Here is a 230,686-nt window from a genome sequence, read left to right as displayed (position 1 = left end):
TTGAGCGGACAGTATTTTGGCGATACGGACAGTATAGGGCGCTTTTTCGACAGTATTTTTCTAATTTGGACAGTATTTGCTCTCAATCCGACAGTATGACCAATTCCTCCCATAAAAACCTTTAGAATGCCCAAGTTCAGGAAAGTGCCAGGGCGCTTTCCTGAACTTGGGATGCTTAGCTTTCCGAAGCTTCGGGTATATAGTTACTGCAACGGAATCTACATAAAAAGGGGCTATGCACAATGGATTTTATTACATTGAATAATGGATTGAAAATGCCACAGCTAGGCTTTGGTGTTTGGCAAGTAGAAAATGACGAGGCGACAAAAGTCGTTGCCAAAGCATTAGAGACGGGTTATACGTCAATTGATACTGCCATGATTTATACAAATGAAATCGGTGTGGGGAACGCCTTAAAAGACACCAAGGTGCCGCGCGAAGACTTGTTTATCACGACCAAAGTGTGGAACAGCGATCAAGGATACGACAATACCTTGCGTGCATTCGATGAAAGTTTAGAGCGTCTGGGTCTTGATTATGTGGATTTATACTTGATTCACTGGCCGACTCCGGAGTTTGATCATTATGTTGAAACGTATAAAGCATTAGAAAAGTTGTATAACGATGGCCGTGTAAAAGCGATTGGCGTTTGTAACTTTGAAATTGAGCATTTGCAGCGATTGCTGGACGAATGCGACGTTCCACCAGTATTGAACCAAGTGGAGTGTCATCCCTACTTGGCGCAAAAGGACTTAAAAGAATTTTGTGCCAAGCATGATATTTTCTTAGAAGCTTGGAGTCCGCTTGAACAAGGGGGCGATGTGCTGAAGGATCCTACCGTAGTCAACATTGCGGAGTCAAAAGACAAATCACCCGCTCAAGTTGTGTTGCGTTGGCATTTGCAGAACAACACCATCGCCATTCCGAAATCTGTTACTCCATCGCGCATTGAAGAAAACTTTGATGTGTTTGATTTCGAGTTAACAGAAGACGAAATGGCGGCGATCGACGCGTTAAACAAAGAACGTCGCAATGGTCCGCATCCCAATGAAATGAATAGTCGTTAACTAGAAAGCCGCCTCTTCAGCGATTGAAGAGGCGGCTTTTTATATGCTTGCTGCTTATTGTTTTAGCACACCGATCACTCTGCCGTTAATGAAGACATCTTCACTTCGCATAATAATTGGTTCATAGCTTGGATTTTCGGACACCAGGATGATTTCACTGCCCATTGGCATGTATTTTTTCATGGTCGCTTCGCCATCGATAACGGCTATAACGATGTCGCCGTTAGCAGCATTATTTTGCTGATGAACAAAGACGACGTCTCCTTTGTCGATGCCAGCGCCGTTCATGCTGTCTCCTGTCACTGTTAATGAAAACGTTTCAGTTGGAGATACTAGCCATTCACGTGGCAACGTATGAAATGTTTCGTAGGATTCAGTCGCTAAAATTGGCAAGCCAGCCGCAACGTTCCCAATCAGTGGGACTGCCACAGTTTCATGTACTTGCGTGAGCACTTCTTGCCCAGCTTCACTTACTTCAATTTGTCCTGGCGAATCACGATCTTCTGCATAATTGTATTGTCTGCCATTTTTAAGATTCTTATAGATACGCCGACTTTTCGTATCTGGTAAGAATTGGGCACGGCATTTCGGCAAATCTTGTACTTCTTCACCTTTTCGATCGATTATTTTGACTTCAAGCCCATCGGTCGCAATGCCGTAAAAAGCGCGACTATCGGCTTCCATATAACTTGTCAGCTGCTTGATGGCGTCTTCGATTCCGCTGCCAAAACGTTTGACTTCCGCAAGAATGTAAGGCCTTGCTTCTTCTCCTGTGTAAACCTGTACCGCAATGTCACAATACCCTTTTCTGGAAAACTGCTGAACAGGAAATTCCAGTTCCATCAGTTCATACGGATAGCCATACGTCTCTTGCAACTCTCGGATGAGCCATTGACGAGTAATTTCTTCTTTCGCATGGATATCAACAAGTCGATCCGTCATCTGGTATTCTGTCATACTGATTGATTCAAATGGCCGGAGAGATGCATCTTTTTTCATTCGTAAATGATTTCGTTGAATTTCTTTGACAAAGCTAGATGGTTTTTTTACTGAAGACATATACAGAAGCTCGTTTGCTCGTGTCATGCCTACATACAGCAATTTTCGTTCATCTGATTCGACTGTTTTTTGATCTTCAGCATCTGCATACAAATCCTGTGGAATCAATCCACTGTTTAAATCGATTAGGAAAATCACCTTGAATTCCAACCCTTTAATCGAATGCATTGTTACGAGTTTTACTTTATCGGATTCAAAATCCGGATCGTTACTTTGCAAAATTTCACAAGGGATGCCGACCTGCTCTAAATCGATAGCTGCACTTTCAATATTTCGCTTTCCTCGCGCCACAATGCATATCTCGGATAAGGCGTAATCATTTTTTAGCAATGCGATTTCCTCTGCTAGAAAATGGACCTGCTGTTGAGGCGTTAAAAAGAATCGATAAATCGGCGGATGCCCGTGGCGGTCAATCAATGCCGGTTTCACAAAATCGACATTCGACTGGATGCTTTCATCCGCTTCAATCAAATTGAAAGCCGCTGTCGAAATTTCCGTTGTCGTTCGGTAATTCTTGCTCAATGTACGTGATTTCCCGCTCATATCAAAGCCAATGGTCGTAAACGGACGTCCTTTCCCGAGCCAAGACTGCGGATAAATGCTTTGCGTGTTATCTGCAACAAACATGAGCGAAGAATATTCCTTTTCTTTGTATAACTCTTTTAGAAATTCCAGCTGAACGCGCGTTAAATCCTGACTTTCGTCAATAATAATATGCGTGTATCGTCCAGCAGCACCCAAGCGTAATTCTGCTAACGCATAGAGGTTCATTTGTTTGAACGTTGTCAGTCCTGCTCTTTCAAGCAATTGACCAAACACTGTCATGACTTCATAAATAGCTTCACGGGTTTGCGAATTTTTCAATAATTTTTGTGGCGTTCCGCTGTTTCCTGAAGCACGGCCAATTCGATCTACCGATTGATACGTCTCAAGATCCACCATTGAACAAGAATAGATCCATTCTATTTCGTCTAATAGGAATTTACTGTTTTTTGGCAACAGCAGTTTAACTTCAGGGTACGCTTTTTTCACTTCGTGTATGGCTTGCACCATTAGTTTGTGAATTTGATCATTAGGAGCGATTTCAAGCTTTTTGCCCATACGTTTTTGATATTTCCTAAACTCTTTATACATCAAGCTATCAATTGTTGTTATTTCTACTTCTGCATCTGATGAGAAAAAACGTTCGGCTTCTTGCAGTTCTTTTTCAGCCATACGCTCATACTGATGCTTAATATAATAAAGTAAGGTTTTGTTGTAAGTAACTAGTAGAATTTTATCATTTTCTTCGTGACAATAATGATCCATCAAAAAATGGATTCTCCGAATCGCAACGGTCGTCTTGCCTGATCCCGCTACTCCTTTTACGAGCATGGGTCCTGATGGTTCTAGTTCAACAATGCGACGTTGTTCCATATTCAGCTTCACAGCACTACCTCCTCGATTTTACAACTTCTACCTATATTATAAGAATATTGAATCATAATAGCAAAAACTATTTCAAGTCAAACAAACGCTATCTCTTGATTCGTCATCATGTTGAAAAAAATGCTGTCCCTCAATATATTAAGGAACAGCATTTTCTGCCTATAGATAAGTTACTCTCCAGTTGATTGCGGTTATTTTTAAAGTTATGGTTGTAAATTCCGATTACCTAAAATTTTTCTCAATAAACTGTTGTTCTTCCTCTGCACTCAGTCGCCCTGTTGCTCTACCCGCGGTGCCGCTGTACCAACTCCAAACCGTATTGTGAGCACTCACGATAGTGGAAAAATCATCTTGCTGCCAAGAAATTAAGGTTTGTTCGTAGTAATCGCCATTCTCATAATAGTGTTTATTGGCGTTTACGATTGTTAGTAGGCCTTCAATATTTTCATCTGTCATTTCGACAGCACCGTTTTTTTCCTTATCGACGACTTTTTGATGCGTCATTTGATGGAGGTGAATCTGCACTTCTCTTTCTTCCATGTCTGCTTCGCTGTCTTTATTGCCCGCTTTTTCAGTCGATTGACTTTGGCGCTCTTCGATTTTCTCTGCGACTTGTTGAATTTCTTTGCCACCTGAGGAGTGCTTCGTGATAAAGTAATAACCTCCAGCTGCTAGTAATGCCAATACCGCGACGCTTACTGCGATTGTTTTCAAAATTAATTTCATTTTTTGCAACTCCTTACTCTATTTCTTATTTGTTCCGGTCGTGACTATACTCCTATTTTTTATTATGTAGCACGGTTCGGCAGTTTTCAACCATTGTTTGGCAATTGAATAAACTCGAGTAACGAGGGTTTGTTCGTTTCTCCATAGCTAAAGAAAAAAAGCCCTTGTGAAGGAGCTTTTTTCGATTTATTGAATCAGGCTTAACATGTGGAAGATTTTAAGAAGCGACACAGCGGATAGGTTTCAATGATTCTCTTTTTTTAAGAGATATCTCGTTTTAGCGTGACTTGTCATCTATAAAACTATCTGCTATTTTTCCGAAAACAGCAGATAGCCCTCCTTGTGATTCGACATAACCACTCAACCGATAAGCCAAATAAATACCGCCGATGTCGATCAAAACGTCGGAGATTCTTCCGCTTCGCAAGAAAAACAACTGCAGGAATTCTGTGAAATAAGCGAACAAGCTACAGAACACGATGGCTTTCGCATTGCTTCCAATTGTTTTGGCTAGCAAAAGAAAAAGAATACCGAAAGACAACGCATGGCCTATTTTTTGGAACACATACGTTTTACTGTCTAACTGGATGTCGCTCGTGATGAACAAATCCGAGAAATCGGGAAGCAAGCGAATATGAAAATCTATTTCTTGTGCGAACAACAAGGCTTGGAAGTTGTAGTTATTGGTAGCTAACAGGATGCAGAAGCCCCACAGGACAACCGGTATGTACTTAGTTTTCAAAACATTCTTCCCTTCGAACCCCTTTTTGTGTAGACTAGCGGTTCACTATATATGACATAAAAATTCCAGCAGATTCTCTAAGCTTATTATATGTCGGTTGATTTTAAATAACTAGTGCAAGTTTGTGGATAAGTAAAAAAGTGGACAGAGCCACTTTTTTGAGATGTCCACCCATCGCGTGCAGTCGTTTAAAGAAAGGGAACTAAGTTTTATTGTAGATGTAAAGGTTGTCGAAAGCATGCATGTCCATTGGTGCAGCAAGGAATCTGGGTGCTTGTTGAAGGAAAGTCGCCAAATGCTCGGTAGCAATATGCGTTTCAAAAGTTTGTGCATCTCTCCAAATTTCGACTACGTGATAACGAAAATCTTGCTCAGTAGATTTCAATAAATCTTAGCTTACGTAGCCAGCTTCAGCTCTTAATGCTTGAATAAGTAGTTTGCTCGCTTTTAGAAATACGTGTTCTTGGCCTGGCTGTAGGTGCAAATGGACATAATTAATAATCATGAGTATCCATCCTTTCACTCAATTTTGAAGCAAGATTAACTTTTTTCAAGTAGCTTGAAGTCTTTGAGCAGCCACTAGGATTTTCCCTCGATTTGAACGACTAAAGACTACACGATTGTTAGTCCGTTTTATTGTTTGATGCTATTTCGGCCCTGAATAAACTGAATATTTAATCTACTGTAAATCTTTTTACTCATATGAGCCACTGCCGTGTTCTTACCAAAACAAAAAGAGCAGCCGAGGCTGCTCTTTTTCTGAAATTGCTTATTCACTTTCAAAATTCTTACGCTTTTACAGCCTCGCCGCTGAATACGTGTAGGTCCATTGGTGCAGCCATGAAGCTTGGTGCTTGTTGCGTAAAGGCTGTGAAATGTTCACTCTTGTTATGAACTTCAGTTGCTTGTAGATCTTTCCAAACTTCAACCATTGTGTAGTGCTGGTCTTGTTCAGTTGATTTTTTTAATTCGTAGCTAATGTTGCCTTCTTCTGTTCTTGAAGCTTGAACCAGTGCTTTGCTGGCTTCTAGAAATGCTTGTTCTTGGTCTGCTCTTACTTGTAAGTTCGCGTGAATAATAATCAATGGGATCCATCCTTTTTGAGTGTAGTTACTGAAAAAAATCAGTAGTCGATAATGTTGTGTTGCATGCGCGTCAGCATGTCTGACAGTGTGTCGACTTCTTCCGTTGTGAAGTCGTTCAGCATTTGCGTGACAAAGCCGACATTTTCTTTTCGGTAGCCGACAATTTGCTCGCGGCCTTGTTGAGTCAAACTGACAAAGATCACGCGATTGTCCGCAGGATTTCTACGTCTTGTTACCATGCCGTCTGCTTCAAGCTGTTTTAAATGACGCGTAATGGCAGCACCGTCGATGTTCACGGCTTTTTGCAATGTGGACTGGTTGATTTCTGCTGTTTTATAAAGCTGATAAAGCAATTCATAGCGCGATGCACTAATGCCTGTACAGCGTTCAAATTTAGGACTGATTTGATTGTTGAGGCCTTTAACTAACTGTAAAACTTGCTCTTGTTTTGAAAACGAACATGGCATAAATTGACCTCCTACGTAATTTCCAAGATCAATTTATAGCAGTGTCCACTATTCATTGACCTATTCTCAAACATAAGCTAAAATCAATCGGTTTTCAACTTATTTCCATTGTGTAGTTGTGTCAACAGGCAAACGGTACGATGGAAATCCTTCATTTAATGCTTTCCCGATTGTTATCAACATCACCGGAACATAGCGATCTTTATCCATATCCAAAACTTCTGCGATGTTTTCTTTGTCATAGCCACCAATTGGGTTCGTACCATATCCGTGAGCACGTGCCACTAACATCAATTGCATTGACACAAGACCTGCATCAAGCATGATAATGTCTTTCATTTGATCGTCAGGTGCGTTTTCGTAAGCCGGTTTGAAATAATCCAGTTGTGCTTGTTTAACTTCTTCAGGCATATAACCCAGTTCAACCGCTTTGCCATAAATGTCTTCCGCGTATTCAATATTTTTGCGGTCTGCAAAAACAGCGATTACAGCAGATGAGCTCATCACTTTATCCAAGTTAAATGAAGCCAGTGGTGCGATTTTCGCTTTTCCTTCTTCGCTGTCAATGACCACAAAACGCCAAGGCTGCATATTAATAGATGACGGTGCTGTTGATGCCTGTTCAATGATTTGGCTCATTTCTTCACGGCTGATTTTCACCGATGGGTCGTATTGTTTAATCGAACGACGATTCGTTAAAATGTCATTAAAATCATTTGTTTTTTGATACGTTTGCGTAGTTTGCATGTTAGACGTGCTCCTTTTTCGTGTGTATTATTGTGTGATGCATCAATGATTGATACCTCAACGTTTGACTCCTCATTTAATATAATACGAAAGAAAGAGATTTGCAACTACTTTGAACTGCCTGGCTTGGATGCGGGTATTTTTTGAGGGAGTTGTTTGGGTATTGTGTGGGTGCCAGGCACCATTTCACAAAAATCCACCTTTTTTACCCGATTTATATTAGTTATACTCGCTGCCCTACTTTTTTCACCACAAGGAGAGGATACAAGTGGTTAGTAGCGTCAAGACTAAATAAATGGGAAAAAAAAGATACGATGGTATTATGTAACCACATTAAGATTTATTTCACAGGTTTTTGAAATCATTAGACAAAAAGGGATGAAAAAATGAAAAAAAATGTAATTATGGCTACTTTGATTTTAGGTGTTTTGATTAACGGTTGGGCGATTGCTTATTTCGCTCTGCCTTTTTATTACGCAGTCCTCCTGATCGCGGGTCTGTCGCTTGTCATCATGACCGTTATTCATGAACGTTTCGTCTTTTTGTACGCCATTGCTGTATCACTCGTATATGGTGGATTTTTAACTACCTATTCTTTTGTGAACTTGAAATCACAAGAAGTGCAATTGTTGTATATGTACGATCATTTACTGTTAACGAGCTTTCTGTTGCTGTATTGGATTTTGATGAATTCGATTAAAAAAACAGGTTACGAAAACGTAGAACTTCAGCGACAAGTGCAATTGTTGCAGAAATATACCGGCGTGACCAAGTTATTAACGCTTACTGAATTTAATGAACAAGCCCAGTGGCTGTTGACATCAACTGAGCGCAATAAAGAAGAAGTGTGGCTTGTGAAAATCGACATTCACTTTTCAAACAAACGAACCAAAGCCAATTTGCAGGAAGACATCGAACGCTTGGCGCTGCAAACAATTCGCCAAAAATTTGATTTGATCACTAGCAGCAATGGGGTTATTTACGTGCTACTCAAAAATACGCATGCTGAAGGCGCACAACAAATGATTGAGCGTTTCAAAGATAAAACACAAAACGATTTGAATTTTATTGACCCTCCGTTTTCATTTATGAAAACAGTCGTTGAAAATGCGGGCCAACTGGCTAGTTTGGTGGGACGTCTATAATGGGTTCCATCATCATGATCATCATGGCTTTTTTCTGGATATTGCTCATCTTCTATTCACTCGTCACCATCGCGGGCATTTGGTTTCGTTTGACCTTTAAAGATAGCGACGAGTTAGACGTTTATCCAAGTGTGGCTTTACTCATTCCAGCCCATAACGAAGGCATTGTGATTGAACATACATTGCGTGCCATGGCGCGACTCGAATACAAAGGACAACTCGATATTTACGTACTCGATGACAACTCCAAAGACGACACAGCGGCAATCGCTATGGAATTCGCTTCGGTATTTTCACGCATTCACTATATCCCAGTGCCACCCGGCTCGCCTTCTGGAAAGTCACGCGTATTAAATTACGGACTCAGTATTTCAAACTCGGAATATTTTGTGGTTTACGACGCGGACAATGAACCGGAATTTGATGCCTTAGACAAATTGGTTCGTGCAGCAGAAACAACAAAAGATGCTGCCAGTGCTGTTGGGTATGTGAAAACAAAAAACGCAGAAACCAACACCTTAACGCGTATGATTGCGCTCGAGTTCCAAGTGTTTCAATTGTTGATGCAGTCGGGACGTTGGAAACTGTTCAAACTTGGTTCACTTGCCGGTACCAATATGTTGCTCCGCAGATCGGTACTCGAAGAACTCGGCGGCTACGACGTTTTCGCTCTTGCTGAAGACGCCGAGTTAACCGTACGCTTGACCGCAAAAGGCTATTTACTGCCGGTAGTACCTACATCCAGAACGTGGGAACAAGAACCGGAACAAATGAAAACCTTCATCAAGCAACGAACACGCTGGCTAACCGGCAATATTTACTTGTTGGAAAAGTCACTGCAAGACTTGTCGCATTGGAAAGGGAAAACGTTTTTCCTCAGTCTTCAACACGTTTTAACCTACTTGGTATTTGTCGTGGTTTTATTATTTTCAGATGTATTTTTCGTTATGAGTGTCGCGGGCTACCAACTCCCCAACATGGACGCGCCTTTATTGATTTTGTGGTTTATGAGTTACATTGTGTACACCAGTCAATTATTGAGCGCATTGGTCGTCGATCGCAACGTGTCATTGAAAAATGTCCTGTATATTTTCATTATGTACTTTACCTACGCTCAATTATTCATTATCCTACTCGTTCGCAGCTTTTCAACTTACTTATGGAGCCGCTTGCGAGGCAAAACCATTGCCTGGGACAAAACAAAACGCTTTAAGGGGATTGGCTAATGAAAACCAAGCTTGGCTTTCTGTTGATTCTTTTATTACTGATAGGTGGGTGTGGAAGTGTGGACTCTGTTCAACAGCACGTTGAAAAAAGCTACACAAATGAAGACGGCTTGATCTATGCCTATCCTGACGATCCAAAATCCGAATATTTGTCAGAAAGCATTGGCTTATATATGGAATATTTGGTTTTAATCAAAGACGAAAAAACGTTTCACGAGCAATACGAATTGTTAAAAGCGCATTTTGTTACCGGTAAAAACGGTACTTCTTTCGTTTTTTGGCGTTTAAATGAACAAGCAACTACCAATGCATTGATTGATGACGTGCGCATTATCGAAGCATTGCAACAAGCGGCAACTTTGTTTGGCCGTGAGGAATACGCAGAAACCGCAACAACATTGGGCGAATCCATTGCAAGTGTTCAGCAGCAAGATGGCTCAACCGTAGATTTTTACGACTGGACACTTGCGTTACCCGCGCAGCGCCTGACCTTAAGTTATGTTTCTGAGAATCAATGGATTTCAGACACGTCGCTCGCGTTACTGAAAAACACCGAGTCCACTGAAATCTTTTTTCCAGAGTATTACGATACGAAACAGCAATCGTATAAAAAAAGCAACGAAGTCCATCTTATCGATCAATTGTTAATTGCGATAAATCGGCAGAAACTGGGAGAAGCCTCCCCCACATTTCTAAGCTGGGTGAAAAAAGAATGGACTAGCGATCAACGACTTTACGGCCGCTATGACCGAAAAACACAACAGCCGACCGTCGATTACGAATCGCTCGCTGTGTATTACTACTTGCACGCTTATTTGACCGTTGCCGGCGAAGAACAACTAGCCCGCGAAGTCTTCCAACGTGCAACAGCACTCGGAACAGATGATCTATTAAATGAAGCTCATTTTTTCGATTATATGCATTATCAGCTCTTGCTTGAAAACAGTAAGCCTGCGACAGATTCTTTCTGACGCAGGCTTTTTTGGTGAACGTGCGTATTTCTTCTTGAGCGTGCGTATTTCTCTGTGAGCGTGCGTATTTCTCTGTGAGTGTACGTACTTCTTCTTGAGCGTGCGTATTTTTCCGTGAGCGTGCGTATTTCTTTTTGAGCGTGCGTATTTTTCTGTGAGCGTGCGTATTTCTTTTTGAGCGTGCGTATTTTTCTGTGAGCGTGCGTATTTTTCTGTGAGCGTGCGTATTTCTTTTTGAGCGTGCGTATTTTTCTGTGAGCGTGCGTATTTCTTCGTGAGCGTGCGTATTTCTTTTTGAGCGTGCGTATTTTTCTGTGAGCGTGCGTATTTCTCTGTGAGCGTGCGTATTTCTCTGTGAGTGTACGTATTTCTTTTTGAGTGTGCGTATTTCTTTTTGAGCGTGCGTATTTTTCCGTGAGCGTGCGTATTTCTCTGTGAGTGTACGTATTTCTTCTTGAGCGTGCGTATTTCTCTGTGAGCGTGCGTATTTCTCTGTGAGTGTACGTACTTCTTCTTGAGCGTGCGTATTTCTCTGTGAGTGTACGTATTTCTTCCTGAGCGTGCGTATTTCTCTGTGAGCGTGCGTATTTCTTTTTGAGCGTGCGTATTTCTCTGTGAGCGTGCGTAAGCCCCATCCGACCGCGCAGATTTCCCCACAACCGTGCTGAAGCTCCACTAATGCGACTTCGTCAAACTCAATCCCCAAAAATTCGGACAAATGGGTGACCAGGCGCCCGCTCTTCGATACAATAAGAACAGAAGCACCGATCCAAGGAGGAATTTCTATGTCGACATTACATGAGATTGCCCAGTCAGATGATTACGGGCAGTTTGAATTGAAAGAAGTGTACCAAGCGGCTCAACACTTGCTGCAGGAATTTCAAAAATCACGTAACGAACCGGAAAAACTGCAAAACGTCATCGATCATTTGAAAAAACGTTTAGATGGACAAGCTGCTTATCCGCTTGCCATTTTGCTGGAAACAAGTCAGCTCGGTGTTCAACACCAGCTGCAAAAAGACTGGAACAGCCCGATGAAACAGCGTCAGTTGTTTTTATTTGAAAGTGTCTATGCCCAGTTCCGTGGCAAAGTCCCCCCCACGATATGGAATCAAATCTGCTTGAATTACGCAGAAGCCTTGATTTACATCGGCCGCTCACTTGACGGGCTCCATGTGCTCGAACAAATGACTGAGGCAGAGAATGATGCGTCTTACGAACGTCAAGATGCGGAGCGCGGCTGGGGGTTGTTGTTTTATTCCACTTTTCTACGGGGCAAAGAACAAAAAGCCGAGGCGCTTCACCTGTCGCGCGACTTGCTGCGTGACGGCCTGGAGAAAATCACCAATGTTAACGGCCGTGCGTTGTACGCAGACCGATTGAAACTGGCTGTCAAAATGCTAGAGGACATCGGACCGATTGACTTAACCGGCAATTACAAGCCGAACTTTTTTGACGGCCGTGAGCGGGAGTACCGTGATTGGTGTGCAGAACACCGGTTGCTGCTGAATGATAACAATGAAATCGATCCGAAAGGCACGATGAAAGTCGATACCTTAAACTACCGTCATAAAAAAGCCGATGACAAAGAACGTGGACTGTTCCTTGAAACATTTATGGACTCCATGGTTTCGGAATTTACCGTGCTGCGCTGGAATCTATTCGAAGCACTCGAGCAAGAGCCAAGTTCAGAACGCAACGAACAATTAAAAACCGTCTACCGTCAGGCTTTTTCACTGTTTTCAAAAATGGCGCAGTTTATCAGTTCGTACTACGAGCTCGACATGAAAAATTCGCGTGCGGGCATGCAACGCATGTGGTTTGAAGATGAAGATCCAAAAAATCCGCTTAAGCCGTTTATTCGGGACACTAAAAACGGTGCACTAAAAGCGTTATTCTGGCACAGCAAGGAACTATTTGGCTACGAGCAATCCAAGGTTCAAAACATTGCGACCGTTCGTGCCCTGTTGTTACGCGACCAAATGGAACGTAGCTTTGTTGACGTTATTACTAAAAAAGAAGAAGTCGCACAAACGGGCGAATTGCGTAAACATCAAATGACGCAAGCTGAACTCGAACGCCTGTCGATGACGACGGCGTTTAAAGCGCGCAATGCATTGATGTACCTCGGCTTTGCACTTGGAATCGAGAAAAAATAATCAAAAAGCGTCTCGGGAGATTTAGTTGATCTCCCGAGACGCTTTTTGGGTTAAACTTTCCGTGTAAACAATGAAAGTTGTGCGGGTGCCAGGCACCCACACAATTCCCCTTGCTCTCTTTGACAGCCCTTAACTTGGCGAAGTATAGTCTACTAGATACATAAATTTGAGGAGGTTGTTTCTATGCGTTTAGCAAACAAAGTAGCCATCATCACAGGTGGCGCAAATGGGATTGGCAAAGCCATTGCCACAGCATATGCAAAAGAAGGCGCGAAAATTTCAATCGCAGATTTTAACGAAGAGGCGTTAACCGGTACAGTCGAAGAATTTACGGCACAAGGGTTTGATGCGTTTGGCGTCAAAGTGAACGTTGCATCTGAGGAAGACATTCAAAAAATGGTCGATGATACCGTAGCTCATTTTGGGCGTGTCGACATTTTAGTCAACTGTGCAGGTGTCTTGGATAATATTCAAGCCGCTCACAACGTAGAAGACGCCATTTGGAACCGCGTCATGGACATCAACGTGGGTGGTGTGATGCGCGGATCACGCAAGATTTTGCCATTCTTTACTGAACAAGGCAGTGGGGTGATCATCAACCTTGCGTCGATTACCGCTCTCACAGGTGGACGCGGTGGCTTAACGTACACAGCAGCGAAACACGCAGTTGCCGGGATGACCAAAAACATTGCTTCCATGTACGGGCCACAAGGGATTCGCTGTAATGCCATTGCCCCTGCACAAGTCGAAACAGGGCTAACGCAATCAATAGAAGGCTACGACATGTTTGGCTTTAAACAAGCAACACGCGCCGTAGACTTGATGGGCCCTGCTGCATCACCCGAAGACATCGCCAACATTGCCCTTTTCCTAGCGAGCGATGAATCCAAAACCATTAACGGAGTTGTACTAGCCGCAGATGCTGGTTGGAGTGCTTATTAAGTTTTCACAAAGATCAAACTCCCTCCTGAGAAGTAGATTCTCGGGAGGGAGTTTTTTTGAGTTGTTTGGGTGCCAGGCACCCAAACAACTTCCAAACAATTTAAAACCAAGTTTACTGGTAAGAATAGAATGTTTTAATGTATACTAGTTTCACTCACTAATTGAGTGAATGTTGTGAGAGTGGGGTCTCCTACTGAAAGGAATGGTTGATAGATGAAATATGGATTTTGGCTACCGATTTTCGGGGGATGGCTGCGCAATGTAGAAGATGAAAACATGCCGACTACGTTCGACTATGCCAAACAAGTGGTGCAGTCAGCGGAAAAATGGGGCTATGACATCACGTTGATCGCTGAACTGAATTTGAATGATATAAAAGGAATGGCCGCTGATTCGTTAGAAGCCTGGTCGACCGCGGCAGGACTTGCTGCTGTGACCGAGAAAATCGAAATCATGACAGCCATCCGTCCTGCTTTTCATAACCCCGCGGTCACTGCGAAAATGGCAGCGAATATTGACCAAATCTCCAATGGCCGCTTCACGTTAAATGTCGTATCGACTTGGTGGGCAGAGGAAGCTCGGCAATACGGCGGGCAATTTACTGAGCATGATGAACGTTACGACCGGACAGATGAGTTTTTGCAAATCGTCAAAGGCATGTGGACTGAAGAAGAGTTTTCATTTACAGGAAAATACTACGATGTCCAAAATGCACGTCTCGCACCAAAGCCTGTACAACGTCCGAATCCTATTCTCTATGCTGGAGGCGAAAGCCCACGCGGCAAGAAATCGATTGTTGACGCATGCGACGCTTATGTGATGCACGGCGGTACGGTAGAGGAAATCGCAGCGAAGATCAAAGACATGAAACACTTGCGACACCTGGCTGGGAAAGCACCGCTCCAGTCATTTGGTATGGCCGCTTACGTTGTGTGCCGCGATACGGAAGAAGAAGTGGCAACGGAATATGCCCGCATTGTCGACATGAAAGATTCGAGCGGCTATGTCGGTTATGACGATTTCGTCAGCAAATCACAGCTGGAACAACAAGTAAAACTGGAAGATTATTCGGTCTCCAACCGGGGTCTTCGTCCGAACTTGATCGGTACACCGGAACAAATCGCTGAGCGGATTTTCGCTTATGAACAAGTGGGACTGGATTTACTGCTGCTGCAATTTTCACCACAACTGGAAGAAATGGAGCGCTTTTCAAAACAAGTCATGCCACTCGTTGAAGAAAAACGACAAGCTCTTAAAGAACTTACCAACTAAGGAGGATACTGATGACTGAAAAGATTTACGTCATACACGAAAATGAAGAATGGACGACGCATTTATTTAAGCGGCTAGACGAATTGGAATTGCCGTATGAAGACTGGTTTATCAATGAAGGGCTCGTGGATTTGAACGACACCCCTCCTGAAGGCGTCTTTTACAGTCGCATGAGTGCCTCTTCTCACACGAGAGGTCACCGTTTTGCGCCGGAAATGGCCGATTCCTTACTTGCTTGGCTCGAGCACCATGGCAGAACGGTCTTTAACGGCACGCGCGCGTTGCGTCTCGAAGTCAGCAAAGTGAATCAGTCCATGGCATTGAATGCTGCCGGTATAAAAACACCAAAAACAATTGCTGCGAACGGTCAGCAACAAATCATCGAGGCTGCCGAGAAGTTAGGTGTTTCGGCGTTCATCACCAAACATAACCGCGCTGGCAAAGGGCTCGGCGTTCGCTTGTTCCACTCAATCGATGCACTAAAGCAATACTTAGACAGCGACGAATTTGAGCCATCCATTGACGGCATCACGCTGATCCAGGAATACATCCAAGCTCCCGAACCGTTTATCACGCGCTGTGAATTTGTGGGCGGAAAATTTGTTTACGCAGTACAAGTGGATACGTCAGAAGGATTCGAATTGTGCCCAGCAGATGCATGCCGCATGGACGATCTGTTGTGCCCTGCTGGTGAAGAAGGAGAAGAACAACCGAAGTTTCAAATTGTGGAAGGATTCAATGATCCAATCATCGAAAAATACGAGAACTTCCTACGCCTCAACGAGATTGCGGTCGCTGGCATTGAATTTATCCGCAATAGCGATGGAGATATTTTCACGTACGACGTCAATACCAACACCAATTACAATGCGGACGCTGAAGCGGTTGCAGGTAAATACGGCATGCTGGAGCTCGCGCAACTACTCGGCAGTTGTGTGGGTGCCAGGCACCCACACAACTTCCAAACAATTCCCACAAAAAAACCGGTGTCAGGAATCTGAGTGATTCCTGGCACCGGTTTTTTCATGCAATGCATCTTCCACACAAGTCATACCAAACGCTTACTTCTCGCAAGCAATCAAATCTTTATCACGATCACTCTTTTTGTTGGCGTCATACAACGCTTGGGAAACAAACGGCTTGTGTTTCGTTACGCCGCCTTTGTTTTTCACTTTGGAAGAACGAGCAATGCCGCCTTTATACTTTTTGTTGATTTCGGTGCAGTTGGCATAGGTCTTCGCTTTTACGCCTGCAGCGTCTACTGGCGTAGGAGCTGCGCTGAGTGTAAAACTAATAACCACCATCAATGACATGATTGCAAAACCGATTTTCTTCATTATTGTTTCCTCCTCTTCGCAATTATTTGCGCTGAAATTTTCCGCCGCCGTCTTTACTCGCGACAAAAAAAGTCATCCAAATATTGTTAACTCACTTAGTGTACCAGTTAGTTAAGCCTAAGACTATAGCCTCAAATAAATAATTTTTATGTAGAGCTATTTAATAAAATCATGTGGAACTCGTCGTCTTTTTTCTTTTCTACAAAAAAGCCCCATTCCCAAGAACACGAAGTCCTCAGCAATAGAGCTTTCACAACTTACATTACCTAATTCCGCAAACTTACTCGCCAAAACACAGATTTACACGCCTGCTGCTTTCTTCTCTTTTTTCTCTCGTTGGTCTTTTTTGTAATACGGATCCGCTGTGAAAAACTCGACCGTCAGCGCCTTTACCTTCTTACTCAACAGCAAAATAGCGAAAACGTTCGGAATCAGAATGGCTGCGAGCATAATGTCTAGGAAGCCCCAAATCACTTCTGCTGCACCAACCGCTCCTAACACAACCGCCAAAATGTAAACGACCTGCATGCCGTAAGAAGCCTTCAAACCGAACAAGAACTCCGCCTGCTTAGCCCCGTAAAACACAACGACCAAAATCGTTGACAACACAAAGAAAATCAAACAAATCGTAACAAGAACGGCACCAAATTGGCCGAAATACGATTCAAAAGCAAGACTCGTTAGCGCCGAGGAGTTCTCCATTGCGCCTTCTTCTGTCCAGACACCTGAGGACAGCACCACAAAAGCCGTTGCCGTACACACAATTAGCGTATCGACGACTACCCCAATGACCGCCCAGAATCCTTGACGCACAGGATGATCGGTCATCGCCGCTGCGTGAGCGATAGGTGCCGTACCGAGTCCCGCCTCGTTTGAATACAGGCCGCGGGCAAATCCCCAGCGAATCACTTCCACAATCGCTGCACCAGCAAAGCCACCCATCACCGGCGCAGGCGAAAAGGCATTGCTGAAAATCAGCATAAAGAATTCCGGAAGAGCACTGACATTCATCAGCAAAATGACCAAAGCCCCTCCGACATAAACCAAGGCCATAAACGGCACAAAAATTTCCGTCACTTTTCCAATACGCTTAATGCCGCCAAAGACCACAATCGACACCAGGATCGCTGTCGCAATGCCCGTCCACAACGCTGGAATAGCGAATGTCGCTTCGACTGTCGTCGCGATGGAGTTTCCTTGCACCATGATGCTCGGGATCAATTCAATCATCAACGCGAATGAAAACCAAATCCCCAACCATTTCATATTCAATCCTTTGGTCATGTAATACATCGGCCCGCCGACAAATTCGCCCACGCTGTTTTTCTCACGGTACTCAACAGCAAGTACGCTTTCCGAAAACTTCAGCGCCATCCCGATCAGCGCAATGACCCACATCCAAAAAACAGCACCCGGTCCACCAAACATAATCGCGGCCGGCACCCCGACAATGTTAGCCGCTCCAATTGTTGAAGAAAGAGCCGATGTTAATGCCTGAAAAGGCGTAACCGTTCCTTCTCCTTTTGGTTTTTTAAAGACACTGCCAAAAGTTTGCCCAACGATGTAACCAAAATAACGAAATTGAAAAAAGCCAAGTTTCACTGTCATGTAAAGACCTGATATGAGCAACACGGTGATGAGTGGAACTCCCCATAACCAAGCTGAAAAATCAGCAACCCCCTGCAAAAAATGCTCCAACGAATTTCCCCCTCAATACTATTTCAAGATATAGATTTTTTCCCTAATCAAAATAGGAATAAACTTAAATCAGGAAATTTTCCAACAAAATAGGAGAAATTTATATAGAGACACTTTGCATCACTCCAATTATCAAAATATTAAAATAATTTAATATAAAAATTATGATTAGTTCTTTACAGCTACCCGATCACCCCGCTTTAGACATACAATTTCCCACTCCGTGCGTTAACCTTCCACTTTTCCAAAACGCCCACCGACCTTTGGCTTTCGTAAAGTTGTCATTCCCATGCGCCACATAGCGTTCTTGCCTATCTTATAGAAGTAAAAAGTGGCCGGTGCTGCTCAGGCAGACCGATCCTCTTCACCTCTATTTTTAGAATCGCCCGTCTTGGTAAAAGGAGTTTCCGCAAGTCAACAATTCCCTTTTACCCTCCTCCCTAGTCTTAGATATCTGGCAGTCCGTGATTGCAATGGCACATAGCGCTGGTATGATGACAGGAGTAGCTTTTTTTACTTTAGCGAAAGGTTGTAAGAACATGAACAAAATTTTGGCGTCGGCAATTTTAGGAATGGGCGTAACGGGTGCTGTCCTCATCCTATCGGTTGCTCAGTTATTCTACCCTTCATCCGACACTGTATGGAAGATTCTTACGGCCGGTTCAGCAATGGCTTTCGTTGTCCTTGCGATTTCAGCGCTAACACTCCGGCGACGACTTGATAAAAAAACAAACTAACAATGCATGCTCGTCTCTAGTTAGGAACCGCATATTTGTCTATGTAATCCAACGACATATGAATACTTCCGGTGATCAGCGATTCTCCGAATGTCGTTAACAGGATTTCTAACTAAACAATGCCACCTTCGAAATCGATTGATTTCACTGAAGGTGGCATTTTCTCTATCCCATTTCTTTGTCTAGACGGAATTGTTCCGCTCAAAAGGACGCGTTTTCTTGTCTACTTAATCTTACTCATGCAATTTTTCAAAAGAACAATAAAGCCCGAGCGAGTCGTTATCGAAATCGCTCAGTTTAGCATAAACCGCTTCCATTACATCTTTACGGTGTTGAAGGATAAACAGCAAGCCTTTCGTGATCTCCAAACGGTTGTCCGCTGCATCCGAATTATAAAAAGCGATGCCGAACAGCCAATCCCCTTCTTTACTGTTTGCCCTGAGATTTAATCGTCTAAACAATCCCGCTCTTCTAGTCTTTAACTTCTAGCACCCCATCCTTTTCACGAAGCACTTCCGCCAGGATCCATAGCGGGTGCAGCCATGCTTCAAGCACTCTTGTTACGCCAGTCTGATGATTGTTTTTCAGTTCGCGCTTCACAAACGCCACCCATACATCACGGTTTTCTATATAGGCATAACTCTCAAAAGACAAATCACTAATTAAATAAGGAGGGAAAATCGCTTCCAACGCTGTGAACTACTGGTTATCCCGCTGATTCCATTTCCTCGACATGGGTGATGTTCTGGCGTGATTTTTTCACTGATAGAATCTGAGTTAACACACATACTTACGTTATAAAACGAACAAAAAATATCGCTACACTGATATAAAATGTGTTAAAATAAAAATATGAATATTAATTATGTTAGAGGTGATCATTTGAAGCAACCGTATTCTTTGCCCTTCCTCCCTATTGAGTTTGATAGTGAAACTGAATTGTTTTTCTATAAGAAAGTCGTGACAGCCTCGGCCAAGTTGGAGAAGTTAAAGGAGAAATTGCGTTATTCCGTAGTCAATCAATCCTTTTTGGAATTGATTACATTGATGGAGTCTGTGCAATCGACAAGAATTGAAGGGACGCAAGTGACATTCCACGATATGTTGGAGGATCAATTGGATCACCAGGACGACTGGGAAAAGACTGAAGTGAGAAACTATCAGGAAGCATTGGCCATTGGAATCGAAGCGGTGCAAGCTGGCTATCCCTTATCCGAACGATTAATCCGGCAGATTCATGAAGTCCTCATGAAAAACGCAAGAGGTTCTTCGGGTGCCTCTGGCAACTACCGGCGTGTCCAAAATTTCATCGGTCCCACTAACCAGTTGAAAGATGCGGCCTATATCCCTCCAGAACCGCAATTGATGGATCAGTATATGACGAATCTGGAACGGTTCATCAATGGCAATCCCTATGCAGAAGAACCGTCGGACGAGCTGCATTCACTAATTAAATCAGCCATCATACACGCCCAATTTGAATCGATTCATCCTTTTTTGGACGGGAATGGCCGATTGGGTCGAATCTTAATCGTTCTTTATTTATTGCAGAGCAAACTGATTGAAACGCCTTATTTTTTCTTGAGCGAAGAGTTGGAACGAGAAAAATTCAAGTACTACGCGTTATTAAACGGTGTCCGTGGCATCGACAAACCGGTTCCCGATTGGAAGTCCTGGATCAGTTTTTTCCTAGATGCCACCATCAAAATGGCCGGCCACCAGTATGATAAACTAAATCAGGCAGAAGAACTTTACCAGTCCGGATTAGCGAGGTTAACGCAACCCTCTACACAAAAAGTTTGGCGCGCCATGTTCCATTCACCGATTGCGGACGTTAAACAATTGGAGGTGCTGACAGGCCTTGCACCTGTCACGATACGCCAAAGCCTAAAGCAGCTAGTTCAGCAAAATTTGGTATTCGGAAACGATCGTCAACGGAATCGACGTTATTATCTCTATGACTTAATCGCGATCATGAAAGAGTAACTGGCAACGTAAAGACTCTCCTTCCCATATTGAGAAATTGGGGCCTTGTTCTCTTTTTATCCTCCAAATTTCTCAAATGGTCCCTGTGAGCTATGATTATATGGATTGCCACAAAATTTGCTAGTATGCGGAAAAGAGGTGATCGACAATGGAGTCTAAACGCAAACTGGAAATTGCACGTATTGCTATGAAGGAGCGTCGAAATTCTAAGTCGACTCTGCCAGATGATTTCCTGAAAACGGTAGAAGAGAGAACAGGAGAAATTGTTTCTGATTTAAAGACGGGTAGACAACGCCCTCGCTCTAAAGATGAGACAAAAATCCTTCTGATGTTTGAAAAGGAATATGGAAAACAAAACGGAACAATATAATTATTTATTCGTTTCCATTTTACACATCCAGACTCATCTTTTCTTTTTGCCTAACTGATTACCTTTTCACTTATTTTGTCATAATTTCATGATACTTTCCTTGATTCACTCTGCAGGTTCTCCCGCTGCTCATTCGTGATGAAACTTTCAATCGAGCAAAACAGTTTAGCAGTCTTTAAGCCAGCACTTTATCAGCCTCCCCTCTATGTCTAGCCTATTTAAGCACTCACCTAAACACAAAAAAACCGTTCCGCTGAATTTCCGGATACGGCTTTTTTTGCATAAGGTTGTTAGCCAACACTTGCGTTATCTTTGACATAGGTCGCCATTCGCCTGAACGGCTTCGCTAAAAAAGAGGTATTCTGATCGCTTACGTTTCTTCCACCCCGACATAATTCAATCCTTTTTTGCTCTTTTTCAAATGATACCCAGCACCCGACTCCACAACTTGCGATTCAAACCGGATCATCTGCGCCTGCATTTTGTAGCGCAGTTCGTAGGCTCGCTGGATTCTCTTGTTGAACGTGTGGAAGCTGACATCGAGACGAATGGTGCTGTTGTTGCTCAGTTCGACTAGGGTATGACTCGTTCCTGAACGCCTGTAACTCCTGACGTGCCGGAGCGACAGCCAAACACAGTCTTCCCGGAACGGCGACCTGCTCGGAAACAAAATAATGTCGCGTTCTTTGTCGAGGATCACCGGGTTCATATACCTTTTATCCAGGAGGGTCCTGGCGCCATCCAATGCCCCTCTCATGCTAGAACCACGAAACCGTAAATTCATATCAATCAGGTCATAAGGACTCAAGCCCGCCTTCGTAATTTCGTCTTTTTTGCAAATCAATGCGTTCAAAAATCCATTTTCATCAAAGTCTGGCAAGATGACAATCGTCTCGGAACTGATGCCATACTCCTGTTTCATTTCACTGTTTTTAATTGTTTTCTGTCTCACTCGTAGTCCCCCTTTTAATTTAACCCTTAAAATTTAAAGTTATTTGGAGTATACTAACAAGTAGTTGGTATACTCCAGCTATTCTCCCTCGGGTGACCGTTGTCCAGACTGTCACACCCGGGGGTTTTCTATTGCCGTCATTTGCTCACTCACATCTTCCTCACCTCCTTCGAGTTGCAGCCAAACATGGCTGTCCTATTGTAGTCCTGCTGCATAAATTACAGACACTGAGTGACTTGACACTGTTTTTCTCTTGCCGTTATTCGTTTATTGGCTAACAGACGAGAGGCTGTTCATTCGTAACAACTCCGTTCATCATTACGCGCGGATAATTTCTCTTCCCCAACTGATTATAGGAGATCCGTTGATTGTCGCTGCTACTCCATTGCTACCTACATGTCTTTACTCCTGTTTTTCATTTACTTTATTATACATTTATGCCTATTTAAAAGTCTAACTATTTTAAATATTATTTTAATAAGTTTTTGGTGCTATTTTACTATTTGTTACTCCTACTCAGATTTTTACTTAAATCGTTACAGATTTTCCGCTCAACAATCGCCATCCTCTTTCGTTGATCAAAAAAAGAGAATGCCCTTCCGACAAAAATCGGAAGGGCATTTTCTTTTATTTCGTGTCTACTGTATTTCATGCTCTGAACGAACCGCACCATTCAGCATTGTATAGAATTGTTCCTTTCCTAGGACACCATCTCTTACAATCAGGCTGCATTCCATCCGCGTTCACCCACTCACACCCGAACTTCTCCGACAACTCCCCAGCGGCCTTTGTCTTTTTTAAAATCTTTCAGCTTGCCGTTCCAATACTCCACGTAGCGCTTGTCCATATCCGTGGAGGTGAAAAACTGGCGGTGTTGTTCTTGCGTTAAGTAATAGGCCGGCAGTTCCTTTATTCCCGTACGTCTCGCTTTTGCGACGCGGTGGTTGCCGTCGATCAGCCGGAAAAATTCCGGACGCATGCGGACCATGATAATTGGCCGGGTCAGGTCCGCTGTTGGCAAAAACTCTTCGTCCAGATTCGACGAATCCGCTCCCGTCCCCGGTGGACCAATCTGTACAACAGACCGTTCAACCTGATCCAGATTTGCTTGAATCCATTCAATGGCACGAGTGACATGCCAGTTGAACGGAAAGCCACCAAGCATCTCGTCCCCTTCAACTGCTATATAAGGAATAAAATCCGGATTCTCTTTTAGTTTCTTCATGCAACGCACCTCATTTTCTTCTATGTTCATTTCAGAATAGCATATTTTCTGGATAAAGGAATGGATTGTTGTGGAGCCCCTTTCTAAATTCCAGATTATTTAGACAACTATCTCCCCTTATACTGAACCGGTATGCAACTATTTCAAAAAAAAGAGGGATTCTTATAAGTAACTATATCTACAGTGTCGGCATGAGCGGCCTCTCCGGCCAAGTGATCTGGGTCGAGGCGACCGTGCAAGAAGAAAAAGAACAATACATCATCATCGGCTTGCCCGATGTGTCGATCAAGGAGTCGCGGGAGCGGATCCTGAATTGCCTTCACGCAGTCAAAAAAGACATCGATCACCATTCACTTGTCCCCTGCCGATGTGAAAAGCAAGGGACTTTGTACGACGCGGCGATGCTACTAGCCGTTTTGCAAGCGATGACGAAAAAGCCGTTGGACATCCCTGAGAAGACTTGCTTTATCGCCGCATTGACGTTGAATGGTGAACTGACGACGTTTCACAGTAAGATCCCAACGATCCACCAAGCCCTATCGATCCTGAAAATCCAACTTGGTCATCCCTTTATAGCGAGCGGCTTTAATGGAGTGTTCGTACTGCTCCGACAACAGCTGTCCCAAGTTTGTATAATAATTATCAGAATTAATGATTCCCAGTGATCTTTGCTGTATTGCGCCAAAGGCCAGCCCTTCAGCTTTAAACAATTGAGTCGTTTCATGAAAAGTTAAGGATTGATTGAGGCATCGCATGTTCTCATATTGAGTACCATCTGACACTATGATCATTTGACGAATCGCTTCATCTGATGCCGCACTGGCTGATGTGCCGTGCCGAACAAAAACACTGGAAGGCTTCATCCCTTTACTTCCAAGATGATAAGGTCTTCTCGACCCGCGTGTAATTTCAATTTTCACTACTTCCTTGCCATCAATGACCAAGATTTCAGCGGAGCTATGCACCAAAATATCCGGCTTTATGCTGTCCCTCAAGATATTGCTGACGGTTTCCACGTCTTTTTGGGCGTTTGTCAAGCCAACCACTGTACCGTCATCTTCAATTCCGATTAGTATTTCTCCTCCATCTGATGGATATACGGAAGCACCATCTATACTCATTCAAGTTAAAGAAATATTTCGACAATATTAGACACATCCCCTACAATGAAAAGGAACAACCAAATTAAATAGAAAAGAGGGATTTTTATATCAAACTATATCTACAGTGTCGGCATGAGCGGGCTCTCGGGCCAAGTGATCCGGGTCGAGGCGACCGTGCGAGAAGACAAAGAACAATGCATCATCATCGGCTTGCCGGATGTGTCGATCAAGGAGTCGCGGGATCGGATTCTGAATTGCCTTCACGCGCTGAAAGAAGACATCGATATGAAGAAAATCACTATCCACCTGTCGCCTGCGGATGTCAAAAAGCAAGGCACTTCTTATGACGCAGCGATGCTGCTCGCGGTGTTGCAGGCGATGGCGAAAAAACCGTTGGAGATACCGGACAAGACCTGCTTTATTGCTGCGCTGACCTTGAACGGTGAACTGACGACGTTCCACAGCATGATTCCCACCATCCACCAGGCGATCTTGCTGGGCTTTAAACGCATCTATATTCCACCAATTGAAATTTCCCTTTTTGCGCAAGCTGCGGATGTCGAATTGATCCGTATGCCGGATATGCCCTCTCTGCTTTCCCACTTAGCCGGAAAGACTTCCCTTTTTGACGACGACCTTACCCTTTTGCAACCCGAAATTCTCTACGAAGACACCGAAAAGATCCCGCATGTGTGTTTCTCCGCCATTCGCGGCCACGAAGAAGCGAAACGCGCATTGCTGCTTGCTGCAGCTGGTGGTCACCACGTGCTGATGAGCGGTCCGCCGGGCTGCGGCAAAAGTCTGCTGGCGAATGCCTTCCATACGATTCTGCCCGATTTGGCGCATGACGAAATCCTGGAAGTCTACAGTATCTACCAGATGGCCAAGCAGGCGCGATCCCTGTCCGAACGTCCACCGTTTCGCAGTCCGCACCATTCTTCTTCGGAAGGTGCCATTATCGGCGGCGGGCGCTATCCAAAGCCGGGCGAAATATCACTGGCGCATCGCGGCGTCTTGTTCCTGGATGAGCTGGGCCATTTTCCGCGGCGCGTTATTGATACGTTGCGTCAGCCTCTGGAATCGGGCTTCGCTGTGGTCAACCGCGTCGAAGGCTCCGACCAGTTTCCGGCAACCATCAACTTGATTGCCGCGACAAATCCATGTCCGTGCGGTTATTACGGCTCTCACGAAAAGTATTGCACCTGCGGGGACAAAGTACGGTTGAAGTACATGCAGAAAATCACCGGCCCCATCATCGATCGGGTGGATTTTGTGCTGGAGATGAAAAACCAAGGCGTGTTGGCGCAGTCAACCGCTACTACGTCCGAAGAACTGAGGGAGCTGACAGCGGCTGCACGCGACCGGCAGCGAATCCGCTACGGGGCCAATTACACGAATGCCATTGTGCCGATTAAGCTGTTTGAGGAAAAGACCCATTTCACCTCTGCCCAACTGGCAAAAATCGAAACGGTCAGTTTCCAGGAAAAGCTGAGCAGCCGCTCCACGATAAAAATTTTGCGGCTGGCGCGGACGATTTCGGATGTCGCAGGCGATGATCAGGTCACAGACACAGCGGTCGATGAAGCGCTGCAATGGAAAATCAGTGCTTCGCGCACCCACAGTTCGCTGATGAGGTGAGTCATGACACGAAAACGAGAATTTAATCCTCATTCTTATTACCACGTCATCATGCGCGGCAATAACCGGCAACCGATTTTTAAAACGAAGGAAGACATGTTCGAACTGAAACGCGCCTTTCAGCACATTTATGTAGATTACCCGTTTAAGATTCTGGCTTATTGTTTTATGACGAATCATTATCACATTTTGATCAAAGCCGAGCATGATCCTCTCTATAAAATCATGGGTCTGGTCAATCGCCGGTATTCCATGTCCTATGCCAAGCGTTATCGCCACATTGGACGCATTTACCAAAAGCGCTATTTTGCGAAAGAAGTCGATTCGCGTCTTGGCCTTCTCACGGTCAGTAGTTATATCCACCGCAATCCGATTCAAACCAAAAAGCCGATGGTGGAGCGATTGGAGATGTATCCATATAGTTCGTTTCCATTGTATTGGGACGAGTCGCTTCCGGCTCCGGCTTTTTTAGACCGTGAGCTGTTGAAGGGATTGCTGCCGGAGCCGTTCGAGAAAAACAATACAGCCTATTGTATGTACTGCCTGACTTATGCGCAGAACGCAGAAGAAGATCCGCATGTGGAGGATATGGAGCCGCCGGTGATGTAGCGTTGATCAGTTGCTCTTCCGGCGGATTTACTGGAAAACATTCTCCATTTACTCCCTGTGTACGGCTCAGTTATGACTATTTATCCACCTCACTAAATATGCAAATGCCATCTTCGAAATCTATTGATTTCATTGAAGATGGCAGTTTCTCTATCCAATTTCTTTGTATAGACTGAATTGTTTCGCTCACAAGGGCGCGATTTTGAGGGTAATTGCTTGTTAAAGAGCTGAAAAATCGTTATTATCGTTATAATAAATAGAATTAGTTATAACTATTGATTAAAAATGTGAGAAGGACTTCTAATGACTGTTACAGAAAGACGTATCACACAAATCGGCAACTCACTGGGTCTGACGCTTCCGCATGAAACATTAAAGGCTTTGAACGTAAAAAAAGGTGATGAAGTACAGATCAAATTGGTTGGCAATCAGGTGATTATTAAAAAGGTTCCTCAAATGATTGAGTTGCCGGATGGCATCCCCAACGATTTTTTCACTTTGCTTGAAGAAGAGATGGAAGCTCATCACAAAGCATTGAAAGGACTCGTTGATCGATGAGTCCTTTTTTTCTTACTGCTGAAATGGCGATTCTCATTAATCATAAAGTCATATTGGAACATTCCGCAGATGAACAAACAGGCGTGAAAGATCATACTTTACTGGATTCAGCGTTAAAAAGACCGCAACAATCGTTGTTTGGCGAAGACGCTTCCCCTTCCATTTATGGGAAAGCGGCTGCTTTGCTGGAATCACTCGCTCAAAATCACGCGTTTCATAATGCCAATAAACGAACCGCACTTATGTGCACTGCCGTTTTTTTTCGATACAATGGCTACCACATGCGGTTTTCGTCTCCTCAAGTAGAAGAAGATTTCATAGTAGATGTGGTGAACCATCGATATTCTCTGGATGAGATTGCTGCACTATTAGAACAGAATACCTTCATCCCATAAGTTATCCCATGGCTAGACAATCGGCCGAACAAAATCGGTGCACACATTGAATTCCTAGCAGTTCCCAGATGATCCCTGTGTCCGGTTCAATTATAACTATTTACGATCCTCAATAAAAATAGGAAAGCTGCCTTTGAAAACCGTTGGGGTTTCTGAAGACAGCTTCTTTCGAATACAATTGTCGTGAATAAACTGAATTGCGTCTGTCACAGGGGCGCGTTTTTAAGAGGGAACGTTTTCTTTTTTCCAGCAGTTCCCAAATGTTCCCTGTGCACGGTTCAATTATGACTATTTATCAACCTCAATAAATATACGAATGCCATCTTCGAAATCTGTTGATTTCATTGAAGATGGCATTTTCTCTATTCAACTTCTTTGTATAGACTGAATTATTCCGCTCACAGGGGCGCGTTTTTCTTAAGAGCTGCAAATTGATCATCTGATGCCTTGGTCGAAAGAACTTCCGAAAGACTGTTACATTCAAAAGAAAAAATGAAAAATGCCCTTCCGACAAAAAGTCGGAAGGGCATTTTCTTATCTAAGAAACCAGGTGTTCGATATTGGACGCTTACCTTTGTTTTGGCTTGAAATCACCTTCGCCACTTGCTCAAAGGGTACAATGCCATACAAATTAACCATCGCTGAGATATAATCCACCCAGGTGTATAAAGACATGACAGAATACCACTTCGGACAAAAAATAATACCACTTCGGACAGATTTTAGTACCACCTCTGCCATTGCAGTACCAGTTCATTCCTGACCAGTGAAAGGCCGCCAGATTGGCGGCCTTTCACTGGTCAGGAATGGAGACCTAATCGTTCACGCATCGAAATCTTGCCATCGACTAAAATATTATGCGAACTATGGATAATTCGATCGATGATCGCATCTGCTAGAGTGGACTCTCCGATCTGTTCATACCAGCCAGCGGTATCGAATTGCGAACAGAATATGGTGGAACTCGTCATATGACGGCTCTCGACGATCTCTAAGAGGTCGCGGGCTTGCATTTCATCTAAAGATACGAGAAGCCATTCGTCCAAGATCAACAGTTTGATTTTCCGGTAGATTTTCATCGTCTTCTGAAAGGTACCATTTAACCTAGCTACAGCCAACTCATCCAATAGTTCGGGAAGTCGTACATATCGGACGCTATAATTATTTCGACATGCACTGACGCCTAGGGCGCAGGCAAGATACGATTTCCCATTACCAGAAGCGCCTTTAATGATGACGTTCTGGTTTTCACCCACAAAGTTACAAGTTGATAGTTTTGTGATAAATGCTTTATCAAGCTTTCTATCATCGTAATAGAGTAAATCTTCCACGCAGGCCTGGCTCATTTTGAACTGCGCATTTGTCATCAGCCGATGGAGTCGAGAATTCTGCCGTCTTAGCCACTCTCCGTCGATCATCAACGATAGACGATCGTCAAAAGACAGGTCTTTGAAAGCAGGATCGCTCATCTGATCCATATACATCTTTTCCATCGAGTAGAGCTTGAGTTCATTGAGTTTCTGTAAAGTAGATTCCACTGTCAATTTTATTTCCCCCTGAAATAATCAGCGCCACGGACAAAACCGTGCTGCTCTGATAGTTTTTTAATTTTTGGTTTTACAACTTTGCTAGGCAGCTCTCTCTCAGTCTTTAAAATTGTTTTCAGATTGTTGAGACTCACCCGTGGAGAGACAGACAAGGATTTTTCACAAGCTTGTTCAAGCTCCTTTAAGCTATAAACATCGCCTAATTTTGAGATTCCCAGACAGAGTTTCAATGCCTGTTTCTCGTTTGTGGAATCTTTCAATACCGTCTGGATGACCTTCTCTGTAAATGGTCCGACGGACCCTCCCCAGTCTTTAAAGTGCTGCGGTGTGAAGGTCACGAACTGCTGATGTTTAGGTGGCATATGTTCATGCACAGTCGAGGTTTGGCCAGCTTTACCGAATAATCTTTTGTGACTGGCGATCCGGAAATTGTTGTAATGGACCTCCACCATCGTTCGAGTGAGACGTATTTCGACTTTATGTTTGATATATTCATAAGGGACAGAATAGAACATCTCATCGATACAGATGTGATAATCTAGTTGTACAGTGGCTTTCTTCCACAAAGCCATCTCGTATCGGGAAGCCGGCAGACCAATCAGTGAAAACTTTTCTTCCTCTTGAAAAGCATCTAATCGGCTTCCTTTTCTTTTTTGAAAAGGTCTTGCATTGAATTCATCGAGCTTTACCCTTACTGCTTGATTCAACTCATCCAGCGAGAAGAAACGCTCGTTTCTTAGAGATGCGATAATCCAGGTTGCGATAATTCCTACGTTTCTCTCCACATTCGGTTTGTCTTTTGGGTGGCTGACACGTGCAGGGATGACAACGGTCTGATAGTGCTCGGCTAATTCTTGATAGGTCTTGTTAATGACCGGGTCATATCTAGAGGACTTGTCAACTCCGGTCCGTAAATTATCTGGCACAAGTGTCCTAGCGACTCCTCCCATGTACTCGAACGCATGAATATGTGCCGTCACCCAGCTCAAAGAATCCATCGAAAAAAACCCTTCCGCATAAGAGTATGAACTACAGGAGAGCGATGCTACAAATAGCGATACCTTATGGTATTCGCCTGTTTCCCTATCGACAACCCGCATCGTATCACCCGCCCAATCCACTTCTAAAATTTCCCCAGGCTTTCTGCGAATGCGCATCGTCGCTTTGTTAGTCATCGCAAATCCACTATACGCTCGACAGAACTGGCGGTAGCTGTACGGAATCGTTCCTTCGCTGCGGCATTTGTATACATACTCACTCCAAAGCAGAGATAGTGTCACGCCAGACTTTGCCATCTCTTTATGGATATAGTCCATATCTGGTAAATTCCTTTCTTCAGATATGAACTTCTCTGGAAACATCAGCTTTTGGATCTGTGTATCATCCAGGTCGTCAGGCAACGGCCAACTAAGCCCATGTTGCTCAGTTCGTTCAAGAACTTCATTGATAGTGACGCGTGAACATCTACAACTTGATGCGATACTTCTCTTAGAGATTCCCTGAGAATGGAGCCGAAGGATCTCACGATATTTGACCATAGAAAAACTCCTCTACAATTTATTTGCGGAATATTCCGCAAACTAATTATATAGGAGTGGTACTCGTATGGCACAGGTGGTATTATTTTTTGTCTCAAGTGGTACTGAAATATGGCAGAGGTGGTATTATTCTAGGGCTATAAACACAGGTTTTACTATCCATGTTCCCACTCCGTTCCTGTCGGTTCTGTTTTATTTTAGTGTACAGGTTCGAAGCATCGTTTCCAACTCAGGGTGACACACCAGATTTGGTTTTTATTTATAAGAGGGAACGTTTTCTTTTTTCCAGCAGTTCCCAAATAGTCCCTGTGCACGGTTCAATTATGACTATTTATCAACCTCAATAAATATACGAATGCCATCTTCGAAATCGATTGATTTCATTGAAGATGGCATTTTCGTTATTCAACTTCTTTGTATAGACGGAATTGTTTCGCTCACAGGGGCGCGATTTTGATTTCTACTGATGCCACAGAGGTTATTGAGAGAAAGTGGCTAATAAAGTTACTCTACAAGCCACTTGACAAAGTGAAAGATATTTCTTTTGAACAAGTTGAAAATAGTATTCAGCAGTATCCATTGATCGGTACATTACTCGATCTAATTTGGGATTTCAAAAAGATTCTTAAATCAGGTAAGAAAGAGATCCTCCATACATGGATTGCAGAGACGGAAAGCCTAGAATTAGCTGAATTGAAAAGTTTCCTAAATGGAATGAAAAAAGATATCAAGGCAGTTGAAAATGCCTGTACACTTCCCTATAGTAACGGATTAGCTGAGGGCAGTGTCAATAAGTTGAAAACCATCAAGCGAATCATGTATGGCCGCAATAGTTTCGCTCTTCTACGAAATAAGCTTCTATTACTAGAAGCCCGCAAATTCAACTAACGTTGGAAAGAACCTATTGGACGCTTACCTTCTCTTAGAGATTCCCTGGGAATGGAGTCGAAGGATCTCACGATATTTGACCATAGAAAAACTCCTCCACAATTTATTTGCGGAATATTCCGCAAACTAATTATATAGGAGTGGTACTCGTATGGCACAGGTGGTATTATTTTTTGTCTCAAGTGGTACTGAAATATGGCAGAGGTGGTATTATTCTAGGGCTATAAACACTGGCCTAGTTCTCCCTCGTTTTTCTCTATTTACCGGACAACAAACCCGTCAGGTTTGGGACAAAAAGAACCGTCAATTTCTAGTCAAAATCAAGCGTCAATAACACCGTTGGGTTACTGGATGCAGATTCTTTTGTATGCAATTGTGGTGAGTAAACTGAGTTGTGTCTGACACATGGGCACAATTTTCTAAAATGACTATTCTCCTAATATTTTTCTGAATTTAGTAGCCTGTTTTTTAAAATTATTCAATTTTGAAGTTTTATATTCTGTATGAAAGTGTCCAGGTTTTTTCATAATTTCCATAAACTCTTTTTTATCCATTTTAATTTTATTAAGTATAAAATTTATTTCACTTTCCATTGTAGCCTCATCGTACAATGGTTCTTTTAATTTTATGAGGGCTTCTTCTCTTGTCATTTGGTTCGTTATAATTAAGCTTGAATAATGAGATTTTCTTTTATCTTTATTAAATTTTTTCGGTAAATAATAGGCTTGAACAAACTTCGTATAAACTGACTCATAATGCTTACCGCCATAGTAATTAAAATCAGCATTTTCTTTCAATTCATTTATTGCATTTTCTCTATTATACTCAATAAAATCTAATGGTTTTATAGTTACAATTTTACTTATAAACTTTTGAGAAATATAACGTTCAAATAAGCTAATAGTTTGTAAACTTTTTAATTTTACCTCACCAAATTGTTTTTGAATTGCTTTTAGGTGTCTTCCATCTGCTGCTGGTGGTTCGTCTCCTCTTTCAAGTATAGATTCTAAAGAGAAATTTGCTCCTGATAAAAAATATTTAATATTGTACTTTTTAGCATAAAAATTTAAATAAGCTTGAAGCACGTTATCTTGGGGTATAGCAATACCTGGCACACCTGACTTAATAAATGATTTTATAAGATCAAAATATTCCTCTGAATTCGGACTCTCATCAATAAGCTTAATATTGTATTTATTGCATATGTTAGTAATATTTTTTTTTGCAATCAGTGTATCAAAACCATCATCTATATGGACCGCAAGTATTCTAAGTCCCCATTCTTTGGCTCCTAAATAAGCCAAATACGAAGAGTCTAGACCACCAGAAATGCCCATCATACAGTCATATTCTTTTCCAACACCATCTTTTTTTAGTAACCTAATCATTTCATTTAGTTTGTTATTACCTTTTTCATTAGGAAAATAAAAATCATCTTTTCTCATCAATGAATAATTACAGTAATTACAAGTTCCATCATTTTGGAAATTTATAGTTTTATCCGAAGTATTATCCATTACACATCTAGTACAAACTTGTTTTATCATGATTGTTCTCCTTTTTAACCCTTTTAAGATCGTATACAGTGTCTTTTAATAGCTTTTTACTAATTTCTATTTTTTTACTTTTTTTATTAAAGTGAGTCATTAAATATGCATTAATAAGTAAAGATATGAATAACCATAGTTCTTGTCGAAGCCATATGTCTGAACTCACTAATAACCTGCTAAATGATGCTGAAAAAATAATAGAGAGAAGTAAAAATAATTCGTTGTCCATTTTTCTAACTTTAATTAACAAAATGAGTATCCCAAAGCTTAGAATACCGAAAATACTGATCCCTATAACTCCGAACTCAATCAATATCTGTAAAAAAAGATTATGAGCACTTACTTCCCACAACTCTTGAGTAATACCAATTCCATTACCCCAAATAGGACTTATTTTTATTTGATCAATGAAATTTTCAAAGAGGAAATCCCTTCCTGAACTTGATACTGCAATTCCTTCTTCAAACATCATTTTAAATTTAATTATAGAATAGGTCTGTATGTTTAAAGCTTCATAGATATAATCCAAAATTTTTAAAACTCCATTAAAAATTATTAAATAGATATATCCACTGACTATGCTCAACACTGCAAAAGTTTTTTTTAGAATATGCAGTTTTGAATCAGTAAAAATTATTATAAGAATAAATAATAAAAAACCAATGAGCGGACCTCTACTACCATAAAATAAAATTATCATAAAACTAATAGAAGCAATAATTAACCAAAATACCTTATTTTTATCATCTCTTAAAGCATAGAGTGAAGTTAACAGGGTGGGTAACAAAGCATAACCAAAACGCATGTAATCGAGAGGATCAATGTAGCCAAGAACAAGTATAGTGGAAAGTGAAATTAAATTTATTAAAGAAAAAATATAAAAATATTTCTTTAGATACTCTGTTGTAAATAAAAAACTACCTATTAAAAATAGCGAAAAACTTTTAAGAAAAAATTCTCCAAATATAAATAGTATTACTTCTCTACTATTGAATAAAAAATAATTCAGTAGAAATAATAAGGTTATACTAACTAAAATGAAATATACATATTTTTTGATATTAAATTTAAAAATAATAAGCAAACTCATGAAAATTATAAGAGTAGAGATGGCTATTATAATTTGAGAATTTAAGAATATAGCAATGGGTTGCATTATCCCGAATTGAAAGAATGAGAAAGCGATTAATAAAGATGAGCATTCCTTTCGGTTAATTTTAAACACCCCTCTGCTCATTTGAATATATTTTTGTAAAAAGAAAGCCAAGTAATAAAAACTTTAAAACTGCAGAAATTATTAAAGCTATAGCAGCTCCCTTTAATCCTGCTTCTGGTATTAAGATAATAGAACTTAAAATCATAAAGATCATTGCTAAAATTTCTATACTAAGCCTATGTTTATAATACTTAATAGCATTTAAAGCAACTTCAAATACAAAACCTAAATATTCAAATAAACCGTAAATCATAATGTAAACTAAAAGCATCTTGAAGGAAGAATACTCAGCTCCATATGCTATTTCTAAAATTTCACTCCCAAAATAGTATGAAGATAATATTAATACAACGGAAAATAAAGTTAACAGACAAAAAACGATATTCAAAATTTTCATAAAAGCAATTTTATTCCCATTTTGATACAAATTAGCCATTCTTGGTAATACAGCACTTGAAACTGAAGTCATAAATTTCCCAATAATTAAAACCAGGTAAAAAATCACAGAAAAATAGCCTAAATCTTCTAATGTCAGATACCGTTCTATAGTGATCCTTGGTATATTTACGTTTAACGAGGCAATTAGTCCTACCAATCCAAGAGGCAAACCTAATTTAACTAAAACTAGCATTTTATTTTTTTCGACTATCTTAGGTGTATTTATTAAAAACTTTTTCCCATTTTTTACATCATATATAATTAACACAAGTAGCCAAATAGTAAACATGAATACTAATGCTATTTTAAGCTCTTTGAATAAATAATAACTAATGCCAAAAAATATTGTTCCTATTATTCCACGATATATATATGATTTAGAAACTAGGTCTAATCTTTCATGGTATTGAAATAGTCCATAATATAAATCTGAATACGATTCAATAATTTTATTTAGTGCAATTAATAATAATATTATTGTGATTTCAAAACTGTAGTTAGCTACAATTATTATAGTGAGAAAGGTCAAAACAAACAAAATTAAACCCAATATTCTAGTAAACTTAAATGTAGAAAACCCTAATTCTATAGACAAATCTGTAGATTGAATAGCTCTAAGATTTAAATTTATAAACATAATTATTGGTGCAGAAATAGCCAACCCTAACGAATACACCCCTGCGTCTGTAGGACTACCCAATTTAGCAATAATAATTATTAAAAACCATTGAGTCAAAGCGTATATTAGACTTCCCAAAAAACTCCATGAAAAGTTTTTTATTAATAATTTCTTCATTAAATCATGACCTTTTTCTGTAATGAATTTGTAATTCTTCTAATTTTTTAAATAGTAAAAAATTTAATTTATTCAATCTTAAAATAAAGAGCAGATGTATAATTTACTTTATTTTATCTTGAAATATTACCAATATATTCTTTTATAAATTTACAAATGTTTGTAACTTCGTCTTCTCTTAAATAAGGATGCATGGGTAGAGACAATACAGTTTCACATAGACTATTCGAAATTTCAAATTCAGTATCTCTGTAATTTAAGGTAGAAAATGCGCCTTGTTTATGCATAGGTTTTGCATAATATACCATGCTAGGTATTTCATTTTCTTTTAATAATTCTTGTAAACCATCGCGTTGATTTTTATTCTTTAGCTTAATTGTATATTGGGCATAACTTGAATAATAACCATCTGGAATAATAGGTATCTCTACTACTTTGTTAAGATTTTCATTAAATATTTTAGCAACTCTATTAACATCTTCTACTTCATGCTCTTCAAATGCTTTTAATTTAACTAATAATATAGCTGCTTGAACAGTATCTAATCTTGAATTTAATCCTATCCTTACATTATCGTACTTATCTTCTCCTTTACCATGTACCTTGAGTGATTTGAGCAGCCTGGCTAAATTATCATCGCTAGTAAAAATTGCTCCACCATCACCATAGCAGCCAAGAGGTTTTGCCGGAAAGAATGAAGTTGTTGCGGCATCACCAAAACTGCAGGCTTTTCTCCCTTCAATACTACCACCAAAGCCTTGCGCTCCATCTTCAAGTACTTTGAGTTTGTACTTTTCAGCGATGTTCATTATCTCTAAATAATTAGCAGGTAATCCAAACAAATCAACCGGAATAATTACTTTAGGTATTAGTATACCTTCATTAAGTACTTTTTGAATCGATTGCTCCAACTTCCGAGGATCCATATTAAATGTATCTCTTTCAACATCAACAAATATTGGAGTAGCTCCTTTAAATGAAACTATCTCTCCTGTAGAGAAAAAGGTGAAATCAGGCACAAACACTGCGTCACCTTCTTTTATATCCCATGCCATTAGCAATAATGTCATAGCCTCAGTGCCGTTAGCACATGTTATACAATGTTTTACTCCCACATATTCACTTAATTTAGTTTCTAGTTCCTCAATTTCAGAACCGCCAATAAAGTTCCCAGTGTTTAATACATTTTGAACAGCATTATCGATTTCAGTTTTGTATCTTTTATACTGACTTTTTAAATCTCTAAACTCCATTTTGTTCACCCCGTTACGTTTCTAAAGTTCTATTAACCCATTTTCCGAAATTTTATACTCTCTCTTGCATTCAAGACATGACAAATCTTTTTTCAGTACATTACCGCATTCACATACCCAACCTATTTTTTTTGCAGGTATACCAGCCATTAGAGCATGATCAAGGACATGTTTAGTCACTACAGCGCCAGATGCGACCATTGCCCATTTACCAATCACGTTGCCGCAGACTATAGTTGCATTTGCTCCGATAGATGCCCCATATTTAACTAAAGTCTGTTTATAACCTTCTTTTCCTTTAGGATATTTAGATCTAGGTGTTAAGTCATTTGTAAAAACCATTGAAGGACCGCAAAAAACGTAATCTTCTAATTCAACGCCTTCATACACCGAAACATTATTTTGAATTTTTACTCCGGTACCAATCAAAACGTTATTTGAAATATTTACGTTTTGACCTATTGAGCAATTTCCACCTATTTTAGCCCCACTATGAATATGACTAAAATGCCAAACTTTTGTATCCTTACCTATTTGAACATTACTATCTATATAACTACTTTCATGAATAAACGGATCCATAATCACATTCCTTTTCATATCAATGTCACAATTTATAATATTGGTCTTTAATTAAATTATCATAAGAGTTTCTTGTATCTAAGAGAGGAATATTCAAAGATAAGATTCGTTCATAATTGAAATCACTATGATTTGTAGCAATTAATATTAAATCTGCGTCTTTTATATTATCTTTATTTAAATCTATTGTATTAATTATATTTCCGTGTAGCTTAAAATTAGGAATACACGGATCTACAACTTCCCAATTCGAGCCAGAGTTTGTAAGTCTATCTAAAATTGGTAATACCGGGGATTCTCTATAATCATCAATATCTTTTTTGTAAGCTACTCCTAGAACTATAATTTTTGACCCATTTAAAGCCTTCCCTTGAATGTTTAATATTTCTGCACAACGCTGGACAACAAAATCAGGCATACTATCATTAATTTCACCGGCAGTTTCAATTAATTTGGTATGATAATTATATTCACGCGCTTTCCAAGTTAAGTACCAAGGATCAATAGGAATACAATGCCCACCTAATCCTGGGCCAGGATAAAAAGGCATAAAGCCGTATGGTTTAGTAGCTGCCGCATCAATTACTTCCCATACGTCTATGCCCATCTTATGACATAGTATCGCCATTTCATTTGCCAGTGCTACGTTAATATTTCTAAAAGTGTTTTCTAATAATTTTTCCATTTCCGCAACAGCTGGACTTGATACTTCATGTACGTCGCCATCAAGGACTGCTCTATACATGGCAGCCGCTACCTTCGTACAATTAGTAGTTATTCCGCCTACTACTTTAGGCGTGTTCTTTGTATTAAAATCTTTATTACCAGGATCAACACGTTCCGGCGAGTAAGCTAAGAAAAAGTCTTCCCCACAAATCATTCCCGACTCTTCTAAAATGGGTTTAATCAGTTCTTCCGTAGTCCCTGGATATGTAGTGCTTTCTAAAACAATTAATGTTCCTTTAGTGAAATTAGCAGCAATTGCTCTAGCAGAACTTTCTACGTATGACATATTAGGTTGTTTATAAATATCTAATGGCGTTGGAACACAAATCGCTACTGCGTCCACTTCTTTAATAAAAGAATAATCAGAAGTTGCTTTTAGCTTCCCTGCTGATACTAAGGACTCCAAATCTGCAGGTAATACATCTCCAATATAATTAATGCCATTATTTACACTTTTAACTTTTTCTTCTTGTATATCGAAACCGATTATATTGAAGCCTGCTTTAGCTTTTTCAACAGCGAGTGGTAAACCAACATAACCAAGTCCTACAACTCCGATTGTTGCATTTTTATTATTCAGTTTGCTTATAAGTAATGCTTCTAGTTCCTCTAATTTATTCATTTACAAACTCCTCTTTTTTCCACTTAGATATATACAAGTGTTTTTGATGCGGCAGATTCATAGAATGCTAACACTAATTTCAAAGCTCTTTTGCCATCTTCTCCAGTTACTGCTGGCTCTGCATTATTTTGTATCGCAAATATGATTTCTTCAATGATTCTTTGATGTCCTGGAGTCCCCCACGGATCTTCTTCTACGCGGTTAACTATATTTTGAATGGCAGGATTATCAAGATTTTGAACTTCTAATTTTTCAAAATGTAATGCATTAGTTCCCCCAATTTTAATTGTTCCTTTTTCCCCAAAAATTGTTATGGATTCTTCGAAATTTTTAGGATAAACAGTAGTAGAAGCTTGAACATTAGCCAAAGACCCATTTTCAAATCGAATAATCCCTGCAGATACATCTTCAGCTTCAATATCACGTAAGCGTGTAGCTTCTAAACTAAACACTTCAGTGGGTTTCCCCATAAACCATAGAAGTAAATCTAAATTGTGGATAGCTTGGTTCATTAAAACACCACCATCATGCGCCTTCGTTCCTCGCCATGAGGCTTGATCATAATATTCCTGGCCTCTATTCCAATTAACCAGACAATTAGCATGACTTATCTTCCCTAAAAGTTTTTGATCAAGTATTTTTTTTGTTTCTTGAACAACTGTTCTAAATCGGTTTGGATGAACAATGGTAAGTTTCACTCCATTTGATTCGGAAGCATTTATTATTCGGTCTGTTTCTTCGATTGTCATTGCAATTGGTTTTTCCATTACAATATGTTTTTTAGCAGCAGCTACTTTTTCAGCAATATCCGCATGTAAACCACTTGGAGTACAAATGCAAACTATATCAATTAAAGGGTTTTTTAGCATTTCGTCTGAATCTGTATACGTTTTAACATTGTAATTTTCTGAATAAAAACTCATCATTTTCGGTATTCTATCACACACCGCTATTAAATTTGCATTATCAATTTTTTCTATTGCCAATGCATGTTTTCTTGCGATGAATCCACAACCTATTATGGCAAAGTTCAATATCATCCACTCATTTCCTAATTCTCTATTACATTAATTAAATCTAAAGTTAATTTTTTAAAGTCATAGTCTTTAGCTGCTTTAAATGCATTATCAGAGTACAAATTATAGGTATCTACCGGCATTTCATAAAATTCTAAAATTCCTGCCCCTAGTTGCTCAACATCACCATTGTTAAATACTAATCCAGCTTTATATTTTTTTATTAAATCGTACCCAAACTCACAATCTGAAATAGTTGGTTTTCCGCTAGCAAAATACTCAAACAGCTTATTTAAACTTGCACCATATTTCTTAATATCATTATCTTGAAAATGAATAATATTCAAATCAGAATTGCTTAAAATATAAGGGATTTTATTTTTATCAACCTTCCCTTTAAAAACTACATTTTCTAAGTTATTATCCGAACAGTATTTTTCTAGTATGGGTTTATCAGTTCCATCTCCATAAATCAAAAATTTAATATTTTTGATTTCTTTTTCTTTGAACAATTCAGCTACCTTAACAATCTTTCTAACGTTATTCACTTTTCTTATAGAACCGGTATACACCACTTTAAAGGTATCTGGATTTTCTAAATCTTTGTCGTTTACAGAAATAGTTTTTTTATTATTGTTAAAAGTTTCTAAGTCAACACCGTTGTTAATATGATAAACCTTGTTGAGATCAACAGTGTTTTTATCAACATTACTCCATCCTCTATCGATAATATAATCTTTTCCACCTTCAATTGTAAAAATTAACTTGTCCGCATTTCTGTAAATCCACCTTTCCCCATGATATAAAGTTTTAATTAAAGGATTTTTTTTACTCCCTACTCCATAAGCGACTATACTTTCGGGCCATAAGTCTCTAACTTCACAAATACAAGTTATTCCAAACTTCTTAGCAATTTTTATACCCGCTACCATAGTTAAAGGATGGACACTTGAAGCCAAGATAATATCAGGCTTACCATATTTTTCGGCATAATCTCTTGTAACTGAGAAAAGTTTTTTGTAAAAAACGAGCATATTGATAATTCTTTTTTTCCCATTATCCCCGTATTTAGGCGTGTTAACAAAAACAAAAGGTATACTTCCCGAATTCTCACTCAAATACTGATGATTTCCAGTATCTATACTTTCATCAGAATTATGTATAGTAGATGCACAAAAAATAGTAGGGTTATATCCCTCTTTGATCAAGTTTTCAGCAAACCAATAATGGCGACCGGCTTGGTCTTTAAATGTGTTAGTTGCATAATGATTCAATATCCATATATTTTTCTTCATTTATTTGCCCCTTAATTAATTTGCCTCATTCAAAATTAAAGATCTTCTACTTTATCAATATTGAATTTTATCGGCTTAGCCGGTGCGCCAACAGCCACACAATTAGCAGGTAATTCTTTCACTACAACTGCTCCAGCTCCGACAACAGTATTTGCTCCAATTTTCACGCCTTGAATAACTGCTGTTCCTGTACCAATACTTACACATTCAGCAGTCTCAACAAAACCAGATATGTTCACACTCGGCAATACCGTTGTATAGTCACCAAGATTTGCATCATGGCCAATAGTACAATCTAAATTTATGATTACATGATTCCCAACTTTGATATTTGTGGTTAGAATATTTGCAGCACAAATAATAGCTCCTTCACCAAAAGATACGCTGCTAGAGTAAATTACACTTGGGTCAATTAAAACTGGGTAAGTATTCTTACTTCCTTTTAATCTTTGTATAACTTTCTTTTTAACTAATGGATCACCGATTGCATTTACAACATACAATTCTTGTGTCATTAGCCATTCAATATTACCGACTACTTTATAGCCATTAACTTCTTTACCTTGAATTTCTTCTTCATCATCTACAAAACCTATGAGATCCCATTCTTCTTTAACCTGGTTAATTCTTTCAACTAACCATGCAACTTCTCTTCCAAAGCCGCCTGCGCCAATAATTACTATTTGTTTCATGCTATCACTCCTCCGTCTTTTTACTTCCTTCAAAATATTCCATAGTAGCAGCAGTTTCAGAATTGATTCCTTCTCGAACAAAGACTTTTTTTAATGTTAGTAAGATGATTTTGCAATCACCTAAAAAGCTAACTTTTTCTATGTATTCCACATCAAGTTTAAATTTCTCTTCCCAGCTAATAGCATTTCTACCGTTTACCTGAGCTAGCCCTGATAAACCTGGTCTAACATTATGACGATGTTTTTGATACTCATTGTATAAAGGTAAATACTGAACCAGTAAGGGTCTAGGTCCGATAATAGACATATCACCTTTTAAAATATTCAAAAGTCCCGGCAGTTCATCTAAAGAGGCTGATCTTAAGAACTTACCAAAATTGGTCAATCGTACATGGTCGGGTAATAAGTTACCACTTGAATCCCTATCATCAGTCATAGATCGGAACTTATATATTGAAAAGATTTCCTCATTTAATCCAGGTCTTTCTTGTTTAAAAAGTACTGGACTTCCTAATTTTGTCCGAACAAGAAACGTCACAATCAAGAACACTGGGCTAAGAGCAATAATTGCTATCAAAGAAAGAATAAAATCCATTGGACGTTTCAAAAATCGTTTGTATATCCCACCTTTTGATCGGTTCATACTTATTCCCACAACCCTCGAATAATCTTCACTACTCTCTCTAACTGCACATCAGTAATCTTCGTATCACTAGGCAAGCAAATCCCATTCTCAAACAAGCTCTCCGAAACATCCGTTCCAACAAAATCATACTTCTCAAAATAAGGCTGCATGTGCATTGGCTTCCAAACAGGACGAGACTCAATGTTTTCTTTTTCTAACGCTTCCATTACTTCAATCGGTCGAATCTTTCCAGTCAACGTCATAGCACTTAACCAATGGTTCGGCTTGTCCCACTCGTTATCTGGCATAAATTCTATGCCTTCAAGATCACTTAGATTGTTTTTATAAAAATTGTATATGTAATTTTTCTTCGCCACTCGATCATCAAGAACTTTGAGCTGTCCTCGACCAATTCCAGCAACCACGTTGCTCATGCGATAGTTAAAACCTAATTCACTGTGCTGATAATGTCTAGCTTGATCTCTAGATTGCGTAGCCCAAAATCTTGTTTTTGCAATGCGCTCTTCGTTGTTAGAGACAAGCATGCCACCACCAGAAGTGGTGATAATTTTGTTTCCGTTAAAAGAAAAAATTCCATAATCACCAAAAGTGCCTGTGTGTTGACCTTTATAATACGTTCCTAAAGATTCTGCTGCATCTTCAATCAATGCAACATTGTATTTTTTACAAAGTGCTACAATCTGATCCATATCTGCAGATAGTCCATATAGGTGAACTAATAGGACAGCTTTCACTTGTGGATATTTTACAAGAGCCTCTTCTAACGCTTTCGGAGACATGTTCCACGTTTCGTAATCACTATCGATAAATACCGGAATCGCATTTTGATAAATGATTGGGTTTGCTGTTGCAGAGAATGTTAACGTTGAACAAAAAACAATATCGTCTTTTTTCACTCCGGCCGCAATTAGTGCAAGATGAATCGCTGCAGTACCAGATGATAACGCTGCTGCAGCTTTCGAACCAACCTTCGCTGCTAACTCATCTTCAAATCCATTGACGTTTGATCCAAGTGGCGCAATCCAATTGGTATCGAATGCTTCTTTCACAAATTGTTGCTCGTAGCCTTCATCGCTCATGTGAGGTGATGAAAGTAAAATTCGTTCTGCCATTTTCTTGCATCCTTCCTTGACTTGCTAATATCTACGCTAGCTTAATTGCTAACATTAAGTAGTTCTTTATCTTTCAAGTCGATATTCTTTCTATTTGCTAAAGAAACCAAAACATCCTTAACCTCATCATTCCGCATATCAGGCAACTTCTCCAACAAATAAGTCAACTCACCCTCACTAACCGGATTCGCTTTTCCAATATAAATCTTCGGAAACACTTGCTCTGTCTGAATCTCGTTGTCATTCAACAATTCCTCAAACAACTTCTCGCCTGGACGAATCCCAGAAAAGTTAATGCCAATTTCGCCTTCTGCGTAACCCGACAAGCGGATTAAATTTTGCGCAAGATCGACAATTTTCACCGGTTCGCCCATATCGAGGACAAACACTTCGCCACCTTCAGCGAGTGTTCCCGCTTGAATCACTAAACGCGATGCTTCTGGAATGGTCATGAAATAACGGGTCATGCGTGGGTCGGTTACCGTAACCGGGCCACCTGCTGCGATTTGTTTTTTAAAAAGTGGAATGACCGAGCCGCGAGAGCCGAGTACATTACCAAAGCGTACAGCCGCAAATTTCGTATCACTACGTTTTGCTAAGTTTTGCACAATCATTTCGGCAAAACGTTTCGTTGCGCCCATGACGTTCGGTGGGTTGACGGCTTTGTCCGTTGACACCATGACGAAATTACCAACGCCGCTCATGTGTGCGGCTTCTGCGACGTTTTTTGTGCCGTAGACATTGTTTTTGACCGCTTCCATCGGATTGCTTTCCATCAGCGGGACGTGTTTATGTGCCGCTGCGTGGTACACCACATCCGGTTTGTATGTATTCATGATGTCTAAAATACGTTCGCGGTCTTGGACGTCCGCGATAATGGGAATGATTTCAGTATCCGGTGCTACGGTTTGACGCAGCTCCATGTCGATCAAGTAAATCGAGTTTTCGCCGTGTCCGAGAAGCAGGAGCTTTTTCGGACCGAAACGCGCGATTTGACGCGAGATTTCAGAACCAATGGAACCACCCGCGCCTGTGACGAGAATGGTTTTACTCGTCAGTTGACCCGCGATTTTGTCCATATCCAGCTTGACTTCGTCGCGTCCTAGCAAGTCTTCAATTTTAACGTCTTGAATATCCGTCACTGACACTTTACCGGTCATAATGTCTTCAATAAGTGGAATGGTTTGTGTACGGACACCTGAGTCCATGCAGGTCTTGATCAGCTCGGCTGTTTCTTGTTTGCCGAGTGACGGGATGGCGATAATGATGATGTCAATTTTGTTATCTAACGCGATGTCGGCAATGTTTTGGGTCGTGCCGTGTACAACGCGGACGCCGTAAATGTCCAAGCCTTGCTTGTTTTTGTCGTCATCTACGTACAGAACCGGCAGCAAGCCATTTTCAGGATTGGCCAGTAATTGACGGGATACTAAGCTGCCTGCTTTTCCGGCACCGACGATTAAGGTGCGTTTCAAGTCTGTTGTTTTCGGATTCATCGTATTGTCTCGAAACAAGCGCCAAGACAACCGCGATCCGCCGATTAACAACAAATGCAGCATCCACGTAATGAGTAACGCGCGGAATAACACATCGCCTCTGTAAACCAATTGGACGAGGCCAATGACTACGATGGACCACGTGACCGCTTTGAAAATCGACGTCAACTCACCGATGGACGCGTATTCCCATACTTTCCGGTACAAGCCGTAATACATCGCTAGGGCGTGATGCGCGATAAAAATCGTTAACGCGCTGGCGAGCAAAAATTGATTTTGTAACACATCGTTATACGGATAAAGCACATAATAACCGACAAAAATAGAGAAAAAGACAATAATCGAGTCAACGATTAGTAATAACGAAACACGGTTTTTCAGTGACATGAGGGTCATTCCTTTCATCATCCAGTACTTTCTACTTAACTGGGCAAAAATCTTCCCTCATTCTAACATACGTTTAAATGGAAATGATAGGATTTTTCAAACAAAATAATACTTTTTTGTTAGTTATCAAGTAAATAGTTTCCACCATTTTCCTTTAGAGATGTCTTCAGGCTCTAATACATGGAAATGTTCGTCCAATAGAATGCGTTCATTGTTTTCCAGGAAAATATCCACCATGTCGTGCTGGTTTTTTTTCTCCAAGTAATCGAGGCCTTCGTTAAAGAGGAATGGCCGTTTGTCGAGGCTATGGACATCGGAGCCGTAAACGTGGATCAAATTCGCGTCGATCAAGCTCATCGCCGTGCGTTGAATGGCTTTGCCAAAGCTTCCTGCAACAGAACCCGCCGTCACTTGCGCCATCGCACCGTGAAGCAAGAGCTTTTTCAAGCGCTCTGGTTTTTCGATGATGCCTTGGTTGCGTTCGGCGTGGGCAATGATCGGTACGTAGTTTTTCATGATTAACTGTTGAATAATGGGCACCGTGTACGCTGGAATACCAGAAGACGGCAACTCCAACAACACGTAGCGCGACCCCGCTAGTGTTAAGGCTTCTTTTGCAGCTAGTTTTTCAGGAAGTTTTTCACCAAGTCGACATTCTTGTCCACTGTAAATGGTAATTGGCAATTGCTGTTCGGCAATCCAGCTATTGACCCCCTCTAATTGCTTGTTTAAAGCCGCGAGATTGGTCGTGAAATTCGGATGAAAAGCATGCGGCGTTGCAATAATGCCGGTAAGTTGCTCTTCTACCGCTTTTTCCAGCAGTCGCTTTGTTTGTTCCATTGTTTCTGCCCCGTCGTCAAGTCCAGGCAGGATATGGGCGTGCGTGTCGATCATCCGTTCTTCCTCCTTTAGTGCTTTAAAAAAAGTAAAAAGGAAGTCCTTTTTACTCTTTTGTCCCATAGTATTGGTAATAATAATTGTCTTTTGGCAGCGCGAAGTTGTTCAATACGGCACCAATCAATCGACTATTCGAAGATTCAATCGCTTCTTTGGCTTTGACCGCCATGTCTTTTTCGGTATTGCCTGAACTGACAACAAGAATCGTGCCTTCACATTTGTTCGCCAAAATTTGTCCATCGGTTACGGACAACACAGGCGGTGCATCGAAAATGATCAAGTCGTACCGGTTTTTGAGTTGGTCGATTAAAGTAGTCATGGATCTTGACGCTAATAGCTCTGCTGGGTTTGGGGGAATCGGACCACATGTCATCAAGTCGAGGTGTTCAACCGCTGTTGGACGAATCACTTCATCAATGGTGTTTTGACGCGTTAACACACTGGATAAACCAATTGTGTTCCCCATCCGGAATGTATAATGCGTCGTTGGTTTTCGCATATCGCCGTCAACGATCAATACTTTTTTGCCTTCTTGTGCAAACACAACTGCTAAGTTTGCAGCCGTCGTTGACTTTCCTTCAGAAGGCGCCGCTGAGGTGATGACTAGTGTATGGACTTCTGCGTCTGGTGATGAAAAGTTGATGTTGGTACGCAGTGTACGGAATTGCTCTGCTACAAACGAGCGTGGTGTTGTAAATGCGATGAGTTTACGTGCAGTTTCCTGCAGAACTTTTTTCTTTCTTGCCATCGTCTATCCCGCCCTTCTTTTCGATGTTGTCGGTTGCTCTAGTTTTGCGTCTTCTTTGATTGGTGAAATCACACCGAGTAATGGAACGCCTAGAATGTCTTCGATGTCTTGCTCTGTTTTAATCGTCGTATCCAAATACTCCAGTAAGAATGCGATCCCGACACCAAGCATTAAACCAATGACGGCCGCAATTGCCATGTTGAGCATCGGGTTGGGTGCGACAGGTGACGGATTTTCTTTTAATACGGCTGGTGACAATATTGACACGTTGTCAACGTTCATCAACTCTTTGATCTCGCCTTCAAACACTTTTGCCGTGGTGTTGGCAATATCAACGGCCAGTGCCGGGTCTTCGTCTTGTACGGTCACATTGACGACTTGCGAATTTTCAGCCGTTGCCACAGTAATTTTACTGTTTAATGCTTCGACGGACATATTAAGACCAAGCTGACTAGATACTTCGTCTAGAATCGCTGGGCTTTTGATAATAACGGAATATGTATTAATCAATTGAAGGTCTGTTTGGATGTTTTGGTTGGTCAGTTGGGAAGCTTCAGTTGCTTCTTGGTTGACCAAGATTTGTGTGGAAGTCTCATACATTGGAGTTAACACTAAAAACGATACAACCCCTGCGATCGTAATGGCTAAAATGGTTAACAACGCTATTAATCCAGCCCGTTTTTTTAGTGTTTTAAACAGGTCTTGTAAGCTAATGGTTTCTTCCATGTCGTAATTATCTCCTTTAAATTTCAAATTCTTATCATTATTGCTCAATAAACAACATAAAATAGTATAACATAGGAGAGTGTAGAAAGAACTTCCAATTTCAAAAAGTTTAATAGGCTATTAGAATGATTTATGCTATGTTTATTGATACGTATTGGTGATTTTTGAAAGGAGTATTTAGATGAAATGGTATAAAATCGCAGCTGTGTTAGCTGTTATTATTTGTGTGATTGCGCTAGTTTTTAGCTATTTAACGTGGCAAGACAAACTAGATAACGTGTTGGTCAAACCAGAAAGTGTAGAGGCTGAGGCCAGTGATCAACAGAAAGACAAAGAAGACCCCAATAAAAATGTCGATTCTGTGAACACCGAACGATTGACTGCCAACATGGACGAACAGTTGCAGCAACTTTTTACTACCCGAAACGACAACGGGGACGACTTAAAACTACTCGTTGCCGGGTCTGCAGCGTTGGAGTCTGGTGAGCCGGGTTACGCAGAGCGACTCGCTGTTTCGTTAGAAGAGGCGTATGGTGAATTTATCGATGTGGCGGTTGCTTCTATGGAAGGAACTTCTGAAGCACTTGCCTCGGTGGATCTTTCGGCAGGTTATGACGTCGTACTTCTTGAACCCATGACTTTGATGAATAACGACCGCGTCGCCATTGAACAAGAACGCGAACACATTCGAGCGTTTGATGCGCGACTTGCGAATGAGGTAGACGATGCCGTCATCGTACTCCATCCTTCTCAACCGATTTTTGGTGCGGGTTATTATTTGGCGCAGATTACAGCGTTAAGTGAATTTGCTGAAACAAATGACTATGCTTATATCGACCACTGGTCTGCATGGCCAGATACGGACGATGTTGGTCTAAAAGACTATTTGGCGCAAGACGGGTTACCCAATGACAAAGGCGCTGCATTATGGGCACAAGAACTGGAAGCGTATTTTATCGCTAACTAAAGGAGATTCGTTTGATGGGCAGAAGAGAAAAGAAAAACAAGAAGAAAAAATGGCCATGGGTATTCGGCATACTCGGTGTCATTGTAATCGGTCTCGGCATTTATTTGTTTACGGTTTATACGAGTTTTACGAACACCTTAGAAGAAATTCATGAACCGATCGAACGCGAAGCATCCGACAAGCGCACGACGGACCAAGAAGTTGTCCTCAGTGATCAAGATCCGTTTTCGGTGTTGCTGCTCGGTGTTGACGAACGCGAAGATGATCGTGGGCGCTCGGATACGATGGTGGTTATGACCATCAACCCCGCAGACCAATCGACGAAAATGGTATCGATTCCGCGTGATACGTATACCGAGATTGTCGGACGCGGCACGACCGATAAGATTAACCACGCGTATGCGTTTGGTGGCATTGAAATGTCGATGGCGACGGTTGAGAACTTGTTGGATATTCCGATTGACTATGTGATGCAAGTGAACATGGAAGGTTTCCAAGATATTGTCGATGCGGTTGGCGGTGTGGAAGTAAATAACACGTTAGCGTTTGATGAGTTTGCTAAAGGGACGATTGCGCTTGATGGCGAAGAGGCTTTGGGGTATGTGCGCATGCGTAAGCAAGATCCTGAAGGTGATTTTGGTCGTCAGAATCGTCAAAAGCAAGTGATTCAAGGGATTATGAAAAAAGGCGCTTCGGTGAATAGCTTGTTGAATTATCAGGATATTTTCACGGCGCTTGGTGATAATGTGCGGACGAATATGACGTTTGATGAGATGATGGATGTGCAGTCGAATTACCGCGATGCGATCGGTACGGTTGATCAGTTGATGGTGGAGGATGGCACGGGCGAGACGATTAATGGGATTTGGTATTATGTTATGGATGATGCGGAGCTTGCGGAGATTCAGTCGACGTTGAAGGCGCATTTGAATATGTAAGGTTGGTGAGCGTGGTCCTGTTGTGGGATTGCGCTTTTTTTGTTGTGGTTGGGGATTGTGTAGGTTATAAGCTGATGAGGGTTGTTGTGGTAAATTTGGTAGGGTTCTGGTGTCGCCTTCGGGCGCTTTGGGCTTGGCTCCCGCACAAAGCCGAGAAGAGCACTCGTCTTCGTGCTTCGCCTAGCCCCTGTCGCGCCTCGGCTGGTGGTGTGGGGGATTTCAACGAACATACTTTTTTTGTGGGGGTAGTAGGTGTGGGTTCTGGTGTCGCTTGGCGGCGGTGGTGCACGCGCCGGCGCTTTTTTTGTGTTCAGATTCGGGATTGGTGGAGGCGTTTTTGAGACGTTCTATTAGTCGCCTTCGGATGCTTGGGCATGGCTCTCGCACTAAGCCGAGAAGTACACTCGTCTTATTGCTTCGCCTAGTCCCTGTCGCGCCTTGGCTGATGTTGTTGAGGTAGTCCGTGAACATATTTTTTTGTGGGAGTAGTGGGTGTGGGGTTCTGGTGTCGCTTGGCGGCGGTGGTGCACGCGCCGGCGCTTTTTTTGTGTTCAGATTCGGGATTGGTGGAGGCGTTTTTGAGACGTTCTATTAGTCGCCTTCGGACGCTTGGGCATGGCTCTCGCAATAAGCCGAGAAGTACACTCGTCTTATTGCTTCGCCTAGTCCCTGTCGCGCCTTGGCTGATGTTGTTGAGGTAGTCCGTGAACATATTTTTTTGTGGGAGTAGTGGGTGTGGGGTTCTGGTGTCGCTTGGCGGCGGTGGTGCACGCGCCGGCGCTTTTTTTGTGTTCAGATTCGGGATTGGTGGAGGCGTTTTTGAGACGTTCTATTAGTCGCCTTCGGACGCTTGGGCATGGCTCTCGCAATAAGCCGAGAAGTACACTCGTCTTATTGCTTCGCCTAGTCCCTGTCGCGCCTTGGCTGATGTTGTTGAGGTAGTCCGTGAACATATTTTTTTGTGGGAGTAGTGGGTGTGGGGTTCTGGTGTCGCTTGGCGGCGGTGGTGCACGCGCCGGCGCTTTTATCGTGAGGCTGGTTTCATGTTCACTTGGGGCTAGACACAAATGTTCTTCAATTTGTGGCTGGCCCGTTGTCGTCCCTGGGTCGGACTCAAATGTTCCTTAATTTGTGGCCGACCCAGGGACGTGTTCCCAAGCCAAGGTTCTGCACAACACTTTCAAAAGAGAGTACTTGTAGTTTTTGTGGGGTTCTAGATGTCGCCTTCGATCGCTTTGGGTAGAGCAAAAACGGTTGCTCCTTCTATCCGTGTTTACTACTCTTGAACCCCGGTGTTTGCTATTCCTACCTATTCTTTTTACTTTTATACACGACTTTCACGAAAAATGTTACCTTCTCTCTTCCAACAAAACCCCGCTCTTGAAATGCAAGGGCGGGGTTTGTGGATTATGTTATTGGTTGGTCTGGTGTCTCGATTGAATTGTTTGGTTTTTCGGATTCGCCGAATTTGAGTTTCTTCAAATCGTAATGCTGCACGAAATGGAGAAAGGCTTGCCTTGGCATTCCAAGTTGCTTTGCACTCACTGATGGCCCAAGGTCTTCGTTGACGTAAAGGTCTTTTATGACTTCTACTAATGCTTTGTTGTGGCGTTTCTCCACTTTTTCCTTATAAGACTCGTAGTCCACCATAAGTCCTTCATCTCACTTCCCACTTTTTTTATAGGTCCTATATACTTCTCTCTCTCTAATATTACCATTATAAAGGCTTTGTATAGATATTACTAGTCAAAATGACGCATTAACGATTGTGACATTTTGATAAACAAGTTATCTACAGAGACGAACATATGCCTTTTTTAATTTATCAGTCAAAATACCTATTTTTCTAATGTAAGCGGAAAGAGAATTTTGGGGCTTCTGCTTCTTTGATGAATTTTTCCATGACGTGATTGCTTTCAAATTCGTTGGCTTTTAAGCGGCCATATTTGGAGATTTGGTCATAATGCGCTTCACTCGACAGCAATTTTTCGATTTGCTCTTGGACGCTGTACAGTTCGCTGTCTGCTGAGAACGAATCGCCGCTTTCGTATGGCGGCAGTTGGTGGAGAAAGCCCTGTGTCAATCCGAACGGATCATTGATCTTGGTAGTGATTCCCGGAATGCCGCAACCTGCTGCTTCGATCAGTGAAACCCCCATCCCGATAAAGCAAAACGTGTTTGGCAGTCCGCGTCTCTTGTCATCGCAAGTAAACTTGCCGTGCATAAAAATGTGTTCACGCGCCGCGGAGTTGTTGATTTTATTGCGTAAGTGGTCTTCTCCTGGACCGTCTCCGTAAATGTGGTAGGTGAATTCCGGGTCGATTTGGATCAGCTTTTCCATAATCTCGATCATGTAGTAATTATACGTGCGAAAGTCAGCGAGTTGACCGAAAGAAACGATGCGACGCGAATGGAAGTTTCCAAAGGTTTTCGTTGGCGCACAAAAATCCAGAGGCAGTGGGAAAATGGCGTTTTCTAACGGTTCGCCAATTACTTGTTCGGTTTTTTCTTTGACAGACGGATTCATAAACAGCAATTTTTGATAGTATTTGGGATCGATTAGTTTGAGTGTTTTGACCGTTCCGTGCAGCCCTTTTGGTGCATAGCTGTTCGGGTTGTAAACACCCGACATGCGCTTACTGGCCGGTAACAGATAAGATAACAAAAACGACATGGGCCCAAACGAATACACCAAGTCGAATTTCTGTTCTAAGCGCCTGCTCAGCATTTTTGTGACGAGCCACAAGTTCACCGAAGGATCGCTCGCGTCTTCATCGACCACGATTGTGACGCCTTCAATCGCTTCGAGTTCGTGCAGTAAAGGGCCGCCGTTACTAAATAGAAACAATGTCACTTTGTAGTCATTCGCGCTGAGCCACTTGACCATGCGGACGACAAGCATTTCCACACCACCCGGCTTCATGTTTTTATGAATTAGTGCAATCGATTTGATCGGACGTTCCGGCTTTTCAAAATCAAACAAACGGGCATTGCTGAATGTACTCATAAATTCACCTCATCTACTAGTCTGTTTTCTATTAGTTATTCAGAAATAACTTGTTTTATGCTTATATGTAAGTCCTGCTTGAATGATGCGCGAATTCTGAAAGGTGGACGGTAGCATCTGGTTAGTCAAGAGCACAGCCACTGTTGGGTTGTCTGTTGCCTCGGGTATTTCCCGGGAAATGATCCTCTAGTAACGAGGGGATATTCCAAGTAAATTCGTTGTTCCCTAAATGCGCATTCAAACCCATTTCATAGCGCTCACCCGTTTCTCCTAAACGAAAAACCGTGTCGATTGCCTCGCATAGATCACGAACAAACAGTCGACCTCGCAGTTCAGCTGTGGATTCTTCTAAGGGGGCGAGTTTACTTTCTACTGAATGCTGAAAGTAGCTCCCAGTCAGTTTGTCCTCTTGCGGCATAGGTCCGAAAACTTCTGGACTGGCAGTAGTGACGATATTCAAGCCGTACTGCTCATGAAAATTTTGGATCATGACGTCGGCTTTTTCTTTGCTTTCGCTATATAAAGTTTCTTGTTTCGTATCTGCCAGTGACAAGTGATGAAAACGGGACGCCGCGTAGTTGGGGTTAGGCTGATGAGCATCTAGCATCCACGTACTTTGTGCAGCATACAAAAGGTTCATCGTTCCGAAAACATTGGTTTGTTCATAAAGCCGAATTTCCCCGACACAGTCCATGCTGCGCGTTTCTGCTGCGAAATGAAGGATGTCTGTTATGTCATAAAGCTCAAACAAGTGATTGATGGCGTGCGCATTGCGAATATCGACGCGGTGATAGGCATAGCGCGCTGTATGTTTTGAGAGAGTTTCTATGCAGCCAGCTTGTGTATTGTAATCGATATTAACGATTTGGTAATCTGGGTATTTGTTTAAATAATAATGGATGATATGGGAGCCGATAAATCCGTGGCCACCTGTCACAAGCAAGGTCTTCGTATTCACTGCCATCCACCTCTCCTACTCAATTACTGAAATCAGGCCTCGCCTAAGCAATTAAGCCTAACCAACCCTTCTTTCGTACCAGTTATACTTCCAATGTTATGACATCCGTGTTAAAAGTAGGTTAAAAGATATTATTTTCTAAATATTTAATCATTATACAATGTAATTAGATACTTTGCATCATTAAACGAAAAAAAAGTTAGTCTATAGACATGTTTAAATTTTAATTAGTCAGGAATATTTATTAAAATGGAATTTATTTGATGTGTTTTCCTTTAAAACGAGATTGATTAGAATGATGTATTGTTTTTTGGTTCTTGTAGACTATCTTCAAAACCGAGGATTTGTTGTAGAAATTGTGTTTTCATGTGGTCAGGTGTCAAAAAAATACTATTGGCATTGGTTAAAAGTGTTATATATGGGAAGCGCCTTATTGCTCTGGATGCACGAATGCAATGTTCAGCACCTTACAAAAACTGTAGACACTCTTTTTTGAAAGTGTTGTGCAGAACCTTGGCTTGGGAGCACGTGAACATGAAACCATCCTCACGATAAAAGCGCCGGCGCGTGCGCCATCACGCCAAGCGACTCCAGAACCCCACACCCACTACCTAACCCAAACAAAGTAAGTTCGCTGAGTCTCCCCGACACCAGCCAAGGCGCGACAAGGGCTAGGCGAAGCAATAAGACAAGTGCACTTCTTGGCTTAGTGCGGGAGCCAAGCCCAAAGCGCTCGAAGGCGACTTCCAGAACCCCTAAAAAACGATAAGCACTCGCTCCCACTCCCCCTTCCAAACAAAAAAAGCTACAGAAAACTCGGCAATGCCAAGTCTTTCTGCAGCTTTTATTTCTTAACTGACAAGCACGAATGCCCCCGTCACAATGAGCAACACACCTAGAATTTTGCGTTTGCCGATGTGTTCTTTTAAGAGGAAATAAGAAATCAGCATCGTCCAAATGTACGTAATCGCCGTCAACGGGAACACGATGGTATACGGCAAGAACTTCAACGCCACAATGTTCAAAATGGCGCTGACGCCGTAGAGGAAAACCCCAAACAGCAAGCGCAGCATAAATGCTTTGCGCTCCATGTTGATATTGAACGACGACGCTTTTTTTAGGAAAAAGCCGCCAAATGCGCCGACCCACGTCATGACGACTAACAACAAGACCAATAACAGATTAATCGCTGTCACCCCCTATGACGATAACCCCGATCAAAATGAGCAAAGTGCCCATCGAGATATTAAACGTGATGGCTTCGTCTAAAAACAACGTTCCGTAAAAAATGGCGATGACGTAACCGAGACTGAGTAATGGATGCAGCACGGACAGCTTGCCAAAACGGAATGCCGCGGTCATGAGCACAGCGCCCATGCCGTACAAGACGAAACCGCCGAGCATGTGCACGTCCAGTATCGCGTCAGACAGTTTCCATAGCAATTGACCCGTTGCTGTGGAAATGGCGGCAAAGATCATCAACAAGATGCCGATGGGAGCCGTTTTTTCGGGTTTATTCACGCAGAGACCCACCCTTGTCGTCGAAATTGAGCAAGCTGATTAGCAAGGCGGCGTAGAAAAAGAGCGACGCATTGAACAAATAACGGAAATCTTGAGCGGGCATGGTTGCCATGACGGCCGCTGTGTTTAAGGCGATTGGCAACAAGATCAACCAAATGCGCCAATTGTTGCGTAAATACGCAACATACAGGAACAAGGTGATGAAGAACAAGTACACGGCCGGGCGCCACAAGAATTCTTCTGCTTCTGTGTCGACTTTCAAATACAATTGCGCGCTATAGGTCACTTTTGGGTAAATGACTTGATTGAGTAGATTGAATTCATTGCCATAATAGATGTTGGTGACAAAGCGATTCATGTGACCGTCTTCTTCGAGTCGCATCTGCCACACTAAGGACGTTTCATCGAGAAAGGCTTCGACGGCAAGTCCTGGATTTTGAAGGACCAGCTGCGCCCAGTGCTTGGCGTATTGCGCCGGATCGTCGTAAATGACCCAGCGATCGTATTCGCCCCATGAAAATTTGATCGGGTCCACGCTAGACGGGTTGTATTTCTCAGGCCACAGTTCGAGCGGCATAAGGCGATTGATGTATTCGCGCTGCTCTTCGGTCATGTCGCCATTTTTGGTGACGATGTTGGCGATTTGCTGCGTTGGGATGCTGAGCGCTTCTTGCGGATCGGAATCGACCACGTCAAGTTTGGTATAGACGGGACCGGTAATGACTTGGTGAATGATGATGATGCCAAGTGTCATCGGCAGCAATTGCTTCCACATGCGGCGGTACATAATGAGTGCCGCGATCATGGTGATGACGAATACCGGAAACCCGTTATGGCGGAAAAACACCAACATAAACGAGCCTAACAGGAATAACAAGACGAACGAAACTTTTTTCGTTTCCAGTCCTTTTGTTTTCACGAGCAGTAAAATTAATAAAGAAAAGAACAACAACGACGTGCTGTATAAGACGTCTTTCCAAATAATGATCGACATGATGGAATTGACGGGAACAATCGCCGCGACAATTAGCACCACCCAAAGGATCCAGGTGTTGACTTTAAAGCGTTTCATTAGATAACCCATATAGCCCATCGTCAGTGCCAACGCAACGACTTGGAACAACGCAATGATGCCGGGGCTATCCCAGATTTTTCGTAAGAACATAATGAGCCATGTGAACATGACGGGATGCCAGTTGGTGAATTCTTTCGTTTCGGACTGCTCCCATTGCGATAACGAATCGGGCGTCATGGCAGCGGGATAAAAGGCGATAAACATGACCAGTGACGCACCGAGCATCGGCAACATGTAAAGCAACACATAAAACGGCGATACTTTTTGTTCACCTGCTGGCGTTTGAATGCTGAGCAAGAGCTTGATGATGGACAGCACGACGAGTGCGATCGTTAAAAACAAACCGAGATAAACAGCGGTTTTAACGAGCCAGTGGTTGTCGGCTAAGTATTGCTGGTCGCCAAGTAAGCTGAGTCCTGCTAGCACCGTGAACAGCGGCATGAAAATGGCTAAGCTGATTTTTTTAGCGCGCGTCCACCCGTTGACTGTGTGCACGAACGACCGACTGTATACGAGTAAGCCAAACAGCACGAGCGTGATGAAAACAATGAGTAAAGGATGTGCATTCCGGATTGGCTGGAAGTAAAAAATGGCAGTAAAAGCAAGGAAAAGTGCTGCAACAAAAGATGCAGCACCTAGTAGGTACGTTTTTTTCATAAAGTTTTCTCGCTTTTGATGCGGTCGCTAATTCGAATTAATTCGAGTTCGTATTGCTTGCGATGCGTGCCCGCTACGGTATCGAGTATGAGGCCACAAGCAAATGCCAACATAGACAACAGCATTAAGCCGACTGCTAAAATCGCGGACGGTACGCGCGTCACAAAGTCAGTTTGAACGTACTCGACGATTACAGGAATTCCCGCAGCTAGTCCCAAGATAAAGAACAAGGCAGCCCAGCACGAGAAGAATAGTAACGGCTTGTAGTCTTTGAATAAGGTGAAAATCATTCGCAGTACTTTGATGCCGTCTTGTACGGTATTCAGTTTTGATTCGCTGCCTTCTGGACGGTCGCGGTAATCGATTGCCACTTCTTTGATCAAGAAGTTGTTGTCCAGTGCGTGAATACTCATTTCGGTTTCGATTTCAAAACCCGGGCTTGTGACTGGCAGTGATTTGACGAACAAGCGGTCAAATGCACGATAGCCTGTCATGATGTCGGTGATGTTGCTTTTGTATAAGCCGTTGATCAGGTTTTTGACAAGTGTGTTGCCGAAGCCGTGGAATTTTCGTTTGTTTTCATTGAAATACGTCCCATTGGATAACCGGTCGCCGATGACGAGGTTGGCTTCTCCGTCGATGACGGGCTTGATGATGTTGTGGACGAATTCAGCTGGGTATGTATCGTCGCCATCTGCCATGACGTAAACGTCTGCATCGATTTCTCGGAACATGGAACGCACGACGTTGCCTTTTCCTTGGCGAGGTTCTTGGCGAACGACTGCACCGTGGGCCAACGCGACTTCTGTGGTTTTGTCTTTCGAGTTGTTGTCATAGACGTATATTGTCGATTCTGGAAGTTCTCTTTTAAAGTCATCTATCACTTTGCCGATGGTCATTTCTTCGTTGTAGCAAGGCAGTAATACTGCAATTTTCATAGACATTTTCTCCTTTTGATTTTAAACATTAACTAAGCTATCATATCATGATTCCCAGATTTAGTGAAACGGCTTTCTGTTTTGGGGTTATGTGGGAGTTTTTTGAATGTTGAGTTTTGGTGGAGTTCTTTTTGTGGGGTTCTTGTGGAGTTCGTTTTGTGGGGTTCTGGAAGTCGCCTGCGGGCGCTTGGGCATGGCTTTCGCACAAAGCCGAGAAGTACACTCGTCTTCGTGCTTCGCCTAGCCCTTGACGCGCCTTGGCTGGGTGTTGTGGGAATACTTCATGAGCCTACTGGTGTTGGGTTGGGAGTGAGCGTCGGGTTCTGGTGTCGCTTGGCGGCGGTGGTGCACGCGCCGACGCTTTTTGTGTTCAGATTCGGGATTAGTGGAGGAGTTTTTGAGGCATTCTATTAGTCGCCTTCGAGCGCTTGGGCATGGCTTTCGCACAAAGCCGAGAAGTGGACTCGTCTTTGTGCTTCGCCTAGCCCTTGACGCGCCTTGGCTGGGTGTTGGGGGATACTTCATGAGCCTACTGGTGTTGGGTTGGGAGTGAGCGTCGGGTTCTGGTGTCGCTTGGCAGCGGTGGTGCACGCACCGGCGCTGGGTGTGGAGATGGTTTTGTTTTTTTGAGATTCGTTACATCTGTTTTTTGATGATATTTTCTTGTGTTGGGTAGTACAAATGTGGTAATTCGTGCCAGGCACCCAAACAATTTCATGACAATAGATTTTTCTCACGTTATAATAGATGGGTTATGAAACTTTACTTGGTTGCTGCGGAATGGTGATCGCGTTTCTGTTGGGCTGGGTGAGTTTGGCGAAGAGGTTGTTCGGGGTTTTTGCTTCTCGCTTTTTTGAAAGTTTTTTTACGTTTTGAGCGTACTTTAAGCGATTAATTCTAGTATTGTGAAGGTGTCTGGACATGATTTTCAATTCTTTTGAGTTTATCTTTTTGTTTTTGCCGATTGTTTGGATTTTGTATTATGTTCTTGGGCGCATCCATATTCCGTTTGCGAAGACTTGGTTGCTGGTTGCTTCTTTGTTTTTCTATGGGTATTGGAATCCTGCTTATTTGCCGCTGATTTTGATTTCGATGCTGCTCAATTATGCGATTGGGGCTTTTCTTGGGCGTGATCGGGGTGGCGTTTACCGGAGAGGCATTTTAACTGCCGGGATTTTGTTTAATGTGTTGCTGCTCGGTTATTATAAGTATTACGACTTTTTTGTTGAAAACATCAATGTGGTTTTTGGTGAAGATTTGGTTTTGAAGAATATTTTGTTGCCACTGGCGATTAGTTTTTATACGTTCCAGCAAATTGCGTATTTGGTGGATTCGTACCGGTTGGAAACGAAAGAATATAATTTTTTGAATTACGGGTTGTTTGTGTCGTTTTTCCCGCAATTGATCGCGGGACCGATTGTTCATCACCGTCAAGTGATGTCTCAGTTTTCGTCTAAGGATTCTTACCGCATCGTTTATGAGAATATTTCCAAAGGCTTGCTGATTTTTGCGATTGGGCTTTTTAAGAAAGTGGCGATTGCCGATCAGTTTGCGGAATGGGCCAATCAAGGCTATGGCAATGTCGGTTCGCTGACTTTTGTGGATAGTTGGTTCACGACGTTGTCTTATACGTTGCAATTGTATTTCGATTTTAGTGGGTACTCGGATATGGCGATTGGGCTGGCGTTGTTGTTTAACATTCGCTTGCCGCTGAATTTCAATTCGCCTTATAAAGCATTGGATATTCAAGATTTCTGGAGACGCTGGCACATTACTTTGTCTCATTTCTTGACGACGTATATTTACATCCCGCTTGGAGGCAATCGAAAAGGACCTACTCGCACGTATTTACATATCCTGATTATTTTCTTTATTAGTGGGATTTGGCACGGTGCTGGATGGACGTTTCTGATTTGGGGGGCGCTGCACGGCTTTGCCAGTGTCATTTGCCGTTGGTGGAAAGGCACCGGGCACCGTATGAATAACGTGTCCGCTTGGATTGTGACGTTCTTGTTTGTCCATCTTGCTTGGGTCTTTTTCCGTGCATTGACCTTGGCTGATGCGTTGACGGTTTTAAAGGCGATGTTCGGATTTAACGGCTTTTACTTGCCAAGTGGATTGGCTTCGCTCGTGCCATCGATTGATGAAAATTGGCTGCTGAAGCTGCCGTTTTCTGCGTCTTCTATCGAAGTTGCGTTAACTTTAGCGATTGGGTTGGCGCTGGCGTTCTTTGCGAAAAATTCTGTTGAAATTATGGAGCAAAAGCAACGCAATACGCGCATGGCTGTTTTTATTGCTGTTCTGCTTTTCTATAGCGTGATGCAGCTGCAACAAGTTAGTGAATTCTTGTACTTTAACTTTTAGGAGATGATCCCATGAACGATAAAAAATTTAGCTTTGCCGTCATGGCGATTTTCGCCTCACTGACGTTTGCTGTTGCTGCTTTTAACTTTTGGATAGATCCTTTATGGCATTATGGTCATGCGCATGGGTTGAATGATGTGCAAATTGTCGCGGACGAGCGGGAACAAAAAACCGCACAACAGCTTTATGACCCGACAGACGCTGATACGTTGTTGCTTGGCAGTAGCCGTAGCACGTATGTTCAGCCGTCAGGGTTTGAAAAATGGACCGTTTATAATTACGCCGTTGCCAATTTATCGATGCGCGAATATTATACGATGTTGCTTTATGCCTTTGATCAACATCCGGATTATGAGCGGGTTTTGATTGGTGTCGATTTTTTCAAATCGAGTGAAGAACAGGCAAAAGATGCCCGTGCGATTACGGGCTATGAAACAAAAGTGCAAGAGCCTTTTTACCGGGCGAAGAATTTGCTGTCCTTTGATACATTCGGTTTTGCAGTTGATAATTTAAAATTATCGGCAGCGGACGACATTACGGCGGACCGTTTGTACAATCGACAAGGCGATGCGTTTGCGAAAAAGCTGACGGCAGAAGAAACCAAACGCGACACGGCAGCTAAAATTACGCGTTTTGAAAATACGTTTTACGGCGATCATTATGTTTATTATTCGCGCTACAAAGAAATCATGCAAAAAGTTCACGATACACACCCAGAAGCTGAAAAAATTGTCTACACGACACCGATTTCAACAGAGTTGTTCAAGTCGCTGGTCGGAACCGGCTTACTGGACGAATACGAAATGTGGCTCCGTGACTTGGTCGCTGTATACGGTGGTGTCTGGAATTTCATGTACCCCAATAGTGTAACGAATGACATTTTGAATTATTACGACGGCCACCATTTTTATCCAGAAATCGGCAAACTGATTTCCGAGCGTTTGGAACAAGGTGAAAATGCCGATGTGCCGGAAGATTTTGGTGTGTGGGTGACAGAAGATAATATCGAAGAGCATATGGCGATGGTTCGAAAGTTAGCGGCCGAGCTAGAATGAGTTTGGGTGCCAGGCACCCAAACAACTCTCAAACAATTCAAAAAAGCTTTCCGCGAGTCGCGGAAAGCTTTTTTATGTTACTTAATGTCGATGCGGTATTTGCCGAAATCATTGGCAGATGGTGCGACGTAAGTGATGCCGCTCGCTTCTGGTATGAGGCTTTGTGCGTTAGCTGACGTTTCAAAGGTGATGTTTGGGTTACCGGCAATTGGTGCGAATTTCCAGTTATCATCGGCTGCTGGGTCGATTGTTCCGACTTCAAGCATGTAGTCGATGATGACTTGGCGATTTTCATAGGCATAGTCGATCACTTCTTTGGCATCGGTAACGCCTGGGAAGTTGCCTGTTGCGCGGTAATTGTTTGTGACGACTAAAAATTCCTGTGTATCGGTTACAGGTGCTCCGTTATAAGAAAGCTTTTTGATGCGGTTCGAAGTTGGATTGACGAGTGCCGCTTCTGCATCGTATTTTGCAGGGATCGTGACGTCGATTTCGTACGTGACGCCGTCCAATACATCAAAATTATAGGTACGGAAGTCTGTGTTGATCAACGGTTGTTCTGTTGTTGCTGACGGGTTGATTTGTTGGAATTGCCCTGCCGCCATTTCTAGCCATTCTTTCACTTCTTTACCGGTTAGTTTCAAGGCATAAATGGTGTTGTCGAAGACGTATAAATCGGCGACGTTTTTAATGGCGATTTCGCCTGTCTTGATATCGGTGTAATAATTTCCGCCGTTTCGTCCGCCTGCTTTAAACGGTGCTGCTGCAGACAAAATTGGCAAGTCTGCGTTGGCTGTTCCTGCTACTTGCTGTTTGACGTACCAGCTCTGTGCGTTGTTGACAATTTGAACAGATGGGTCGTCTTTGACCAATGAGAAATAGCTGTTAATGGGTGCTGTGGTTTTACCGACTGGGCTGCGCACATAGTCGATGGTTGCTTCGTGTGTTTCTTTGACTGCATCAATCACTTGCTGTGAAACGATGTCTGATTCAGTATCAATTTTGCGCAATTGCGCTTTTCCGGATGCAACGTTCCAGTCTTTTCCTTTTGGAGAAAGCTGTAAATCGATAACGCCTAAATGGCTACCAAAGTTACCTGGCATCACAACAGGTGTCCCGTTAATCGTTCCTTGTTGTTGATTGACGTTCTTCAAGTCCCCGTAAGATCCAGGGAATACGTCATGATTATGACCTGTGACGATGGCATCGATGCCATCAATTTCAGAAAGTTGATAGGTGATGTCTTCTTCACCGATGTCGTATTTTTCATCCCCCATTCCAGAGTGGGATAACACAACGACTACATCTGCTCCCGCTTTTTCCACTTCAGGAAGGAATTTTTTTACTGACTCGACTGCATCTTTTGCCGTAACTTCCCCTTCAAGATGTGCGCGGTCCCATTTCATAATTTGCGGAGCAACAACTCCGATGACGCCTACTTGAATGGTGTGCTTTTTGCCTTTTCCATCGACGACTTGTTTGTCGATAATGGTGTACGGCTTGTAGCGGTTTTTGTTTGTCTTGGCATCGTAGACGTTGGCATTCAAGACAGGAAACGGTGCATCGTCTAGTGCTTCGTCCAAATAATCCAATCCAAAGTTAAACTCGTGATTGCCTAAAGTTGAAGCATCGAAATCAAGTGATTTGAGTGCTGCGTAAGCAGGGTGCAGCTCTCCTTTTTCGATGGGGTCGACGGATACTTTATACCCGCCAAATGGCGTTCCTTGAATCAAGTCCCCGTTATCAAATAACAGCGAGTTGCTGTTTTCTGCGCGTGCTTGTTCGATTAAGACCCCTGTTTTAGCTAAACCTAAACTGTTTGATGGCTGGTCTCGGTAATAATCGTAATTGACAAAGTTCGTGTGTAAATCAGATGTTCCCAAAATGCGCAATGTGACGTTCTTACTGCCTGCTGGCTGATATTCTTTCAGCAAACGCTGAACAATGGCCCGCATTTCGCCCGGAGAAACAGGTTTGGATGGCTTTACGGTACCGTCTCCGTATCCGACCAGTAAACCGATGCCCACTCCTTTTGCCAAGTCTTTTAACAGACTTTGACTGAAGTAATGGCGATCTTTAAACCCACCAAGCAATCCCGTTGAATATACTTTATCGGTTATCACTGCACGTGAAGCGATTGAAAATGCTTGCTCACGAGACAATTTTTCGTTTGGTGCAAACACGGTCTTCGACTTGCCGCTTGTGAGCTTTAAGTTGTATGCCGCTTCCACGTAGGGAGCGAGTTTTTTATCGACATCCTTAAAGCTGATCGTCGAACCGTCTCCTAACTCTACTTTTAAAGAAGTTACCAAATGCTGAATAAACTCGCCTCTCGTCACTTCGTTCGCTGCCGCTGCCTTAGGACTCGCAGTGAAAAATCCGCTAAGCACCAGAACGAGTGCCACCAGAATCATAGAAGCTTTTCTGCCAAACGTCATTTCTCCATCTCCCTTTAATCGAATAGTCGAACAACTCCATTATATACGACAACCGAAATAATAGGAGGTATTTACAAAAATTTCACAATGCAGGGTGATGGATTTTTGTTTGAATGAGTAAAAATAGCGTAATTGGTGCCTGGCACCCAAACAATTCTCACACTACTCTAAATTTTTTTCATAAAAAAATCCATTTAAGGACATTTAGTGGGTATACTATAAATGGAATTAACTATAGATCTTGGGAGGTTGGATAACTTTGAAGAAAACTTTGTTTTTATGTAGCACTGTACTGGCTTTGAGTTTGATCGCTACACCTGCTTTGGCTGCATCTGACGTGCCAGAAAACTACCGCTTTCACGACGAGATCGATTACCTGATTGGCAAGAAAGTAATCACGGGCTATGATGACAACACATTCCGTCCCGATAACGTTGTCACTCGCGCCGAAGCGGCGATTATGATTGGCAAGCTAAAAGGGTTGGATGGCACTCAAAAAGCGACTCAATTTACCGATGTGAGTAAAAGCAGTAAAGCGAGCGGGTATATTGCCGCTGCGCAAAAAGCCGGTTACTTGAACGGTTATCCAGATAAAACGTTCCGTCCCGACGCAAAAATGACTCGCGGCGATATGGCGATTGTCCTTGGGAATGTTTTCACGACACCTCTTTCAACTGAATTGAATTTTAAAGATGTTTCAAGCAACATGAAGGCATTTGAGTCGATCAACAAAATCGTTAGTTACAATATCGCCGTCGGCTATCCTGACAAAACGTTCCGTTCTTTAGATGCTGTGACTCGCGGTCAGTTTTCTGCATTTCTTGCGCGTGGATTAGAGCCTGTCTTCAAAAATGATACGCATATGGAAAACTCTTACTTGCGTGATAAAACGAAGATTTATTCATACCGTTTAGACGATGGCACGACATTAAATTCTCGCTATACGGAAGATTCTAAGCTCGCAGCAACTGGCGAATCACTCGGGTTTCTTTGGGAAAACTACACTAAAGACGAGGATGACATCTTCTATACAGAAAACGAAACCGACGACATGTATGCTATTGGCTATCCGTACTCTGAATATGTAGTTGAATTGGTTTACCCCATCCAAAAAGGGAAAGTATTCAACATCGACAATCCTTTCGCACCTAAAAGTAAAATTACTGGTGTAAATGTAACCGTCAAGACCGGCTACAAAACGTTTACTAATGCTACTGAAGTTACCGTCCCAGTTGATCCTTCAGTTAAACACGACACGGGCTACAAATATTACATGGTCGAAGGATTCGGCAATGTTAAAACAGTCGATCTTGATGGTAAAGTTTTCTACGAACTGATAAAAATCCAGTAATTGGTGCCTGGCACCCAAACAATTCTCATGCAATTCAATAGAAAAAAGCCGGAAGCAGCAAAGCTTCCGGCTTTTTTCTATTTAGTTCTTATTCGGTTTTCCTGGTTTGTCAGGCTTACCCGGCTTGTCGGGTTTGCCCGCTTTTTTCGTGATGGTGAACGTTTTTTCTGTAACATGTCCAGCCAGATCAACGACTTTGAGTTTGATCTCGTTTGCGCCATCGGTTAGTACAGGTACAGTTGTCGTAATGTTTTTACTGAAGTTTTTCAGTTCGTATGGTGCTGTTAGTTTTTGTGCGAAAATCTCATCGTCGTAGTAATACGCACTAATTTCGTCGAAATTGTCTTTGACGTTAAACGTGATTTCCACTTCGTCTTGGTCAGAACCGACTTTTTTCGGTACGTCTACTAATGTGATTACCGCAGGCTTCGTGTCTACTAACACTTGACGGCGAATTTCCATTTCGTTGCCGAATTCGTCAATCGCTTTGACGTTAACGTAATGAGAACCGTCCGCTAATGTCAGGCTGTGGCTAAAGGTTTTGCCGTCAAATTCTTTTGCCGGTTCGCCGTTAACGGTCACTGAGACAATTTTCGAATCGTCTTCTACTCGTCCAGCGATCGCCACTTCTTTTGTTTTGTGTACGGATAAGACGTCCGGCTTATCGATAAAGACGACCGGTTTGACTTTTTCTGGCGTCGCGGTTGCTAAGTCAACTACTTGTTTGTTGCCTCCTGTGTCGTAGAATACAGCACTTAGTTTGTCACCGGCTTTTAGCTCAGCTGACACTGCATAGCTCTTAACGCCAGGAGCTAATGAGTCGTCTTTCGGTGTTGCTGCATCTTCGGTTAGTTCTTTACCGTTTAAGAACACTTCCCAACGATCTGGGCCCGCTCCTTGTGGGTTATCGGTAAAGCTTGCAACTTCTACTAATTTGGCTGCCGCGTTATAGCTTGCGACCGCTACTGGTGCGACCGTATCGACTTTAACTGGGAATTCAAATGACTGCCATTCCGCATTTTCATAATCGATGACCGCGCGCAATTGAATTTGGTAGTTGCCATCTGCTACTGCTTTTTCAAGCACTTTTCCGTCCCAGCCATTTGCTGGATTGAAATTATACGATTCAGTTGATGCGTAATTTTTTACCAATTCATCTTCTGTGCGTATCGTCCGCAAGGTTTTGCCTGCCGCGTCCAATACCTTCACTTCAAATTCTTTGGCATTTCTGAGCAATGAATACACCGGAACTACTTTGTCCATGACACCATCGCCGTTTGGTGAAAAGGCGAATTGGCTTGGCACAAAGTCTGGTTGATGCGTTCCACCTGTAATGGTTTTGCCTTTTTCATCTGCTAAGAACGTCGTGCCGTAATAAGTGGATGGATTCCATGCCACGTAATCAAAAATATTTGCATCGTCCCATCCGCCGTTAAAGCCGAAGTAAGGTACGACTAATGGTGTGTTGCCTGTCACTTCTTCGTTCACGTCCGTTAATGTTAAGAACCCGTCCACGAAAAAGCCATTTGTAAAGGCTTGATAAGCTGCATCTTTTTCCAGTGCCGATACATCCACTGACACGGTGATTTCTTTGCTGTCATTTGCCGGAACTGCGACCGTTTTAGGCGCGTCAATCACCACTTGTTCTGTCACTACGTTCGATCCTGCAACGTTTGGTGCCGTTACGTCGACGCCGCTTGCTTTTAACACTTTATCGGTTTGAACATTTACAGCTACTTGATAATTTGCCGGTTGGTCAGAGAAATTCTCTGCAACGACCGTAAATGTAAATTTATCGTCTTGGATTTCTTTTAACGCTACTTTGGATTCGCCTGTTGATTTCTCAACTACCGTCACATCTGTCGATAGCGCATCATGCAATTGCATCAACCCTGCTCCTTGGCGGCGTGGTGAAACAAACTCACCCGCAATCAATTCTACTGGGTTGGCTGTATTCATCATCAGGTTTTTCGCAAACTGAACACGTTCTTCGCCGTCTAGGCCGAGTTCATCTAGTCGTTGGAAGATCAATGCCGTTCCGCCTGAAACATGCGGTGCTGCCATAGACGTTCCGCTCATTAAGCCGTACTCATCGTTGTTTAAAGTCGAGAAAATGTTGCCACCTGGCGCTGTAATTTCAGGTTTGAAGTCCAAGTTTGGCGTTGGTCCCCAAGAAGTGAAATTGCTCATTTGGCCAGCTGTCGGGCTTTTCGTTTCTAAATATTGCCCATCAAAGTTAACCGTAACCTTTTTGCCAGCATCGATTAACGCCTTCATCGCGACGCCATCTGTTTGAAGAGTCGACATATAAGGAATCGTAACTGCTGGGTCTGATGCCATATTGATGGTACCTGTTGTGTTGTTGTAAATAATAACTCCTACTGCTCCTGCTGCTTGCGCATTGGTTGCTTTTTCAACAAAGGCAATGCTGCCGCGTGAAATAAGCGCAAATTTGCCGGTAAAATCGGTTCCAGCAAAGTCAGCCGCTGTACCAAATCCTGCACTTGCCACTTCATAAGAAGCTGCTGGCAACTCACGCGGGTCTTTATCGTTTGCCAATAAGTACATCGCGCGTCCAGCTTCTGCACCGTCCGCTTGATAAGCAAAACTCATAGCTGTAATGATATCGTTTTCAAATGATGCTACACCAAACGAGTCAAATGAAACACTTGGTGAACCTGTTAAGCCGTAATCTTGGTTTTCTGCGTAAGGATAGAAATAACCCGATCCCAGCATATCCGAGTTTCCAGCTGAAATGGACACGAGAATACCGCTATTCGTCGCGCGCTCTACTGCTTGTTGTTCCGGGTTTTGAGAATCCACAAATCCTGAAACAGATCCAAGTGACATATTAATGACGTCTGCTCCTAATTTGATCGAGTCATCAATCGCTTTAATGTAAATATCTCCGTAAGTTGACGGATACAACGGATCGTTGCCGAACACTTTTAATGCCAGTAATTGTGCTTCTGGCGCTACGCCTTTAATGCCGCCATTTTCCTCATTGCCGTTTGCTCCCACTGTGCCGGCTACGTGCATGCCGTGCATTGAAGCTTCAGGTCCAAGGTCTAAAATTTCGTTGTTGCCGTCCATGTAATTATAGCCAAATGGCACTTTAGAAGTGAAAAATTGACCGCCTTCAATGGATTGGTCGCCGAGCAATGCACCGACTTCGGCTTTTGTAATTTCACCTGATGTGTCATCTGTTAATACCATATCTTTATGGCTTGGGTCGATGCCGGTATCAATCACGCCGACGACCATGCCTTCGCCTTTATACTTATAATCGTTCCAAACTTGTTGCGCTTGCACAAGTTCTTTTGAGTATTTCATTTCCGGTTTGATTTCCGGACGTTTGTATTCGGTTGACTCATAAACTGCTTTTACACCTGTTTGTGAGGCAATTTCTTTTACTTTTCCTGCTTCGACTTCAGCAGAAAAGCCGTTAAAAACCGTCGTGAAATTTTCTAAATAGGTAATCTCTGGAGCAAGTTCTGAAATAGTCGATTGAATTGAATTTTGTTCAGTGCTTACTGTTGCTTCTAATGATTCTTTTTGTTTCTTAGGTAAGTCTTTGTAAAGTACCCCTTTACGTGTTGCGTTTTCGATCGTTGGATCACTTTCTAATTCCACGATAATCCGAACTTGTTTTTTCGGATTTTTCGGGTTCTTCAGCGTTTCTGGTATTTTAACTGCTGATTTTTTGAGCTGCAATTCTTCGTTGCCGGCACCTGTTTTGTTCGGTGCTGCTGAAACATCCGGTATACCTGCCGAAAACGAACCAAAAGCGACTAAAAACACCAACGCCATCAATAAAATCGAACGTATCTTCCCCAATCTTTCTCCCCCTTGTTTAACTAACGGAATTTTCAAACTAAAAGACAGTTTAAATTTACCATATTAAAACACTCTTGCCACTATTCTTTTGTCAAATATATATTACGTTTACGTTACAATTGTTACAGAAGTAGTTAAATTACTCTGATGTAGACAACAAAAAATCGCCTACCCATAGGCAGACGATTTCTAAGCAACCAATCAAACTTCATCTTATTTAAGAGATAGTTGATAAACAAAGATTGCCAGCTGACCTCGCGTTACATTTTGACTCACGCCAAATTGTGTAGCGGTTACGCCATTCGTAACTCCGTTCGCTACGAGTGCATTGACCGCTTCTTCATAGCGTGGAGAGACATCTGTAAATGGCAATTTTTCGGCAGTTGGCTGCAAAGCATAACTATTTTGCAAAATTAATGCGATTTCACCTCGCGTCATACTTTGCGCAGCACCAAATAATGTCTCCGTCTTGCCATCAATATAGCCCGCATGTTTTAACGCATTAACGGACGCTACAGCACGTTCCGGGACATCGGTAAATTTAGAAGCTGGCGCTGCTATTAAATCTAATTCCAACTCTTTTGCCAGCCAAATCGCTGCATCTACACGCAGGATCGGGCTTTGAATGCCAAATCGCGTCGAACGCTCACCTTTAGTAAGTCCTCTTTTCACCAAATAATCAACGGCTGGGAAATACTTTTCAGAAACATCCGTAAACAATCTAGCTGTTTGCACAACCTCTACTTTCAGCGATACCGTTTTGCTTCCTACAGTCGCTTTTACCGTCGTACTGCCAACTGCTTTCATCGTCACTTTCCCTTTGGATACCGTTGCAATCGCGGGATCTGCAGAAACCCATTTTGCGGTTTCTGCTGCATTGATGACTTCCCCCTTTGTGTACGAAGCCGTTAACGCCAGTTGAACCGAATTGCCGACTGTACTCGTAATTGACGATTTGTCCGGACGTAAACTAAGTAACGGATTGTTCGTTTCCGATACTCTCGGTGCTTTATAGGAAGAAATTTGAATCAAGCCATGACCATATAGCGGATCTCTGCCCACTTTGCCTAAATCTTTTGCTTCTTCCGCTATAATCGCACGTAAATCCTTATTTGTTAATTTTGGATAAGCTTGCTTTAGCAAAGCCAATTGGCCAGCTACATAAGGCGTGGCCATAGAAGTTCCTGATAAATACTCGTACCGATTGCTGGTCATCGTACTGAAAACATATGCGCCGGGTGCCATCACTTCAACAGCGGGTCCTGTTGAAGAAAATTCTGCACGTTTAGCATCTTGATCCAATGCGCCGACTGCAATAACAGACGAATAGCGAGCAGGAAATTCCACATTATCCTCTTTTCCACTTAAAGTACCGACATTTCCAGCGGCCGCTACGATCAATAACCCTTTCGCATATGCTCGGTCAAAAACGGCTTTAAAGGCGTTGGAATTTTCCGCAGAACCTCCACTAAGATTAATAATGTTCATCTTGTTCGCGATTGACCATTCCACACCTTCAATCAAATCCGACAAATAAGCATTGCCTTCCCAGTCAAAAGCTTTTACAGAATAAATATCAGCGTCATACGCCACCCCTTTTATGCCAATGCCATTATTGCGGGCACCAATGATTCCGGCAACATGCGTTCCATGTCCCTGATCATCTGAATAGGAAGTTGTATAGTCGGCAGTTGAAATCCCGCCTTTAATCACCAAATCATTATGCGGAGAAATCCCCGAATCAATGACAGCAATTTTCACACCTTTTCCGGTAAATCCTGAATTCCAAGCTACGGGTGCTTTTATTTGAGGAATTCCCCAGCCTTCTGTTTGCGCACTAAGCGAAAACACAATATCTTCCTCAATTGTCCGAACTGATGGATCTTTTAAAAGTTCCTGCGCTTCTGCGTCTGTCATCATAGCAGACGCAATCGCCACTTCATCATAAACCTCTACATCAGAACCACCAGAATTTTCGGTCTTTTTAGCGATTGAAAAGCTCTTTTGCTCTTTTTCATAAACGATAATCATGCGTTTTTCATCCTGATCTTGTGCGGAAACCGTTAGTTGTCCCATTGCTGCGAACAAAAGTAACGCGCTCAACACGCCATAAACTATTCTCAATAAAAACCCCCCCTTTGCTAAACCAATTGAATTTGTTTAATTTTCCAAAAATAAAAGAAATATTTAACATACATATAAATCCGTTTCCAATTTCAGTATATAAGATGTCCGCATACGCGTCAAAGCCAATTGTATCCAGTGTTTAGTTACTTGTATTGTACGCACTTCCAGCAAAGATAGAAAGCTCTTTTCAAAAAAAGATATCAGAATAAATAAATTTCCATTATATCTAGAAAACAACCCACGTCCCCCCTAAATCTAAAATGTCAAAAGTAAAAATCATCACCCTGCAAGCGCCGGCGCATGCACCACCCAAAAAAACTACAAGTATTCTTTTTTGAAAGTGTTGTGCAGAATCTTGGCTTGGGAGCACGTCCCTGAGTCGGCCACAAATTGAGAAACATTTGAGTCCGACTCAGGGACGACAACGGGCCAGACACAAATTGGAGAACATTTGTGTCTAGCCCCAAGTGAACATGAAACCAGCCTCACGATAAAAGCGCCGGCGCGTGCACCACCGCCGCCAAGCGATTCCAGAACCCAACACCTACTACCTAACCCAAACAAAGTAAGTTCGCTGCGTCTCCCCCAACACCCAGCCGAGGCGCGTCAAGGGCTAGGCGAAGCACAAAGATGAGTGCTCTTCTCGGCTTTGTGCGAGAGCCATGCCCAAAGCGTCCGCAGGCGACTTCTAAAATCCCACAAAAACTCCTCCACCAATCCCGAATCTGAACACAAAAAGCGCAGGCGCGTGCACCACCGTCGCCAAGCGACTCCAGAACCCCACACCTACTACCTACCCCAAACAAAGTAAGTTCGCTGCGTCTCCCCCAACACCTAGCCGAGGCGCGACAAGGGCTAGGCGAAGCACGAAGACGAGTGCTCTTCTCGGCTTTGTGCGAAAGCCATGCCCCAAGCGCTCGAAGGCGACTTTCAGAACCTCACACTCGCTATTCCCCTAAAAAAAAACAGTGGCCAACTTCCAACACAACACCAAGCGCTTGAAGGCAATGTCCAGAACCCCTCAAAAACTAAAAACTCGGACCCAAATTACCCACTCCTAGCGCAGGCGCGTGCACCACCGTCGCCAAGCGACTCCAGAACCCCACACCTACTACCTACCCCAAACAAAGTAAGTTCGCTGCGTCTCCCCCAACACCTAGCCGAGGCGCGACAAGGGCTAGGCGAAGCACGAAGACGAGTGCTCTTCTCGGCTTTGTGCGAAAGCCATGCCCAAAGCGTCCGAAGGCGACTTTCAGAACCTCACCAAACCTATCAAGATTTCGCGTTCCTTCCATCTCTAAGCAACTCCAGAACCCCACAAAAATTAAAAGCCAGCCCCTCAACAGAAAGGCTGGCTCGGTTCTATGGCACCAGTCGGTTAACAACCGGTAACTTTTGCATCGCCAAAATGATGCCGAACGAAATAACAAAGATTAAGATCCAAACAAGCGGCACACTAATCAGTGGATTAAACGTTGTTTCATTTAAACCAAAGCTTCTATTCAAAAAAACTTGAATAAGCGGGTGAATGATGTAAATGCCGAACGTCGCTGTACTGATGCGGGTGATCAACGCATTTGGTTTGATTCGTTTCGCCCTATGCTGAAAGCCAATAAAAATAAACAGCGTAATCAACAAATTATTCGGCCGGTAATGCTCATAAAAAAATTCATCAAATTCGCCCGCCGGCAATCCGACATTTAAATAATAAGTCCCCCACACCGTCACCACATAACTGACTGCTGCGAGTATGCCAAGTGTTGGCAAGTATTTCTTCGGTACCGGGTAAAGCACGAGATACGCACCGAGCAAAAAATACCCAATATACGGTTCAAACAAGCCCGCAGCAAAAGCAAGTTCAAAGTCAAAGAACTTTGGCAAGAATGGTAAAAAGCTAGAAAAGAAAATCCAAAACAGCAAAAAGGCTTGAAACGTCTTCTTGTCCATATGCATGACGAGCAGCTTCAAAAAAGGCGCCATCAAGTAAAGACCCGTGATGGTGTATAAAAACCACAAGTGGTAATAAATATCATCGGTTAAAAACTGCACCAAAATTTCATAAGCGCTATACGATTCATCCAGTATGTAAATATTGTATAGCGTGTACACCAAGCTCCAAAATAACAACGGAATAACAACTTTTGCCAATCGTTTCTGGAGAAATTGCCAGACACTTTCTTCTTTGCCGCGCGTCAGGAGCAACGCCCCACTAAGCATGAAGAAAATAGGTACACACCAACGCAACCCTGCGTCAAAGGCGTTGGCAAAATGCCAAATCCATTCATCTGTCGTAGCATTGTTAATAATTTTTGATACTACATGGATGCCGACCACAACAAAAATCGACAAGACCCGCAGCCAATCCATATAGTCGTATCTTCTGGCCATTTCGGGTATCTCCTTTTTCGAACTAAATTGGATACGTATTCATTGTCACTGAAAATCACTTGAACAAGTTCGACTCCTTCTATTATAGAAGAAAGAGTTTCACCACTTTTTGTTCCCTTTATCATCTTAGCTTGTTGCAGAGCTTTGAACCAATACATTTTGATGACAAATTAGGATTCCACTAATTGTCGGCACAGCTTTCGGATTTCTTCTTTTCGTGTGTCGACTAACTCTTGTCCAAGTTTAACCAAGGCCTGGATATTTTCCGGAGAACCATCGTCTAGTTTTTCCCTGCCATCTTGCAACAATTCAATTTGAAAGCGGTAGTAGCGCTTGTTTTTTTCTCGTTCCGGTAACACATAATTCAATTGATAATGAACCACATCTGAGCTGCCGTCCATTAGGATATACCAAAGTGGACGTGCCCATCTAAGCAGGCCCCATGTACGGTAATTTTCAAATTCGATGGTCAGCTGTGGATTTCCTGTTCCGAGTGACACAACGAGTAGATCTTCATCGTCCGGAAAAATTTCTTTTGCTTCCGCATAGGCACACATCGCTGGATTGTTGGCAAACACCCCACCGTCAATAAAGCTGGCACCTGGATAGGCCTTTATTTTTTTGGGCGTAAAGTAAGTGGGAGCTGCCGATCCTGCCCGTGCTACATCCCGCATCAATACATCTTTTTCGATTTTCTTTGTATGGACGTCACGACTTTTGAAAAAGGCAGTAAACCGGCCGCGGAGTTCATAGCTCGGAACGACGACAGGTTTGATCGCTTCTGAGAGCATCGTGCGTCCAAAATACTTTTTCAGCACTTTTTCAAGTGTACGTGCATGGTAACGGCTCGTGAAGATGCCGCGCGTAACTTTGTAAAAAAAACTTTTATCAAATATTTCTTGAGATTCTTCTATATAAAATCCAAGAAATTGCTGTGCCGAATAGCGCGGTTTTCTAGCATCTTGCAGATCTGGTGCGACAAGTCCGAGTGCCAAAATCCCACCCGTCGATGCCCCGACAATCAAATCGAACAACTCAGAAATGGGTTTTCCACTTTCTGCTTCTAATTCGGCGAGTAGCATTGCAGGAATAATGCCACGCACACCGCCTCCATCGATCGCTAAAACTTTTTTCACGCTAGTGCCCCCCCTCTAATTTTCTGATTAATCTAATTGTAAGAAGCCTTTCGAATGTTGTCAAAATTGGTTCCAAATTTAGTTGTCCAATCTCATTTTTCACACTATTGAGATAGTAATATTATTTCTTTATGCTATTTTGAGTATTGTATTAGTAGATGAAAAAAAGACTATTCGTCTAAGATTCCCTTGTATTTTTTTGGCTTTGTGTAGCTAAAATAGAGCTGGCAGGACTTTTAATTTTGGATTTATTAGGATGTTAATTGTTACAAAGCAACTATATCGAGACATGAAAAGCTCTTTTTCAGAGAATTAAACCTTTTTTTCGTTTTTTATTGCCATTCAAAATCCCTCTATATCAAGGTTTCCAAAGCGTTTTCATTTTGTTATACAACTGTAATATAACTGCAATTGAATTGACGTTGTTTTTAAGTTGTTCTCTCTATATAGTAAATGACAGAGCAAAATATTATTAATTCATGAATGTGAATAATAAAAACTTGGAGGAACCAACAACAATGAAAAAACTTTTCTTTACGCTACTTACAGCAGGATCATTGCTATTTGCTAACTCAGCCACAGACGCACAGGCAACTCAGCCTATCCAAAACGACGCTTCATCTCAGGTAACTACGGATTTATCCATAGAGCAAGTTGCTGCCAGCAAAGCAACTGCAAAATCAGGTACATTTAAAATGAAATACAACTCAAACGTTCGTGCTGATGCAGGAACCAAATACAAAGTTGTGACGATGGCTAAAAAAGGCTCAATCGCAACGGCTACTCACCAAAAGAAAGTCGGCAAATCGACTTGGTACAAAGTAAAAGTTAACGGCAAATCTGGTTGGGTACTAAGCACGTTGCTTACTTCAACTACCGTGAAAAAAGCTTCAGTGAAAACATCTTCATCTTCATCAGTGGTGTCAGAAGCGCTAGAACTTCAAGGCATTCCTTACAAATTTGGCGGCACAACTACTGCTGGATTCGACTGCAGCGCATTTATCCAATACGCATTTAAACAAGCAGGCAAAAGCGTGTCACGCACAACGCTTTCACAATATGCTGAGACTTACAAAGTCAGCAGCCCACAGCCAGGCGATTTGGTTTTCTTTGCGAACACGTACCGCGCTGGAATCTCACACGTCGGGATTTACATCGGTAACAACAAGTTCGTCCATGCAGGCGGAGCAAAATCAGAAGTCAAAAGCATGAACGATCCTTACTGGGGCAAAAAATTCCACAGCTTCAAACGTTTCTAATCCAATCAGATACTCAAAAGAGTGACCCGAACGTCTGCTGATAGCAGGCCTTTGCTGGTCCTCTTTTTTTATGTGGAAATTTACCTCTTCAACTCTTCCTTCACCTCTAGCGACAGCGCGTGCACTTCCGCGGCCAAGCGATTCCAGAACCCCACACCCAAAAAAGTAAGTTCGCTGAGTCTCCCCCAACACCAACTGAGGCGCGCCAAGGGCTAGGCGAAGCACGAAGACGAGTGCTCTTCTCGGCTTGGTGCGGGAGCCAATGAGGGACCAGGTGTTCCTGGGACCTCATTTGCGACGAGCTTGCGCAGGAGCAATCATCTTTGCTCTACCCAAAGCGCTCGAAGGCGACTTCCAGAACCCCACAAAAACTACAAGCATTCTTTTTTGAAAGTGTTGTGCAGAACCTTGGCTTGGGAGCACGTCCCTGGGTCGGCCACAAATTAAGGAACATTTGAGTCCGACCCAGGGACGACAACGGGCTAGACACAAATTGCAGAACATTTGTGTCTAGCCCCAGGCAATCATCACCCTAAAAGCGACGGCGCGTGCACTTCCGCCGCCAAGCGACTCCAGAACTTCACCCCCACTCCCATACCCAAACAAAGTATTTGTGCTGAGTCTCCCCCAACACCCAGCTGAGGCGCGTCGCGGGCTAGGCGAAGCACTAAGACGAGTGCTTTTCTCGGCTTAGTGCGAGAGCCATGCCCCAAGCGCTCGAAGGCGACTTCCAGAACCCCACAAAAACTACATGCACTCTTTTTTGAAAGTGTTGTGCAGAACATTTGTGTCTAGCCCCAGGCAATCATCACCCTAAAAGCGACGGCGCGTGCACTTCCGCCGCCAAGCGACTCCAGAACTTCACCCCCACTCCCACACCCAAACAAAGTATGTCCGCTGAGTCTCCCCCAACACCAGCCGAGGCGCGCCAAGGGCTAGGCGAAGCACTAAGACGAGTGCTTTTCTCGGCTTAGTGCGAGAGCCATGCCCCAAGCGCTCGAAGGCGACTTCCAGAACCCCACAAAAACTACATGCACTCTTTTTTGAAAGTGTTGTGCAGAACCTTGGCTTGGGAGCACGTCCTTGGGTCGGCCACAAATTAAGGAACATTTGAGTCCGACCCAGGGACGACAACGGGCTAGACACAAATTGCAGAACATTTGTGTCTAGCCCCTAGTGAACATGAAACCAGTCTCACAATAAAAGCGACGGCGCGTGCACTTCCGCCGCCAAGCGACTCCAGAACTTCACCCCCACTCCCACACCCAAACAAAGTATGTCCGCTGAGTCTCCCCCAACACCAGCCGAGGCGCGCCAAGGGCTAGGCGAAGCACTAAGACGAGTGCTTTTCTCGGCTTGGTGCGGGAGCCATGCCCCAAGCGCTCGAAGCGGTGTATAGAACCCTAAAAAAACTTATTATCCCAGTTCAATCTTACTTAGCGAAGGCGCGTGCACCACCGCGGCCAAGCGACTCCAGAACCTTACACCCATCTACTCCACATAAAAATAGGTGCATTTATGCATCCACCACTCCCTAGCTGAGGCGCGTCGCGGGCTAGGCGAAGCACTAAGACGAGTGCTTTTCTCGGCTTAGTGTGAGAGCCATGCCCAAAGCGACCGAAGCGGTGTATAGAACCTATGAAAAAACAGACCCCTTCAAGAGCCTGCTCGTCATTTATTCACAATATCCGTAATTTGATAATCTCCGTACTCATCAATCACCACCGTATAAACACCTGCGTGTGACACAGTTGTTGATTTGTCGCCAGTTTCTTCGTAGTAAGTAAACTCTGCTTCAGCAGTGACTACTGCACTTTCTTCGTTAATCTCAATACGCGTAATTGTCGGTTGAACCGTATCGTACATGCGATTTTTCCCGCTATACTCTCCAATCAAACGGGACGCTTCCTGCTCCGCTTGACTGCCTGGCAACACGTAGGACAAGTAATAAGCCGAGTCAGCGTCGTTTAATGAATAAGGCAGTAATTCGTAGTAGGCGGATATAAAACTTTCCAGCAAATCTTCAGCAAAATAAGCATCTTTAACATCTTGCAAGACGATTTCCTGTTCTTCGGTAACCAGTGGGTTTTCGATCCATTCGCTTAGTTGATCCCAGACTGTATAGAGCGGAATGCTGTAGCCAGATCCTGGTTTTTCTTCGAGAATAATCGAGTTGATGCCAAGAATTTCTCCTGTATCTGCTGCGATGAGCGGCCCACCACTCGATCCTTGGGCGATTTCTGCGGTCATTTCGTAAAGGTCTGTGTATTGGTATTGATCCGAAAAATCGAGATCGGTTGCTGTGATTTCACCGGTTGTTGCGGTGTTGCTTTGGTCGTTTGGACTGCCGATTGCGACGACTGGCGTACCGATTTCCACGGGCTCCATTTTAATCGCTAACGGCTCTTTCCCCGCCAGTTCAGCGACACGAACAATGGCAAGATCCTCCGTTTCAGATATACCGATCACGTTGCCATTAAACTCTTGACCGTCGCTATTTTTGACGGTGATGTAGGATGCATCTAAAACGACGTGGGCATTGGTCAAGATGTCCCCTTTGTTGTTAATCAAAAAACCCGAACCTTGTTCAAGATCGGTATACAGTGTGTAGACATGCGTTTTAGCATGGGCGATCATCGTTGCTTGGCTTTGCTCTACCATTTCAGTTTCTTCTGGAACTGGTCGCGTGTCCTCTTTTGGTGCTTGACAGGCACTCATGACAACAACAAAAAATAAAAGAACTGGCCGTATTTTTTTATAGCTCGAGAGTTGATTCATCGTGTTCACTCGCTTCTTTTTGTGTTCATTATATCAACTCGCTGATAAAAGGTCTTGTGCGCGCAAAGAAAAAGCATCCCGTTAAACCGTGCTTTTTAGGCACGATTCAAACGGGATGCTTGTTTGGGTATTATTTTTTCTTTATTTGGCCTTTATTTGTAACGACTGTGTAGTTTCCTAACTCGTTCACATGAAGAGTAAACGTTGACCCTTTTAATGTTCCTTGCATGATTTTCCACTTGCCTTTACGATCTTCACGCGCACCAAACTGGATTTTCACGTCTTTCGTTGTGTCAAATGCCAGTGTCACCGGTGAAGTGAATGTCAAAGCAAGGTCTTTTCCTGCTGCATCCGTTACCGACAAGTCGATTTGTTTCGTAAGAGTTGGGCGTTTGTCGACTTCTTTTGCGTCTGCCACTACTAGCTCTAATACAAATGCAGATCCTGCAGCTGAGACAATTTGCTGAATGTTTTCAGCTGAAAAGCTGACAGCTGCTGTCGGCATGTCGACCCGTAAGTCTTTGCCGCTCTTCAGCAGTTCAACTAGATTTCTTTCAGTAAATGTAATGGCAAGTTCTCCATCTTTATTCGGTTCGCCCGCTGTAACGACAGCCTGGTCACCTGAAAAGTCAGGATTTGCTTGTTGTTCGCCCGGAACTGATGGTTTTTCGAAGGCAATTTGTGCTAGTAGCGGATCATGATCTGATGCGCGGCCCTGTTGTTCCATGAACATCGCGTTAATGTGGACCATATCCAGTTCTGTACGTTGTGCCAAGTTGTTCGTCACAAGCAAGTGATCGAGTACTTGTGAATTTCCTTGGTAATAATACGAAAAGCGATCTTCTACTGGCACATCTTCGACTTTATTCGTTAAAATATCGCCTTTTAATGCGGCTAGCGCAGGCGTAAATTCGAAATCATTCATGTCTCCTGCAACGATCACGTTCAAGTCTGGATTTTGTTTAAGTCCATCCGCGATAAAGCCGTTAATCGCTGTTGCCAGTTCAATGCGCTCTGCAACAGAGCCAAGAACAGGCGGCTGGTTTTTGCCGAATAGTGGCTGGTCTCCACCTTTTGAGTTTAAGTGAGCGCCAATAACGACGACCTGCTCACCTTGGAAGTCAAATTGTGCAGCAATTGGTTTACGGGTGTTTGGCATTGCGATTGGTTGAACGCGTCCTGGATTCAAAGCCAGTTCGCCGTCTACCCACGAGTTGTCTTGAGTTGCAGTGCCTTTTGTTCCTTCTGACAAGGTTACGCGTTCAGGATTATACAAATACCCGACACGGATGTTGCCACCTGGTTGCCCACCGTCTTTGTTGTATTCAGGTGCGATGTCAGTCCAGGCATATGTTGGACCGCCTGCTGTTTTGATGTCTTGAATCAACCGTTCATAGCTTAACGTTGCGTCACTGTTTCCTGATGCAACCGGGCCGTCATTGTCTTGTACTTCTACCATAACGATGATGTCTGGTGAGTTTAAGTCGTTAACGAACGACTCTGCAATGCGCTGTGCTTTGGTATCAGATGTATGACTCGGATCTGCAGAAAAATTTTCTACATTATAAGCGGCTACCGTCAGTTCGTCTTTTTGCTTAGCAATCCATGTTTGTTCCGGCTTCGTGCCGCCGTCTTTAAGCGTTGGTAAATCATTTTCTGTCGCCCATAGCTTGTAGTTACCAAAGCCGAAGCCCATTACGCCGATAATATTACCGGTAAACGAGTCGCCTGCCTTGGCTACGTAGTTTTCATTGTTGAAATCGACGGTAATGCGTTCTGGGTTATAGTCATTTTCTGAAAGCAAAATTCCACCTTGTTTATGGAATTCTGTGCCTGGTGAGTTTTCAGCAACGACGACCACTTCGCCGTAGTTTTGTGGTCCCACAACCTGTGCGTTTGGTACAGCTAAGCGCATAAGTTCAAGGGATTCCCAGAAATCAACGCCGTCTTCTGTCGGATCAAACGATGTTAAGCCATCGTTATCGATAATCTCAGATGGCGGTTGAACGTCTTTTCCAATGACAATGGGTTCAGGAAGTGCGGCTGTTGCTGTTTTGGTTGCGTCAGTCGCACGAATACGCGTGATTGGTAAATCGTTATCTTTTGCATCTGAATAGCCTTCTTGGAAATGCTCTTCTACAGTTCCGGTGATGGTAACCAGGTCACCAAGTTGAAGACCATTTGATGCTTTATTGACCATCAATGCTTCTGAAGTTGTCACATCATCATCTGGATTGATGTCTTGAATGACGAAGTTTGCCGAGTTGTAGACGTGTGTCACGACACCGACGATTTCATTGACAACGACACCTTGGTAATCTGAGTAATGATTCGCGCCTTGAATATCACGGATTTTCAAGGCGCCTGTTTTCAAAACGGTGTAAGTAAAAGTAAAAATCTCAGACGTTTCGTCCGTGATGGCGATGGCTTTGATCGTTACGTCTTTTGTCAAAACGATTGGCGCTGTGTATTTGGTGCTTGCGGCAGTTGGTGTGGAACCGTCAAGCGTATAGTAAATAGCGGCGTTTTTCCAGCCTGAAGCTAGCGTGATTTCAGTGCCTTCCGAAACGACACCTGGAAACACATCCACATAGACAGCTGGCTTATTCACAAGGTCAAAGCTCTCGAAGCCGAGTGTTTTCACCTGATAAGAAGCGTTGAACTTTGAAGCGATTCCGCTGACATGGATTAAATCGCCTTCTTTGTATTGCTTCGTAAATTGTTCGAAGTTTAGTCCGTTGCGGTTATCGTTACGAATGGTGACCGTTTCACCGTTTTCAGCTGTTGCCGAAAACTCAAACGTTCCAAAATCGTTAACGGATTTCAAGTTTGTGATGGTCACATTTTCTAATTCAATACGCTCGCCTTGTGTCTGTTCATTGATAGCGGTCGGTGTAACGGTTTGAGCGGACGGCAAGTCGTTGCCTGTAGAAAGAACTTCTATTGTATTCGGCTGCAGCTGAAGCTCGCCGCTATACTCCGCGACCGTTCCCGTCAACCGCACCTTGTCTCCCGGTGCAACGGTGGCGTTTGAAGCATAAACGTACATGCCAGCTGTATCGTCTTGTACATAAAAGGCAGTCGCGCCCCAAAATCCTATGCCTGTTGTCACCGTGGCGTCAACTTGGACGAGTTTGCCCGACATCGTGCGCGCTTGTGCCAACGTATCGACGACAGTTGCCTCAGGTGGTACTTCACCTTCAGACAGAATCGTGAAAGCCGTTGGAGACTTTAGACCTGCTGTTGTAAAGTAAGTTTCTAATGAACCTGTAATGGTCACTTCTGCTTTAAACTTAGTTGGATTGTTCACCAAGTTTAAACCTGCACGAATTGCGGAACTTGATGGCAACTGAACTGGAAGAATTTTCGTCGGATCGGTTTCATTTGGTGAATCAGCAAGCCCTAGATTTGAAGCAGCTGCAAAAGGCGCTTCTTGGTCGTAGCTAGTGTTGCTAATGACTGTCCCGACGATAAATCCTTTCACCGTAGCCGAACCGGAATTATTCGCAATGGCTTCAGCTACCGTAATCGGTTCTGCAGCAGTTGCAGTTGCTGCTGTGTAAGGCAGTACTGCAGACAAAACCAGTAGTAAACTCAAAAAAATCTTCGTCCATGTGTTTCTCGACAAAAGCTCCACTTCCTTTGAATAGAATGAGTTACTTATCAAGTATAGCGCAAAATTGTAAACGCTTTATTAAATTTATGCAAATAATGAAATAATTTTCTTATTTGGTGCCTGGCACCCGCTCAATTCTCGTACAATTCTATTCCCCATCTCTCCTCTCCGGAAGATCCCGTTCTTCGCAGTACATCAAATAACCCGTTAAGCATTTGGAATATGGCCTTGGCAGAAGGGTTGGCAAATAACTTAAATCGAGGAATTGATAGGGGGCTTGTAGCGCATCTGCGTATAATCGGTACGAGCTGTGTGGATAGTCTTTCATTGTGGCTACCATGGGGGTACTGGTATCTATGGGGTTTCTGTGGACGTATCGGCTAACTGCGAGGATGCTTTTGTGGGTTATGGCTTTGCCCGAATAATAACGGCTTTCGTAAAAATAGCCGCTGTAGTTGTATTTTTTCTTGTGATAATCGCTGTAGCGTTTGTTGATGAGCGCCATTAGCTTGCTTAACGGGACTTCGGGTGAGCGGATCAATAAGTGGTAATGGTTGGTCATTAAGCAATAGGCCAACATGGTAAACGGGTACTTTTCGTGTGCATACGTTAAGACTCTAAAAAAAGCGTCGATATCTGATTTCTCTTGAAAAATCGCTTGCCTGTTGTTGCCTCTCATCACAACATGTTCGTATGCATGCGGAGTCCAAATACGTCGACTTCTCCCCATCGTTTCACGCTCCTTCCTTTTCAACTACTGATTATAACTATAGTAGAAATAAGATTGAGGTTCGTCAATTGTTCTAAAAAGACAATAACTTGGATTTATGTACGCATACTGACTCAAAACTAATTTTTCACTGTGAAACCACTCGATAACCTGCAAATTCTCTTTCAAAATATTTTTTTGAATTGTGTTTGAATTGTTTGGGTGCCTGGCACCCAAACAATCAAACACTCTATTATTCACTCACTGTTTCTTGATCGTGAAGCTTTCTTCTGTGACATGTCCTGCTGCGTCGATGACTTTCAAGGTGAATTTGTTATCACCTAGAGCAGCAACTGGAACCGTGATGGTGATGTCTTCATCAAAGCCGACTTCGCCGTAGGGCTCGGTCATGTCTTGGCGAAAAACTTCGCTGTCGATTACATACACTTGGATGGCGTTCATGTTGTCTGAGACATTAAACCTTACTTCTGCAGAATCTGCTTCTGCACCCACAGTTTCTGGCAGATCCAAAAATTTCAGTAGCGCCGGCTGTGTATCGATTAACACTTGGCTGCGTACTTCGAGTTCGTTGCCAGCTTCGTCGACGGCTTTAGCGAAGATGTCGTTACGCCCGTCTTTGAGTGTTAAGGTGTGTTGGAAAAACAGTCCGTCAAAGCGTTCGGCTTTTTCACCGTTAACGGTTACTGAGACGATACGTGACTGGTCTTCTACGACACCGAATACGCCGACTCTCTTCGTACTTAGCACTTCGAAAAGCCCCGGCGAGATGATGGACACTGCTGGTTGTTGTGTATCTGCAACAATACCGGTTAGTGGCACTGTGATTTTATTGCCGGCGGTATCATGGAATACCGCGTTTAGCTTGTCGCCTTTTTTGATGGCCACAGGCAATTTGTAGCTCTTGACGCTCGGTGATAACGACTGGTCTTCAAAGCTGTCCGGAGCTTGCGTTAGTTCCACACCGTTATGGAACACTTCCCAACGGTCAGGTCCTCCGCCTTCTTTGTTATCGGTAAAGCTGGTGACTTTCACCGTGCCCGTTTTCGTATCCAACGTAGCAGTTGCTTTAGGTGCCACGGTATCCACTAAAATCGGCATGACTCGTGACTGCCATTTAGCACCTGGATAATCAATAACCGCACGCATTTGCAGTTGATACTGGCCGTCTTTAACTGGCTTGCCGAGCACTTCGCCGTTCCATTCGTTGAAAAAATCATAATAATAGGAGAAGCTTTCCGTGAAGTTTTTCACTAGGTTTTTTCCTGTCTGCAAGGTCCGGAGTTTCTTGCCATCCGCGTCCAGCACGTTTACTTCCAACGCTTTGGCGTTACGCAACAGCGAAAATACGGGAATAATCGACTCCCGGCTCCCGTCGCCATTTGGTGAAAAAGCAAAACGCTCAGGAACAAAACCTTGTTGGTGGCTGCCGCCGTTGACGATCAATCCAAAATCGTCCGTTAAAAATGTCGAAGCGTAAAACGTTTCTGGGCTCCATGCGACGTCATCAAAAATCGACGCTGCGTCCCATTTGCCATTAAAGCCAAAATATGGCACAGTCAGCGGCGTGTTGCCGGTCACTTCTTCGCTCGCATCGGTTAATGTAATAAACCCGTCGATGAAAAAGCCGTTAGTGAACGCTTTAAATTCGGGACGTCCTACTAAAGTTGACGCATCGATCGTCACTTGAATTTCTGTCGTGCCATTTGCTGGTACCGTCACAAGGTCGGGTGCGGTAATGTTGACGAGATCTGTTACCACTTTTGATCCTGCTCGATTAGGATCGGTCGTGTTGATCTTGCGCTTTTTGTGTTTTGCAATTGCATCGGTTTGAACGTTAACTGTGATTGCGTAAGTTGCTGCCGTGTCTGAGAAATTTTCAGCTTGCAACTTGATGGTGAGTTGATTTTTTGTCAGTTCTTTTAACGCGACTTTGGCGTCACCAGTCGCTCCGTCCGTGACGATTACGTCGGTCGATAAGGCGTCGTGCAACTGCATCAGTCCTGCGCCTTGACGTCTTGGTGACACGAATTGACCCGCTACCAGTTCAACTGGATTGGCCGTATTCATCAGCAAGTTTTTGGCGAACTCAACGCGGTCTCTGCCTGCTAAGCCAAGCTCTTCAATGCGCTGAAAAATCAATGCCGTTCCTCCTGCTACGTGTGGTGCCGCCATCGATGTACCACTCATCAACCCGTAGTCGTTGTCATTTAGCGTCGAGAAAATATTACCTCCAGGTGCAGTGATTTCTGGCTTAAAATCCAAGTTGGGTGTTGGTCCCCAAGACGTAAAATCACTCATTTTACCGGCATTTGGATTCGGCGTCTCAAGCTCTTTTCCGTCAAACGCAATGGTGACCGCTTTTCCAGCTTGTAATGCTGCTTTCATGGCCAATCCATCTTTTTGAAGTGTCGACAAAAACGGAATGGTAATAGACGGATCCCATTCCATATTAACGGGTCCTGTCGTGTTGTTGTAAATAATAACCCCTGCTGCTCCAGCAGACTGCGCTGCAAAAGCTTTTTCCGCAAATGGAATGGTGCCGCGTGCAATCAACGCGAATTTATCGGTCAAGTCTTTGCCTTCAAAATCCTCAGGCATACCGAGTCCAACTTCAACCATTTGATAAGAAGCATCTGGTAGTTTTTGCGGGTCGACTTCGTTTGCCGGCAAGTATAGCGCACGAGCCGACACTTTGCCGTCTACGCTGTAGACAAAACTCTCCGTTGTAATCACTGTATTTTCAAATGACGCTACCCCGAACGAATCCACCGAAGTTCCCGGTGTACCAATCAAACCGTAGTCTTGGTTTTTGGCAAAAGGTGCTTGAAAACCAGACCCCAGCATGTCTTCGTTGCCAGCAGAAATCGCTACTAAAATCCCATTATTTGTCGCACGTTCTACTGCTTGCTGTTCAGGACTCGACGTATCGACAAATCCAGCGGTGGCGCCGAGCGACATGTTGATAACGTCTGCACCAAGTTTAATGGCGTCGTCCATCGCTTTAATGTAAATATCACCGAAAGTTGTTGGGTATAAAGCGTCGTTGCCGAACACTTTCAGTGCCAACAATTGCGCTTCCGGAGCAACACCTTTAATGCCGCCCTTTTTTTCATCGCCATTTGCACCAATCGTTCCGGCTACGTGCATGCCGTGCATCGAAGCACCCGGTGCCACGTCACGAATTTCAGTGTTGGCGTCCATATAATTGTAACCAAACGGTACTTTTTCTGTGAAAAATGCACCTTCTTCAATTGCGTGATCCGAGACAAACGCATCGACTTGGCCTTTTGTTAAGGTAGCCGTCTTGTTATCGCTCAGTTTCATGTCGCGATGTCCCGAGTCAATGCCTGTATCGATTACTCCGACAATCATGCCTTCTCCTTTAAAGCCATAATCACGCCAGGCTTGTTGCGCTTGAACCAGTTCTTTGGCGTATTTCATCGTCGGCTGGACTGCAGGACGTTTATACTCCGTCGCTTCATATACAGCTTTAACACTTGGCAACTCCGCGATTTCGGCTACTTGTCCCGCAATAACTTCTGCTGAGAAACCGTTAAAGACCGCTGTAAACGTTTGAAGATAATCGATTTTGGGTGCCACTTTCGTAATAGCTGTTTGTGCCGTTTTTTGTTTTTTAGCGGCAGCCGCTTCAATGCGTTGTTTCTGACTTTCCGGCAACTCTTTGTAAAGAACACCCTTCGTCGTTGCGATTTCAATCGTCGGCTGTTCTTGTAATTCAATGATGATTCGCACTTTTTCTTTTGGTGACTGCGGCTTTACTAAGGTTTTCGACAGCTTCACTTCGGGATTTGGCGCTTTTGATGCGACCGGACTACTGAACCCTGTGACACTACTGATCAATAAGATGAACACCATTAACCAAAAACTTGTTTCCCTCATCTTGGTTCCTCCCTTTCAAGATAAAATTATCGAAATTATCAATTAATTAATTCACCTTCATTTTTCCATTTTACACATCAAAAGTCCATGGTTCCAAAGCTATCTTGTTGACCGTTTTTTCTTTAAATTTTGGGTATATTGTATGGGTGCCAGGCACCCACACAACTCTCGCGCAATTTGCTTGCCTCTTGTACTTCCTTTATACTTGAGGGTAGTCGATATTCCGATTGCAGCAGGAGCAGCAAAGTCGAAAAATTTTTTTGAGGTGATTTACATGAAAGTCAAATGGAGCTACAAGCCGGTTTTGGTGATGTTAGCCACCATGTTTTATTTCTTTTTGTTGGTGAATGGAATTGAAACCTATTTGAACGGTAGTTACGCTGAACGCGCTGTGTGGCGCAGTGATCACAAAGAAGCCTTTTTCTTTAATTACATGATTGTTTTTAGCTTGTTCATCGTGTTTTTAGGAATCTTTAATCGTTATTTTGTTAGTTTTGTCGTCACCAATGCGTTAGTGGTGACTCTGGCTGTTTTCAGCTATTATAAATTCAGTTTCTTAGGGGAATTTTTATACCCTTGGGATTTGTTGCTTTATAATAATGTATTGAATTTATTGCCAAATTTATATGAAACGATCAACTTGACACAAGTTATTCTTGTTTTCGGACTTATCGTGGCGGTCATTGTCGCCATTTCGGTGTTTCTGTTTATCAAAAAGCCAAAGCGCTGGATTCGCTTAAACCCATGGGTTCGTATGCTGTTTATTGGTTTAGGTGCCGCGTACTTGAGCATTTTTGTTTTCTATCGGTCCATTCCTGAAGTAGAGTCCACGTTAAAAGATGTCGACATTAACAACCTGACATTTGATCAAGAACGCAATTACAAAACCAATGGCTTTTTGTTGACGTTTATGTTGAATATGCAAAGTGCCATCGTGCTGCCACCAAGTGGCTACAACGAAAAAAACGTGATGGATATTGTTGACAACTTGACTAAAGTCGAACCGCAATCCAATTCAACGGCTAAGCAAGATCCGAACATCATCTTTATCATGAGCGAATCTTTCTGGGACCCGACGTCGATTGAAGGGTTGTCGTTTAATGAAGACCCTATGCCAAACGTCAGAGCACAGCAAGATGGTCATATTTTGGCTCCTGCTTTTGGCGGCGGCACGAGTAACGTCGAGTTCGAAGCGCTGACGGGTTTTACCAATATGTTCCTACCGCCTGGTTCCGTTCCGTACCAGCAATACATTAAAAGTGAAATTCCGGCGATGCCTAACTATTTGGCAAGTCTCGGGTATGAGACGACGGCCATTCACCCTTACCCGAAATGGTTTTGGAACCGGGAAGAAGTGTATAAACATATCGGTTTTGATGAATTCATTGATATTGACGGGTTTACCGATCCTGTCTACCGAGGACCTTACGTTTCTGACCAGCAAGTGACCGATACCATCATCGAACAAACAGAAGCGAATGAAGATCCGTCATTTATCTATGCAATTACGATGCAAAACCACACGAGTTACAACGTGGATAAATACCCAGATTTCACTGTCGAAACGCAGACACCTCCTGGAGTGGATCCCGTTTTCAATTTATTGTTGCGGTCGTACACACAAGGAGTCGCAGACGCTGATGCTGCATTTAAGAGCTTGATCGATTATTACGAAACGTCTGACGAACCAACCATTGTCGTCTTTTTCGGAGACCATTTACCTGCGATCGGCAATGACTATAAATTATTCAAGCAAGCTGGATATGTCCCTCGCGGAGCAGGAGACATTAATTGGAGCCTAGAAGATCAAAAGAAAATGAGATCCACACCGCTGGCTATTTGGAATAACTACGGCACTGAAGTTCCAGACCTTGGTACAATCAGCCCCTCTTTCCTAGCACCAACCGTCTTTGACCTAGCTGGAATTGAGCAGCCTTTGTATCACGCAGTACTGGAAAACTTCCAAGCGGAAATGCCGGGCTACACCAACGAAGTGAAAATAGACGCAGATGGCGAACTTTATAAAGTGACTCCCGATAAAGTGGAGACCACCAAACAGCAATACGAAATGATTCAATACGACCTGCTGTTCGGAGATCAATACTCACTCGAAAAACTGTTTGGTAACTAACCCTAAAACCACAGTTAAACCCCCACACGCCGAATTACCGGCTTGTGGGGGTTTTGTTGTTGAATTGCGCGAGAGTTGTGTGGGTGCCTGGCACCCACACATTTACGGAATGCGCCACCATCATATGCCCGCGCGGCGTCCAATGAAATCCGAGAAGTGGATCGACTAATCCGCTGCTTGCAAGATCAGTGTCTGTTGCGCCTCCTGCTTTTTGCACCGCGTTGGCATAATTATCGATGAGTTCAACACCTTGTTGTTCAGCGACTTTGCGAATAATATCATTGTAGCTGTCTTGCCACGCATGAAGGCCCCCCTTACTGGCATAGAGTTTTTCAATACCTGGGTTTTGCGCTGCTTGAGACTGGTAGTACACACGTTCATTGACGGGCAAATTGGTCATCAAAACAACCGTTATGCCTTTTGCCACCATTTGCGTTGTCATTTGCGAGATATTTTTTTCAAATTGCTCCTTACTGACTTGTGGTTGTTTCGTATCTGCACGCATTAATGCGTCGTTCAACCCGAACATCATGACGACCGTAGATGGCTGTTGATCCAACACGTCTTGTTTGAATCTTTTCAAGGCAATTGCTGTCGTATTGCCACTGACACCGGCATTGGTGATTCCTGCTAACGTTGGCCAATTGTGATTCGGGTAGTCGGGAAATTCTTTCGGTAAATAAGAACCTGACGTATTGCTGTCTCCAAATCCAATAACTTTACTCGGAAGTGCTGGTTGTTGAAGAGCTTTCCATTCCATCGCGCGATTGGCAAACGCAGCCATTTGCGCACGTGTGACGATGCCGTTTGGCCGGTAGGTATTGTCTTCCGGATACCCAACCGTAATGCCGTTATCACGCAGTGCTAAGACATACGTAAACATCCAATCTGTTGTGGTCACGTCGGTAAAGAAATTCGCGGAGTGCCCAACAAGATCAAAACCTTCTGTCAAAATCTTGGCCATTTGTCCACGCGTTAACTTGTCATCCGGAGCATACAGCCCATTGCCTTTGCCATGAATAACACCTTCTTTTTTCAATGCTTCAATATAACCAAATGCCCAGTGACCCGTCGCCACATCAGGATAACTCGCTGTTTTCGGATTGAGCGGCTCAATACCCGCAGCCAGTGCAATAATTTTCGCCGCTTGTGCACGCGTCACGTCTTGTTCTGGTTTGAACGTTCCATTCGAATAGCCAGTCAAGACGTTTTTTCCGAGCAGCGACTGAATGTCTTGATAAGCCCAATGCGTTGTAGCCACATCTTTTAGTGGCGCAGCGGCACTAGCCGACGTAGTTATCGTCGAAAAAAACAAGAGTATTGACAGCAGTCCCGTAAAGATAACGGCAGCGTTACATTTTTGAGGAAACCTCATGTGATTTTCACCTTTCTTCCACTCTTTTATACGTATCTTACCATTTATTGAATTGTGTGTGAATTTCGTGCGTGCCAGGCACCAAATAGCAAAAAAGTGATACCAGGTATTAGCCTGGTATCACTTTTTTTATTATGAGCACAAAGCGCTCAACTAACGTTCAATTATTTTACAAGAACGCCGTTTCTGTCAACCAATTCAGTTTGTCCAGCTTTAACTGTAGCACTTACTGTACCAGTTGGAGCTGTATCAAGCGTGAATCTTACTTGAGTTTCGTTACCGTCAACAACTACCAAATTACCAGCATTTGCTTCAGTTGATCCAACCTTAACATCGAATACAGAGTTTGCATCAACGTTAGGAATTGAGATAACTTCATCAAATGTTACAACTACAACGTCACCAGCAGTTTGTACTGAAGTGATTTTTGCAGGTGTGTTGTCTTTGATTGTTACTTCAGAGTTAGCAGTAACAATTACGTTTCCTGCTTTGTCAGTAGTGTTCAATACTGTTAATACTGCTGGAGTACCAGCTGTTTGGTTACCGATGTTTACAGATCCAGCAGGCAATTTGATTACTGCTGTCATTTTGTCAGTACCAGTGAAGTAGATGTCCGTTCCAGCAGGTAAAGCTTGTCCGTCTAGACGGTAGCTTGAAAGGCTGATTCCGTTAGCAGCAACTTCTTCGCTGTAAGAAACAGTGAATTCGTTAGTGCCTGTAGTAACTACTGAAGCAGTTGGTTTCTTGTTATCAACTGCTGCTGGAGTTCCAGGTACAGTGATTGTTGATGAAACTGCTGCAGATTTGTTCCCTTGTACATCTGTGAAGAATCCAGCTGGGAATGTTACCGTGTAAGTTCCAGCGTCCAAAGCTGCTGTAGTTGATTTGAAATCTACTAAGTAAGTAGAAGCGTCATCAGTTTTCAGCATAGATTCTGCATCAACAGCTGTGAAGTTTACACCTTGTGAGTTGCGGATAGTGATTTGGCTATCAGAACCTGCAACAACAAGTTTCTCGTTGAAAGTGAATTCTAATTTTTCGTTTTCAGCAGAAACACGTGTAGAAGAAAGTGTTGGTGCAGTCAAGTCTTTAGCGAAAGTTACTGAAGTACTGTAAAATTCGTTTTTGTTTGCAGCAAGATCTGTCATAACTCCAGCTTCAGCGTACAAAGTGAAAGTTTGTGAAGTTGCTGTAGAACCTGCTGGGAATAATTCCCCTACATTTAACAAATACGTTTTGCCAGTTGTGTCAGTAGTATCACGAACTAAAGTAGCTGTAGTTTGTGTTCCACCTTGTTGCAATTTAACAGATACGTTGTCTTCAACAATATCTTCGCTCAACGTAACTTTAGCAGTTTTTTGATCAACTACTTGTACACTTGTTACGCGTGGTTTTTCCATATCTGCTGATGGAGCAGTTACAGAACCATTGTAGATAACCATTTCGTTGGCAGCTTTAGACGTATCTTTAGCTCCTGCAACGTAAAGAGTAGCTGTTTGGCTAGCGTTTAATGATTTAGAGATTACAACTTTGTTTCCAGTAGTCGTACCTGTAACTGGCTCACCGTTTACACGGATTACCGTTGGGTTTGTTCCAAGGTCTTCAGAGAAAGTCAAAGTAATTTTACCGTTTTCGTAAACAGTGCTAGTGATAACTGGTTTAACAGTATCCGTATAAGTGAATACGCCGCTAAATTTCTCAGTGTTTACCCATTTACCGTCTGTGTCTTTTACGTTTGTAGCAGTTGGCTCAACTACAAGCACTTGATCTTTGCCTTCAACTGATGCTGCAAAAGTTAAGACTACTGAACGCTTGTCAGTTGACAATTCTGCTTTAGTTGGAGTTGCTGAACCTAATTTATAGTTTGCAACTTCAGTTGCATCTCCAGCAACTTTATCATCAGCGTTCAAAGTTGTGTTGAAGTTAACTTGAACCTGGTTAGTGTTAAGACCAGTCACAGATGATACTGTAGGTGCCATAGGAGCTTTAGTTAACTCATGTAATCTATGAAGGAAGATTGCGAAATCTCCACGTTTGATTGATGATTCGATTCCGAACTTAGTTGCAGTTTCGCCATCAGTGATTTTGTTTTCAACTAATGATGCAACTTCAGTTGCGAAACGGTGTTTTGAACCAACGTCAGTAAAGTTTAATTTAGAAACGTCGCCGTCTTTTAGGTCATAAGCTTGTGCAAGCATGAATGCTGCTTGTCCACGAGTGATTGTTTGATCCCAGCCGAATTTTGTAGCTGAAACGCCGTTGATGATTCCTGCTTCTTTAAGAGAGTTGACTGCAACCGCACCACGTTTAGGAACGTCAGAGAAACCTGAAGCTGGAGCTTTTTCGTTCATCAAACCTGCTGCAGTAGCGATCATGATCGCTGCATCGCCACGAGTGATTGAAGCGCTAACACCGAATTGAGTCGGAGTAATACCGATTGCAATTCCGCCAGATACTACGTAATCAACTGCGTCTGTATAACGATCTCCCACATCAGTGAAAGCTGAAGTTGAAGCTTGGTCTGCGAATGCTGCTGGAGCGATTGCCGTTGCTACTAAAGTAGCCGTTGCTGCAGTTGCTACGAATTTCTTGTAATTTTTTGGTTGGTAAGCCATTAATGTAATTCCTCCTTGGGTTTGTGGTGCTATAACTATATTGAGTCATATAACTCAATTCAATTATCCGTTTTACCATCACATTTCCACTATTTGTAGATTAACAACGTCTTATGAACGAAGCAAAGGTCCTACCTCTTGTGGATCAGATGAAAGTTTTTGTACAGATAACTAAACTCTTACTTAGTTTACCAAAGAATTAAGTTTAATCAACCACTAATGTAATAATATATCAAAAAATTTACTAATACTTACAAAAATAATACAAAAGAATTACATTTAATACGATTCTCTAAATATTGAAACCTTAAAATGGCAATTAGTACCTAGATAATCAACCCATTTATCATACAATTCCAATAAAAATGATTTTTTGTTGGAATCCATCTTTTTAAACCTCATCTAAAATAACAAATATTTATTAAAATAATAATTTAAAACTTTTAACTCCTATTTCTGTCGAATAAAACAAAGACTTTTTACTTACCACCTCTTTTCTTAACTAGTTTCAATAAAAAGTTTCTTCAAATTCAACTAGTCTTTGTACCCTCTCCTAGTAAGGACCTCCCCTCTCCCTTGTTTAGCCTTGTTTTTAAACTTGCAATTGCGCTTCATAAAAAAAGCCCCGAAAGACCGCGTCATTACAACGCTACCTTTCGGGGCAAAACTTACGATTGGTTATTTTGATTCGAGCAAATCTTCATTTACGACTAACATGGCCAAAATTGCTGCGACATAAATTGAAACAGCAGGTGCCGTTAATACATGTCCCGCAGTGTACGCAATGCCGATGCCAAGAAGAAAGGCAACGCCGTACAAAATATAAAAATAGGTAAAATGGGTTTTGATATTGAACAAAAAGTGAAGCAGGAATTTACCGGTAAACCAAACGAACGGAATCATCATATAAATGAAGGTCACCCAACCGAACGAATAAAACCAGTCATGAAAGTCCATTTCGATCATCGTTGGCGACTTGCCAGGGGCTGGCGTTTCATAATTCCCTGCAAAGCCTAAACCGAATAATTGCTGCATCATCGGCGAATCTTGAAAATCTTCCTTCATAAATTGTGCATAGGTTTCACGCGAACTAAACACTAAATTCTGTACTTGTGCACTTGTTATTCCGGTATCTTCTTCCTCTTCTTGTTGTTCTTCAAATCCTTCGTCACCTTCTACTAACACTTCATCTCCAGGACGGTCAACTGGTTCTCCGAAATTGATGCCGAGAGAAGTGATGTGAGCGAACATGTTGCCGAACACCGGCGTGACCGGCGTCACCGCAATTAAGACAACGGTTAAGAACGTCGCAATGAGCAAATTAATTTTAATGGTCGCCGTGCGTTTTTTCATAGCGAGCATGAGTAAACTACCGATCACAACTGATAATAAGACAATAATAATGCCGCCATAGCCCACTTTTGTTCCTAACGCTAGCATGCCAACAGCTAACAGGATAAAAGGGATCCACGACCAAGATTTTTTCCAGTCATCGGTTTTCTCAATTGCATACAAAGCCATGATAGGCAAAATAATTGCCATGATGGCACCTATTTCATTACCGGCATAAAACCAACCTGTAAATCCCGTTTTCGTATGCGAATAATTAGACAAACTCGTACCCGTCAATTGGGCAACGATAAAAATAACACCAATGAATAGTCCAGCAACCCATAAATACTTGGTCGTTTGACTAGCGATGTCGTACTTTTTATCTTTCAGCTGACGGTAAACAACTAACAACCCAAATAAGACGATGTGGAAATAAATAGCTTTGTTGAAAAACTTAAGTTCCTGGAACAAATAATAAGGGTCTTTAAGTTGAAGATTACTGACGATGTTAATACCAATTAGCAACGCTAAACCGATTAAATACCCAGTAAAAAGACGGCTGTTTTTGCTGGTCCTTGCCATCCACAAAAGAAATACGATCGCTAACGCCATATATGCCGTTCGAAGAAGTACTCCTACAGTTAGACTTGTATCTACCATAAAAATAGAAGCCGTCGTTAAAATATCGATGATCGGTTGTACGGCAATAAATGCGATAAAAAATAGTAGAATTTTTTTAGAGTCCATAGTTAAATCCTCTTTCATTTAGTTAGCTCTAATTTATGAAATATCGCAGAAAGTTTCGATTGAATCTTTCGCTGATCATAATTTTGCGCTGTTTCATAGGCAGCTTTAGCGATTTGTTGCTTTTCTTCCATTGTTAATTGGTTATACAGCTCCAACTGTTTAACCAAATCTTCCCACTCACCAGCAGTAAATAACCAGCTGTTGGCACCATCTTGGACATAGTCCAGTATGCCACCAATTCGGCTTGCTAGAATCGGTGTGCCACAAGCCATTGCTTCGAGACCAACCAATCCGAGACTTTCCCCTTTTCTCGTCGTCGGGAATATGAAAAGTTCAATGATGTTATAAATGGCCGCTAAATCTTGGTGTTTCATCAACGGAAAATGCACCACTATGTCGTCTAAGCCGAGATCTGATCTCATTTGAAAAAATGCATCGTCGTCTTTGCCTGAACCAACCATGATTAACCGTGTTTTGCTTTTTTCAGCTGGATTCTGCTCAAGAAAAGCAGAAAACCCTTTTAGTAAATGGTCCCAGCCTTTGCCGACATCCATCCGTCCAACGTAACCAAAATAACGCATCGTCGAATCTAATGCTAATTGTTCTAGCTGGCGTTGTCGTGCACCGGGATTCGGATAAAAGACTGCTGAGTTTACGCCACCTGACGGAAAAATTTCAATCGGTGTCGTAACGGCATATTTCTCGTGAACAAGCTCTTTGTAATAATGTGATGGCGTAATAATCATCGTGGATTGCTGCAATAGCTTTTTAACATAAGGTTGGAATTTTTCTTGAGAGGCTACTTCCGGAACCACGTCACTGCCATGAACATTTGTCATAATTTTGACAGATGGCTTTAGTTTTTTCAATAGTAAAAGCGGAAAAGCATTGTGAGCTGCATAATGCACATAAATCGCATCGTAGTTACCTGTTAGCCCTTTCCGAAGAACGTTAGCATAATGGCCAAGATAAGCCGCTATTTTTTGTGATTTTTTAATGGACTTTGTTACAACCGCTTTGTCTACAATAAATCCTTCATCCGTTAAAATGGCTTCGGTGTTTTTTACAAAAACGCCGAAGCTCGGAAATTCTTCTGAAGGGTACATGTTTGATACGAGCAAAATTTTCAAAGATAGGCCTTCCTTTCGAACTTTACTTGTATTCTTCTAGTTTCCGTTTCATGAAATTCAGTAAATCTTCACGAAGTTCTGGACGTGCCAAAGCAAATTCCAGTGTTGTTTCAACAAATCCACGTTTTTCTCCTACGTCATAACGCTTTCCTTCGAACGCGTATCCGTAAACATCTTGCACTGCGTTTAATTGTTCAATGGCATCGGTTAGTTGGATTTCTCCGTTCGCGCCGACTTTCATCTTATCTAAAAACCCGAAAATTTCTGGAGTGAAGACGTAACGCCCAATAATGGCTAAATTGGAGGGAGCCGTACCCGCTCGTGGTTTTTCGACGAATTTATTGGCTTTGTATAGCCGCCCTTCTACTGTGGACGGATCCATAATACCGTAACGATAGGTTTCTTCTTCTGGAACTTCCATAACACCAATGACCGAAGACTGCGTTTTGTTGTATTGCGCCATCAACTGCTGAAGTCCTGGAACTTCTGATTGAATAATATCATCGCCGAGCAACACAGCAAAAGGTTCATCGCCGATAAATTTCCGTGCAGTCCAAACTGCATGACCAAGACCCAGAGGTGATTTTTGACGGATATAGTGAATATCCACTTTGCTGGATAACTGAACGGCATTCAGCAATTCAAACTTTTCGGATTCCTCAAGACGCGCTTCCAGAAAAGGAGCCGAATCAAAATGATCTTCAATTGCCCGTTTGTCTTTTCCCGTCACGATAATAATGTCTTCAATACCCGAAGCAATTGCTTCTTCCACAATGTATTGAATGGTCGGTTTGTCTACAATCGGCAGCATTTCTTTTGGCATCGCTTTTGTTGCTGGTAAAAAACGCGTACCTAATCCAGCAGCGGGAATAATCGCTTTCCTTACTTTTTTCATAGGCTTGTCTCCTCGTTTGGTTGAAATTTTTAATTTTATAGTCGATATTCCGCAAAACAATTCCGCTTTCCTGCGGGCTTGCGCCGAACTAACTCGGGCTTAACGCCCGAGTGGATTTCGGCACTTCGCTATCCCGCTGGAGTCTCCATTGTTTTGCTCCATATCTTAATGGCAGTTAAATATTAGAACTTTTATTTATTTAATATGACTCCTAGAAGAAAGAGCGGAAGGTGGCGACTCCTGCGGGCCCGAAAGCGTCCACTTGGGGCGATTTCTTCCAACCCATACCTCAAAGTTCCCTTCTTATTTTAGTTCTTCGAATCACCAAGTACATACACATCAAAACCAGCAGCTTGCCATTTTTCACGGCTTATGCAGTTTTTTGTATCGACAATGATTTTGTTTTTCATCGAAGTCAACGTCATCGGATCTAAGTCTTTAAATACTTGATGATCCGTTACGATAACGAGTGCAGACGCGTCTTTTAAGGCTTCTTCTGCATGTTGCGTTTGCTGGTCAATATTATTAACTTTAATATGCGGATCGAATGCCTTCACATTGAAGTTGCGCAACGTGAACTGCTCGACAACATCTACTGAAGGGCTTTCGCGCATGTCGTCAATATTGCCTTTGAACGCTAAGCCAAAAATAGCGATTTTCGGATCAACAATGCCTTTAGCTTTTAAAATGTCTGCTGTTAGCTGAGCTGTATAAGCCGGCATGCCGTCATTTGTTTGACGAGCCAAATGGATCATTTTCGACTTCTGCGGATCTAATTCAACTAAGAACCATGGGTCGACAGCGATACAATGTCCGCCCACACCTGGTCCTGGCGTATGAATATTGACACGCGGATGGTAGTTCGCCAACTGGATCGCTTCCCAAATATTGACACCGATGTTTTGCGCAATCATGGCTAGTTCGTTTGCGAATGCAATGTTGACATCTCGGTATGTGTTTTCCATGACTTTTACAAGTTCAGCCGTGGTCGTATCCGTTTCGTGCATACGTCCTTCGACGAACGAATTGTATAACTCCGACGTCACGCGAGCAGATTGTTCGTTAATGCCGCCAATAATCCGGTCATTAGAGACCAATTCAGTAAATACTTTGCCTGGAATCACACGTTCAGGTGAATGAGAAACAAATAATTCCGTTCCCATGTTAAGACCTGATTGAATGAGTTCAGGGATCATGACGTTTTCCACCGTTTTAGGTGGCACAGTCGATTCAAGAATAACCAGATTGCCTTTTTTCAAAAACGGCACAACAGAAGCCGTTGCTTGACGCACGTATTCAAGTTCCGCTGTTTTATCCGGATTGATCGGTGAAGGCACCGCAATAATGAATACATCTGCCTCTACAGGTTTTGTGCCAACCGTAAAAGCACCGTTGTCGATTGCTGTGTCTAAACGCTCTTGCAATCCATCTTCTTCTATATGAAGTTCTTTATTTCCGATCATTTTTACTGCTTTTTCATTTATATCAACACCGTGGACCTGATGTCCGTGATTGGCAAACATAACAGCTGTCGGCAAACCGATATAGCCAAGACCGACAACACAGATAGACTTCTTCATTTTTACATTAGCTCCTTTAGCGTGATCGTAATACTTTCATTAAAAAAATGGGCAAATTCATTTGTCGTTTGATGCGAGACGGACTGGAAATTAATCGGTAAAGCCATTCAATTCCGAGCTTGCGAAAAAGTAACGGCGCTCGTTTAACGGTTCCGGAAAAGACGTCAAAACTGCCGCCGACTCCTTGGAATACTTGGACGTTTTGGAGTCGCCCCATGTTTCGTTGAATCCACAATTCTTGTTTTGGACTACCAAGTGCAACAAAAATGAGTTTTGCACCGCTCGTGTTAATCCGCTCAACGAGTGCATCTTCATCTTTTTCAAAACCGTTGGTGTATCCCGCGACAAGGATTCCCGGATTGGTTTCTTGAATGCTGCTAATTGCTTTTGTGACCACTTCTTCTTGTGCACCGTAAAAATACACGGGAAGTTTTTCTGCAGTCGCAAATTCTAGTAACTTCGCCATCATATCGACACCTGTTACACGTGAAGTGATGTTGCCGCCTTTTATTTTAGCGGCGAGCAAAATGCCAATGCCGTCCGCAATCTGGTAAGTTGACGAATTGATCAGTTGTTTCACTTGCGGATCCCGCTCAGCGGCAATGACTTTTTCCGGATTAACAGCGATGATGGTCGACTGATCTCCATTTAGAATCCGCTGTCTTAAATCTTCTATTATACCTTCATATGACAGAGGTGAAACATTCACCCCTAAATAGCTTTCTTTCATCATGAGTACCCTCTATTCGCTAGCTTTCAATTTTATTAGTATAGCAGATTTCAACAGTAGTTGCATAGGCTGTTTAACAAGTGATAGAATTTAGCAAGGACAAGGCTTGAGAGCTTTAGTTTGAGGAGGAAATAGTGTGAAAATAGTACTATCTGGCTTTTATGGATTGGGCAATACTGGCGATGAAGCCATCCTAAAAGCGATTATTGATAATTTAAGAGCCGAATTAACCAACCCCGAAATTACTGTGTTTTCCTTATCCCCAGACCAGACGGCAAAAGAATATGGCGTCAAATCGGTATACCGCGCATGGAGACGTGAAAACAAAGAAAAAGTAAAAGCGTTACGGAGTGCAGATTTGATGATTTCTGGAGGCGGCGGCTTGTTGCAAGACACCTACCCGACGAAATTTTTGTTTGGTCCACTTCCTTATTACTTGTTGATTGTCATGCTAGCGAAACTTTGCGGCACAAAAGTCATGTTCTTTTCACAAGGGATTGGCCCTGTGACATCAACTTGGGGTAAAATCTTGATGAAGCTCTTTGCGAACCGCGCAGATTTTATTACGGTACGTGATCAGTATTCGAAAGATTATTTGAAAAAGCTTGGTGTGACGCGTCCCGAAACAGTTGTGACTGCTGATATCGTTTTTGCGTTTAAAGCAGACGAAGAAGATCGTGCGTATCAGTCTCTGCCGCTGACCGGCGACGAAAAAATTGTGGCCGTTACGATTCGTCCGTGGTTTAGTCATCCGGATTATATTGAGAAAACAGCTCACTTACTCGATCAATTGATCGAACAGCGCGGCGTGACACCGGTATTTGTTCCAATGGAAGGCAAATACGATGTGCCCGCTTCAAAAGACGTCATGGCAAAAATGAAACACGCAGACAAAACCTACTTGCTCGGTTCTGATTTTACGCCGAATGAGTTTTTGAATTTCATTCGCCATGCCGAACTAACTGTCGGTTTGCGCTTACACGCGTTAATCTTCTCGGCTTTATCAAATGTGCCTCATCTTGGATTCAGCTACGACAAAAAAGTAGAAAGTTTCTTGAAACGTTCAGGAATGTGGGACTATTCTTTCCGTTTAGGTGAGATAGATGAAACCAAACTATTAACCAATGCGTTATACCTATTGGATAACAAAACACAAGCACAGCAAATTATGGAACCGAATGTGGCCAAGCTTCACGCTGAAGCGATGCGCAATATCGAATTGTTACAAGAAAATTTTGTGAAATAAGCTTTTTAGGAAGGAACTGTCAAATGAAAATTTTATTGGCAACAACTTACGACTATCCCCATTTAGGTGGACTTTCAACACATATGACGACATTAAAAACGGGTCTTGAAAATTTAGGACATACTGTTGAAACACTGTCTTTTTCAGACGTCCCTAAATGGCGCCGTGATTTTATCGCACGTGGCCCTTCTTTTTTACTGAATAAAGCATCCCTTGGAGCAGGTTACGTTTGGACCTTAAATCGCCGCCAGGAATTTCTGGAGCAGATTTTAAAAGATGAAGCTTACAAGTCATTTGATGTGATTAATGCGCAAGACGTATTCGCAACACGTGCCGCGCTCAACGTGGGACTTCCTACAGTGACGACGACTCACGGTTACTTAACGTTTGAAGGCATCTCTAAAGGTTCTGTTGCAGAAGGCAGCAAGCACGCACAAAAATTACTAGATGTGGAATACAGCATGTACAAAAAAACGCGCGCTGTGATTACGGTTGATACACGAATCAAGGAATATATAAAGCGCGAAGCGAATGTAGAAGCGTCGATGATCAAAAACTTTATCGATGTGGAAGATTTCAAACCCGAACTCGAACGTCGCGCCGAATTCCGGACGAAATACGGCATCGCGCAAGACGAGCTGATTTTCTTTATCCCTCGCAGGTTAACAAAGAAAAACGGTGTCATTTATCCGATCTTGTCGTTTCCACCGGTACTCGAAAAATACCCGAATGCTCGCTTGGTTTTTGCCGGTACTGGCGAAATGATGGAACAGATGAAAGCCAAAGCAAAAGAGCTTGGTATCGATAAAAACGTCACCATGCTCGGTGCAGTCGATCACAAAGACATGATTCAGTATTATGCACTTAGTGACATCGCGCTTGTCCCTTCTATCTATTCCGCGGGTGTCGAAGAAGCGACGTCGATTTCTGCTTTAGAAGCTATGGGCTCAGGTATTCCTTTGATTGCTTGTGCGGTGGGTGGATTAAAAGAAATTGTGGATCATAACACGGACGGACTGCTCGTTGAAGAGCAAAATGTAGAGCAACTGTCGGACGCGATGATTTATTTACTGGCGAATCCACAAGAAGGCGAAAAACTGGCAACAGCTGCCCGCACTAAAATTATCGAGCAGTATTCGCATTTTGCGGCTGCTGAGAAATACGAAAAGATCTATCAACAAGCGCTCACAACAAACTGAGTATCCAAAGAAAAAGTGGCCGGTTCTCTATTTTGAGCCAGCCGCTTTTTGCTGAGAAAGAAGTGAATTTATGTCGAGTCTTAAAAAAGCGGCTATTTGGACGACTGGCCTGGCTCTGTTATTAAAACTATCGGGATTACTACGCGAATCGATTGTCGCCCGGGAATTCGGTGCTTCTGCTGAAACAGATGGTTATTTTTTGGCTTTTTCCTTTATTACATTAGTAGTGGCCATGATCGCTACTGGCTTTAATAACGTCTTCTTGCCGCTGTATATTAAACGGCGACAAAGTAAATTGGATGTAACCGATCGCAACGCAAATGCGCTTTTAAACTGGACGATGTTGCTGTTTATCGGTGTGTCGATTGTCGGCTGGTCCACTGCCGGTTGGATCGTGCCGCTCATCTATGGCAACATGCTGCCAGAAACGGAAGTTATTGCGATTCAGATGACGGAAGTCTTTTTTATCTTTATGACGTTTATCGCATTAGCAGGACTTTTAGAATCTTACCTTCAATCACGCCGCATTTTTGTTCCGACTCTTGTATCCAAGCTACTGGCGACATTCATGTCCGCCATGTTCGCGTTGTTGTTTAGTGACATATGGGGCATTTATGCATTAGCTTATGGATTTGTGACAGGAACCATTATCGGTGCCATCATCCAGATGTATTATTTGATCAAATCAAATTACAGCTGGCAGCCAACGTTAAAGTTGGAGTCTGATTTCCGAAAAGCTTTCGTTATTTTAATCATCCCTTCTCTTTTAAATTCGGTTGTCGGGCAAGTAAATTTGTTCGTCAATAAAGCTTTTGCCTCAGGGACGATTGAAGCGGCTGTTTCTTATTTGAATAACGCTTCGTTGATCATTAGCATCCCAACGGCCATTTATGCGGCTACTTTGGCAGCAATCATTTTCACCTTAATGTCTGAACAAGCAACTGATCCAGCCAAATTCAAAGATACTTTGTTTTTAGGCATGGAAATTTCGTTTGTTACGCTTGTGCCGATTTCTGTTGGTTTGTTAGTCGTGGGTGATGCCATTATTTCGTTCATCTACGAAGGCGGCGCGTTTACTGCACAAGACGCAGACTATACGTATATGGCCTTACTGTTCTATTTGCCTATCATCATTTTCCAAGGTATGCAATTGATGCTGTCAAAATCGATGTATGCTCGCGGTAAAACGGCAGTGGTTCTTCGGATTAGCGTGACGACCATCGTACTGAACTTCTTGTTAAACTGGTTCTTAGTAGATGATTATGGCTATTTGGCGTTGGCTTTTGCTGCCTCTATCGTTTCGATCTACTACTTCACTTTATCAATGGTCGTTGTCTACAAAGATTTAGGCATGCACGAATTTAAACGCTTCGTGTCCATGGCAGTTCGTGTGATTGTACCGGCTACGGCGATGGGGCTTGCTGTATGGGGCGCAAAGACAGCCTTGTCAGCATCTGAATGGCCTGCACTTGTTCAACTGGCTGTTCTTGTTCCTATTGGAATTGTCGTTTACGGCGTGCTGCTGCGGTTCATGCACCCAGCCGGATTTGTACGTTTTGTGGGATTAATCAAACGGAAAAAGAAAGGATGATCACGTGTTGAAGAAAGTCTTTTGGGGAGCTGGCCTTTTTTTACTGGTTGCTTCGCTCCTACTCGCTGCGTTTTTCTTCGTCACAGAAAATCGCGTTATTTACGAAGGCGATGAATTGGCTGTGACCATTGAATTGCCAGCTCTATTTACGATCATGCCACCTGAAAAAACAGAACGTACAGTTGAAAACACGATAGACAAAAGTCACCGTGTACACATCGAGTTGTTTGGCGCGGAAGTGGGCTTTGTTGATATTACGGAACGAACTTTAGGCAATGGTTCTACCTTTCTTTTTGAACGCTTTGAAAACAATAGCTGGTTGTTCTTTCCTGCTACGGTCGTTGTATCGGGGTTAGAAGACCCTGAATTCACCAGTTGGAATCCTGCTATTATTGAACATGAGTACCATGATGTTTTCGGAATGGACCCTACTGTTAATCCGTTTGGTACACTGAAAAATTCCGATTTCGAGCTTCTTCAAAGCAATGTCTATGTGTCTAAAAAAATGCAAACCGACTACGATGACGGAACAAGCAGTCATCTTCGCAAGCTTTCTAAAGAAGTACGAGACCTAGAAATTTCGGGCAACACCCTCGTCAAGAAGTTTTGGTTACAGCCCCTTCAGCTGGCTGAATCTTGGGCGATGATTTCAGAAAAGCCGTTGTTTTCGTCAACCGCATCTGAAGAAGAGTGGATTGATCATTCCTTGAACAATCAAACCGTTCAACTAAACTGGCTGACAACCGACGGCCCTTACACCAAACTGCCTTTTTCGATTGAACCTAGCTCCAAAATGGGCTATGGCCGCGCAATTGGTCGTTTCGAAGACGATGAGGCCTTACGCTGGAACCAAAAAGACCCTTCTGCTTTTCACGAAACGATGATTTTAAACTCACGTGTCAACTTACTTTATTACTTGGCTGAGTTTGACGGATCGCGTTGGCCCACTGAATATACCAGCACATGGTTAAAAAACGCTTATGAAGTCACGGCACCTTATGTGGATACTCGTTATAACGAATACGTCGCATTTTACTTGGATGAAACTGCTGAACTGTATGACGACCAAATTGAGCAAAATGAGTTAGCCGTGGAAACTTATGCTGATTATTTGTTAACGCAGATCAACGCCGAACAAACACTTCCTACTGCTAGCGGATTTTTAATCGTTGATTATTTTGATGAAGATGACCAAACGCCGTTAACGCATGCTTCGTTAAACCACGAATTAGGCGGCTTAAAGATTTTGCTACAGGCCTATGGGGATACAGAAAATAAGGATTATTTAGAGGCAGCCGAAAGCGTAACGAGCGGCATCGAAGAATTCGGTCAGAATGCTGGCGGATGGATTCGCGAAAACGGGGATCTCTGGTACCAGGCGCGTCCTGATGGGACATTTAGCGGAGATGATTATCCTCAGCTGACGTTACTGGATTTACTGGAAACGCAATTATTGTTAGAAAAACTGGGGATGGAACGCAATGCCTATTTTGATGACATGATTGATTCGAAACTTCTTTATTTAGAGGAAGAGAACATTGAATTGATTGAAAAAGTGACGATTCTGATGGAGTAGTGTTAGGAGTCATTTTGAATTAAGTGGTATGCAAAAAGAAAAATATCTAATCAAAATGAATAACTGTGTATAAGTCAACCGGTTTGACCACCGAATCTAGTTTTCATAAGCACTCTCTCAAGGATTTGGAGCACAATGCGATCAGGAGGCTCAAGCTTCATCCTCGGCAACTGACATCGCGTCAGCATGGAGCGCAGAGTCTTATATATCAATGATGAAGTGATTATAAAAATTCTTTTGTCTACGACCCGAAAAAACAAAAGGCGTGTTGGATTTTATCCAACGCGCCTTTTGTTTTTTATTTGTCGATATCAATTAATAGGATCAACTAAGTCGGAACGAATCCACCCTACACCGTTATTCGTATCTGCCTCAGGATTCAAGTCAGAAATGACTTTGTACCAAGTATAGCCATCCGTTGCTTTTTGAGTGTCTAGAATGACGACAGGATAACCAAACGCATTGTTGACACCTAGGTTTCCACGCTTGAATTGATACAATACCGTCGGACCGTTTGGCGCGTTTCGAACGTTTGTTGAAGCGGTATTGGTAATGCCTAATTTGTGTTGCCCGATGTCTTTTTTGCCTAATTCTAAATCTGCACGGAACATGTGTCCCGCTACTTTCGCACCCCATGTCGGATCTGAAGCATAGCTAACGTTAAAGCCTGTCGTCTTGTTGCCAGGACTTGCTCCGTTTGCATAGCCACCGAGCGGATTTGCATAATTGCGGTTCATGTACTCACGTGCAAAAGCATCGATACTTGCTTCGGGTTTAGAGTAAACCGTGCCTTCATGTGGAGAGCCGTCAAAAACACGAATTCCGAACAAATTGTTTTTGGTCTGTGCATTGCCACTCATGCCATAAGCACTTTCGTGCATGGCAGCAGATAGCATGAACAAAGCGTTGACATTGTATTTGTTTTGCATCGCAATAAAATATTTACCCGTACCAATTAACTTCGACTTGTTTACCGCATCTTTATATGTTCCTGAACTCGTCGTGACTGCTTTTAGTTTGCTCATCACATATTGATCTAGCTGTTCAGCAGTGTAATTGGTAGTTGTGCGAACAGATTGATACTGGAAATAAGGGTAGTGAACAAACTGAGTAACTCCTGCTGCATTGGCAAAATGTATCCCGTCTTTGCTGTAGTATTTTACTCCTTCAGCCATTTCTGAAGGCGCAGGCCCAATTGAATGGCTAGCGCGAGTTTTACTAACGTAATTGTATTGGTAATGCTCTAGCGTTCCCCATTTGTTTTTCAAGTAATAGTCTTGATTTGTAATTAGTTCTGAAGGAACAAAATCCACTTCGCTATGTTTTGCATACCCAATCGTTCCACCCACTTGAACTTTTACAAATTCTTCAGTTGAATCGATATAACGCAATTCTCTGCCGTGTTCGATGTATGTAGCTTGTTTGGTGAATTGAGAATCATAATAAATGGTGGTCACTTCTTTTGTACCGCTTCCTGAAACTCGATTACCAAAAGCCAATCCACTCTTCATCTGAATGATTTCATCTCCATGGAAAATGACTTGTGCAGTTGGAACCTTTTTAAACGATTCGACCGCTAGCTGATAGTCTTTATGACCGTACTGCTGTTTGACGAGTACGCCTTTATCTACATACCCAAGATAATACAACGATCCATCATTTGGTATGTCTGGCAAAATCGGTGGCACACTTGCTTTTTCATGAGCCAACAAGAAGCGATAGATAAAAGCAGCAGCTTGTTCACGGCTAGCAATATCTTTCGGTCCGTATTTTAAACCGCCTTTCCCATCCGGCATACCTTCTGTAATCTCGTAATGAACAATCGCAAATACTGCGCGAATCCCGCCAGAAGAAACAAAGTCTTCAGCATCTGAAAACTCGATGCGCTTTTCTATTAACTCCATGTCTTGGTATTCAAGAACATTTTTTAAGGTTTGAGCCATTTGTTCGCGTGTAATGTTAGCAGTTGGCCGGAATGTGCTGTCTGTAACTCCGACCATCAAGCCTGCACTATAGGCTGCTCCAATTTCATTTGAAAGGCTAGAATTTTTTGGAACGTCTTTAAACGGGTGGATTCCTGCTGGTAAATTTAATGCACGGTTAATAAATGCAGCAAATTGTTCCCGGGTTACATTAGCTGTCGGCTTATATGTACCGTCTTTGTACCCTGTCAAAATTCCTTTTTGCACCATTTCTTTCATTTCTTTTTCTAGCGCACTGCCAGGTACAATGTCAGTAGCTTCACTGCTTGAGGCAAAGCCAAAAATACCGGTAATTAGTAAAATAATGACTGCTAACTTATTGACTGTCTTCATATGTGCCCCCTGTTGAGTGTACGAATAGCGTTTTGCAACGCATCCTACTCGTAGTTTTGAATCATCCTAATAGTTCATTAGTTGCCAATATAAACCTCTTTTATACATAGTTTATAGTAAAAATATGTTTTAAAGAAGGAGAATCTGGGAATACATTAAAATAAGATCCTTATGCCTAATGTGATTTAACTATATCAAAAAAAGATTTTTAATCTAATTCTTTATACCTATCTCTAGTACTAAAAAAAGAACCTTTTCCCTTGTAGAGAAAGGTTCTTTTGCGTATTCGATTACTTTACTCTCATTGCACTGTATAACCCAGCTGCAAATTCTGACCGATTTGCATTTTTGGACTCATAATATCTTGATGTTTGGAAAACCGTTGTTTGATCAATTGCTTTAAGGGTAACGATAGGCTTGTGCGCCCAGAATGTTGAAGGAATATCTAAATATTTTACAGACGATGTACTCGCTTGTGCTTTGCTGGACTCAGACATTTTAAAGGCACGATCTAAAATAACTGCCAATTGCGTTTTTGTTAACGTATCATCTACGCCGTATGCGCCATTTGTGTACCCGAGTATAATTCCTGACTGATTCATCGCTGCAATGTCTTTTGCAAAACGATGTGTCGTTGAAACATCTGTGAACTTAACAGCGCCTGATGGTTCAAGTTGCAACACACGATTCACCATAGCTGCTGCTTGCCCACGCGTGATTGATTCATTTGGACGGAAGTCCTGCTTTTCAAAACCATTAATAATTCCAGAAGTATTTAATGATTTAATCGCTTTATAAGCTGGATGCGTCGCAGCCACATCTACAAATTCACCATCTGTTACTGGTGGCAACACCGCTTGAATAGGTGGCGTAACACTTGTTGCACCACTTAAGCGTTTGGCACCCGCGTATTTAGGGCCCCAGTAAGGATTTGTATCAAGGTTCGAAATTGCTACACCTTTACTTTCTGCTGAAATTACGTCGCCGTCTCCCAAATAAATACCTGTATGAGAAATTCCCGGCTTATATGTATTGGCAAAGAATACTAGGTCACCTTCTTGAAGGTTACTCTTCGAAACAGGTGTCCCTACATTAAATTGTTCTGCTGACGTTCTTGGTAACGAAATACCGAAATTTTTGAATACATGCAGGATATAACCTGAACAATCGAATCCCGCTGTAGTAGTGCCACCAAATTTGTAAGGTGTTCCTTTAAATTTAAGAGCATAACTGGCAATATCGTCTGGTGCTGTTGCCTTAGCTTCAGTAGATAAAAACGGACTGACTACTGAAAATAGTAGTACCATCATCATTATTAGCAATATGCGATTCTTCAATTTGTCACCTCTTATTGTTTTTTGATCCGGTTGGCTGATCAAGCGCCGAATTATCGAATCGTGCTGTTAACCTAATTTTGATTTTAACAGACAATTCTCACAGTTATTGTTACATTTTCATTACATTTGTGTAACAAGTCGCTTTTAAATGTTTAATAATTACAATAAAAGGGTATATATTTTTTCTGAATCGAGGCCCTTTTGTTTAGTTGATAGTATTTCTCTTCAAATTTTAATATGCTATCCCTTGAATACAAAACCCCCACCTGATGATAATACTGGTGGAGGTTTTGTGGAAAAGAATCCATATTAGTGAAGTCGTTTACTTGGTGAAGATCCAGCTACACTGTAATACTGAGCTAAATCCGTGCGTCCTTCGTAATGATAGTAGTAATCCAGAGTGGCTAAGAATAAGGCTCTGCCCATATTTTTACGATGAGTTTCTGATTGAATGTATTTAATATCTGTTGCACTGTCAATAAAGCCCATTTCAACTAAAGTGGCAGGCACTGTATTTTGACGCAATACGGCTAAATTGCCTTTTTTTACTCCGCGATTAACTAACGGCCAAGCTTCTTGCATTCTACCAAGCATATAGATAGACAGCGCTTTAGACTGATTTGTATAAGGATTTGTTGCAGCTCTTGAACTATAGTAAAACGACTCTTGTCCATTAGCCGAGTTGTTGAAAGCATTGGCATGAATACTAACAAATAAATCGCCGCCGTATTTCCCAGCAAATTGAGCGCGTTCCGTTAAACTCGGGAATGTATCACCTGTCCGCGTCATTTTCACTTGAATCGCCGTCTTGTCGAAATAAGCTTTCATGTGATTGCCAACATTTAGCACAACGTTTTTTTCTAAAAATCCAAAACCATCTGCTCCTGGGTCACTACCACCGTGCCCGGGATCAATAATTACTGTGATATCATTGCCAGCTGCTGGGGGAAGAATCGGCAGTACAGCAGATGGTTTTTTTGATTGTAAATAGGATTTGTCAACATATCCTTTAAGGTTATTGACTTTAATATATGCCCAGTTGCCAGTGTAACTTGCAACACTTACTGCTTGTCCGTGTGTAAGTTTCGCAATAACATTTGAAGGCGAATTGGTAATTTGTGGTTTAGAGCGCATATTCAATGTAGTCGATCCTACATTCACGTATTGTGTTGTTTTAAAAATAGAGGTATCTCCACTCTGTACACGGAAATCCGCATTGAGTGTTCTTGCTAAGAATACAGCAAAGTCTGAACGAATAATTGTAACGTTCGTTCCAAAGCTGCCATCTGTCATTCCTTGTGCAATTCCTTTATCCATGAGAATCTGAGCAGAGTTTGATGAATTGGTGCCTCCGAGATTAAAAGCACGATTGATTAAAATTGCCATTTCACCACGATTTAACTTAGCATTCGGACGGAACGTTCCATCGCTATAGCCGCTAATTACTTTTTTATTAACAAGTTCCACGATATAACCTGAAGCCATGTTGCCAGCTCCAACATCCTTAAAGCCCGTATCACGTTTCGTACCATTCAACCCTAAAGATCTGCCAATCATTGCAGCAGCTTCTCCTCTTGTCACTTCTCTATCAGGCACAAAGTGAGTTGACGTTACACCGTTGATGATGTTCTTGTTCACCAAATAAGATATTTCAGTTACAGCACGGTGACTATCCCCAATATCTTGAAAATTTCCACTTGCTTCCACATGACTGTTAGGGACTATTACTGAAGAAATGAGTGCTATACATAGTAAAATTATCCACTTTTTCAAACTTATATTCCTCCTAGATGACTTTGTTAATCAACACTTTAAACTATAAATCATATAAATTCTATGTAACTTTAAGACTATTTACTTTATTTAACAATTAAATTTAAGAACTATAGTGAACCAAAAGTCACTTATTGGATCTTTACTTAAACGTCAGTGTTTCGGTTTTATTACTTTTTTTTCATCTTGTTCTTCTTTTTAACTTATTGAGACATCTCGTTTAATTGCATTCCGGTGAGAAGAAAACACTCTGTCTTTTGACTCATAGTAAATTTATCTTAGCGACCATACATTTCTTTCATTTTCTAAAAAAAATTTTGATCATAAAAAAAGCTTTGCCCTTTTTACTCAGGACAAAGCTTTCGACAATAGTAAAGTTACTGAATTATTGAGGTGTGTTAATTTCTACAATACGTCCTTCAACTTTAGGTGTGATTTGACCAATCCGCTCTAACTCTTCTTGGAAGTTAATCCAATCTGAGATGCCCAAATCAATCGCGCGACCTTCAGCGTAGGCTTTCGCTAACACGTCATAACCATCTCCGCCTTTAGCTGTAAAGGCATTAGTAGCCACTTTGTATGTTGTTGAATCTACTAAAGGTGTTTTGACTCCGTTCGCATCAACAAACGTAATTGACACAATTTTCGATCCGGCAGGTTTTGATGCATCAAAACGAATTTCGGCTCCAGCCACATGCAAGAATCCGCCATTTTCGTTTGGATACTGACCTACACTGATTTCAAATGCTTGTTTGATTTCAGCACCTGTTAAATCCATTGTCGCTAATGTGTTGCCAAATGGTAATACAGTGATGACTTCTCCCACTGTAATTGGTCCCGCGTTAATCCCAGAGCGAATCCCGCCACCATTTTGGAAAGCCATTACAGTTTCTGGACTAAAAGTTCTTGCTTTTGCCAGCATGCCGTCCGTAATAATATTGCCTAATGGTGTCTCGTTACTGCGCACGCTAGCTCCAGTTGTATTGCCTTCATCACCCGATCGTGGATTGAGGAGAGCCGATACAGCAACTGCTGCCGTTTCTTCTTCTTCAATTTCTTTTACTCTGTCTGTATAAGGTTTAAGGATTTTCAGCGCTTCTGCATCTTCAGCTTGCGCCTCAATTTTGATCAACTCGCCGCCATATGCATACACTTCGCCATGCTCATCAAATTCCACATTCAAGGTTCCTAAACTATCGCCGTATTGTCCCGTTTGAACAATAATTGTTGGCGCCTCAAACTTATTCACCAAGACAGGATTAGTTAACTTTGTATGCGTATGCCCTCCTACAATGACGTCAATTCCTTCGACTGCTTTTGCTAATTCTTGATCGTTATCTACGGCAGCGTTGTCATCAAATCCAATGTGCGTCAGAGCGACTACTTTATCAATTCCCATTTTTTCAAATTCGTCTACCATTTTTTGAGCTTCATCGATGTAATTTGAGAACGTGATATCGCCCGGGCTGGAAATAGCAGCTGTATCTTCTGTTGTAAGACCAAATATCCCTACTTTTTCGCCATTAATTTCCTTCACCATACCGGAATAAATATTTCCCGAATCTGCTTTTGTTGGAATTTTTGCTTGGAACAAGCCTTCAAACAACGGATTCTTCGAAAAATCTGTATTGGCAGATAAGAATGGGAATGTGGCAGCTGTGACGAAATCTTTTAATGCCTGATGTCCTTCATCAGAAGAACCTAAGTCAAACTCATGGTTTCCGAAAGTCATGGCATCATAGCCCATTAAATTCATCATTTTAACATCCGGTTCACCTGTGAACTCGTTAAAATACAACGTTCCAGAAAATACATCTCCAGCATCTAGCAATAAAGCATCCGGATTTTTTGCTCGGAATTCCTTCACAGCCGATACGCGTTTAGGGGCTGACGCTAAGCGAGCATGTGTATCATTTGTATGCATCAAAGACATCGAGAATAACTCTCTCTTCAAATCTTCTTTTGCTCGGAAAATAAACAAGGCCATTTCGCCACGTGTTAGATTGAATTCTGAACCGTATTGCGTTTCAGATTTTCCTACTGTAATGCCATTTTTAAGTAATGCGTCTACGTATTTTGCAAATTTGGCGTTAACATCAGTAAATTGTGTTTTTGTTACTTTGTCATCTATATCGTATTGTGCAGCGCCTGCCAAGATTTTCGACAGTTCGTCTCGTGTCAGCAAATCTGTTGAACCAAAGCGTTTTGCTGTTTTCCCGTGAACAATACCTGCTTGTACTAAAGCATCTACAGCCCATTTGGCTGAAGCCGGAACGTCTGTAAATCCGGAATCGTTAAAATCTTGATTTGAATTAAATCCTATTGCCCGCGCAATCATTACAGCTGCATCTTGTCTTTTTATATTTTCCGCCGTACCGTAATGTGTTTCAGAAATACCATTGGTAATGCCATTTTCAACTAAAAAATTAACCGCTTTCATGTAACGGTCGGAAACATCTTGAAATTTCGTCGTATCCGCTGATACGGTTGAAACTGCGGAAGCCACCATTGTTACAGCGATTGCCGAAGCGATGAATTTTTTGTTCTGTAAGACATTTGTCATGTGCTCTTTCCTCCTTAAGGATTATGTTTCTCATTGCTCTTCTACTTTACCAAAATAAACAAGGTCCAGCTAGACAATTTACACAAAAAACACATTATTCTTTTAATTGTTCTGTAGGTTAAATGACTCACTCATGTTTCGGCTCTACTATTTAGCTAGGCGTTTACTCGACTCTTGTTGAGGGACTTCATAAAACCGATGGTAACGCTCGATTCTACTTCGCAAAAAGCGAGGGATCCCATTTAAAAATTCATCCCTTCTATTTTCTTGAAATCTAAAAAACCCTTTTGCCAATTAGCAAAAGGGTTTTTCTTTATTATTCGTGACGGCTTTCACCTTCACCCCAACATTCTGTGTTTTTTAAACCGGGAATGTTTTTCGCAAAGAATACTGGATTTTTTCCAGCTTTCCGTTGTTCTGTATAATCGTCGAGTACCTTGAAAGCCGTTTTGCCAAGCAGCGCAATGACGACCAAATTGAGTACGGCCATGAAGCCCATGAACAGATCAGCCATATTCCAAACCAATTGAACTTGAGCGAGTGCACCGAACATGACCATCGCCAAGACACCAAAACGGTAAGCCATTAACCAACCGCTATGCGCATTGATAAATTCAATATTCGTTTCACCGTAATAATAATTACCAATAATTGAACTAAAGGCAAAGAACAAAATAGCAATTGCTAAAAAGTAGGGCGCCCAGCTACCTAAGTGGACATCTAGTGAAGCCTGTGTCAAAAGAATTCCTTCTTTTTCACTCGTTGAATACAGTCCGGCTAAGATGATGATAAAAGCTGTTGCCGAACAAATAACGATTGTATCGAAGAATACACCTAAACTTTGAACAAGTCCTTGCTTCGCTGGATGCGAAACGTTGGCAGATGCTGCGGCGTTCGGTACAGAACCCATACCGGCTTCGTTGGAAAATAATCCCCGACGAACACCTTGCATGATGGCTGCACCAATACCGCCGCCTACTGCTTCTTCTAAGCCGAAAGCACTTTTCATAATCAAACTAAAGACAGCCGGAATTTCAGTAAAATTCATGATGACAATATACAAGGCCACAATGATGTACACAGTTGCCATGATCGGTACGACTATTTGTGTGACACTGGCGATTCGTTTAACGCCACCGAAAATAACGACCGCTGTCAAAAGAACAAGTCCCAATCCAACCGACCAATCGGGAATATTGAAGACATCTTCAAATGATTGCGCGATGGTGTTTGATTGAACCGAGTTGAAGATAAATCCAAACGCCAACGTTAAGAGAATCGCAAAAACGATTCCTAATTTGCGGTTACCCAACGCTTTTTCCATATAATAAGCGGGACCGCCACGGAATTGTTCACCGTCACGAACTTTGTAAACTTGAGCCAATGTACTTTCGATGAATGCAGTAGCCATTCCGATAATCGCGACCATCCACATCCAAAAAACAGCTCCAGGTCCCCCAATGGCAATTGCCAAAGCGACACCAGTGATGTTCCCAGTTCCTACACGTGATGCAGTTGAGATGGTAAAAGCTTGGAAAGCAGATACGCCGCTGTCCCCGTCTTTTTTCTCAGTAATCACTCGGAACATCTCGCCAAACAAGCGAACTTGGACGAATTTGGTACGAATGGTGAAATAAAGGCCGAGGCCCATCAGTAATGCAATTAATATGTATGTCCACAGTAAAGTATTGACGTTATCAACGAACCACGTGATCCCATCTAAAAAAGCATCCATTTAAATTCTCCCCTTTTACTCAACTTGTTATCAATACCCTGTCACCAGTAGCTAAAACATTTTTCTGCTACTAGATATAAAAATGAGACCCTCTGTAAAAGAGGGTCTCGGATATCGGCTCACTCTCATTATATCACCTGATTAAAGGTGATGAGAATTTTTAGTATTTTAAGTTATTTCCCAGGGAATATTGATGGCTTCGTGTACAGATTTATATACCTCTTCGTTACCTAATCGCATACAATATGCACCCAATAAGGGAATCCATCTGAATCTTCCGTATACCCTACGCCAATTACTGTATACGATTTTAATAAAAGATTGTCTTTATGGCCTGAAGACTCCATCCATGCATCCACTGTTTCGTTTGCAGTTATGTACCCACTCGCCAAATTTTCGCCTACTTGATTGGTTGGGTAACCTAAATCAATTGCCATTTCCCACGGCAAGCCATAAGTTGGAGAGCTATGGGCAAAATAATTATTGCGCGCCATGTCTTCTGCTTTTAGTTGAGCAATTTTGGTCAAAGCTGAGTCTTCCTGTAGCTTTCCTGCACCTGCTGCTTGTCTGATTTCATTGACCATTGCGATGGTGTCGTAAGCAACTGATGTCACACCTGAATATGCTTTTTTTGCCTTGTCGTAAGTAATCGTTTTTGCATTGACACGTTCTGAGAATTGAATAGACCGTTCAATAAAAGCAGCCAATTGTGCGCGTGTTACTAACGTCTCTGGCTGAAACGTTGCTGTTGTTATCCCTCTGGTAATATTAACTTCCGCCATCGTCACTATATAAGAATGTGCCCAATGCGTTAAGGGAACATCTTTAAAACTAATTTCATCGTTAGCATCTACCGTAATATCAAAACCTGCTACTACAATTTTTGCCATTTGCGCTCTTGGTAAAGGATTGTCTGGATTAAATTTCGTAGCATCCGCAAATACGCCTTTTTCAGTTAAAGCGGCAATTTCTTTATAGGCATAGTGAGTAGTTGGTACATCTGTGAATGCGGGTTTGAACTTTGTGTTCAAATCGATTTTTAAGGTTTTAGCTAAGATTAGTGCTGCTTGTGCTCTAGTCACATTATCATTAGGACCAAATTTTCCGTTACTGTACCCATTTAAAATTCCCGCTTTGGATAAATTATGGATTGAATAATAAGCAAAATGATATTTTGACAAGTCCGGAAAGTGGTGAGCTTGAACAGATGAGACAGGAAGTAAAAATAAGAGAGCGATTAGTATCGAAACAACATTTTTTTTCATATGCCCTCCTTCCTATTTGAGATCTCTCAAATATGCTTTTTTTACTCTGTTTTACCTATACCCTTTTTCCTTGTTTTCTATCATTTTTTATATTTTTATTTGTGCTTTGCTATATTGGCTAAAACACGTGCACCAATATCAAGTGCTTTGAGGTTAAAATTCATCATTGGATGATGAAGCCCTGGCGTCAAATCTGCTCCAATGCCAATCATCGCGGCATGAAGTTCAGGTTTTTTAATGGTATAAAAATGAAAATCATCTGCACCGGTTGTTTGAATAGGTGGTGCAGTTGCTTCGTCCCCAAGTGTCTGACGAATAGCGGCATCCGCAATGTGCATCGCGGTTTCTGACACTTCCGCAGCAGGCGTATAATCCGTCCACTCAAAAGTGATTTCGACATCATGCAGTTTGGCAATCGCTGTTAAGCCGTCGCTAATTTTTTGCTGCAGTTCTATCATTAATCCATTCGATTGCGACCGAACATCCAGTGCAAATTTCGCTCCTCCCGGAATGATGTTGAGGCTGTCTCCACCTGTTTGGATATGAGTCAGCTTTGCTGAATAAGATTCAAACGGCGAGAAATAAACCGATTTTACAAATTGATGAATGGCTGCAATCACATCGATAGCATTCTTTCCTTGATGCGGACGTGCCCCGTGAGCATCGACACCTTGAATCTTTCCTCTTAAGAAAATACCCGATCCGTGATGAAGTGCAGGTGTCACTTGGCCAAATGGCAACTCTTCGATAGGACGTAAATGAACACCATATAGTTGCGAAACTTCATCAATTGCCCCACGTTCAATCATTGACAGTGAGCCATTGCCCAATTCTTCGGCCGGCTGAAAAATAAAACGTACACGTTTCGTTAGTGTTTCATCTTTTAAATACAGCAATGCACCGAGCACCATCGCCATATTGGCATCATGGCCGCACGAATGATTAGCTTGCAATGTCCCGTCCACTTCTTGCCAAAGCGCATCTATGTCGGCCCGCATTGCAATTACTTCTGGTCCTTCACCAATTTCAGCAATCAACCCGGTAACATCTGGAAACGTATGATGTTTGACGCCCAGTTCAGTCATAATCGCTGCTAATTTTTTTGTCGTTTCTACCTCTCTCCAACTGACTTCTGGATGCGCGTGAAAATGATGAAAATAATCCACTATTTGCTGTTCACTATTCATCGGCTCGACTCCTTTAACTGAAAAATTAAATACTATAGTTTGATTGTACACGAGGACAGGAGAAAGTTGTGAAGAAATGCTGTAAGTGAGGGGGGGGAACCTCCGTATTCCGCGCTGCTACACGGAGATTTCCCCTATTCAATCCGTGTGTTCACAATTCAAGTTTCCCGTTTATTATTGACGAGTATAATGGCGATATCGCCTTCCACCTACTGGTTGACAACCGTTTTTCAGTAGAAAATGTTTAGCTGTTTCGAGATTTGTCATCCCAATAAATCCACAACATTCTGCTGTGCTAATTGATGATTTTAATAGCATAAACCATTCGTCGAGTGCCGTTAAGTGTGCGTTTCTGCTGATCAACCGGCATGTTTCACATTCCCATGCTATTGTTGTTCGTTCCATTTTCCCAAGGTGACAACGTGGACAGAAAACGCCGGTTTCGATTTCAGATTGTTCGATTTGAAACTTAGGAGCAAGTGGAAAAGCCGGAACGTTTTGATGGAATGTGAGGAGTGTTTTGCCGAGTTCATGGAGTTCTTCTACTGAAAGGATCGGTGTGGGTAAGTTTAAGGTAGACAAATAGAAGTTTATGTCGCCGACTGCTAGTATTCGACAGTTTCGTGGTACTTCTTCGACGATTTGAGAGGGATGGGCAACGACCATTATGCTAGAAACCGGCAACTTATAACCCACTTTTCTTAAAATTTTTTCTACACGCAGCGCGGTCTCATCCATTTGCGTGATTGGACTTGTATCGCTTTTAACTTCTCCGTCTGCCGAAATGGTATGCAGCAGGCTAGGATTTTGCTTGAATTGAAGTTTGCCTGTAATGTTTTTGACTTCCAGTAAAATCACGCAGCTTTGTGTAATCAAAACAGTATCGACTTGAATTTTGAACGGTCCGTCCAATGAAAAATCTTGGATCATTTGATATGCGTATGGTGGATCGAAAAAATAGAGCGCTTCGTCTAGACGCTCTTCACCTCCATAATCGGCTCTTGCTTTATGAAGACTCGTTTTAATAGCTGTTCGTTTCGGGTGCCTTGGCGATAGTCTTTTCAGTAAAGCTTCATAACCGTTAATTTTTGCTGGCAGTTCTCGGTATTTGATAATCATACAGTTCCTCCTTTTTTAAGTAGTTTAACAGGTTTTTCAGATAGTTCCCATTTATATCCAAAAATCGTTTTTGAGAGCGTTATAGCTTTTAAATTTGAGATTTAGAAGCTGGCTATTGCTATGTGAATGTTCCATTTTTAGTTCTCTAGCCGAACTTTTCAGCCTTCTGCCACACGCTCGCTCAGCGTTCTGAAATCCATATATGCCCAAAGCCCATAGACTCTTTTCACGAGCGAAAACCATAAAAAAAAGCCGCCTTAGTGGCGACTTTTTACTGGAATGGATAAAATCATTTGTTCTAAGAGAATCGGCATTTCTTCAAATGTATTTTTGATGTGCAGTCGTTCTGTGCGTTTATGTGCGTCTTTGCCGTATGGCCCAACATTGAGAACAGGCGCAGATAATTGTTTCATCGCTTGAAACGGAATGCTGTAGGAATCGCCGTAAACCGGTGTGTTGTTTTCATAAGTGACCCAGCCGTCGCTTTGGTCTTTGTAGCTAACATAGCTGAGGTCTGAGATGCCGTTAAAAAAGTGACCTTGTTTAACATCTAAATCAAATTTTTCTTTGGCGTTTTCTATGACTTGTGCAACGCAGCGTTTAACCAGTTCATTTTCAGATGAGTTTACTGGCGGGTAAAAAGGCGGTGCGTACATTAACACCATTGCTGGCGTTAGTTCTTGGCAGTTGATGAGCAAAATGTCTGTAACATGCATGGATTTTTCACGAACGTCCCACTCAGGATGCATTAACGTGTCACGCAGTAAGTCTGTAATATAATCGTGGCCGAATTTAGTGCGTGCGTATTCCATTAATTTTTCGTAGCGCATGACGTTAATGCCACCGACAGGTTCGATGTTTTCACGTTCACACATGGCGTAATAATCACGTTCGCAATGAGCAGCCGCTCCTTTTGCCACATTTTCGAAAATGTCGAATACTTCTTCTGCATTGCGTTCCATCGTAAAGACATTGTACATCGCAGAAGTGCGGTAAGGTGTTTGCGCTGAGTATTCTTCTTTCATATCACGTTGCGTCAATGTCACGGGTAACGGCGTAGGTTCGCCGTAAACCACTTCTCTAAAGCTAGAATTCCATTCCATCCGGTGCGTTAAGTATGTGGAAATATAGCTCGACGTGATGCCTGAAAGCGGTTCGCCGACATGTGTTTCCTTGCCGTAAAAAAGAGCCGATGGCATAATTTTACCGATGGACCCCGTATATAAATAATGCGCTGTGTCACCTGGCTTCATCGCAAAAACCGGTTCACCGTTTAGAAATAAAATAAATTCCAGCCCGTGTTCGCGTTCGAGGTCGAGCAGCCTAGTTACCCCGTAGCGCATGCCTGCTGAGTTTACTTCTTCATCCGGAACGGTCATCAACAATAAGTTGATCGGCCACTGTTCGATTGATGCTTTTTCGACCAACGCCATGTGAAGCGCAAGACCTGCTTTCATGTCCATCGTTCCGCGGCCAAAGAGGTATTCTCCAGAATCAAGATCACGTACGGTATCTGCATCGAGTTCATCGCGAATCTGCTGAAAAGCTTCGCCTAGTAACTGGGGACTGCATGCTAAAGGTTCCAAATCTCCATATTCTCCTGTGTGTACCGTATCAAAATGGCTCAGCAAGACAATGGTGTCTACCGCTTCTGGGTGTTTATAAAGAGCCGTTACGCTTTGACGCCCCCAGTTTACTTCACCCATGCCGATATGTTCTGGGTTTGCTTGAAAATAGGGCAGCTCCATTAATTTGTCTTGAAGCTTGTAAGCAAACTCCACTTCTCCATCCGTCAACGTTAAGCTTTTCCAACTAACAAGTTCACACAATAATTCCTGTAATTTCTCTGGCGTCCCCCATAATGTGGCCACGGCTCTTCACTCCTCTAGTTGTCTAAAGCTATCTATCTATCTTTATTTTATTATAGTAAAACTTCGTCTAAATAAAAAGAGCGGCGACTTAAAAATAGCAAGTCTCCTTGTCGCAATACCGATTTAGACAGATAAAAAACGGCTCAAGACGAGAGCCGCTTTTTACGTTTTTTTAATAAGTCTTCAGCGGCACCAGAACCGAACAGCACGCCGATTACAATGAGCACCAATCCATAAATATGACCGACTGTGATTTTTTCATTTAAAATCACACTGGCTCCTACTAACGAAAACAAAGTATTCAAGTTCATGAAAATAGCTGCTTTTGTTGGTCCTGCTTGTCCAATTGAATAATTGTAGAGCATGTGACCAACGGCCGTTCCAATCATCGCGGAAAACCCGAATGCAACCCAAAAGGATACAGGTACAGCAGCAAACGCTTGGATTTCACCGGGTTCTTGTAGGAGTGAAATAACGAACAACACGAGTGCACCTGTCACAAACATATACCCCGTCAATATGCGCGGGTCTAAGGTACGTGCAGCGTTAGCGATCACAATGTAACTTAAGACTTGCGCTAAAATCGAGATAAAGACAAAAATGTCACCCGTGTTCAATCCGCTAGCTGTACCATTTCCTACCATGACGGTAGCCGCCACTCCGGCAAAGCCAACCACTACTCCGAGCCACTGCAGTTTAGACGGATAATTGCGCATGATTAGAGACACCAGCACGGCTGTTAGCATTGGCCCCGTACCTAGAATTAGCCCTGCATTCGAACCGGTCGTAATAGACAAGCCGTTTGACAAGAAATAATGGTGGGCCACTACATTGAGTAACGAACCGAGGAAGATAAATTTCCATTCACTTTTGGCTGGCCATCTGAGCATTCTAAAGCTCGCGAGTATCGCCATTACCGATATTCCCGCCAACAAAATTCGAAATGCCGTTAAAGTGACGGGGTCGATAAATTCCAACATGTATTTAACAGCAGATAAGTTAAAGCCCCACACAATCATAACAGCTGTTAAGATGCCGTAAATTTTCCAAGGAGTCAATTGTACAGACCTTCTTTCGCCTATCCTAGGACAAGCATTTATTTTACCATTTTGTACCTAGCCCTTATTTAAGTGTAGGAACATTATACTGATAGGCCTTTCTGTCAATCAATAAACTAAATACAACAAAAGCAGCGAGTGATAACAGCACCGGCATGGTCACTGTGTGCACACCGAACAGATTGCCGTTTTCCAGGTTATAAAAATGCAAAGCGATATAGCTACTAATCCCTGTTGCCATCGATGCAATCGCGCCGTATTTATTGCCCCACTTCCAGTACAACCCAAGAACAATCGGCCAAATAAAAGCGGCTTCTAGGCCACCGAAGGCAAATAGATTCAAGAAAATTAATAGTTCTGGTGGATTTAATGCTAGTAAAAAGACAATAACGCCAAGAACCCCTGTCACACCAAAAGAAATGCGCTTGATCGTTTGGATCGTGGCGTCAGGTTTTACGTAATTTAAGTAAACATCTTTCACAATCGACGAGCTAACTAGCAGGAGCAACGAGTCGACTGTTGACATAATGGCAGCCATTGGAGCGGCAAGAACGATGCCCGCTACCCAAGGCGGCAAGGTTTCCAGTGCAATCAGTGGAATCACTTTGTCGCCAATTTCAATACCTGGCATCACGGGGCGTGCAAAGACGCCGATCAAATGCATATTGAGCATAATCACACCGGTGACAAGGGTTCCAATAATCAAAGCTCGGTGCATCGAACGCGAATTTTTATAAGACATGGCACGCACCGCAATTTGCGGCAAGCCAACTACGCCGACACCAACCAAAATCCAAAATGATGACACGTAAGCGGCCGTTAAATCACCAGTTGCACCATAAGGCGTCACCAAATTCGGGTTTTCATTGATCAGGTCATTCACGATATTCGGAATGCCGCCGCCTGCACTAATAACTGCGACCAACAACACCAGTGTCCCGACTAGCATAACGGCGCCTTGAACAGCATCTGTCAGTGCAACTGCGCGGAAACCGCCAATTGTAACGTAAACAAGTACACTAACCGCAAACAAAAACAGCGCTGAATTATACGATAAACCCGTTAGTGACTCGACAAGGCGTGCCCCGCCTATCCACTGTGCTGCCATCGCTGAGAAAAGAAAAACAATAATGCTAAAAGCAGATAGCAATACGACAGCTGAACTGTTGTAACGTGATTTCAAAAAATCAATCATCGTAATCGCTTTGTAGCGGCGTGCCATAATGGCGTATTTTTTACCGAGGATCATTAACACAAAATAACCGGTTACGACTTGTGCCATGGCGAGCAGCACCCAACCAAATCCCATCGTATAGGCTGTGCCGGGACCACCAAGAAAACTCGAGGCACTGCCGTAAGTCGCGACCATCGTCATCGCCAGCACGAAGCCACCAAGTTCACGACCGCCGAGGAAATAATCACTAATGAAATTGGAAGACGTCGACAACTTACGACTCGACCAATAGCCGATAAAGAAAATGACCAGTAAAAAGACAATCATCGGCACCAATACTGCATAATTCATCATGAATCCTCCTCTTCGTCAAACGGTACTTCTGTGAAAAAAAAATGGACCACGACGATGACCAATACCGAAATCAGCAAAAAGCCAACGACACAACTGTAAAAAAACCAATCTGGCAAACCGAAAATGTAGCTGTACTCATCAACAGGTCGTGAACCGAGACCATACGCAAAGCCAAACCACCAAATAAAATTAAACAATGCCAAGCCGACGCCAATCCACGCTTCTTTGTGAGCTATTTTAAACCGCCAATCTGTTTTTTCCATTCTACACACTCCGTTCGTCTACTTTTAACGGCAAGTCGAAATTTACGTCTTTTCTTACTCCATCGTACATGATTGCCCGTTCTAACTGATGATATCCAGTCTTTCTAAAACAGTCAAAAACCCGAAAGCTGTTGCTTCCGGGTTTTTTGCTTGTTTAACGCGCCAAGACGTATTCAACATAAGCACGCCAAGACGTATTTTTCGCATCTTCAAAATTGGGTTGACGTCCTGGGAATGGCATAAAGACTTTTGGCGGCGAGACAAAAGTCTCGAGCTTGTCTTCATGAATAATAACCGTTCCGGCTTCTGGCCCTTTTGACAATACGGCTTTCGCACCGTCTTCAAAATCGGTAGTTACAGGCAATGTCTGCGGACGACCGTTAATGTTCAATACATGTGTTTTGCCATCTACTCCGTCGTAATCGAAAAGCCAAGCTGTCGGTAATGCAACCGCATTTTCAGCTTTTTCTACTGTAATCGACGTGTTGACGTTAGTGCCAAAGGGCATTACCTCTTCAATCGGCGTATCCGCCACCACTCGAATTTCGTAATACGCCAGTGGGTTGTTTTGCTTTTTTGGATCTAACTGATGATAGGCTTCTAGCCATTTGGATTTTTCAGCTGGCACTTCAGAAACGCTTTGGACTGTCCCCGTAGCTATCCCATCAATGCCTTCGCCTTGAATTTTAACTGCATCTGCGACTTGGACTAACGGCCATTCATCTTCTAACACATAGCTAAGAAATACTTTTTCATCGGAATAAATTTCAATACTTAACGGTGCTGTGTCGCGGTTGATTTTGGACACCGTTCCATCTACGGGACTGATGACAGACGGGTTCGACAAGCTTTGTGACAATTGCGCATTCAATACCGCTAATTGTGATTCAATAGAAGCCAATTGTTGTTCTGCTTGAGCAATGCCTGCAGCGTAAGAGCCATCTTGTGGAACCGCTACACCGACAGACACATTGACGTCAAACTCGATGGTTTCACCGTCTTCGTTGGTAACTTCGGAATTATTCGACGCATCTTGTGATACAGGGCCGCTTTGAGCGTTTTTAGCCTGTTGAAGTGTGGCAAGCGAGCTTCTCACTTCGGTTTGCTGCCCTTCTAAAGCCGTTTTCTGTGTTTCCCACGCCGCACGCTGTTCTTCTGTTTCTGCTTCGTTTAATAGCGCTAGCTCAGATCCTGCTGTTACGCGGTCTCCTTCACTCACGGTCCATTGTTCAAGTGCTTCATGATCTTGAACATAAATTTCCACGATTCCTTGCGGAGCTGTTAGAGCTTCTTTGAACAATTCCGTATCGTATGTACGGGCATAACTTTGTTCATAATCACTGACATACACGCTTTTCGGCAAAATGCTTTTCTCACCAAATAGCAAAAGAGCATTAGCTGTCAAAAAAGCAACAACTGCTACCGATAAACCGACAAAAAAGAACTTATTCAAATGGGTTGCCCCCTTCCATGAAACCACTCAACATGTCGTTTACCGGAACCAGGCTAAACAAGGCTACGAACAGTGCTACGAAAATATGCAGCATAATCAAGCCGAATAAAATCAGTTTCGGGCTGGTTTTTGTAAAGCTGCGGATAAAACGATATTGTACAGCGATGATTAAGGAAGTAAATACAGTCAGTTGGTTAAAGAAATAAATCAAGAAATGATTATCCAAAAACGTCGCGGCAATCGGTCCGAACGAGAAAAATGAAACAGACGTCGTAAAACCAGTCACAGCAAACAGTAAGAAAATCAACCCTTTTTCGATGACCAGTAAAGCAGTCACATACATTTGCATGATGATCGCGGCTCGCCACGGCATCTTCAGAATTTTGCTGAATAAAAAAGAAGCTCCATATAAATGGAAAGCTACATAAAACCCAGCCCAAAGAAGTGTGCCCATAAGCGAAGTCCAACGTGCCAACGTATAAGCGTCCCACATCCCCGCTGATAACAGTGGCGTCAATGAAGAAGTATTCATGCCCCAAACTTCACCGATGGCAAAAACCAACAGACCGATGGCAATGATGCAGGCAATGCGTTTGTTGACATTGCGCATTTCAGTCATTTGTATATTATGTATAAGTTGCCCTTGTCTAGAGAAAAAATGCCAGAATTTAAAGTCCGATATCATGCGTATAGTTCCTTTCAAGGCAATTAACGTTCTGCTTCACTTTACTTTACCAAAAAAGCGTCACCTTTGGAATGAATTAGCTGGTACATTTTCCATTTTTTAATCGCTTTGAGTCGAAAGACTTAGATATCTGGTCTGACATCTACGCGTGAAAACGAAGAAATTGCTTTAAGCGAACGCTTTCGAATCGACCATATGGGCCATGCTGATGGCTCCCCATCATAACTATCGCCACAGTTTCTTAAAAACTACAGACACCTCCGCTCTCTAGCAAAAGCGCGTTACGGGAGGGACGGATTGAAACCAAAACACTCAAAAAAAAAGAGGCTGTTCATGGCGAACAGCCTCCTTATCACCGAATCACGCTTCCGTGATCCGGTATTTCTTATGTGAAATTACGGTCATGTTGGATGCCGCACCAATTTCTTTTGCGTCTTCTGGTGAAATTTCAACAATCACCGAGTTGTCCATAATTTTAAAGATTGTGCCGTTAACATCGACGCCGTTGCGAGTGAACGAAATCCATTCGCCTATGTAGCGCGCTGCTACGAATTCAGATACTTCTTTTTCATGGGGTTGGAATGCCATCATTACCACGCCTCTCTTTTTAAAACGCTATCTGCTTATTGTACCACAATTCAGCTTCTATTTCACCTTTAAACAAATAGGCTATCCAGACAAATTTACGCAGTAAGTATCCATCATTCGGTGGCGTTTGAAATAAAATGAGGCGTTTTTTCGTTAACGCTACGCTTCTTCATCTACAAATCGGCGGACTGCACATAACTCGGTGGCATGCTTTGTTCCTGCCAATTCAATGATCTCAACCGATTTTCCAGGAGTAGGCGAATGAAGCATTAAACCATTGCCGTAATAAACACCCACATGATGAAGTTTGCCTCGTCCTTCCTCGTAAGCAAAAAACAGCAAATCACCAATGTGCCACGTGTTTTGTGCATGCAGGTCAATTTCAATGCCTTCAAGTACTTGGTCTACCGCATCACGCGAAATAATGACGCCATTGGCTTTCATTAAATTATACGTAAAACCTGAACAGTCATAGCCATAGCTCGACATCCCTGCCCATAAATAAGGCAAATCCAAAAACTCCGCTCCAAGATTGGCGATGTCCAATCCATTTCCTTTTGGACTTTGGTTATACGCACTAACTATTTCCACCGTATTTGCCATAATAAATGCATCTCCATCAGGCGTTTGCAAACGAATAAAGTCAGCTATTTCTTTGACGGGTAACATTGTATTAAACGACACCACTTTTAGCGGCTTGAAATTCTCTGTCCACAGTTGTGCTTTATGATGCGTAACACGGGCATAGCCAAGTTCTGTTAAGTTTTCGACTTCTTTTAATTGACTACTAGGTACCCATCCTGGATAGCCACGTTCATCTTTTTGGCATGGTTGCCAAAGCGCCATGATTTTCGCCCAGCCGTTTACTACCTCCTCAATCAACACAGGTTCCCCGTATAGGAGTTGCGTTTGGATTCGGTTGCTATCAACTAAGTCTTGTTTGTCTTCCCGGCTCATAGTTCGTAGCCAGTTGTTCAAATTAGGGTGTTCCGCAATTCCTTCCGCATCGACCGCACGCGCTTTTTCTGGTGCTGTCCAAACGGTTGCAACCGGAACACGACATACCCATGCCGTGGATTCTGTCTGCAACAAACGATTCACTCCATTTCTGTTCTAATTTAGAACCAGTTATTCGACACCAGGAAGAATAGTCAAGGTTTTGGCATCGCCATCTAAACGTGCAAGCGCACCAAGTGGTACAGAAAAATGGGGTTCACAATGGCCAATTTTAAAGCCTTTGACAACAGGTATCTTCAATTGACTAAAGTAATGATCGACTACCTGATCTAATGTCAATGAAGGTTGTCGTTTATTTGGCTCAGCGTTTTTGAAATCGCCAATAACAATGCCTGCTGCTTCATCAAATTTCCGCGCCATGCGCAGCTGGTTTAAAATTTCATCCACTTCATACGGTTCCTCATCTATTTCTTCGATCAGTAAAATCTTCCCCTTCACATCCAAATCGAACTTGGTGCCAATTGCACTGCGGACTAAAGACAAATTGCCTCCGACAAGTTCGCCTTGAGCGACCCCTCCGACCAGTGTTTCGAGAGGCGTGACTTCTTCTGTGTAATGCAATTCGAATGGTTCAAACAATTGATTGAACATGCGGCGACTGCGTTCATGGAATTCTGGTTTGCCAACATCTGAAGCTAACATTGGTCCGTGGAACGTCACCAAATCGGCGTATTCCCCGATAGCTGTATGTAAAAAGGTAATATCCGAATAGCCCCAGAACACTTTCGGGTTTTCTTTAATCATGGCGTAATCAATTTGGTCTGCTATACGCGCCGCCCCGTAGCCGCCACCCGCACAAAAAATGCCCGACACTTCTGGGTCTTCAAACATCGCGTGCAAATCGGCCAAACGTTCTTCATCCGTTCCTGCCAAATAACCATTGACCGCAGTCACGGAGTTTCCCAGTTTGACTCTTAGGCCGAGCTCTTCTAAAAACGGTAAAGCTTTCTGAAGACTTTCTTGATTGGGTGGACTCGAAGGCGCGATGACACCTACTAAGTCCCCTTTTTTTAATCGACTTGGTAATTTACGCAAAATCATCTACTCCTTTTATGTACTAACGTTTTTTTCAGTATACCCCTTCAGACACACTGTTTACTGAAATCGGGATTCAACAGAACTTTGCTTGCATCGCAAGTTCCGTCATTACTAACATGGCACGGTAAGCTTCTAGTATATCTTTCGCTTGAAAATGAACAATGGTCGTCTGTTGTTGTAATTCGCACCCCGGCATCATGGCGGCAAGTTCTGCTTCACCGTAATTGGTAAACTCGATTTTTAATAGCGGTTTGTCTGGTGGAACGAGTGGTTTAACATTTTCCCGGTTCTCAATTGCGCGTATAGTTTGTGCTTGTAGAAGCTGTTGTGCTTTTTTCGGATGCAAAGTTTGCACCGCTGAACGCGTTAGAGATTGTTTAACAGCTGCTGTGGTAATGTTCGGAATTAATGCTTGTGCTTCTTTGCACGCACAATCGTCTCCTGCTACTAACAATACGGGTACCCCTTAGTAGCCGGCAACATAGGCATTAAAACCAAGCTCACCAATTTCGACGTCATCAATCCACATTGATCGCACCGCAAAAACCATGGAATGAGCCATAACCCCTTTTTGTCCTGCTCATGCATGATATGCAAAAAAAGCACCTGTAAAACTACTATCTAAACCTTCAACCATAGAATACGCTTTAACTCCACCCGTAATCAACTCCGCTCTTTCATGCAACTCCTCAGCAATTAGGTTATTCATCTTCGAGTGACTGTCGTTGACCAACAACTTGTCAGCACCTGCATCCACTGAACCATGAATAATCGCATTGGCATCTGCTGTCATCAAACGACGTCCACGTTCGTAATTTTTTTCTTTAGCATCTACATAGGTATAGTCCGGCAATGCTGTGACGCCTTCCATGTCCATAGACAAATAAAATTTCATTGAAAAACTCCTTTGCTATTCATTTCTGTTCCGTTCTTATGATTCAATGTACCAATACACATAACATAGTTCAATCCACCGGACGCCGAGATTATCCAAGAACAGGATAAAAAGAGCCTTTTTATTTTATTTTTTAGAATTTTTAGTTATTTTGTACGATGTTTATCACAAATCATTCATTTATACTAAAAACAAGTTAGCAAACACCGTAACTTACCTGTAAGATCTCCATAAAAAAACAAAAAAGGAGCGGATGATTATGAATTTCGATAAAGTACTTGAATTAGGTTGGGGAGATCTTGCAATCGGAGTAGCTGGCTCAACAGCCGTTATGCTATTTATCAATTTCTACACTTTAATGTAAGGGGTGACATATGATTAACGTAGATACTTAAAAGCTCTTTTCCGATTCAAATGGAAAAGAGCTTTTAACATGCTTTTTTTTTTGCATTCAAAAACGCCTTCCCCCTTACAATCCGGAAAGACGTTTTTTATCCATAGGCTACTAATTCCACTTTACAAACCTCCATGTAATTGTTGTAATTCGCGCTGCTGAATTAATAACTCATCGAACATCGCTCGGTTTCCTGTACTCAATGCTTCATCGATCAGGCGACTGTAGTTTTCCTGCTCTAAAAAGTAAATAGCATCGGTTGCTTCTTTTCGTGTTTGTTCGTTCACTTCAATCAATTCATCTCTTTCTTCTTGCACTATTGCTTGAAGATGCTTGTGGATATCCGACACGAGCAGCAATTGATACAAAGGCAAGCGGATAAAGCGATTGCCTTTTTGAAAGACGAACACTTCCGAAAGGTTTTCTACTTGAAAGGTATTGAGGTTGACGATAATCTCTTTGCCTTCTACGGGAATAAAGTGAAACAACTCATCATCTTTCATAATTGAAAAGTACTGATAAGCAAACACAAACTTTACTAGATGCCCTTCTTTCTTTGTATAGAATGGCTTCATGAGTTTTACATGCAACATATGACTCACCCCCCTAATTATTTGTAATATTCTGATTACATAAATTATAGCATAAAAGTTTCTTCTCGAATATAGAATTGCATAACAACCTTCTTATATAGTAGACGTTTATGAACATTTTTTGTCACAACTTTTATGCTATTTCTGTGATTCATCGTTCTTTATGATCCTCCCAAATTTTTTCTCACGAAGTTGAAGCACAGATTTCTTTCACTAAGTACGATTAACAAAGGTTCTTCCTCACACACGACTACTTACAAAATCGCACTCTATACCGATCTACCTGTGCCAAGAGAATACTTAATACGAAAAAGCCTACCAACTAACCAAAATAGGTTAGCTGGTAGGCACAGGAGAATCGCGTTGTTATTTTTTCGTGCGTGTTCGTTGATGTCGGTGACGTGGAGTGGTGACCATAAAATGCATTTCGTTTGGCTCAATATAAATACATAGTTGTTCCAAAATACATGCCACCAAAACACGAAACTCCTCATCAGATAATTGCCGTTTGTAAAAAACGATTCGGTTCATTTTGAAATCAATCTGTATTTGCGCTAGGTGCTCTGGAAACAATTGAGGGTTATGGATACTGTAACAATCACCATCTGATGAAATTTGCCAACTGATTTTACCAAACACCAATTCATCCTTCGTATAGACTACTTCCCAAGCCCCAACGTCCTTCGGATGCAAAACAGAACGCAAGTCGGGGATTTCTAAAACAAACGAATTGAACAACTATCATTCTCCTATCCAAAACGATATAATTAGGTCTTTATAACTTTTATAATACCATTTATCTTACACAAAAAGAGGACTAAGCAGAAATAAATTTGCTATTTTTTAGGCTATGCTGCATTAAACGATTGTTCACCGTTTACGGAGCAGTCTGAAAGTCGTATAATAGAAGGAAAGTCTATTTTGGGGCGATGCATATGGCTACGGTTCAATCCCTAGCGAAAAGATTCGAAGATACGATTCACAATTATATGGCTGCTATCGACAAATCACTTCTACCGACTCGTGCGTTGGATGAAGAAATGGTTCGAAAAGCAGTCTTTTTAGTGCGACACGATGGTGTACAAATTCAATCATTTAACGAAGAACGCTTATTACTTGAAGCTATTGTAAAAGATGCTCATGCAGTGAAGGTTATTTTGAACTTTGACAAGCTTACGGCAATTTGTGCTTGTCCACAGGAGCCGATGTGCCGCCACCGATTGGCGGTCATTTTTGCGCTGTATCAAAAAATCGGTTCTCTTTCTGAATGGGTGGCCTCTTGGCGTGAACCTGAAAATAAACAACTTACCTTATTAGCTGAGAAGCGCTCTCCTGAGCAGTGGACAAAGCTAATCCGCAGCATCTGGCGCGATGAAATTCCAGATTACACAACACGCAATTATTTTTATTTTGAACAAATGTATGATGGTCGTTTGAAAAACGCATTGTCTTATATGCCCTTAGAACGTGAATGGAAGGTTCTTTACCGCACTTATGCTCATTTTATTTCTTTGACGGAAGTATGGGCGACTTTTATCACGGGTACACAAGAAGTTCACCATTCGTTTTTTAAGACTTGGTTTGATGACGAAATCCATGCATTGCGGGATTTGCTTGAGCAACTGCGCGTGCAGCACCGGACATTCGAAACAGATGCTTTTTTTGAACACTTGAAAATCTTAATCCGAGAGTTTATAGAAGAAAAAGATCAATCATTTTCACAGCGTTTTTCACTTTACGAATTATTTTGGACTACCTTGTTTACTACGAGCAGATTGCGTGAAGAAGAACTGTTGGCATTTAAAAATCCGGATGAACGTTTAAAAACTTTTTTTGCCGTTTTGTTAAAGAGAGAATTGGACGTTAAAAAAATATCGCCAAACGAAACACACGACTGGGTCGCTTTAGCTGTTCTTGCTGAAAATGAAGGGCACTTACAAGCGCTGACCAGTATTCTCTTGGCCATCAAGCCTCACGTAAAAACATTTCTCTTTGAAGGACTCTATACACAATACCGGCATCAATATGTTCGAACGCTCAGTCGCTTGTTTTCACAAATCGAATTAAGCGAATTAGACTGGGAAGATCTATTCAAGCAGTTTGGTCATTATGGGTTGCCTGCGTACTCTGCTTATTTAATCGAAAAGCAATTGTATAAACAGTGGGCAGAATTGCATCACCTTCACAATTCCCCTTTGTATTTTGCAGAGGAGTGCGGTCTTAAAGAAGTACAGAATGAGGCACCTGACTATGTGCTGCCGCTCTTTCACCGATACGCGCTGGCTCACCTTGAAGAACGGAACCGTCCAAGCTACAAACAAGCGGTCCGAATCTGGAAAAAGATGAAAGCAGCCTGTAAAAAAAGTGGTCAACTGGACTTTTGGACTGCTTATATTGCTGAAATCCGGACACAGAACAAACGCCTGCGTGCACTGCAAGAAGAGATCGAGAAAGGAAATCTTATATGAATCAATTCCAAACTGAAGGAAGCCGTCTCTATTATTTAACCATTACCCGTGGAGAACTTTTCCGTATTCAAGCGGTCAATGAAGCCGGCAACCGGATTCCTCCTGAAATCTGGAAGTCGTATTTATATTTTCTGGATAAAGACAGCTTTTTTGGCTTGACTGCACAGACTGATGGCCTGGATTTGGTCTTGACTCCCGCTGATTTTGTTCGTCTATTTCAAAGCGAACCTCACCATTACGTTACATTTGTCGGACAGCGCGCTGAAGATGAAGGCTGGTTGAAGCTTGCCGGAAAAGTGGCAGACTCGTTAAGTGATCCTAAGCTATGGGATCATGTGACAATTGAAGAAAATAATATTATCATTCACGATGCCTATGGAGATAGTGAAATTCGAACGTTTCTTGCTGATACCATTCAACATCAATTGCGCCAAAAAGGATTATCAGTAGCCCAACTTCCTTATATTCAAGGCTTTGTTCAACAAGCAGGTTGGCAAGGGTTACCGGATGCTGACGATTATGTCGTAGCAGTGCAGCTGAGCGAACCGGATGCTAATGAATTTTGGTCTTTTAAAGTGGTTATGCGTTCGAAGCGTGGCAGTGTTTACTGGTCTCCTTCTAAGCGCCGTGCAGATGAACTCATTGATAAAGCTTTACCAGAGAAATGGCGCTCTTTTGCTGAAGATATCAAAAAACGTCAATCGTTGCTACTGAGTTTATGCCCTTCTATAGAAAGTTTTGATGAAGATCGCTTTTATCATACCGAATGGACAGACGCAGAAATTCTTGAGTTTCTGCGCAATGATGCAGAAATTTTGCAAGCTTTTGGTATTGAAGTGTCCATTCCGTCTTGGTTGAAAGTTGTTCAAGAATCAAAAATCCGCGTCAAAGCGAATGTCAATTCACCGATCAAAAAAGCATCGGTTGTCGGGCTTGATCAAATCATTAATTTTGACTGGCAGTTTTCCTTAAATGGTCATGAGCTGAGCATGCAAGATTTCCAACGCTTAGTGTCTGAGAACAAAGAATTTATTCGTATTGGGAACGAATGGGTGCGTGTCGATTCAAACTTATTGATGCAATTGCGGAAGATGATTGAAGAAGCAGAAGATGCTGATTGGACAATCAAAGATATGTTGTTCCAAAATGTCCCTGATATCATGTTGGAGGAAACGGCTGATGAAGAAGATCCATTAGTTGAATTCCATTTGAACCGATCGCTAAAAACATTGCTGGATAAACTACTGGACAAACGCGACTTACCTGAGACACCCTTGCCACAGAATTTATTGACAGAGCTACGTCCTTACCAGAAAATTGGTTTCGATTATTTGGTGTTTATGCGTGAAGAAGGCTTTGGACTTTGTTTGGCAGATGATATGGGGCTTGGAAAAACGGTTCAGTTGATCACCTACTTGCTTCATGTCCATGGAAAAAATCCCGATCAACCATCGCTCATCGTCTGCCCAACTTCAGTGCTCGGCAACTGGCAAAAAGAATTAGAACGTTTTGCGCCTGAGCTAAAGGTCGTCACTCATTACGGAAGCATCCGTCCGAAAGGCGAAGAATTTAATGCCTTCTTAGCTGAAGAAAAACCGGATGTTGTTTTATCGACTTATGGCATCGCCTCTTCGGATGGTGAGGAAATGCAAAGCTTGCACTGGTCGAGTATTACACTCGATGAAGCGCAGAACATCAAGAATATGTACACAAAACAATCCCGGACCATTCGAAAATTCAAAGGTGACCATCACATTGCCTTGACAGGAACACCAATTGAAAACCGTTTGTCTGAATTGTGGTCAATTTTCGATTTTATCAACAAAGGCTATCTCTATCGGATTAAGCAATTCCAGGAGAACTTTATGATTCCAATTGAACGGGATAATTCTGAAGAACACAAAGAAAAATTGCGTCAGCGGATTCAGCCGTTCCTGCTACGCCGGACGAAAAAAGATCCGGATCTTCAGTTAAACTTGCCTGAAAAACAAGAACAGCTGGAATATTGTCCACTAACACCAGAGCAAGCGGCTCTTTACGAAGGACTTGTCCAGGATACGGTGCAGAAAATGGAGACGCTCACAGGATTCGAGAAAAAAGGACTAGTCTTGAAAATGCTTAGTAAATTAAAGCAGCTATGTAATCATCCGTCTCTTTACTTGAAAGAGCCGTATACCAACGCTGCTGAAGTTTTGCCTCGTTCTCAAAAACTGGAGCGCATTGTGACCTTGGCCGGAGAAATTGCTGAACGCGGGGAACAATGTTTGATTTTCACGCAATACATCGGGATGGGACATTTGTTGCAACAGGCAATCAATGAATTATACGGACACGAAGTGCCATTCTTAACAGGCAGCATGCCAAAACAACAACGGGATACCTTAGTGGCTCAGTTCCAAGCTGGAAAATTCCCGATTTTCATCTTGTCTTTAAAAGCAGGCGGTACGGGCCTTAACTTAACAGCCGCAACGCATGTCTTACATGCAGACAGATGGTGGAATCCAGCTGTGGAAAATCAGGCGACTGACCGTGCTTACCGGATTGGTCAAACCCAATTTGTTCATGTTCATAAATTTGTGACAATCGGGACGATTGAGGAGAAAATTGATTCGTTATTGGTTCAAAAACAATCGATGTCAGAAGAATTTATTCAATCGAGTCAATGGATGACCGACCTTTCTGATCACGACTTGAAAGAATTATTTACTTACACACTTTAATTAGCGTTAAATAATCCGGCCAGGTCCCCACCTGGCCGGATTTCCCCTTTTAGACGCGAATACTCACCCTTTTTGAATCGAACGGAAAATCACTTTCAGTTCACTTAGTTCCCGCTCGGCCTCTGCCAATCGTTGATGGAGCAAAGCCGTTAGTTTGATTAATTGCTCCATATGCACTTCTAGCTGCAGCTGCACATCTTTTGGCATAGCTAAGTGCCTCCTTTGTTTACTCATTTATGCATTGATTTGTTCAGTTTGTGGCGGTTGGAAATCGAAGTCTGCATCGTTTTGCGGCACTTCTGACTGCGGAGCATTTTCTTCTTGTGACTTTCTTTTATCGAGGAATCGAATTTGATCACCGAGTACTTCTGTCACATAAATACGTGTGCCGTCTTCTTTATCGTAGGAGCGTGACTGAAGACGTCCCGTAACTGCGACGAGTGAACCTTTGACGCAGTATTTCGAGACATTATGCGCCGGTTTTCCCCAGCTGGAACAAAGTACAAAATCTGTTTCTATTTCTCCTTTCTGATTTTTGTAGTTTCTCGAAACTGCAACGATGAAGGAAGTATGTATCCGACCTTCATTCATGACGCGCATGGATGGATCTTTTGTTAAACGCCCTACAATCCCAACTTGATTCATTTTCTCACCCCCTTTACTTAACTAGAGCATACTAAGAAGATTGAATTCTTTGCAAAGTAGGAAAAATAATTTTTTGGGGCTTTTCCTCTATCATATTTCATTTTTGATCGATTGCTAAAAATAGTTTTCGCTGCTATTAGTTGAGTTTGTTCAGTTTTCATACGAGTGCACCGCAAATCAAAACTGATTTTTAGTAGAATCTGGATATTTCCAAACAAGCTTTTTCAGTATGCCAGCCAAATCTTCTATATGCTATACTGAAACAAAGTTGTATAGGAGGCATTGCTAAATGAAAACATTTAAAATGCTGTCATTGGGTATTGAAAAAGATGACCAAGTGACGGATTATCCGGTAAATGACGGCATCATCATCAACCAAGAAAATAGTGAACGCTCGTGGATTCTTGAAATGCTGATTGATTTAGAACATCAAGATACGTTTGATCAGCTAAAAAAAACAAAAGAGACGGTCGCCGTCCAAGTTGTCATTTCTTATCCTGGAAACGAACCTGCCCCTTTTGAAGTAGAAGTTCATGATGTGAAAATCATGGGTGATCATGTTTCAGTCTTAATGAAAGGTACACTAAAACGAGCTCGTCGAAAATACGCAGAAACTTTGCTGTCAGAGTTGCTAGAAGATGGACTTGAAGGCCAAGACTTACTCGAACGCTTTGAAATCGATATGCGTACGCGGCCAGGGCTTCGTAAAGACGAAACTTAATGGCACCTTAAAATCCCATATAAAAAGCTGTTCCTGAAAGTCTACATTCTGACTTTCAGGAACAGCTTTTTTATTCTTAAATGAATGGAAGCGATGTTTATTCGTTTACTCAAACTTTAATCGAGTGATTTTTTTACCAGCTTTTCTTCAATAAAATCCGCTTCTGCTCTGCATGCATAGTCATAAGAGGTATGTAAAAGTTCCTGTTTGGCTTCAATGCGGGCAACTTGTTCTTCAGAAGGGGGTTCGTTTACTATCCGTTCAATTGTTTGATTGATTCTTTCTGCAATACTTTCGTGAAATGCAGGAGCAAGCTTCGTTTCTTCCGGTACTTGTTTATACCACTTTGCCTCATTTTCAATATATGCTTTCCAAGCAGCCATAAAGTCGACTAACTGGTATTTCTCTTCTTGCCATTCAATTTGAGTCATATATTTTTCGAATACTTTCGAGATGGATTTTGTAATACTGCTTTTCACACTTGGTGGCAGTGATTTGTACATATGACTAGCCTCCATTTCCAAACGCCAAATTTAGATGTGCAGCTTTAGCAACTTACTCTGCTGAAGCTACTGGTCCCAGTGCAAAGAGAATATCGCATTCGCACGCAATTTCCCCATCCACTGTAGCAATTGCATGACCTTTGCCCATTGAACCGCGCAATTTTGTCAATACTACCTCTAAACGCAACTGATCACCCGGCACAACTTGTCTTTTAAATCGACAGTTGTCGATGCCTGTAAAAAATGCTAGACGGCCTTTATTGGCATCTAATTGTAGAACAGCGGCTGCACCAACTTGTGCGAGCGCTTCAACAATTAAAACACCCGGCATAACAGGGTACCCTGGAAAATGCCCATTAAAAAACTCTTCGTTTGCCGATACGTTTTTTAAGCCAACAGCTTTCTTGCCAGCTTCAATTTCTAAAATGCGGTCTACCATCAAAAATGGGTAGCGATGAGGTAAAATTGCTTGAATTTGTTCTGTTGTCAACAATTGATCCAGCTCCTTTTATCTTACTTTACAGTGTCTACTACTCTTTTTTCAAGTGCCATCTACTAGGTGAAGTTTTTCGTTATTTGCCACTCATGATATCTACTATATGCTGCCAAGTTTCCCATTTCAGCGCATCAGCCGGTTCACCATCGCCAATGACACCAAAGCCAATCATGACGCCTAAAACAACCGCTAACGCAATCAATGCAATGACAATGATAATACGAAGCCAGATTGGAAACAGCCGTATTTGAACCCACCACGTCTTTTTCGGATTCTCTGTACTTGCTGCATCTTTAGACGTTTTTTTTCGAAGAGAAAAGTTTTTCTTCAGTTCAGCCATTCACTCCGTCAACCTTTCCATCTACTGAATTATCGAATTCCAAACAAAACTCGAATAGATAAACTGTAGTTAGTATAACTAGAATATTCTACTTTGACTATCTGCCGATTGCCCTTATTTTCTGTGACGAAAAATATTTTCTTTTGCCTCCAGCATCAGACCCGTTCCCAACACAACACATTCCAATGGATTTTCGGCAATTGAAACAGGGATTTCTAATTTTTCGGCTAATAACTGATCCAGCCCGTCCACTAATGCGCCACCACCCGTTAAAATTGCGCCACTTTCCACAATGTCTGACGCTAGTTCAGGTGGCGTTTTCTCCAATACCATTCGCGCTGCTTCAACTATCGATTGAATCGAATCCCGTAAAGCAGTTTCGATTTCCGGTGAAGTAATGATCAACGTTTTTGGAAAAGCCGTTAACAGATCACGTCCACGTATTTCTATTTCTTTTGCTTTGGTACACGATACTGCTGTCCCAATTTCCTGCTTAATCTTTTCGGCAGTTTTTTCACCAATCAACAACTTATGGTGATGTTTAATATAAGTCATTATCTGCTGATCAAAGCGGTCACCGGCTATTTTAATGGTTTCACTTGTGACAATATCCCCCATGGATAAAACTGCGATATCCGTCGTCCCACCACCAATATCAATGACCATGCTGGCGTTTGGTCGATAGATATCAAGACCGGCACCAATTGCCGCTACTTTTGGTTCGACTTCCACGTACACTTTTTTGGCACCTGCTTTTTCTGCGACTTCACGGATTGCATTTTGTTCAATACTCGTGACATTCGTCGGACAACATATTAGAATGCGTGGCTTTGACATAAAACCCTTTAACTTTAAAATATGAATAAAGTGCTTCAGCATTGCTTCAGTAACATCAAAATCGTGGATTACTCCATCTCTCAATGGACGGACAGACACAATGTGTTTTGGCGTTCTACCAATCATTTTATGCGCTTCTTTTCCAATAGCCACGATTTCATTTGTTTTCTTATCCATGGCTACTACTGAAGGTTCGTTCAAAATGATTCCTTTGCCTTTAACATATATTAATACATTTGCAGTCCCTAGATCGATTCCGATATCTTTAGAAAACATTAAGCTCGCACTCCTTTTAAACCAGTTATTCCGTTTGACGACTTATAATCTAGCGCTTTTCGAACGGCATATGTACAAAATGCACAAATCAGTTTGACTTCCCTACTACTCAACGATAGAAAACTCCTCATTGACAAAATTTCCCGCCATTTTTATGTACCTTCAAAAAGATTCTCTTAACAGAGTATTTTATCATAATGTAGATCTCATTGACAAAAATTCCTCGATTTATTCACACCAATTGAAAAAGCTTGCGGGACTGGTAAACAGTGCCGCAAGCCCTTTATAAACGTATTAGACCAATTGCTCAACTTTAACATCAATCTGTTCAGTAGTTACACGCTCAATGTCTGCGCCTAAAGCTGCTAGTTTTAAATGAAAGTTAACATAGCCGCGATCCAAATGATAAAGTTCGTTTACTCGTGTAATTCCATCTGCAGCAAGTCCCGCAAGAATCAATGCAGCCGCAGCTCTTAAATCTGTAGCCGCAACTTCAGCTCCTTGAAGCTTTGAGGGACCTTCCATAATTACCGAACGTCCTTCAATTTTAACTGCAGCATTCATGCGACGGAATTCTTCCACATGCATAAAGCGATTTTCAAAAACAGTTTCCGTCAAAATACCATTGCCAGTTGCAGTTAGCATTAATGACATCATCTGCGATTGCATATCTGTTGGGAATCCTGGATGTGGCATTGTTTTGATATCGATTGAACGGAGCGGACGACTTGCACGGATACGCAATCCCTCTGCTGTTTCTTGAATATCAACACCCATTTCACCCATTTTAGAAATCAATGCTGTCATATGTTCTGGCACAGCGTTTTCGATCGTTACATCGCCTTCTGTAATTGCAGCTGCGACCATAAACGTTCCTGCTTCAACACGATCTGGGATGATGTAATGTTCAGCACCATGCATCTCTTCTACCCCTTCGATGCGCATCGTATCTGTACCCGCGCCAATAACGCGACCACCCATCTCATTTATGTAATTAGCTAAATCAACAATTTCAGGTTCTTTAGCAGCATTTTCGATAAGTGTTGTGCCTTCTGCTAAAGCAGCAGCCATCATAATATTTTCAGTTGCGCCTACACTCGGAAAATCCAAATAGATTTTCGCACCACGTAAACGACCTACTGTTTTTGCTTCAACAAATCCGTTCCCAAATGTAATGCTCGCACCCATTGCTTCAAAACCTTTTAAGTGCTGATCGATGGGACGTGATCCAATTGCACAGCCACCTGGCAACGCTACACGAGCAAAACCATTACGCGCAAGAACTGGTCCCATTACCAAAATTGAGGCACGCATTTTACGTACATATTCAAATTGTGCTTCGCTCGATAACGTTGCAGAAGAATCAATTAACATTTCATTTTTTTCTGGGAAATACTCAATGGAAACGTTCAAGCTTTTCAAGACCTCTTGGATTGTGTATACATCTGCTAAATTCGGTACTTCTTTAATTACACTTGAGCCTTTAGAAGCCAATAATGCTCCAGCCAATACAGGGAGAACTGCGTTTTTAGCACCTTCTACCCGTACCTTTCCTTTTAACTTTTGGCCGCCTTTTACAATAATCTGATCCACTAATATGCCCTCCATATGTTTAATATTCATCTATATATCTCATCTACAATTAAAAGTCCAATGTCATTATTTAGAACCAAAACCTTATTCATATTACCTTTTTTTTTAATAAAAAACAAGCAACTATACTCTCATTTTGTTCTATTATTAATCGGAACACTACATTGTTCGTATACCTATTCACTTTTATGTCCGTTAAGGCTAAAAGTCATGTTTTAAAAGTATTTCTACTAAACCTTTTCCCCTCTGTCATTAGCGTAAACCTTATACACTCTTTTATTTCCCCGGAAATATTAATTTTGCCGTTTTGCCACAGCTATGAACTTCAAGGCCATGGCAAAACGGCAATTTTAAAACAGATAAGGCAATTGCCTAGACCAAGATGAAATATTTAGGAAAAAAGTAGATACCATTGTCCCTATTGAAATACTAAGAAAAATATATAGAATTTGGGCCTGTAACACATGATGCTTGTGAATAAATTTTTCAAACATTAATGCACGCATCGCATAAAAAGCAACCCCGGTGAAGAAAATATGGCTAAAAATAGAAATCAATGCTGTTTGTCCAATCATGTTTTCCATGTTATCCATCCTTTCATAAATTGAAAAAGCGGACAAAAGTCAATTGCCCTTTTGCCCGCTTCTGCTTTTCTTTATTTTCTAGTTTCAACGGCCAACTCCTCGGGTCATAAGCCAACCCAGCTATGTGGCAAAGAACGCCACACTGTTGGTCTGCCTTATGCCTGTCGGAGCTGTGCGGCCGCTTTCACTTTTCTTACGATCCAGTTCCAACGGCCAACTCCTCGGGTCATAAGCCAACCCAGCTATGTGGCAAAGAACGCCACACTACTGGTCTGTCTTATGCCTGTCGGAGCTGTGCGGCCGTTTTCACTTTTCTTTAAACATTACCCTCATAAACGTTGATACGATTCATCGCACGCTTTAACGCCAATTCTGCACGTTTAAAGTCGATTTCATCTTTATTTGCCTGTAAAAGTGCTTCTGCACGTTTAGCGGATTCCTGAGCACGAGACAGATCGATGTCTGTTGCGCGTTCAGCCGATTGTGCAAGGATAGTCACTTTTTCAGGACGGATTTCAAGAAATCCGCCGTTTACCGCAACTAATTCTGTCGAGTTGTCTTTCTTTAATCGGACTGCACCGATTCCAAGAGGAGCTACTGTTGGAATGTGACCTGGTAAAATACCCATCTCACCTGTTGCTGTAACTGCAATAACCATAGATACTTCTGAATCGTATACCGGGCCGTCGGGAGTGACAATATTGACTGTAATGGTCTTCATTTTTTTCCCTCCTGGTCCCTGGTTTTAGACTTCTACGCCCATGCCTTTTGCTTTTGCAATAACATCTTCAATGCGTCCAACTAAACGGAAAGCATCTTCTGGCAAGTGGTCATATTTTCCATCAAGAATTCCTCTGAATCCTTTGATCGTTTCTTGAACTGGAACATAAGAACCTTTTTGGCCTGTGAACTGTTCAGCAACGTGGAAGTTTTGAGAAAGGAAGTTTTGAACGCGGCGTGCACGGTTAACCGTCAGCTTGTCCTCATCACTTAGCTCATCCATACCAAGGATTGCAATAATATCTTGTAATTCTCTGTAGCGCTGCAAAGTTTCTTGAACTTCACGCGAGATTCCGTAATGTTCTTCGCCAACAATTTCTGGTGACAATGCACGAGAAGTTGATGCCAAAGGATCCACTGCTGGGTAAATACCCATCTCAGAAAGTTTACGCTCAAGGTTAGTCGTTGCATCTAAGTGAGCGAAAGTTGTAGCCGGAGCCGGATCCGTATAGTCATCGGCTGGTACATAAATTGCTTGAATTGATGTTACTGACCCTTTGCTTGTCGTCGTGATACGCTCTTGTAATTGACCCATTTCAGTAGCAAGTGTTGGTTGGTAACCAACTGCTGATGGCATACGGCCTAGTAATGCAGATACCTCAGATCCTGCTTGTGTGAAACGGTAAATGTTATCGATGAATAGAAGAACGTCTGCGCCTTGTTCGTCACGGAAGTATTCTGCCATTGTCAAACCAGTCAAAGCAACACGCATACGTGCGCCCGGTGGCTCGTTCATTTGGCCGAAAACCATAGCCGTTTTCTTAATAACGCCAGAATCGCTCATTTCAAAGAACAAGTCATTTCCTTCACGTGTACGTTCACCAACACCAGCGAATACGGATAAACCACCGTGTTCTTGTGCAATGTTGTTAATCAATTCTTGAATAAGAACTGTTTTACCTACACCGGCACCACCGAAGAGACCGATTTTACCACCTTTGATGTAAGGTGCAAGCAAATCGACAACTTTGATACCTGTTTCAAGAATTTCAACTTCTGTGGAAAGATGCTCAAATGTAGGTGCTAAACGGTGAATCGGATCGCGACGCACTGCTGCTGGAATTTCTTCCCCTAAATCGATAACTTCACCAAGCACGTTGAATACACGGCCTAATGTTACATCTCCAACTGGAACAGAAATTGCTTTGCCCAAGTCAGTTACTACTGAACCACGTTGTAATCCATCAGTGGATTCCAGCGCGATTGTACGGACTGAATCATCACCAAGGTGAAGAGCCACTTCAAGCGTTAAAACGACTTGATCTTGGCCGGGACGATCAATATTTACAGTTAAGGCGTTATAAATAGCTGGAAGCTGTCCGTTAGCGAACTTGATATCTACAACAGGTCCCATAACCTGAAGAACGTGTCCTGTATTCATGCTGTTCCCTCCTGTCTTACTTTTTTATAAAATTCCCTATACGGGATGCTCGTTTTTTAGAATGTAGCATCTAGATTTTACAGGCTCTCAGGCAATCTACTCTAGAAATAAAATTTCTAGTGCATTTCGCCTTCAGCCTGTCGAGTCTACATGAATACTTCTGTATGTCTTACTCTAAAGCAGATGCTCCGCCGACAATCTCTGTAATTTCCTGTGTGATTGCTGCTTGGCGTGCACGGTTATATTGAAGTGTAAGTCCACTAATCAAATCAGACGCATTATCAGTCGCGCTCTTCATTGCTGTCATGGATGCAGCATGTTCACTCGCTTTGCCATCAAGAACAGCCCCAAAGATTAAGCTTTCTGCGTATTGAGGAAGTAGAACTTCCAAAATTGCTTCTGCTGAAGGATCAAACTCATACGATGCAGTTGATCCTGTCGGTTGAATATCCGTCAGCGGCAAGACTTTTTTCTCTGTGACTTCTTGTTGAATAGCTGAAACAAAGTGATTGTAGTACATATAAACTTCGTCATACGTACCATCTGAGAACATACCAACAGCTTTGCGCGTTATTTCTTTAATATCCGCAAACGTCGGATGATCCGGAAGTGCGATTGCACTCTCAAGAATCGTCATTCCTTGCTTCGCAAAGAATTCCTTTCCTTTCCGGCCAACGCTGAGGATTACAAAGTCGTCATTAGATGTATGGCGTTCGCGGATTTTAGCCATAACAGTACGAAGAATATTACTGTTATATCCACCTACTAGCCCACGATCTGATGTAATCACTAAATAAGCGGTTTTCTTTACAGGGCGAGCAATCATCATCGGGTTGCTAGTATCTGAAGACCCAGCTGCGATAGATGCGACAACATCCTGAATTTTGTGCATGTATGGAACGAACGCTTTCGCGTTTACTTCCGCACGGCTTAGTTTAGATGCAGAAACCATTTGCATGGCTCTTGTGATTTGACTTGTTTTCTTCGTTGACGTAATTCGGTTTTTTATATCGCGTAATGATGCCACTGGTATTTCACCACCTTATTATTTTTTCTTCTTATTCGAACTCGATATTACTCAGATTTTGCAAATGTGCGTTTGAATTCGTTAATCGCTGCAGCAAATGCGTCATCAGCTGGTAATCCTTGAGTTGTGCGAATAGTATCCAAAATTTCTGTGTGGTTTAGATCTAACCAGCTTGTCAATTCAGCTTCAAAGCGAGAAATGTCGTTGATCGCGATATCGTCAAGGAATCCACGAGTTAACGCGTAGAAAATAACAACTTGTTTTTCAACTTTGATTGGGTTGTTCAAGTCTTGCTTCAAGACTTCAACTGTACGTTTTCCACGCTCAAGTTTCGCAGCAGTTGCAGCATCAAGATCTGAACCAAACTGTGAGAATGACTCAAGTTCACGGAAAGCAGCCAAGTCAAGACGTAATGTACCCGCAACTTTTTTCATTGCTTTGATCTGAGCTGAACCACCAACACGTGATACAGAAAGACCCGCATTGATCGCTGGGCGTACACCCGAGAAGAATAGATCCGACTGAAGGAAAATCTGACCATCTGTAATCGAGATAACGTTTGTTGGAATATATGCAGCAATATCGCCAGCTTGCGTTTCAACGAACGGCAATGCTGTGATAGAACCTGAACCAAGAGTTTCGTTTAATTTTGCAGCACGTTCTAGTAAACGTGAGTGCAAGTAGAAAACGTCACCTGGGTAAGCTTCACGGCCTGGTGGACGACGAAGTAGTAGTGAAAGTTCACGGTAAGCAGATGCTTGTTTTGTTAAATCATCATAGACGATTAACACGTGTTTGCCTTCAAACATGAATTCTTCTGCCATTGTAATACCTGCATAAGGAGCCAAGTACAATAATGGAGCTGGTTGTGAAGCTGAAGCTGTTACAACGATTGTGTAATCTAATGCTCCATTTTTACGGAAAGTTTCTACTACGTTACGTACAGTAGATTCTTTTTGTCCGATTGCCACATAGATACAAATCATATCTTGGTCAGCTTGGTTTAAAATCGTATCGATCGCTACAGAAGTTTTACCTGTCTGACGGTCACCGATGATCAACTCACGCTGTCCACGACCGATTGGCACAAGTGCATCAATCGCTTTAATACCTGTTTGAAGTGGCTCATGAACCGATTTACGGGCCATTACACCTTGTGCAGGGCTTTCAATTGGACGAGATTTTGTTGTGTTGATTGGTCCAAGACCGTCAACAGGTTGTCCAAGTGGATTTACTACACGTCCGATAAGTTCGTGTCCTACCGGTACTTCCATAATACGGCCAGTTCGACGTACTTCATCGCCTTCTTTGATGTCTGTGTAAGGGCCAAGGATAATGATACCAACGTTGTTGGCTTCCAAGTTTTGCGCCATACCAATAGCACCAGTTGAGAACTCTACAAGTTCTCCAGCCATGACATTGTCGAGGCCATGAGCGCGCGCGATACCATCACCAATGGTAATTACAGTACCAACGTCGTCAACTTTCATCTCTGATTGATAATTTTCAATCTGTTGTTTAATCAGACCGCTGATTTCTTCAGCTTTGATGCTCATGTATGTCACCCTCTCATAATTTCATAATTAACCGATTAGTTGACGTTGCAAGCGTGCCAGTTTCGTGCTCACGCTGCTGTCATAAATACGGTTACCGATTTGAATACGTAATCCACCGATCAACGATGGGTCGATAATATTTTCAATTCGCAAAGATTGTTTACCAATTTTTTTAGCGAATACAGAAGAAATCGATGCACGTTCTTCTTCAGTCAATGGACGTGTAGAATATACTTCTGCATCTTCGATTCCTTGTGCATGATTAGATAAAGCAATAAACTCATCAGCCAATGAGCCAACTTCGTTCAGACGTTTGCGTTCTGCCATCAATTGAAGTGTGTTAACGACAAACGGATTTGCCTCATGAAACACTTCATTGATTAAGTTTGTTCTTTTATCAGCTGAAAGTTTTGGAGAAACAATCAAATTGTAAAGTTCAGGAGTCATTTCAAAGACTTTTTTCACTTCACGTAAATCATGTTCAATTGCCAAAGACGATTCATGCTTTTGAGCGACTTGGAACAATGCTAAAGCGTAGCGTTCTGCAACTTGACTCACTGAACTTCGCCTGCCTTCGCAATCGTTTCATTAATCAACTGACGGTTGTCTTCCTCAGAGATTTCTTTTTCAAGCACTTTCGTAGCAGCAAGTAGTGACAATGCCACAACTTCTTCACGAACAGCTGAAATCGCTTTATCTCTTTCGTTAGCAATTTCCTGAACTGCAGCATCTTTCATGCGAGCAGATTCAGCACGTGCAGTTGTAATGATTTCCTCACGCGAAACTTCGCCTTGCTTTTTAGCGTTTTCAACGATTTCTTGTGCTTGCGTACGCGCATCTTTAAGAAGGCTGCGCTGCTCTTCAAGCAATTTGTGTGATTCTAGACGGCTGTTTTCAGCAGTTTCGATCTCACTCTTGATCAAATCTTCACGTTGCTGCATTATGCCCATCAAAGGACCCCATGCGAACTTCTTCAATAGCAACATTAGTAAAATGAAGATCACAAGTGTAGCGAGAATGTCTCCAATATTCAAAAACTCCCCGGTTGCACCGAGTACGAGGTGATCAAAAAACACGATTGTTTCACTCCCTTCAAGAGCCTAAAATGCAATTTCTTCTATAGTAAGATCTTTTATTTTCGTAAGTTGTGTTTCTGAAAAATACTAGTTCATACAAGTTTAAATGGCGAAAACCATGTCGAAGCATCCCCACCATTTAACTTTTTGTATAAAAATACTATTGGTTCATAACGATGAACGCGATAACTACAGCGATGATTGGCAATGCCTCAACCAATGCAACACCGATGAACATAGTTGTTTGTAATACGCCACGAGCTTCTGGCTGGCGAGCGATACCTTCAACTGTTTTTGAAACGATAAGACCGTTACCGATACCCGCGCCTAGTGCTGCTAAACCTACTGCGATTGCTGCTGCTAATAAACCTAATGAACCTGTCATTGTAATGTGTCCTCCTCAGGATAGTTGTTTTTTTGTTTGCTCGATGAGCAGTTTATACTCAATGGTCGTCGGCAACTTTATGCGATAAATAGACCATCGTCAACATAACGAAAATAAATGATTGGATTGCCCCGATAAAGATCGAGAACCCTTGCCACGCCATCATTGGTAAAATAGCTGTTGCAAATCCGAAAGCACTTGCTGATGCGAGGCCTGCTAACAAAGTTAACAAGATTTCCCCCGCATAGATGTTACCGTAAAGACGCAGACCGAGTGTCAGCGTATTTGCGAATTCCTCAATAATCTTTAAAGGAAATAGGAATGGCATGGGCTTAAGATAGCTTCCGCCATATCCTTTTAGTCCTTTTAGCTTGATCCCATAAAAATGGCTCAAAACTAGTACCGTTGCGGCTAGTGTCATTGCTACCGTCGGATCAGCTGTTGGTGATTTCCACCACAGATCTCCGTTGACAACTATTGCAAATGGAAGACCCAACATGTTCGACACAAAAATGAACATAATCAGGGTGATTCCAAGAACATGGAATCGGCCACCATCTTTCCAATCCATATTGCTTTTGATTATCCCTTTCACGAAATCCATGATCCATTCCATGAAGTTTTGCATACCCGTCGGTTTGAGTTGCAAATTCCGTGTAGCGACAAAAGCAATTAGGAAGACGATAAGAGCGGCTACAAGTAGCATCATAACGTTCGATAGGTTGAACCAGATCCCGAACACCTTGAGCATAGGAGCGCCATGTTCCACGATAGTTTCACCTCTCTTTCCACATTCTTAATGGTGTTTCACGTGATAAACAATCCGCTCTGTTAATAACAGAGCATAAGGGACCATCAACCCAATTACTGTACTGACCAAGTGAATGTGCTCTGCGAATAAAATGGCAATCGCCACAGCTGCAACACCTGATGCAAACCGTAATGCCGTTCCAAGCGAACGAACTTTCGAGCCTTCAGCCACCGCTCGGTCGAATTTCTCCATCCGACGAACGAGAATCCACATGTTGTAAATGCCGAACAAAGTTCCGATGATGAGACCTGCGAACACTTCTTGATAAGAGGTAAACCCCCAACCAATAACGTAGAACGCTAAGATGAAAAGGATCATCTTTTTCAGCCTTGTATATATCTCCCTAAGTCCATCCATTTTCACTTGTCTCCTGATTCGAATTTGCGGACAGTCTGAAGCATTGCCCAAACACCGGCAGTAATGCCTATGAATAGGCAGATGATCATGAAAAACGGGGCGGTTCCGATCCTTTCATCGAGCCACATACCTGTAAACACCCCGATGAGTACGGACCCGACAAGTTGTGAGAGGATGGCGCTGTAAATTGCCATCGCTTGCAAGGGCCTTTTTGTTGGGCGCATGACAACCCCCTCGAACTTCGTTGATTTGACATTACACCCTCAAAAAGAGTAGTCGCATCAGGCTTCCAAATTACATATTCTATGTAAGAAAACCTTCTCATGCATACCCTTTGTAAGCATACATTAGGGGTAAAATCATGTCAATTAGTAGAAGTGAAAAACTTCACAAGCGATTTCCCTCTGACATATTGTCGACAAACTTTAACTAGAAAAGTGAAAGTGCTTGTTTAGCTCTGACAGGTGTAAGACAATCTGGCGAAGCGGCGTTCTTTGCCGCACAGCCGGAGTGGCTTACATCCCGAAGAGCTGGGCACTTGCAACTGGCCAACACGAAAAGTGGAATCGGCTATTTTAGCTCCGACAGGCTTAAGGCAGAATGGCGAAGTGGCGTTTTTTCAGCCACACAGCCAGGCTGACTTAAGACCCCGAGGAGCTAGCCGATGCAACTGGACAACACGAAAAGTGGAATCGGCGATTCACTCTTTTACAACTTCGAGAAATAAGTGTGCAATGCTTCTACAATCCGAGCAGATGCTTTACCGTCTCCATATGGATTAGATGCTTGCGACATTGCTTTATACGCCGCTTCATCCGTCAGCAATTCTTTGGCCATTCCGTAAATTGTTTCTTCGTCCGTTCCCGCAAGCTTAAGCGTTCCCGCACTAATACCTTCAGGGCGTTCAGTCGTATCACGCAGGACCAATACCGGCTTACCTAGTGATGGCGCCTCTTCTTGAATGCCACCAGAGTCAGTCAGGATAAAGAACGAACGTGCTGCAAAGTTGTGGAAATCCAAAACTTCCAACGGTTCGATCAAATGGATACGCGGATCGCGACCCAATACCTCATCTGCTACTTCACGTACTGCCGGATTCATATGCACCGGGTAAACTACTTGAATATCGTCATGCTCTTCGATCAAACGTTTGATGGCACGGAACATATTGCGCATCGGTTGGCCTAAATTTTCACGACGATGTGCCGTCAAAAGAATCATACGATCCGTACCGATTTTCTCCAAAATTGGATGCGAATACGTTTCACGCACCGTTGTTTGAAGTGCATCAATCGCTGTATTTCCTGTAATATAAATGGTTTCTTCTTTTTTGTTTTCAGCAAGCAAATTTTGAGCAGATTTTTCAGTTGGTGAAAAATGAATGTCTGCCATGACTCCCGTCAATTGACGGTTCATTTCTTCAGGATATGGCGAGTATTTATTGTGCGTACGCAAACCCGCTTCTACATGTCCAATGGCAACTTGGTTATAAAATGCGGCAAGACTAGCGGCGAAAGTTGTTGTCGTATCGCCATGAACCAGTACGATATCTGGTTTTGCTTTTTTCATAACTTCATCAAGCCCTTGCATCGCGCGCATTGTCACATCAGTCAATGTTTGGCGATCTTTCATAATGTTCAAGTCGAAATCAGGCGTGATACCGAATGTCTCCAGAACCTGGTCCAGCATTTCTCTGTGCTGCGCCGTCACCGTTACTAATGGCTCAATGGTGTCTGGATGTTTTTGCAGTTCTAACACAAGCGGTGCCATTTTAATGGCTTCAGGCCGCGTACCAAATATCGTCATTACTTTCCATTTTTTCGTCAAGCTGATATACCTCGCTCTCTTATTTTGTTCCGAATAATCGGTCGCCAGCATCTCCAAGACCTGGTACGATATATCCTTTTTCGTTCAATTTCTCATCAAGCGCTGCGATGTAGATATCCACATCCGGATGAGCTTTTTGCAAAGCTTCTACACCTTCAGGAGCTGCGATGATGCACATGAAACGGATTTTTGTGGCTCCACGTTTTTTCATAGAGTTGACTGCTTCGATTGCTGATCCGCCTGTAGCAAGCATTGGATCAACTACGATGAAATCTCGTTCTTGTACATCAGAAGGTAATTTCAAGTAGTACTCAACCGGCTGCAACGTAACCGGGTCACGGTATAACCCAATATGTCCAACTTTAGCAGCTGGAATCAATTTCAAAATTCCATCTACCATTCCAATTCCTGCACGCAAAATCGGCACAACGCCTAATTTTTTTCCTGCTAAAACTTTAGATTTCGCCATTTGAACTGGTGTCTCCACGTCGATTTCCTCTAATGGCAAGTCGCGTGTGATTTCAAATGCCATCAATGTAGCAATTTCATCCACCAATTCACGAAACTCTTTTGTGCCTGTAGATTTATCACGGATGTACGTTACTTTATGTTGGATCAGCGGATGATCGAAAACGTATACTTTTCCCATGGCCTATCTCTCCTTTTCAAATATTATCTTAAATAGTATAACAGAAAACCAGTAGCCCAAGTTGTCAGATATTGCTTTAGCATTATTCAGTTATTTTCACCTATGGTTTATTTCACAAAAAAAAGCCAGGATAACTTCCCCAGCTTTTCTTGGCATCAAATTTTCGGACAACCATCAGCGCCATTCATTTTTGAGCTAACGCAATTAATGTTCAGTTGCTAACAAGTTTTTCTGTTACAAGAAAAACGCTTCATTCAGTGGCATCGGTTTATAAAACAGATAACCTTGCCCTACTTTGCAGCCAAGCTCCAACAATGTTTGACGATCTTTTTCCGTTTCCACACCTTCTGCTACTGCACGCATGTTCAGGTTTTCTGCAAGTTGGATGATGGTTCGAATAATTGCCAATGTTCCTGGCTCATTCATATTCGAAATGAATGAACGATCGATTTTTAATTCTTCGACAGGCAGTTTTTGCAAGTAGCTGAGTGATGAGTAACCTGTTCCAAAATCATCAATCGACGTAGTAAAGCCGCACTGCTTCAAGTGTTTGAATACTTTATTGGCTGTCTCGATATCAACAAAGCCAATTCGTTCTGTAATTTCCAATTGAATCCACTGTGGATCAATACCATACTCGGCAGTCATATCCATCAGATGCGGAACAAATGAATGATGGAAAAAATGATCTGCTGATATGTTGATAGCTACTTGTCGAACCTTCAAGCCCTGCTCTACTCTTTTTTTCATCCAGTCCAACACTTGCTGTAAGATGTTCTGCTCCAACAAACGAATCTTGCCATTTTTTTCAGCTGCTGGAATAAAGACATCCGGCGGAATCGTGCCAAGGTCCGGTGAAGTCCAGCGAGCGAGCGCTTCAAAGCTTAAAATTTCACCAGTTGCCAAATCGACTTTCGGCTGCAGGTGCACGCCCACTTCATTGCGCCTGAGGGCTGCGGTCAATTCATTAGCCACACGCAGGTATTTCATCATAAACTCATCATGTTCACTCTCAAAATAACAAATCGCTTCGCCTGTTCGAAGTTTTGCCTGAGACAAAGCACTATCTGCACAACGAATCAATTCTTCCGAATTCTCTTGATGAGGAGTCACAACTGCTACACCAATTTTCAAAGTTAGAAATAATTCCATATCGCCAACAGTAATCGGTTCGACTAGCCCCTGCAACAGATGCTCTAAATATTCCGGGATTTTAGTGAACGGCATCATGCTAAACATGGCCAACGTTGAATCTGAAAACCGGGCAATCAAGCCCTCAGAAGAATTTTGTGACAGCATCAACCGTTTGCCGATTTCACTCATAATGGTATCTCCTGTGCTGTGACCGTATTGATCGACTACTGCGACGTATTCATCTGTTGATATAAAGGCAATAAAGCCTTCTCGTTTTTCTTTGAGCAGTTCAGCGACTTCATTTCTGAAATAATTTCGGTTGGGCAATCCTGTATGCTCATCGACATAAGCAAGCCGCAGAATTTTTTCTTGCTGCTGAGAATACTTGATCGCCAGTGAAGTAATGGATCCGATTTCTTCCATAAAGGCTAAATCTTCTTCGTGTGGAGTCAATGGAACAGAAAAGTAAATCCCAAACGTACCCATTGTCTTTCCTTCAACGTTGAATATGGGAATGGACCAGCTTGCTACCAACCCATACTCTTTTACCAATTGCTGATGATTCCGCCATAGATAATCTGTGCCCATGTCTTCGACAACTACTAATTTCTGTCTATGAAACGCAGCTCCGCACGTTCCAATATCTTCTTCAACGGCTAAGCCACTAATCGCTTCTTGAAAACCTTTTGGCATAGAATTGGCTGCACCGATTTTATAAAATTCATCATCATCGATCAACAAAACTGTACATTTTGCACTATCAATAAAAAACGATTCGGCTGTATGACAGATGTCCTGCAACAGCACACTGAGCATATGTCCTTTTTCAATGCCTCTATACGTTTCTTTTTGAAGTTTAATCAGCGCTTCCGCACGCTTACGATCTGTAATATCGTGCTGTAGCATCAAAGTGAAATTGAAATTCTTCTCTGGAAAAGACAAAGGCTCCACTGATATTTCGTTCCAAAAAGGTGTGCCGTTTTTTCGGTAATTGACGATTTCAACTACTCCACTCTCACCAGAAGCCACGCAAGCACGTACTTTATCACTTGCTTCTTTCGCTGTTTTTTCTCCGTGCAGAAAGCGTCCATTGCGCCCAAGCGTTTCCGCTTCGCTATAGCCGATCATTTTGTAGAAAGCATCATTTGCATAAACGATGGGATGATTTTCTATTTCAGAATTGATGATTAGAAACGATGTATGGAATTCTACACCTAGACGGCGCAGCCACTCTATAATCACTTTCTTATCTCTTTCAAGTTCATTCGTGTACATGCGACACGTCCCTCCTGCTGTTATTTCTATGTACTTCAACTGAACAATATACATTCACCTTTACATGCTGATACGAAGAAATTTGACCATCTACAACTTAAAGTGGTGCCGCTATATAACGAAAAAAAGTATAGACTTCTGCAAGCTGAGCGTAGCAGCTAGAAGAATCGCTATCACTACGAGAAATGAAGTGCCTCTTCAAATTTAATAATGTAAAAATACAGCTACCAAGCAGTTTTACTCGGTAGCTGCATGAATTTATTTATATAAGGGATGCGCAGCAGTTAGTTTAGCCGTACGTTCTGTAGCATCTTTTTTCACGCTTTCGTCTTCCGGATTTTTCAAAAGCATGGCCATAATCGCAGCAATTTCTTTCATATCCTGTTCTTTAAATCCACGAGATGTAACAGCAGCAGTTCCTAAGCGGATACCCGATGTGACAAATGGGCTTTCCGGATCGAATGGAATGGTATTTTTGTTCGTCGTAATACCAACTTCATCAAGTACATGTTCTGCAACTTTCCCGGTCAGATTTAACGAACGAAGATCGAGCAGCAGCAAATGATTGTCCGTGCCGCCAGATACGATATTCACACCTTCTGCGATCAATGCTTTAGCTAGTGCATCCGCATTTTTTACAACTTGTTCAATATAGGTTTTGAATTCTGGTTGTTGCGCTTCGCCAAATGCAACGGCTTTCGCTGCGATTACATGCATAAGCGGACCGCCTTGAATTCCTGGGAAAATCGTTTTATCAATTTTTTTCGCAAATTCTGCGTTACAAAGAATCAATCCACCACGTGGCCCACGCAATGTTTTATGCGTAGTCGATGTAACGAAATGAGCATGAGGGACAGGATTGGAATGAGCTCCAGTAGCAACTAGACCTGCAATATGAGCCATGTCGACCATCAAGTATGCGCCAACTTCATCAGCAATTTCACGGAACTTAGCAAAATCCAATTGACGTGAGTAAGCACTTGCTCCAGCAACGATCATTTTTGGCTTATGCTCTAATGCCGCTTGACGAACTGCTTCATAATCAATTAATTGCTCTTCTTCCGTGACTCCGTACTCAACAAAATTATACTGCATCCCACTAAAATTCACTTTGCTACCATGTGTTAAATGCCCACCATGGTTTAAGTTCATCCCAAGAATCGTATCGCCTTTGTCCAAAATGGCTGTGTATACAGCCATATTGGCCTGTGATCCTGAGTGAGGTTGAACGTTCGCATGCTCTGCGCCAAAAATCTCTTTCAGCCGGTCACGTGCAATGTTTTCAACCACATCTACATATTCACAGCCTCCGTAATAGCGTTTGCCCGGATAGCCTTCTGCGTATTTGTTTGTTAATACTGATCCTTGTGCATCCATAACGGCTTGCGAAACAAAGTTTTCAGAAGCAATCAATTCGATATTCGCTTCTTGTCTTCCTTTTTCTGCATTCATCGCTTCATATACTGCTGGGTCTTGCGTCTTAATCAATTCCATCCGTATATCCCTCCCGTGATTGAACAAGCTCACGATTATAGTTCGCACGCTCACCGCCAATTAATTTCGGCCGTGTCGTAGCGGATGCCACAACCGCTTCACCTACTAGTTTAACAGATGTACGCAACGGAACGGCAACTCTTTTTAAATGCATGCCAATCATTGTTTGTCCAATATCAATCCCCGCATGTGCCTGGATTTCTTCTACCACCACAGGATCGATCATATTACCGAATGCGTATGCACTCATTGACCCTCCCGCTTTTGGAGCAGGAATCACCGTGACCGGTTCCCAGCCATATTTTTCAGCTGCCCGGCGCTCTACAGTCAAGGCCCGGTTAATGTGTTCGCAGCCTTGAAACGCCAAAAAGAGATGGTGGCGAGCTGCAAATTTTGCTAAAGGTCCAAACAAACTTTCTGCAATATCCAGGCCTCCACCTGTTCCGATACGCTTTCCTGCTACTTCTGATGTTGAACAGCCGACTACAAACACTTGGCCTTTCCTGAATTCGATCTGCTGCTCTAATTCGCTTAAAACCTCTTCAAGTTGCAATTGCCATAAAGTTTGCATGCCGACTCCTCCTTATTTTTCGAGGTCTGTGATTTTTTGAATGCGTTTTTCGTGTCTACCGCCTTCAAATTCTTCAGTTAGCCAAGTCTGCGCAATTTCGCGTGCAAGACCTGGACCAATAACGCGCTCGCCCATTGCTAAAATATTCGAATCGTTATGTCCTCTTGTCGCTTTTGCACTAAATACATCATGCACAAGTGCACAACGGATTCCTTTAACTTTATTCGCAGAGATAGACATCCCGATACCCGTGCCGCAAATCAAAATACCCCGATCAAATTCTCCACTTGCTACAAGATCTGCTACCGGTTTTGCATAATCTGGGTAATCTACTGAATCGTCTGTATGTGGACCAAAATCTTTGTATTCAATCCCAATTTCGTTCATTAAATTAACGATTTCTTTCCGTAGATTATTGCCGCCATGATCTGATGAAATTGCTACTCTCATAATATACCCTCTTTTCTTGGAATCAAATTTATGAATCAGCAAAAGCGCCAGTGTCGAATCATGCCGAATTTTCTTCACGCTTTTAATTAATTCTAACATTTTTACGCAAAAAAGACAGGCAAACCCCTGAAAGGCTTGTCTGTCTTTTTTGCTCACGTCATTTTGAGAACGATTTTATCAATTAAGAACTTGAGTTCTTGGAATGTTTTTTCATACAGCTCCAGTGGTCCACCGTATGGATCACTAATATCCTTACTCGAATCTTTGGCGAATTCAGTTAACGTATGAAGTTTAGTGGCCACTTCCGGATATGCTTGCAACAGCGTCATTTTATGTGAATGGGTCATAGTTAAAACTAATTCTGCCCACTGCAAATCTTCAGCATCGAGCGGCTTTGAAGTATGCGCAAACGAAATTTGCTGTTGGTTCAGAACCGCTTGGGCGTTTGTAGAGAGTGAGGCAATTCCAGCGAATATACCAGCAGAACGCGCTTCTACACCAGCCACATTTTTGGACATTAAGATTGCTTCAGCCATCGGACTTCGGCATGTATTGCCCGTGCAAACAAAAAGAATTTTCATGTTGCATCTCCTTTCAGCAACTCAACTAAACCATTTATGGTCGGCCGCTTTTTCGAGTCTATTCATTAATGCGTCATTTTCTTTCATGCCAGATTCTACTGATGCCAAAATCAAGTCAGCATCTGTTAAATCGCATTTCCGTAAACTAGCATAGAGGCTGTCCATCGACAGTGGAAAATTAAAGTCAGCCATTGGGTATTCAGTTTCGCTAATGACTGCGATGCTTTTCCCTTTTTCTTGAACGTATTCGATCGCCTTTTCAATCAAGCCTTTTTCATTTTCAATCAAATACAAAGGAGCTGTAGGCGCGTAATGCATGTATTTCATTCCTGGTGATTTAGGTACATTGCTTGTGTTACCTGATGACGACCGGACCGTTCCGATTACTGCCTCTATTTGTTCTTTTGAAACTTTACCCGGACGTAAAATGACCGGTGGTTCGCTCGTCATATCTAAAACAGTTGACTCTATACCAATCTCAGTAGCTCCCCCGTCCAAAATCAATGGGATTTTAGACTCCATATCATGAAATACATGTTCAGCTAAAGTTGGACTAGGCTTGCCGCTCGTGTTGGCACTCGGCGCAGCTAAAGGCAATTGCAATTTTTGCAGTAAGGTTAACGCAACTGGATGATTGGGTACGCGAATTCCGACCGTTTGCAAACCCGCTGTTACATTAGACGCAAAAATTTCAGGTTCGGCTTTTAAAATCAACGTCAAAGCACCCGGCCAAAAAGCATCCATGCAGTCCAATGCTTTTGATGATACTTCTTGTACATATCTCAATGCCGTTTCTTTTGAATCAACATGAACAATCAGTGGATTATCTGCAGGACGGCCCTTTGCTTCAAAAATTTTACTGACTGCTTCAAAATTCGTTGCATCTGCTCCTAGACCATATACTGTTTCGGTTGGAAAAGCGACTATTTCACCAGATTTCAAAATATCCACAGCCTGTGTATAACTTTTTTCCTCATCCACATTTTTATCCACAACAACAATTTTCGTTTTCACACGAACAACTCCTATTTTTAAGGGTTTTTCATCTTTTATCCACAAATCGTGGATAAAGTCATGTAGCCTGTGCGTAACTTGTGTATAAATTACTCGATTACCGCAAAAACCATTCGGTCATTTTTGTTGATATCTTTTTTACAATAGATTAATGCTGTCGGAAAAGCTCTTTTTAGCATCTTTTCTACGGCAGCTCCTTGTTGATAACCTATTTCAAACCCGATAATTCCCGGTTTATTTAGCAATTTAGGAAATTGTTTTGCCATTTTTTCATAAAGTGCCAATCCTTCATTATCTGCAAACAAAGCATGATGCGGCTCAAAATCACGAACGCTATCCGATAGTCCTGGGGCTTCTGCATAGGCGATATAGGGCGGATTGGATAATATAACGTCCCATTTTTGATTTTCGATTGGTTTTGTTACATCACCTAACCGAAAATCAATTTCAGCATTTAACTCTTCCGCATTTTGCATTGCTGTTTGTAGCGCTGGCTCGGAGATATCTGTCGCAGTGACCTGCGCTTGTGGCAATTCACATTTCATCGTAATGGCAATAACACCACTTCCCGTACCAATATCCGCAATTGCGATTTCTTTTTTTAACATATGGCGTTCGATTAGTTGCAGCGTTTCTTCTATTAACTCTTCAGTTTCTGGTCTAGGAATTAATACATCGGCATTTACGCGAAATTGCCTCCCATAAAATTCTTCTGTACCTGTCAAATGTTGGACAGGAATTCCTTTTGTGTGTAGTTCAATATTCGCCCAAAAACTTTCTAATTGCGCTTCGGTTATTTCATCACGCATTGATGCCATTAACCCTGAATACGAAAGACCCAGTTCGTGTTGAAGAAGAACACGTGCGGCTCCTTCTTCGCGGCCATTTTCCTCTAAATAAGAAGAAGCCCTCTTCAGGGCCTCATAAACATACTTAAGCTTGGTCATTATTGAGACTTTCCATACGAGCAGATTGTTCTTCAATAATCAAGGCATCAATAATTTCATCCATTTTCCCTTGTAAAATCTGATCCAACTTTTGAATGGTTAAACCAATTCGATGATCCGTTACACGATTTTGAGGAAAATTATATGTGCGGATTCGTTCAGAACGGTCACCCGTTCCAACAGCTGATTTTCGGACTGCATCGTATTCAGCCTGAGCTTCTTGCTGGAATTTTTCGTAAACACGCGCACGTAATACTTTCATTGCACTCGCTTTGTTTTTAATTTGTGATTTCTCGTCCTGACACGTTACTACTGTATTCGTCGGAAGATGCGTCAAACGAACAGCTGACATGGTCGTGTTTACCGATTGTCCACCCGCTCCAGAAGATGCATACGTATCGGTACGAATATCATTTTCATGAATATCAACTTCTACTTCTTCAACTTCTGGTAAACAAGCAACCGTAGCAGTAGAAGTATGAATACGTCCGCCTGATTCTGTTTCCGGAACGCGTTGTACACGGTGTGCGCCATTTTCGTATTTCATTTTTGAATAAGCGCCTTTACCGGTAATCATAAAGACGATTTCCTTGAATCCGCCAAGACCCGTCGGATTTGAATCCATTACTTGCACTTTCCAGCCATTGGATTCAGCAAAACGCGTATACATGCGGTATAAATCTCCAGCGAACAAAGCTGCTTCATCGCCACCTGCTGCTCCACGAATTTCCATAATAACGTTTTTGTCATCATTCGGATCTTTTGGAATCAATAATTTGTGAAGGCGCTCTTCAACAACCGAAACCTGTTGGTCTAGTTCACTCACTTCTTCTTTGACCATTTCACGCATATCGGCATCCATTTTTTCGTCGAACATGGCTTTGGCTTCTGCCAATTGAGTGGTTAAGTCTTTGTATTCACGGTAACTTTCAACCGTTTCTTGCAAGTCTGATTGTTCTTTTGAATAGTCGCGTAACTTATTGGTATCACTAACGATATCTGGATCACTTAGCAATTCATTTAAACGGTCATACCGATCTTCTACTGATTGTAATCGATCAAACATAGGTGTCACCTCAAGTTCTAATTTTTGGTTATTGTTGTGATATTCCGCAAACTAGCTCCGCTTTCCTGCGGGCTTGCACCGAACTAACTCGGGCTTTATGCCCGAGTGGATTTCGGTACTTCGCTATCCCGCGGGAGTCTCCGCTAGTTTGCTTCATATCTTAATAAATGATATTAATAATCAAAGTCTTCACTGATGATTTAATGATAAGCCAACTGTAATTTTTAAATAGAGTTTTCACTTTACATAATTGTTCACATGACTCTTAGAAGGAAGAGCGGAAGGCGGCGAAGGGCAAAGATATGCTCCTGCATCGCTGCGCTGCTTCGTCGCAAGCGTCCGCCTGCAGCGATTTCGTCAAAACCATCTCAATATCTATACTCTATTCACTTAACAGTAACGCCAGTCGGCACTTCATGGTGATGGCGGCAGCGAGGTTCGTAGGCTTCTGATGCGCCGACCAAAATGGTTGGATCGTCCGAGCCTGCCGGTTTTCCATCGATTAAACGTTGCGTGCGACTTGCCGGTGAACCACAAACTGTGCAAACTGCTTGAAGTTTTGTTACTTGCTCAGCAATTGCGAGTAGTGCTGGCATTGGTCCGAACGGACGGCCTCTAAAGTCTTGGTCGAGTCCCGCAACAATTACACGGAATCCGTGATTGGCGAGTTTCTGAACATTGCCAATAATATCTTCGTCAAAAAACTGAGCTTCATCTATAGCAATTACATCAAATTCATCCGTAATGTATTCCCACATTTCAGATGAGAAAGAAATGGGCAAGGCAATTACAGTTGAACCATTATGCGAAACGACCTCTTCTTTACTATAACGATCGTCGATTTTCGGTTTAAATACAGCAATTTTCTGTTTAGCAAATTGGGAACGACGGACACGGCGAATCAATTCTTCCGATTTCCCGGAAAACATACTTCCGCAGATCAATTCGACCCAGCCTGTTTGCTTCATAACATACATAGGTGAGACCCCTTTCAAACACTTGTGTTTTTTACTGTTTTAGCGATCAGTAACGCTTTTTATCCCTAGTTATTTACTCAATGAGCGAAGAAATAGATGGATTAAGAGGTTTCTTTGCTATTTATCATACCAAAATAATGTCGTAACCTGCTGATTTTCTGGAATATGTAAGGCGTTTTTTCCGATATAAAACGAAAAAATACCCGCCAGGCGTTTTCGCGCGAGGCAGGTATAATTTTAATTGATAGAAGAAAGCAAAAGACTGGAAGTTGGAAATTCAACAATTGACATCCCCAATCCCAGTCTAGCGCTGAGCAAGTATTACTCGTTAATTTCTTCTTTTAAGCCGTATTTTTTGTTGAAACGATCTACGCGGCCATCAGCTGCTGCGAATTTCTGACGTCCAGTGTAGAATGGATGACATTCCGAGCAAAGCTCAACGTTGATGTTTTCTTTTACAGAACCAGTTGTGAAAGAGTTTCCACATGAGCAAGTTACTGTAGCTTGTTTGTAATCTGGGTGAATTCCTGTTTTCATTGTAATTTTCTCCTCTCGCCCTGAACCATCTGGAACAGAGTTTAATCTATTTTACTATTGCCTTACACGGTTCTTCAGACCGTATATGCAATAGCTTTGCTTTAATTCATTATCATAATCATATCAAATTCCTGCGTCTTTTGCAAGTAATTAAATCATCTTCTTATTGTTCCGATGCGTTTTCATCTCAGTTGCTAATTGCTCAAAAAATTCTTCATTGGTATTTGTTTGACCTAGTTTTTTCAGGAAACGTTCTCCAAAATCATGTGTATCCGAGAACGTTTTTCGAATAGCCCAAAGCTTTTCAAGTTGTTTCGGTTCAATTAACAATTCCTCTTTACGTGTGCCAGAACGACGAATATCAAGTGCTGGGAAGACTCGGCGCTCGGCCAAACTGCGGTCAAGATGCAATTCCATGTTACCTGTTCCTTTAAATTCCTCATAAATAACTTCATCCATACGCGATCCAGTTTCTACTAAAGCTGTCGCTAAAATAGTTAAACTGCCGCCTTCTTCGATATTACGTGCTGCTCCGAAAAAGCGTTTTGGTCGGTGGAAAGCTGCTGGATCGATTCCTCCTGATAGTGTACGTCCACTCGGAGGAATCACCAAATTATATGCTCGAGCTAGGCGCGTAATTGAGTCCATTAAAATAACTACGTCTCGTTTATGTTCAACGAGGCGCATAGCACGTTCAAGAACAAGTTCAGCGACTTTCACGTGGTTTTCAGGGACTTCATCAAACGTCGACGACACGACATCTGCATTTACTGATCGCTCGATGTCCGTTACTTCCTCTGGACGTTCATCTATTAGCAAGACAATTAGTTCTGCTTCTGGGTGATTCGTTGTAATGGAATTAGCGATTTCTTTTAGTAGCATTGTCTTACCCGCTTTAGGCGGCGCTACGATTAAACCGCGCTGACCAAATCCGACAGGCGATACTAAATCCATAATGCGCGTAGATAAATGAGCCGGCGTCGTTTCTAAACGAATGTGACGATCTGGGTAAAGTGGTGTAAGCCCTGGAAAGTGAACACGTTCTTTCGCCACTTCTGGATCTTCACCGTTGACTGCTTCTACTTGCAGCAACCCGAAATAGCGTTCATTTTCTTTCGGCGGACGTACTTTCCCTGAAACTTTATCGCCATTTCTCAAATCAAAACGACGGATTTGAGAAGCGGAAATATAAATATCCTGTGAGCTAGGCGAATAATTGATTGGTCGTAAGAAACCAAAACCTTCAGATTGGATAATTTCCAATACACCTTCCATAAAGAAAAAACCTTCTTGTTCTGCACGCGTTTTCAAAATCGCAAAAATTAGTTCCTTTTTAGATAGCTTACTGTAGTTAGTCAGCTTGTATTCTTTTGCTAAATTGTAAAGCTCTTTTAACGTCATATTCTCCAGTGCGGAGATTGTTATCGTTGCCATGTATCGGACACCACTCTTATTCGTATTATTTTTTATAAATCGTTTAAATAGGCTTATTGCTTTGTTCATTTATCTGTTGATTTAAGCATTCTTAACGTCTGCTCGTTTAAAGATGATGCAGATGGCATTTGATTCTTGTTACGTAATTTGAGGATCAGTAGTGAATGATTGAGAAGATCTTAAAGAAGAAGCCCGGCAAATTGCCGGACTTATTTATGAAGTAGGATCGTTAATCGTTCATTACGAGATTTGGCTTTTTCTGCAGACTGTGACGTCCTTCGATAAAGCGAATGGTTCCTGATTTCGCTCGCATAACCAGTGTGTGGCTTTCTGCGAAGCCACCTTTTAGCTGAACGCCTTTTAACAGTTCTCCGTCTGTAACACCGGTTGCTGCAAAAATAGCATCGTCGCCTTTAACAAGATCATCCATCATCAACACTTTGTTCACATCAATACCCATATCCATGCAACGTTGTGCTTCTTCTTCATTTTGCGGAAGCAGCTTCCCTTGGATTTCGCCACCTAAGCATTTTAAACCAACTGCAGCGATTACGCCTTCAGGTGCTCCACCAATTCCGAATAGAATATCCACGCCTGTTTGATCAAATGCCGTATTGATTGCGCCGGCAACGTCTCCATCACCAATTAGCTTGATGCGGGCTCCCGCTGCACGAATCTGATCAATAACATCCTTGTGACGCGGACGATCCATAATTGTCGCAACCACGTCTTCAATGTCTTTATTTTTAGCTTTTGCTACAGCACGGAGATTATCAATAATTGGCGCATTGATATCAATTTTGCCAACCGATTCTGGGCCAACCGCAATTTTGTCCATGTACATATCAGGTGCATTTAACAGGTTGCCACGATCCGCGATTGCTAGAACTGCTAAAGCATTCCATCCACCAGCCGCGACAATATTCGTTCCTTCTAAAGGATCTACTGCAACGTCCACTTCAGGACCATTGCCTGTTCCTAATTCCTCACCGATATAAAGCATAGGTGCCTCGTCCATCTCACCTTCACCGATGACCACTACACCACGCATCGGAATGGTATCAAATACCGTTCTCATCGCTGTGGTCGCTGCATCATCTGCTTCGATTTTCATGCCGCGGCCCATCCATTTTGAAGAGGCAATTGCTGCTGCTTCAGTAATACGCACTAATTCCATTGATAAACTTCGTTCCATACGATCAGTTCCTCCGTTCAGCTTTAACTATGTCTTAACTAGTGTAGCACATATTTTTATGCTAAAAGAAGATCAATTTGCGTCTTGGCTAAGGTCGGACTTCATGCTCGTCACAGGGTCAATTGTTTCTCTCCGAATATCAGCACCCAGACCTTGAAGCTTCTCAATAATAGATGAATACCCACGTTCGATATGATAAATTTCACGAATTTCAGTTTCACCTTCTGCAAGTAGCCCTGCGATTACCAAAGCTGCTCCTGCACGTAAGTCAGATGCCACTACAGTTGCAGACGTCAATGGCGTTGGCCCTGTGACAATTGCTGCTCGGCCTTCAACACGGCCACTGGCATTCATGCGACGAAGTTCATCGATATGCTTGAAGCGTGCCGAGTAAATGGTGTCGGTAATCATAGAAGATCCTTGAGCCTGAGTCATAAGTACAGAAAATGGCTGCTGAAGATCTGTTGGAAACCCTGGGTAAACTAATGTTTTTACGTCAATCGCATGAAGATCAGTAGATTTCGGAATAAAAATCGATTCTTCACCTTCTTGAACGTCAACACCCATTTCACGCAATTTCGCAGTCAATGCTTCCATATGGAATGGAATTACGTTATCAATCGTCACGCCATCACCAATTGCAGCTGCCATAATCATGAATGTTCCGGCTTCGATTCGATCAGGAATGATTGTGTGATTGGTCCCATGTAATTCCTCTACACCGTCAATTCGGATAACATCGGTTCCGGCTCCTTTGATTTTGGCGCCCATATTCGTCAATAAAGTCGCAACGTCAATAATTTCCGGCTCTTTTGCCGCATTTTCAATCGTTGTCTGTCCTTTAGCCATAACAGCCGCCAACATAATGTTAATGGTTGCTCCGACACTGACAACATCTAAATAAATTTTAGCACCACGAAGTTCATCGGCACGCAAATAGATCGCACCTTGTTCATTCGTTACTTTTGCGCCAAGCGCTTCAAAGCCTTTAATATGCTGATCAATTGGACGAGGTCCTAAGAAACAGCCTCCCGGAAGACCAATTGCTGCGTGCTTAAATCGGCCAAGCATTGCGCCCATCATGTAATAAGAAGCTCGCAATTTTTTCACATTGCCATTTGGTAAAGGCATATCTACCATTGTCGTCGGATCAATCGTCATTGTTCCGTCTTCAAAAGTCACTTCTCCACCAATTTCCTCCAAAATACTTTTCAGTGTCCATGCATCAGAAATCCCCGGTAACCCTTCAATCGATACTGGCGAATTAGCTAATATCGACGCAGGAATCAATGCTACTGCACTATTTTTAGCGCCATTGACTTTAATCGTTCCGGAAAGGCGATTACCACCTTTTATTTTATAAACATCCATTGAATTTCTCCTTTATCCACTTTTCGGGCCGTTTGGTTGGCTTGAAAAGTTCCATTGGTTCGGCGCTTCAACTGATTGCCGATCTCAACTTGCATTTTTTCCACTTTCACGAAGGCGTCCCTTCCCATTTCAGGAAGGAATCGACTGTTTCAAACTTTTTTAGTTTACTTCTACTGAACGTTTTTCCCAGTCTGCAAGGAATGCTTCGATTCCTTGGTCTGTCAACGGGTGTCTGAACATTTGGTGCATCACTTTAATTGGCATTGTCGCAATATGTGCACCGTTTAAAGCCGCTTCTGTAACGTGCTGTGGATGGCGAATAGATGCCGCAATAATTTCTGAAGAAATATCATGGATTGCAAAAATTTCTGAAATTGTTGCGATCAAGTCCATGCCGTTATGTCCAATGTCATCAAGACGCCCAAGGAATGGTGACACGTAAGCCGCTCCAGCACGTGCTGCAAGCAATGCTTGGTTCGCACTGAAGATCAATGTAACGTTTACTTTTTTGCCTTCTGAGGCAAGAACTGCACAAGCTTTCAAGCCTTCTGGTGTCATCGGCAATTTCACTGTGATGTTTGGAGCAAGATCAGCCAATTCGCGGCCTTCTTTGATCATCCCTTCTGCATCAAGTGCAATTACTTCTCCACTAATTGAACCGTCAACAAGCGCAGCAATTTCTTTTAAGCGGTCATGGAACGAAACATTTTTTTCTTTTGCGACTAATGATGGATTTGTTGTAACCCCCGAAAGAATCCCCCATGCGTGTGCTTCTTTAATTTCGTCAAAGTTTGCTGTATCAATAAAAAATTTCATATGTTCTCTCCTCCAGTTTGACGGGAAAAAGAGAAGACGCCTTTCGGACGCTTCTCCTCCGTCTTGTTGTTTTTAAATTATGCTTTTCCTGAACTTCCGAACTCACGCATTTTACCAGTAACTGTTTTTTTAATCGCTTCACGGGCTGGTCCCATGTATTTGCGGGGATCATAAACATCCGCATCGTTTTTCAACACTTCACGAACTGCTTGAGCCGATGTAATTTGGCTTTCTGTGTTGACATTGATTTTCGATGTACCAAGAGAAACTGAACGTTGAATATCTTTTAATGGAATTCCTGTTCCGCCGTGCAACACGAGCGGTACGTCACATAGTTGTGAGATTTCTTCCATTTCTTTAAACCCTAAATTCGGTTCACCTTTATAAGGTCCATGAACCGAACCAAGTGCAGGTGCTAGGCAATCAATACCTGTTTGTTCAACCATTTGCTTGCATTCCTGTGGATCCGCGTAAATAACGCCATCCGCAATGATGTCGTCTTCTTGTCCACCGACAGTCCCTAATTCTGCTTCCACAGAAACATTGTGCTGACGTGCATATTCGACTACTTGTTTTGTAATTTCAATATTTTCTTCAAACGAATGATGAGATGCATCAATCATGACCGATGTAAATCCTGCATCAATCGCTTCTTTACACTTCTCAAAGCTCGAACCGTGGTCTAAATGAATCGCCACCGGAACCGTAATTTTATAATCGTGCATCAATCCTTTAACCATGTTAACAACTGTTGTAAATCCACCCATGTAACGTGCTGCGCCTTCAGAAACTCCACAAATAACTGGAGAATTTTCTTCTTGTGCGGCTTGAAGAATAGCCTGTGTGAATTCTAAATTATTTAAATTGAATTGACCAATTGCATATCCTTCTTGTTTACCTTTTATCATCATTTCTTTCATAGAAACTAACGGCATTTAAATTTCCTCCTCAGCGATGGTTAAAGCGAATATCCTTTATACTATATCAAAAACCCAGTAGTTACGCCACTTCTTCGCTATCTACTGTTCGAGTAGTTGCTTAACTGCATCACGCACTTCAAAGACATCGAAAGGCTTAGTGAAATAACGCTCCGCCCCCCAATTCATTGATTCTTTAATGAGATCGAGTTCACCATAAGCTGTCATCATGATGACGTGAATGCTAGGATTAGTCTTTTTCAAGCGCTTTAAAATCTCAATGCCATCCATTCCAGGAATTTTCATGTCTAGTAATACGAGATCCGGAGAAAATTCCTGTACTTTTTTAAGCGCTTCTATTCCGTTTCCCGCTGCGATTGCTTGATAACCTTCTTTGCTAAATACTTCTTTTAATAATAGTCGGATGCCTAGCTGATCGTCTACTATCAAAATAGTCTTCAAGAAGAGCCACTCCTTTATCTGCTATACTTTTTTACGAGGTGAGTTTTATGAATCGATTAACCGTACAATTTACACAGATGCTGGCACATTTGTCTCAGCAACATACTCCTATCCATAACATTGCTAGCGTATTAGCACAAGCCATTGTTGCAGAAGGTACTGTGTTTATCGCAGCCTTTGGTGAAATGAAAGCTGTGATTCCCGTTGCTTTAAACGGTTTGCCTACTGCCGTCGAATGGTCGCCTTCAAGCATCGTTCACAGGACTGATCGGGTCTGGATACTAGCTCTAAATGACGAAGGGGACGAGCTTGCTGGCAGGTTAGCAGATGCTGGCATTGCCTTTGCATTCGTTGCTGCGCACTCACATGAAAGTGAGTTGGCGGATGCTTTCTTCTCTCTAAATGACCTAGCAGGCAACCTATTACAGGACGATGACCAGCCTGCGTTGGTTCCGTATGCCTTAGCTGCACTGTATATTTATTATGCAGTCAAATTGAGTATAGACGATATGCTAGGTGAATAGGTGAATCCCTTCACAAAAGCCTTCCCTTTTTTTCAAGGGAAGGCTTTTGTGAATTCTTTATTTATTAGCGATAGATGCTCTCACAAACTCACGGAATAGTGGTTGTGGACGGTTTGGACGCGAAATAAATTCTGGGTGGAATTGGCAAGCTAGGAACCACGGGTGGTCGGCTAATTCAATAATCTCTACTAAACGGCCATCCGGGCTAGTTCCAGTGAATTTGAAGCCAGCATTCTCAAAAGCCTCACGGTATTCGTTATTGAACTCGTAACGATGACGGTGTCTTTCGTAAACCAGTTCTTCGCCGTAAGCTTCGTGTGCTTTCGAACCTATTGTAAGTTTCGCAGGGTACAAACCAAGACGAAGTGTTCCGCCTAAGTCTTCGATATCTTTTTGCTCAGGCAATAGATCGATAACCGGGAAAGACGTTTTCGCATTTAATTCAGAAGAATGTGCACCTTCTAAGTTCATGATGCTGCGTGCAAATTCAACAGAAGCGAGTTGCATTCCTAGGCAAATACCGAAGAATGGTACATTGTTTTCGCGCGCAAATTGAGTTGCTATGATTTTCCCTTCAACGCCACGATCGCCGAAACCACCAGGAACTAAAATGCCGTCACAGTCTTTTAGTTTTTCTGCAGCATTTTCTGCGTTGATGTGTTCCGCGTTGATCCAATCTACTTCGATTTCAGAATCAAACGCGAAGCCAGCATGCTTTAATGCTTCAACTACTGAAATGTAGGCATCTTGAAGTTCCACGTATTTCCCAACAAGGCCAATACGAACGCTCTTTTTAAGAGATTGTACTTTCTCAACAAGTGTTCTCCACTCTGTCATATCCGCTTCTGGCGCTTCAATTCCGAAATGATCTAGAACGATTTGGTCCATATGCTGCTCTTGCAAACGAAGTGGCATTTCGTAAATCACATCTACGTCACGTGATTCAATAACTTCTTCTGGCTTAATATCGCAGAACAATGCAATTTTGTCTTTCATGTCCTGTGGCACCGGATGTTCTGTGCGCACAACAATTAGGTTTGGTTGAATTCCAAGACTGCGAAGTTCTTTGACGCTATGCTGTGTCGGTTTTGTCTTCATTTCTTTCGCAGCACCTAGGTACGGAATCAATGTACAGTGAACATACATTACTTCATCGCGACCAAGATCTGATTTCATTTGACGGATTGCTTCAAGGAATGGCAGTGATTCGATGTCTCCAACCGTTCCACCGATTTCTGTAATGACCACATCTGCGTTCGCTGTTTTTGCAGCACGCAACAAGCGGTCTTTGATTTCATTTGTGATGTGTGGAATTACTTGAACCGTTCCACCTAAGTAATCGCCGCGACGTTCTTTTTGAATGACAGTTGAATATACTTTTCCTGTTGTTACGTTTGAGTATTTGTTTAAGTTGATGTCGATAAAACGTTCGTAGTGGCCAAGATCTAAATCTGTTTCTGCGCCATCATTCGTTACAAAAACTTCCCCGTGCTGGTATGGACTCATTGTTCCTGGGTCAATGTTGATGTACGGATCAAATTTTTGAATGGTCACATTCAACCCTCTGTTTTTCAACAAACGTCCTAATGATGCAGCTACGATACCTTTTCCCAGTGATGACACAACACCACCGGTTACAAATATATACTTCGTCATTCCTTTTCCTCCTCGAATGGTAAAAAATAAAAAGCGCTCCGCCTGCTGCATGCAGGGGAGCGCGTAAACTGTACGAATCATCTCTCCTATTGTAAGGAGCCCAAATAAAATATTATCCAGTCCGGCCTCATAAGTCAAGGTGAAAAAATGTTCAGTTTACTTTAAGTCATCTTCATCTTCGTCATCTTCATCTTCATCGTCTTCGTCATCAATGATGTTGCCATCCATATCTTCAACGAGTACGTCTACATCTTCTTTGTCTTCATCCACATCGAAGTCTAGTACTTCAACAGGCGATTTGATCAAATCGTCGTCATCTTCGTCTTCATCGTCTTCACCGAAGTCCTCAAACTCCAACTCGTCTTCAAGTGCCAAGTCATCCAGATCGTCAAAGCCTTCGTCATCCGACACTTTGGCTTTCTTTTTACGAGCTTTAACCGTTGGCGCAGATTCTTCTTCAATCTGTTCAACTGGGTACCACTCGCGAAGACCCCAACGGTTTTCGCCTAAAATCAAAAAGCGGCCATCAATGTTCAAATCTGTATAAAACTGGACTAATCGATTTTTCATATCCTCTTTAGATAGGCTCAGTAACTTTTCAATTTCTGCAACCAATTCTGCATAGGTTTTTGTTTCATGTGTCTCTTGCAACATCGCATATGTCAAGTCAACAAACGACTCTTCTATTAGTTCTTCTTTAGATAATTCACGAATTTTCATTCCGTGCACGTCCCTTCTTCTTTCATAACTTAATTCATTATATACAAACTAACTAGTCTCCGCTACCGTGTATTCTTTTTTCTTGGATCTATTTGTCTCCAACCAAAATAAAATAAATAGATTGCTAGAATCATAAATGGAATTGATCCCAAAGCTTTATTGTACAGGAAGAAAATCAGTATGACACAGATTCCGATGATTATGTAGTGAATAGCTTTACGCATAGGATTCATCCTTCTTTTTTCAGATGTTGCATATTCTCTTAGTATACAGAAAACCTAAACGGATATCGACTGTCTATCCTTTTGAAAAAGAAAGTTCTTTAATTTGTGTTTTTCTATCGGATAAGCAGGATTTTTGTTGTGTGCGTTTTTTGTTGAAACTTGCGTATTTCTCTCGTGCCGTGCGTATTTCTCTCGTACCGTGCGTATTTCTCTCGTACCGTGCGTATTTCTCTCGTACCGTGCGTATTTCTCTCGTACCGTGCGTATTTCTCTCGTACCGTGCGTATTTCTCTCGTACCGTGCAAAAAAGATGGAACACATGTCGTTCGACATGTGTTCCATCTTTTTTATCCAGCTTCTACTTACATATTGCGTCTGTATTGCCCGCCTACTTCGTATAAAGCGGTGGTGATTTGGCCGAGACTTGCGACTTTTACAGTTTCCATCAATTCTTCAAAGATGTTGCCGCCAGTTTTCGCTACTTGTTTCAAGCGATTTAACGCTTCACTCGAATCATGGCGTTCTTGGAAAGCGCGCAAGTTGCCGATTTGTGTTTCCTTTTCTTCTATTGTGGCGCGGGCGATTTCCATCGAGTTGATGTCATCGTCCGTTTGCGGATTTGGATTCAAGTATGTGTTGACTCCGATAATCGGCAATTCGCCTGTGTGTTTTTTCATTTCGTAATGCATGGATTCTTCTTGAATTTTGCCGCGTTGGTATTGTGTTTCCATTGCGCCCAATACGCCTCCGCGGTCGTTGATGCGGTCAAATTCTGTCATTACCGCTTCTTCTACCAATTGGGTCATTTCTTCAATGATGAACGCGCCTTGTAGCGGGTTCTCGTTTTTCGAAAGACCGTGTTCTTTGGTGATAATCATTTGAATGGCCATTGCGCGACGGACCGATTCTTCTGTCGGCGTTGTGATGGCTTCGTCGTAAGCGTTGGTGTGCAATGAGTTACAGTTGTCTTGCAACGCCATTAACGCTTGAAGCGTTGTCCGGATATCATTGAAATCAATTTCCTGAGCGTGCAAACTACGGCCTGATGTTTGTACGTGGTATTTCAGCTTTTGGCTACGTTCATTGGCACCGTATTTATCGCGCATGACAACTGCCCAAATGCGACGTGCTACACGTCCAATAACCGTATACTCCGGGTCTAGTCCGTTCGAGAAGAAGAACGACAAGTTTGGTGCAAAGTCATCGATTTTCATGCCGCGGCTCAAATAGTATTCCACGTACGTGAAGCCGTTCGACAGGGTAAACGCCAATTGTGAAATCGGATTCGCGCCCGCTTCTGCAATGTGGTAGCCAGAAATTGATACTGAATAGTAGTTACGTACTTTATGGTCGATAAAGTATTGCTGAATATCGCCCATCATACGTAATGCAAATTCAGTTGAGAAGATACACGTATTTTGTCCTTGGTCTTCTTTTAGAATATCTGCTTGTACGGTTCCACGAACCACTTGCAGCGTGCCTTCACGAACTTCTGTGAATTCTTCTACAGTCAACGTGCGACCCAGTTTTTCTTCATTGATTTTTACTTGCTGATCAATTGCCGTGTTCATGAACATCGCCAAAATGATTGGCGCCGGTCCGTTGATGGTCATCGATACAGAAGTCGACGGTGCGCAAAGGTCAAACCCCTCATACAATTTCTTCATGTCATCTAATGTGCAAATGGATACACCAGACTCGCCGACTTTCCCGTAAATATCCGGGCGGTGATCCGGGTCTTCGCCGTAAAGCGTTACCGAGTCAAACGCTGTTGACAAACGTTTCGCATCGTCGTCTTTTGATAAGTAATGGAAACGACGATTGGTGCGTTCAGGTGTACCTTCTCCTGCAAACTGACGTTTTGGATCTTCTCCAGCACGTTTGAACGGGAATACACCAGCTGTGTAAGGGAATGAACCTGGAGCATTCTCCAAATAAACCCATGACAAAATTTCACCGTAATCAACGAATTTCGGCAAGACAACGCGAGGCACTTTAATGCCAGACAAGCTTTCTGTACGCAAAATGGTACGAATTTCTTTGTCACGTACCGTCGTAACAAACTCGTCCCCCGCATACATTTCTTTTAAGGCATCCCAGTTGTTTAAAATGCGTTTTGATTCGGCTGTTAGTTCATCACGAACACCTTCTGCAAGCGACTCGAGTGAAGCAACTAATGCATCATCCGGCGCTTTTTCTTTTACCGCTTCGATTGCTCCTTCTAATTGGAACAGACGGCGTGCAAAAGCAGATTGCTCTTTCGTTTTCGCGTGATAGCCACGGATTGTATCCGTCAGTTCACGCAAATAATAGCGACGTTCGTTTGGAATAATGAGGTTTTCTTTTTGCGTTTTAACGAATTTGTCGTAATCCGTTTCCCAATCGGTTCCACATTTTTCATTAATCGTCCCTACTAATGCCGCAAACAACGAGTTCGTGCCTTTATCGTTAAACTGACTTGCGATGGTGCCGTAAACCGGCATATCATCTAGCTCTTTATCCCACAACAGGCGGCTGCGCTGGTACTGCTTTTGCACTTGACGAAGCGCATCTTGTGAACCGCTGCGTTCGAATTTATTGATACAAATTAAATCTGCATAATCAATCATATCAATTTTTTCAAGCTGTGACGGCGCACCAAATTCACTTGTCATCACATACATCGATACGTCTGAGAAATTCGCGATTTCTGCATCGCCTTGACCAATCCCGCTCGTTTCAACGATAATCAAGTCAAAATCTGCTGCTTTCACAACATCCAATACATCACCGATTGCGCCTGACAATTCAGAACGCGAACCACGTGTTGCAAGACTCCTCATAAAGACGCGTTTGTTGAAAATAGCGTTCATGCGGATACGATCACCTAAAAGTGCCCCGCCCGTTTTTTGTTTGGTCGGGTCAATAGACAAAATGGCGATTTTTTTGTCTGGAAGTTCTGATAAGAAACGACGAATCAATTCATCTGTTAACGAACTTTTACCAGCTCCGCCTGTTCCCGTAATTCCAAGAATCGGTGTGTTTTTCGTTTGTTCACGAACCACCCTCAACAATTCATCTGTATCTGTATCTCGCGTGTGGGCTTCTTCAGCCGCTGTAATGACGTTCGCCAGTACAACCGGTTCTTCAGTTGTTAAGTTTTCAAAAGACTGATTTTCTTTTACCGTTGAGAAATCACATTCCTCAACAATTTCAGTGATCATGCCTTGCAAGCCTTTTTTTCGCCCATCTTCAGGTGAAAAAATACCCGCAACGCCGTAAGCTTCAAGTTCTTTGATTTCGCGTGGCAAAATAACGCCACCGCCACCGCCGTAAATGCGGATATGCGACGCGCATTTTTCCTTTAATAAATCATACATATACTTAAAGTACTCCATATGACCGCCTTGATAAGAAGAAATACAAATCCCTTGAACATCTTCTTGGATTGCCGCATTGACTACTTCTTCAACAGAACGGTTGTGCCCTAAGTGAATCACTTCGGCACCGCTCGACTGCAAAATCCGACGCATAATATTGATGGACGCGTCATGGCCGTCAAAAAGACTAGAAGCTGTAACAAAGCGAATATGATTTTTCGGCTGATAGGTTTTCGATTCTTCAATGATAGCCATTATAATTAAGCCCCCTGTATTGAAATGTGTTCTCCTGCCATCCCCTGCAAAAGAAACTTAGTTTGGATATGGATAAATTCTTGAATGGTGAAATCGTCTAAAGCCCAGCGTCTGAAAGCCCACATCTGTCCTTGTACAAATAAATGGTGAGCCGCCATGACCACTTCTTTGGGTGTCATGTCGATTTCGTTCTTCTCGACGCATTGTGTCAGTAATCGTTCAAAAATCGCGACCATTTGGAGTTCCTTATTCAGCACGTAGCCTAAAGCGTCTTTTGGCAATGATTTGGATTCTTGGTACATGACAACAAATTCGTCTTGCATCTCGTCAATCAAAATGTAGTAATGTTCAATCGCCATCGCCAGAACGCTAACAGACCCTTGTTCGATATCAAGTTTGTCGAGACGTGCATGTACTTCGTCATAAATCGAGTCACAAACAAGATACAATACATCTTCCTTCGTCCGGATATATTCATATAAAGTTCCAATGCTAAAGCCAGCTGCTTTGGCAATTTCCCTAGTCGTCGTCCGGTGAAAGCCTTTTTCCTTAAAAAGCGTGACAGCCCCGCGAATCATTTGTTCACGGCGCTTTTCGATCAAGCTTTCATCTTTTACGGAAGACTCAATTTCACGCTTTTTGTCCATAAGGCACCCCTCCGCTTATTTCGTAACCATCCGAGAAATAACTAGACGTTGGACTTCCTGAGTACCTTCATAAATTTGGGTGATTTTTGCATCGCGCATAAAGCGTTCAACCGGGTAATCTTTCGTATAACCGTAGCCACCAAATACTTGAACCGCTTCCACAGTTACTTTCATCGCCGTGTCACCTGCCATCAATTTTGCCATTGCCGACTCTTTGCTATAAGACAATTTGTTCGACTCAAGCCAAGCAGCTTGGTATGTCAACAAACGAGAAGCTTCAATGGAAGTCGCCATGTCCGCTAGTTTAAAGGAAATTCCTTGGTTTGCCATAATTGGTTTACCGAATTGCTCACGCTCTTTGGCGTAATCGATCGAAGCGTCAAGTGCACCTTGTGCGATTCCGACCGCTTGAGCTGCGATGCCATTACGGCCGCCGTCAAGCGTTTGCATCGCTATTTTAAAGCCTTGACCCAGTTCGCCTAAGACATTTTCTTTTGGTACGCGGCAGTTGTCAAAAATAATTTCCGTTGTCGGACTTGAACGAATGCCTAGCTTACGCTCTTTTTTACCGACCGAGAAACCTTCAAAGTCTTTTTCAATAATGAACGCCGTCGTGCCTTTATGTTTCGATTCTGGATCTGTTACTGCGAAAACCACATAGATATCGGCGATGCCACCATTGGTAATGAAAATCTTCGAGCCGTTTAAGACGTAGTGATCGCCATCTTCTCGTGCAGAAGTGCGCATAGAGCCTGCGTCAGACCCTGCAGATGGTTCTGTTAATCCGTATGCACCAATTTTTGTACCTTCAGCCATTGGGCGAAGGTATTTTTGTTTTTGTTCTTCTGTTCCGAATGTGTACACGGGCCATCCAGCAAGTGAAGTATGTGCTGAAAGTGTAACGCCTGTTGATGCACAAACGCGTGATAACTCTTCAACTGCGATGCAATACGCCAAATAATCTGAGCCAATTCCGCCGTACTCTTCTGGCCATGGAATTCCTGTTAAGCCAAGTTCAGCCATTTTATCAAAGATTTCGCGGTCAAAACGCTCTTCTTCGTCGCGCTCTTCTGCTGTGGGTGCCACTTCTTTGTTGGCGAAATCTCTTACCATTTTGCGGATCATTTCGTGTTCTTCAGATAGTTGAAAATTCATATTTTTATTCCTCCAATTATTTGGTTAGTTGTTTGCTTATTACAATACGTTGAATTTCACTTGTGCCTTCGTAAATTTCTGTTACTTTGGCATCTCGGAACAAACGCTCGACTGGATAATCTTTTGTATAGCCATAGCCGCCAAACACTTGAATGGCTTCAATGGTTACGTCCATCGCTGCTTTTGAAGCGAAAAGTTTTGCCATAGAAGCTTGTTTGTTGCAGTCTTTACCTTTTGAATACAAGTCTGCTGCGTTGTAAACCAACAGTTTTGCCGCTTCTACTTGTGTTGCCATGTCTGCTAGTTTAAAGCCAATGCCTTGCTGCTGCGCAATTGGCTTACCGAATTGTACACGCTCTTTTGCATACGCCACAGCGTATTCGTAAGCCGCTTCCGCGATGCCGAGTGCTTGTGCCGCGATACCGATGCGTCCCACATTCAAATTCGCCATCGCAATACTGAACCCTTTATTTTCTTCGCCTAATAAGTTTTCAGCTGGTACACGCATGTTTTCGAAAGTTAATTGAACCGTTTTCGAACCATGAAGTCCCATTTTCTTTTCGTTTTTACCGATAATTAGACCCGGCGTTCCTTTTTCAACAATAAAAGCTGAAATTCCACGAGAACCTGCGGTAGGTTTTGTTGAAGCGAAAACGATATACGTATCAGCTGCCCCACCATTCGTAATGAACACTTTCGAACCGTTTAAGACATAAGCATCACCGTCTAAAACGGCTTTTGTTTTAAGGCTTCCTGCATCAGATCCTGCTGCAGGCTCTGTTAAACAAAATGCGCCTAAGTATTCGCCACTTGCTAGTTTTGGTACATATTTTTCAATTTGTTGTTGTGACCCAAAGTTCAAAATTGGATTTGTCCCAACTGATGTATGAACAGAAAGAATGACGCCAATGACGCCGCTCGCTTTTGATAATTCATGAATAGCTGTGATATAAGAAGTAAAATCCATTTCAGCACCGCCGTATTTTTCAGGAGCGGTAATGCCCATCAGTCCAAGTTCGCCCATTTTCTTTAAAATGGTTGTTGGAAATTCGCCTTCTTCCATTTTTTCAATAAAAGGAGTAATTTCTTCTTTTGCAAAATCTCGCACCATGTTGCGCATCATAAGTTGTTCATCTGTAAAGTGCAAATCCATAATGTTTCCTCCTAATGTTATGCGTAGCTGTAAAATCCACGACCGGTTTTCTTACCAAGCCATCCCGCTTTTACGTATTGGCGCAATAATGGGCTCGGACGGTATTTGCTGTCGCCGAATCCTTCATGCAGTACTTCCATAATATAAAGGCATGTATCGAGTCCAATGAAATCAGCCAATTCGAGTGGTCCCATTGGATGGTTCATGCCCATCTTCATAATGTCATCAATGGCTTCTTTTGTTGCCACACCTTCTTGCAGGGTAAAAATTGCTTCATTGATCATCGGCATCAAAATGCGGTTGGCGACAAACCCTGGGAAATCATTTACTTCTACTGGAGTTTTTGACAATTGCACAGTCATTTCTTCCACTTTTTTATACACTTCATCCGATGTCGCCAAGCCACGAATAATTTCCACCAACTTCATGATTGGCACTGGGTTCATAAAGTGCATGCCAATTACTTGTTCAGGACGGTTGGTTACTGCCGCAATTTCTGTGATTGGTAACGACGACGTATTTGTTGCGAGAATTGCGTGCTTTGGCGCTACTTCGTTGAGTGTTTTAAAAATGCTATGTTTAATCGCCATGTTTTCAACCGCTGCTTCAATGACAATATCGACATCGTGTGCGTCTTTTAAGTCTAGTGAAGATGTAATACGGCTAAGAACCGCTATTTTTTCTTTTTCTGTCATGCGACCTTTTTCAACATTACGCGATAAGTTTTTTGTGATTGTTGCAATCCCTTTATCATATGCTTCTTGTTTCATATCGTTTAACTTCACATTTAATCCTGCTTGTGCACACACTTGTGCGATGCCAGAACCCATTTGTCCAGCACCAATAACCATTACGTTTTGAATCGACATGCTTATTTTTCCTCCTTAGGAACGCTGATCATAATCGCGTCGCCTTGTCCGCCACCTGAGCAGATTGCTGCGATACCGATGCCGCCTCCGCGACGTTTTAATTCGTAAGCGAGTGTCAGAATAATGCGTGCACCACTTGCACCAATTGGGTGACCAAGTGCTACAGACCCCCCATTGACGTTCACTTTTTCAGCGTCAAGCCCAGCAATTTTTGAACTCGCTAATGCAACTGCTGCAAACGCTTCGTTAATTTCGAATAAATCGATGTCGTCTAACGATTTACCTGTTTTCTTTAATAGCTCGTTGATGACGATTCCAGGAGTTTCTGGGAAACGATGTGGTTCGATTGCGACTTCTGTATGTGAAAGAATGTGAGCCAAAACTTTTTTGTCTTCTTTTTGTGCTCGTTCTTCACTCATTAAGACAAGTGCCGCCGCTCCGTCATTAATTCCAGGTGCGTTTCCAGCAGTAATGGTGCCATCTTTACCGAATGCTGGTTTTAGCTTTGCTAATGCTTCAATTGTTGAATTGGCGCGCGGAGCTTCATCCACATCAACTGTAATTGGATCTCCTTTGCGTTGCGGAATGTCGATTGCCACAATTTCTTCTGCAAACAAATCTTTTGCTTTGATCGCACGTTCATGCGAACGAGCTGACCACTCGTCTTGCTCTTCACGAGACAAGTCAAAGTCTTCAGCAGTTGAGTTGCCGTAAGTTCCCATGTGAACACGGTCTGGGTGGAATGAGCATGACAAACCGTCATGAACCATGCCGTCGACGACTTGAGCGTCTCCCATACGAAGACCCCAGCGTGCTTTTGGTAAATAATAAGGTGCATTGGACATCGATTCCATGCCACCTGCAACAATGACTTCTTCATCACCTAAACGGATAAGTTGATCGGCTAAGGTGACACTGCGCATACCCGATGCACAGACTTTATTGATCGTTTCAGATTTTACGTTGTATGGAATCCCTGCTTTTGTCGCAGCTTGACGAGAAGGAATTTGGCCTTGTCCTGCTTGCAACACATTACCCATGATCACTTCTTGAACGTCTTCTGGTTGAATAGCTGCACGGCTCATCGCGGCTTTGATGGCTTCTGCTCCAAGGTCACTTGCTGTTAGCGTACTCAAGTTACCTCCGAATTTCCCAAATGCCGTACGTGCCCCGTCGATAATGACTGTTTTTGCCATGATGATTTTCCTCCCTTTGTGCTTTCTTGAAAACGGTTTCAACTTCTTTTAAAAAAAGAAATACCTCTTATATTGTGTTCGGATATCGTGTAAACTACACGACTCAAACGCCATGCTCTTGCATGGGTCTACTAGCTTCGTGACAAATAAATCACTCGAATTATTTTTAGTTCATTTAGTGACTGAACGCTCGCTCGATTTTTACCGAAAAGAAAAGGGAGTATTCTACTCCCTTTTTTTTATTACTTATGCTGTTATTCTACTCAATCTTCTGTCATTAATCAATTATTTATTGCTGGCTCATTAATTTGACCAGAAGAACTCAAGAAAATCTTCACGAGGCTGCTAGTTATTGAACAATTGCTTCCGGCTCTGGTGCCACGTTTCCAAGAACCGCCATTTCCAATAGTTCAGCTACGTCGTATGTGCCAACTTGTTCTTCGACTTCTTTCGCTTTTGTTCCGTCTGATAACATGGTTAAGCAATACGGGCAGCCAGAAGAAATCATCGTCGGGCTAACTTCAAGTGCTTGCTCAGTACGGGCAACGTTAACACGGTGGCCTACATCTTCTTCCATCCACATCATTCCGCCACCAGCTCCACAGCACATGCCGTCTTCACGATTACGTTTCATTTCAACTAATTCTACGCCTTCAATCGCTTTCAGTATTTCACGCGGTGCATCGTAAACATCGTTGTAGCGACCAAGGTAACAAGAATCATGGAATGTGATTCGTTCGTTTACCGGGAATTGTGGTTTTAGACGTCCCTCTTGAACGAGATCAAACAACATTTCCGTATGGTGATAAACTTCAACTTTAAAACCAAAATCCGGGTATTCGTTTTTAAAGATATTGTAAGCGTGCGGATCGATTGTAACGATTTTCTTAATCTCCGCTTTTTCGAACTCTTTAATATTAGCTGTCGCTAATTCTTGGAACAAGAATTCATTACCAAGTCGACGTGGTGTATCGCCTGAGTTTTTCTCTTTGTTACCGAGAATGGCGAATTTCACGCCTGCTTCGTTCATCAATCGAGCAAATGACAAAGCAATTTTTTGCGAACGGCTGTCGAATGATCCCATCGAGCCAACCCAGAATAGGAATTCAAACTCTTCGCCTGCTTTGTTCATTTCTTTCACTGTCGGAATTTGAATATCTGGACGTGCATCTCTCCAATTTTCTTTTTCTTTACGGTTAAGACCCCAAGGATTTCCTTGACGTTCGATGTTTGTCATCGCGCGCTGCGCATCCGGATTCATTTTTCCTTCTGTCATTACTAAATAACGGCGAAGATCAATGATTTTGTCTACGTGCTCGTTCATAACTGGACATTGGTCTTCACAGTTTCGGCAAGTCGTACACGCCCAAATTTCTTCTTCTGTAATAACGTCTCCAATTAAGCTCGGGCTGTATAGTTCGTCGATTGTAATGCCTTCAGCGCCCGCAGCCATTGCCAACTGGTTTCCTTGCGTATTATTGAATGCCATTGCCGGCACCCAAGGTTTTTTCTGCGTCATGACAGCACCTGTGTTTGTCAGGTTGTCACGTAATTTCGTAATCAAATCCATCGGCGACAACATTTTCCCTGTCCCCGTCGCTGGACACATATTCGTACAGCGTCCACATTCTACACAAGCATAGAAATCAATCATTTGGCTTTGTGAGAAATCAGTGATTTTCCCGACTCCAAATGATGGCATCGCATCCGGATCTTCTTCGTCTTCCATTTCTTCAAAGTTGATTGGCTTTAAGCGACCTACATGATCTACTCTGTGGAACCATGTATTCACTGGTCCGAAGATTAAGTGAGCGTGTTTTGATTGTGGTACATAAACTAAGAACGTCAGCAGGAATAGCAAATGTGCCCACCACATCACGTAGAAAATCGAAATGGTTGCAGCTTCAGGTAACCAAGCAAATGCGCCCGCGACTAAAGAAGCAACTGGTTCAGTCCAGGCAGCTTCATGGCCGTGCCAAATCATGTTCATTCCGTTACCGATCAGTACTGTTACCATTAATCCACCGATGAAAATAAGAACAAGTCCTGATTTCCATCCGCGTTTCAAGCGAACAAGCTTTTCAATATAACGTCGGTAAAACGCCCAAATCACAGCAACCAAAATGGTTAACGTCACAATTTCTTGGAAAAAAGTAAACGCTGGGTAAAGAGGTCCAAGCGGTAAATGTGAATCTGGCGATAACCCCTTAATAATAAAATCAATAGCGCTCGCTTGAACTAACAAGAAGCCATAGAAGAACATAACGTGAATGGTCCCGCTCTTCTTATCTTTCAATAATTTTTTCTGACCAAATACGTTGACCATAACTTTACGCAAACGCTCGTTAAAATTTTCTTCAAACTCGACTTTTTTACCGAGTTGGATAAAATCATATCTCGACTTCAATAAATAGATGAAGAGATAAACTGCGTAAGCGGTTACAGCTATGAATAAAATCCAGTTTGCAATTAACAATGGTTCCATCGCGAGATCCCCCTTGTGTGTATATTCTAAAAATAACTTACTCAAAGTTTACGTGAATGACAGCAGCTTGTCGATACTATGTTCTATATTAAAATATGAATGAGCACTCAGTCAACTTATATTTTGAATAATTTTTAAATTGTCAGAGTTTACTTGTATTTATATAAGAAAAATTTGTTAGATGTACGCTGAAAAAATGCTAGGTGCAGAACTCTCTTGACTTTCTACTCTATAAATAAAAAGCATCATCCTAAAGAATGGATGATGCTTTTCTCTATCTAAACTCTATCTCAAAAAGATTTTCCCCAAAGTAACGCTGAGCGTATTCAGCTTTACTGTGCTGTACACCGACCAAAACACACGTCGCCGGACCGCCAGAAGTTTCTGTGTTAAGCGCAGTGGATATTCCCACACGACGCTCCATCAATAACTCAAACTCTTGTGCGATTCCTTTTGAACCGACTGGCCAAATACGTTCGATCAAGGCTGTTTCAAGGGCTGTCTTGAGGAGAACAAGATCCGCAATTTGATCCACCTTAGTCAGCACGTCTTCCCCAACAAGTGGAACACCATAAGCAAACCACCTAAGAGCATCTGCCGGCATAAAATTTCTTTTTCGTTTACCAATCATTGTTACAGAAATACCCGATTGCAGCGTCGGCATATTGCTTTCTGTACTTCCCGAAATGGAGGGCACTAGCGTTTCTGCTTCAGTAAATAGTTCAGTTAGACCCGTAACGTAATCGTTCCACTCAGCAGCTCCACTAAAGTTATGAAGCAGCACTGCGTCTGGTTCGCTACCTGCAGCCCATTGTTCAAGTAGCGCGACGCGTGCCGCAAACTTCGCAGTAGTGGCATTAGGCGCATAGATGATGTCGTGCTGTTTTTCACCAATTCCTGCTGCATTGTCCGACGTAATGACAAAGTCATCAATCCATATTTCGTGACGCATAGTGTGAACCTCCACTAGCTTTTAGGACATACGGCATTAAAAGAGCAGCAACTGCTGCATTAATAGAAGCAGCAATTAACAGTCCTGGCACGGACGCATAAAAAAATGCAGGCGACAGCAAAAAGTAAAACGGCACTGCCGCTACTACTCCATTGCCGATAACAAATGCCAGCCATTTCAACCAATGCCTACCTGCTTGATGCAGTTTTGCGAACAGCCAAACAACAAGCCACATTTCGACTGCAATAATCAGGTGTAATGGTCCGAGTGGCATACCGCCAAATAGCGCCGAAATCAAGTGACCAAATGCCGCAATGATAGCTGCCAGAGGTGCTGTAAAAAACAGCACCGCAATTAATGCGGGCATCGAATCGAGCGCAATAGACGTGATGCCAAGCGGAATTTTAATCATCCCGCCGATTGCCGATAAACTAATAAATAACGCCGCAAGCGCTAATTTTTTTGTTGTCATCTCACTCGGCCGATTTCTTGCCGCGTCCGCCGCCTTTAAAGACTTTAGCGCTACGAACATACTCATTATCTGGCACACCTGCACGTGAATTGACGACACGCGATGCCGCAAATAGATAATCCGATAAACGGTTTAAATAACGTTGAACGACTAGTGGAAACTCTTCGCCTGATCTCATCAACGTCACTGTTTGTCGCTCAGCACGACGCGTAATCGTACGTGCAATATGCAAAGTTGCAGCTGCTGGTGATCCTCCTGGTAAAATGAAGCGTTCAAGTAGTGGCGGTTCTTCCATTAGTTCATCGATGCGTTTTTCTAAAACTTCAACGGGTACTTCCGTCATCTTAAAATTCGGCTCTTTTCGAACGTCAGCTAAATCTCCGCCGCAATCGAATAATTCGTTTTGTATCGCTTCTAGGTCTTCTAACAAATCGGCGTATTTTTCCGGTGCCAATTCCGTCATCGCCTTGCCAATAAACGAATTCACTTCGTCAATAGTGCCATAGGCTTCTACGCGTGGTGCATCTTTATCCGTACGTGCTCCGATTAAACTAGTTTGCCCTTTATCGCCTGTTTTTGTGTAAATTTTCATCTTGATCCGCCCCTTTTATTGTTTGTGGAATGCCGTACCAAATTCGTGTAATACTTTCTGCTTCATGAAATAAAAATTGATACAACCGGCCAAGAACGTCGCGCATTTCACGCTCGATCCGCTCAGTCGGCACGATGCCGCGATTCAAATCTGTCAGCACCCAAATTTGCAACAGTTGTTTCTGGCCAGCTATTTTCCTTACTTGTTCTATCATATACTGTTCTGAAAAACCTTGTTCAAGTTGTTGTCTCACCCAATTTTCTAAACCTGCAATAACGACGGTTTCTCGAGTTGCTATTTCAGGTAACCGAGCTTCATTCCAGTCAACATTATGGGTTTTCAATTGCTCTTTTACGTATTGCCGTTTGCCGTTAAAGGCTCCACCGAAAACGATGTGCATAATTCACGCTCCTCGAACGCTTGGCGACTCTGCCACGTTAACATGTGGCAACCACCATGCAGCGCAGTTTGATTTTGAAATTTGTCACCCAAAGCTTCAGCAATTAAGTAACGAATCGGTCCGCCGTGAAGAACGAGCGTAATCGCTTTACCTTCTGGCAGTTTCTTCAGACCTCGTTCGACTCGCTCCGCCATGTCAGCGAGACTTTCACCACTTGGTGGTCTGATCTGCCAAGGGTGATCTATCCAGTTCCGATACAATTGACTACTTTTCAACTCATCGTAAGTTTTCATTTCCCATTGACCGAAATGACATTCCCGAAAATTTCTGTTTGCCTGGTAAACTGCATTGGGAAACAGGATAGCAGCAGTTTCTCGACACCGCTTTAAATCGCTGCCCACAACTTTTTTTATCTGCAGGTCAGGCGTGGCTTTAAAGGGCAAAATGGATTCATCGGTCCAACCGATATAGCGTTTTTGTTCATTGCCTCGTGTAGCGGCATGGCGAATTAAACGAAGAACAAAAGACTGATCCATAATAAAATTTCCACTCCTTCCACATAAGCGCCGAACAAATCACCTGTAACACCGCCAAAATTCTTTAGGCACCAAGCGCGGTACAGCCAAAGTGAGGCAAGTAACAGCACCAACAAAATCAGCGCAATCCAACTAGTCGTACTCCAAACGGTCACAGCAAAGCTAAAAACCAGCCATGCAACCGCCAGTAGCCAGACGACTTTATGATTTGTCCGTTGCTGAAAGAATGCTGCAAGTCCATCAAGTTTTGCTGACTTGGTTGAGCTGAACAAGGCCAGCATGCCAATTCTTGAAAAAACAGGAATCAATAAAATCACTGCTAGAGAAACAGAGTCTACCGATTCGGCCACGACAATCACTTTTCCAACAATCGCCAGTAGTAACACCATCGTTCCAAAAGCACCAATCCGCGGATCTGCCATAATAGCTAAGCGTTTTTCTCGGTCTTGATAAGAAAAATAAGCATCGCCCGTATCTGCCAGTCCGTCCATATGCAATCCTCCGGTTACCACCAGGCCGATTGCGACAACGACAAAGCCGATTAGCAATGAACTGACATCCGTCGCATCACGTAACAACCAAACCGACACTGCTAGAACACTGCCGAAAAGGATGCCTACTAGTGGCAGCATCGCATACATCGCCGTAATATGAATTTTTTCCATTGGTAATTGTTTTTTCACCGGGATCACTGAAAAAAATTGAAGCGCTAATAAAAGGCCTGTTCTTAGCTGCCGGCTCATTGATCGGCTTCCATTATTTCTATGACTTTCTCCCAGTCGAGATGACTTTTAACATGTCCGGCCCAGCGATCAAAAGGATCCTTCACTACTTCAGGTGAAGGTATTGGTAGATTTTTCTGCCTTCGAATGGGTGCGAGAAACGCAGTACGGCAGTGTAGATCCTGAAAAAACCCATGTAGATGTGTGCCTAGTAGCCGATTATGAAAATAACCCTCTCCAATATCTCCACAATGCATAAGCGGATAAGCGGATGCTGTCACTTTACCGTGATGAATTTCATAACCTGCGACTTCAACTTCTGCATGTTCAAACTTTACTGTACCTCTCTGGCGTCGAACCATTTTCTGCTTTTGAAACTCCACATGCATAGATGGGATCAAGCTAAATCCTTCTTCATTTTCTACTGCTGTGCCGTCGTAACCTTGTGAATCTGTTAAGGTTTCAGCAAACAGTTGAAAGCCTCCGCACAAACCGACAATCCATGTGTCGCCGTACAGTTCACTCAGTTTGGCTCCAAGCTTTTGCTGTTTCCAGTAGCGCAGATCTGCAATGGTGCTTTTCGTGCCTGGTAACAGCAAAATATCTGGATGTCCAATATCAGCAACCGTTTCAGCCCAACGAATGGTGATATCTGGTTCTTTGAGAAAAGGTTCAATATCTGTGAAGTTTGACATATAAGGATGTTTGCAGACAACTAGTTCAATCGCATGTTCAACTCTGGATATCTGCTGGACAGCTTGAACTCCAAGCGAATCTTCTTGCTCGATTTCATGACGATCCATATGAGGGATAACTCCGAGTACCGGTATGCCTGTATACGATTCAAGAAAACGGATACCCTCTTCAAAAAGCTGTACGTCGCCTCTGAATTTATTAATGATTAGACCCTTAACTCGCTGTTTTTCGGGTATTAAAGCGAGCGTTCCGATAATCGATGCAAAAACACCACCTCGTTCGATATCGGCTACTAAAATTACCGGAACATCTGCACGTTTAGCAACCGTCATATTAACTATCTCGCGGTCGTTTAAGTTGACTTCAGCTGGACTGCCAGCTCCTTCAATAACTAGATGAGTAAAGTCTTGCGCCAAATTCGCTAGTGCTTGATCGATTGCTTTCAATCCTTTTTCGTAAAACTGTGCTCGGTAATCCATACCATCCATCGTTTCAAGTTTTTTACCAAATAAAATCACTTGCGATTTCATACCACTTTCAGGTTTCAGTAAGATTGGATTCATGTCTACGGTCGCTAAAACACGCGCTGCTTCTGCTTGAACACCTTGCGCGCGACCAATCTCTTCGCCAAGTATTGTGACGTAGGAATTGTTCGACATGTTCTGCGATTTAAAAGGAGCTACTTCGAATCCTTCATCAGAAAAAATTCGACAAAAAGCTGTACATATCATGCTTTTTCCGACATCTGATGAAGTTCCTTGAATCATTATTCCACGCATTTTTTCACTTCCTTCTAAATGACAACCCATTTTCCATTTCGAGTGCCTGATCAGCTTGCTGAACGAGCCAAATATGAATACGCCCAAGCCAGCTTTGGTACAGTCGATCTCGCACAAAGTCGTCTAATACTTCATTTGAGACAATTGTCAACGAATGGACTGTATTCAACATTTCCAGAATCGTCTCTTGTAACTTACCCCATTTCTGCTCCATGCAGTCTTCAATGTCAGCACACATATTGCCCGTTTCCCAACCTTCATAAAGTTCATTGGCAAGCCACGTTGTTACACAGTCCCATAGCACTAAATCGTCCGGTTCAAGCTCTTGTAACACATTTGCCATACTGTAGGCTTGCTCAATAGTTAGCCAGCCATCTTCCTGCCGATCTTTTCGATGACGTTCAATGCGCTCTATCATCTCTTCATCATAAGCTTGACCGCTAGCCAAATAAATCCTCCGGCTCTTGCCAGTATCACGTACAAGCATTTCTGCATAAGCGCTTTTGCCACTACGAACTCCACCACTGATAAAAACTAATTGACCTCGAGCCATGCTGCAATCGCCTCCCGAAGTTTCTCCATATTTTCCGTTGACTTCATGCCGATCCGGAACCACTTGCCATCCATTCCTCGGAACGATTCCGTGTGTCTAAGGACCATTCCTTTTTTTAATAGTTCTACGAAAAACGCTTGAGAATCATACGGGTCTGGCAACTGAAACGACAAAAAATTAGCGGCAGAATCAGTTGTTCGACAATGATTTCTACTAAAAAACTGCTGCATCTTCTGTCGTTCTGCTGAAGCGGCTCCAATCACCTTGAGGCGATAACTGGCTGCTTTCAGACAATCTGCTCCAATCGCAGCGGACAAGGCATTAACATTCCAATGTGCCGCTCCTTGCTTTAATTGATCGATTGTTTCAGTTTGACTAACCGCATAGCCCAGTCGCAACCCAGGAATTGCATACATTTTGGTCATCGAACGAACAATGATAACATTCGGAAATTCCTGTAAAAACGGCATAAAAGAAACTTGTTCGCCAATAAAATCGATAAAGGCTTCATCAAGTACCAGTTCGCAGTTTTGATTTAAACAAGCTTGCGCTATTTTTTTAAGTGTGTCGAGGTCTAACAAAATACCTGTAGGATTCTGTGGGTTGCAAATGTACAGCGCCGTGCAGCCTACAATGGCGGGTTGAAGTTTTTCCAACGTCAATTTCCAGCCATTTTCTGGTCCCAGCTGAATCACTCTGATCTGAACGTTTTCCGATTCTAGCGTTTGGCGGTATTCAGAAAATGCCGGTTCGATTAATACAACTTGTTGATTGCGATATCTTCTAGCTAACCAAGTGAAAATCTCAGCTGCACCGTTCCCTATAGCCAGTTGGTCTACTTTTACTTGATGAAATTTTGCTGCTGCTGTGCGAAACGGTTCTCCTTGTGGATCGGGATAAGTTCCGACCCGTTCTAGCATTTTGGGCCACTGTTCTGCCAAGAATGCAGGTGGACCGAACGGATGAACGTTTTCGCTGAAATCCACAATTTGCTCGGGGGGAGTGATTCCAGCTTGTTTATACAGATGTAGTGGATTAGCTCCGTGATTAGGCAATACCAAGCAAGACCCCTCCTAAAACAAATAAAATGAAAAATCCAATGGTGACTCGTTGCATGTGTCCAACAGTGTCATGAATATGTCGTGCTTCTAATGGATAAATCGGGATTCCCATTCGTGCACGGTAAGTCTCGACTCCACGATAACGATTTACACCACCGAGCTCAATGCCCAGTTGCACCGCTGTAGCCGCTTCTAACCAACCACTGTTTGGACTTGGATGCTTGGGTGCATCTTGTAGCCATTTCGCAAAACGCTGATGTAAGGACAGTGCCTGTTTGTTTTCTGTCATGATTAAAATCAAAAAGCCGGTTAACCGACTCGGAATGAAATTCAGCACATCATCGGTTTTTGCTGAAGCAAAGCCAAACTTCTCAAATTCCTCATTATGGTAACCGACCATTGAATCCAGCGTATTGACCGCTTTATACAACCATATTCCAGGTGCCCCAAGCAAAAATGCCCAGAATAATGGCGCGGTCACACCGTCGCTCGTATTTTCAGAAACCGTTTCAACAACGCCTCGCGTTATTTCACTTTCATTCAAGCCAGCTGTATCTCTGCCGACAATCCAAGATAATTTTTCACGTGCCAACACCATATCTTTATCGATCAGCGGCGTGTAAACATCCATCGCTGCGTCTTTTAAGCTCTTCTGGGCAAGTCCAGAAGCAATCAGTAAAGCTTCTAAGACAATTCCTACAAAAAGATTCAACGAGTACGCCAGTGCGACAACTAGATAAACAATCAAGAACACGGTCAAGGCAATAGTTCCTACTAACAAAAAGCCGTTTCGGTAGGCGTTTGCCCCCTTGTTCCAGCGACGCGTTAATGTGCTTATTGCTGTGCCGATCCAGCGAACCGGATGCGGCCAATTTGGCGGATCTCCAACGATACGATCGATGGTTAAACCTAGCGCTATAGCGATAATATGTGCCATTATCAATTTTTCGCTTTCGCTAGTTCATATAATTTGAGCGCTTCGACAGTACACTCAAAAACGCCAACACCGATTAATTTTCCAAGCTCGGTAATTGGTCCTGCATAAGGCAATTGTTCCCCTTGTTGCGTTGCCGCAACCAAACAACTATCAGTCGATGTTCCGGTTGCAATTGTGCCAGTCAGCGGATCTTTAACTTGCTCTTGTTGAAGTGCTTTCGTTTTGGCTTCAGTCGCCGTAATCATTGCTTGGATAAATGCTTCATCCGACAAAACTCCATTAACTAGTATCCATGTGTTGATGGTACCAACGCGTAGCGTACGTTCTACTGCTTTTGAGACATCCACACCGTTTCCAACGCCTGCAGTTACCGCAATAACGACCGAACCAAAAGGACCTGCATATTCTTTAACAATGGCATCTTGCGTTTGAACCGCTGTCATCATTCCTACTGTATCCGTCGTCTTCAAGCCATTTCCCGCAATATACTCCGTCATTTCGTGAACACTGTCATCTACATTATAAAACGCATCCACATGGCGGTTCATAAAATTCCGGAACCATCCGGAGCCTGCATTGACGACTGCTGAGGAAACCGTTTTTAACGGAATGGGGCTTTTGTATAGCACCATGTCTTTAGAAATCTGAAATTCTTCTGCCCGAATTTTGAAGATGGCTGAAGCATTCTTAACTCCTGGCAATAAAGTGATTTGCGGCTTTGGTAATTCAGGATGTGGGTGATTGCTAACTCGCGTCTTATAGACCCGTTCAATATCCTGTTCGCGAACCACTTCATGTGGTTCACCCATTCGAACAACTTGACCCCGGTCAAGCAACAATAATTGATCGCAATACATAGACGCCAAATTGATATCGTGAAAAATCGAAACAATGGTTAACTCTTTTTCAATAGCTTGCTTTTTAATGGTATCGAGCAATTCCTTTTGATGGTTAATATCTAAGTGGTTCGTTGGTTCATCTAATAGTAAAATGCCCGCATCTTGCGCTAATGCTTGTGCGACGAAAACACGCTGTTGTTCGCCACCAGACATCCGGTCAATTTGCGTTTTTTCATAATGGCTAATGTCCATCAAGCGCATGGCTTCTACAACGGTCCGCTCATCTTCTTCAGACCATGATGAAAACCAGCCCCCTTGATGCGGATACCTGCCAAGCGAGACCGTTTCTCGAACTGTATGGGAAAAGGCGTGTGTATGCAATTGAGGCAATACCGCCATTTTTTTCGCTAGTTCTTTAGCTGGAAAATCTGCAACCGACATACCTTCGATTCGAACTTCGCCGCTTTCAGCTGGTAATACACCACTAATTAATTTCATTAAGGTCGATTTGCCGCTACCATTTGGCCCTAAAATACCTAGAATAGAGCCTTTCTTCACAGTAAAAGATACGTCTTTTACGATATTTTTATCGCCGTAGCCACCTGTTAGACCATTTATTTCAAGCATTGTTAAGCCCCTCCTTTGCGCTGCCGGAAAAAGATAAAGGCAAATACCGGTGCGCCGATAAACGCCGTAATAACACCAATTGGCAATTCTGTTGGTGAGATAATCGTTCGTGATACCAAATCACAAACGATCAAAAGAGCGGCTCCATTAATAAACGACAAAGGCAAAACGTGGCGATGATCCGATCCCCATAATAAACGGGTCATATGCGGAACGACCAATCCGACAAAACCGATCGTTCCAGAAACCGAAACAGCCGCTCCTGTTAGTACCGATCCCCCAATCAAAATCGTCATTTTGCTCTTTTTGACATCTACGCCTAAGTGCTGCGCGCGTTCTTCACCAAACAGCATCGCATTTAATTCACGACGCTTTAGCCATAATATGAAAGAACCGATTAACACAAACGGCAACGCCATTCGAACATATGGCCAACCACGCATAGACACACTGCCGAGCAGCCACCCGATAATTTGCCGTAACTCTTCTCCTGTTAAAGCAATCATTAAAGAAATAATTGATCCAAGAAATGAACTAAAGATAATTCCAGTTAAAATGACCGTTTCCATTTTCATCGAGCGATCCACCAGTTTTGCAAAGCTCATAACGGCAAACATCGTCAGCAATGCTCCGATCATGCTCATAACCGGTAAGGTGAAGGGTCCTAAAAACGGTATCGAAATGCCAAAAAAGAGCGTCGTCACAGCGCCGACTGAGGCACCGGAAGACACTCCCAGGGTGTAAGGATCGGCCAATGGATTTTTTAAAAGCCCTTGGAACGCAGCACCCGCAATCGCTAGCGCTGCTCCAACAAGCCCTGCCAAAATTACGCGAGGCATGCGAATATTCCATAAAATATTGGCCGCCGCTTCATCTGATGACGGATTCCACAGCACAACTGGTGAAATAGAAACCGTTCCAACGGTCACCCCGAGCAATACGGCTCCTACTAAAATCAGCAGAGAGACGCTGTATGCTACTAGATGTTTACTCATTGAAAACATCAGGATAAACTGCCTGTGCCATTTCCATTAGTCCTGCAGTTAAACGTGGTCCTGAACGAGTGAGCATATCCGAATTTAAGCTGTAGATGGCATCTTCTTTAACAGCTGTTACTTCTGCAAAGCCGCCACGTTTTTTAATTTGACCGACTGCATCTTCAACATAATCGCCTTCTGTCGTGATCATAACATCCGGATTTGCTGCAACGATTGCTTCTGGGTCCATAATAACCCATCCTTCTAATTCGCCAGCAACGTTTTCCGCATTAATCAATGTCAACATTTCATCCATGAATGTGCCGCTTCCCGTTGTGTAAATGTCCGGTTGGCTGCCGACTTCTAAAAAGACCGTTTTGGGTTCTTCAATTGTTGCTGCCAGTTCTTCGATTTCAGCCACTTGGACTTCCATTTCTGAAACTAGTTTTTCTGCTGCTTCCATCGTTCCTGTCGCTTGTGCAATTTCTGTAATTGAATCGTAAACTTCTTCAAAACTAGCCGCATTTTGAACGACGAATACGTCAAGGCCTGCATCACGTAATTGTTGCAATCCAGCATCTCCAACACCTAGTCCCGATTCGTGTGCAAGTACTAAGTCTGGCTGAAGGCTAATAATTTTTTCTACATTAAATTCTTGTCCCCCAATTTTTTCAACATCCGTTGTTTCTTCTGGGTAGTTATCATAATCGGATACGCCGACCATTTTTTCACCTAATCCTAATTCATAAGCAATTTCTGTATTCGATGGAATCATTGAGACAATAGCTTCTGGCTCTTCTTCAATAACAATTTCATCTCCGACTGCATCTGTAATGGTTACCGGATATTCAACTTCCGCTACTTCTGCCGGTGGTTCTGCTGGTGTTTCGACATCCTCTTCAGGTGTTGCCGCATCTCCACATCCTGCTAGTAAAACGGCTGCTAATCCCGCTGTTGCTCCAAACTCCCAAAACTTGTTCATCATTAAAATCCCCCTAGAGTGTCGTGTTTTTGTTATAAAAAATCGCTGCAGGCGGACGCTGATTTGTGGACTACTTAAAACTGACACAAAACAAAATCCCCCGCAAAGTTCTGCGAGGGATTGAAAGGACGCCATAAAAAAGCATGCGCATCCAGCCTTTCCTCGCAGGCATATGGGTGTGTTGTCATAAAGGCAGGTCTCCTGGCTTGTGATCATTGGTGTTTGCACCTTCCCAAAGCATTGCTTCAGTGGCATATTGCAAATTCCTCTCACATACAGTGGCGGGACCGCGCCGGAGTTGAACCGGCTTCCCTTTTAACTCATGTTCTTAGACATAAGCACCTTTATGAATCGCTATTAAGTTCTAATTCTGTTTCATTATACACGTAACCGTTTAGCTTTCGCTTACATTTTTTCAGGAGCTTCGACGCCGACTGTTTTGAGTGCATTCGCTAACGTTGTTTTCACAGCCGTGATCAATGCCAAACGAGCACTTGTCATTTCGGCGTTTGCTGCATCTAATACTTTATTGGCATTGTAGAAACTATGGAAATTTGACGCCAATTCTTGAATGTACGTTGTAATACGGTGAGGTGCACGTTGTTTCGCTGCATCTGCGATGACTTGTGGGAAATCCCCAATTTTTTTCAAAACATCAATTTCTTTTTCAGAAGTCAACAAGTTTAAATGCTCTTCTGAAGCTAGTAAACCTTGTTCTTCTGCTTGACGCAAGATTGAGCTAATACGAGCATGCGCATATTGCGAGTAATAAACCGGGTTTTCGTTGGACTGTGAAACGGCCAAATCCAAATCAAAGTCCATATGCGAATCGCCTGAACGCATCGCGAAGAAATAACGAACGGCATCTAGTCCAACTAGTTCGACTAGTTCGCGCATCGTTACCGCTTTTCCTGTACGTTTACTCATCTTCATTTTTTCGCCGTCTTTGTACAATTGCACCATTTGAATAATGCTCACTTCAAGTGTATCACGGTCATAACCAAGCGCTTCGATCGCTGCTTTCATCCGTGGAATATAACCGTGATGGTCAGCACCCCAAACGTTGATCAGCTTGCCAAAACCGCGTTGCAATTTATCTTCATGGTAGGCAATATCCGGCATTAAATACGTATACGTGCCATCATTTTTAATTAAGACACGATCTTTGTCATCTCCAAATGTTGTTGACCGGAACCATGTAGCGCCTTCTTCTTCAAAGACATGACCATTTGCACGGAGCTTAGCTAATGCTTCATCGATTTTACCGTTTTTGTATAAGGATGATTCTGGGTACCATTCATCAAACTCAACGCGGAAGTTTGCTAAATCTTGTTGCAGTTTAGCTAATTCCACTTTTAACCCGTGTTGACGGAATGTTTCAAAACGCTCTTCATGCGTCATGCTAACAAATTTATCGCCATGTTCTTGAACCAGCGCTTCTGCGATGTCTTTAATATCTTGGCCACGGTAGCCATCTTCTGGCATGCTGTCGCCTTTGCCAAGTGCTTCAAAATAACGCGCTTCGATCGATAAAGCCAAATTGTTAATTTGGTTACCGGCATCGTTAATATAATATTCACGAGATACATCATATCCAGCCAAGTCTAGAATGTTGCATAGCGAATCGCCGACTGACGAGCCACGCGCATGCCCTAAATGCAGGTCTCCAGTTGGATTAGCCGAAACAAACTCGACTTGGATGCGCTCATTGCCGCCTGCCGTTGAACGCCCGTAATCTACTTTTTGCTCTAGTACCGTTTTGACAACGTCCTGCAAATAATCTTTTTTGATTGTAATGTTGATAAATCCGGGTCCAGCAATATCTACTGTTTGGATGTTCGCTGCATCTTTATCAAGATTTGCTACAATCGCTTCGGCAATTGCACGAGGTGGCTTTTTCGCCAAACGTGTTAATTGCATCGCAATATTCGTTGCATAATCGCCATTTGTTTTATCTCTCGGTGATTCCAACTGTACTTCAACTGATTCTGTTGTTAACTCTGCTTTTTCGATTGCTTCCGCAAATGCTGTTTTAATGGCGTGTTGAACTTGTTCTACTGCATTCATTATTTAGCCTCCATAAATTGTATTTCCATTTCGTATTCACCGACATGTTCTGACCCTAATGCCATATCGTATCGGACCTTGAATCGTGTATCACTGATCAACAGTTCATGCGCTTTCGTCGTCAACATAAACGATCCTTGTTCATTTGTCAGATTGCCGGTTTGTTCTTTATGTAATAAAAAAGGGAGCCGCATCTGCAAGCCGCCGCTTCTCATAATCACCGCTTCATTTTCTTGAAGTTTAACCATCGTCCGAATTTCAAGGTCATCTTGCTGCTCGGCATACTGCAAATAGCGCAGCTGGTTTTTCTCCGTTAATGTCCCTCGAGATTCCAATACCATTACTTGTTCTTCCATTTCCGGCTGACGGATCGTCGTTGTCAGTTTTATTTGTACTGTCTTTTGCATGTCTCTCCGCCTCCCCGTCAAATAATAACCTTCTCATTATAGCCCGATTCACTCGGCTTTTTCAATACAGCACCTATTGTTTGCGCCAGTTCTTTTTACCGGGACGTTGCGAATGGAGAAATTCGATAAATTTATAGCAAAAACCGACCCTTTTATTTTAGGGGCGGTTTATTTTCATTTGTATGATTGGGTTTATCTTGACTGAAGTCCTAGCAGTTTAATCAATGGTTTGATGGTTAAGCCTTGAATGACTAAAGAAAACAGGACGACCGCAAACGTTAAGATTAAAATCGTTTCACGTCCGTCGAAACTTGCCGGAAGACTTAATGCTAAGGCAATCGATAAGCTGCCTTTTAACCCGCCCCAGTTCAATAAAATCCGCTCTTTACGATTTAAGTCTTTAGCCGGCATTGTACTGAAAAACAGAGCAACAACTCTCGCCACTAAAACGATGACAATGGCCAATAAGATGATCAACCATTGGCCAGAAAAATCGATATTGCGAATTTCCAATCCGACAATCAAAAAAATTAACGAATTCGCAATAAGTGTGATGACGTCCCAAAATGTATTAATCGCATTTTTCGTTAACTCTGACATCCCGATTTTACCGCCGTAATCATTAAAAACAAACCCTCCTGCTACTACAGCGATGATTCCAGACACGTGTATATGCTCTGCGATAAAATAACTCCCGAAAAACAATAATGCAGAGATGGCAATTTCAAAAGGATAATCGTCATAAAAGCGAATAACTTGTGAAAAGAGGTACCCCAGAATGACACCAACCAATATGCCTCCTACAGCAAAACGAAGAAATAGCAACACACCACTGCCTAAGCCTGCCCAGCCCATATCAATATAAGTCAGTAAATAAACAGACGCGATTTGAAATAAGACGATCGCAATTCCGTCATTAAAAAGAGATTCGCCTTCCATAATTGTGGAAAGCTTTTCTGAAACCCCTGCAGATTTAAAGATGGATAAGACACTTATTGGATCGGTTGCGCTCATCAATGCCGCAAACGTAAAAGCGACCGCTAAAGGAAGACCTAGTAAAAAATGAGTTAAAAACCCGATCACAACAAACGATATAAATGTTCCACCTAAAGCAAGGCCTAATACGGTCTTTCTTCGTTTGTATAAATGATGAAAAGGAAGCTTTAACGTAGCATCACCAAGCAGGATAGGTAAAAACAAAGAAATGATGATCACTTGGAAAACTTCCGATTGTGTAATAAATTCTTCGGCCATGTCAATGAATGGAAATGGTAAGCTAGTCGTTCCCAGCAAAAGACCTACCAGAACTAATGCAATGGTGTCTGGTTGCTTGATTTTTCTGGCAATCCCGACAACTGTAATCGCAATGGCCAATAACACCAAGATTTGGATGAATACCTCATCAAACTCATGCATAAGTCACTGTCCTTTCTTTATTTATTGCTTTCTTCATCTATATCTCTTATTGGATTTTACTAAACGTAGCGTCCACTATTTCTGGAACCAAAAACAGACGGGAAAACAATTCGTTTTCTCCGTCTGCCTTATTTTAATGTTACTTCGTATAGGTAGTGACAAAAGAAGGTCGCGGAAAAATATTTGGTCGTTTGTCTATCCCTTCTTTTGTACCACGTTTTGCATGTGCATGACCATATGCTTGTGACTCTTGCCAATCTTTAAACGATTTCTCGTCTTTCCATAAAGTTAAAATAGTATAAGTATCCGAATAGAGCGGACGCAGTACACGTATTGCTGCAAAGCCAGGTTCTTTTTCTACCATTCCAGCTCTGTTTTGAAAACGCGATTCAAAAAGATCGCGACCTTCATCTGTTACCGGAATATTGTTAAAAACCGCGTAGCCGCCGTCCTCAATATGGCCCACAGCGTTTAACACTTCATACGCTTCTGCGTTGCGTAAAGTTGTCCCGTCTCCTGCCTCGTAAAGCACAACAGCTTCTTTCTCATTCTGTAACTGGGTCATGTTCGCATTTGGTTGGTCTGCCTTAATTTGTTCGACTTGATCTTGTGGCCCCGTCCATTTATACAATTTCATGCTACGCACCTCTTCTACTGGATTCTTTTTTTCATTTTACCGTTTTCGAGAGAAGTTTTCTAATTTAGGCTCTTTCCACCATAAGAAAACCCGCCTAGAAACATTCCAGACGGGTTTGACGGTCTATTTAATTGGCTGAAAAAACGCCGCTTCGCTAGCGCGTCTTACGCCCGTCGAATCTACACGGCCGCTTGCGCTTTTCTTTTTGGCTAGCTCTAGCGGCTAGTCCCTCGGGGTCTTAAGTCAGCCCACTGCGGAAATCAAGATTTCCTGCGTGTTCTGTCTTAAGCCTGTCGGGACTGAACAGCCGCTTGCGCTTTTCTTTTTGGCTAGCTCTAGCGCACAGCTCTTTGGGTCATAAGCCGTCTCGACTGTGCGGCAAAGAACGCCGCTTCGTCGATCCGTCTTATGCCCGGCAGAGCTACATGTGCGCTTCCGCTTTTCTTTTTGGCTAGCTCTAGCGGCCAGATTCTAGGGTCGTAAGTCACTCTAGCTGTGCGGCTGGAAAAACGCCGCTTCGCCAGAGCGTCTTACGCCCGTCGAATCTACACGGCCGCTTCCGCTTTTCTTATTTCACCCAACCTAAAATCATTTCGCGCATTAATTTGCTTGCTGTGTTCGCTGTTTGGTCGGAATGATCGTACACGGGCGCTAGTTCTACAAGGTCAAAACCGACGACATTGACACCTGATGCTGCGATTGCATGGATAGAAGCTAGTAATTCGCGAGACGTGATACCGCCTGCGTCAACTGTTCCGGTTCCTGGTGCGTGTGCAGGGTCTAGTACGTCCATATCAATCGTGACGTACACATTGCGCCCTTCAAGTGTTGGTAAAACTTCTTTTAAAGGCTCAAGCACTTCAAATTTCGAAAGGTGCATGCCGTTTTCTTTTGCCCAGTCGAATTCTTCTTTCATCCCTGAACGAATACCAAATGAATAGACATTCTTCGGTCCGATATGATCTGCGATTTTGCGTATCGGTGTCGAATGCGAGTATTCTTCGCCTTCGTAGTTTTCGCGAAGGTCTGTGTGTGCATCAAAGTGAATAATTGCCAGATCATCGTATTTACTAGCGACTGCTTTCATTACGGGCAATGACACCAAATGCTCGCCGCCCATGCCCATAGGAATTTTTTCGTCCGCTAAAAGAGTGTGTACATACGTTTCGATTTCCGCTAAGCTTTTTTCCGGATTACCAAATGGTAACGGAATGTCGCCTGCATCAAAAAACTTAACGTCTCCTAGCTCGCGGTCAAGGTACGGGCTATATTCTTCTAGTCCAATTGAAACTTCGCGAATTTTGTTCGGACCAAAACGAGAACCCGGACGGTAACTAACTGTCCAGTCCATCGGCATGCCGTAAAGAACCGCTTTGGATTCTTCGTAATTCGGGTGGCTTTTGATAAATACTTTTCCTGAATACGTTTCGTCAAATCTCATGTGTTATTCTCCTGTCAAATCTTTCACGAATTTCGGTAAAACAAACGCAGCGTTGTGTAACTCTGGCGTGTAGTATTTCGTGTCGATTTCATGGAAACGTTCTGCTGGTACTTCTAATGGGTTGTACTTTTTCGAACCGATTGTGAAGGCCCACAAACCACTTGGGTATGTTGGAATGTTCGCCAAATAAAGACTAGTAATTGGGAAAATTTCTTTTACATCACTTTGCACTTGTTTGATTAAATCTGCTTTAAACCACGGGTTGTCCGATTGCGCGACGAAAATACCGTCTTCTTTCAAGGCTTTTGAAATCCCTGCATAAAAGCCTTTAGAGAACAAGTTTACAGCTGGTCCAACGGGTTCAGTTGAATCTACCATAATCACGTCAAACTCGTTATCTGATTCTGCGATGTGCATGAACCCGTCTCCAACGATAACTTCCACACGTGAATCTTCTAAGCCTGACGCAATACTCGGCAAGAATTTTTTTGAGTACTCGATTACTTTTCCATCAATGTCGACAAGTGTTGCTTTTTTAACAGACGGGTGCTTTAAAATTTCACGAATTACGCCGCCATCACCGCCGCCAACGACTAAAACGTTCTCAGGGTTAGGGTGTGTAAACAAGGGAACGTGTGCAACCATTTCGTGATAAACAAATTCGTCTTTTTCAGAAGTCATGACCATGCCATCTAAAAACAACATATTGCCCCACTCTGCTGTTTCTGCCATTTCAAGATATTGAAAAGCTGTTTGTTCTGTATGAAGGGTTTTATTGATTTTCATCGTAATCCCAAAGTTTTCTGTTTGCTTTTCTGTATACCAAAATCCTGCCATCTATAATCAAACTCCTTTTCATTCTGAATAAAATCCACTTAAAAAAGTATAAGTGTTTTCAAAAAAAGTGCAATATTTATTTCATACTCCTCTTTACCCGCTCAAAGCTGCACTACACTAAAAATAAAAAGGTTTTCTGTGCAGGGAACTTTTTCCCTTCACAGAAAACCTTTTTAAATCCTGATGGTGCGGAGAAAGAGACATGAGGCATTGGGCTTGGGTTTTATCGCAATGGCTCACGGCACTTGCTCGCTATCAGGTGTCCTAGCTTTCTATTGAAAAGCTGTAGTTCTAGTGTACTGCCTTTTATAAACAACTTCAACCATCCGGTAGACGCAATTTGAAATGTCATACTCTGTTCAAAAAGCATTTTTTTATTACAGGAACACGTTTTTTATCATCTGCCTAAGTCTTGATGAAGTTGCTCTGAGCTATTGTTCCACATTTCTGCGTTATGCGATTCTAAATAGTCGGCCAGTACGCGTTTTGATGGCTCATCCATTTGGTCCACAAGAATTTTGCGTTTCATTGATTTGTCCATGCGGTTCACATGATCTGCTAAAATTTTGTAGCCTCTTCGTTTTTCACGATTAACCACCATTTCACACGCTGCAACTCCGGCGTAATAAGGGCCTACCGGATTAAAATCGATGGTGATCCACACAAGCCAATAATCTTTGCCACTTGCCGAATCTTCTCGGTTAGTTGTAAATTTAATGCCGCGCTCTACTTCACTGCGGGCATGCATGGCACCGATATCAATAAACGCTTCTTGCTCTTCTACGTCAATAAATAAGGGAGAAACATTCTCCAAAGATAGAGACCCAATGCCATAACCTTTATGGCCGTCCGTTGGATCATTTTTTATAATGGTAAATCCTACTTTTTGTTTTGGTTTTTCTTCATTCGCCATTGTCTGAATCCTCCGTTCTGCTATGATGATAGTATTCTTAAGAAAAGGAGCTGTATTCATTATGCCATACGTTACTGTAAAAATGCTCGAAGGTCGCACAGAAGACCAGAAACGCGCACTTGTTGAAAAGGTATCCGAAGCTGTTTCTGAAACGACAGGCGCACCAATCGAAAACGTAACCGTCTTTATCGAAGACATGAAAAAAACAGATTACGGCACAAAAGGCAAACTCTTTAGCGATCAATAAAGAAAAGCGGAAATGGCCGTTCAGCTTCGACAAGCATAAAGCGCGCTGGCGAAGCGACGTGTTTTCAGCCGCACAGCCAGCGTGACTTATGACCCGAGGAGCTAGGCACTTGCAACTGGACCATAGAAAAGTGAAAGCAGCCGTGTAGATTCGACGGGCATAAGACGCGCTGGCGAAGTGGCGTGTTTTCAGCCGCACAGCTAGAGTGACTTATGACCCGAGAATCTGGCTGCTGGAACTGGACAACTCGAAAAGTGAAAGTGCCTGGTCAGCTCCGATAAAAGCTAGATTAGGCATTTCCCATAAAATAGCCGAAAAACTCCCGTTACGGGAGTTTTTTCGTTTGCTGCTTGTTATGAGCTCAATTCCGCAATAAAGGCAAAAGAATCTTCTATCTCTTCTACTGTAAAGTTAAGTTTTCCTTTGACAATGTGTAGCTTGTCAATTTGTTCCTGATGGGGTAAATTATCGAAATACAAGAGTGTTGCGGTTAACTCTAAAAAACGGCCACTTTTGGCGTTCAGTTTTTCAGCAGTCGCTGGGTTTTCTAAAATAGAGGTGCCCAAAACCTTGCGAAACTCCTGACCTTCTTCTGTTACCGTATATTTATATTGAACATAAGAACCTTTATCCTCCAATGCCTCTGATAAAAATCCCATGTCGCATAACTCCTCTACACGAGCAGTCAATTCCTCTGAATACGGTCCATAAATATGAAACTCGTATTTTTCCTGAAACGGAATGTCCAACTTCTTCATAATGTAAATCATTTTCTGCAATTTCTTGCGACCGGTTACACCTTCTGCAGTGGCAATAAAATCCACAATTTTTGCGTGTTCTTGGAGCAACTAGACCCCTCCTTCTCGAAGCATTTCCAAAATCTGCTGCTTGATGGCTGTCTTTTTGCCGTCGATCAATAGTTCAGCTGGAAAATACAATTTATAATCCGTTCTGCGTTTACCTGAAATCGCATCCACAATTTGTGACAAGCGTGATAATTCTTTAATATCACCATTTGGCATTAACAAATGAATTGGCAAACGTTCTTCTTCTTCACCCGGGCGATAAAAATCATAAGGCAAGTCAGAAGTTGAATCATCAATCAAATAATACTCTGGGTCTATGCCGGCAGAACGAAACAATTCGGTCAACTCGCCCAGCTTCTTGTAATTCTTGGCTGGATCAAAATCGACATATTGAAACAAACGCCTGTTGACAAATCGGTCGCACAAGTCCGAAAGAATCGGATCACGTTCGGTCATCCATAATTGAAAATAAGTCATTAAGACGCCTTCATCTAGCGCCAAATAGTCTTTCAACGTAAAACTGCGGTCAAAAAATGATAAGAAATGAGTTGGAGGTTGTTCGAATTTATAGCCATTTCCACTCAATTCTTTCGCCCGTTGAAGGATTTTTCGTAAAATCACTTCTGCACTGCGCGCAACTGGATGGAAATACACTTGCCAATACATTTGGTAGCGGCTCATGATGTAATCCTCAACTGCATGCATCCCACTCGATTTGATCACCACTTGATCACCTAGTGGGCGCATCACCCGTAGAATTCGCTCCATATCAAAATGACCGTACGAAACCCCCGTATAATAAGCATCGCGCTGAAGATAATCCATGCGATCCGCGTCGATTTGACTAGAAATCAACGACACAACCTGTTTATTTGAATACGTTTTAGCGATAACTTCTGCCACTTTCGTCGGAAACTCTGGTGATACGTTCTGAAGAATTTCGTTAACCTCAGTATTTCCAAGCAGGATTTTCCGTGTAAATTCTTCGTGATCGACAGAGAAAACTTTTTCAAATGAATGCGAAAACGGACCGTGTCCCAAGTCGTGAAGAAGCGCTGCGCACAACACTACTAACCGTTCATTTTCATCCCATTCTGGACGACCGTGAAAAATATCATCCGAAATCCTGCGGACGATTTCATAAACGCCAAGCGAATGGTTGAACCGACTATGTTCCGCCCCGTGAAAGACTAAATATGAAGTGCCCAATTGCTTGATCCTGCGCAAACGCTGAACTTCGCGCGAATTGATCAAGTCCCAAATCACTTGGTCGCGCACGTGGACATATCGATGAACTGGATCTTTAAAGACTTTTTCTTCGGCTAATTTTTGTGTTGCGTAACTCACCCGCGCACCTCCGTTTTTTCATGTAACAGCTATTCTACACCAGTGCCACAATGCTATTCAAGAGGACGTTCTAGCATTTTTCGGTTCCGCTCAACTACACGATCTAAATAAAATCCGTATAACTCTGTTTCAACAGGCTGTAGCGCCATCGGTACTGGTGACCCCATCAAAGCATGTAAATCTACAACAACTTCTTGGACAGTAATTTGTCTTGCCAATAGTTCACTAAGCGATGCCATTGTTTCTGGTTTTATTTCAGGATAGGCAAACTTTGTTTCTTCGCCTTGGAGTCCCGCTTTGTAAAAGTCACGAATGACCTCTGCACGTTGTGCGCCACTACCCTCAATACATAAATAAACTTGAACAGCGATGCCGCGACGAATCCGGCGCTGTGAAATGCCCGCGAATTTCCGACCCCCAATGCTGAGATCGTAAGAGCCTGGACAATACGATCCCACGATTTCGTAGGCGTCAATATCCGCTTCAGGGAATAATTCACGCACCAAATCGAGCATTAAGTCGTAACCCGCTGAGATATCGATGGCGTTGTCTTTTTCCGATAGCACGAGCGAAATGTTTAAAACGCCGGCATCCAGCACAACTGCCAGTCCTCCTGAATTCCGTACAATCGGCGTAAAGCCATGGTCTTTTAATACATCCATGCCTTTTTCAATATGCGGCAAACGATGATCTTGGATTCCTAACACTACCGTATCGTCGTGCACCCATGTTCGAACGGTTGGTGCGCTTTTTCCGGATCCCACCAACTCACATAAGGTATCGTCTGCTGCAAATGATTCAAGCGCAGAGCGACTTTTCGCGCTTAACGATTGATCCCAAAAACGCCAAGCTGTTTCTTCAAAAAATAACGGCATATTTATTTCTCCTCTTTCTGCAATTCCATGTCTCTAGTTTACTCTTTTCAGCAAGCGCTGAAAACCCGTGGACGTCATGTCAAATTAGTGACAGCCATTTGTTTTAAAGGAAGTTGTATGGCCAGTGTGATAAACTGATTGATGAGAGATTTACATTAAAAGGAGTGTTTGAGTAATGAATGAAGCTGCAATTACATTAGACGGCTGGTACGTTCTCCATGATTTCCGCTCAATGGACTGGGTTTCGTGGAAAATGCTAACGGACGAAGAACGCCAATTCGCGATCGACGAATTCCAAGCATTCATGGACAAAATCAACCAAGCTGATGAAAATAAAACCGGCGCACATGCCTTGTATTCAATTGTTGGCCAAAAAGCTGACTTGATGTTAATGATGTTGCGTGAAACGATGGACGAATTAAACGAACTTGAAACAGAATACAACAAATTGACATTGATTGCTTATACAGTTCCTACGTACTCATACGTTTCAGTTGTTGAGCTTTCTAACTACCTTGCCGGAAAATCAGATGAAGATCCTTACCAAAATCCGCATATCCGTTCTCGTCTATACCCAGAACTTCAACGTTCGCAGTATATTTGCTTCTATCCAATGGACAAGCGTCGCGACGGTGATGATAACTGGTACATGCTACCAATGGATACACGTAAAGAATTAATGCTATCTCATGGTAAAATCGGCCGTAGCTATGCTGGTAAAGTCAAGCAGATCATTTCTGGGTCTGTCGGCTTTGATGACTACGAATGGGGCGTTACTTTGTTTGCAGACGACGTTCTTCAATTCAAAAAGTTGATCTACGAAATGCGTTTTGACGAAGTCAGCGCGCGTTACGCAGAATTTGGTTCATTCTATGTAGGCACACGCCTAGATGCCGAACGCACGACTAAAATGTTAGAAGTTTAATTGATCTATATTGAAAAGTCGCCTTTTAGGCGACTTTTTCTATTTGAATTTTTGTGACCGCACCTCGTGAAGAGATTTCCAGCAAACTTTTATGAATTTATTCCAATTATTTGGATATACTGTCCGAATGGAACAAAATACTGTCCGTTTCACGACAAATACTGTCCGAATTCCATCGAATACTGTCCGAATCGTATACTTTACTGTCCAAACGGCAAAACGACTCAAAAAAAGGGCAATTCGCGCGAAGCGAATTGCCCTTTTCAACGTCATTACAATGCTTTGGCTGCAGCGATAATGACCATGACCCAAGCGGCGATAAACGCAATGCCTCCGATTGGGGTAATAGCGCCAAGAACGCCGATTCCTGTCAAACTTAATACGTATAAGCTACCTGAGAAAATAACAATTCCGGCAAGCATTAAATAACCGGCCCAACTTAATGAACTGAGTGATCCGAGTAGCGTTGAACTCATCAAGATTGCGACAACGATCAAGCCAATCGAGTGAAACATTTGATACTGTACGGCAGTTTGCCATGTATCCAAATACTTGTCTGCAACACGACCTTCTAAAAGGTGTGCGCCAAATGCGCCGAACGCTACAGATAAAAGAGCGTTAACCGCTCCAGCAATTAAGAAAAACTTCATAGTCGACTTCCTCTTTCCATTTAAAATTCAAACAGCGAATCGCCGTTTGCGTCTTCTTCTTTCAGCTTGTTGACGGCAGATACTGTCTGCGTTTGCGGCTGAGGGGAAGAAAGTGGTACGGCACGTGGGGTTTGAATGTCGCTCATCGGTTGCTCGTCTTCTAACAACAAATCACATAATGCACGAATGGCTACGACTGAGTCGCGAAACTTTGAAGAATCGCCATTCCGAGCACGCGTCGTATGCTTGTCGATTTCATTTAAAATACGCGTCGTATCGATGGACATGATACAGCCCCTCTCCGTTTTGATTTAATTCCAGTTTAACACGTCCACCTGCTACAGTTCAGTCCAAACAAAAATCAATAGGCTGTTGTCCGCGGCTTTGTAACAGACTGTTCACTTTTGAATAAGGCCGACTGTCAAAAAATCCACGATGGGCGCTGAGCGGACTTGGATGAGGCGCTTCAAGCACATCATGTTTATCGAGGTCAATCAGTCGTTTTTTCATTTGGGCAGGTTTGCCCCATAATATAAAAACAATTGGCTCTTCGCGCTCGGACAATTTACCAATCACGCTGTCCGTAAACGTCTCCCAGCCTTTGTTGCGATGCGAATGTGCTTCTCCTGCTCTTACTGTCAATACGCTGTTCATCATTAAAATGCCCTGGTCGGCCCATTTCGTTAAAGTGCCATCTTTTGGTTTTTCGCAACCAATATCTTCTTTTAATTCTTTCAGCAAATTCTGTAAGCTTGGCGGATGCGCTACTCCGGGTAAAACAGAAAAACTAAGTCCATGTGCTTGGTTGGGACCATGATACGGATCTTGTCCGAGAATAACGACTTTTACATCGCGATAGGCAGTATGTTCAAAGGCAGACCAAATATTTTCCATTGCAGGATAAATCGTTTGCTCAGCGTATTCTTCTTTCAAAAACGCACGCAGCTCCAAATAATACGGTTTGTCGAATTCTTTACCGATGACCTGCTGCCAATCGTTGTGAAAAATTTGTTTTTTCAACTCCATCACTCCTCGAACTCGACTGTAACATCATAATTGACCAAGCCGAACATCTCTTGAACAGAACGCGCAGCATTATCTTCGGCCGTCTGTAACACACCTTGACCTTCCGTTTCTTGAAGCATCAACTTTTTAGCTTCTTCTGCCAGTTCGTAAGCTTCAGAAATGTCAGCCCCGCTGCGAAACAGCCCTTCATACGAATAAACTTCTACTTGATCCATAAACAATTCCGGTCCTCCTAGAAATTCTGCTGGGGGCAATGTTAATGTCGCTGTTTGAGCATCTTCATCGAGTACTATATCGTCTTCAGATACTTTGGAAAAATCAATTCCAGCTCGTACTGACCCTGGAATAACGACCAGTAATTGCCGTTTTGTACCAGGCAAATCGAGACCAATCTCCTGACCAAATAATGAATTGTCCTCGCGTTCGATAATCACTTTCGAAAAAGCTTCCGCTGTGGACAGTTCATTCAAGTCCTGAATTTGTTCTAAAAAAGCGCCTTTACTTTCTGTGAAGGTGCTGCCTTTAATCATCCAAAAAGTTCCAAGGGGCAAGGCCACTAAAAGTAATAGTAAAACCACAATGAGCACTAAAAAAGAATTGCGAAAAACACTCATCATCAGTTTGGCATATTTCCAGAAGCCAGATTCTTTCGTATCCCCTTGCTCTTTCATTTCTTCTAACAACCGTTCGATTTCAGTCATCCGTGGATCTTTAGCCAAGATATCCCCTACTTTCTTATGTTCTATTTATCCAGCTTCATGGTACGATTGTCCAAAGGAGCGATTACGATGGCCGATTGGCGCGAAAAGATTACGAGTGTTTCAAAAACGAAAGGCACAACAGCTCCTGAAAGCGCAAAGCGCGCTGGACTAGGCTGTTTAGGTGTAATTATTGCTGTTGTTTCTATTCTAACATTACTTATTACGATTGGTCTTTTCAAAAGCGGCTTTGTTTTAATGGGCATTTTTGCGACTGCATTTTTGCTTATTTGCGTTGCAACTACCGTTTTACTGCTTGTCCCGAATAAGCGTAATTCGTTGTAAACACTCGAAATTTTGTTAAAATAGTGGCAAAGACAATCCAATTTAGAGGAGCTAACCTAATGACACTCAAAAAAACCTTAACCATTGCTGGATCAGATACTTCTGGCGGTGCAGGCATACAAGCAGACCTTAAAACATTCCAAGAACACGGAACTTATGGCATGAACGCATTAACGGTCATCGTCACAATGGATCCTGAGAATGGCTGGAGTCATGGGATTCATCCGATCGCATTAGATACACTAGACGCCCAGTTGAAAACAGCATTTTCTACAGGGGTTGACGCTTTGAAGACTGGTATGCTCCCAACTGTAGACATCATTAAAATGGCCGGCAAAGCCATTGCAGACTCTGGAATCAAAGACGTTGTCATTGATCCCGTTATGGCTTGCAAAGGGGAAAACGAAGTGTTGTTCCCTGAAAATGTGGATGCCATGATAAAGTATTTATTGCCAAACGCCAAAGTCGTGACACCAAACTTGGTAGAAGCAGGCAATTTATCCGGAATGGGCGTGTTGAAAACTGTTGAAGACATGCAAGCGGCCGCTGAGAAAATTCACGCACACGGCGCAGAATTTGTGGTCATTAAAGGCGGCAAACAGCTCCAGCATGAAAAAGCAGCGGACTTATTGTTTGATGGCAAAACACATTATTTACTGACATCTGAAAAAACAGATACCACTTATAACCACGGCGCAGGTTGTACGTTCGCTGCTGCGATTACCGCGAACTTAGCAAACGGGCAATCTGTTAAAGACGCTGTTCTAAATGCGAAATTTTTTGTCGCAACAGCAATTCAGCACGGCTGGAAGCTGAACGAATACGTTGGTCCAGTTATGCACGGTGCCGCTTCGAAATTCACAAAACCTGAAGTCATTGTGACTGAATTATAAGCAAGAACAAACGCGTGCCGGATTTTCTTCGGCGCGCTTTTTTTGCGGTCCAATTTTGTTGCTGTTGAAATGAGGTACGATTGTTAGCCTCCTATCTGCGGGCGAATTCTCAGGACAATCTTAGCTTTACAAAGCAACCTAATCGCATTCTCACACATAATTCCTTATACTGAAAGAATACCGATTTTATAGGAGGAACATCATGGAATTAGTTGAAGTAAAAAAATTACAAGTCCAACTGGATGCTTTTGCCGGTAAAGATGTTTACCTTCATTTGGAAACAACCAACGGCTCCTATGCCTCACATTTTAACGAAAGCTTTTTCAACGCCGGCGCATTTATCCGGAACGTTGTGATCAATTACGAACTTGGAAAAGTGGTTGGTGACAGTCCGCACCGTGTTGGACTAAAATTACCGCATGGCTGGGTCTACGCTCAAGGCATTACGCATTACGAATTAGACGAAGAGGGTCGGCTGTTGCTTGCCGGACACGCCGGAGACGGAAAACTAGCGGTTGCGCTTGAAATTAGCGAAACACCGTTTAGTTATTAAAGGAGGGACACATAATGACAATTCCACACGAACGTCATGTGCTGGTCGTCTTCCCTCACCCGGATGACGAAGCATTTGGTGTTTCCGGAACGATCACGACACATATTCAACAAGGCACCCCTGTTACATACGCCTGCCTAACACTTGGCGAAATGGGACGCAACTTAGGTAATCCGCCCTTTGCTACGAGAGAATCGCTCCCTGTAGTCCGCAAAAAAGAGCTTCAAGCTTCTGCAGACGCAATGGGATTAACCGATCTTCGAATGATGGGCTTGCGTGATAAAACCATTGAGTTTGAAGATGATGAGAAAATGGTTAAGATGATGACGGATTTGATTGAAGAACTCAATCCTTCAAAAATCATCACCTTTTACCCGGACTTTGCGGTCCATCCAGATCATGAGGCAACAGCACGCGCTGTTGTTCGTGCTGTCCGCCGAATGAAAGATCGGCCAACACTTCACGGCGTAGCTTTTGCAAATAACACGGCGGAGATGCTCGGCCAACCTGATGTCGTTTTTGACATCCGTGAAGTCCGTGAGCAAAAAATGAATTCCATGAAAGCCCATATTTCACAAACAGCTTGGATGCTGGAAGAAATGGAACATAAGCTTCAGCAAGGTGATACTGCTACAGAAAACTGGTTAACCAAAGAACGTTTTTATCATTATCGCTGGCATGAAGATTTCGAAAAATCCTTCTAAAAAACACCCTTCAACTTTTTCTCAGTTGGGGGTGTTTTTTTAAGGTATTTTCAGATAATATAAACATTGGTTATAAAAGCGTTTACATAGGGGAAAGCGTTGTATAATCAGTTATTATTATGTGTATTCATGCACGGAGAAAAGGGGAATTATTTGTGAAAAAGTTTTCTACTTCAACATGGTTATTGTTTTTGATTCCTTCTTTACTCGGAATCCTATTGTTTTTGGTGCCAATTCCAACTGAAGATGGCTGGATGGTAACTATAGCAGTTCTTGCTAACCTTATGGCTGGAGCGATCGAATCCATCGTACCGTGGATTATGATGGGCATTTTAATCGTAGCCGCTCTCGGTTCATTGTTCTTTATCACTAAAAAAGTTAATGAAACTGATTATGTTTCATTTATCGACAAGCTCTTTAATGTCAATCTATTTTGGACGATTGTTCGGATTCTCGGCGCGGTTTTTGCGGTTATGGTGTTGTTCCAAGTCGGTCCTGAACCTATCTGGAATGAAAATACCGGCGGACTTCTTTTATCTGGAGACGGTTTACTGTCTTTCCTTTTCACTATTTTTCTTTTTGCTGGATTGTTTCTTCCCCTCTTGATGAACTTTGGCTTATTGGAATTTTTCGGTACGATAATGGTAAAAATCATGCGTCCACTTTTCCGCTTGCCAGGTCGCTCATCTATTGATGCTTTGGCGTCATGGGTTGGAGACGGTACCATTGGTGTTTTATTGACAAGCAAGCAATATGAGGCAAACAGATATACGCAGCGTGAAGCAGCGATTATCGGAACCACGTTCTCCGTTGTTTCGATTACTTTTGCTATTGTAGTCATACAGGAAATTGGCCTCGGCACCTATTTCCTTCCGTACTACGCTACTGTTATCTTAGCAGGTATTATTTTGGCATTGATCATGCCACGCCTTTACCCGCTGACAAACAAACCGACTACGTTCATGGACGGGTCACCTCAAGATTCTCAATCTGAAGATGTTCCACAAGGCTATAATGTCACTTCTCACGGAATTGAAAATGCTTTGACAAAAGCTGAAGAAAACCGTTCAGTTAAAAAGTTTTTTGAGGATGGTTTTAAAAACGTACTGGATATGTGGATTGGTGTTGCACCAGTTGTAATGGCATTTGGTACAATTGCATTGATTTTAGCCGAATATACACCTGTGTTCAGCATTCTTGGTACACCGTTTGAACCATACCTGCGATTGCTTGGTGTTCCAGAAGCAGCTGAAGCCGCTCAATTAATGGTTGTTGGCTTTGCTGATATGTTCTTACCTGCTATTCTTGGTGCAGACATCGAGTCTGAAATGACACGTTTTGTCGTCGCTACCATGTCCGTCACACAATTGATTTACATGTCCGAAGTTGGTGGATTGTTACTTGGATCCAAAATCCCTGTCAACATCCTGGACCTGATCATCATCTTCTTGCTTCGTACAATTATCGCTTTGCCGATTGTTGTAGGCGTTGCGCACTTGTTGTTTTAATCCACACAAAATGCCATCCGCAAATTGCGAATGGCATTTTTTATTGTCTTAAACTAGTTGAAGCTTTTTTTTTAGCTTTTCTAACATATCGACAGTCATTGCATCTAAGTCATATGACGTTTTAAAGCCCCATTCGGCTTTCGCAGCCGATGCATCGATATTGTCTGGCCAGCTATCTGCAATTTCCTGTCTCACCGGATCAACTGCGTAAGACATTTTGAAGTCGGGAATGTGCTTTTGGATAGACGCTGCAATTTCTTCAGGCGTGAAACTCATTGCTGTTACGTTAAATGCGTTACGGTGAATTAATTGATCTGAATCTGCTTCCATCAAGTCGACAATCGCTTGCAGCGCGTCAGGCATATACATCATGTCCATAGCTGTTCCTTCTGCAATATATGAAGTGTAGCTTGCTTTTTCAATTGCTTGGTAATAAATATCGACTGCATAATCAGTTGTGCCGCCGCCCGGTTGTGCTACGTTCGAAATAAGTCCTGGGAAACGAACACCGCGTGTATCGACACCAAATTTCGTGTGGTAATAATCGCAGAGCAATTCACCAGCTACTTTATTAACGCCGTACATTGTTGTTGGACGCTGTAACGTATCTTGTGGCGTATCTTTCTTAGGTGTTGAAGGACCGAACGCTCCGATAGAACTAGGCGTAAAAAATTGCATTCCTAGCTTGCGAGAGGCTTCAAGTGCATTTACAAGCCCACCCATGTTCAAGTTCCAAGCAAGTAATGGTTTTTCTTCAGCAGTCGCTGATAATAGAGCCGCCATATGAACCATCGTGTCTGCACCGAAATCTTTTGCTAAATCGTACATTCTCTGTGCATCTGTTACATCCAAAATTTCAAAAGGTCCTGATTGATCGGCAGTTTGCCGTATATCTGTTGCTAAGACATTATCATTGCCATATATGCTGCGCATTTTCCCAACAAGTTCTGACCCTATTTGTCCTAAAGCACCTGTAATCATAATTCGTTCCATTTCCAACACTCCTTTTCCCCAAAAACATTTGTCCTGTCCAAAAACACAAAAAAATCCCTATAAACCTTGTCAATTAAAGCTTTCCTATTAAGTCATTATAAGATGTTCTTTTTAAAAATACAAATATTTTCTGCAAAATCCACCTGAATAGCTACTTCTATTGATGAAATAGCCTTTGTAAGTCTTTGATCATTGATAACCCAAAAATTTTGGACTTATTTTCTATGTCTGCATGGTTGGAGAACAGGAAAAGACATGCTATAATAGACCAACTTTAGGATTTCTTTTGATTAGTCAGCAATTGTTCTTTTTTTTAGCTTTAAAACCAACTATACAAGTAGGTTAAATAAACTTTGTATTTTGGTTGTCTAGCTTAGGAAAAAAATAAGAAGATACACATTCAAAAAGAAATTATCTAGATTAAAACTACAAAGGAATTGAGGAGATTATTGATGAAAAAATTTAGTTTAACGTTTTTATTAGTAGGAATAATGTTCGTTTTAGCTGCTTGCAGCGGTTCAAAGGAAGAAGATCCAACGACAGATGATGCCAGTAAATCCGAAGACGATGTATTAGCTAAAGTCCAAGAAGAAGGAACGTTGGTCATTGGTACAGAAGGCACATATCCGCCCTTCACGTTCCATGATGCCTCAGGAGAACTAACTGGTTTTGATGTTGAAATTGCACGCGAAGTGGCTGATCGCCTCGGTGTAGAAGCTGAATTCCTTGAAACACAATGGGATGCCATGTTTGCAGGGTTGGATGCTGGTCGGTTTGATATGGTAGCCAATCAAGTCGGTATTAATCCAGAACGCCAAGAAAGCTATGAGTTTTCAGATCCATACATTACGTCGACTGCAGTTCTAGTAGTCGCTGAAGATAATAATGAAATTAAAAGCTTCGAAGATTTAAAAGGTCAGTTGTCTGCACAATCGCTCACAAGTAACTACGCTGAAACAGCAACTTCTTTTGGCGCAAAGCTTGAAGGGGTTGAAGGGTTTAACCAAGCGATTGAATTATTGAATTCTGGTCGCGTGGATGCAACCGTTAACGATAATTTAACCGTCTTGGATTTTCTGAAACAACGTCCAGATGCGAAAGTAAAAGTAATAGATAAATCAGAAGATGCTGCACAAAGTGGGCTACTATTTAGAAAAGGCAGCGGCGCAATAGTAGAAGAAGCAAACCAAGCATTAGCTGACATGATTGAAGACGGCACATACGATGAAATTTCAGAAAAATGGTTTGGTGAAAATGTACTTGAATAGTATTTTTTCTGATCCGGTCAGAATGGAACGACTTGTGGATATTGCGCAATCCTCATTTCTTCCTTTGATCGAAGCAACACTTCAATTTACATTACCTTTATCGATTATCTCTTTTATTTTCGGTTTGATATTGGCGGTTTTGACAGCGCTGGCTCGAATTTCCACAGTTAAGATTTTTCAACTTATCGCACGTGTTTATGTTTCCATTATTCGTGGGACACCTTTACTCGTTCAATTGTTCATCTTATTTTATGGATTGCCGACACTTGGCATCACAATCGATCCATTCCCAGCAGCAGTCATTGGTTTTTCGCTGAACGTCGGCGCTTATGCGTCTGAAGTGATTCGGGCAGCGATCTTGTCCATTCCAAAAGGGCAATGGGAGGCAGCCAATACCATTGGCATGTCCTACACGCAATCGCTGCGGCGTGTCATTTTGCCACAAGCATCGCGCGTTTCTTTGCCTCCCTTGTCCAATACCTTTATCAGTTTAGTCAAAGATACCTCTCTTGCTTCCCTAATTTTAGTTACCGAAATGTTCAGAGTCGCACAGCAAATTGCCGCAACCAATTATGAATTCCTGCTATTATACGGTCAAGCGGCATTGCTGTACTGGGTCATTTGCTTTGCCTTGTCATTAGTCCAAGGCAGGCTCGAACATCGTTTTGACCGTTATGTTTCCAGATAATACACGCAGGTTACTGAATGCAGTAAGGAGTTCAATATGATTTCAATAAAAAATTTGCATAAAAAGTTCGGTCAACTCGAAGTATTAAAAGGCATCGATACAGATGTTCAAAAAGGACAAGCAATTGTCGTGATTGGTCCCTCTGGTTCTGGAAAAACGACATTTCTACGGTGCCTAAATACGTTGGAAACCCCAACTTCGGGTTTAGTAACAATTGGTGAACAAACGGTCGATTTCGCTAAACCATTATCAAAAAAGCAAATCATGGCTTTTCGTAAACAATCCGCCATGGTCTTTCAGCATTATAATTTATTTCCTCACATGACGGCTCTTGAAAACGTCATGGAAGGACCCATTACTGTTCAAAAACAAAACAAAAAACTAGCTAAACAAAAAGCAGAGCAATTGCTCATAAAAGTTGGACTCGGCGAAAAAATCAATGACTACCCGTTCCAACTGAGTGGTGGTCAACAACAGCGCGTCGGTATTGCGCGAGCGCTAGCACTCGAACCGAAAGTCATGCTCTTCGACGAACCAACATCTGCACTTGATCCCGAATTAGTTGGTGAGGTGCTACAAGTTATGAAAGATTTAGCCGCTGAAGGCATGACGATGGTTGTCGTGACACACGAAATGCGCTTTGCCAAAGGCGTCGCTAACGAAGTATTGTTTATGGACGAAGGACGCATCGTCGAACGCGGCAAGCCGGAAGACATTTTCAATCACCCAACTGAAGAACGAACCAAACGCTTTTTGAGTTTAATTCAAGATACGGATTAACAGAAGAGCGCAAGCTGCCGTGTAGATTCGACGGGCGTAAGACGCTCTCGCGAAGCGACGTCTCTTCAGTCGCATAGCGAGAGTAGCTTAAGACCCTAGAATCTGGCAGCTTGCGCTGGACAACCAGAAAAGCGCAAGCTGCCGTGTAGATTCGACTCTTATAAACAGAAAAACTCGCATCCCTTTTCAGGGATGCGAGTTTTTCTGTTTCTACTCAATTACACATGACTTTACTGTTAGTTTGTCTAGCTGTGCTTGATCTATTTCTATACCTAAACCAGGCTTACCTGATAACAATACATATGGATGTTCATAAGTTAAATCACCAATTTCTTCGCTAAAGAGCAATGGTCCGGTTAATTCCGTGCTTTCGATATTGATACGTGCCATCGCAACGTGATAGCCTGCTGCTGAAGCAACAGATGATTCTACCATCGAACCGATTTGACACAACATGCCAGCGGCTTCAGCAGTCTTCGCCATTTGCGTAGCATAGAAAATGCCGGCACATTTCATTAGCTTAATGTTAATAACATCTGCTGCTTGCAAACGAATAATTTCTAGCAAGTCTTCCATCGATTGAATACTTTCGTCAGCCATAATTGGGACGGCCGTCTTTGACCGGACTTCTGCTAATCCGCGAATATCCCCCATACGGATTGGCTGTTCAATCCAGGCAATGTTAGCCTCCTCGAGTTGTTTAATCGCTGCGACTGCAATGCCTGGTGATTTCCATCCTTGATTGACATCAACACGGATTGGCACGTCTCTGCCGACTGCTTGACGAACAGCTAAAATTCGCTCTACGTCTTCTTGTGCTTGTCCTTTACCTACTTTCAATTTCAAGGAAGCATAACCCATTTCGACAGCGTGCAACGCTTTTTCTGCCATGATTTCAGGCGCTTCGATGCTCAACACTTTGGGATAATCCAAATGTGCAGTTGCTTGTCCACCAATTAAATTGTAAACTGGCTGCCCCACTGCTTTGCCCATTAAATCATAACAAGCAATATCCACAGCGGCTTTTGCAGCTGAATTACCTGTCATTAAGGCAGTCATTTTCGAATGAATCGCTTCGATGTCGAATGGACTCAGCCCGATAATTGCCGGGAGGAATTGTTCTTTCAACACTTCAAATGCCGAAGTAAAATACTCTCCCGTGACATGCTCATCTGGAACTGCTTCGCCGTAGCCGGTCAGTCCGGTATCCGTTTCTAATACGACAATCAATGCTGGCATATCTGGATAAGTTGCGTAAGAAATAATAAATGGTTCGTTGAGAGGAAATCTGACCGCGTGTAACGTCGCTTTTGTAATTTTCATTTAAGAGCCTCCAATGGATTTAACTTGTTGTATACTTATACTATAGTGAACTTTATGAATAATTGATAATTTATTTGATAATCAAAGGAGTTTTGAAAATGACAATCATACAACAAATCGATTCGTTGTTCGAAGAGATGGTAGAAATTAGAAGATACTTACATATGAATCCTGAGTTGTCGCATCAAGAAATCGCGACTCCTGCTTTTATTGCAGAGCAACTAGAAGCAATGGGCGTTGACGTTCGTCGTAATGTTGGTGGACGAGGGGTTGTTGGGACAATTCGTGGCGGTAAACCGGGCAAGACAATCGCGTTCCGTGCCGATTTCGATGCGTTGCCGATTGAGGATCAAAAAGATGTCTCGTATAAATCTACGATCCCTGGTGTTATGCATGCTTGTGGACACGACGGACATACCGCTGCGTTACTTGGTTTTGCAAAAGCGATGGTCGCGATCCAAAAAGATTTGCCTGGAACCATCGTGTTAATCCATCAATTTGGTGAGGAACTATCACCAGGCGGGGCACGTGCCATGATTGAAGATGGTTGCTTAGACGGGGTCGATGCAGTTTTCGGTGCTCATTTGCAGAGCAAGATGGATGTGGGGCGCGTTTATTTGCGGGATGGCTTTTTGCAAGCTTCTGAAGATGCTATCAAGATTACCGTCCACGGTTCTGGAACTCATGGCGCAGAACCTCATCAAGGCATCGACCCGATTTTAGTAGCGAGCCATATTATGGTCGCGCTTCAATCCATTGTTAGCCGTAACGCCAATCCATTAAAAGAATTAGTCGTTTCTATCGGTAAATTCCATGCGGGTGATGCTGATAACGTTATTTCAAGCAAAGCTGTTTTAGAAGGCACCATTCGTGTCTTTGATCCTGAGCTTCGCATACTTGCAGGACAACGTTTACGGGCAATTGTGGAAAATGTCGCCATAGCGATGGGCGCCACTGCCGAATTGATCATCGAAACAGGCTACGACTCGCTTTGGAATCACCTCACTGAAACGGATATTGTTCGTGCCGCTGCACGCGGCGTGCTGGGAGATGAACATGTAGTGGAAATCGATCCGATTATGCCAGTTGAGGATTTTACGTATTATACGCAAGCTAAGCCAGGCGCGTACTTTTTTGTTGGCGCCAAAATGGATAATAGCGAATTGGTTTACCCGCATCACCATGAAAACTTTGATTTTAATGAAAATGCCATGTTGGTGACGGCAAAAGTCTTTGCTGCGATTTATTTTGAGGCGCAAGAAAAGGCTTTGGACAGTATTCGGGTTGATTTGGACAGTATTTGAGAAATTCGGACAGTATTTCGCACGATTCGGACAGTATTTGGTCCAATCTGGACAGTATCACCTTTATTTGGAAATAAAAACAAGCCAAGCGGCATGCCGCTTGGCTTGTTTCGTATTTTTTAGTTGATAACGCCTAATGCTTTGCCGACTTTTTCGTAAGTCGCGATCGCTTCATCTAACATTTCTTTTGTGTGAGCCGCTGTTGGCATATTGCGTACGCGTCCCGTGCCTTTTGGAACTGTTGGGAAGACGATTGATTTTGCATAAACGCCTTCTTCAAATAAGCGCTTCGAAAATTCTTGTGTTAACTTCTCGTCGCCGATGATGCAAGGTGTGATTGGTGTTTCGGAATGACCGATGTCAAAGCCTAATGCGTCTAGACCTTTTTTCAAGTAATCGCCATTTTCCCATAGCTTATCGTGCAATTCTGTTGAGTCAATAATCATTTGTACCGCTGCAGTGATCGCTGCAACGTCTCCTGGAGTTACCGCTGTTGAAAACAAGAACGGACGTGAACGAACTTTTAACCAGTCGATTAGGTTTTTCTTACCGGCTACATAACCACCGACAACGCCGACTGCTTTAGATAAAGTTCCCATTTGCATATCGATTTCTTTTTCAAGACCGAAATGTTTTACCGTTCCTTTACCTTTGCCCGTTACGCCTGATCCGTGTGCATCATCCACATACGTAATCAAATCAAATTCTTTTGCGATTTCCACGATTTCTGGAAGTTTGGCAATATCCCCATCCATCGAGAAGACGCCGTCTGTGATGACCATCACTTTATTGTAAAGGCCAGATTCTGTTGCTTCTTTTGCTTTCATGCGCAAATCTTCCATATCCGAGTGTTTAAATGCGATGATTTTCGCTTTCGATAAACGGCAACCATCGATAATCGATGCGTGGTTTAATTGATCCGAAAGAATGGCATCGTTTTTATCCATTACAGCTGAAATCGCCGCCATGTTGCAGTTAAAACCAGATTGATAGGAAATTGCTGCTGCTGTTCCTTTGAATTCAGCAAGCTTTTCTTCTAATTTTACGTGTAAATCAAGTGTTCCGTTAATCGTACGAACAGCACCTGCTCCAACGCCATACTTATCGATTGCGTCTTTTGCTACTTGTTTCAAGTCTTCGTTTGTCGCAAGTCCTAAGTAGTTATTTGAAGAAAGGTTGATCAGGTCTTTGCCGCGAACTTTAATGATCGCGCCGTTTGGTCCTTCAACCGGGTCAATTTCATTGTAAAGACCTTGCTCTTTTAATTCTGTTAAGTTCTCATCTAAAAATGCATCTAGTTTTTTTGACAATGTCCTCTTCCTTTCAAAACGAAATTCTGTCTCTATCTTACCATACGGTCATTTTTTCCAAAAGAAAAAGCGGACCGAGGTCCGCTTTCTACTCATTTTAATGCATATGCTAGGTCTTCAATCAAATCTTCTACATCTTCTATTCCGACTGAAATTCGCACTAAACCTTCTACAATACCTAACTCTGCACGGCGTTCAATTGGAATAGATGCGTGTGTCATTTGCGCTGGCACAGAAATTAAACTTTCAACTGCCCCTAAGCTTTCGGCCAATGTAAAGTATTTTAGTTTTGCCAGTAATTCTCCAGCTTTTTCTTTACTGCCGACATCAAACGAAATCATACCGCCAAAGCCCGCCGCTTGTTTTTGTATTAATTCGCGTCCCGGGTGACTTTCAAGTCCCGGATAAATCACTTTTCCAACAGCGTCATGTCCTTCTAAAAATTCCGCGATTTTTTGAGCATTAGAGTTCGCTTCTTCCATGCGCAAGCCTAGAGTTTTTAATCCACGAATAAGCAACCACGAATCTTGTGGTCCTAAAATTGCACCGATCGAATTTTGCACAAAGTGAACTTCCTCAGCAAGCTCCGCTGAATTCACAACAACCAGTCCCGCCACAACATCACTATGTCCGCCAATGTATTTTGTCGCACTATGCAAGACAATATCTGCCCCTAATTTAATTGGGTTTTGTAAATAAGGCGTCATGAATGTATTGTCTACAATCGTTACTAAGTTTTTCGACTTCGCAAATGCTGCAACAGCTTCAATATCCGTTACTTTTAGCAATGGGTTGGTCGGTGTTTCAATGAAAATCGCTTTTGTGTTTTCTTTTACAGCGGCTTCTACTTCTGCTAGGTTTCCAGTATCCACAAAAGTAAATTCTAATCCAAAGCGGTTTAATACTTTATTGATGACACGGTAAGTTCCACCGTATACATCATCGGTTAACACAATATGGTCACCTGCTGAAAACAACATCATAACTGATGAAATAGCAGCCATCCCTGAGCCAAATGCAAATCCAGCATGACCGAATTCGACATCTGCTATCAATTCTTCCAGTGCATGACGTGTTGGGTTTCCGGTACGTGAATATTCATAGCCTTTAAATTTCCCGACCGCTTCTTGCTTATACGTGCTCACTTGGTAAATCGGTGTCGATACAGCGCCTGTTGCTTCGTCGCCGACAATGCCACCGTGAATTAATCTTGTTTTTGGTTTCACTGCTATTCCTCCTCAAAACTTCTATCGTAAATTTGTTGACTCATATAGCGTTCACTTGAATCGGCAAACACCGTCACAATATGACTTCCAGGCTTCGCATTTTCGGCTTCGCGTAACGCTGCTACAAATGCCGCCCCTGACGAACTACCAACCAACAAGCCTTCTGTCTTCGCTAGTTCTCGAACTGCCATGAATGCATCTTTGTCCGTAATTGTATGAATCGCTTCAAAATAGCTTTTATCCATATAATCCGGCAAAAATTCCATGCCGATGCCTTCGGTCAAATGAGGTCCTGATGACCCACCGTTTAATATTGAGCCTTCTGGTTCCACAATGACCGTTTTTATCGATGGCTTTTGCGATTTTAAATAGCGAGCGGTCCCCATAAAAGTTCCACCTGATCCAGCTCCTGCAACAAAGACGTCAATTTCTCCGTCTAATGCATTCCATAGTTCAGGAGCAAGCGTTTGAACATAGGTCTCAGGATTCGCCGGGTTGGAAAATTGCGAAGGTGAAAATGCATTTTGCTCTTTAACCAATTGCTCGGCTTTTTTGATGGCACCTTTAATGCCTTCTTCCGTCGGTGTGTTAATGACTTCTGCTCCTAATGCACGCATCAAACCTTGTTTTTCTTGGCTGAATTTTTCGGGTACTACAAATTTTACGTGATACCCTTTGCCGATAGCAGCAATTGCCAAACCAATACCGGTATTGCCGGCAGTTGGTTCGATGATTGTGCCACCTGGTTTGAGGACACCCCGTTTTTCAGCATCTTCAATAAGCGAAACGCCTAATCGGTCTTTGACGCTTCCGCCTGGATTGAAATATTCAAGCTTAGCAAAGATGCGGCAACCGTTTGGGATTTTACTATGCGTTAATTCTAGTAATGGTGTGTTCCCGATCAATTGCTGAATGTTTGTTACATAGTTCATCGATATTCTCCTTAGTTCGCTGTTTCAGCGAATACTTGAGTCCATTGCTCTTTTTTTGCTAACATTTCACGCGCCAATTCTTTCGCGCCTTCTAAGCTATGACTCGCAGCCCAACCACATTGCACTTTATTGCATGCTGGCACTTCGTCTGCTTCTAAGACGTCTTTTAATGTATTTTCTAATATTTGAAGAATTTCATCATAATCATCCAAATTAATAACAGACAAATAAAAGCCTGTCTGGCATCCCATTGGCCCAATATCAACGATGTTATCAGAATGATTGCGACTGTGTTCAGCCATCATATGTTCAAGCGAATGAAGTCCAGGCATTTCCATATGCTCTTTGTTTGGCTGCTTGAAACGGATGTCGTATTTGCGAATCGTATCGCCTTTAGCTCCTGTTTTTTCTCCAGCTAAACGGACATACGGTGCCACTACTTTTGTGTGATCCAAGTTAAAGCTTTCAACATTCATTTTTTTCATCTCTATCGCTCCTTAGATTTTAGTTGCTTCAATCAAAAAGACGTAGTTGTTCATCTTCGACAACTTTACGGTAAACCCTGCTTTTGTAATCAACTCTTCTAGTTTTGGAACCGTCGTGTAGTATTCACGGTTCAAGTCTTCTACTAAATTAAGATGACCTCTATTTTGTTCAAACGCAATTATTTCCTGTTTGGCTCTTTCTGAAACAAATACAGTGTCTGCAAAAATTACTTTTCCGCCTCTTGGCAGTTGATCGGCATAAAGTTGAAAAGCTTGGGCTTTTTCTGTATCCGTTAAATGATGAAACGCATAAGAACTGACAAAGCTTTGCGGTGAAATTCCGGCTTCAAATTCCAAAAAATCTCCGTCGATTACTTTTAAGTCTGCCATTTTTTCTGCAGTTACTTTACGCATCGCTTGGTTGGGTTCGATTCCTACTACTTGCAGCCCGCGTTCAAGAAGTTTTTCAGTCAAATTCCCGGTACCGACACCAAACTCAATAACTGGCTCACTGGCTGCATCAGCCACTGCCTGCAAGATTTCGTTGTATTTTAAGAAGACGTCTTTGTATTCCTCGTCTTTTCCACTAACTGAATCATCATACGTATGAACCCACTCATCAAATATTTCTACAAATTCTCGACCCATAAAATCCTCCGTTAAATTCGTATTTTACAAAACCAATAGACTTACTAGGTTTTATTTATAACATATTGCCGTATGGGTTTCAACTATCATGAGTTGTGAAATGCATTAGTATCTTTAATTTGGATGCATTAAAATTGAGGCACAAAAAAGCCCGGCAACCAGTGCCAGGCTCTACTTGTAGTTAGACTTCACATCACTTTAGAATAAGTTACACACGCCTAACTCTTAAACTTTCAGAACGGGCGGCAGATTTTCTTTTTCACCGATCAGTGTTACTAACAATCTTTCAAATTGAGGCAAAGAAACTTGTACAATTCTACCAGTTAACAAAGCAACGGCAATGGTTCCAATGCCAACAGGTCCACCGAGCAACCAACCCAGTAATGCCACTCCTACTTCAATTCCTGCCCGAACGACACTAATACTAAGTCCTGTCTTATCAACGAGCAGCATCATCAAGCTATCCCGAGGACCTGCACCAATTTTCGGTGATACGTAAAGACCGACGCCGTAGCCTGAAATAATAATTCCGGCAGACAAAATCACAATTTGTCCGACCAAGGTTTGAATATCAGGAATTAAAAAATTAAAAACATCGATAAAGACTCCGACGAGCAACATATTTAAAAAAGTACCGATTTGCGGGATCCTTCGCGTAAAGAAAGCCGTACTCCCAATCAGTGTGAAACCGGCAATGACCGACCACGTACCAATGGTCAGTCCAAATTTTAAATACAATCCGACGTGTAGCACATCCCACGGCCCAATTCCTAATTTGCTTCCTTTTATGGTCATTGTAAAGCCAAGAGCGAGGACAATCAATCCAACGATAAAGAACAGCCAGCGATAAAATAGCGAACGCTTCATCAACATCCTTCTTTCTTTTATTGTGATATGAAAAATCCACCCATTCAACGCGAATGGATGGATGCTCTATTGACTTGATGCTGTCAACTCGGCAAACTGACCAGTTGTTGCAGCCAGCAGTTCATTAGGAGCTAGTTTCAGCTGAACACCAATTTTACCAGCAGAAACGATTATTTCATCTAGTTGTCCAGCTTCTGAGGAAATGAAGGTCGGGAACGGTTTTTTCATGCCAACAGGAGAGCAACCCCCACGAATATAGCCAGTTAATGTCAAGATTTCCTTGACCGGTAGCATTTCGATTTTCTTTTCACCAGTGGCTTGGGCGGCTTTTTTTAAATCCAATTCTTCTGCAACGGGTATGACAAAGACGTAAGCCTGTTTTGATGCCCCCGTTGCAACCAGCGTTTTGTATACAAATTCTACAGCAAAACCAATTTTTTCAGCGACAGAAACTCCGTCTACTTTGCCGTCTTCTGTACGGTAATGAAGCAGTTCGTAATGGATTTCACTTTTATCAAGCATACGTGCTGCATTGGTTTTCACCATTTTCTTCGCCATAACCTCTCCCCTTGCTTTGAAAAGATTCTTTAGTCACAGCATATCATCATACGCCTCAAGATTCTATTCGCTTTGACCTAATAATTTTTTCAAGGCTTCGGCCATTGCGGTATTTTGAGGGGCTTCATCTTGCTGGTTCAAGTATTTATTGACGTCTTTTTTGTTGGCTTTGGATTGACCGGATTTTTTGCGTTTCTCAAATGCTGATAGTTTTTCACGGTGACCACATTTGCAGACGAAAATCTTGCCGTCTCCTTCACCTTGCAATTCCAATTTTTTATGACAATTTGGGCAGCGCGCATTGGTTTGCATCGCTACTTGTTTTTTATAACCACATTCACGATCTTGGCAGACGTTCATCTTGCCACGCTTACCGTTGACTTCAAGAAGCGGTTTCCCACAATCCGGGCACATTTTGCCAGTAATGTTATCGTGTTTGAATTTCTTGTCGCTCTTTTTAATATCTGACACCGATTTTTCAGCAAAGACAATCATTTCTTTTATGAAGTCTTCTTTTTTCAATTGGCCTTTCGCAATTTTCGTTAATTGCTGCTCCCAATCGGCGGTCAGTTTCGGAGACTTTAAGTCTTCCGGAACAAGCTCCAGCAACTGGCGACCTTTTGACGTAATCGTCAAATCTTTGCCTTTTTTCTCGATCAAAAAGGTATTAAATAATTTATCGATGACGTCAGCTCGTGTTGCTACTGTGCCAAGTCCACCCACTTCGCCAAGCGTTTGAATCACTTCTTTTGTTTCGCCGCTCATAAACTGCGCTGGATTTTCCATGGCGCCAAGTAACGTTCCTTCATTGAAAAATGCAGGTGGCTTGGTTTTGCCATCTGTTAACGCAATGCCTTTGAGTGTCAACGACTGACCTTTCTCAAACGCTGGCAATGTCGTATCGTCACTATCGTTTTCGTCTTTATAAATACGTTTCCAGCCTTCATTGCGAACGGTATTGCCTTTTGCTTGGAACGTTTCGCCTCCAGCCGTTAGCTTGACCGTCGTTTGATCATATTCGTATTGCGGATAAAATACAGCAAGAAACCGTTTGACGATCATGTCGTATAATTTATGCTCTTTGTCTGATAATTCGTGCAGCGGTGGTGTTTCTTCCGTCGGGATAATGGCATGGTGATCGGATACTTTCGCGTCATCAATGACGCCTTTTTGCGGAGCCACTGGATTTTTCAAAATCATTGCCGACAAACTGCGGTACGGTCCGACTTGCACTGCTTTTACGCGATCTTTTAACGTATCACGCATATCGCTCGTTAAATGTTTCGAGTCTGTCCGCGGATACGTCACAATTTTGTAGCGTTCGTATAAATTTTGCAGCGTGTTAAGTGTTTCTTTCGCCGACCAGCTATAGCGCTTATAAGCTTCTTTTTGCAGTTCGGTCAAATCAAATAAAGGCGGTGCTGGCTGACGTTTCGGCGTGATTTTAATGTCCGTCACGGTGCCTTCATGTGTGTTTTCGAGTTTGTTGAATCGCTTGTCAATTTTTTCTTTATCAAATGATTGTGTCGAGTTGCCATCCGTCCATGTAAATGTCGCTTGGTCCGTTATGGCTTGCATGCCGTAATAAGGTTTCGGCTGGAAGTTGCGAATTTGCTTTTCGCGTTCCGCAATCATCGCAAGTGTCGGCGTTTGTACGCGCCCTGTTGATAATTGTGCGTTGTATTTAACGGTCAACGCGCGCGTTGCGTTAATGCCGACAACCCAATCCGCTTCTGCGCGCGCTACGGCTGCTGCGTATAGATTTTCGTAAGCGCGACCGTCTTTTAAGTTATTAAATCCGTCTTTGATCGCTTTGTCGGTAACCGATGAAATCCACAACCGTTTTACCGGTTTACGTGTATTGGTTTTCTCTAAAATCCAACGGGCGACAAGCTCCCCTTCGCGGCCTGCGTCTGTTGCGATGATGACTTCTTTGACATCGCCGCGCTGTAATTGAGATTTTACCGCATTAAATTGTTTCATCGATTGTTTGATTGGCACCAATTTAAATGGTTTTGGAATAATCGGCAACGTATCCATTTTCCACTCTTTAAAATCATTGTTGTATTGCTCTGGCTGCGCATGCGTCACTAAATGGCCGAGTGCCCATGTGACGATATACTGTTTGCCTTCTAAATAGCCGTTGCCTTTTTGTTCGCACCCTAAAACACGTGCAATGTCACGCGCAACGGATGGCTTTTCTGCTAAAACGATTGATTTCATTTATATTCACCCTCATTTCTACTGTGATTATTGTAACATTTTCTGCTTGGACTGGCTTTTCGGAAGTGTTTTTGGGGGTTGGACAGTATTTCTCGAATTTGGACAGTATTTGGGGGAATTTGGACAGTATTTCATCCAATCCGGACAGTATTTCCATTAACTTCAAATTTTGCTTGCACAACACCCACATTCTAGCTATATTTAAAGTAATTTCACATGAAGGAGAGGATCGATTGATCATTAAAACACGCACAAAGCCCCCTCAAATTTTCCAACTGGAAAGTTTGCTTCAACGAATGCCCACTGTCCATCCCCGACATCCCCACTGGACAGAAAAACTCCGTCGCATCACCGCCGGATATCACGGCGAATTGCGCGTAGACTCCTTTTGGCACGAAATCGACCTCTCGTTACCGCATTATTTCATCCACGACTTGTTCATCCAAAAAGAGAAGTCTTCCCATCAAATTGACAGCGTTCTAGTGACCAGCCGATTCGTACTGGTATTAGAAATCAAAAGCATTTCCGGCTTACTCAATTTCGATCCTACTTTGAGGCAATTTTCCAGAACCAATAAAGACGGCAGCATTGATGGCATGAACAATCCAGACGATCAATTGCGCCGCCACGAAAAGTGGCTGGAACAATTTTTACGCAAGCAACGCATCCAGCTGCCTGTTGTCGGCGCCATCATTTTTACGTACCCATCGTCTGTGATTCAATCTCGCGCAGGCAGTCGCATCATGATTCAGTCATCTGGACTACCACACCTCATGGAACAATTACTGATTCGTCACCCGCACGATGTATTATCTAAGAAGAAAACGGAAGTGCTGGCGAAAAACTTACTTGCGCTCTATTCAATAAAACCAATTGCGTCACTTGGACTTACGGATTCATTTCCACCTGGTGTGTTATGCCCCAACTGCCCATATTGCTTGCTCCATTATCGTGGTGGAAAATGGCGTTGCAATGCATGTCTGCATGTTGATCCTCTCGCGCATCTTGATGCGCTGAGGCAATACCGCACTTTGGTCAAAACGACTATCAGCAGCAGAGAATTTCGCGACTTTACAGGAATTATGTCTCCCTCAATCGCTTCAAAGCTATTAGCGAGCTCGAAAATGGCTTATCACGGCAGTTTTAAAGATCGGCAGTATGTGATTCCCGAGGCGTTTTAGCGTTTCGACAGTATTTTCGTGATTTGGACAGTATTTGGTGGAATTCGGACAGTATTCCAGCCAATTCGGACAGTATTCTACTCCTTTTCGACAGTAAGCCCAATTAATGGAATAAATTCAAAATCCATTTCAAATTAAATCCAAAAAAAGAAACCTCCCACATGCGGGAGGTTTCTTTTAATGATTATCCAATGTTTCTTTCGACAAATGCTTGCTCATTTCAGCATATTGCACAAAGACACGGGCCAATTCACGCAAACGGTTGTGAACGTCTTCACTCACAATCGTATTCGTCTCATCAAAGTGACTCGTGTGTGTGTACACATAGTTCGGCGTTACAAGACAGCGGAAGTAATCAAGAATCGGCTTTAACTGATTTTCGATGACCAAGTGATGCTGATACGTTCCACCGTTTGCGACGATCGATACTGGTTTGTAACGCATCGTGCGTGGGTGAAGCATATCAAATGTATTTTTCAACACACCCGGAATAGATCCTTGGAAAATCGGTGTTGCGATGATATAGCCATCTGCTTCTTCAAAGCGACGAACGATTTCTTGCATGCTGTCATTGTATTCGCCAAGCGGACGCCCATCAACAAACTGATGGTCATAGTCAGCTAGCTTTAACAATTTTAACTCAATTTCAGGATTGGTTTCATTAATATAAACTTGAATTTGTTCCAGAATGGCACCGGTCTTGCTACCGATGATCGTGCCGTCTACTAATAAAACTTTCATACTCTCTTGTCCTCCTCAAAATACGTTCTTGCTGTTAACTGCATCTACTTGCAGCATCGCAATAACCTGTTTGTCTTCATCATAACAAACCCTGTTTCACAATACGTACCTTAATTACTTTTGAGCGAGAGATTTCATTCTTTAGTCTGAGTTCCGTTTTTCGAACGTTTGCTTTCTAAACGTTCCTGCGTTCGCTCAGATTCGGGAGAAGATGCAGTAAAGCTGACGATGGTGTCTCCAGCTTTTGGCTCAAGTTTGTTGTTCTCTGCAAAAAACTCAATTTTGCCTTGGGCGTATTGAACAAACAAAGGAATGGTATCGTTAGACCATTTTGTCTTGAAATCTTCATAAGTAAACTGCTCCGACAATTGCGTTTTGCGCATCGTGTAGCCTGCTTCTGCTTTTATTTCCAACTCATGGATGTTCCATTCTTCTCCAAATAATGTTCGACCACTCAATGAGGAATGAAAATCGCCTGGGTCGCCTTCGTGAATCGCTGTCTGGTAAAGATTTGCACGGCCCATTTCTGGAACAAAATTATTAACGACGAGCGCGTTATACGAATCAGTTCCAGTCGCAACCACCATCGTTTCATACGGCGTTAAATCAACTTCGTAATCGGTATGTTCCGATAGAATTTCACCGGCATACGTCTTTAGTCCCATTTGACGAGCTTCTTGCAAACGACCCCAAGAGGAATCTATAATCAAAACGCTTTTTTCAAGATCCGCTAATACTTTGCCGAGTTTTGTCGCGAACCGGCTAGCACCGATAATAATGACCCCTGGATCGTCAGCTGTCGCAAGTCCAAGCTTTTTGCCAACCCAGCCAATCGTAAAGCCGTGGACAATCACAGTAGAAAAGACCAGTGCAAATGTTAAAGCGGTCAACAACTCCGCATCCGCAAAACCAGCTTCCAGCAAGACGCCTGCAAAATACCCCGAGACGGTCAATGCGACAATGCCACGTGGTGCGATCCAGCCAACCAGCGTTTTTTCTTGAATCGTCAAGTCCGTCCCAATGGTCGACAACCAGATGGATAAAGGTCGAACGATAAACAGCATTGCCAATACAAAGGAAATCACTTGCCAATTAAAGATACCGATCAAGACCTCTAAGCTAAGCGAAGCCGTGAGCATGACGAAAATACTAGAAATCAACAAGACAGAAATATTTTCTTTAAAATGACGCATATCGTTAATAGACGCAATGTTCATGTTGGCCATAATCATTCCCATTGCTGTAACTGCTAGTAGTCCTGTTTCGTGCATTACAATGTCTGACACAACGAAAACCAATAACACTACACCAAATACCATCGGAGCTTTGAGGAATTCTGGAACTTGTCCTTTTTCGAACATCATTCCCATTAGCCATCCTGCTCCAGCACCGAGTGCAACAGCAAACAATGATGCCAAGAAAAATAAGCCAAACGCAGCTGCAGTCTCATCACCAATGGCAAATAACACAAATTGAAACGCAAACAAAGCGAGCAGCGCACCAAAAGGATCCACTACAATTCCTTCCCATTTCAAGATAGCTGCAGGACGTGATTTTAACTTAGCCTGCCGCAACATCGGTAAAATAACCGTAGGTCCGGTAACGATGAATAAGCCACCAATAACAAACGCTACACCAAACGATAGCCCAGCTATATAATGGGCTGCGAGAGATCCTGCAATCCAGGCGATAAAAGCACCAAGTGTAACGATTCGTAAAATGGGTTTGCTAAAGTTACGAATTTCTTTAAAATTTAAATTCAAACTGCCTTCAAATAAGATAATGGCAACCGCTAACGAAATAAACGGATTAAACAATTCTCCAAAACTCTCTGCAGGGTGAATCACTTCAAAAATCGGGCCTACGAGAAGCCCCGCAATTGACATCAGTACAATAGCAGGAAGCTGAAGACGCCAAGCGATCCATTGGGAAAGCACTCCCAGAAAAATAATAAGCATCAAGTCAAATAATAAGGTATCGATGGCAGGTCACTTCCTTTCGTTCTTTTTTGGCATTATACAGGTATTATATATTGAATGGGAATCGTAAAGCATTCAATTTTCGTGTTTTTGTGTTACACTGGTAGAAAAATAAGGGTGATTTTGTGAACAAGCAGGAATTGGAATATGCGATTGCTGAACTGAAGATGGATTATGTAAGCCATCAAGGTGATATCGAAAAGCTCGAAACGACTGGACACGCTGGCATGGTGGAGAAAGCAGAACTACGGTTAGAAAAAATGGAACGACAACTTGCGGAATTAAACCAAAAACTCGCGGATCTGTAACCGCGATTTTTTTTATGATAATGGAGGAATTTATTAAATGAGTTTATTAACAGTAGAAAATTTAAGCCATACTTTCGGTGATCGTACTCTTTTTAACGATGTATCATTCCGTTTGGTCGAAGGCGAACATGTGGGATTAGTCGGAGCCAATGGCGTTGGTAAATCGACAATGATGAACATTTTAACGGGCAAAATCATTCATGACGACGGACGCGTTGAATGGCAGCCACGGACACATTATGGTTATTTAGATCAACATACGCAATTGCAACCAGGACGTTCAATCCGTCAAACTCTTCAAGACGCGTTCTTACCTCTTTATAAAAAAGAAGAAGAACTGAACGATGTCGCAATGCAAATGGGCGATGCGGATCCTGAGCGATTAGAAGAATTGCTTGAGCAAATGGCTGAAGCGCAAGATGCTTTAGATGCTGGTGATTTTTACACACTTGATGGCAAAGTGGAAGAAATCGCTCGCGGTTTGGGTCTTGATGCAATTGGACTTGACCGCAATGTTGAAGCTCTTTCCGGCGGACAACGCACAAAGCTATTGCTTGCCAAACTGCTTCTTGAAAAACCAAAAGTTTTGCTTTTGGATGAGCCGACCAACTATCTCGACGAAGAGCATATTCAATGGCTTGTTAACTATTTAAAAAACTACCCACATGCCTTCCTATTGATTTCACATGATACGGAATTTATGAGCAGTGTTACGAGCGTCATTTTCCACTTGGAATTTTCACGTTTAACTCGCTACACAGCAACTTATGAGAAATTTATTGAACTTGCAGAACTAAGCAAGCAACAGCATTTGGATGCTTATGAAAGACAAGAAGACATGATCAAAAAAACTGAGACCTTTATTGCGAAAAACAAAGCTCGTGCTTCTACAACGGGTCGTGCTAAATCTCGCCAGAAACAGCTGGATCGTATGGACCGCATTGATAAGCCTGAAGTTGCAGCAAAACCGCAATTTGCTTTTAAAGAAACACGTAGCCCGAGTCGTTATGTTGTGGAAGCGGAAGCTCTATCGATTGGCTATGACAAAGCACTTCTTCCACCATTAACGTTTATGATCGAACGTGGGGAAAAAATTGCGCTTGTCGGCATGAATGGTGTCGGTAAATCGACGTTACTCAAAACAATGCTCGGCAAAATCAAACCGCTTGATGGTGATGTTCTGCGCGGAGAATATTTGACGCCAAGTTATTTCGAACAGGAAGTCAAAGCGCCAACTCATACGCCGCTGGACGAAAT

205 protein-coding genes, 2 pseudogenes and 1 riboswitch (2 of these 208 only partly in view) are annotated in these 230,686 nt (G+C 42.5%); of the genes and pseudogenes, 47 read left to right on the top strand and 160 right to left on the bottom strand.

Features of this window, described 5'->3' with window-relative positions:
• Positions 1-99, top strand: partial view of a hypothetical protein gene (locus AUO94_RS17710; protein WP_257721242.1) — the 3' portion only. Its footprint begins 36 nt before the window's first position; the window shows 99 of its 135 coding nt (coding positions 37-135); its start codon lies beyond the left edge, outside the window; it ends in the stop codon at positions 97-99.
• A 143-nt stretch (positions 100-242) separates the two neighbouring features.
• A complete protein-coding gene (locus tag AUO94_RS12770; RefSeq protein WP_058384575.1) occupies positions 243-1,067 on the top strand; it encodes an aldo/keto reductase in 825 nt (274 codons plus the stop codon).
• Between the two features lie 54 nt (positions 1,068-1,121).
• On the opposite strand, the gene lexA is transcribed toward AUO94_RS12770, so the two are convergent.
• The 7 genes from lexA to AUO94_RS12735 form a co-directional block, all read right to left on the bottom strand.
• Entirely contained in the window at positions 1,122-3,554 is a 2,433-nt protein-coding gene (lexA, locus tag AUO94_RS12765; protein ID WP_058384574.1) for a transcriptional repressor LexA, read from the bottom strand.
• Positions 3,555-3,776: 222 nt separating this feature from the next.
• A complete protein-coding gene (locus AUO94_RS12760) occupies positions 3,777-4,280 on the bottom strand; it encodes a DUF6241 domain-containing protein (RefSeq protein WP_058384573.1) in 504 nt (167 codons plus the stop codon).
• A gap of 277 nt (positions 4,281-4,557) precedes the next feature.
• Positions 4,558-5,022 (bottom strand): VanZ family protein, encoded by a 465-nt coding sequence (locus AUO94_RS12755; RefSeq protein WP_058384572.1) that lies wholly within the window; start codon positions 5,020-5,022, stop codon positions 4,558-4,560.
• A 202-nt stretch (positions 5,023-5,224) separates the two neighbouring features.
• The gene (locus AUO94_RS17640) at positions 5,225-5,407 is read right to left on the bottom strand and encodes a putative quinol monooxygenase (protein ID WP_237150121.1); all 183 of its coding nucleotides are present in this window, start codon (positions 5,405-5,407) and stop codon (positions 5,225-5,227) included.
• Positions 5,408-5,810: 403 nt separating this feature from the next.
• On the bottom strand, positions 5,811-6,107 hold the full coding sequence (locus AUO94_RS12745) for a putative quinol monooxygenase (protein ID WP_058384571.1): 297 nt from the start codon (positions 6,105-6,107) through the stop codon (positions 5,811-5,813).
• Positions 6,108-6,145: 38 nt separating this feature from the next.
• Entirely contained in the window at positions 6,146-6,574 is a 429-nt protein-coding gene (locus AUO94_RS12740) for a MarR family winged helix-turn-helix transcriptional regulator (RefSeq protein WP_058384570.1), read from the bottom strand.
• 99 nt (positions 6,575-6,673) lie between these two features.
• Positions 6,674-7,321 (bottom strand): nitroreductase family protein, encoded by a 648-nt coding sequence (locus AUO94_RS12735; protein ID WP_058384569.1) that lies wholly within the window; start codon positions 7,319-7,321, stop codon positions 6,674-6,676.
• A 386-nt stretch (positions 7,322-7,707) separates the two neighbouring features.
• Here AUO94_RS12735 and AUO94_RS12730 point away from each other — a divergent pair, with 386 nt between their 5' ends.
• The 7 genes from AUO94_RS12730 to AUO94_RS12700 all read left to right on the top strand — a co-directional run bounded on the left by AUO94_RS12730 (position 7,708) and on the right by AUO94_RS12700 (position 16,037).
• Complete coding sequence (locus tag AUO94_RS12730) at positions 7,708-8,466, top strand: hypothetical protein (RefSeq protein ID WP_058384568.1); 759 nt, start codon at positions 7,708-7,710, stop codon at positions 8,464-8,466.
• Positions 8,466-9,692, top strand: a complete 1,227-nt coding sequence (locus tag AUO94_RS12725) for a glycosyltransferase family 2 protein (protein ID WP_058384567.1) — start codon at positions 8,466-8,468, stop codon at positions 9,690-9,692. Before AUO94_RS12730 ends, AUO94_RS12725 begins: the two co-directional genes overlap by 1 nt.
• Positions 9,692-10,663, top strand: coding sequence for a hypothetical protein (locus tag AUO94_RS12720; protein WP_058384566.1), 972 nt, complete (start codon positions 9,692-9,694; stop codon positions 10,661-10,663). Before AUO94_RS12725 ends, AUO94_RS12720 begins: the two co-directional genes overlap by 1 nt.
• A gap of 785 nt (positions 10,664-11,448) precedes the next feature.
• Positions 11,449-12,822 carry an LA2681 family HEPN domain-containing protein gene (locus AUO94_RS12715; protein ID WP_058384565.1) on the top strand — a complete coding sequence of 458 codons (1,374 nt, stop codon included), beginning with the start codon at positions 11,449-11,451 and terminating at the stop codon, positions 12,820-12,822.
• A 183-nt stretch (positions 12,823-13,005) separates the two neighbouring features.
• Entirely contained in the window at positions 13,006-13,764 is a 759-nt protein-coding gene (locus tag AUO94_RS12710; protein ID WP_058384564.1) for an SDR family oxidoreductase, read from the top strand.
• A 213-nt stretch (positions 13,765-13,977) separates the two neighbouring features.
• A complete protein-coding gene (locus AUO94_RS12705) occupies positions 13,978-15,036 on the top strand; it encodes an LLM class flavin-dependent oxidoreductase (RefSeq protein WP_058384563.1) in 1,059 nt (352 codons plus the stop codon).
• An 11-nt stretch (positions 15,037-15,047) separates the two neighbouring features.
• Positions 15,048-16,037, top strand: a complete 990-nt coding sequence (locus tag AUO94_RS12700; RefSeq protein WP_237150120.1) for an ATP-grasp domain-containing protein — start codon at positions 15,048-15,050, stop codon at positions 16,035-16,037.
• A gap of 60 nt (positions 16,038-16,097) precedes the next feature.
• Here the strand turns inward: AUO94_RS12700 and AUO94_RS12695 are convergent, their stop codons facing one another.
• The gene (locus tag AUO94_RS12695; protein ID WP_058384562.1) at positions 16,098-16,373 is read right to left on the bottom strand and encodes an excalibur calcium-binding domain-containing protein; all 276 of its coding nucleotides are present in this window, start codon (positions 16,371-16,373) and stop codon (positions 16,098-16,100) included.
• 300 nt (positions 16,374-16,673) lie between these two features.
• Positions 16,674-18,071, bottom strand: a complete 1,398-nt coding sequence (locus AUO94_RS12690; RefSeq protein ID WP_058384561.1) for an alanine/glycine:cation symporter family protein — start codon at positions 18,069-18,071, stop codon at positions 16,674-16,676.
• A 473-nt stretch (positions 18,072-18,544) separates the two neighbouring features.
• Between AUO94_RS12690 and AUO94_RS17450 the strand changes: the two genes are divergently transcribed.
• Positions 18,545-18,808 carry a hypothetical protein gene (locus AUO94_RS17450; RefSeq protein ID WP_237150119.1) on the top strand — a complete coding sequence of 88 codons (264 nt, stop codon included), beginning with the start codon at positions 18,545-18,547 and terminating at the stop codon, positions 18,806-18,808.
• Between the two features lie 233 nt (positions 18,809-19,041).
• On the opposite strand, the gene AUO94_RS17545 is transcribed toward AUO94_RS17450, so the two are convergent.
• Both AUO94_RS17545 and AUO94_RS12675 read right to left on the bottom strand, forming a co-directional pair.
• Entirely contained in the window at positions 19,042-19,269 is a 228-nt protein-coding gene (locus AUO94_RS17545) for a hypothetical protein (RefSeq protein ID WP_058384560.1), read from the bottom strand.
• A 10-nt stretch (positions 19,270-19,279) separates the two neighbouring features.
• Entirely contained in the window at positions 19,280-19,498 is a 219-nt protein-coding gene (locus tag AUO94_RS12675) for a hypothetical protein (RefSeq protein ID WP_058384559.1), read from the bottom strand.
• A gap of 192 nt (positions 19,499-19,690) precedes the next feature.
• On the opposite strand from AUO94_RS12675, the gene AUO94_RS12670 reads away from it, so the two are divergent.
• Positions 19,691-20,794, top strand: coding sequence for a Fic family protein (locus tag AUO94_RS12670; RefSeq protein WP_058384558.1), 1,104 nt, complete (start codon positions 19,691-19,693; stop codon positions 20,792-20,794).
• 148 nt (positions 20,795-20,942) lie between these two features.
• Positions 20,943-21,164 (top strand): hypothetical protein, encoded by a 222-nt coding sequence (locus tag AUO94_RS12665; RefSeq protein ID WP_058384557.1) that lies wholly within the window; start codon positions 20,943-20,945, stop codon positions 21,162-21,164.
• Positions 21,165-21,534: 370 nt separating this feature from the next.
• On the opposite strand, the gene AUO94_RS12660 is transcribed toward AUO94_RS12665, so the two are convergent.
• The 3 genes from AUO94_RS12660 to AUO94_RS17445 form a co-directional block, all read right to left on the bottom strand.
• Positions 21,535-22,116 (bottom strand): competence protein ComK, encoded by a 582-nt coding sequence (locus AUO94_RS12660; RefSeq protein ID WP_058384556.1) that lies wholly within the window; start codon positions 22,114-22,116, stop codon positions 21,535-21,537.
• 751 nt (positions 22,117-22,867) lie between these two features.
• Positions 22,868-23,371, bottom strand: a complete 504-nt coding sequence (locus AUO94_RS12655; RefSeq protein ID WP_169793179.1) for a ParB N-terminal domain-containing protein — start codon at positions 23,369-23,371, stop codon at positions 22,868-22,870.
• A gap of 113 nt (positions 23,372-23,484) precedes the next feature.
• Positions 23,485-23,691, bottom strand: coding sequence for a hypothetical protein (locus tag AUO94_RS17445; RefSeq protein WP_058384554.1), 207 nt, complete (start codon positions 23,689-23,691; stop codon positions 23,485-23,487).
• On the opposite strand from AUO94_RS17445, the pseudogene AUO94_RS17825 reads away from it, so the two are divergent.
• Positions 23,620-23,817 (top strand): annotated as a pseudogene (locus tag AUO94_RS17825) (hypothetical protein); the annotation flags it as partial. The gene AUO94_RS17445 and the pseudogene AUO94_RS17825 overlap by 72 nt on opposite strands.
• A gap of 60 nt (positions 23,818-23,877) precedes the next feature.
• On the opposite strand, the gene AUO94_RS12645 reads toward AUO94_RS17825, so the two are convergent.
• Positions 23,878-24,462: an AlbA family DNA-binding domain-containing protein gene (locus tag AUO94_RS12645; RefSeq protein ID WP_058384553.1), complete on the bottom strand. Its 585-nt coding sequence runs from the start codon at positions 24,460-24,462 to the stop codon at positions 23,878-23,880.
• Between the two features lie 81 nt (positions 24,463-24,543).
• Here AUO94_RS12645 and AUO94_RS12640 point away from each other — a divergent pair, with 81 nt between their 5' ends.
• The 4 genes from AUO94_RS12640 to AUO94_RS12625 all read left to right on the top strand — a co-directional run bounded on the left by AUO94_RS12640 (position 24,544) and on the right by AUO94_RS12625 (position 27,644).
• The gene (locus AUO94_RS12640) at positions 24,544-26,082 is read left to right on the top strand and encodes a YifB family Mg chelatase-like AAA ATPase (protein WP_335339250.1); all 1,539 of its coding nucleotides are present in this window, start codon (positions 24,544-24,546) and stop codon (positions 26,080-26,082) included.
• Between the two features lie 3 nt (positions 26,083-26,085).
• The gene (locus tag AUO94_RS12635) at positions 26,086-26,691 is read left to right on the top strand and encodes a transposase (RefSeq protein WP_058384552.1); all 606 of its coding nucleotides are present in this window, start codon (positions 26,086-26,088) and stop codon (positions 26,689-26,691) included.
• 303 nt (positions 26,692-26,994) lie between these two features.
• Positions 26,995-27,249 (top strand): AbrB/MazE/SpoVT family DNA-binding domain-containing protein, encoded by a 255-nt coding sequence (locus AUO94_RS12630; RefSeq protein WP_058384551.1) that lies wholly within the window; start codon positions 26,995-26,997, stop codon positions 27,247-27,249.
• Positions 27,246-27,644, top strand: coding sequence for a type II toxin-antitoxin system death-on-curing family toxin (locus AUO94_RS12625; RefSeq protein ID WP_058384550.1), 399 nt, complete (start codon positions 27,246-27,248; stop codon positions 27,642-27,644). Before AUO94_RS12630 ends, AUO94_RS12625 begins: the two co-directional genes overlap by 4 nt.
• A gap of 800 nt (positions 27,645-28,444) precedes the next feature.
• On the opposite strand, the gene istB is transcribed toward AUO94_RS12625, so the two are convergent.
• Both istB and istA read right to left on the bottom strand, forming a co-directional pair.
• Complete coding sequence (gene istB / locus AUO94_RS12620) at positions 28,445-29,188, bottom strand: IS21-like element helper ATPase IstB (protein ID WP_156423946.1); 744 nt, start codon at positions 29,186-29,188, stop codon at positions 28,445-28,447.
• A gap of 2 nt (positions 29,189-29,190) precedes the next feature.
• Positions 29,191-30,729: an IS21 family transposase gene (gene istA, locus AUO94_RS12615; protein ID WP_058384549.1), complete on the bottom strand. Its 1,539-nt coding sequence runs from the start codon at positions 30,727-30,729 to the stop codon at positions 29,191-29,193.
• Positions 30,730-31,182: 453 nt separating this feature from the next.
• On the opposite strand from istA, the gene AUO94_RS17100 reads away from it, so the two are divergent.
• Entirely contained in the window at positions 31,183-31,617 is a 435-nt protein-coding gene (locus tag AUO94_RS17100; RefSeq protein ID WP_169793178.1) for a transposase, read from the top strand.
• A gap of 428 nt (positions 31,618-32,045) precedes the next feature.
• Here AUO94_RS17100 and AUO94_RS12600 read toward each other — a convergent pair whose 3' ends face one another.
• The 15 genes from AUO94_RS12600 to AUO94_RS12530 form a co-directional block, all read right to left on the bottom strand.
• Positions 32,046-33,164: an N-acetyl sugar amidotransferase gene (locus tag AUO94_RS12600; RefSeq protein WP_058384547.1), complete on the bottom strand. Its 1,119-nt coding sequence runs from the start codon at positions 33,162-33,164 to the stop codon at positions 32,046-32,048.
• Positions 33,142-34,257 (bottom strand): O-antigen ligase family protein, encoded by a 1,116-nt coding sequence (locus AUO94_RS12595; RefSeq protein ID WP_169793177.1) that lies wholly within the window; start codon positions 34,255-34,257, stop codon positions 33,142-33,144. Before AUO94_RS12595 ends, AUO94_RS12600 begins: the two co-directional genes overlap by 23 nt.
• A 127-nt stretch (positions 34,258-34,384) precedes the next feature.
• Positions 34,385-35,617 carry a lipopolysaccharide biosynthesis protein gene (locus AUO94_RS12590; RefSeq protein WP_058384545.1) on the bottom strand — a complete coding sequence of 411 codons (1,233 nt, stop codon included), beginning with the start codon at positions 35,615-35,617 and terminating at the stop codon, positions 34,385-34,387.
• A gap of 113 nt (positions 35,618-35,730) precedes the next feature.
• Positions 35,731-36,870, bottom strand: a complete 1,140-nt coding sequence (locus AUO94_RS12585) for a DegT/DnrJ/EryC1/StrS family aminotransferase (protein WP_058384544.1) — start codon at positions 36,868-36,870, stop codon at positions 35,731-35,733.
• Between the two features lie 21 nt (positions 36,871-36,891).
• Positions 36,892-37,452 (bottom strand): N-acetyltransferase, encoded by a 561-nt coding sequence (locus tag AUO94_RS12580; protein ID WP_058384543.1) that lies wholly within the window; start codon positions 37,450-37,452, stop codon positions 36,892-36,894.
• A 25-nt stretch (positions 37,453-37,477) separates the two neighbouring features.
• Complete coding sequence (locus AUO94_RS12575) at positions 37,478-38,800, bottom strand: nucleotide sugar dehydrogenase (RefSeq protein ID WP_058384542.1); 1,323 nt, start codon at positions 38,798-38,800, stop codon at positions 37,478-37,480.
• A 23-nt stretch (positions 38,801-38,823) separates the two neighbouring features.
• Positions 38,824-39,840 carry a Gfo/Idh/MocA family protein gene (locus tag AUO94_RS12570; protein ID WP_237150118.1) on the bottom strand — a complete coding sequence of 339 codons (1,017 nt, stop codon included), beginning with the start codon at positions 39,838-39,840 and terminating at the stop codon, positions 38,824-38,826.
• An 11-nt stretch (positions 39,841-39,851) separates the two neighbouring features.
• Positions 39,852-41,111, bottom strand: coding sequence for a glycosyltransferase family 4 protein (locus AUO94_RS12565; protein WP_058384541.1), 1,260 nt, complete (start codon positions 41,109-41,111; stop codon positions 39,852-39,854).
• A 35-nt stretch (positions 41,112-41,146) separates the two neighbouring features.
• The gene (locus AUO94_RS12560) at positions 41,147-41,803 is read right to left on the bottom strand and encodes an acetyltransferase (protein ID WP_058384540.1); all 657 of its coding nucleotides are present in this window, start codon (positions 41,801-41,803) and stop codon (positions 41,147-41,149) included.
• A gap of 4 nt (positions 41,804-41,807) precedes the next feature.
• On the bottom strand, positions 41,808-42,446 hold the full coding sequence (locus AUO94_RS12555; RefSeq protein WP_058384539.1) for a sugar transferase: 639 nt from the start codon (positions 42,444-42,446) through the stop codon (positions 41,808-41,810).
• Positions 42,447-42,448: 2 nt separating this feature from the next.
• Positions 42,449-43,561 (bottom strand): DegT/DnrJ/EryC1/StrS family aminotransferase, encoded by a 1,113-nt coding sequence (locus AUO94_RS12550; RefSeq protein ID WP_058384538.1) that lies wholly within the window; start codon positions 43,559-43,561, stop codon positions 42,449-42,451.
• A gap of 41 nt (positions 43,562-43,602) precedes the next feature.
• The gene (locus tag AUO94_RS12545; RefSeq protein ID WP_058384537.1) at positions 43,603-45,444 is read right to left on the bottom strand and encodes a polysaccharide biosynthesis protein; all 1,842 of its coding nucleotides are present in this window, start codon (positions 45,442-45,444) and stop codon (positions 43,603-43,605) included.
• Positions 45,445-45,570: 126 nt separating this feature from the next.
• On the bottom strand, positions 45,571-46,338 hold the full coding sequence (locus AUO94_RS12540; protein ID WP_058384536.1) for a tyrosine-protein phosphatase: 768 nt from the start codon (positions 46,336-46,338) through the stop codon (positions 45,571-45,573).
• 49 nt (positions 46,339-46,387) lie between these two features.
• Positions 46,388-47,089 carry a CpsD/CapB family tyrosine-protein kinase gene (locus AUO94_RS12535; RefSeq protein WP_058384535.1) on the bottom strand — a complete coding sequence of 234 codons (702 nt, stop codon included), beginning with the start codon at positions 47,087-47,089 and terminating at the stop codon, positions 46,388-46,390.
• Between the two features lie 3 nt (positions 47,090-47,092).
• On the bottom strand, positions 47,093-47,815 hold the full coding sequence (locus AUO94_RS12530; protein ID WP_058384534.1) for a YveK family protein: 723 nt from the start codon (positions 47,813-47,815) through the stop codon (positions 47,093-47,095).
• 181 nt (positions 47,816-47,996) lie between these two features.
• Between AUO94_RS12530 and AUO94_RS12525 the strand changes: the two genes are divergently transcribed.
• A complete protein-coding gene (locus tag AUO94_RS12525) occupies positions 47,997-48,782 on the top strand; it encodes an SGNH/GDSL hydrolase family protein (RefSeq protein WP_058384533.1) in 786 nt (261 codons plus the stop codon).
• A 14-nt stretch (positions 48,783-48,796) separates the two neighbouring features.
• Entirely contained in the window at positions 48,797-49,720 is a 924-nt protein-coding gene (gene tagU, locus AUO94_RS12520; protein WP_058384532.1) for a polyisoprenyl-teichoic acid--peptidoglycan teichoic acid transferase TagU, read from the top strand.
• Between the two features lie 1,407 nt (positions 49,721-51,127).
• Here tagU and AUO94_RS12515 read toward each other — a convergent pair.
• The 7 genes from AUO94_RS12515 to AUO94_RS12480 form a co-directional block, all read right to left on the bottom strand.
• Positions 51,128-51,370 (bottom strand): hypothetical protein, encoded by a 243-nt coding sequence (locus tag AUO94_RS12515; protein ID WP_058384531.1) that lies wholly within the window; start codon positions 51,368-51,370, stop codon positions 51,128-51,130.
• Positions 51,371-51,566: 196 nt separating this feature from the next.
• The gene (locus AUO94_RS12510; RefSeq protein ID WP_058384530.1) at positions 51,567-52,727 is read right to left on the bottom strand and encodes a glycosyltransferase; all 1,161 of its coding nucleotides are present in this window, start codon (positions 52,725-52,727) and stop codon (positions 51,567-51,569) included.
• A gap of 121 nt (positions 52,728-52,848) precedes the next feature.
• Positions 52,849-53,691, bottom strand: a complete 843-nt coding sequence (locus AUO94_RS12505) for a GDP-mannose 4,6-dehydratase (RefSeq protein WP_058384529.1) — start codon at positions 53,689-53,691, stop codon at positions 52,849-52,851.
• 845 nt (positions 53,692-54,536) lie between these two features.
• The gene (locus tag AUO94_RS12495) at positions 54,537-54,881 is read right to left on the bottom strand and encodes an EamA family transporter (protein WP_237150117.1); all 345 of its coding nucleotides are present in this window, start codon (positions 54,879-54,881) and stop codon (positions 54,537-54,539) included.
• Complete coding sequence (locus AUO94_RS12490; RefSeq protein ID WP_237150116.1) at positions 54,868-55,206, bottom strand: EamA family transporter; 339 nt, start codon at positions 55,204-55,206, stop codon at positions 54,868-54,870. The genes AUO94_RS12495 and AUO94_RS12490 overlap by 14 nt, the downstream gene beginning before the upstream one ends.
• The gene (locus tag AUO94_RS12485; protein ID WP_058384527.1) at positions 55,199-56,938 is read right to left on the bottom strand and encodes a DUF6020 family protein; all 1,740 of its coding nucleotides are present in this window, start codon (positions 56,936-56,938) and stop codon (positions 55,199-55,201) included. Before AUO94_RS12485 ends, AUO94_RS12490 begins: the two co-directional genes overlap by 8 nt.
• Positions 56,935-57,876, bottom strand: a complete 942-nt coding sequence (locus AUO94_RS12480) for a glycosyltransferase family 2 protein (protein WP_058384526.1) — start codon at positions 57,874-57,876, stop codon at positions 56,935-56,937. Before AUO94_RS12480 ends, AUO94_RS12485 begins: the two co-directional genes overlap by 4 nt.
• Positions 57,877-58,797: 921 nt before the next feature.
• On the opposite strand from AUO94_RS12480, the gene AUO94_RS12470 reads away from it, so the two are divergent.
• A complete protein-coding gene (locus AUO94_RS12470; RefSeq protein WP_058384524.1) occupies positions 58,798-60,240 on the top strand; it encodes an MBOAT family O-acyltransferase in 1,443 nt (480 codons plus the stop codon).
• An 11-nt stretch (positions 60,241-60,251) separates the two neighbouring features.
• Positions 60,252-61,295: a hypothetical protein gene (locus AUO94_RS12465; protein ID WP_058384523.1), complete on the top strand. Its 1,044-nt coding sequence runs from the start codon at positions 60,252-60,254 to the stop codon at positions 61,293-61,295.
• A gap of 77 nt (positions 61,296-61,372) precedes the next feature.
• Here AUO94_RS12465 and AUO94_RS12460 read toward each other — a convergent pair whose 3' ends face one another.
• A complete protein-coding gene (locus AUO94_RS12460; RefSeq protein ID WP_058384522.1) occupies positions 61,373-63,733 on the bottom strand; it encodes a bifunctional 2',3'-cyclic-nucleotide 2'-phosphodiesterase/3'-nucleotidase in 2,361 nt (786 codons plus the stop codon).
• A 259-nt stretch (positions 63,734-63,992) separates the two neighbouring features.
• Here AUO94_RS12460 and AUO94_RS12455 point away from each other — a divergent pair, with 259 nt between their 5' ends.
• The gene (locus AUO94_RS12455) at positions 63,993-65,084 is read left to right on the top strand and encodes an S-layer homology domain-containing protein (protein ID WP_058384521.1); all 1,092 of its coding nucleotides are present in this window, start codon (positions 63,993-63,995) and stop codon (positions 65,082-65,084) included.
• Between the two features lie 81 nt (positions 65,085-65,165).
• On the opposite strand, the gene AUO94_RS12450 is transcribed toward AUO94_RS12455, so the two are convergent.
• From AUO94_RS12450 to AUO94_RS12430, 4 genes are all read right to left on the bottom strand, one after another.
• Complete coding sequence (locus AUO94_RS12450) at positions 65,166-68,921, bottom strand: S8 family serine peptidase (protein ID WP_082707542.1); 3,756 nt, start codon at positions 68,919-68,921, stop codon at positions 65,166-65,168.
• 213 nt (positions 68,922-69,134) lie between these two features.
• Positions 69,135-71,045 carry a S8 family serine peptidase gene (locus tag AUO94_RS12445; RefSeq protein ID WP_058384520.1) on the bottom strand — a complete coding sequence of 637 codons (1,911 nt, stop codon included), beginning with the start codon at positions 71,043-71,045 and terminating at the stop codon, positions 69,135-69,137.
• A gap of 1,365 nt (positions 71,046-72,410) precedes the next feature.
• Positions 72,411-73,436 carry an acyltransferase gene (locus AUO94_RS12435; RefSeq protein WP_058384518.1) on the bottom strand — a complete coding sequence of 342 codons (1,026 nt, stop codon included), beginning with the start codon at positions 73,434-73,436 and terminating at the stop codon, positions 72,411-72,413.
• Between the two features lie 170 nt (positions 73,437-73,606).
• Positions 73,607-74,572 (bottom strand): CBASS cGAMP-activated phospholipase, encoded by a 966-nt coding sequence (locus tag AUO94_RS12430; protein ID WP_058384517.1) that lies wholly within the window; start codon positions 74,570-74,572, stop codon positions 73,607-73,609.
• Positions 74,573-75,090: 518 nt separating this feature from the next.
• Between AUO94_RS12430 and AUO94_RS12425 the strand changes: the two genes are divergently transcribed.
• Positions 75,091-75,831, top strand: a complete 741-nt coding sequence (locus AUO94_RS12425) for a C40 family peptidase (protein ID WP_058384516.1) — start codon at positions 75,091-75,093, stop codon at positions 75,829-75,831.
• Positions 75,832-77,502: 1,671 nt separating this feature from the next.
• Here AUO94_RS12425 and AUO94_RS12415 read toward each other — a convergent pair.
• The 4 genes from AUO94_RS12415 to AUO94_RS12400 all read right to left on the bottom strand — a co-directional run bounded on the left by AUO94_RS12415 (position 77,503) and on the right by AUO94_RS12400 (position 86,855).
• Positions 77,503-78,609: a S1C family serine protease gene (locus AUO94_RS12415; RefSeq protein ID WP_058384514.1), complete on the bottom strand. Its 1,107-nt coding sequence runs from the start codon at positions 78,607-78,609 to the stop codon at positions 77,503-77,505.
• Positions 78,610-78,739: 130 nt separating this feature from the next.
• Complete coding sequence (locus AUO94_RS12410; RefSeq protein WP_335339246.1) at positions 78,740-82,246, bottom strand: DUF6359 domain-containing protein; 3,507 nt, start codon at positions 82,244-82,246, stop codon at positions 78,740-78,742.
• Positions 82,247-82,373: 127 nt separating this feature from the next.
• Positions 82,374-82,955: a transposase gene (locus AUO94_RS12405; protein WP_058384512.1), complete on the bottom strand. Its 582-nt coding sequence runs from the start codon at positions 82,953-82,955 to the stop codon at positions 82,374-82,376.
• A gap of 240 nt (positions 82,956-83,195) precedes the next feature.
• A complete protein-coding gene (locus AUO94_RS12400) occupies positions 83,196-86,855 on the bottom strand; it encodes a S8 family serine peptidase (RefSeq protein ID WP_058384511.1) in 3,660 nt (1,219 codons plus the stop codon).
• A gap of 274 nt (positions 86,856-87,129) precedes the next feature.
• Here AUO94_RS12400 and AUO94_RS12395 point away from each other — a divergent pair, with 274 nt between their 5' ends.
• Positions 87,130-88,986 (top strand): LTA synthase family protein, encoded by a 1,857-nt coding sequence (locus tag AUO94_RS12395; protein WP_058384510.1) that lies wholly within the window; start codon positions 87,130-87,132, stop codon positions 88,984-88,986.
• Between the two features lie 34 nt (positions 88,987-89,020).
• On the opposite strand, the gene AUO94_RS12390 is transcribed toward AUO94_RS12395, so the two are convergent.
• From AUO94_RS12390 to AUO94_RS12360, 7 genes are all read right to left on the bottom strand, one after another.
• Positions 89,021-90,361 (bottom strand): S-layer homology domain-containing protein, encoded by a 1,341-nt coding sequence (locus tag AUO94_RS12390; protein ID WP_058384509.1) that lies wholly within the window; start codon positions 90,359-90,361, stop codon positions 89,021-89,023.
• A 164-nt stretch (positions 90,362-90,525) separates the two neighbouring features.
• A complete protein-coding gene (locus AUO94_RS12385; protein ID WP_058384508.1) occupies positions 90,526-92,976 on the bottom strand; it encodes an S-layer homology domain-containing protein in 2,451 nt (816 codons plus the stop codon).
• Between the two features lie 678 nt (positions 92,977-93,654).
• The gene (locus tag AUO94_RS12380) at positions 93,655-95,055 is read right to left on the bottom strand and encodes an O-antigen ligase family protein (protein ID WP_058384507.1); all 1,401 of its coding nucleotides are present in this window, start codon (positions 95,053-95,055) and stop codon (positions 93,655-93,657) included.
• A 14-nt stretch (positions 95,056-95,069) separates the two neighbouring features.
• Positions 95,070-96,185 carry a glycosyltransferase family 4 protein gene (locus AUO94_RS12375; RefSeq protein ID WP_058384506.1) on the bottom strand — a complete coding sequence of 372 codons (1,116 nt, stop codon included), beginning with the start codon at positions 96,183-96,185 and terminating at the stop codon, positions 95,070-95,072.
• A 22-nt stretch (positions 96,186-96,207) separates the two neighbouring features.
• Positions 96,208-97,080 (bottom strand): UTP--glucose-1-phosphate uridylyltransferase GalU, encoded by an 873-nt coding sequence (galU, locus tag AUO94_RS12370; protein WP_058384505.1) that lies wholly within the window; start codon positions 97,078-97,080, stop codon positions 96,208-96,210.
• Positions 97,081-97,388: 308 nt separating this feature from the next.
• Positions 97,389-98,660: a nucleotide sugar dehydrogenase gene (locus AUO94_RS12365; protein WP_058384504.1), complete on the bottom strand. Its 1,272-nt coding sequence runs from the start codon at positions 98,658-98,660 to the stop codon at positions 97,389-97,391.
• Between the two features lie 16 nt (positions 98,661-98,676).
• Complete coding sequence (locus AUO94_RS12360) at positions 98,677-99,393, bottom strand: WecB/TagA/CpsF family glycosyltransferase (protein WP_058384503.1); 717 nt, start codon at positions 99,391-99,393, stop codon at positions 98,677-98,679.
• Positions 99,394-99,526: 133 nt separating this feature from the next.
• Between AUO94_RS12360 and csaB the strand changes: the two genes are divergently transcribed.
• The 4 genes from csaB (at position 99,527) to AUO94_RS12340 (ending at position 105,002) form a co-directional block, all read left to right on the top strand.
• The gene (csaB, locus tag AUO94_RS12355) at positions 99,527-100,636 is read left to right on the top strand and encodes a polysaccharide pyruvyl transferase CsaB (RefSeq protein ID WP_058384502.1); all 1,110 of its coding nucleotides are present in this window, start codon (positions 99,527-99,529) and stop codon (positions 100,634-100,636) included.
• A gap of 23 nt (positions 100,637-100,659) precedes the next feature.
• Complete coding sequence (locus tag AUO94_RS12350) at positions 100,660-101,835, top strand: glycosyltransferase family 4 protein (RefSeq protein ID WP_058384501.1); 1,176 nt, start codon at positions 100,660-100,662, stop codon at positions 101,833-101,835.
• Between the two features lie 70 nt (positions 101,836-101,905).
• Positions 101,906-103,426: a murein biosynthesis integral membrane protein MurJ gene (gene murJ, locus AUO94_RS12345; RefSeq protein ID WP_058384500.1), complete on the top strand. Its 1,521-nt coding sequence runs from the start codon at positions 101,906-101,908 to the stop codon at positions 103,424-103,426.
• 7 nt (positions 103,427-103,433) lie between these two features.
• Positions 103,434-105,002: a hypothetical protein gene (locus AUO94_RS12340; protein ID WP_058384499.1), complete on the top strand. Its 1,569-nt coding sequence runs from the start codon at positions 103,434-103,436 to the stop codon at positions 105,000-105,002.
• A 311-nt stretch (positions 105,003-105,313) separates the two neighbouring features.
• On the opposite strand, the gene AUO94_RS12335 is transcribed toward AUO94_RS12340, so the two are convergent.
• The 20 genes and pseudogenes from AUO94_RS12335 to AUO94_RS12235 all read right to left on the bottom strand — a co-directional run bounded on the left by AUO94_RS12335 (position 105,314) and on the right by AUO94_RS12235 (position 130,417).
• Positions 105,314-107,317, bottom strand: coding sequence for an S-layer homology domain-containing protein (locus AUO94_RS12335; protein WP_058384498.1), 2,004 nt, complete (start codon positions 107,315-107,317; stop codon positions 105,314-105,316).
• Positions 107,318-107,607: 290 nt separating this feature from the next.
• Positions 107,608-108,654 carry a C40 family peptidase gene (locus AUO94_RS12330; RefSeq protein WP_058384497.1) on the bottom strand — a complete coding sequence of 349 codons (1,047 nt, stop codon included), beginning with the start codon at positions 108,652-108,654 and terminating at the stop codon, positions 107,608-107,610.
• 309 nt (positions 108,655-108,963) lie between these two features.
• Positions 108,964-110,427: an N-acetylmuramoyl-L-alanine amidase gene (locus tag AUO94_RS12325; protein ID WP_058384496.1), complete on the bottom strand. Its 1,464-nt coding sequence runs from the start codon at positions 110,425-110,427 to the stop codon at positions 108,964-108,966.
• Positions 110,428-110,812: 385 nt separating this feature from the next.
• A complete protein-coding gene (locus AUO94_RS12320) occupies positions 110,813-112,990 on the bottom strand; it encodes a 5'-nucleotidase C-terminal domain-containing protein (RefSeq protein ID WP_058384495.1) in 2,178 nt (725 codons plus the stop codon).
• A gap of 316 nt (positions 112,991-113,306) precedes the next feature.
• Positions 113,307-114,725 carry an alanine/glycine:cation symporter family protein gene (locus AUO94_RS12315; protein WP_058384494.1) on the bottom strand — a complete coding sequence of 473 codons (1,419 nt, stop codon included), beginning with the start codon at positions 114,723-114,725 and terminating at the stop codon, positions 113,307-113,309.
• Between the two features lie 230 nt (positions 114,726-114,955).
• Positions 114,956-115,990: a CAP and S-layer homology domain-containing protein gene (locus AUO94_RS12310; protein WP_058384493.1), complete on the bottom strand. Its 1,035-nt coding sequence runs from the start codon at positions 115,988-115,990 to the stop codon at positions 114,956-114,958.
• Positions 115,991-116,085: 95 nt separating this feature from the next.
• Positions 116,086-117,177, bottom strand: a complete 1,092-nt coding sequence (locus tag AUO94_RS12305; protein ID WP_058384492.1) for an amidohydrolase — start codon at positions 117,175-117,177, stop codon at positions 116,086-116,088.
• A 174-nt stretch (positions 117,178-117,351) separates the two neighbouring features.
• On the bottom strand, positions 117,352-118,296 hold the full coding sequence (locus AUO94_RS12300; RefSeq protein ID WP_058384491.1) for a nuclease-related domain-containing protein: 945 nt from the start codon (positions 118,294-118,296) through the stop codon (positions 117,352-117,354).
• Positions 118,297-118,553: 257 nt separating this feature from the next.
• Positions 118,554-120,167 (bottom strand): M20/M25/M40 family metallo-hydrolase, encoded by a 1,614-nt coding sequence (locus AUO94_RS12290; RefSeq protein ID WP_058384489.1) that lies wholly within the window; start codon positions 120,165-120,167, stop codon positions 118,554-118,556.
• A 143-nt stretch (positions 120,168-120,310) separates the two neighbouring features.
• Positions 120,311-121,225: a DMT family transporter gene (locus AUO94_RS12285; RefSeq protein WP_082707540.1), complete on the bottom strand. Its 915-nt coding sequence runs from the start codon at positions 121,223-121,225 to the stop codon at positions 120,311-120,313.
• A 64-nt stretch (positions 121,226-121,289) separates the two neighbouring features.
• Entirely contained in the window at positions 121,290-122,750 is a 1,461-nt protein-coding gene (gene panF / locus AUO94_RS12280; RefSeq protein ID WP_058384488.1) for a sodium/pantothenate symporter, read from the bottom strand.
• A complete protein-coding gene (locus tag AUO94_RS12275) occupies positions 122,750-123,016 on the bottom strand; it encodes a YhdT family protein (RefSeq protein ID WP_058384487.1) in 267 nt (88 codons plus the stop codon). Before AUO94_RS12275 ends, panF begins: the two co-directional genes overlap by 1 nt.
• Before the next feature lie 154 nt (positions 123,017-123,170).
• Entirely contained in the window at positions 123,171-124,469 is a 1,299-nt protein-coding gene (locus AUO94_RS12270; RefSeq protein WP_058384486.1) for an efflux RND transporter periplasmic adaptor subunit, read from the bottom strand.
• On the bottom strand, positions 124,462-125,088 hold the full coding sequence (locus AUO94_RS12265) for a hypothetical protein (protein ID WP_237150115.1): 627 nt from the start codon (positions 125,086-125,088) through the stop codon (positions 124,462-124,464). Before AUO94_RS12265 ends, AUO94_RS12270 begins: the two co-directional genes overlap by 8 nt.
• A gap of 426 nt (positions 125,089-125,514) precedes the next feature.
• A complete protein-coding gene (locus AUO94_RS12260) occupies positions 125,515-125,745 on the bottom strand; it encodes a DUF2187 family protein (protein WP_237150114.1) in 231 nt (76 codons plus the stop codon).
• 156 nt (positions 125,746-125,901) lie between these two features.
• Positions 125,902-126,834, bottom strand: a complete 933-nt coding sequence (locus tag AUO94_RS12255) for a C40 family peptidase (protein ID WP_058384485.1) — start codon at positions 126,832-126,834, stop codon at positions 125,902-125,904.
• 36 nt (positions 126,835-126,870) lie between these two features.
• Entirely contained in the window at positions 126,871-127,794 is a 924-nt protein-coding gene (locus AUO94_RS12250; protein WP_058384484.1) for a S66 peptidase family protein, read from the bottom strand.
• 76 nt (positions 127,795-127,870) lie between these two features.
• Positions 127,871-128,692: pseudogene (locus AUO94_RS12245) on the bottom strand (M55 family metallopeptidase).
• A 516-nt stretch (positions 128,693-129,208) separates the two neighbouring features.
• Positions 129,209-129,679 (bottom strand): hypothetical protein, encoded by a 471-nt coding sequence (locus AUO94_RS12240; RefSeq protein ID WP_058384483.1) that lies wholly within the window; start codon positions 129,677-129,679, stop codon positions 129,209-129,211.
• A gap of 366 nt (positions 129,680-130,045) precedes the next feature.
• A complete protein-coding gene (locus tag AUO94_RS12235; protein WP_058384482.1) occupies positions 130,046-130,417 on the bottom strand; it encodes a hypothetical protein in 372 nt (123 codons plus the stop codon).
• Between the two features lie 197 nt (positions 130,418-130,614).
• On the opposite strand from AUO94_RS12235, the gene AUO94_RS12230 reads away from it, so the two are divergent.
• Together AUO94_RS12230 and AUO94_RS12225 are read left to right on the top strand one after the other, a co-directional pair.
• On the top strand, positions 130,615-132,147 hold the full coding sequence (locus tag AUO94_RS12230) for a hypothetical protein (RefSeq protein WP_058384481.1): 1,533 nt from the start codon (positions 130,615-130,617) through the stop codon (positions 132,145-132,147).
• Positions 132,144-134,867 carry a DEAD/DEAH box helicase gene (locus AUO94_RS12225; RefSeq protein ID WP_058384480.1) on the top strand — a complete coding sequence of 908 codons (2,724 nt, stop codon included), beginning with the start codon at positions 132,144-132,146 and terminating at the stop codon, positions 134,865-134,867. The genes AUO94_RS12230 and AUO94_RS12225 overlap by 4 nt, the downstream gene beginning before the upstream one ends.
• 63 nt (positions 134,868-134,930) lie before the next feature.
• On the opposite strand, the gene AUO94_RS17440 is transcribed toward AUO94_RS12225, so the two are convergent.
• Both AUO94_RS17440 and AUO94_RS12220 read right to left on the bottom strand, forming a co-directional pair.
• Positions 134,931-135,074, bottom strand: coding sequence for a hypothetical protein (locus AUO94_RS17440; RefSeq protein ID WP_169793176.1), 144 nt, complete (start codon positions 135,072-135,074; stop codon positions 134,931-134,933).
• A 27-nt stretch (positions 135,075-135,101) separates the two neighbouring features.
• On the bottom strand, positions 135,102-135,512 hold the full coding sequence (locus AUO94_RS12220; protein ID WP_058384479.1) for a single-stranded DNA-binding protein: 411 nt from the start codon (positions 135,510-135,512) through the stop codon (positions 135,102-135,104).
• Between the two features lie 289 nt (positions 135,513-135,801).
• Between AUO94_RS12220 and AUO94_RS12215 the strand changes: the two genes are divergently transcribed.
• On the top strand, positions 135,802-136,233 hold the full coding sequence (locus tag AUO94_RS12215; RefSeq protein WP_058384478.1) for a YwpF family protein: 432 nt from the start codon (positions 135,802-135,804) through the stop codon (positions 136,231-136,233).
• Between the two features lie 116 nt (positions 136,234-136,349).
• Here AUO94_RS12215 and AUO94_RS12210 read toward each other — a convergent pair whose 3' ends face one another.
• The 35 genes from AUO94_RS12210 to AUO94_RS12045 all read right to left on the bottom strand — a co-directional run bounded on the left by AUO94_RS12210 (position 136,350) and on the right by AUO94_RS12045 (position 166,952).
• Positions 136,350-136,736 (bottom strand): hypothetical protein, encoded by a 387-nt coding sequence (locus tag AUO94_RS12210; RefSeq protein ID WP_058384477.1) that lies wholly within the window; start codon positions 136,734-136,736, stop codon positions 136,350-136,352.
• A gap of 52 nt (positions 136,737-136,788) precedes the next feature.
• On the bottom strand, positions 136,789-137,229 hold the full coding sequence (gene fabZ / locus AUO94_RS12205; protein WP_058384476.1) for a 3-hydroxyacyl-ACP dehydratase FabZ: 441 nt from the start codon (positions 137,227-137,229) through the stop codon (positions 136,789-136,791).
• 79 nt (positions 137,230-137,308) lie between these two features.
• Positions 137,309-137,572 (bottom strand): DNA-directed RNA polymerase subunit beta, encoded by a 264-nt coding sequence (locus AUO94_RS12200; protein WP_058384475.1) that lies wholly within the window; start codon positions 137,570-137,572, stop codon positions 137,309-137,311.
• Between the two features lie 114 nt (positions 137,573-137,686).
• Positions 137,687-138,685 (bottom strand): rod shape-determining protein, encoded by a 999-nt coding sequence (gene mreB / locus AUO94_RS12195; RefSeq protein ID WP_058384474.1) that lies wholly within the window; start codon positions 138,683-138,685, stop codon positions 137,687-137,689.
• Positions 138,686-138,979: 294 nt separating this feature from the next.
• Positions 138,980-140,278 (bottom strand): UDP-N-acetylglucosamine 1-carboxyvinyltransferase, encoded by a 1,299-nt coding sequence (gene murA, locus AUO94_RS12190; protein WP_058384473.1) that lies wholly within the window; start codon positions 140,276-140,278, stop codon positions 138,980-138,982.
• A 350-nt stretch (positions 140,279-140,628) separates the two neighbouring features.
• A complete protein-coding gene (locus tag AUO94_RS12185; protein ID WP_058384472.1) occupies positions 140,629-140,862 on the bottom strand; it encodes a DUF1146 family protein in 234 nt (77 codons plus the stop codon).
• A 316-nt stretch (positions 140,863-141,178) separates the two neighbouring features.
• On the bottom strand, positions 141,179-141,583 hold the full coding sequence (locus AUO94_RS12180) for a F0F1 ATP synthase subunit epsilon (protein WP_058384471.1): 405 nt from the start codon (positions 141,581-141,583) through the stop codon (positions 141,179-141,181).
• A 24-nt stretch (positions 141,584-141,607) separates the two neighbouring features.
• A complete protein-coding gene (gene atpD, locus AUO94_RS12175) occupies positions 141,608-143,023 on the bottom strand; it encodes a F0F1 ATP synthase subunit beta (RefSeq protein WP_058384470.1) in 1,416 nt (471 codons plus the stop codon).
• 169 nt (positions 143,024-143,192) lie between these two features.
• Positions 143,193-144,050, bottom strand: coding sequence for an ATP synthase F1 subunit gamma (gene atpG / locus AUO94_RS12170; protein WP_058384469.1), 858 nt, complete (start codon positions 144,048-144,050; stop codon positions 143,193-143,195).
• Between the two features lie 47 nt (positions 144,051-144,097).
• Positions 144,098-145,606, bottom strand: coding sequence for a F0F1 ATP synthase subunit alpha (atpA, locus tag AUO94_RS12165; protein ID WP_058384468.1), 1,509 nt, complete (start codon positions 145,604-145,606; stop codon positions 144,098-144,100).
• 27 nt (positions 145,607-145,633) lie between these two features.
• Positions 145,634-146,164: a F0F1 ATP synthase subunit delta gene (locus AUO94_RS12160; protein ID WP_058384467.1), complete on the bottom strand. Its 531-nt coding sequence runs from the start codon at positions 146,162-146,164 to the stop codon at positions 145,634-145,636.
• Complete coding sequence (atpF, locus tag AUO94_RS12155; protein WP_058384466.1) at positions 146,161-146,682, bottom strand: F0F1 ATP synthase subunit B; 522 nt, start codon at positions 146,680-146,682, stop codon at positions 146,161-146,163. Before atpF ends, AUO94_RS12160 begins: the two co-directional genes overlap by 4 nt.
• Before the next feature lie 160 nt (positions 146,683-146,842).
• Positions 146,843-147,067 carry a F0F1 ATP synthase subunit C gene (gene atpE / locus AUO94_RS12150; RefSeq protein ID WP_006829234.1) on the bottom strand — a complete coding sequence of 75 codons (225 nt, stop codon included), beginning with the start codon at positions 147,065-147,067 and terminating at the stop codon, positions 146,843-146,845.
• 58 nt (positions 147,068-147,125) lie between these two features.
• On the bottom strand, positions 147,126-147,836 hold the full coding sequence (atpB, locus tag AUO94_RS12145; RefSeq protein ID WP_058384465.1) for a F0F1 ATP synthase subunit A: 711 nt from the start codon (positions 147,834-147,836) through the stop codon (positions 147,126-147,128).
• A 27-nt stretch (positions 147,837-147,863) separates the two neighbouring features.
• Positions 147,864-148,235 (bottom strand): ATP synthase subunit I, encoded by a 372-nt coding sequence (locus tag AUO94_RS12140; protein WP_058384464.1) that lies wholly within the window; start codon positions 148,233-148,235, stop codon positions 147,864-147,866.
• A gap of 2 nt (positions 148,236-148,237) precedes the next feature.
• Complete coding sequence (locus AUO94_RS12135) at positions 148,238-148,459, bottom strand: AtpZ/AtpI family protein (protein WP_058384463.1); 222 nt, start codon at positions 148,457-148,459, stop codon at positions 148,238-148,240.
• A gap of 484 nt (positions 148,460-148,943) precedes the next feature.
• Entirely contained in the window at positions 148,944-150,062 is a 1,119-nt protein-coding gene (gene wecB, locus AUO94_RS12130; RefSeq protein WP_058384462.1) for a non-hydrolyzing UDP-N-acetylglucosamine 2-epimerase, read from the bottom strand.
• A 19-nt stretch (positions 150,063-150,081) separates the two neighbouring features.
• Positions 150,082-150,711, bottom strand: a complete 630-nt coding sequence (gene upp, locus AUO94_RS12125) for a uracil phosphoribosyltransferase (RefSeq protein WP_058384461.1) — start codon at positions 150,709-150,711, stop codon at positions 150,082-150,084.
• A gap of 234 nt (positions 150,712-150,945) precedes the next feature.
• On the bottom strand, positions 150,946-153,120 hold the full coding sequence (locus AUO94_RS12120; protein ID WP_058384460.1) for an EAL domain-containing protein: 2,175 nt from the start codon (positions 153,118-153,120) through the stop codon (positions 150,946-150,948).
• 258 nt (positions 153,121-153,378) lie between these two features.
• Complete coding sequence (gene glyA / locus AUO94_RS12115) at positions 153,379-154,614, bottom strand: serine hydroxymethyltransferase (RefSeq protein ID WP_058384459.1); 1,236 nt, start codon at positions 154,612-154,614, stop codon at positions 153,379-153,381.
• Positions 154,601-155,185, bottom strand: coding sequence for a TIGR01440 family protein (locus AUO94_RS12110; protein ID WP_058384458.1), 585 nt, complete (start codon positions 155,183-155,185; stop codon positions 154,601-154,603). Before AUO94_RS12110 ends, glyA begins: the two co-directional genes overlap by 14 nt.
• Positions 155,186-155,197: 12 nt before the next feature.
• Complete coding sequence (gene rpiB, locus AUO94_RS12105; RefSeq protein WP_058384457.1) at positions 155,198-155,635, bottom strand: ribose 5-phosphate isomerase B; 438 nt, start codon at positions 155,633-155,635, stop codon at positions 155,198-155,200.
• A 152-nt stretch (positions 155,636-155,787) separates the two neighbouring features.
• Positions 155,788-156,216, bottom strand: a complete 429-nt coding sequence (locus tag AUO94_RS12100; RefSeq protein ID WP_058384456.1) for a low molecular weight protein arginine phosphatase — start codon at positions 156,214-156,216, stop codon at positions 155,788-155,790.
• Between the two features lie 21 nt (positions 156,217-156,237).
• Positions 156,238-157,230, bottom strand: coding sequence for an L-threonylcarbamoyladenylate synthase (locus tag AUO94_RS12095; RefSeq protein ID WP_058384455.1), 993 nt, complete (start codon positions 157,228-157,230; stop codon positions 156,238-156,240).
• 89 nt (positions 157,231-157,319) lie between these two features.
• On the bottom strand, positions 157,320-158,177 hold the full coding sequence (gene prmC, locus AUO94_RS12090) for a peptide chain release factor N(5)-glutamine methyltransferase (RefSeq protein WP_058384454.1): 858 nt from the start codon (positions 158,175-158,177) through the stop codon (positions 157,320-157,322).
• Positions 158,164-159,243 (bottom strand): peptide chain release factor 1, encoded by a 1,080-nt coding sequence (gene prfA / locus AUO94_RS12085; RefSeq protein WP_058384453.1) that lies wholly within the window; start codon positions 159,241-159,243, stop codon positions 158,164-158,166. The genes prmC and prfA overlap by 14 nt, the downstream gene beginning before the upstream one ends.
• Positions 159,244-159,629: 386 nt before the next feature.
• Positions 159,630-160,220: a thymidine kinase gene (locus AUO94_RS12080; protein WP_058384452.1), complete on the bottom strand. Its 591-nt coding sequence runs from the start codon at positions 160,218-160,220 to the stop codon at positions 159,630-159,632.
• 321 nt (positions 160,221-160,541) lie between these two features.
• On the bottom strand, positions 160,542-160,757 hold the full coding sequence (rpmE, locus tag AUO94_RS12075) for a 50S ribosomal protein L31 (protein WP_008432981.1): 216 nt from the start codon (positions 160,755-160,757) through the stop codon (positions 160,542-160,544).
• 150 nt (positions 160,758-160,907) lie between these two features.
• Positions 160,908-162,191, bottom strand: coding sequence for a transcription termination factor Rho (gene rho, locus AUO94_RS12070; RefSeq protein ID WP_058384451.1), 1,284 nt, complete (start codon positions 162,189-162,191; stop codon positions 160,908-160,910).
• Positions 162,192-162,420: 229 nt separating this feature from the next.
• Positions 162,421-163,386, bottom strand: coding sequence for a class II fructose-bisphosphatase (gene glpX / locus AUO94_RS12065; protein ID WP_058384450.1), 966 nt, complete (start codon positions 163,384-163,386; stop codon positions 162,421-162,423).
• 72 nt (positions 163,387-163,458) lie between these two features.
• Complete coding sequence (locus AUO94_RS12060; protein ID WP_058384449.1) at positions 163,459-164,757, bottom strand: UDP-N-acetylglucosamine 1-carboxyvinyltransferase; 1,299 nt, start codon at positions 164,755-164,757, stop codon at positions 163,459-163,461.
• Positions 164,739-164,867 carry a hypothetical protein gene (locus AUO94_RS17705; protein ID WP_256204103.1) on the bottom strand — a complete coding sequence of 43 codons (129 nt, stop codon included), beginning with the start codon at positions 164,865-164,867 and terminating at the stop codon, positions 164,739-164,741. Before AUO94_RS17705 ends, AUO94_RS12060 begins: the two co-directional genes overlap by 19 nt.
• A 49-nt stretch (positions 164,868-164,916) precedes the next feature.
• The gene (fsa, locus tag AUO94_RS12055) at positions 164,917-165,573 is read right to left on the bottom strand and encodes a fructose-6-phosphate aldolase (RefSeq protein ID WP_058384448.1); all 657 of its coding nucleotides are present in this window, start codon (positions 165,571-165,573) and stop codon (positions 164,917-164,919) included.
• 77 nt (positions 165,574-165,650) lie between these two features.
• Positions 165,651-166,508, bottom strand: coding sequence for a class II fructose-bisphosphate aldolase (locus tag AUO94_RS12050; protein WP_058384447.1), 858 nt, complete (start codon positions 166,506-166,508; stop codon positions 165,651-165,653).
• Between the two features lie 84 nt (positions 166,509-166,592).
• Positions 166,593-166,952: a response regulator gene (locus tag AUO94_RS12045; RefSeq protein WP_058384446.1), complete on the bottom strand. Its 360-nt coding sequence runs from the start codon at positions 166,950-166,952 to the stop codon at positions 166,593-166,595.
• 47 nt (positions 166,953-166,999) lie between these two features.
• On the opposite strand from AUO94_RS12045, the gene AUO94_RS12040 reads away from it, so the two are divergent.
• Complete coding sequence (locus AUO94_RS12040; protein WP_058384445.1) at positions 167,000-167,476, top strand: DUF2529 family protein; 477 nt, start codon at positions 167,000-167,002, stop codon at positions 167,474-167,476.
• 57 nt (positions 167,477-167,533) lie between these two features.
• On the opposite strand, the gene AUO94_RS12035 is transcribed toward AUO94_RS12040, so the two are convergent.
• From AUO94_RS12035 to AUO94_RS11895, 29 genes are all read right to left on the bottom strand, one after another.
• The gene (locus AUO94_RS12035) at positions 167,534-169,132 is read right to left on the bottom strand and encodes a CTP synthase (RefSeq protein WP_058384444.1); all 1,599 of its coding nucleotides are present in this window, start codon (positions 169,130-169,132) and stop codon (positions 167,534-167,536) included.
• Between the two features lie 156 nt (positions 169,133-169,288).
• On the bottom strand, positions 169,289-169,852 hold the full coding sequence (rpoE, locus tag AUO94_RS12030; RefSeq protein WP_058384443.1) for a DNA-directed RNA polymerase subunit delta: 564 nt from the start codon (positions 169,850-169,852) through the stop codon (positions 169,289-169,291).
• 586 nt (positions 169,853-170,438) lie between these two features.
• Positions 170,439-173,690, bottom strand: a complete 3,252-nt coding sequence (icmF, locus tag AUO94_RS12025) for a fused isobutyryl-CoA mutase/GTPase IcmF (RefSeq protein WP_058384442.1) — start codon at positions 173,688-173,690, stop codon at positions 170,439-170,441.
• A 5-nt stretch (positions 173,691-173,695) separates the two neighbouring features.
• A complete protein-coding gene (locus AUO94_RS12020; protein ID WP_058384441.1) occupies positions 173,696-174,337 on the bottom strand; it encodes a TetR/AcrR family transcriptional regulator in 642 nt (213 codons plus the stop codon).
• Positions 174,338-174,352: 15 nt separating this feature from the next.
• The gene (locus AUO94_RS12015; protein ID WP_058384440.1) at positions 174,353-175,492 is read right to left on the bottom strand and encodes an acyl-CoA dehydrogenase; all 1,140 of its coding nucleotides are present in this window, start codon (positions 175,490-175,492) and stop codon (positions 174,353-174,355) included.
• 16 nt (positions 175,493-175,508) lie between these two features.
• Positions 175,509-176,645 carry an acyl-CoA dehydrogenase gene (locus tag AUO94_RS12010; protein WP_058384439.1) on the bottom strand — a complete coding sequence of 379 codons (1,137 nt, stop codon included), beginning with the start codon at positions 176,643-176,645 and terminating at the stop codon, positions 175,509-175,511.
• A 17-nt stretch (positions 176,646-176,662) separates the two neighbouring features.
• A complete protein-coding gene (locus AUO94_RS12005) occupies positions 176,663-177,514 on the bottom strand; it encodes a 3-hydroxybutyryl-CoA dehydrogenase (protein ID WP_058384438.1) in 852 nt (283 codons plus the stop codon).
• Between the two features lie 2 nt (positions 177,515-177,516).
• Positions 177,517-178,710, bottom strand: coding sequence for an acetyl-CoA C-acetyltransferase (locus AUO94_RS12000; protein ID WP_058384437.1), 1,194 nt, complete (start codon positions 178,708-178,710; stop codon positions 177,517-177,519).
• Positions 178,711-179,059: 349 nt separating this feature from the next.
• Positions 179,060-181,195, bottom strand: coding sequence for a (Fe-S)-binding protein (locus AUO94_RS11995; protein ID WP_058384436.1), 2,136 nt, complete (start codon positions 181,193-181,195; stop codon positions 179,060-179,062).
• 274 nt (positions 181,196-181,469) lie between these two features.
• Positions 181,470-182,147, bottom strand: a complete 678-nt coding sequence (locus AUO94_RS11990) for a hypothetical protein (protein ID WP_058384435.1) — start codon at positions 182,145-182,147, stop codon at positions 181,470-181,472.
• Positions 182,125-182,619: an ECF transporter S component gene (locus tag AUO94_RS11985; RefSeq protein WP_058384434.1), complete on the bottom strand. Its 495-nt coding sequence runs from the start codon at positions 182,617-182,619 to the stop codon at positions 182,125-182,127. The genes AUO94_RS11990 and AUO94_RS11985 overlap by 23 nt, the downstream gene beginning before the upstream one ends.
• 1 nt (position 182,620) lies before the next feature.
• The gene (locus AUO94_RS11980; RefSeq protein ID WP_058384433.1) at positions 182,621-183,211 is read right to left on the bottom strand and encodes a cob(I)yrinic acid a,c-diamide adenosyltransferase; all 591 of its coding nucleotides are present in this window, start codon (positions 183,209-183,211) and stop codon (positions 182,621-182,623) included.
• Positions 183,183-183,611: a bifunctional adenosylcobinamide kinase/adenosylcobinamide-phosphate guanylyltransferase gene (locus tag AUO94_RS11975; RefSeq protein WP_058384432.1), complete on the bottom strand. Its 429-nt coding sequence runs from the start codon at positions 183,609-183,611 to the stop codon at positions 183,183-183,185. The genes AUO94_RS11980 and AUO94_RS11975 overlap by 29 nt, the downstream gene beginning before the upstream one ends.
• Complete coding sequence (locus AUO94_RS11970) at positions 183,563-184,147, bottom strand: histidine phosphatase family protein (RefSeq protein ID WP_058384431.1); 585 nt, start codon at positions 184,145-184,147, stop codon at positions 183,563-183,565. Before AUO94_RS11970 ends, AUO94_RS11975 begins: the two co-directional genes overlap by 49 nt.
• Positions 184,120-184,830 (bottom strand): adenosylcobinamide-GDP ribazoletransferase, encoded by a 711-nt coding sequence (gene cobS, locus AUO94_RS11965; protein WP_237150113.1) that lies wholly within the window; start codon positions 184,828-184,830, stop codon positions 184,120-184,122. Before cobS ends, AUO94_RS11970 begins: the two co-directional genes overlap by 28 nt.
• A 56-nt stretch (positions 184,831-184,886) precedes the next feature.
• Entirely contained in the window at positions 184,887-186,344 is a 1,458-nt protein-coding gene (locus tag AUO94_RS11960) for a cobyric acid synthase (protein ID WP_058384429.1), read from the bottom strand.
• A gap of 4 nt (positions 186,345-186,348) precedes the next feature.
• The gene (locus AUO94_RS11955) at positions 186,349-186,897 is read right to left on the bottom strand and encodes a bifunctional adenosylcobinamide kinase/adenosylcobinamide-phosphate guanylyltransferase (protein WP_058384428.1); all 549 of its coding nucleotides are present in this window, start codon (positions 186,895-186,897) and stop codon (positions 186,349-186,351) included.
• Positions 186,879-187,958 carry a pyridoxal phosphate-dependent aminotransferase gene (locus AUO94_RS11950; protein ID WP_058384427.1) on the bottom strand — a complete coding sequence of 360 codons (1,080 nt, stop codon included), beginning with the start codon at positions 187,956-187,958 and terminating at the stop codon, positions 186,879-186,881. Before AUO94_RS11950 ends, AUO94_RS11955 begins: the two co-directional genes overlap by 19 nt.
• Positions 187,945-188,898, bottom strand: a complete 954-nt coding sequence (gene cbiB / locus AUO94_RS11945; RefSeq protein WP_058386844.1) for an adenosylcobinamide-phosphate synthase CbiB — start codon at positions 188,896-188,898, stop codon at positions 187,945-187,947. The genes AUO94_RS11950 and cbiB overlap by 14 nt, the downstream gene beginning before the upstream one ends.
• Entirely contained in the window at positions 188,898-190,361 is a 1,464-nt protein-coding gene (locus AUO94_RS11940; protein ID WP_058384426.1) for an adenosylcobinamide amidohydrolase, read from the bottom strand. Before AUO94_RS11940 ends, cbiB begins: the two co-directional genes overlap by 1 nt.
• A 2-nt stretch (positions 190,362-190,363) precedes the next feature.
• Positions 190,364-191,365, bottom strand: coding sequence for a FecCD family ABC transporter permease (locus AUO94_RS11935; protein WP_410477389.1), 1,002 nt, complete (start codon positions 191,363-191,365; stop codon positions 190,364-190,366).
• Positions 191,349-192,320, bottom strand: coding sequence for an ABC transporter substrate-binding protein (locus tag AUO94_RS11930; RefSeq protein WP_058386842.1), 972 nt, complete (start codon positions 192,318-192,320; stop codon positions 191,349-191,351). Before AUO94_RS11930 ends, AUO94_RS11935 begins: the two co-directional genes overlap by 17 nt.
• Positions 192,321-192,494: 174 nt before the next feature.
• Positions 192,495-192,681, bottom strand: a riboswitch (cobalamin riboswitch).
• Positions 192,682-192,725: 44 nt separating this feature from the next.
• Positions 192,726-194,387, bottom strand: a complete 1,662-nt coding sequence (gene argS, locus AUO94_RS11925) for an arginine--tRNA ligase (protein WP_058384425.1) — start codon at positions 194,385-194,387, stop codon at positions 192,726-192,728.
• Positions 194,387-194,794 carry a YwiB family protein gene (locus AUO94_RS11920; protein ID WP_058384424.1) on the bottom strand — a complete coding sequence of 136 codons (408 nt, stop codon included), beginning with the start codon at positions 194,792-194,794 and terminating at the stop codon, positions 194,387-194,389. The genes argS and AUO94_RS11920 overlap by 1 nt, the downstream gene beginning before the upstream one ends.
• Before the next feature lie 192 nt (positions 194,795-194,986).
• Positions 194,987-196,210 (bottom strand): cation:proton antiporter, encoded by a 1,224-nt coding sequence (locus AUO94_RS11915; RefSeq protein WP_058384423.1) that lies wholly within the window; start codon positions 196,208-196,210, stop codon positions 194,987-194,989.
• A gap of 139 nt (positions 196,211-196,349) precedes the next feature.
• Entirely contained in the window at positions 196,350-196,847 is a 498-nt protein-coding gene (locus AUO94_RS11910) for an antibiotic biosynthesis monooxygenase family protein (protein WP_058384422.1), read from the bottom strand.
• A 568-nt stretch (positions 196,848-197,415) separates the two neighbouring features.
• A complete protein-coding gene (gene speB / locus AUO94_RS11905; protein WP_058384421.1) occupies positions 197,416-198,288 on the bottom strand; it encodes an agmatinase in 873 nt (290 codons plus the stop codon).
• A 3-nt stretch (positions 198,289-198,291) separates the two neighbouring features.
• Positions 198,292-199,125, bottom strand: a complete 834-nt coding sequence (gene speE, locus AUO94_RS11900) for a spermidine synthase (RefSeq protein WP_058384420.1) — start codon at positions 199,123-199,125, stop codon at positions 198,292-198,294.
• Between the two features lie 397 nt (positions 199,126-199,522).
• Positions 199,523-200,038, bottom strand: coding sequence for a YwhD family protein (locus AUO94_RS11895; protein ID WP_058384419.1), 516 nt, complete (start codon positions 200,036-200,038; stop codon positions 199,523-199,525).
• Between the two features lie 61 nt (positions 200,039-200,099).
• On the opposite strand from AUO94_RS11895, the gene AUO94_RS11890 reads away from it, so the two are divergent.
• On the top strand, positions 200,100-200,285 hold the full coding sequence (locus AUO94_RS11890) for a 2-hydroxymuconate tautomerase (RefSeq protein ID WP_038704761.1): 186 nt from the start codon (positions 200,100-200,102) through the stop codon (positions 200,283-200,285).
• Between the two features lie 353 nt (positions 200,286-200,638).
• Here AUO94_RS11890 and AUO94_RS11885 read toward each other — a convergent pair whose 3' ends face one another.
• From AUO94_RS11885 to lipL, 3 genes are read right to left on the bottom strand one after another with little or no spacing between them, the layout of a single operon-like run.
• Complete coding sequence (locus tag AUO94_RS11885) at positions 200,639-201,133, bottom strand: YwgA family protein (RefSeq protein ID WP_058384418.1); 495 nt, start codon at positions 201,131-201,133, stop codon at positions 200,639-200,641.
• On the bottom strand, positions 201,134-202,438 hold the full coding sequence (locus AUO94_RS11880; protein WP_058384417.1) for an HD domain-containing protein: 1,305 nt from the start codon (positions 202,436-202,438) through the stop codon (positions 201,134-201,136). It abuts the gene before it with no gap.
• A 53-nt stretch (positions 202,439-202,491) separates the two neighbouring features.
• Positions 202,492-203,313, bottom strand: coding sequence for an octanoyl-[GcvH]:protein N-octanoyltransferase (lipL, locus tag AUO94_RS11875; RefSeq protein WP_058384416.1), 822 nt, complete (start codon positions 203,311-203,313; stop codon positions 202,492-202,494).
• A gap of 175 nt (positions 203,314-203,488) precedes the next feature.
• Between lipL and hemQ the strand changes: the two genes are divergently transcribed.
• Positions 203,489-204,238, top strand: a complete 750-nt coding sequence (gene hemQ, locus AUO94_RS11870) for a hydrogen peroxide-dependent heme synthase (RefSeq protein ID WP_058384415.1) — start codon at positions 203,489-203,491, stop codon at positions 204,236-204,238.
• Positions 204,239-204,510: 272 nt separating this feature from the next.
• On the opposite strand, the gene AUO94_RS11865 is transcribed toward hemQ, so the two are convergent.
• Genes AUO94_RS11865 through AUO94_RS11850 form a run of 4 tightly spaced genes read right to left on the bottom strand, consistent with a single transcriptional unit; the run spans position 204,511 to position 206,633 of the window.
• Complete coding sequence (locus AUO94_RS11865; RefSeq protein WP_058384414.1) at positions 204,511-204,888, bottom strand: DUF423 domain-containing protein; 378 nt, start codon at positions 204,886-204,888, stop codon at positions 204,511-204,513.
• A gap of 20 nt (positions 204,889-204,908) precedes the next feature.
• Entirely contained in the window at positions 204,909-205,175 is a 267-nt protein-coding gene (locus tag AUO94_RS11860; RefSeq protein WP_058384413.1) for a YwdI family protein, read from the bottom strand.
• A gap of 58 nt (positions 205,176-205,233) precedes the next feature.
• On the bottom strand, positions 205,234-205,914 hold the full coding sequence (locus tag AUO94_RS11855) for a uracil-DNA glycosylase (protein WP_058384412.1): 681 nt from the start codon (positions 205,912-205,914) through the stop codon (positions 205,234-205,236).
• Positions 205,914-206,633, bottom strand: coding sequence for a DUF4230 domain-containing protein (locus AUO94_RS11850; protein ID WP_058384411.1), 720 nt, complete (start codon positions 206,631-206,633; stop codon positions 205,914-205,916). Before AUO94_RS11850 ends, AUO94_RS11855 begins: the two co-directional genes overlap by 1 nt.
• 69 nt (positions 206,634-206,702) lie before the next feature.
• Between AUO94_RS11850 and AUO94_RS11845 the strand changes: the two genes are divergently transcribed.
• The 5 genes from AUO94_RS11845 (at position 206,703) to AUO94_RS11825 (ending at position 210,615) form a co-directional block, all read left to right on the top strand.
• Positions 206,703-206,957: a hypothetical protein gene (locus tag AUO94_RS11845; protein WP_058384410.1), complete on the top strand. Its 255-nt coding sequence runs from the start codon at positions 206,703-206,705 to the stop codon at positions 206,955-206,957.
• Positions 206,958-207,016: 59 nt separating this feature from the next.
• Positions 207,017-207,850, top strand: a complete 834-nt coding sequence (thiD, locus tag AUO94_RS11840; protein WP_058384409.1) for a bifunctional hydroxymethylpyrimidine kinase/phosphomethylpyrimidine kinase — start codon at positions 207,017-207,019, stop codon at positions 207,848-207,850.
• 202 nt (positions 207,851-208,052) lie between these two features.
• On the top strand, positions 208,053-208,403 hold the full coding sequence (locus AUO94_RS11835; protein ID WP_058384408.1) for a YojF family protein: 351 nt from the start codon (positions 208,053-208,055) through the stop codon (positions 208,401-208,403).
• A gap of 14 nt (positions 208,404-208,417) precedes the next feature.
• Positions 208,418-209,107: a bacillithiol biosynthesis deacetylase BshB2 gene (gene bshB2, locus AUO94_RS11830; protein ID WP_058384407.1), complete on the top strand. Its 690-nt coding sequence runs from the start codon at positions 208,418-208,420 to the stop codon at positions 209,105-209,107.
• Positions 209,108-209,262: 155 nt separating this feature from the next.
• Positions 209,263-210,615 carry a YjiH family protein gene (locus AUO94_RS11825; RefSeq protein ID WP_058384406.1) on the top strand — a complete coding sequence of 451 codons (1,353 nt, stop codon included), beginning with the start codon at positions 209,263-209,265 and terminating at the stop codon, positions 210,613-210,615.
• A gap of 48 nt (positions 210,616-210,663) precedes the next feature.
• Here AUO94_RS11825 and AUO94_RS11820 read toward each other — a convergent pair whose 3' ends face one another.
• On the bottom strand, positions 210,664-211,608 hold the full coding sequence (locus AUO94_RS11820; protein WP_058384405.1) for an L-threonine 3-dehydrogenase: 945 nt from the start codon (positions 211,606-211,608) through the stop codon (positions 210,664-210,666).
• 452 nt (positions 211,609-212,060) lie between these two features.
• Here AUO94_RS11820 and AUO94_RS11815 point away from each other — a divergent pair, with 452 nt between their 5' ends.
• The 3 genes from AUO94_RS11815 to AUO94_RS11805 are packed head-to-tail and all read left to right on the top strand — an operon-like array spanning position 212,061 to position 214,344.
• Complete coding sequence (locus AUO94_RS11815; RefSeq protein ID WP_058384404.1) at positions 212,061-212,876, top strand: amino acid ABC transporter substrate-binding protein; 816 nt, start codon at positions 212,061-212,063, stop codon at positions 212,874-212,876.
• Positions 212,863-213,564, top strand: a complete 702-nt coding sequence (locus AUO94_RS11810) for an amino acid ABC transporter permease (protein WP_058386841.1) — start codon at positions 212,863-212,865, stop codon at positions 213,562-213,564. Before AUO94_RS11815 ends, AUO94_RS11810 begins: the two co-directional genes overlap by 14 nt.
• Positions 213,565-213,600: 36 nt before the next feature.
• A complete protein-coding gene (locus tag AUO94_RS11805) occupies positions 213,601-214,344 on the top strand; it encodes an amino acid ABC transporter ATP-binding protein (RefSeq protein WP_058384403.1) in 744 nt (247 codons plus the stop codon).
• Positions 214,345-214,554: 210 nt separating this feature from the next.
• On the opposite strand, the gene AUO94_RS11800 is transcribed toward AUO94_RS11805, so the two are convergent.
• Positions 214,555-215,667, bottom strand: a complete 1,113-nt coding sequence (locus tag AUO94_RS11800) for a mandelate racemase/muconate lactonizing enzyme family protein (protein ID WP_058384402.1) — start codon at positions 215,665-215,667, stop codon at positions 214,555-214,557.
• Positions 215,668-215,765: 98 nt separating this feature from the next.
• Here AUO94_RS11800 and AUO94_RS11795 point away from each other — a divergent pair, with 98 nt between their 5' ends.
• On the top strand, positions 215,766-216,971 hold the full coding sequence (locus AUO94_RS11795; protein ID WP_058384401.1) for a M20 metallopeptidase family protein: 1,206 nt from the start codon (positions 215,766-215,768) through the stop codon (positions 216,969-216,971).
• A 119-nt stretch (positions 216,972-217,090) separates the two neighbouring features.
• On the opposite strand, the gene AUO94_RS11790 is transcribed toward AUO94_RS11795, so the two are convergent.
• The 8 genes from AUO94_RS11790 to AUO94_RS11755 all read right to left on the bottom strand — a co-directional run bounded on the left by AUO94_RS11790 (position 217,091) and on the right by AUO94_RS11755 (position 225,220).
• On the bottom strand, positions 217,091-218,281 hold the full coding sequence (locus tag AUO94_RS11790) for a glycine C-acetyltransferase (RefSeq protein ID WP_058384400.1): 1,191 nt from the start codon (positions 218,279-218,281) through the stop codon (positions 217,091-217,093).
• 92 nt (positions 218,282-218,373) lie between these two features.
• Complete coding sequence (locus AUO94_RS11785) at positions 218,374-219,507, bottom strand: bifunctional cystathionine gamma-lyase/homocysteine desulfhydrase (RefSeq protein ID WP_058384399.1); 1,134 nt, start codon at positions 219,505-219,507, stop codon at positions 218,374-218,376.
• A gap of 2 nt (positions 219,508-219,509) precedes the next feature.
• On the bottom strand, positions 219,510-220,439 hold the full coding sequence (locus AUO94_RS11780; protein WP_058384398.1) for a PLP-dependent cysteine synthase family protein: 930 nt from the start codon (positions 220,437-220,439) through the stop codon (positions 219,510-219,512).
• Between the two features lie 11 nt (positions 220,440-220,450).
• Positions 220,451-220,924, bottom strand: coding sequence for an S-ribosylhomocysteine lyase (locus AUO94_RS11775; RefSeq protein ID WP_058384397.1), 474 nt, complete (start codon positions 220,922-220,924; stop codon positions 220,451-220,453).
• 12 nt (positions 220,925-220,936) lie between these two features.
• Complete coding sequence (locus AUO94_RS11770) at positions 220,937-221,572, bottom strand: class I SAM-dependent DNA methyltransferase (protein WP_058384396.1); 636 nt, start codon at positions 221,570-221,572, stop codon at positions 220,937-220,939.
• A gap of 225 nt (positions 221,573-221,797) precedes the next feature.
• Positions 221,798-222,439, bottom strand: a complete 642-nt coding sequence (locus AUO94_RS11765) for a YczE/YyaS/YitT family protein (RefSeq protein WP_058384395.1) — start codon at positions 222,437-222,439, stop codon at positions 221,798-221,800.
• Positions 222,440-222,505: 66 nt separating this feature from the next.
• Entirely contained in the window at positions 222,506-222,997 is a 492-nt protein-coding gene (gene ybaK, locus AUO94_RS11760; protein ID WP_058384394.1) for a Cys-tRNA(Pro) deacylase, read from the bottom strand.
• 63 nt (positions 222,998-223,060) lie between these two features.
• Positions 223,061-225,220 (bottom strand): DNA topoisomerase III, encoded by a 2,160-nt coding sequence (locus AUO94_RS11755; RefSeq protein WP_058384393.1) that lies wholly within the window; start codon positions 225,218-225,220, stop codon positions 223,061-223,063.
• Positions 225,221-225,243: 23 nt separating this feature from the next.
• Here AUO94_RS11755 and AUO94_RS11750 point away from each other — a divergent pair, with 23 nt between their 5' ends.
• Positions 225,244-226,401 (top strand): NERD domain-containing protein, encoded by a 1,158-nt coding sequence (locus tag AUO94_RS11750; protein WP_237150112.1) that lies wholly within the window; start codon positions 225,244-225,246, stop codon positions 226,399-226,401.
• Positions 226,402-226,578: 177 nt separating this feature from the next.
• Here the strand turns inward: AUO94_RS11750 and AUO94_RS11745 are convergent, their stop codons facing one another.
• Together AUO94_RS11745 and AUO94_RS11740 are read right to left on the bottom strand one after the other, a co-directional pair.
• A complete protein-coding gene (locus AUO94_RS11745; protein WP_058384391.1) occupies positions 226,579-227,142 on the bottom strand; it encodes an NADPH-dependent FMN reductase in 564 nt (187 codons plus the stop codon).
• A gap of 134 nt (positions 227,143-227,276) precedes the next feature.
• Entirely contained in the window at positions 227,277-229,100 is a 1,824-nt protein-coding gene (locus AUO94_RS11740; protein WP_058384390.1) for a cation:proton antiporter, read from the bottom strand.
• A 146-nt stretch (positions 229,101-229,246) separates the two neighbouring features.
• On the opposite strand from AUO94_RS11740, the gene AUO94_RS11735 reads away from it, so the two are divergent.
• A complete protein-coding gene (locus tag AUO94_RS11735) occupies positions 229,247-229,429 on the top strand; it encodes an SE1832 family protein (protein WP_058384389.1) in 183 nt (60 codons plus the stop codon).
• Positions 229,430-229,466: 37 nt separating this feature from the next.
• Positions 229,467-230,686 carry the 5' portion of an ABC-F family ATP-binding cassette domain-containing protein gene (locus AUO94_RS11730; protein WP_058384388.1) on the top strand. It continues 346 nt past the right edge of the window, so only the first 1,220 of its 1,566 coding nucleotides appear in the window; its start codon is at positions 229,467-229,469; its stop codon lies beyond the right edge, outside the window.

Source organism: Planococcus kocurii, from assembly GCF_001465835.2.
GTDB lineage: Bacteria > Bacillota > Bacilli > Bacillales_A > Planococcaceae > Planococcus > Planococcus kocurii.
This window is presented reverse-complemented; position numbering and strand designations above follow the sequence as displayed.

Bases quoted from the DNA above. Each gene is read 5' to 3' on its own strand.
- AUO94_RS12725 (WP_058384567.1), top strand. From the start codon at position 8,466: ATGGGTTCCATCATCATGATCATCATGGCTTTTTTCTGGATATTGCTC.
- AUO94_RS11995 (WP_058384436.1), bottom strand. From the start codon at position 181,195: ATGGAACCATTGTTAATTGCAAACTGGATTTTATTCATAGCTGTAACC.
- AUO94_RS12715 (WP_058384565.1), top strand. From the start codon at position 11,449: ATGTCGACATTACATGAGATTGCCCAGTCAGATGATTACGGGCAGTTT.
- AUO94_RS12705 (WP_058384563.1), top strand. From the start codon at position 13,978: ATGAAATATGGATTTTGGCTACCGATTTTCGGGGGATGGCTGCGCAAT.
- speE (WP_058384420.1), bottom strand. From the start codon at position 199,125: ATGGCAGGATTTTGGTATACAGAAAAGCAAACAGAAAACTTTGGGATT.
- AUO94_RS12050 (WP_058384447.1), bottom strand. From the start codon at position 166,508: ATGCCGTTAGTTTCTATGAAAGAAATGATGATAAAAGGTAAACAAGAA.
- AUO94_RS12275 (WP_058384487.1), bottom strand. From the start codon at position 123,016: ATGGAAAAAACAGATTGGCGGTTTAAAATAGCTCACAAAGAAGCGTGG.
- rpoE (WP_058384443.1), bottom strand. From the start codon at position 169,852: ATGAAAATTCGTGAATTATCTAAAGAAGAACTAATAGAAGAGTCGTTT.
- AUO94_RS11930 (WP_058386842.1), bottom strand. From the start codon at position 192,320: ATGAACAAGTTTTGGGAGTTTGGAGCAACAGCGGGATTAGCAGCCGTT.
- AUO94_RS11975 (WP_058384432.1), bottom strand. From the start codon at position 183,611: ATGCACATCGTTTTCGGTGGAGCCTTTAACGGCAAACGGCAATACGTA.
- rho (WP_058384451.1), bottom strand. From the start codon at position 162,191: ATGGCAACGATAACAATCTCCGCACTGGAGAATATGACGTTAAAAGAG.
- AUO94_RS12240 (WP_058384483.1), bottom strand. From the start codon at position 129,679: ATGTTGCATGTAAAACTCATGAAGCCATTCTATACAAAGAAAGAAGGG.
- AUO94_RS11740 (WP_058384390.1), bottom strand. From the start codon at position 229,100: ATGCTTATTATTTTTCTGGGAGTGCTTTCCCAATGGATCGCTTGGCGT.
- AUO94_RS12570 (WP_237150118.1), bottom strand. From the start codon at position 39,840: ATGATATTGAACTTTGCCATAATAGGTTGTGGATTCATCGCAAGAAAA.
- AUO94_RS11895 (WP_058384419.1), bottom strand. From the start codon at position 200,038: ATGGCGAATGAAGAAAAACCAAAACAAAAAGTAGGATTTACCATTATA.
- AUO94_RS12425 (WP_058384516.1), top strand. From the start codon at position 75,091: ATGAAAAAACTTTTCTTTACGCTACTTACAGCAGGATCATTGCTATTT.
- fsa (WP_058384448.1), bottom strand. From the start codon at position 165,573: ATGAAATTTTTTATTGATACAGCAAACTTTGACGAAATTAAAGAAGCA.
- panF (WP_058384488.1), bottom strand. From the start codon at position 122,750: ATGAATTATGCAGTATTGGTGCCGATGATTGTCTTTTTACTGGTCATT.
- AUO94_RS12315 (WP_058384494.1), bottom strand. From the start codon at position 114,725: ATGGATGCTTTTTTAGATGGGATCACGTGGTTCGTTGATAACGTCAAT.
- AUO94_RS11845 (WP_058384410.1), top strand. From the start codon at position 206,703: ATGGCCGATTGGCGCGAAAAGATTACGAGTGTTTCAAAAACGAAAGGC.
- AUO94_RS11805 (WP_058384403.1), top strand. From the start codon at position 213,601: ATGATTTCAATAAAAAATTTGCATAAAAAGTTCGGTCAACTCGAAGTA.
- AUO94_RS12460 (WP_058384522.1), bottom strand. From the start codon at position 63,733: ATGACGTTTGGCAGAAAAGCTTCTATGATTCTGGTGGCACTCGTTCTG.
- AUO94_RS12035 (WP_058384444.1), bottom strand. From the start codon at position 169,132: ATGACGAAGTATATATTTGTAACCGGTGGTGTTGTGTCATCACTGGGA.
- AUO94_RS12635 (WP_058384552.1), top strand. From the start codon at position 26,086: ATGACACGAAAACGAGAATTTAATCCTCATTCTTATTACCACGTCATC.
- AUO94_RS12535 (WP_058384535.1), bottom strand. From the start codon at position 47,089: ATGGCAAGAAAGAAAAAAGTTCTGCAGGAAACTGCACGTAAACTCATC.
- argS (WP_058384425.1), bottom strand. From the start codon at position 194,387: ATGAATGCAGTAGAACAAGTTCAACACGCCATTAAAACAGCATTTGCG.
- AUO94_RS12385 (WP_058384508.1), bottom strand. From the start codon at position 92,976: ATGGCTTACCAACCAAAAAATTACAAGAAATTCGTAGCAACTGCAGCA.
- AUO94_RS12305 (WP_058384492.1), bottom strand. From the start codon at position 117,177: ATGAATAGTGAACAGCAAATAGTGGATTATTTTCATCATTTTCACGCG.
- AUO94_RS12360 (WP_058384503.1), bottom strand. From the start codon at position 99,393: ATGATGAAAGAAAGCTATTTAGGGGTGAATGTTTCACCTCTGTCATAT.
- atpE (WP_006829234.1), bottom strand. From the start codon at position 147,067: ATGACAGGTTCATTAGGTTTATTAGCAGCAGCAATCGCAGTAGGTTTA.
- glpX (WP_058384450.1), bottom strand. From the start codon at position 163,386: ATGGAACGAAGTTTATCAATGGAATTAGTGCGTATTACTGAAGCAGCA.
- AUO94_RS12185 (WP_058384472.1), bottom strand. From the start codon at position 140,862: ATGGAAAACATGATTGGACAAACAGCATTGATTTCTATTTTTAGCCAT.
- AUO94_RS11765 (WP_058384395.1), bottom strand. From the start codon at position 222,439: ATGAAGCGTTCGCTATTTTATCGCTGGCTGTTCTTTATCGTTGGATTG.
- AUO94_RS12695 (WP_058384562.1), bottom strand. From the start codon at position 16,373: ATGAAGAAAATCGGTTTTGCAATCATGTCATTGATGGTGGTTATTAGT.
- prfA (WP_058384453.1), bottom strand. From the start codon at position 159,243: ATGTTTGATCGATTACAATCAGTAGAAGATCGGTATGACCGTTTAAAT.
- AUO94_RS11855 (WP_058384412.1), bottom strand. From the start codon at position 205,914: ATGGAGTTGAAAAAACAAATTTTTCACAACGATTGGCAGCAGGTCATC.
- AUO94_RS12015 (WP_058384440.1), bottom strand. From the start codon at position 175,492: ATGAATTTTCAACTATCTGAAGAACACGAAATGATCCGCAAAATGGTA.
- AUO94_RS11955 (WP_058384428.1), bottom strand. From the start codon at position 186,897: ATGGCTCGAGGTCAATTAGTTTTTATCAGTGGTGGAGTTCGTAGTGGC.
- AUO94_RS11890 (WP_038704761.1), top strand. From the start codon at position 200,100: ATGCCATACGTTACTGTAAAAATGCTCGAAGGTCGCACAGAAGACCAG.
- tagU (WP_058384532.1), top strand. From the start codon at position 48,797: ATGGGCAGAAGAGAAAAGAAAAACAAGAAGAAAAAATGGCCATGGGTA.
- AUO94_RS12265 (WP_237150115.1), bottom strand. From the start codon at position 125,088: ATGACTGAAATGCGCAATGTCAACAAACGCATTGCCTGCATCATTGCC.
- AUO94_RS12735 (WP_058384569.1), bottom strand. From the start codon at position 7,321: ATGCAAACTACGCAAACGTATCAAAAAACAAATGATTTTAATGACATT.
- bshB2 (WP_058384407.1), top strand. From the start codon at position 208,418: ATGACAATTCCACACGAACGTCATGTGCTGGTCGTCTTCCCTCACCCG.
- AUO94_RS12210 (WP_058384477.1), bottom strand. From the start codon at position 136,736: ATGTACAAATCACTGCCACCAAGTGTGAAAAGCAGTATTACAAAATCC.
- hemQ (WP_058384415.1), top strand. From the start codon at position 203,489: ATGAATGAAGCTGCAATTACATTAGACGGCTGGTACGTTCTCCATGAT.
- murJ (WP_058384500.1), top strand. From the start codon at position 101,906: ATGTCGAGTCTTAAAAAAGCGGCTATTTGGACGACTGGCCTGGCTCTG.
- AUO94_RS12720 (WP_058384566.1), top strand. From the start codon at position 9,692: ATGAAAACCAAGCTTGGCTTTCTGTTGATTCTTTTATTACTGATAGGT.
- AUO94_RS12510 (WP_058384530.1), bottom strand. From the start codon at position 52,727: ATGAGTACATTCAGCAATGCCCGTTTGTTTGATTTTGAAAAGCCGGAA.
- AUO94_RS12550 (WP_058384538.1), bottom strand. From the start codon at position 43,561: ATGGCAGAACGAATTTTACTTTCATCACCTCACATGAGCGATGAAGGC.
- AUO94_RS12710 (WP_058384564.1), top strand. From the start codon at position 13,006: ATGCGTTTAGCAAACAAAGTAGCCATCATCACAGGTGGCGCAAATGGG.
- atpD (WP_058384470.1), bottom strand. From the start codon at position 143,023: ATGAATACAGGACACGTTCTTCAGGTTATGGGACCTGTTGTAGATATC.
- AUO94_RS12005 (WP_058384438.1), bottom strand. From the start codon at position 177,514: ATGTCGATTCAAAACGTAATGGTTATTGGTGCTGGACAAATGGGTTCT.
- AUO94_RS12395 (WP_058384510.1), top strand. From the start codon at position 87,130: ATGAAAGTCAAATGGAGCTACAAGCCGGTTTTGGTGATGTTAGCCACC.
- upp (WP_058384461.1), bottom strand. From the start codon at position 150,711: ATGGGAAAAGTATACGTTTTCGATCATCCGCTGATCCAACATAAAGTA.
- lipL (WP_058384416.1), bottom strand. From the start codon at position 203,313: ATGCCGTTATTTTTTGAAGAAACAGCTTGGCGTTTTTGGGATCAATCG.
- AUO94_RS12400 (WP_058384511.1), bottom strand. From the start codon at position 86,855: ATGAGGGAAACAAGTTTTTGGTTAATGGTGTTCATCTTATTGATCAGT.
- AUO94_RS11770 (WP_058384396.1), bottom strand. From the start codon at position 221,572: ATGGGTCGAGAATTTGTAGAAATATTTGATGAGTGGGTTCATACGTAT.
- AUO94_RS11835 (WP_058384408.1), top strand. From the start codon at position 208,053: ATGGAATTAGTTGAAGTAAAAAAATTACAAGTCCAACTGGATGCTTTT.
- AUO94_RS11985 (WP_058384434.1), bottom strand. From the start codon at position 182,619: ATGACAACAAAAAAATTAGCGCTTGCGGCGTTATTTATTAGTTTATCG.
- AUO94_RS12630 (WP_058384551.1), top strand. From the start codon at position 26,995: ATGACTGTTACAGAAAGACGTATCACACAAATCGGCAACTCACTGGGT.
- AUO94_RS12575 (WP_058384542.1), bottom strand. From the start codon at position 38,800: ATGAATAAATTAGAGGAACTAGAAGCATTACTTATAAGCAAACTGAAT.
- AUO94_RS12040 (WP_058384445.1), top strand. From the start codon at position 167,000: ATGAATCGATTAACCGTACAATTTACACAGATGCTGGCACATTTGTCT.
- AUO94_RS12260 (WP_237150114.1), bottom strand. From the start codon at position 125,745: ATGATGGCATTCCAACCCCATGAAAAAGAAGTATCTGAATTCGTAGCA.
- AUO94_RS12320 (WP_058384495.1), bottom strand. From the start codon at position 112,990: ATGACAAATGTCTTACAGAACAAAAAATTCATCGCTTCGGCAATCGCT.
- AUO94_RS12010 (WP_058384439.1), bottom strand. From the start codon at position 176,645: ATGGATTTGCACTTTACAGATGAACAACTTATGATGCGCAACATGGTG.
- AUO94_RS12760 (WP_058384573.1), bottom strand. From the start codon at position 4,280: ATGAAATTAATTTTGAAAACAATCGCAGTAAGCGTCGCGGTATTGGCA.
- AUO94_RS12655 (WP_169793179.1), bottom strand. From the start codon at position 23,371: ATGAACATAGAAGAAAATGAGGTGCGTTGCATGAAGAAACTAAAAGAG.
- AUO94_RS12525 (WP_058384533.1), top strand. From the start codon at position 47,997: ATGAAATGGTATAAAATCGCAGCTGTGTTAGCTGTTATTATTTGTGTG.
- AUO94_RS12020 (WP_058384441.1), bottom strand. From the start codon at position 174,337: ATGGACAAAAAGCGTGAAATTGAGTCTTCCGTAAAAGATGAAAGCTTG.
- AUO94_RS12200 (WP_058384475.1), bottom strand. From the start codon at position 137,572: ATGGCTGAACTGAAGAAAAACTTTTCTCTTCGAAAAAAAACGTCTAAA.
- prmC (WP_058384454.1), bottom strand. From the start codon at position 158,177: ATGACCAAGCTTAAGTATGTTTATGAGGCCCTGAAGAGGGCTTCTTCT.
- AUO94_RS11815 (WP_058384404.1), top strand. From the start codon at position 212,061: ATGAAAAAATTTAGTTTAACGTTTTTATTAGTAGGAATAATGTTCGTT.
- AUO94_RS12465 (WP_058384523.1), top strand. From the start codon at position 60,252: ATGAACGATAAAAAATTTAGCTTTGCCGTCATGGCGATTTTCGCCTCA.
- AUO94_RS12700 (WP_237150120.1), top strand. From the start codon at position 15,048: ATGACTGAAAAGATTTACGTCATACACGAAAATGAAGAATGGACGACG.
- AUO94_RS12505 (WP_058384529.1), bottom strand. From the start codon at position 53,691: ATGGCAGTGAATACGAAGACCTTGCTTGTGACAGGTGGCCACGGATTT.
- AUO94_RS12540 (WP_058384536.1), bottom strand. From the start codon at position 46,338: ATGATCGACACGCACGCCCATATCCTGCCTGGACTTGACGACGGGGCA.
- AUO94_RS11865 (WP_058384414.1), bottom strand. From the start codon at position 204,888: ATGAAGTTTTTCTTAATTGCTGGAGCGGTTAACGCTCTTTTATCTGTA.
- AUO94_RS12565 (WP_058384541.1), bottom strand. From the start codon at position 41,111: ATGAAGAAAAATATATGGATATTGAATCATTATGCAACTAACACATTT.
- AUO94_RS11935 (WP_410477389.1), bottom strand. From the start codon at position 191,365: ATGTTTTCAATGAGTAAACATCTAGTAGCATACAGCGTCTCTCTGCTG.
- AUO94_RS12405 (WP_058384512.1), bottom strand. From the start codon at position 82,955: ATGGGGAGAAGTCGACGTATTTGGACTCCGCATGCATACGAACATGTT.
- AUO94_RS12215 (WP_058384478.1), top strand. From the start codon at position 135,802: ATGAAAACATTTAAAATGCTGTCATTGGGTATTGAAAAAGATGACCAA.
- AUO94_RS12310 (WP_058384493.1), bottom strand. From the start codon at position 115,990: ATGAAAAAAAATGTTGTTTCGATACTAATCGCTCTCTTATTTTTACTT.
- AUO94_RS11810 (WP_058386841.1), top strand. From the start codon at position 212,863: ATGTACTTGAATAGTATTTTTTCTGATCCGGTCAGAATGGAACGACTT.
- rpmE (WP_008432981.1), bottom strand. From the start codon at position 160,757: ATGAAAACAGGAATTCACCCAGATTACAAACAAGCTACAGTAACTTGC.
- AUO94_RS12600 (WP_058384547.1), bottom strand. From the start codon at position 33,164: ATGATAAAACAAGTTTGTACTAGATGTGTAATGGATAATACTTCGGAT.
- AUO94_RS11960 (WP_058384429.1), bottom strand. From the start codon at position 186,344: ATGCGTGGAATAATGATTCAAGGAACTTCATCAGATGTCGGAAAAAGC.
- AUO94_RS12645 (WP_058384553.1), bottom strand. From the start codon at position 24,462: ATGAGTATAGATGGTGCTTCCGTATATCCATCAGATGGAGGAGAAATA.
- AUO94_RS12560 (WP_058384540.1), bottom strand. From the start codon at position 41,803: ATGAAACAAATAGTAATTATTGGCGCAGGCGGCTTTGGAAGAGAAGTT.
- atpA (WP_058384468.1), bottom strand. From the start codon at position 145,606: ATGAGCATCAAAGCTGAAGAAATCAGCGGTCTGATTAAACAACAGATT.
- AUO94_RS17440 (WP_169793176.1), bottom strand. From the start codon at position 135,074: ATGCCAAAAGATGTGCAGCTGCAGCTAGAAGTGCATATGGAGCAATTA.
- AUO94_RS12300 (WP_058384491.1), bottom strand. From the start codon at position 118,296: ATGATTATCAAATACCGAGAACTGCCAGCAAAAATTAACGGTTATGAA.
- AUO94_RS11920 (WP_058384424.1), bottom strand. From the start codon at position 194,794: ATGCAAAAGACAGTACAAATAAAACTGACAACGACGATCCGTCAGCCG.
- AUO94_RS12230 (WP_058384481.1), top strand. From the start codon at position 130,615: ATGGCTACGGTTCAATCCCTAGCGAAAAGATTCGAAGATACGATTCAC.
- AUO94_RS12110 (WP_058384458.1), bottom strand. From the start codon at position 155,185: ATGCAAACTTTATGGCAATTGCAACTTGAAGAGGTTTTAAGCGAATTA.
- AUO94_RS12365 (WP_058384504.1), bottom strand. From the start codon at position 98,660: ATGAAGAAGTCTATCTGTGTTGTCGGTCTTGGCTATATCGGTTTGCCG.
- icmF (WP_058384442.1), bottom strand. From the start codon at position 173,690: ATGGCTATCATTGAAGAATCGAAAACCTATCAGCCGAAAAATCATATT.
- AUO94_RS12060 (WP_058384449.1), bottom strand. From the start codon at position 164,757: ATGGATGTTTATAAAATAAAAGGTGGTAATCGCCTTTCCGGAACGATT.
- AUO94_RS12470 (WP_058384524.1), top strand. From the start codon at position 58,798: ATGATTTTCAATTCTTTTGAGTTTATCTTTTTGTTTTTGCCGATTGTT.
- AUO94_RS12225 (WP_058384480.1), top strand. From the start codon at position 132,144: ATGAATCAATTCCAAACTGAAGGAAGCCGTCTCTATTATTTAACCATT.
- AUO94_RS12555 (WP_058384539.1), bottom strand. From the start codon at position 42,446: ATGAACCGATCAAAAGGTGGGATATACAAACGATTTTTGAAACGTCCA.
- AUO94_RS11775 (WP_058384397.1), bottom strand. From the start codon at position 220,924: ATGAAAAAAATGAATGTTGAAAGCTTTAACTTGGATCACACAAAAGTA.
- istA (WP_058384549.1), bottom strand. From the start codon at position 30,729: ATGGTCAAATATCGTGAGATCCTTCGGCTCCATTCTCAGGGAATCTCT.
- AUO94_RS12350 (WP_058384501.1), top strand. From the start codon at position 100,660: ATGAAAATTTTATTGGCAACAACTTACGACTATCCCCATTTAGGTGGA.
- AUO94_RS11980 (WP_058384433.1), bottom strand. From the start codon at position 183,211: ATGAAAATTTACACAAAAACAGGCGATAAAGGGCAAACTAGTTTAATC.
- mreB (WP_058384474.1), bottom strand. From the start codon at position 138,685: ATGTTTTCTAAAGATATCGGAATCGATCTAGGGACTGCAAATGTATTA.
- AUO94_RS12580 (WP_058384543.1), bottom strand. From the start codon at position 37,452: ATGGATCCGTTTATTCATGAAAGTAGTTATATAGATAGTAATGTTCAA.
- AUO94_RS12000 (WP_058384437.1), bottom strand. From the start codon at position 178,710: ATGGCAAAAACAGTCATTATCGACGGGGCACGTACGGCATTTGGGAAA.
- AUO94_RS11940 (WP_058384426.1), bottom strand. From the start codon at position 190,361: ATGCTTGAAATAAATGGTCTAACAGGTGGCTACGGCGATAAAAATATC.
- AUO94_RS12220 (WP_058384479.1), bottom strand. From the start codon at position 135,512: ATGAATCAAGTTGGGATTGTAGGGCGTTTAACAAAAGATCCATCCATG.
- AUO94_RS12770 (WP_058384575.1), top strand. From the start codon at position 243: ATGGATTTTATTACATTGAATAATGGATTGAAAATGCCACAGCTAGGC.
- AUO94_RS12480 (WP_058384526.1), bottom strand. From the start codon at position 57,876: ATGAAAATTGCAGTATTACTGCCTTGCTACAACGAAGAAATGACCATC.
- AUO94_RS12140 (WP_058384464.1), bottom strand. From the start codon at position 148,235: ATGGATGGACTTAGGGAGATATATACAAGGCTGAAAAAGATGATCCTT.
- speB (WP_058384421.1), bottom strand. From the start codon at position 198,288: ATGAGATTTGACGAAACGTATTCAGGAAAAGTATTTATCAAAAGCCAC.
- AUO94_RS11800 (WP_058384402.1), bottom strand. From the start codon at position 215,667: ATGAAAATTACAAAAGCGACGTTACACGCGGTCAGATTTCCTCTCAAC.
- AUO94_RS12390 (WP_058384509.1), bottom strand. From the start codon at position 90,361: ATGAGGTTTCCTCAAAAATGTAACGCTGCCGTTATCTTTACGGGACTG.
- AUO94_RS12435 (WP_058384518.1), bottom strand. From the start codon at position 73,436: ATGGCCAGAAGATACGACTATATGGATTGGCTGCGGGTCTTGTCGATT.
- AUO94_RS11860 (WP_058384413.1), bottom strand. From the start codon at position 205,175: ATGTCCATCGATACGACGCGTATTTTAAATGAAATCGACAAGCATACG.
- AUO94_RS11910 (WP_058384422.1), bottom strand. From the start codon at position 196,847: ATGAAATTGTATAAATGGACGGGGCCACAAGATCAAGTCGAACAAATT.
- AUO94_RS12590 (WP_058384545.1), bottom strand. From the start codon at position 35,617: ATGAAGAAATTATTAATAAAAAACTTTTCATGGAGTTTTTTGGGAAGT.
- AUO94_RS12730 (WP_058384568.1), top strand. From the start codon at position 7,708: ATGAAAAAAAATGTAATTATGGCTACTTTGATTTTAGGTGTTTTGATT.
- AUO94_RS12415 (WP_058384514.1), bottom strand. From the start codon at position 78,609: ATGAATCAACTCTCGAGCTATAAAAAAATACGGCCAGTTCTTTTATTT.
- AUO94_RS11915 (WP_058384423.1), bottom strand. From the start codon at position 196,210: ATGCATGAGTTTGATGAGGTATTCATCCAAATCTTGGTGTTATTGGCC.
- AUO94_RS12595 (WP_169793177.1), bottom strand. From the start codon at position 34,257: ATGAGTTTGCTTATTATTTTTAAATTTAATATCAAAAAATATGTATAT.
- galU (WP_058384505.1), bottom strand. From the start codon at position 97,080: ATGAAAAAAGTAAGGAAAGCGATTATTCCCGCTGCTGGATTAGGTACG.
- AUO94_RS12585 (WP_058384544.1), bottom strand. From the start codon at position 36,870: ATGGAGTTTAGAGATTTAAAAAGTCAGTATAAAAGATACAAAACTGAA.
- thiD (WP_058384409.1), top strand. From the start codon at position 207,017: ATGACACTCAAAAAAACCTTAACCATTGCTGGATCAGATACTTCTGGC.
- AUO94_RS11795 (WP_058384401.1), top strand. From the start codon at position 215,766: ATGACAATCATACAACAAATCGATTCGTTGTTCGAAGAGATGGTAGAA.
- ybaK (WP_058384394.1), bottom strand. From the start codon at position 222,997: ATGGCGAAGAAAATGGTGAAAACCAATGCAGCACGTATGCTTGATAAA.
- rpiB (WP_058384457.1), bottom strand. From the start codon at position 155,635: ATGAGAGTAGCAATTTCATCAGATCATGGCGGCAATAATCTACGGAAA.
- AUO94_RS12100 (WP_058384456.1), bottom strand. From the start codon at position 156,216: ATGAAAATTCTTTTTGTTTGCACGGGCAATACATGCCGAAGTCCGATG.
- AUO94_RS12625 (WP_058384550.1), top strand. From the start codon at position 27,246: ATGAGTCCTTTTTTTCTTACTGCTGAAATGGCGATTCTCATTAATCAT.
- AUO94_RS12120 (WP_058384460.1), bottom strand. From the start codon at position 153,120: ATGTACACGAATGAACTTGAAAGAGATAAGAAAGTGATTATAGAGTGG.
- AUO94_RS12665 (WP_058384557.1), top strand. From the start codon at position 20,943: ATGGAGTCTAAACGCAAACTGGAAATTGCACGTATTGCTATGAAGGAG.
- AUO94_RS12135 (WP_058384463.1), bottom strand. From the start codon at position 148,459: ATGCGCCCAACAAAAAGGCCCTTGCAAGCGATGGCAATTTACAGCGCC.
- AUO94_RS17445 (WP_058384554.1), bottom strand. From the start codon at position 23,691: ATGGTGATCGATGTCTTTTTTGACTGCGTGAAGGCAATTCAGGATCCG.
- AUO94_RS12740 (WP_058384570.1), bottom strand. From the start codon at position 6,574: ATGCCATGTTCGTTTTCAAAACAAGAGCAAGTTTTACAGTTAGTTAAA.
- AUO94_RS12515 (WP_058384531.1), bottom strand. From the start codon at position 51,370: ATGGTGGACTACGAGTCTTATAAGGAAAAAGTGGAGAAACGCCACAAC.
- AUO94_RS12545 (WP_058384537.1), bottom strand. From the start codon at position 45,444: ATGTCACTGAAAAACCGTGTTTCGTTATTACTAATCGTTGACTCGATT.
- AUO94_RS17450 (WP_237150119.1), top strand. From the start codon at position 18,545: ATGGCACATAGCGCTGGTATGATGACAGGAGTAGCTTTTTTTACTTTA.
- AUO94_RS12485 (WP_058384527.1), bottom strand. From the start codon at position 56,938: ATGAAAAAAACGTACCTACTAGGTGCTGCATCTTTTGTTGCAGCACTT.
- AUO94_RS11745 (WP_058384391.1), bottom strand. From the start codon at position 227,142: ATGAAAGTTTTATTAGTAGACGGCACGATCATCGGTAGCAAGACCGGT.
- glyA (WP_058384459.1), bottom strand. From the start codon at position 154,614: ATGGAATTGATTAAGACGCAAGACCCAGCAGTATATGAAGCGATGAAT.
- AUO94_RS12530 (WP_058384534.1), bottom strand. From the start codon at position 47,815: ATGGAAGAAACCATTAGCTTACAAGACCTGTTTAAAACACTAAAAAAA.
- AUO94_RS11990 (WP_058384435.1), bottom strand. From the start codon at position 182,147: ATGCGTCACGAAATATGGATTGATGACTTTGTCATTACGTCGGACAAT.
- AUO94_RS11820 (WP_058384405.1), bottom strand. From the start codon at position 211,608: ATGGAACGAATTATGATTACAGGTGCTTTAGGACAAATAGGGTCAGAA.
- AUO94_RS12335 (WP_058384498.1), bottom strand. From the start codon at position 107,317: ATGAAGACAGTCAATAAGTTAGCAGTCATTATTTTACTAATTACCGGT.
- AUO94_RS12380 (WP_058384507.1), bottom strand. From the start codon at position 95,055: ATGGACTCTAAAAAAATTCTACTATTTTTTATCGCATTTATTGCCGTA.
- AUO94_RS11755 (WP_058384393.1), bottom strand. From the start codon at position 225,220: ATGAAATCAATCGTTTTAGCAGAAAAGCCATCCGTTGCGCGTGACATT.
- AUO94_RS11780 (WP_058384398.1), bottom strand. From the start codon at position 220,439: ATGAACTATGTAACAAACATTCAGCAATTGATCGGGAACACACCATTA.
- AUO94_RS12080 (WP_058384452.1), bottom strand. From the start codon at position 160,220: ATGTATGTTATGAAGCAAACAGGCTGGGTCGAATTGATCTGCGGAAGT.
- AUO94_RS12180 (WP_058384471.1), bottom strand. From the start codon at position 141,583: ATGAAGACCATTACAGTCAATATTGTCACTCCCGACGGCCCGGTATAC.
- AUO94_RS11970 (WP_058384431.1), bottom strand. From the start codon at position 184,147: ATGGATCAGTCTTTTGTTCTTCGTTTAATTCGCCATGCCGCTACACGA.